This is a genomic window from Gardnerella rara, assembly GCF_055452355.1.
Window position 1 is genome coordinate 115,344 of the sequence record NZ_JBVBJP010000003.1, and the last position, 206,661, is coordinate 322,004.

Here is a 206,661-nt window from a genome sequence, read left to right on the forward strand (position 1 = left end):
TCATTGCTTTGCAATAAATCGCCACTAAGCTCTACATCGTTTAAGCAAACGGAGTCGTCTGCTAGAGAATCGTCAAAGTGTACGCTGGTTTTCGTTGAAAATCCGCCCAAAGTCAAAGATAAGGAAGACGCATACGGCAAAATCAGCTGCTCATCGCGCTTTCCCCAATACTTGATTAGCGCAATGTTTGCGTTTGCTTCCGCGATTGCGCAATGCGTTTGCATCGACTCGTCAAACGCTATTTTTGGCTCAATCTCAACGTTTTCCACAATCACCTTTCTAACCGCCGATTTCTACAATCCACGTTTTAACAGCGCCCGCGCGCTCTAGCGCCAATTTTACTTTAAGCGCATCCTCGCAGCTTTGCGCAAGCGCGATAACGCAACCGCCTCCGCCGCCGCCAGTCAGCTTTGCCCCCAAAGCCCCGCCTTTGCACGCGGCCCTAACCAACGCGTCTAAAAGCGGCGTGCTCACGCCTAATTGCGCAAGAATCTCGTGCGCGCGGCTCATCTTAAGCCCAATTTCCAGCGGCCGCCCAAGCTCTAAATCGCCCTCAGCGCTAATGGCGATTTTTCCAAGCTGCTCTAAAAGCGCATCAACCTCATGCGGATTCAAATCGCGCTTTTTGCGCAAAGCTTCAACCGTGTTGCGCGTTTGCCCCTTGCACCCCGAATCGGCCAAAACAAGCCACGCGTGCATGCGTATATTTATGTTGCTAAATTCGCCGCCAAAAAATCGCACCGCGCGCGCCGCAGCCGTAGCCTTAGCGTCTAATCCCGATGCCTTTCCATGCGCAACATTTTCCGCCTCTTGCGTGAGTGCAAATAGCTCGTCCTCGCTGGCTTCAATCGAGTAAAAATCTAGAATCGCGCGGATTACGGCACCCGCTGCCGCAGCCGACGACCCCAATCCTCGCTCTGGCGGAAAATCGCAAGCAGTTTCCACCTGCAACGCTTCGCCGCGCCAATTTGCAAATTGCAAAGCCTTATAAATCGCGGTTTTAACGGAGTCCAAGCGCTTTGGCGCGTTTTGTAATGGCCCGCAAAAATCCAGTGCTTTAAGCGTTATGCTGTTTTTTTCATCCGCGATTGATGTGATTGATGTGATTGATGCGTTCGACGCGTTTGATGCGATTGGCGCGTTTGCTCTCTTGACTGTGGCACGCATCTTAAGATTCTTCAACGGAATAGCCACTGCGCTGTAGCCGTAAACCACCGAGTGCTCGCCAAAAAGAATCACTTTTGCGCAAGTTTCGCCAACGCCACTTGCTAAACTGCTGCACTCGCTCACTAATCCTCCTTTGCAATGCTCTACAGGCTCACTCGTTGCCACTGCAATCGTCGCCACTGCAATCGTTCGCCACTGCAATCGTTCGCGTTAGTCACATTTTCCCAACTTTTATAATTTAGTATCTAAAGCGATTTAACACCACGATTTGCCGCATACACACACAACACATTCACATTTACCGAAAATGTACCAAATTTGGCCTAAATCACGTACAAAACCCGTCAAACAACTCCGCACTTTGTACCAAATTTGACCTAAATCACGTACAAAACCCGGAAATATCGCTCGCGCAGATTAGCTGCGCCCACGTTTGTTCCCTTTTGCCCGCGTTTGTTCCCTTTTGCCCGCGTTTGTTCCCATTTTTGGTGTTTTGGGAAACAAACACAAGAACACTCCCCCACGTTTGTTTCTTTTTCCCCACGTTTGTTCCCATTTTTGGTGTTTTGGGAAACAAACACAAGAACACTCCCCCACGTTTGTTCCCATTTTGGCCAATTTTGGAAACGAAAAAAGCCCCGCGCAAGTCGCAGCAAATAAAACTCGCCACAACTCACGCAGAGCTAATGCTTAAGATCAATCCAAATGGATTGCCTCCCATCGCAAATTCCGCAAAATCACAAGCAAGAATTCACAAGCAAGACCCGCAAAACCCGCGTGGGAAGCTGGAACACGTTTAACTACTCAGCTACAACCTTAACAGTAAAGGAAGCAGTGATTTCTGGGTGAAGAGCCACAGTTGCTGGGAATTCGCCAGTGGTCTTGATTGCAGCAACGCTAATAGCGCGTGCTTCAACAGCGGCCTTTGGCGCCAAAGCGGCAGCAATCTTATCGGCGGAAACACCACCAAAGAGCTTGCCGGATTCGCTCACCTTAGCGGCGATTTCTACAACAGTGCCTTCAATTGCGGCCTTAGCTGCAACGGCCTCTTCGCGAGTGGCCACAGCCTTAGCCAAGCGTGCGCGACGCATAGCTTCAATCTGGGAAGCAGCGCCCTTATTCCACGCAAAGGCCAAGCCCTGTGGAATCAAGTAGTTACGTGCGTAACCAGCCTTAACAGTAATAACGTCACCCGAGTGACCCAAGTTTGCAACGGTCTTGGTGAGAATAACCTTGGTTTCTGCCATGTTCTATCCTCTCAATCAGCGACCAGTGGTGGCGTATGGGAGCAAAGCCATCTCGCGAGCGTTCTTAACGGCCTTCGCGATCTTGCGCTGTTCCTGTACGGTTACACCAGTAATACGGCGGGAACGAATCTTGCCGCGGTCCGAAACGAACTTGCGCAACAAAGCAACGTCCTTGTAATCAATTTCAGTAATCTTGGCAGCCTTTAAAGGATTTGGCTTCTTCTTAAAAGGCTTGACCGGTGGTTGCGGCCTCTTACGTGACATAGGATGTCCTCTCTTAAATGCGTTAAACGTTTGTTTATACGCTAAACTGATGTTTTTAATTGTAAAGTCGTATTTAGATTTTTGCCGATATTAGTTTTACAAACAATAAGCCATTTTGCTAAGCATATTTGCTAAGCTATCTGCCCTAAAGCAGCGGCGCCTAGACGCCATTAGCCCGCACAGCAAACTAGAATTCTGGCTCTTCGTCTGCTCCACCAAAATCGGAGCTAGCTCCAAACGTTGCAAATCCGCCGTTTGAAGGAGCCGAAGCGCTCCACGGGTCTTCAACGTTTACGCCCTGATTAGCGCCATTTTGCGCAGGCATTCCAGCGCCCATTCCAGCACCCGCACCAGCGGCCGCACTATTCGCATAATTCGCGCCGCCAGCATAACCACCAGTGTATCCACCAGCAGCCATTCCAGCGCCAGCGCCCATTGCCGCGCCCGCTCCAAAATCAGCACCCTGATTAAATCCGCCATTATTCCCAGCAAAACCGCCCTTCGAGCTCAAACGATTAACTTGAGCGGTGGCAAATCGCAAGGATGGCCCAATCTCATCAATCATCAAATCAATGCTGTATCGCTTTTCGTTGCTGTTTTTATCAACGTAGTTGTTTGCACGCAACCTACCCTGAACAATAACGCGCATTCCCTTTGTAAGTGTTTGCGCGCAATGCTCGGCCAAGTCGCCCCAAGCAACGCATCTAAGCGATAATGGCGTGCCGTTAACGTAGCTGTTTGTTCTTCGGTCAAAAGTAGAAGAATTAGAAACAATCGTAAAAGACGTTCTAACGCTACCGTTGGAACTGGTAGCAGTCTCTGGCTCTTTAGCCAAATTACCAATCACCGTTATAACAGTTTCTCCAGCCATCGTAGCCTCGTTTCTATTAAGACTTGGAACAATTTTTTGGAACAATTAGAGCAAATCCAAAATAATTTTGAATATCTTAGATTTTGACTTTTTGACTTTACTTTGCTTTATTTTGCTTTACTTTGCGTCCTTGCGAAGAATCTTCGTGCGGACTACGGATTCGTTAAGATTCAAAACACGGTCAAGCTCGTCGCTAAGGGCTGGCTCAGCAGTGTAATTCACTACAACGTAGTTACCTTCGTTCTTGCCATTAATCTCGTAAGCAAGCTTACGGCGACCCCAATAGTCGGTACCATCAACGGAACCGCCCTCTTTGGTGACAAGCTCAAGATACTGCTCGGTCAACTTCTTAAGACCACGCTCATCAAGCTCTGGATCGGCAATGAACATCAGTTCATACTTATGTGCAGACATCACCCACCTCCTTCGGACTATTCGGCTGCGGGCTTTCCACAGCAGGAGTGTGTTTGCAAAATCGTTCGTAAATCATGGTTATTACGCAATTTATTACGCACTAATCATGCAATAATCATGCAATATATTTTTGCATATTTAATTTTACGAACAACCTATTAATTCTACATCATGCTTGCGACTCACCGCCGCGCAGCTAATCAACAACACTAATGAGCGTAAATATTTCTATGCTTCATGTCTTCTGGAAGCGCGTTTCTAAGCGAAACAAGCGACCCAGACCTAAACACAGACCTAATTCCCGCAGCCAAAAGCGGCGCAATTGAAAGAACCGTCATGTTTTCTAAGCGCTTTTCTTCTGGAACAGGAACCGTATCCGTTAAAATAATTTCGCGCGCACCGCAACTCTTAAGTCGCTCTACCGCAGGCCCCGAAAGCAGCGCATGAGTGGCAACCAAGGTAACAGATTTTGCACCCGCCCCCTTAAGCGTGCGCACAGCTTCGCAAATCGTGCCAGCCGTGTCAATCATATCGTCTACAACAATGCAATCGCGGCCGCTAATATCGCCAATAATTCCGTGCGCTTCCGCATGATTTGGCCTTGTTGTATCGCGCGTTTTGTGAATAAACGCCAACGGCAATCCGCCGAGCTTTGCAGCCCACTGCTCCGAAACCTTGATTCGCCCAGCGTCTGGCGAAACAATCGTAGTGTTTTCTAGGCTCATTGTGTTGCGAACGTAGTCAATCAAAACTGGCATAGCCGTTAAGTGGTCCACAGGCCCGTCGAAGAACCCCTGCTCCTGAGCCGCGTGCATGTCTACCGTCAAAATTCTTGTGGCTCCAGCAGATCGGAACAAATCAAACATAAGTCGCGCTGTAATTGGCTCGCGACCCTGATGCTTTTTGTCTTGGCGCGAATACCCAAAGAAAGGCGCCACAACGTTTATGCTACGCGCGGATGCTCGCCTTAAAGAATCCACCATAAGCAGCTGTTCCATAATCCAATTGTTGATTGGATCGGTGTGTGCTTGCAAAACAAAAACGTCCGCGCCTCTAACTGGCTGCGTAAAACGCACGTACATCTCCCCGTTTGCAAAGTCATAGGCAGTTGTTTCCAGCACGTCTATGCCAAGGTAGCTTGCAGTTTCTTCCGCAAGCTGTGGGTACGCCCTACCCGTTACCAGCATCATTTGCTTTTTTGGAGTGCCTTCAAGAATTGTTGACATATCTGCCTTTCCATTGCAAAATCGGTAAAAAACGCATATGCATCTAGTCTATCAGCATACAGCGCCACTACTCAAACGCGCGAACCACCTGCTGCGCGCTGCCGTACGAGCTTTGCGCACCAAATCCCATTGCCGCATACGCCGAAACGTAGGTTGCCACTTGCGCGCTTTGCGCTAGGCTAAATCCAGCGGCGAGCGCTGCCAAAACGGTTCCCATAAACGCGTCTCCGCAGCCCGTGGTGTCTACTGCCTTAACGCGCTGAGGGCAAATGCGCACAACCTTTTTGCCATCTTGCGCCGCAAAGTCTAAAACAACCGAGCCTTTTGCACCAAGCGTTACAACCGCCTCGTCGAAGCCGTACTCGTGCATAACGCGCACCGCATTATCCCAGTCAAAATCGTCCCAATTTCCGTCTTCTGGCTCGCTAATTTTAAGCAGCTGCGCCATCTCGTGCTCGTTTACAAGAAGTATGCTTGCGTTTTCAATCAACTCGCGCGGAAGCTCGCTTACAAAAGGCGAATTGTTTAGCAAAACTTTTACGCCAGCCGCGTGCGCGATTTTTGCCGCCGCCGTTACGGTTTCCATTGGGCTTTCTAAGCAAAGTCCTAAAACGCTTGCGCCGCAAATCGCCTGCTTAACATCGTCTTGACTAATATATTCCACGCTCACTTTTGCGTTGGACCCTGGCGCGTAAACGATTGTATTTTCGCCGCCTTTGGCGTCTACTGTGATTACGGTTGCGCCGCTTTTTACGCCTTCTACGCGCAGGATTTTACACGTATCTACGCCAGCGGATTCCAGCGTGTTTAGCAGGAATTTTGCGTTTTCGTCGCTGCCTACCGCGCCAAACATTTGCACATTTGCGCCAATTTTTGCGGCAGAAACGGCCTGGTTGCCCGATTTTCCGCCTGGAAGAACGCGCAAATCGCTTCCGTTTACGGTTTCTCCAGGATTTGGCAGGCGGTCGGCAACTATTGTGTAGTCGGCGTTCATGGAGCCTACTACTGCAACGCGATTGCTTGATTCACCTATCTTTTCTAGCGCGCTAGCAAGCATTTCACTGCTTAGCGGCGTGGTCTGTTCCATAATGACTTCCTTTCGTAAATCATTATTAAATTGTGACTAAAGTCGTTATTTAAGTCGTTATTAAATCGTGACTTAAATCGTGACTTAAATCGTGACTTAATTCTTAAAGCTGTGCACAGGCGCTGGAATCCGCCCGCCGCGCGAAACAAACTCCTCGCAGCTTTCGGTGTTTACTGGCATAATCGGAGCGTACCCCATTAAACCGCCAAAATTGGCCATTTGCCCAACGCCTTTGCCTTCCACTGGGATTATGCGCACGGCAGTGGTTTTTTGATTTATCATGCCAATTGCCGCCTCGTCCGCAATCATTCCAGATATTGTTGCGGCGGTTGTGCTTCCAGGAATCGCAATCATATCTAGGCCTACCGAACATACGCACGTCATTGCTTCTAGCTTTTCTATTTTAAGGCAGCCAGACTTTGCAGCAGCAATCATGTTTGCGTCTTCCGAAACAGGTATAAACGCGCCAGAAAGCCCGCCAACGTAGCTGCTGGCCATTATTCCGCCCTTTTTAACTTGATCGTTAAGCATTGCAAGAGCGGCGGTTGTGCCAGGCGCGCCAACGGTGGAAAGCCCGATTTTCTCTAGGACTTCGCCTACGGAGTCTCCCACGGCTGGTGTTGGCGCAAGCGACAAGTCGATTATTCCAAACGGCACACCAAGCCTTCTAGACGCCTCTTGCGCAACCAGCTGGCCAACTCGCGTAATCTTAAAAGCCGTGCGCTTAATCGTCTCGCACAAGAACGCAAAATCCTTCCCGCGCGCCTCGTCTAGCGCGCGCGAAACCACGCCTGGCCCAGATACACCAACGTTTATTACAGCGTCTCCTTCGGTTACGCCGTGGAATCCGCCTGCCATAAACGGATTATCGTCTGGAGCGTTGCAAAATGCCACGAATTTTACGCATCCGTACGAGTCGCGGTCTGCCGTTGCATGCGCGATTTGCTTGACTACTCGCCCAAGCAGCTGAACGCAATCCATGTCGATTCCAGTGCGAGTGGACCCAACGTTTGCGCTCGAACACACAATATCCGTCTCGCTCAAGGCTTTTGGCAGCGATTCTATAAGCATGCGGTCGGCGGCGGTCATGGATTTTGCAGGCAGCGCGGAATAGCCGCCAATCAAGTCTACACCAACTTTTTTGGCCGCTTTATCTAGCGCGTGCGCAATCTGCACAAAGTCGTCTGGGCTTTTGCATGCGGCCGCACCAACAAGGCTTATTGGCGTTACGGTTATGCGCTTGTTTACAATCGGAATTCCGTAGTCACGCTCAATCGCGCAGCCCGTGCTGACTAAGTCTTTTGCAAGGCACGTAATCTTGTTGTATACGTTTTCGCACACTTTTTGCACGCTTGCGTCTGCACAGTCTAGCAGATTGATTCCCATTGTTATGGTTCTAACGTCGAGCTTTTCTTGCTCGATCATGGAGTTTGTTTCGCTCACTTCCATAATGTTTAGCATGGGCTTCTCCTACTAATCCCTAGATTCTGTGCATGTTTGTAAAGATTTCCGCGCGCTGGCAGTGTATGCTAACGCCAATTCCTTCGCCCAGCTTTGCCAGTTCTTCGGCCAGCTCGCCAAATTCTACGCTTATTTCGTTTACGTCTACAATCATCATCATGTTAAAGAATCCGTTGACGATTGTTTGAGATATATCTAAAATATTCGCCTTGCTATTTGCTAAATGAGTCGTGACTTTAGCTATGATTCCTACAGCGTCTTTGCCCACTACGGTGATTACGGCTTTGTTTTCATCATTATTAGTGGGATTAGTGGTGTTCATAATCACTCCTATTGGCTCTATTAGCTTTATTGGCTATATTGGCTTTATTGGCGATATTTCGGCGCGGCGGAGGGTCTATATGCTATACACCATACGACATTCGCGCGCGCTTTGCTCCTTATTTATACTATTGCCCGCCGCGTATAATCGACAATTCGTTGCGATTGGATGGCGCTTATGCGTGATGCAGCGTGATGCAACGCGATGCGAGTTGATTTACAATGCGAACAACTATGAATAAAAAAAAACGCGGCAAAATACCGCGAAAACAAACATATTGTGGGTGATATAGGAATCGAACCTATGACCCCTTCCGTGTGAAGGAAGTGCGCTAGCCGCTGCGCCAATCACCCAAAATTTTTTAATTATGCGTGAAAGGCAATCCTTTCGAGTGGGCGATACAAGGTTCGAACTTGTGACCCCTTCCGTGTCAGGGAAGTGCGCTACCACTGCGCCAACCGCCCAGGTTGTTTATTAAGCTAACACGCTCAATCGAGGTGGGTACGAGAGTCGAACTCATCTATACGGCTTTGCAGGCCGCTGCCTAACCGCTTGGCTAACCCACCACAGGCCGATAACTCACCAGACCTAGAGCGGACAACGGGACTCGAACCCGCGGTCTCAACCTTGGCAAGGTTGCGCTTTACCAACTAAGCTATGTCCGCAACGCATTCTCGCTAACTAATGCCAGCTCGAAGCACGAGTAACTACTATACCCTAAATATTTTCAAATGCAAGTCCTATCCATATTTGGCGTGTCGAGCAACATTCTCGATCATTTTTCCCGATTTTGTAGCTGATTTTGCCATTTTTAACAACATTCTCGGGAAAAACCTCCCGATTTTGTAGCTCAACATGCCAATTTGAACAACATTCTCGGGAAATTGCTCGCGCGGATTAGCTGCGCTCAGGCAGGTCGTCGCGTCCTTTTGTTGCCGATCTTTTACTCTTGCGCATTTCGTACAAATGTACTATACTCATATTTTCAAGGGTTTATAGAGTTGTATAGAGTTGTATATGGTCTTATAGAATTTTAGGAGGATTTATGGGAGATTTTGGAAATTTTAACGGCAATTACGCTGGCGATTTCGCACAAAACCCAACAATCGTAGACACGCAGGCCACTTATGTGCGCGAGCAGGCCGAGCGCGTGAGTGTGCGTCGCGTTTATGCAGAAATGACCGTTGGCTTAATTGTTACAACGCTTGTTGCAATGTTTACACAAAGCACGGGCGCGCTTTATTCGTACTTGTATGCTACGGGTCGGTTCGGCTTCTTCGGCATTGTTATTGCGCAGGTGGCGCTGGCTGTTGTGCTTGGAATGCGCATTATGAAGATGAGCGTTACGGCGGCGCGCGCGCTTTTCTACGCCTATGCAGCGCTTACAGGCTTTACGCTTAGTACGATTTTTACCGTGTTTAGCCTTGGCTCTATTGCAATGGTTTTGGCACTTACAGCGGGATTCTTCCTATGCCTTACAATGCTTGCGCTCACTACAAAAGTGAATATGCTTAAGGCTGGCCCAATTCTTATGGTGGCACTTATCGTGCTTGTAATTAGCCAAGTTATCTTTATGTTTGTTGCGCCAAGCGCTGGCACTATGCGATTTATTGCGGCAATTGCGGTGCTTATTTTTGCAGGTCTTACGGCTTACGATGCGCAGAAAACGCGTGCGATTTTTGAAGCGTACGCCAATCAGCCAGAGATGATTAAGCGCGTTTCAATTATTTGCGCGTTTAATCTTTATTTGGACTTTATCAACATGTTTGTTTACTTGTTGGAGTTGCTGGGAAATAGGCGCGACTAGGTATTTGTGCGCTCGTGCGGCTCGAGTATGATGCGCGACTCGTGCGGGCGCGACTCGTGCGGGCGCGCGCTTATCCCAATTTTTCCCAGGGATTATGGTAAAATGTGCGATTGTGCACTTTTTACGTTTATAGCGTAGCACGCACAACTGGATGGGTGTCCGAGCGGTCTAAGGAGACGGTCTTGAAAACCGTTGTAGGGAAACCTACCGCGAGTTCGAATCTCGCCTCATCCGCGAACGGGGTTTCTAGCAAATCGCTAGAAGCCCTTTTTTCGTCTCTTGCGTCTATAACAACAAAAAGCGTAAAAGTTGACGCATTTTGTACCAAATTTGGCCTAAATCACGTACAAAACGCGGAACACAACTCCGCACTTTGTACCACATTTGACCCAAATCGCGTACAAAACCCGTCAATCAACTCCGCACTTTGTACCAAATTTGACCCAAATCACGTACAAAAAGCGGAACACAACTCCGCACTTTGTACCACATTTGACCCAAATCACGTACAAAAAGCGGAAAAGATTAATCAAGAATGCTGTAAATCACGCAACGGCCACGGGAACACCTGCCGAAAGCAACTTCTTCTTAAATTCAATCGGATTCAAGATATCGCAATAATCAAATCGCACAATACTATCAACTCCGCATTCCATAAGCCACCGCTCTCTATTGCGTTCCCTCCTAACTGCATCGCGATTATATCTATATAAGTTATTTGTGCTGAAGTTGTTGATATTTTCCGCACTTCCATCAAAATCCTCAGCACGCAAATCGCCAGCAACCGAGCGGTTATTAAGCGAAGTCCTATCTTCAATCAAATATTTATCAGTACCATCCAGCTCGCCAACAATAATTTTTCCGTTAACTTTCCACATAAAATCTGCGCGATACGGACTCTGCGGGCAATTCGGATTCGGAAACTCGTGCTGCAATTGTGGCTCCACAAAACCAAGCTCAAGCATAACCGCACGCGCCAGCGACTCTCCACCGTTCTCGCTCTTAGGATTCGCATACTTTACCAAAGTCTCCATTCGCGACAAAACATCAAATTTATCAGTGTCACGAAAATTTGGATTGTTAATAGGCGAATAATTTACACCATAAAAATCCGTGTTTGTTGGATTCTGAACACTGTTCAAGAACTGCGGCGTATCGCTACAACAATCCATGGAGCCGTAAAATTTACGACAAACACGCAAAATTTTGTTAAGATCTTCACCCTTGCGAGCCGCAGAATCGAAAGTTGCTAGCGACTCAGCGAACGATCCCTTCCAAGCGCAAGCATATAGAACATTATAAATGCTGGCAACATGACTAATCGCAAGTTCTTCAGCAGTTGCAATATGACCAAATGACGATGACGACGATGACAATGACGATGACGATGACAATGACGCCGCCGACGCCGCCGACGCCGCATTTTTATATCTGTTTTTATTAAAATCATCAAGCCTTATGCCAAACTCATCCTCTATTATGTCTGGAAGTTTTAGTCGGCTATATTTGTGTCTAAATGCATCCCGCACCGACTTTTTCTTGTCCAAATCAGATTTTTTGCAATTCGAAGAAAATTTTTCCGCATAACTAGACGACACATATATTTCAGTAAGCGAATGATGTATGTAAGGCAAGTGAACCACATCCAGCCCCAAAAGCACGGCGGCAGTTTCGCCAGTAAAATTCCACTTTCTTATCTTTATCTTATTTGTAAGAGTGATTGCAATACGCTTGACTTTATCTTTGTACAGCAATTGATTCCAGTGATCGCGAATAGCGTAGAAGCCGTAATATGGCTCGACTAATTTTCCTGATTCTAAGCAGCGTCGCAAGTCTGTTCGAGAATTGCTTTGAGAAGCCATAAGACATGACTTAGAATTCTCTGACTCAATAAGTTTTTTAAATAATTTATCGGGTATGCCGTTAATATTTATTTTCTTTGACATATGTTGATAATAAATAACGTTGTTTTTGTATGTAAAGAATTTTTTATCAATGTGGTTAAAGGCTATAAACCGTTGAAAAAAGCGGAACACAACTCCGCACTTTGTACCAAATTTGACCTAAATCACGTACAAAAAGCGGAACACAACTCCGCACTTTGTACCACATTTGACCTAAATCACGTACAAAACGCGGAACACAACTCCGCACTTTGTACCAAATTTGGCCTAAATCACGTACAAAAAGCGGAAAAGATTGACGCACTTTGTTGCTCGTCGCGCGCCTACGACTCAGGCGCATCCTCCACACGCGGCGCACCATTAATATCGCGATGAATCCCCTGCATCTGCGCCTCAATGGCCTGCAAATTCTGCGCGCACTCAAGCAGCGTCTTGGAATGCTCCGCCAGCTTTGCATCCGGCAAATCCGCCTTATACCGCAACGCGTGCTCCAAACTGGCCCAGTAATCCATTGCAATCGTGCGGAATTGCACCTCCACCGGCGTGTAATGCGCGCCCGACGACAAAAACACCGGCACAGCGTAAATCACATGCAAACTGCGGTACCCATTCGGCTTTGGGTTTTTAATGTAGTCCTTAACCTGCAGCACCTGAATGTCCGTTTGCTTGGAAAGGTATTGCGCCACCGCGTACACGTCGTCGCGATAATTGCAAATCACGCGGATTCCAGCCACGTCAAACAGGTTGTCTCGAATCGAACGCGTTGATATGCTTAGATTTCTGCGGCGCAGCTTCTCAAAAATCGAGTGCACGGATTTTAGCCGCCGCTCCATGTGATGCACGGGGTTGTGCGAAAATCGCACCTGAAACTCGCCGTCCAAAATCTCCAGCTTCGTGCTAATTTCGTACATCGCGCCTTCGTACACTTGCATCATGTTTACGAATTCGTCCATTTGCTCGGGCGGAAGATGCGGCGTTTCGCTTTTTATAGATGATTTTTGCGCGGACTTTTCGTCGGCGGTTGCTTGCGACTTTTCCGCGGCTGGCGAATTTGTAGCAGCGGCGTCTTGCGCCCCACCATCGCCCGCCCCCTGCAGGCTGGCGTAAAGTTCGGCCAAATTTAAACGATTATGACGATCAAGTATCACGTTTTCTATTTTACTCGCAATCTTGCTATAAGTCTGATAATCACCTGGGAATATGCGTGCTCGAAGGTATGTCGTCGCGCCCGAAAATGTAGCTCAAAACCACAAAATCTGCAACAAAATCGGGAAAAAGTTACCGACTTTGTAGCTCAAAACGGCAAAATCAACAACATTCTCGGGAAAAACTTACAGACTTTGTAGCTCTAAACAGCGTATTGGACTACAAAATCGGGAAATAGCGCTAGCGCAGTTTAACCTCGCCACGCCCAACCCATAGTATGTGCTTGCCGCGAATATCCCACTTGCGCCGCCTCTTGCCAGCCGCCGCCGTAATCATCATGGAAAGAATCGCCAGCGAGAATATCATCGCTATAACAAACAGCGTCATCCAAAGCGGCCACTGCACATGGTCCTCCGGCGCCGCAACAGGGTCCGGCAGCACGCGGTAACCCGTCACCAGCAGCCTGTGCGAATTCACACCATACGGCGTGCACGTAAGCAGCGTTGCCAAATCGCGCCCAGGCTCGCGCTGCAGCAGGCTTATGTCGTGCGGATCCACCACGTTTATGCGAAACACCTTGTATCGCAAGGTCTCGCCTTGCACGTCTAGGTAAAAGTAGTCGCCCTTTTTAAGGTCGGTTAGCGAGTCGAACATGGTTGCGTTCGGCAGACCCGTGTGCGCGGTGATCACGGTGTGCCGCCCCTTGCCGCCCACTGGCAAATCCGTGCCGTACAAGTGCCCCGCGCCTCGCGCCAGCGTCTCCTGCAGCGTGCCGTGGTAAATCGGCAGCTTTACGCCAATCTTCGGAATCTTTACAATGCCAATAATGCCCATCGGCTCCTCAAGCGTTTTAAGGTATCGCTTGTAGCCAGGCGTGTTGGTTAGGTCTTCCTGACCGTCGCCGCCGTACGGGTCGCGCGTAAGCATGTCTTTGCGCGTTGTGTTGTATCGCCTTGCGGCGCGAATATGCGCGCGTCGCACGTCGCCCGCCTGGTCGTGGTTGTATTTATCGTACGCTGTGGAAATCTCCTTGGAAACGTGATTGTTCCACAGCGTTGAGCACACAGGATAGCTAAAGCACAGAATTCCTGCAAGAACCAGCACAATCGGCTCTATAATGCGCATCAGCGCGCTTTTCTTTTTAGTTATTTTTTTAGTTATTTTTTTAGTTTTAAGTGTATTTTGGTTTATATTTTGGCTTGAGTTTGGGCGTAATGTTTGGTCTTCGGCTGCTTGCGATTTTCCCGCAACAGCGCGCGCACGCAACGAGCGGCACAAATTGCTAATATCGGCTAGCTTCATAACTCCTCCAAGCTAAAGCTATTGAATGAAATAGCTCCGCATTTTGTACCAAATTTGGCCTAAATCACGTACAAAAAGCGGAAAAACTGACGCACTTTGTACCACATTTGACCCAAATCACGTACAAACTCGGGAAAGATTAGAGCACTTTGTACCAGAACACGCCAGCGTAGAAACAAAATGCTCAACGCATTTTGTTTTAAGCGCTGCAGCGTGTCTTCTGGTACAAAGTGCCTAAATCTTTTGCATGATTAAACCAAACGCCACCTAATCCAGCGTTGGCTAATCACACACAATCACGCAGCCTGCTCTTCTTCCTTCTTGCGATTCTTAAGGAATACGAACATACCAGAGCCAACGAGACCGAGGCCAATAAGCGCAAAGATAATCACGCCAGCAGCACCAGTCTTTGGAAGCTTGAACCAGTTATCGCCACCATCAGGACCACCGTTTGGAAGATCCTTAAAGGTGTAGGTATAAGTGGTATTGGTAGCTTCAGTAGATGGTATGTTTACCTTCTCAACCTTTGGAGACAAAACAAAGCCAGTTGGAGCCTTAGTTTCCACAACGTAGAAATCTTGACCAACCTTTGCCTTGAAAGCCTTGGTTAAACCAGTAGTTGCAACAGTTTCAGTTGTACTATCAAAGCCCTTAGCATAGTCAGCTACCTTGCAGTTTGCGTCAGTACGGCTTGCATCTTCTGCACATTTTTTTGCAGCCTCTTCAGTAGTAAAGATTGCAAACTTAGCACCCTTAAGACCTTCAGATTCATTAGCTCCATTAACCTTCTTAATCTGGAAGTCACGAACAGTTACCTCAGATTCTGGGTTTGGATTTGGATTAACAGGTACTGGTGGATTTTCACCCGTCCTATGTCCTCCTTGCATACCAAATTTGTTCACAATCTTGCCAGAAGTGACACCTTCCTTAAGAGTGAACTTAAGAGTTACATTGACTGTTATTGTTGGGTCTTTCGCGTAAGCAGCAGCAATCTTTGTGAGGCCAGCTTCGGTAAACTTAACCTTAATACGAGAGTAACCTACTTCGATACCATTCTTTCCAGTCTCAGTACCAGTACCAACTAAAGGATCTTCAACCTCATAATCTTTGCTAGTTCCAGTAGGTGTGAATGAATCATTACCTGTGGCATTGCTCAACGCAACCTTCTTCACAGCATCTTTTGCAGCATCAAACGCATTAGTTGGAACGTCATCCCAGATAGCAAATTCAAGTAAATCATCTTTAGTGAATTTATCAACTGGAGTCTGGCTGTTTGAAGATACCTTGGACTTAATTGTGTATGTTACATCATCCTTATCGCCAATAAAGTTTTTAGTATCCGCGTACTTATGAATAGCATCACCAGTGTAAAGATCCTTTGGCTCCACCGTTACAGCATACTTGTAGGAGTTAGTTTTACCATCCGTACTAGTAACTTCTGGAATAGTCATAAAGAATGGCTTAGAAAGCTTCTGATAATCATTTGGAGCTTCGACTTCTTCAATCTTGTACAAGCCAATTCCAAGATTATCTATTTTTGCTACACCATTCGAATCAGTCGCAAATAGAGTCTTATCAGTTTGCTCTGCAGGTGCATTAGGGTTTGTTACTGAGGCGTCAAAATCAATATTACTAGTAGTCTTAGGATCATTGTTAAGAGTTGTGACCTTAGCAGCAACCTTAAGCCATTCATCATATTTTGTAAGGTCAAGAGCTGAATTGTCAAGCGACTTAACCTTAGTCACCTTAAACTTAGCGCCTGCAACATGTGTTGTCTTAGACTGAGTAGTTTTGTCGCCTTGTTTTTTCGGCTCATCCTTCCACTTGGTGATGGTAATGGAACCAACGCAGTTTTTGGTTTGCGTTGCATCCCATGGTGCCTTAGTAGCCTCGCATGGAGTTTTGGCATCCTCAGCCCACGCGGAGCTGCCAGCAACCACGGCGCCAGCAACGCACAGCGTGCCAGCCATCGCGAGCGAGGCCACCGCGGCCACGCACTGCTTTGTTATCTTGTTCATATTTTCTCCTTGTTTGTTTTGTTCTTGCGAACACTTTGAGAGATATGTGTTATGTTTTGTTAGTTTATATTAGCTAGTTTCGTCAACCAACTTCCGCCAGCCAACCAGCGCCGCAAACGCGCCAGCCAGCCAGCATCCGCCAGCCAATTCACACCAGCTAATCCATTTAGTTATCATTTTCAGTTTTGATTGAGCACAATCATGCGCCCAAACCCTCCCGCAGGTTTTACGCTGCAGAAAATATCTTCATCAGCATCGCCACCTTTCGGTTATCCACCATTCGATGCGCAGCATTACGCCGCCGCACCGCTCGGCAGTTTTGCGGATAAAAGATTTGATTGCGGGGGCAGGTTCCGCGTGGTCGCAAGCCGCCGCGCCTACAGCGCGATTAGCCGCCGCTGCGAGCGAGGCTGGCGCCGTGCTGGCCGCTGTTGTGCGAGCCGTGCAATCCGCAGCCACCCCTTCAGCACCGCGCACCCCACCGCGCATCGCCTTACGCAGCATCGCCTTACGCAACAACGCCTCAAGCATCGCGCGCCCCCACTTGGTCTGATCAAGGAAGAACCCAGCCGCCATAGCGCCCGTGCCAAGCACGCACACAACGCTCATAAGCATGTTCCAGTTCACGCAATCTTCCCCGCCCGTCTTTGGCAGAGCGAATTTAGGCGGATCCATCACGTTCACATCAACAGCAATTCTGTTCCAGTCTTTTCCAACAGTTACGTCACTAAGCTGAACCGTTTTCATATCCCTAGACGAATACTTATTATTATCAATAAGACTTTCAGTAACAGTTTTATTAAACGCCGCCAGCGCATTCGGCTTCAACGCAAACACAGCGCACGTGTACATTCCAGCCTTTTGAGGTACGCCAACAATATCGTCTTCACTGCGAGACACAGCGCTTTCTATGCTGTTCTGCTGCCCCTTCGTGAAACCATACAGCAAGTTAGCCATGCAATTATTACTGTTCTCACTGCAAGACTTTCTCTGCGCAGCATTTGCAAAAGTCCACGGCTTCACATTTTCACCGTAATTCTGGTTTAAGTGCATATTGAGAGTATCTTCAAGCCCGCGGCTCCACTTTTGCTCGCCTTGCTTAGTGCACATCATGCGCAATGAAATATCGCTGCGATCTTTCAAGCTCCACGCGCGCACATACGGGTTATTAGTAAGGCTCATGCCGCTCATAACAGTAAGAGAGTGACTGCTATCAAGCGTGTCATGAACAGGATCAGCGTCTTTAGACCTTAGCAATGTCATCTTAAGATCCTTGTCGGCGCCACTTAAGCCTCTAACTGTAACTTTCGCATACACAGGCTTGCCGTTGTTACCAGAATCCGGGTTATCCGAAGTAGAGCCATCCGGGTAATGGATTACAATCTCTTTAAAGTACGCTTTAGGCGCAACAGATTGATCTGGGTGGAATGTCACTTTGCCGTAACGCGTGCCGTCGTCCTTGGCACTGTGCTTGCCATTGTGATTATTAGGATCTTTAGGATTGTCAGGCTTATTGCTCTGATCACCTGCCTTATCTGCGGCGTTACCAGCCCAATACGACCAGTCTAGAGAAACCTGCTTTCCCTTAGTTCCGTCAGCATTTACCTCAAAGCCGTGAGTAGCATCCTTAAACTCAAACCAAGTTCCGTCTGGAAGCGCACCAGCCTTCACAGCATCCTGGGATTTATCTGCACCGTTAGCACTCTTAACGCTTTGCGGCACAGCATTCTCAACCTTTTGACCAGCCGTAACGCTCACATCCAAGTACTTCGGGTTGTAGAAGTGGTTGTCGTTATGAATACGAATATCGAAAGAGCCAATCTTATAGCCTTTGCTGTCTTCACCGTATGGATACTTATTGTCCTTAGTCTTATCAAACAAACCAGCAGCTGGGTCTTTGGAAGTGCTCTTCTTTATATTAGCCTTAACAGCATTCGCAAACGCCTCAGACTTATCTTTGCCACTTATAACGTAGACCTTGCACTGGTAGTCGCCAGTCTTTTGAGCCTTTCCGCCAAAATATCCGCGCGTCTGCTCGGAAGCGCCGTCCCTGTCGTATAGGTAGTCTTTATCGCATTTCTTATCATCAAGACGGCACTGCTTCTGCTGCTCAAAGCTCGCATGATCCCATATTTTCTGACTCTTAAACCTTAAGCCGTCTTTTTCTATTTTTTCCTTCGACTTCGTGTTATTAACATGACCAGGCAGAGTGTTGTAAGTATAATCGCTATACTTGCCATCCTTACCCTTCTTGGAGCAGATTACGTGCTGATGCAACTTACCAACAGACTTAGTCATCCACGAGTCGAAGGTCGCATCGTTAGGTAACGAATCTCCTACTTTAAGGTCGTAGCCGTCGCCCATGCCCTTATCGTAGTAATGCTTATACAGGTTAAGATAAAGTTTATTATCCTTGTCGTCGCGCGTAACATTCACCTTTGCATACACAGGGTGCTTGTAGTTAATAGAGTCGTCATCGCTTGAAGCAGAGCCGTCTGGGTAGTGCACAACAACCTCAGCCCAGTACTGACCAGCGTCTTTCCACTTATCTGGACGGAATGTGACGGAGCCGTATTCGCGACCAGTTTCATTTAAAGGAACGACTTTGCCTTTTTCCATAACAGGCTTGCCGCTATTATCGCGCTTAACGTTGTCTTCGCCGCCCTCAAAGTTAGACCAAAGTTCCTTCTCGGATGGGAACTTGTCAGGTTGCGTTTTATCAACCTTCTTAACAAGCTTCTTAATCTCAAACCACGTGCCTGGTGGAAGAGCTTTGCCATCTTCAACGCCGCCCAAGTCATCATCTGGAACACCGTTAGCGTTTACCTGCTTGCCATTCACCGTAATCTTCGTGTGGCTCTTTGGCTGACCGGAGCTATTAGCCTCCTTATTAGCAAACGTACCAGCTTGAATCGTTGGAATCGTCTTATAAGTCGGATTATACTTTTGGCTGTCTTTGAGCTTGATTTTAAAGTAGAAGTTGCCAGAAACCCACTCTTTGCCCCTACTGGATGCAAAAGCACCAGTATCAAAAGCAAAGACAAAACCTGCGCCGTTGTCTTTAGCTAACTGATCAAACTTTGTGAGCGCACCGTTATGCTGCGTACCTTTACCATCGTGAGCCTGGTGGAACGCGAACACCTTACACTCGTACTCGCCGCCTTCCTTAGGCTTGCCGCCAATCAGCGCGCGCGAACGCTCCATAGTGTCTTTGTTGTATTCGCCAGGATGAAGATAGTGGTTATCGTCACTGCAATTCGCGCCCTTTACCTTACATTTCTTGTCGTTATCGCGAATCCATTGGCGGAATTCTTCAAACTGCAAGCCATTAATGTCCCCACTAGCCTTACTATTGCCCTCGGCAGGCTTAAGCAGCTTATACTTAGTGTCATTCTTCTTATGGCACACTGCGCGGAAGGTAATAGGACCTTTGGCGTTATTGGACCACGAATCCAGCACAATACCGTTGTTTTTGTTCTCTTTTGGCCCACCTATTTTCGTGGTCTTAGAAAGCTCTTTAGGATTATTTGCATCTCCAAAGCTCCAGCCACTAAACTGACCATTATTTATTTGCGTACCGTCGTAAAGGTTAAGATGCAAATCGCCGTCTGTAACAGGCAACTCTTGCACTTTAACAGGAGCATATACAACCTTGTCATAATTACCTGCGTCACTATCTTTAGACGTAGAACCATCCGGATACGTAACAAGTACAGGGGTCTTATCACTTGTACCAGCTTCTGTTTTAGACGGGCTAAACGTCACTTTACCGTTTCCTGTATTTTTTGAATCAATCTTAGACCAATCAAGCACAGGAGAAGTGTATTGAGTGTACTGCTCTAGCTTAAAGGTAGAACCACTAGGCAGTGGGCCTTCCCTAACCCACGGCTTTTTGCTGTCTTTTACGCTCTTAGGCTCTTTGCTATCAGTAGGATTAAACCTATTATTCTTCGTATCGTAGCTAACAGTGGTTTCATCGTAATGCGGGTTGTACAGTGACGCATTAGAAAGTACTTTTATTTTTACAGGTACATTTTCCTCTACCCATGCCTGACCCTTATTTTTATCAGAATTATACGGGTAGATATTAGGATTTATGTGTGTAACCTTTACCTTAAACTCCAAGCCATCTGGATATTTCTTCCAATCGTCTTTGCGAGGGCGATAAGTTATGTATCCAGTTTTCGGGTCAATCTTTACGCAGCCATCTTTAGTGTTTGTATCGCAACCTTGCCAATTATTGTTTGTAACACCATTATCTGGAACACCAGTAATCGCATAGCTCATGTTCAAATATGCAGTATTCTCCGCACCAGGCAAATCTATTGCATGATGCAAATCAGTAGAAGTCGCATTAGTGCCATCAGCGTTTTTATCTTGATGGAACAGATTTGGATCAAATGTATTACTTACCCACGTACCAACATTTACAAATGGCTTAACAGTAATAGGCTCTTTATATGTTGTAACTGGTACGTTATCTGTACCGCCATAGTCTGTTGGATTCTTTGCGCCTCTCTTCGGGTAATCACTGAGCATTTTAGACTTATACACAGGATACAGAATGTTGGTCTTTTTGGTTGGATCAGTTCCAAGATAGAACTCAGACAAATCTGGAATTCCGTCGCCATCTGTATCGTACGGACCTATGAAGGACCATTTGCTCTGCCATTCGTCTTTTTTACCTGGGAAAGGATCACCGTAATTACCTTTTGTTTTATTAGAATTCCATCCTGCTATAAGCGGCAAAAGCTCTGGGTTTTTAATACTCTCGTCGTAATCGCCAGTAATCTTCCATTCCATAGCTAAGGAATAATCATTCTTTTCCCAAGAAGCAAGAACAACCTGAAACTTACTTTTCCACTGTTTAATCTCAGCTAAGCTATAACCTCTACAAGACTCTCCTATGCACTCGCCAGAACCAAGTCTTTTTTCACCTAACGCCTCATTCCAAAAGGTATCAAAACCGTCTCCACTGTCATAGTGCGCGCCGTTATATTTATTCCAATTACTAGGACCAGCGAATGAAGCAATTGACTGATTATAGTCTATTTTTCCATTTTGACAACTCCAACTACTCTTTTTTACGCCATTATTTTTAATTAGAGTAAGCTTTCTCCAAGATTCTTCCCAAGACTCATTTAAAAATTCTTGAGTTTTTCTATCTCGTTCAGCAGGATCTTTACATTCATATCCATCGCTGCACTGGATTAACTTATCTGCTACAACATCTTCTGGATAGGTTTTGTACCACTTTTTAAGATCTTTACCACCTTTACCATATTCATATGGCCAACGAGCAAACTTGCCGTTACCTCCAAGAGCATCTCGACCAGTACGCCTACGATCAATATTAACGTTATTAATTCCTTTAGGAAGAAATACCATAAAAAGCGGTTTGGAGCCAGAAAAACCTGCACCTTCTGGAGGAACATCACTATGGCCTGCGTAAGATGAGTGTGGTTCTATAACAAGGTTTTTGTATCCATTTTTATCTTTAACTCTTAAAGTGCCTCCTCTAATATGAGCAAGCAAATAAGAATTCTTATTAAAGGTAACTGTCCAGGTAATCTTCTTTTTACCATCTTGACCAGTCCACAAACGTGGGTAACTAATGTTCAAATCTCGTGTAGAATCAGCCCAATCAAAACCCTTACCAGAAATATAGCCAGTTCCGCCATAATCCCAACGAGCACCCTCATCAGCAAAAGCCCTATTTACTGGCGGCAAGATGAGCATTGCGAGGAGCGTGGCGGCGGCTACGAGCATTGCTAGAAGCGCGCGGCGAAGAGTGTGGGATGGGTGTGCTGTGCATGCTGCGGTGGACGCGGTGGCAGCGGCGATGCTTTCGGAAGTGGCAGAAGCGGCAGCAGAAGCGGCGGCGCAAGACTCGGCGCCCTCCTTATTCCAAGCAAAAGCGCGCAACGCAAGACGCCCCACGCGTGATGCGAATCCACGTAACCCTGCTGGTAACATAGTCTACTCACCTTTCCTGGCACCGCGAATATCGTGGCAAACCCCAACACACTGCATGGACCCACTCCATGCGGCTTGTTCCTCTTTATTCTTAGTTACTCTGTTGCACTTCGCTCTTGCTTGTGTTACGCATTTGCGCACAACGCCCAAAACGGGTAGAGTACCAGACAAATCCAATACTCAAAGGGCGTTAAGCACAATGTGCCGAGCGTTCCAACCAGTACCCGTACAAAGCGGGGACTCCCACTGCCCAACACAGCATAAACGTTCAGCAATCGCTCAACGCGGCGCTAGACGCGCGATTAACTCGGGGCTAACCCAACGATTAACCCAGCGATTAACTCGCACGCAAAAACAAGATAGCAAAGCGCAGCTTTAACCGAAGCCATTAATATTTATACCCCCCCCCCAGAACGAATTGCAAGTTGCAACCCAACATAATTGCGCAGAGCGTAAAAGTTTTTATAATGATTGGATTTTGCAAAAAAATCTATTGAATATGCGATAATAACCGAATAGTTTTATGTAGTAGGCGGAGTGTCTTGCAAAACCCGCGTGTCGCAAAACCACAATATGTTGTGGTTTGGGTGCGCGCGAACCACAAGCGCATGCAAATCGTAAGGCTAAAGCCCGTGCCCGAGCGCAAAAATCGCAGCTAATCCGCGTTAGCGATTTTCCGCACTTTGTACCAAATTCAACCCAAATCACGTACAAAATGCGGAACAACCTTCCGCACTTTGTAGCTCTAGACAGCGCTCTGCTTGCGTTATATTTGTCTCATCAATGATGCAAATATAACGAATTTTGGCCAAAAAGTGTTACAAATGCCTCACCGCCAAGACAAACGTAACAAAAATCAGCCAAAAAACGTTACAAATGTCTCACCGCTGAGACAAATATAACGAATCTTGAGCAAAGCGCTCAGGTGGGTCGTGCCGTTCGCACGCTACGCTTTAAGCGCAAAGGTAGGTCGGAGCGCACGCGGTCTATAAAATGCTCTCGTTATACAACCCAACATCATTTAACATTTGCAACGCTTCAATCATATAAGCATACGCCAATGGATTAGTGTTTCGAATACTACTAATCTTTTTCATACCACTTATTTTCAAACACACATCTCTGTATTCATCTGGATTTGTAATACGTTTGAAAACAGTTTTGCCAGTTAAAATACACGCAGCAAGATACATTACTTCGCTGGCATAAATACAAGCATTTTCTCCATTGATTCTTTCAGAAAAAACATGACCCTTAATAGCATTTATACCTAAAGAAAAACTCTCATAGTCATTTGAATTTACAGAACCTCTGCCCATAATACAAATGCAACTATCAATAGTATCTTTTAAGCAATCCAATGAACTAATACTAAGATTCCTATACTCAAGCTCAATCTGAGAAACTCTGTTATAAGATCTAACTACTAAGTTGTAATCGTCCATTTCTTGTATAAGAGTCCAACAGTCAAACAATTGCTTTATAACCTCTAACTCCTTGCCATCACCTAAAAGAATGCCAGTAGTATGAGGTGCAAACGCAGTGAGTTTATCTCCTAAAATACAATTTTTATTAGGAACATTTACAATAAGATTGTTATCATCGCTTAAAAGGAACTTATTCTTAATTGGATATTTAACTATATCTTCGTATGGATTATTTTCAAACAAGACATCCAACAGCACATTAATATCTTTACCAGTTCTTGGAGAAAGAAAATGGAATCTAAAATGACGCTTTTCTATGTTACGAGAGCTTTCTCGAATATTCTCTTCTACACTTATAAACGGGAATATTTTCCCAGCTTTTTCAATATAAGCATCAATATCTGTATTCGGATTAACAATAATATCAATATCAGTGCTTAAACGCTTTGGAGAATTAAGCATAACTAAAAGAGAGGTTCCGCCCTTAAATATAAAGGGAAGACCAACTTTAGCAATCGCCTCAAGCAAACCAAAAGCAAAAACAGTTCTCTCTAATATAGAAGGATCAGATTTCGTTTCAGACCTAAGCCTAGAGATGTGTTCTGCTGTAAAATTTTCTTTAAGAAACATAACCACCCTCTATCCTTCCAGGTACTTTACGAGCATATTCCTGCGATTACGCCTTGCTGCGTATCTAAGCATTCTCACTTTATCGAGAAGATATACACTTTTAGCCTGCGCAATAACATCACTAAATTCAGCGATACTATAAGTTGTAGATATTAATTTATCTGATAACATATCAACGAGAATTTTCTCTAAGGTTATTGAATGAAAATCAGTTGACAAATAAGAATCCACTGCAAAAACTGGAGATTCAGATATCATATCTGTTACAACAATACAATCTTTTGACCAATACAAATCAAATTCTTTTTTACTAGGATTATACATAACATTTTTATATCCAGCTTCTTGAAGAAATCGAAAAACATATATACTGCTTTCTTTCTCCACTTGCAAAAAAATTGTATTTTGCGCAACCAAATGATTCAAAAAATCATTCATTAAAGCTGTTTCGAACACAGTAAAAAGGACGTGTGGATATTTTTTAGAAATAACCTTTATCAATTTAATGGACTTATTGGAATAATCTGGATAATACTGTTTTTTATGCGAAGCTTCGGGCAGACTATACGAATCATACCCAAGTTTAAGCAATTTTCCATTGCTGACTAAAGATGATATAGACCAATGATAAGTACTATTTGACATATTAGACTTCAACGATTTAAGCTTGCTCACTAATTCCCCATGAGAATAAGTTCTGCCTGCACTAATTTCGTCAAGCACTTCTTCGTACCACTTCATGTATTTTATTGCCCTCTTCCCTCTTATAAAAACACCATAACGCACATCGGCAAATCCTATAGATTTTTGCCGATATCTAGTTCCTATTTATCTAGTATTCCATCTATTAATCATAAAGTCAATATTCAAATGTAAATACCATATAAAACCATATAGGGTGCGAAAATAATAGCAAAATATAAAAAGACAGCACTTGCTAAAGCCAATACCCGAGCGCAAGCATCGCATCTAATCAGCGCTAGCGATTTCCCGCGTTTGTTCCCTTTCCACCGCGTTTGTTCCCATTTCGGCCAATTTTGGAAACATTCTCGGGAAAAACCTCCCGAAAATGTAGCTCAAAACCACAAAATCTGCAACAAAAAGCGGAAATGTCGGTCGTCGCACCCGCGTTACCGAAAATCATCAACAATTGCTTGCATAATTAATGATATTTACGTTACATCATATATAATTATCGTATACATTTATGCAAAAGTATAAAATTCTCCACAAAAGCATAAGAGTAGGAACCAAGATGAATACAGTAACAACAGACATAGTAAACGTAAACTTTCGCGCAAAGAAAGAAGACAAACTCAACGCAGAACGAGTTTGCAAAGAACTCGGAATCTCTATGAGCGCCGCGCTGAACGTGTTTATCAAAACGATTGGTCGTGAAAAGAGAATACCGTTAGATTTTTCGCTAGACCCATTTTACTCGCCGTCAAATCAGGCATATTTAAAATCGCAGATTGATGGCGTTAAAAATGGCACCATAAAGCTCGAAGAGCACAATTTAATCATGGATTAGATTAAACATTAGGATTCAAACAATGAGAAAAATTGCTTGGACTCCAGACGCTTGGAGTGACTATCTCTATTGGGAAAGCGATAATAAAACTCGTAAAAAGCTTAACAATATTATTAAAGAAATTATGCGGAATCCAATCGACGGAAAAGGAAAACCCGAACCACTTAAAGGAAACTATTCTGGTTGTTGGAGTAGACGAGTGAGCGACAAAGATAGAATCGTATACTCGTTTACAGATGACACGATTATAATTTATGCATGCAAAGGTCACTACGACGATAAATAACGCGGAAGGCGGCGGCACGATTAGCTTAATTAGGCGGCAGATTCTGCCAGAGTTTATACCAGTTGGCGCGCGGATTGTGGTGCGAACGTACAAAATTGCGCAATTAGGCGACGGCGAAAGATTGCAAACCGATGGCAGATCGCAAGAAACCGACGGCAGCGCACAAAAAATCGAGTATCACGACGCGATTGGTCACGTAATCAGCTGGGACGGCGAAACATTGCATCTTATGCGCGACGCGGCCGCAAACGGGAGCCGACCCGAGCAAGAAATGTTCATCGACGCGCGCACAATCGTAAGGCTAAAGCCAATACCCGAGCGCAAGCATCGCATCTAATCCGCGCGAGCGATTCTCCGCACTTTGTAGCTCTAACCAGCACGCAGAACAACAAAAAGCGTCAAACAACTCCGCACTTTGTACCAAAATCGACCTAAATCACGTACAAAACACGGAAAGTAGTTCGCGCGCTACGCTTTAAGCGAAAAGGCAGGTCGTCGCGCATCTGTCGCCTTGCGGCACTAGGCTAGAAGTCATGCTTGATATCCAATTTATTCGTGAACATGCCGACATAGTTAAGGAGTCGCAGCGCAAGCGTGGCGAGTCTGTGGAACTAGTCGATGAAGTGCTTCGCGCAGATGATTTGCGCCGCACAAGTTTAAAGGCGTTTGAGGCAGCCCGAGCCGATCAAAAAGCAATCGGAAAGAAGGTTGCAGCCGCACAAGATAGCGAAAAAGCAACACTCATAGCCCAAACAAAAGAGCTAGCGCAAAAGGTTGCAGAGTTTAAGGCTCAGTCCGAGCAAGCTACGGCAGACTACACAACCGCAATGTGGAAGCTTTCTAACATTGTAGAAGACGAAGCCCCAGAAGGCGGAGAAGACGACTACGTAGTTGTTAAAAAGGTTGGAACTCCTCGCGACTTTGCCGCGGAAGGGTTTGAGCCAAAGGACCACTTAACTCTTGGAACTGGCGTTGCTGGAATCGATATGCGCAGAGGCGTAAAGGTTGCGGGTTCGCGCTTCTACTTCTTGCGTGGAGCTGTGGCACGCTTGCAGATTGCAATGCTTACAATGGCTGTAGACCAGGCAGAAGAGCACGGTTTTACGCTTGCCATTACGCCAACGCTTGTTCGCCCAGAAGTTATGCGCGGAACGGGATTCTTAAATTCGCACGCAGACGAGATTTATCGCCTGCGCGAACCAGATGACCAATACCTAGTTGGCACTTCTGAGGTTGCACTAGCTGGCATGCACGAAGATGAGATTCTTGACCTTAGCAATGGCGCTTTGCGCTACTGCGGTTGGTCTAGCTGTTACCGCCGAGAAGCTGGCGCTGCTGGAAAAGACACGTCTGGCATTATTCGCGTGCATCAATTCGATAAAGTAGAGATGTTTGTTTACTGCAAGCAGGAAGATTCTCGCGCCGAGCATCAAAAGCTGCTTGGAATGGAACAAGAAATGCTTGCAAAAGTGGAAGTTCCTTACAGAATCATTGATACCGCCGCTGGCGACCTCGGTTCTTCTGCCGCGCGCAAGTTTGACTGCGAAGCCTGGGTTCCAACTCAGGACCGCTACCGCGAGTTGACGTCTACGTCTAACTGCACGGAGTATCAGGCTCGTCGCCTAAACGTTCGCGAGCGCATGGAAGATGGCGGGACTCGCCCAGTTAGCACGCTTAATGGCACTTTGGCTACTACTCGTTGGCTTGTGGCGATTTTGGAAAATCATCAGCACGAGGATGGTTCGATTGATATTCCAAAGGCTATGCAAGCGTACATGGGTGGCAAAGAGGTTATTGAGCCTACTAAGTGGGAAGCCTAGAAAACTAGGAAACTAAGAGCCTAGAAGCCTAAAAATAGCTTTAAGCCATTAATGTGATTTGATTGATTAATCAAATCGATTGGAAAAGCATAAGGGTGCAAATCAGTTTTGGTTTGCACCTTTTTTATTTGCATAACGCCGCATTTTGTTGCAGATTTTGCCGTTCCGAACAACATTTTCGGGAAAAATTGACGCATTTTGTACGTGATTTAGGTCAAATATGGTACAAAGTCGGGAAAAATTGACGCATTTTGTACGTGATTTAGGCCAAACATGGTACAAAGTCGGGAAAAATTGACGCATTTTGTACGTGATTTAGGCCAAACATGGTACAAAATCGGGAAAAATTGACGCATTTTGTACGTGATTTAGGCCAAACATGGTACAAAATCGGGAAAAATTAACGCATTTTGTACGTGATTTAGGCCAAACATGGTACAAAGTCGGGAAAAATTGACGCATTTTGTAGCTCAACACGCCAATTTGAGCAACGCGCCACTACTTTGTAGGCAGCGCCTGCGCAGAACACCCATGCAAAACAGACGCCATACTCTGCTTTTCCGCGCTGGTAACGCTAAGCCCATACTTGTACTTAACAGCAATTTGCCTAGCCACATAATCGCATCTAAACGTCTTATTAGACGGCAGCCAATAAGCCGCAGAAGCAGAGCCTTTTTCTTGATTCGCAGCCCCCTGCACAGCAAGAAGATTTAGCATATCGTTGCCAAACTTAAGCCGCTTAGCACGACTCCACTTCCACGCCCCAGATTGCCAAGCATTTTCTAGCGCCACAACATGGTCGATTTGAACAAGCGCACTGGTTTTGCGCCCGCGCACAAAGTTGATGTTTAGCCCCGTGTATGGATCGCGCAAAAGCCCAGACACCACTTTGCAAGAGCCAGCATATTTAAAGCGAACATGCATCAAATCGCGCGCAAGCACGTCTTCTCTAACATCGCATCCGTTTTTATCTTCGTCGGTGGTTCTATAGCCAAAAACGCTTCTGTTGTAGCCCGACGCGTGCGATTTGCCTACCTTTAGCTGGCTAAGTTTTTGCGCAGCATCCCCAATTGCAACGTATTCGCCCGTAATATTTCCAACATTTTGGTTGATTTTTGGCAAAATTAAGCCAATAGCAATGCCCACCAGAACAGCAAGCAACACAAGCCACATAAAAGCCGTAACGCTTCTAGATACTGGTGCGCTGCTATAACGCGCGCCCACTACACCACGCGACCCACGCGGCCCACGCACGCCACGCAACTCACGCCCCCTACGATTGCGCAGCATGATTAATATCCACAACCCAAGGAATACGCCTAATAACAACGTCTAGAACCTGCTGGATAAGGCTAATAAGAATAATAATTGCCATAACCGCATACACAACGTTCCACTGCGGATTCTTAGTAACAAGCGGATGAATGGTGTTGGAAACCAGCATTATTGCGTTGGCGATGCCAATAAGCGCAACAGACATAAGAATTGCCTGCATTCTGCCCACTTTGCGCGATAATCTAACGCGCTGCTGAGCCAGCTTTTTCATTGAATCAACAACTCGCTTAACGCAATGGTCTCCCTGACGGAACGCCAGCACTTCTTCTAGGCCAAGCTCCACGTCGTCCACTTCTAGCTCAACCATTTTTTGGTCTAGATGAACCTTGTTAATAAAGTTTTTAAGACTGAGCCTAAACAACCCTGGGATTATAAACACGATTAGCGAGCAAATTACAGCCGCAAAAATCGCGATTTGCGCGTTAAAGTAGCATAGCAAAACGATTGCTGGAACAATCGAAAGAACCATACCAACGCTCATACTAAAGCCAGCCTTATGCAGATGAGCGTGATGCAAATCCAGCCCCGCAAAAGACGCCACAAGCGTTATGCACCTAAGGCACGCACAAATAACTAACACAAGAACGTAGTCTTTAACAGCTAGCCCAAAAAGCGGCCTGCTGGCAATTGCAAACATTGCGGCGATTGCACAAACGGGAATAAGCACTGCGCAAACAATGTTGATTGCGGTTGAAAATGCGCTAAGAATGGCAAATAATGCCCTCTTTAAAGCCGACACGTTTGACTTTTTGCCATTATTATGAGCAATATTTTCGACTTTACCAGAGGTATTACTTGCGATGTTACTTGCGATATTACTTGCGACTTGCGCACCCGCACCACTTGCCGCATCTCCCGAAACGCCAGCCGCACCACCAGCCACGCCAGCCGCACCAGCCGCCGCGCGCGAACCGTTAAACACACTAACCTTAACCAAATTATCTGCGCTAGTTGCATAGCTATCGCTTGGAAGAAACACAAGAATCGTAGCTTTTCTAGCGATTTTGCGCAAAGTATCGCACAGGTTTTTAGCCTCTTTAGCACTAATATCTTGGGAAGAATAGTCAAAAATATACACTGGCGTTCGGCGAATAAGCGCACGCGCCATAACAAGTCGCCTAAAAACGTCTTGCTTATTTTCCACATTAATATTGCTAACGCGCAAGTCTAAACCGTTGTAATCCGCGTAAACAACGCCATCCACGCGTGCAGCCCCCAGCGCCTGCCACATAGACGTAGTGGTGGCATTTTTAGAGGCCATTAGCAGGTTTTCGCGCAAAGTGGCGGAAAACAGGTGACTATTCTTGCGCACAATTGTTACAAGATCCGCCAGCGCACCAGGTTCCGCGTTATTAAGCGTTATGTAAGAAGAATTGCCCGAAATATCGCCAAAATCCGACGCCACAAACGGCGATTGCGAACCTAAATCAGGCAGAGCGTAGCTATCGTTATACGACAACGCAACGTCGGATTTAGAGCTAAAAGTAACACCATTAAGCACGTTGTTTGCTACCAAATCGTAATACTCTTTTGGCATTATGTTTAGTTTTCCGCTAGAAACGTTAAACGATGCTCGCAAAGGCTGATTATTCTTAACAAAATTGCAACGAACGTGCAGCGAAACATTGCTAGCACCATCTGGAATGCTTAATGTTGTTTTGCTGTCTAATTCTTCTAATAAAGACTCTGAATCAAAAGAATAATCTTCACTGTTTGCAACGCTTTTAAACAAATCACCAATATTATTTAGACCCAAAGCGGCACGATTTTTAATGTGCATGCAATTGGCAACTCGGCGAATTGGATCCACGCTTAGCATAAGAAGCGGCAAAGTTAGCATTGCAGCAGGAAGACCAACAGAACGCACAGAAAGAAGCCACACGGTACAAACAACAGCAACAGCAAGCATAAAATAGGCCAAAAACGCGCATAAACAGCGCAGAGAGGCGCGAACGTTATAAAGCGCGCTAGCAAGAGCCAGCGCAGAAAAAACGGCCGCAAACAGGCAAATAGTTGCCAAATAGGTGTTGATTGAAAACAGCGCAATGCTAACCGCAAAAGGCATAGGGAAAGCGGCAAGAATCTGAGGCAAAAGCAAGCCAGCCCAACGCTGAACCCAAGCAATATCGTCATTTACGCAAATCGAAGAATACGCGCTAGAGCTAAGACGATTGGAAGCACTAAGAGAAATCATAGAGCGCAACATTTTAGGCTTAAGCTTAATAGCTACGCGAGTGCCGATTTCGGTGGAAATAATACACGACTGATGAAAAGCAATGTATTTTACAATCAAAATACCAACAAGGGAGATTAAGTAAGACGTTAACTCAACGGAGCTAAGCAAAGATTTACCAGTGTATTTTGCTGGAATCAAAATAGGCGAAAGAATGCCAACGCAAACATACACAAAGCCAATGTTTGCAAGAGAAGATATAGCAAGACACGCCGCTCTTAAGGCAACCAGATGCTTAACACCTGGAACAAAAGCAAAGAAACGACTAATCATTTAACTATCCTTTTCTTGTTAATAAAACCCATCAAAGAACTACAATTTGCAAATCGATAAATCATCTAAAAACCATCTAAAATCAACGCAATCACAATCAACACAATCACACATCAAAACAACTCTAAGCAGCACACAAAATTCTTAAAACACTCTTTAAAAACTTAATCTCTAACAAATTGCAATTACACTTTATAACACACAAGATTACGCTAAACGCCAGGCATCAACACGCCGAACGAGGCGAGCGCAAACTGACAAATCGCCGCTCAGGCGCTACCCCAAATCGCCGCCAAAACGCAGCCAAATCGCCGCTTAAGCCTACCCCAAATGCCAGCTTAAACGGTGTAAATCACTAGCGCCGTGCTGTAAAATCGCAGCACGATGCGCCTTAGAACCGTAGCCCTTGTTACTAGCCCAATCGTAAGCAGCGTACTTAGGATTTTGCGCTAAATCAATCATAAGCGAATCTCGAGTAACCTTAGCAATAACGGAGGCCGCAGAAACACTCGCACACTTTTGATCTGCCTTAACCAAAGTGTTAACTTTTACAGAAAACTGCATACTAGGAGCATCAAAAGTGCCTAAAACCTTGCCAATGTAGTTAAAAGGACCGTCCAAAATCGCAGCAATCCGCGCATCTTTAAGGCTAGAGCGCATGCGATTTTGAACATCGTTAATCGCGCGAATAGCAGCCACACCAAGAGCGTAGCTAATGCCCCACTCGTCAATCTCTTTATTTGAGCAAGACCCAACAGCAAAAGAATCACACCAATTTTCAAGCGGCTCCAGCAAACCCTCTCGCTTATGCGCGTTAAGAAGCTTGGAATCCGCTAAACCCTGCGGAAAATACCCAGACTCAATCTTTTTCGCACTAAAAAGCGCAGCGCCAACCATAACTGGGCCAGCAAGGCTACCGCGACCAACTTCGTCTAAGCCAATAACCCAATCGAAGCCACTTTGCAAAAGATTTTTTTCAAAGTCAAAAGATGGAATAACTGACGACACTTGCCCACCGCTACTTATTTGCAGACTTGGCTTTTACATCATCAAAAGCGTCGCTATGATTTTCAAAAATGCCCATACGATTGAACGGCCAAACTCGCATAAACGCCACGCCTTCAATCTTAGAAATCGGCACAAGGCCATCGTCGCCATCGTTTTTATGATACCTAGAATCCGCGGAATTAGCGCGATTGTCTCCAAGAACAAAAACGTGGCCTGGCTTAACTTTAACTTTAAACGGAAAAGCACTCGGGCTTACTCCTGGCCTAATGTAGGCAGACTCTAAAACAGGAACGCCATTAACCAAAATAGGGTCGCCGTCCCCCTTACACTCAACCGTGTCTCCAGGAAGCCCAATAAGGCGCTTAATTAAGTCTCTGCCAGCAAGAATGCCACCTCTGCTGCTTTCGCCATTTAACCAATTAGCTGGGTCTTCAAACACAACAATATCGCCGCGATTTAGCGAAAAAACCTTAGGAGTCAACTTAGACGTAACAACGTAATCGCCTATATGAATTGTGTCTAGCATAGATCCAGACGGTATAAAATACACGCCCAGAATAAAGATTCGCAAAAGAATCACCACAATAATAGGCAAAACGTACCAGGCAACAAGCTCTTTCCAAGAAGTTTTAAAAAGCTTTACAGTTTTTGCTTTATTGCCATTGCTAGAAACGTGATTTCCCCTGATTTTGCAACGATTAGAGCCAAATTTAAAAGCGCTCATAACACCAGAGCCAGAAGCAAGATTACGCTCAACTTCTGGCTCGGGTGGAACAGGAGAAGGATTTAAGCCGTGACCTGCCACATTAACAATATGATTATCGCTATTTTGCAAGTCTTCGGAATGCATATTAATCCTTATGTAAATCCTTAACCTAAATAAATTTACTTAGCAGCGCTGTTGTCACGACGCTCGGCAATACGAGCAGCCTTGCCACGCAAAGCGCGCAAGTAGTAAAGCTTAGCGCGACGAACGCGACCACTACGAACCAGCTTAATCGAATCGATAGCTGGGGAATGAAGTGGGAAGCGACGCTCAACACCAGTACCGAAGCTAACCTTACGAACAACAAAAGTCTCGCGAACGCCAGCACCCTTACGCGCAATAACTACGCCAGTAAAGGTCTGAATACGAGTGTTGTTGCCTTCCTGAATCTTAACGTTAACGTCAACGGTATCTCCAGGGCGGAAGGCTGGGATTTCTTCGGCAGCCTTAAGATGCTTAGCATCAAATGCTTCTACAGCATTCACCATAATAATTCCTCCATCGCCGCCGCATATCAGCGCAAGTTTAACCAAAACAGGGATTTTGCAATAATTTTTGCACTTTTTTACCCGTTTTGATAATCCATCCCGAAAAGTTTGCTTAACGGGAGCTTCCATCTGCCAATCTTTAAAAGCTGACTAGACTACTAATAAGCAGACTATGCGGCATCCGCTTATTGAAAGCATACGAACATAAATTTAGGCTCCATAATGGACATTTAGCGGCCAGCTTGCCACAGATTTATGCAATGCGATTTTGCCGAAAACACTACCGAAAACACTAGCGAAACACTAGCACGCAACATTATCGTGCAACGCTGTTAAGTGGCGCTGTTTCAACGGTACGAGTTAACTCATCGTCGTCAGCATCGTAGTCAAAAAGCTCACCATAACGACCCCAGCTAATCGCAATATCAAACTGCTGACGAGCCAACGCGTCTGTATGCTTGCTGCGAAGCAAATCCAAAATCAACTCACCGCGAAGCTTTCCGTTGCGGTTTCGGCTCAAAGCCTGATCAATCGCATGAACAAGAGGCGCGTGCTCAATCGCAAGTCGCGCAAACACCTGCTTGCTGTGCAGAATGTCGGCGTTATGCCACTCTTGGCCAGCTGGCGTAATCGTAATATGGCCGTTTTCTGCCGTAAGCAAATCAAGCATTGTTCCAGCATCCACAAGTGGGAACAAATCATCGATTTCAAACGACAAATCCGCAGCCAAATCGGCCAAATCAATGCCATCTGGAGTTTCCGAAATCACGTCTAGCAAACCGGCCATACCGCCTGGAGTTGCGTTTGGAAGCAATCGAACAGCCACTGGCTCTGGCTTTGCCTCGCCAGATTCCGCCTGTTCTTCGTTTTGCTTAGCTTCCACTTCTGCGTCGTGATGCTTTTGAATAAGCATGTCGGCGATTGCTGCGGCCTCGGTTTCTTCCGCATCCGTTTGCTCTGCAGGCACAGAGTCGGCAGCCGCGCTAGACGAATCGCTAGCAGCTGCAGATTCCGCGTTTTCTGCCTCCACATCTCCTTCGGGATTCGAGCCAGTCAAAATTGCGTAAAGCTTATCGACCATAGCCTCAAATTCCGCGCTGTGCTTGTCCCTCGGGCGAGGCAAATCAACCTGCACGTCTGCAATCAAATGACCTGGATGCGAGCCCAAAACAACCACGCGATCCGCCATTTGCACAGCTTCTTCAATGTTGTGCGTAACGATTACAACCGACTTAATATCGCGCTCTTCGCTAGACCAAAGCTTAAGCACTTCTTGACGAAGATTTTCTGCCGTAAGAACGTCGAGAGCCGAAAATGGCTCGTCCATAAACAGAGCGTCTGGGCGCAAAACCAGTGCACGCGCAATGCCTACGCGCTGGCGCATACCGCCCGAAAGTTCCTTTGGGTACGCGGTTTCAAAGCCGTCCAAACCAATTGCATCGATTGCTGCAAGAGCAAGCTCCGTGCGCTTTTCTTTACTAACGCCTCTAGCACGCAAACCAAGCTCCACATTGTCTTGAACCGTAAGCCATGGCATAAGAGCAAAGGTTTGGAACACGATTGCAACCCCTGGGTTTGGCCCTGTAAGCTCGCGTCCGCGATACTTAACCGTTCCCTCTGTAGGCTGAATCAGGCCTGCCATTGTTCTTAAGAAGGTTGACTTTCCCGCGCCCGAACGCCCTAGAATTGCTACGATTTCTCCCTCTTGCAGAGTGAAGGAAATATCGTGCAACACGTGCTGAGTGGTGCCACTATCCGATGTAAAACTCTGACTTATGTGCTTTGCGTCAATAATGTCGCTTGTAATCGAAGACTGCGAAGCCAAATTCTGTGAAGCCAAATTCTGTGCATTCAATTCAGCGTTTTTGTTTAAAGTGTTCATAATATTTGCCAATCTTTTTAATTCAATTAATTCAACACGTATCTTTTTGCGGAGTACCTTTGCAAAGGCGCCCAGAACAGTCGATTACTTAACACCACTATTAAGCTCATAACTGTTACTCCAACAAGAGTTTTTACAGAATCACCCACAGTTGTTGCGTTTGTAATATACGCACCCAAACCTTGAGTGGCCATTCGGTTCTTGCCGTATTCTACGATTTCTGCCACAATCGAAGCGTTCCATGCGCCGCCAGCGGCCGTAATTCCGCCCGTGCACCAAGATCCAAAAATCGCAGGCAAAATAAGAGTCTTCCACTTAAGCACGCGGCTTAATCTAAAGCTTCTTGCCATCTCGCGCAAATCGTCTGGAATTGCACTAGCACCCGCAATAACGTTAAACAGAATGTACCATTGCGTGCCAAGTGCCATCAAAATAATACTTCCCCAGCCAAGGTCAATGTGCCAAGCCATAAACCACATAATTGCAAACGGGAATATAAAGTTTGCTGGGAAGCTAGCCAGGATTTGTACAACAGGCTGCATAATGCGCGAAATCTTAGGATTTACGCCAATATACACGCCTATTGGCACCCAAATCAGCGAGCTAACAAAAATCAGCACAGCAACGCGCGCAAAAGTGAGAATGCCCAGCACTCCAGCCGTGGCGAACTCTTGCAAACCCGTGCGCGTGGCCACAAAGTAGAGCATTTGCGCGGCAGCCGCAAGGATTAAAACAATAGTTACAATGTTGAAAACTAAATCGCCAAGCTTGCGGGCAGACGCTTTACGAGGCCATTTTGCGCCCGTACGGCCGAATGGACGAGTAATCACTTCCAACCACTCGCGAACTGGCAAAAACAGCTTGCTAATAACTTCGTCCGCATGCGAATGACGGATTAACGTTAAAATCGCGCTTTTGCGCTCTTCGTCCGATGCGCTTTGCGTTATGCGGAATCGCTCCGACCAAGCGGTAAGCGGCTTCCAAAGGAAGAAGTCGATTGCAAGCACAACAACAATCATGGATAAAATGGCCCACCAAATGTTTCCAAGCTTGTTTTCTGCGGCGGATTGCGCCACAAAGCTACCAACGCCAGGCAGTGCGTAAGTGTGATTGTTTACGGAAATCATCTCGGAAGCGGTAAGGAAGAACCAGCCGCCGCCAACGCTCATCATGCAGTTCCAAAGCAGCGGAATCATTGCGTTTGGCATATCCAGCACCCAGAATCGCTGCCAATGCGTAAGCTGCAGGCTGCGCACGGCCTCGTCTAACTCCTTTGGCTCGCTTAAAAGCGAACGGTGGAACGAGAAAGTCATATTCCAAGCCTGGCTTGTAAAAATCGCAAAAATCGAAGCGGCTTCAACGCCCATCATCGACCCTGGGAAAATCACCAGCCAAATCGTTACTGTAGCCGAAAGAAAACCAAGAATTGGAACGGATTGCAAAATATCCAGCAGCGGCATAAGCACCTTGCCTAGGCGGCGGCTGCGGGCTGCAAGAGACCCGTAAACAATAGTAAAAATCAGCGATGCTATAAGCGCAAGCATCATGCGAAACACGGATCTAAGCGTGTAATATGGCAGATTAATAAGGTCGGTAGAAACCGCGGAAGGTATACCACTAGGGCCAATTGGCTGATTAATGCGCTGCAAAAGAAAAGCGCTTACGCCAAAAAGCGCGATTATGCCTACGCACACAATAATGTCGGACCAAAAACGAGTGTTTTCGTCCACTTGCGCGCTGGCACCGTTTTTTCCAGATGTTGTAAATATTGTCATGATAAGTCCTCTAGGAACGTGTATTTTCTTCGAGAGCCGCTTATCACCACTATTTTGCGCTTGTGTTTATTTTGCGGTTATTTTGTGTTTATTCTGCGGTTATTCTGCGGTTATTCTGCGGTTACTTTGTGCAAGCACAATAAACCCAATAAGCCCAATAAACCTAGTAAGCCTAATAAACTAATCCATAAACGCAAGCGTTTTGGCGGCGATTGCTGGCTTTTTTATATTCAGGAGGAACGTCCGTACTACTACTAACACTGTCTGAATCGTCACTAACAGCGTTAACGGTATTAGCAGTATTAGCACTTTGATTACAACCCGTACTGTCATGTTTCACAGCAATCACCTCCTTAAGTTCGTGCTAATTATAAAATATCGCCAATCTTGTGTCAAGCAACAAGAGCCGTCATCTTTCCCCGACTTTGTTGCTAATTTTGACGTTTCGAACAACATTCTCGGGAAAAACTTACCGAGTTTGTTGCTAATTTTGACGTTTCGAACAACATTCTCGGGAAAAACTTACCGAGTTTGTTGCTAATTTTGCCGATTTGAACAACATTCTCGGGAAAAATCTCCCGATTTTGTTGCGATTTTTGTCGATTTAAGCAACAAAAAGCCTCTTGACGCATATACGCCAAGAGGCTTTTCAACAATCAAATAAGATTGCTACACGCTCACTTACTTGCGATGAGCGCGGTAGAAGCGAATCAAGCTCTGCGTAGAAGCATCCTGAGCCGCCAAAGCGCTATCATCCTTAGAGATTGCAGGAGTAATCTGCTTTGCAAGCTGCTTGCCAAGCTCCACACCCCACTGATCGTAAGAATCCAAGCCCCAAACGGTGCCTTCAACAAAAGTGATGTGCTCGTAGAGAGCAATCAACTCACCCAAGCTAAATGGGGTCAAAGCATCGCCAAAGATGGAAGTGGTTGGACGGTTGCCGCTAAATACGCGAGCTGGAACAATCTCCTCTGGAGTGCCTTCAGCGCGAACCTCGTCTGCCGTCTTTCCAAAAGCAAGAGCCTTAGTCTGTGCAAGATAGTTGCCCAAGAACAACTCGTGAACATCTTGATCGCCATCTTTAGTAGGATTTGGCGTGTTTACAAAGGCAATAAAATCAGCTGGAATAAGCTGAGTGCCCTGGTGAATCAACTGGTAGAAAGCGTGCTGGCCATTGGTGCCTGGCTCGCCCCAGAAGATTTCGCCAGTTTCGCTGGTTACAGGAGTGCCGTCCCAGCGAACCGACTTGCCGTTGGATTCCATAGTGAGCTGCTGCAAATACGCTGGGAAGCGATGCAAGTACTGATCGTATGGAAGAACAGCGTGGGAAGCAACCTTGTAGAAGTTGCGGTACCAAACGTTGAGCATACCAAGAAGAACCACAACATTCTTCTCGAATGGAGTCTCAGCAAAGTAGGTATCGATTGCGTGGAAGCCCTTCAAGAACTCCTCAAAGCGCTCTGGGCCAAGAACAACGGCCAAAGAAGTGCCAACAGCGGAATCAACGGAGTAACGGCCGCCAACCCAGTTCCAGAAGCCAAAGGCGTTGGTTGGGTTAATGCCGAACTCTTCAACCTTCTCGAGGTTGGTAGAAACAGCTACGAAGTGCTTTGCAACAGCTTCTGCCTTCTTTGCATCGCTGCCGTCGATTGCGCCGCTCTCCTGAAGCTTGTTAAGCAACCATGTGCGAGCGCTGCGAGCGTTAGTCAAAGTTTCCAAAGTGGTGAAAGTCTTGGAAACGATGATGAAAAGCGTGGTTTCTGGATCCAAATCCTTGGTCTTTTCGGCCATATCGTTTGGATCAATGTTAGAAACGTAGCGAGCGCTAATGCCAGCGTCGGCGTATGGCTTCAAAGCCTCGTAAACCATGACTGGACCCAAATCGGAGCCGCCGATGCCAATGTTTACAACGGTCTTAATGTTCTTGCCAGTAACGCCCTTCCAAGCGCCAGAACGAACTTCGTTAGCAAAATCGTAAATGCGACCCAAAACCTCGCGAACGTCGGCAACGGTATCTTGGCCGTCTACAATAAACTTGCCAGCGTCTTCGGCTGGGCGGCGCAAAGCGGTGTGCAAAACTGCGCGGTCTTCGGTGTTGTTAATGTGCACGCCAGTGTACATTGCCTTAGTGCGCTCGTCGAGCTTAACAGCCTTAGCAAGGTCTGCAAAAAGCTTAAGCGTTTCTGGCTTAATCAAATTCTTAGAAAGATCGAAGTGGAGGTCTCCAGCTTCGAAGCTCAACTTATCCACGCGATTTGCATCTTCGGCAAACCACTTCTTCAGGCTCACGCCTTCGGATTGCAACTCATCATAGTGCTTTTGCAATGCAGCCCATTCTGGGGTCTTGACGGCGTCAACTGGTGGATTGATGGCCATTTCTAGGTCCTTTCATCTTTATAATAAACGATGTAATGCCGTTTATAATTTTAAAATTCAGCGCAATCTTGAGCGCACAAAAACACGCTAAGCAAAGGCGCTTGCATCACATCTTCCAATTGACAAGATACTCACAAAAGCGGACAGAAATACACGACTACTCGCACTCAAGCGAACATTACGGCGCGGCGCACTAGACAAAATCGAGATATTCATATATAGTATTTGATTTGTGCGCGAGTCGCGAATGCTTCTCGGGCAGCTGCCACTTTAGCTCAGTCGGTAGAGCGTCTCACTCGTAATGAGAAGGTCGACAGTTCGATTCTGTCAAGTGGCTCTTAAAAACCCATTTTTTGCCTATTTTAGGCGATTTTGCGCGAGTGGCGGAATGGTAGACGCGCAGGATTTAGGTTCCTGTGTCTTACGACGTGTGGGTTCAAGTCCCATCTCGCGCACATTTTGTAATCGCAAGTTTAAATCGCAAGATAAGTCGCAAGTTTTAGTCGCAACTATTTACTCTTTACTCAATAAACATCGCTTTTAACTCTGGCAAAAGTGCCCTCAAAGCGCTGCCGCGGTGCGAAATCGCATTCTTTTCTTGCTGACTAAGTTGCGCGCTAGTTAAATCGTGCATTTGAACACCATCCCTAACGGGCTGATCATTTGGCACAAAAAGCGGATCGTAGCCAAAACCGTTGCAACCTCTAGGCTCGCGAATCAAGCGCCCAACCATCTCTCCCACGCGAACAGTCTCAAAACCGTTGTCTTTCCACATTGTGTTTTCCAGATCCGCATCAACGCAGCCTTTAGGAACAGCAAGAGCAGCCGCGCATCTAAATCGCGCCGTTCGGCATTCGTCTGGAATATCTTCCAGCTGCTTAAGCAAAAGCGCGTTATTGGCCTTGTCGTCTCCATGAACCCCGCTCCAGCGCGCAGAAAGTATGCCTGGAGCCGCGCCCAAAACGTCTACAATCAAGCCCGAATCGTCTGCAACCGCAGGCAATCCAGTTCTTTGTGCAACGTCTCTAGCCTTAATCAGCGCGTTTTGCTCAAAAGTCACGCCTGTTTCCACTGGGTCTGGAAGCCCCAAAGAGCCAGCCGTCACAAGCTCAATATGCTCCGATATTTCCGCAAACTCTTCGTTAAGAATCCGCTTAATTTCAACGAGTTTACCCTCATTATGCGTTGCCACAACAAGTTTCACGCTCGCCACTCCTTAGTAATTTTGACTTAAAGCTGCGCGCTGAGCCGCTTGAAGCTCGCGATTTCCCTTAGCTGCCAAATCAAGCAAAACGTTAAGCTCGTCGCGATTAAACGGGCGATGCTCCGCCGTGCCTTGAATCTCAATAAAATTGCCCGAACCAGTCATAGCAACGTTCATATCGGTCATAGCCTGGCTGTCTTCTACGTAAGGCAAATCAAGCATTGGAGTGCCATTAATCACGCCCACCGAAACGGCGGAAACGGAGTCCTTAATTACGTTTTTAGCGCTGCGAATATGCTTGTGCTTTTCGGCCCAATTTAGCGCGTCTACAAGAGCCACGTATGCGCCAGTGATCGAAGCTGTACGCGTGCCGCCATCTGCTTGAAGAACATCGCAATCAATTTGAATAAGGCACTCGCCCATTGCCTTGGTATCTATAACACCCCTAAGGCAGCGGCCAATAAGGCGACTAATCTCGTGCGTGCGGCCGCCGATTTTGCCCTTAACAGACTCGCGATCGGTGCGCTCGGCGGTGGCCCTTGGAAGCATTGAATACTCGGCTGTAACCCAACCTAAACCAGTGTCTCGCCTCCAGCGCGGAACTCCAACCGTAAAGGTGGCAGTGCACATAACGCGCGTGTTTCCGCACTCAATAAGCACGGAGCCTTCTGGCACGTTTGTAAAATTACGAGTGATTTTTACTGGGCGTAACTCGTCCACTTCTCTGCCATCAAAGCGAATAGGTTTTACAGATTCCAACATATCCTTAATTTGAGCCATAATTCAACAATTTAGCACGCGGCATTAATCTTGAGCAAAATCGCCGATTTTTGGGGATTTTGTGGATTTTGGCATTTTGTACTAGATTTGCTCGCTAAGCGAAAGCCACTCTTCTTCTAACGCGCTCGACTCGCTCTGATTTGCCTGCAACTGCTCGTTAAGCTCTTGCAAACCAACAAAATCGCTAGGATCGTGGCTGGCCATTTTTTGCTCAAGCGCGCTTTTATCTTCCTCAAGCTTTTCTAGCTTGCGCTCTATTGCGGCAACTCTTCTTACGGCTTCGTGGTACGCTTTGCCAGTTAATTTTTGATCTGACTTTTGATTGGATTTTTGATCTGATTTTTCCGCAGAACCAGCAGATGACGAATCGCAAGCCGCCGCCGAATCGCCAGCCGCCAACTCTTGCATATTTGCGCGCTCGTAGTCTTCCATAATCTTTAAATACTCGTCAACTCCGCCTGGAAGATGGCGAATCTTGCCGTCAATCAACGCAAACTGCTGATCCGTTACGCGCTCAAGCAGGTATCTATCGTGCGAGACAACAATCAAAGTGCCTGGCCACGTGTCTAGTAAATCTTCCATAACGGCAAGCATGTCGGTGTCTAGATCGTTTCCAGGCTCGTCCATTATTAGCACATTTGGCTCGTTTAGAAGAATCAAAAGCAATTGCATGCGGCGTTTTTGGCCGCCCGAAAGGTCTGCAATCGGCGTCATAAGCTGCTCTGGCTTAAAGCCAAGCCTCTCCATAAGCTGGCCAGGAGTCACTTCTTTGCCGTCGATTACGTAACTTGGCTTGTATCGGCTCAAAACCTCTTTAACCTTATATTTTCCAAGCTTTTCCAGCTCTTCTAAGCGCTGAGAAAGCACGGCAAATTTTACGGTTTTGCCAATGTTTACGTGCCCTTTAGTTGGATGCAAAGAGCCGTCGATTATGCCTAAAAGCGTTGATTTTCCAGCGCCATTGGCTCCCACTATGCCGAATCGGTCTCCTGGCCCGATTAGCCAAGTTTGATTGTCTAAAATCATGCGGCCGCTAATCGTTTTTTGTACGGCGGCGCACGTTTCTTTTAATGACGATTCTGCTGGCGATTCTTGTGGAGATTCTTGTGGAGATTCTGCTTGCAAATCTGCGGCTGCTTGCGATTCTGCTTGCAATTCTTCTACAGAAATCGTAACGCTTCCATTATGAGTAGGCTGCGAAAATGGCGATTTTACAATATCCGCATCTGCCCCAACAGGCTTTAGCGAATCCGCAAAAATCTGCGTAACGTCAATCAAATCAACAACCTGCTTACCAAGGCGGGATGTGGCCATTCGCTTTAACTCAAGCGTGTCTCGCATTGGCGGAACGTCTGCTATAAGCTCGCGAGCCTGCTTAACGTGGAACTTCTGCTTTGTAGAACGCGCGCGGGCACCTCTAGAAAGCCAGGCAAGCTCCTTGCGCGCCAAATTCCGCCTGCGTTCCTCGCGAACATCCGCCTGGCGTTCGCGCTCAACGCGCTGCATCATGTACGCGCTGTAGCCGCCTTCAAACGGGTCGATTGCGCCATCGTGAACCTCCCACATAGAAGAGCAGACTTCGTCTAAAAACCACCTGTCGTGCGTAACCAGCAAAAGAGCGCCCTGGCCATCTTGCCACCTGTGCAAAAGATGCTCCGCAAGCCAATGAATTGTAAGCACATCAAGATGATTCGTAGGCTCGTCCAAAGCCAAAATATCCCAATCGTGCAGCAAAAGCCGTGCCAAATCCGCGCGCCTGCGCTGGCCGCCAGAAAGCGTGCAAACCTTAGCTTCCAGGTTGATTCCGCCCAAAAGGGCCTCCACGATTTCTCGCTGCTTTGAATCTGCGGCCCACTCGTAATCCTGGCGATTTTCTAGCGCGGCCTGGCGAACTGTGGCGTTATCGTCTAGCGGATCGCGCTGGCTTAAAATGCCAAAAGTTAGGCCATTTCTGCGCGTGACTCTGCCCGAATCTGGGCTAATCGCGCCTTGGAGGAGCTTTAAAAGAGTGGATTTTCCGTCTCCGTTTTTGCCTACGATTCCTATGCGATCGCCTTCAAAAACGCCTTGAGTTACGTCTTTGAAAATCGTTTTTGTTGCAAATTCAAGGGAAACGTGTTCTAGTCCCAAATCATAAGTAGGCATAACTCACAAATTATAGCTGCGCGACTATACCAAGCGCAACGTGAACGCTGGCAAGTCGTTGCGCCCGATTTTGTTGTTAATTTTGCGGTTTTGAACAACATTTTCGGTAAAACTTTCCCGACTTTGTAGCTCAAAATGCCAATTTGAACAACATTCTCGGTAAAACTTTCCCGACTTTGTAGCTCAACACACCGATTTAAACAACATTTTCGGGAAAATCTTCCCGACTTTGTAGTCCGAAACGCCAATTTGAACAACATTCTCGGGAAAAACAAAAGCCTCGCTCGGCAAAAACCAAACGAGGCTTATGAGTATATATGCTGTAAGCACCAGCAAAGCTAATCAGCTATCAGTAAAACACTAATAAAGCTAATCAGCTATCAGTAAAACACTAATAAGGCTAATCAGCTTACAACTAAACGCTAGTCGCGATTAGCGTGCATTGAGCGCACGCGTCGAGTTGCAAACGCCCCACCGATTGCAGCAAGCATAGTTGCCATCAATCCTGCAGTAGCAACGTCTGCGCCAGTAGCAATGCCAGCGCCTCCGCGAGAACGCATGTTCTTTATAACGCGGTTGCGAACAGCTGCACGCACGTTGGCTGCGTTAGCTTTAGCGTCCGCAAGCGCCTTACGAGCATCTGCGAGTCTGCGTGCCGCAGCGTCCACCTGAGCCTGCGTTGCGTGCGGATCTGCAGCAACACGCTTAGCCTGCGCCAGAGCATCGTCTAGCGCAGCCGCCGCCTGCTTAACGGCCGCATCCGCCTGCTTAACTTCTGGGGCGTTTTCAACGGCGTTGTTTACAGCCTTGTTGTCTACGCCTGCAGGGGCTGCGCCAGTAGTTCCTGCGCCAGCACCGGCGCCTGCAGACGCACCTGCACCACCCTGGGCGTTTGGAGCTGAGCCAGCGTTACCTGCGCCAGCGTTACCAGCGTTACCAGCGTTTGCGTTACCAGCGTTTGCATTACCATTGCCAGCACCATCTCCAGCATTGCCAGGCTTAGAATCGGCTTCAGCACTATCAATCTGAATGTTCAACTCGCCCTTATCCACAGTAGTAGGCGCATTATCGTTCACACCAAAGCCAGCGCCACCAGGGACTGGGCTTGGAAGTGGGCTTGGCATTGGAAGCGGGTTCACATCATTATCAACAGAACCATAACCACTCAAAGCCGCAGCAGCAGCACGCAAAGCCGCAGCAGCAGCATTCACCTGCTCCTGAGTTGCATTAGGATCACCGTAAACGCGACGAGCTTCAGCCAAAGCCTCATTATAAGCATTCTGCTTATCCGAAGATGAAATCAGATAAGAAATATAACGCTCTAAAGTATCCGCCTTAGAAAGCTCTGCAGCCAAATCCGTCTTATCAACATCAGCAGGAGTTGGGGTCGGCGTTGGAGTTGGCTCCTTACCGTTAAGAGCCTCTTCAGCTGCCTTAAGATTTGCAAGAGCTTCATTCAGAGCCTTCTGCTTAGCTTCCTTTGTGCTAAGATCTGGCTTCTGAGCGCCAGGCTGCTGACCGCCTTGACCGCCAGGTTGTTGCTGATCAGTTCCAGTCAACTGTGCAATGAGCTTCTTAGCAGCCTCAAGCGCCTTATTGTACGCCTGCTTCTTATCTTCAGAAGCCTTTGTGTACCTTACAGACTTCTTAATATCTGCATCTTTAGCGATTTGTTGCTCAAGCGGCTTGGTATCAACGCCATCCAAAGCAAGGCGAGCCTTAATAAGCTTGTCAAGAGCTTCATCAACAGCCTTCTGAGCTTTAGATTCCTCATCTGCACTCATCTTCTTGGCATCAGGCTCCTTAGTCTTTTCAGCATCTTGCAAAGCCTTTTCAGCATCCTTCAACGCTTGATCAAACGCATCCTTCTTATCCTTAGAAGCAGTTGTATAAACAGAATCACCTGGAGTCTTAGGGTCAGCTTGATCATTTGGCTTCAAGTTCTTATCAGACTCAATCTCTTTGCTTAGAGCATCGGTGTTAACGCCAGCACCCTTAGCTTTGTCGTCAATGGCCTGCATTGCCTTAAGAAGGTCATTGTACAGATCATTAACCTGATCCGCATTCTTGGCATCGCCATTAGCTTTGTTAAGCACTTCTTCGGCAGCCTTAAGAGCATTATCAAATGCAGTCTTCTTTTTAGAATCAACACCATTTCCAGTGTACTTGTCAGTTCCCTTAAGAGTTTCTGCCTTCTTCTTCAACTCGTCAAGACGACCCATGGCGGTATCGGTGTTAGTGGCATTTGCGAGCGCATCGTCGATATCATCTACGCCAAGATCCTTACCATCAGCATCCTTGTGATTACCAGCATCAGTGCCATTGATGATGTCTTCATACGCTTTCTTCTGCGCATCGTTCAAATGCTCAAGCTTGCCGATAGCATCAAGCGCATCCGCAATCTTCTTAGCCTTCAGCGCGCGATCCGCAATACCCGTTGGGTCGCCAAGCTTAGTGGCAGCATTGATATCATCAATGGCCTTCTGCTTGTCTTCTTTAGAAAGACCGCTATTGTTGATGCGCGTAATCTGCTTTTCTTTTTCTTGCTTGAGAGCGTTCTGGTCATCGTTGGTGTTGCCAGTCGTATCGCGCGTGCCTTTAGCATCTGTAATTGCCTTGTTTGCGGCATCAAACGAAGTTTTCACGCCTTCAAGAGCCTTCTTAATGTCAGAAGGCTTGGTTGCGCTGTTAACAGTATCCTTAGCGCCATTGATTGCAGTAATAGCAGCATTGTACTTTTCTTTAGCTGACTTCTTTTGATCCTCAGTCAAAGCGTTGTAGGCATTATCAAGCGCATCTTTCTTCTCGGTAAGTTGCTTGTTAGCAGCGTCTTTTGCTTTTTGCTCAGCGCGCGCATTAGCCTGCTTTGCAGCGGTTACTGCCTTGTTAAGTTCATCGGCAGTAGCTGCAGGATTCGTCTTTGCAAGTGCAGTTTCCAAAGCTGTAAGGGTAGCGTCCTTGCCAGTTGATCCTAGCAATTCTTTCAAGGCAGCATCATCGGCGTGAGTAGCCTCACTCTTCTTATCATCACTTGCATTACCGTGATCAAGGAACGGAAGAGCGCCCTTGGTAATGTCATTCTGCAACGCACCCTTAGCATCGTTAATCGCCTTGGCCTTGTCAAGAATCTTCTGCACTGCATCAGATGTCGTTGCGCCATTCGGATTTGCAGGTGTATTGTCACCATTAATCTCATTTTTGAGATTATCCTTTTCGTCTTTAGTCAGATTATCGAGCTTATCGATGTCATTAGATGCGTTGGTCTTATCGGTTTGAAGCTGTTGTTCTTGCTTCTTGTCGCGCTCCTTCTTATCCTTCTCTTTTTGCTCCTTTTCGCGCTTTTCCTTTTCTTTATTTGCTACATCATTAGGTTTTATAGTGCTACTAGACGTTTGAGAAGCGATCTTCTTAAGAACATCCTTAACATCTTGTTCAGTTTTAGCGTTATCAATCTCACTACTTAAGGTCTTTTTCTGCTCATCTGTAAGCTTAGGATTGCGATTGATAATTTCCTTCGCCTTCTCCCTCATCTTCTCCAGATTGCTCTTCTCACCAGGCTTTAAAGTTTCCTTCTTCTTATAAGTTACCTTAACGGAGAACAAATCATTATTAGCAGAATCCTGGAACACAAGTGTTGTAAAATCACTATTCTTGTATGTAACCTTTGCAATGCCATTAGCATTAGAAGTTGAGTTGAGCTCCATCTTAACTGTATCTGTTTTTGGCGTGAGAGCCGATGGAATCGCATACGGAGCTTTATCGCCAGTTATATCTGCATTTCCATCGTAATTTGCTTTAATAAATGCCTTTACAGCCTTTTTAAAGTCAGCTTCGGTTGGGGTTGTTGGATTGTCAACTTCAATCTCAGAAATTGAATTATACTTGCGCTCTGCTGGCTTCGGTTTTGTATAATCAGCAATCTTCTTGATAAGATCACGAAGATCTTTCTCATTATCTATTTTATTAATATCATTATCTTCAGCCTTAAGAGACTTGATAGCAGCATCATCTATTTCGTTAGCAGCCTTACGTTTGTCGCGCAAATCCTTGGCTTGCTGCTTCAAATCTGAAATTGTGTGGTCAACACCAGTACCAACCTTCTTAACATACAACTTTTTAGCTGGAACAGTGAAAAGGGTCTTAATATTACTATTACCCTTTTCATAGCCTTGAATTACTAAGCTACCGCCTTCTGAACTACTAATACTTACAACACCAGCATTATCATTTTGTCCATTAACATAGCATTGTAAGCCTTTAGTACCTTCAACAGGCTTATCTGTAGTTTTTAGAGTATAGCTTCCCAGAGAAGCATTAGTGTCATTTGTTAAATCAGTTCCATAATTAGACTTAACAAAATCTTTTAGAGCCTGAATCTGCTGCTGAGGAGTTGGCTCACTACCCGTATACTCTATTGGAGTTACCTTATACTTATAGATTCCACTTGTATTCTCAGTTTCCTTAGGCTTCTGCTTTTGTGGATTTTGCTTAAAGAATACACCCATTGGGTAAGTTACAGATTCATACCCAGGCGCCTTAAAAGTTACAGTTCCAGCGCCTTTTGCATCAACGCCATATTCAACACTAAGATTATCTACTGTAGTGTTTTTAGCAGCATCTTTTACATAACCCTTTAATGTATCTACAAGATTATCTAAAGCGCTCTTTGTTGATCCTGCTTTATTAACATCATCACTTGTTAATTTAAATGGATTAAACTGCACGGTCGAAGGTTTCTCTGGGAGCGTGACAGTAAAGTGATTTTGAGGAATAGGAGCTGGCTCTGGCTCAGTATTATGTTCTTGAGTTTGAGTTTTCTTCTTTAAATACAGATAGCCTGGGATTTCGGTTGTAGAACCATCCTTCCAGGTGATAGTTGCTGTGCCATCCTTTGAAATACTTACAGGAGAGTTATTATCTTTCTTTGCCTCAGCATAAATATTCAAATCCTTGTTGGCGTCGTCAAACTTTTTAATGAGATCAGTAATTTCCGCATCTTTCAGCGACTCAGGATTATCAACCTCCGTATAATCAGGCACAGTGTAAGGAGCCCAGTCGGCGATAGTTGCTCCCTGATACACGAGTTCGGACGCAGGAATTGTAAACTTGGAGTCATCCTTGTATGTGACTTCCACGGAACCATTATCATTAACCTTAAATTCGTACTGGTTACTAGTTTGCTTCACATGCTTCAAGAACTCGTTTGGAGTTCCCTTACCATTGGCATCAATAATCGCTTGACGAACTTTAGTCTTTTCACCAGGTGTAAGATTATTCAAATTCACTACAGGCGTGCGCTCAGGCATGGTTGGCTTGTACTTGTCTTTGTCTTCTTCATTCTTAACAACAAGCAAAGCGGCAGGAATCGTGCGCTTAGTGTTGTCCTTAAAGGTAATAGTAGCCACACCCTTATTTGACACTTCCACTTTATCCACTAATTCCGAGTAGTGTTTAGTATCCTTATTAGCTGTTGCAATTTTTTCTTTAATCGTCTTTTGCTCGTCGGTACTTACATTTTTGAGATCCTTCACAGGTGTAACCTCTGGATACACAAGCTTTAAATGGTCCGCAATCTTTGGCGTATTGTGCTTTTGACCAACGGCATAGTGCCAGTTACCTGCAAAACGATAAACGCCTGCCGCAAAACGAAGCGGATTCGTATCGCGCTCTTTCCATGCAGTGTCCGTCATCTCGCCAACGTAAGTCATATCATAGAAGCGCTGCCCTGCCGACTCCCAATCTACAAAAATACCTTGCAAGCCGTCGGTTTCATCCTTATAACCGTCCCACTGCTTTTCAGTATTACCGACAGTGTCGTATTTGCCACCATTAAGGCCAAGCAGCTGCTTCCAACCCTTGCTGGCAAGCACGTCTTTTTTATCAAAGTAGAAGTTGGAAATATTACTCCACTCTTCTGGCTTATTGTATTTCTTCTGCGACACCTGGCCGTAGCCTTTAGTATCTGTAAATGTAAACTGCGATTCGCCTGCTGGCACAAACGGATGATTACCGCGCACATCAGTCATTTTTTCAACGCGCGTGTACACAATATTTTGCACATTCTGCAAGCCCTTTGGAACACCAAACCACCACATTGGGCGGAATCGCCAGTCATCGGCCGTGCCGTCCTTTTTGGCACAATTAGAAAGATAATGAACGCGAACAAACTTGCCAAGCGGGTCTTTGCCTGTGGTTCCGCCCACCTGAGCATGCTCAAGAGTATCGTAATAATCCACCTCAATGTGGAAACGAGCTTCGCTATAACTTGCGTCTGTTTTATAACCGTAATAAATGTTGTTGCCAGTGCCGTCTACATAACCGTCAGCATAGGCAGGCGAGGAAACGAATACCCCCCCCCCTAGAACCATTGCGCCAGCCAACATTGCCGCGCAAACGCTCTTTGAAAGAACTGGCTGAGAGTCTGCCCCAACACCAGCGCCAACGCCAGAATAATGCTTAACTACACGAATTTTCTTAGACATACTCTTACTCCATTATCTTTTTCTTTGGATTAATGCGCCAACCAGACCGCAAAATCCATATAACTATGCAAGGCATATTTTACTCATTGTTTTATACAATTTAAGATTAATTCGTATGATGAATTTTATGTGATTTACACACTCAATCCGTGCGAACGATCTCCCCGCGTTTGTTCCCATTTGCCCGCGTTTGTTCCCATTTTGGTCGATTTTGGAAACAAACGCAGGAAAAAAGAAACAAAAGCAAGAACGCCACCCGCGCGCTACGCTTTAAGCGAAAAGGCAGGTCGTCGCGCAAACACGTAAAACAAAAGCGACTAGCCACAAAAACATGCAACTAGTCGCAAAAGCGTTATTAGAGCTAAATATTACTCCGACCTAGCGGATGCGCCATCAGCCTCACTCTTAGAAGCATCAGCTTTAGTCTCTGGCAAATCAGCTCACCTGCCAACAAACTTCTTGTACGCGTCTTGGTCAACAACAACGTCTAAATCACCAATCCAAACGCATGGCTCATCCGCCTTGCAGAATCCATACTTAAAGAAGTAAAGACCATCGTCCATATTTAGTGAGTAAGTGCCGCCCATATTAAATTTCTTTAAATCAAGCTTTTTAGCAAACTGAATCAAATTCCAAATGCAAATATAGCCTGGGCTAATCTTTCCGCGCATAGTCTGAGTTGCGCCGTAAATGTACCACAAAGTGTCTTTATACGGAAAAGCAATCATGCTTGCAATAGGCTCGCCCTCATACTCGCAAGTGCAAATCTCAATTTGAGGGAAAGCGTCTAACAAACGCTCAAAATATTCCTTAGGCCTATATGTTATACCATGCCTATTTGCCATAATTTCTGTAAGAGCATAAAAAGTGTCTAAATCTTCTTTGCTTCTGCTCCACCTTGTAGAAACACCTGCTTTAATGGCGGCCCTAATATGCCTTCTTGTCATTGAACTAAAGCCAGCCATCAAATCTTCTTCAGACTTTCCTTCAACAGTCAGCATAATCTCGTAACGTGGATTCGAGAACGAGTGAATATTTTCGCCATCGCTTCTAAAAGTAAAGCCTTGATCTCTGTACTTTTTTACAAGATCTTGATCATTTTGAACGCAAGGATCCAATCTAAGCAAAAATGCATTGTACTTTTCAAAAAGTGGCTTTGCTTCGTTGATTAGCTTTTTAGTAGTTTCAACGTTGTAAAAGTCGCAAACTGGTCCTCTAGGAGCGTAAAGGAACATCTTATCGTCTATTGCTTTAATTCCTAAAACAGACATTGCAGCACAAATTTTGCCATTGTCTTCCAGATAAACGTATTCGCTAATCCAATTATTTTTGACTTTCGCCCAATTCATATCTTGCATTGCGTGCGCATATTGTGAATTTTTTACAAAGTCCTCGTATTCTTTAACTTTAGCAGAATCATTTTTATCTAGTATTGGCATTTGCACTCCTTTTTTGCTCAATACACGATTTTAGCGCGACTACCGTTTAAGATATTTGCTTTAGCGTTTTACAAGGTGATTTAGGCTATTTGCGACTTGCCGCAACAACAGCTTGCAACTTGTGCTTGCAGCTTGCGACTAGCGACTAACAACTATCGACTAGCGACTAACAACTAGCGACTAACGACTAACAACTTGCGATTAGTCGCCAGCCGCCATCAGCCAGCCGCAACAGCTTGCGATTAGCGCGTAAGCTTTCTATGCAAGCGATGCGGACGAGCAGCTTCCTCACCAAGGCGCGCAATCTTGTTTTCTTCGTACGCCTGGAAGTTTCCTTCAAACCAGTACCAATTTGCAGGATTCTCGTCTGTGCCCTCCCAAGCAAGAATATGCGTTGCAACGCGGTCTAAGAACCAGCGATCGTGCGAAACAACCACAGCGCATCCTGGGAAGTCAAGCAAAGCGTTCTCTAAGCTTTCAAGAGTTTCAACATCTAAATCGTTAGTAGGCTCATCAAGCAGAAGCAAGTTGCCGCCCTGCTTAAGAGTCAAAGCCAAATTCAAGCGGTTACGCTCGCCGCCAGAAAGCACGCCCGTAAGCTTTTGCTGATCCGAACCCTTAAAACCAAAGCTTGCAACGTATGCGCGAGTAGGAATCTCAACGCCTGCAACCTCAATAAAATCAAGGCCTCCCGAAACAGCTTCCCACAAGTTCTTATTTGGATCCAAGCCTGCGCGATTCTGATCTACGTACGAAATCTTTACAGTGTCTCCAACAGTAAGCTCGCCGCCAGAAAGTGGCTCCAAGCCCACAATCGTCTTGAAAAGCGTAGATTTACCAACACCATTCGGGCCAATCACGCCAACAATGCCGTTACGAGGCAACGTAAACGACAAGTCGTCGATTAACACGCGGTCGCCAAAAGCCTTGTGAATATGCTTCGCTTCCAAAACTTGCGATCCCAAGCGTGGACCTGCTGGAATTTGAATCTCCGAAAAATCAAGCTTCTTGGAATTGCGTGCCTCTTGCTCCATCTGGTCGTAACGCTCCAAACGAGCCTTATTCTTGGCCTGACGAGCCTTTGGCGAGCTACGCACCCAGTCAAGCTCATTCTTTAAGCGCTTAGCAAGCTTTGCGTCCTTAGCGCCCTGAATCTCCATACGCTTGGCCTTGGTTTCCAAGTAAGTGGTGTAATTGCCCTTGTATGGGTAAAGCTGGCCGCGATCCACCTCGCAAATCCACTCTGCAACATTATCCATAAAGTAACGATCGTGCGTTACAGCAATAACGGCGCCTTCGTACTTGTGCAAGAACTGTTCCAGCCAAAGAATCGACTCCGCATCCAAGTGGTTTGTAGGCTCGTCCAGCAACAGCAAATCTGGGGCTTCAAGCAAAAGCTTGCACAGTGCCACTCGTCGCCTTTCGCCACCAGAGCACACAGAAACAGGCGAATCTGGGTCTGGGCATTGCAAAGCGTCCATTGCCTGCTCAAGCTGCGAATCCAAATCCCAGCCGTTAGCCGCATCAATCTGAGTTTGCAGCTTGCCCATTTCTTCCATCAATGCATCAAAGTCGGCATCTGGATTTGCCATCTCTTCGCCGATTTTGTTGAATCGATCAACCTTTTGAGCAATATCACCAAAAGCCATCTTAATGTTTTCGCCAACGGTTTTAGTCTCGTCCAGCGGCGGCTCCTGCTGCAAAATGCCAACGGTGTAGCCTGGAGTAATCGAAGCTTCGCCGTTAGAAACATTTTCCAATCCAGCCATAATCTTTAGCAACGTTGATTTACCCATGCCGTTAGGCCCAACAACGCCGATTTTTGCGCCTGGCAAGAAGCTTAAGGTAACGTCGTCTAGAATTACGCGATCTCCGTAAGACTTGCGTGCCTTAATCATTTGGTAAATAAATTCAGCCAAAGTAGTACCTTTCTTAAAATTGTTAAAACTCTATTAAACCGCCGCCGCCTGCTGCGCTCGATCTGCAGACTCGCTATCCGCATCCGCTCCATCTTCTGGAGGAATCTGACACATCCATTCGCCAACAATGCCAATAATCATGTCTATAATGCACACGATTCCAGCAATAACACATTCGCGAATAACGTTGGAATAAAGCGGAATATCCGCGTGCGGCCAGCAAACAAAAATCTGACCTGCATACCAGCCCGTTAAAATAGCACCAGCCATTCCAAGCGATTTTGCAAGCATTAACGCCGAAACTGCCATTTGCATGTTAAAAGGCTTGCGCTCTTTTGGCTTAGAAGTGGCGTACTGATGCGTTTGCCAAGCAAGAACAAACGTGACTATTCCGCCGATTATCATAACGGCCAAAACAATCCAAGGAGCGCCCGAAAGCGATATTGCACTAGATTCTGTAATCGAGACCAAAAACGCGCCGAATACAAATCCGAACAATAGTCCAAGCGCAAAATACCACCAAGGCGTACGGTAAGCTTTCATCAGCACTCCCCAATAATCCAGCGCTCAGAATAAACGCCAACTTGCGAAGCATCCTGCAAAAGCGCAAGTTTGTAAGAGACTGGCTCGCCATCAATTGCAGCGTCTGGCTCAACTTGCATCCACGGCTCCAACTGCGCTGCGCTTAGGTGCAAAGGATTGCTGGAATCCATTGACTTTGTAGCCGCGCTATCTAAGCCGTATTCTCTTGTTCCAACAACGTTTAAGCGCAAATCCAAAGAGTTGCCAGAATCGCCAGAATCGCCATCAATTTGATCGCGTTGCATTTGCTCGATTCTTTGCGCAAATTCCTGATTGCTCATTGTTGTAGACGCCACTACAACCGCGCAAAAATCTTCACCGTTTGCATTGCTTGCCTGGTAAAGCGCCGAAACGCCTTCAACTTGAGTTACGCTACGCGAATCCTTAAGCTCAAGGCCGCTTAACACGTTTAGCATTGCGTGCATTGTGGAATCGCTCTTTTTGCCTTGCATAGAAACCACTGCGGTTGTTTGCATTGGACTATTTAGGGCATTTGTAGGATTTGTAGTATTTGAGTTATAGGAAGACTCGTGCGATTCTTGCACTTCTGCGGTTGCTTGCACTTCTGCGGTTGCTTGCGACTTTTGCGCTGCAGAATCCGCTGCAGCATCCGCCTTAGAAGCATTAGAATCCAAATCCTTATCGCTCTTCTCTAAACTCGCACCTGCAACATTCCTCTTTAAGCTTTCTGGAATCTCTACAGGAGGGATTGGCGAATCTGGGCGATCCGCATTAGAAAGCCACAAATCGCGCTCTGGCGCCTTACGAATCTTAGAGAAGATCTGCTCAAGCTCCTTCTCGTTAAGCGTCTCCTTAACCAGCAGCTTGCTAACAAGCTCATCCAAAATATCGCGATTATTGTTAATAATCTGCCAAGCCTCGGTATGAGCCGTTTCAATAAGCTTGTGAACTTCTTCGTCAATCACTTCCGCAGTCTTATTAGAGAACTTACGCGATTGCAAAGAATCCAAAGAACCAGAAGAATCCTGATCCGCATCCATCCACTTTACAGCGCCAAGCTTAGACGAGAAGCCATATTCAACAACCATCTTGCGAGCGATTGCTGTAGCCTTTTCAATGTCGTTAGAAGCGCCAGTAGTTGGATCATGGAACACAACCTCTTCCGCAGTACGGCCGCCCATAGCATACGCCATTTGATCTAGCAGCTGATTTCGCGACTGAGAATAGCGGTCGCTAGTTGGCATAACCGCCGTGTATCCAAGAGCGCGGCCGCGAGGCAAAATCGTAACCTTAGTAACAGGATCCGTGTGGTGCAAAGCAGCAGCAACAAGCGCGTGACCACCTTCGTGATAAGCCGTGTTGCGCAACTCGTCCAAAGCCATGCCCTTAGACTTCTTTCTAGGACCAGCCTGAACGCGGTCAATCGCCTCGTCAATAGCGCGATTATCGATAAGCTGAGCGCCAGAGCGAGCGCAAAGCAAAGCCGCTTCGTTAAGCACATTAGCCAAATCCGCGCCCGTAAATCCAGGAGTTCTAACAGCAACCATATGAAGATCCACGTCTGGAACAAAAGGCTTGCCTTTAGCGTGAACCTTAAGAATCGCCTCGCGACCTTCCAAATCTGGGGCTTCTACAGCCACCTGGCGATCGAATCGGCCTGGGCGCAAAAGCGCAGAATCAAGCACGTCTGGGCGGTTTGTGGCGGCAATAATAATCAAATTAGTGTCGTTATCGAAGCCATCCATCTCTACAAGCAGCTGATTAAGTGTTTGCTCACGCTCATCGTGGCCGCCTGTCATGCCACTTCCGCGGCGGCGTCCAACAGCGTCAATCTCGTCAATAAAGATGATTGCTGGAGCGTTCTTTTTAGCCTCGTCAAACAGCTCGCGTACGCGAGATGCGCCAAGGCCAACAAACATCTCAACAAAGTCCGATCCAGCCATGGCGTAGAACGGAACGCCAGCTTCGCCTGCAATTGCACGCGCAAGAAGGGTTTTACCAGTTCCTGGAGGGCCGTAAAGCAACACGCCACGCGGAATGCGCGCACCCAAAGCCTTGTAGCGAGAAGGATCCTTAAGGAATTCCTTAATCTCCTCAACTTCTTCTACAGCAGACTGCTCGCCTGCAACATCGGAGAACTTAGTCTTAGGCGTCTGGCCTTCCAAAAGCTTTCCACGACCGCGGCCGCCACCCATGCCAAGCATTCCGCCGCCTGCGCTTGCCATCTTGCCAAACATAAACCAAACAAGTCCAAGCAGAATCAAAATCGGCAGCATAGACGTAATCAAGTACGAGAAAATGCTAGAAGTTTGTATGCTAACAGTCCAACCGTTTGCTGGCTTAGCCTTTTGAATCTTTTGCACAACTGTCTTGCTTTGAGCAATCGTGTAGTAGAACTGAACGTCTTTTCCGTAATCGTGCTTTTGCTTATCGCGCTTATCTAACTTAACGTATTTATTGTTTAGAGTAAGCTTAACAAGCTGCTTATTGTCTATAACCTCAACGTAATTTGCGCTACGATTATCAAGCAACTCTAGGCCGTCTTGAGTGTCGATTGTTTGCGAACCATTATGCACAAACATTTGGAATGCGGCCACGGAAAGCAAAACTAAAAGAACAATCCAAGTCCAAGGAGACTTAAAGAACTTGCGGCTAGAATCGGAATTATTGCCATCCTTTGGATCGGCGTTATTCTTATTGCCGTTATTGTTCTTATTCTTGTTCTTATTTGAATTGTTTCCAAAATTAGGAGGCAAGAACGGATTGTTGCCGTTTCCTCCCATAGGACTTTTCATAGGTCCACCCATAGGTCCGCGAGGCGACATTGGAGAAGCGCCCATACAATCAGACTCCTTTCAGGATTCTAACTAACAACACTCGTCTAAACACGTAATCACTAATCGCAAGCAACCAAAGCGCAATCGCTGTAATCGCTGTAATTAATCGCTTGAATTAATCCCTGTAATTAATCGCTAAATAAATAGCATGTAATCAATCAAGATTACTCAATTGCAGCCAGCTAATCAAGAGCGCTAATCAAGACTCGTATACAGAAGGCTTAAGAACCGCAATGGAATTAAGATTCCTGTACTTTTCGTCGTAGTCCATGCCAAAACCGACTACAAACGCATCTGGAATCTCAAAACCAGTGTACGCAATATCTACTTCCACTTCTCGGCGAGCTGGCTTTGTTAAAAGCGCAAACACCTTTACACTTGCAGCTCCCCTGCCCTTAAGCTCTCTAACAAGCCAGTCCAAAGTCTTGCCAGAATCAACAATATCTTCTACAATCAGCACATCTCGACCGCGAACATCTGTAGTTAAGTCCTCGCGAACCGTAATCTGGCCACTAGTTTTAGTGCCACTGCCGTAGCTAGAAAGACTCATAAAGTCCATCGGCGCGTTAAGGCTAAGCTCCTGCGAGAAAACAGCAAGCGTGTTTACTGCGCCTTTAAGCACAGCAACAAGCAAAATGTCGCGGTTTTCGTAGTCTTTGCTAACCTGAGCGGCGACCTCACGAATGCGCTTCATAAGCTCTTCGTGGCTGATCAATTCGTAATCAATATCATCTCTTATATCTGCAACTTGCATGCTAACTATAATTGCATAAGAGAATGACGGACATGTTACAACTTACGCATTAGGATTTAGACTATAAGCATGGTGTACTCATCTTGTTGGCGCAAAGGAATCGGCCAAGTAAAACGTTGCTTTAATAATATTGGGTTAGGCGTGCAAGACCCGCAATTCTTGCAACACGGCGAGCATGCAACTTTGCCATCCGCTCCAATCGTATTAATCGCCTGCTCTGGCGGTCGCGATTCACTTGCGCTAACGGCGCTTGCGTCAAAAGTGTGTGCAAGCAGAGGGATTCAATGCGCTGCAATAATCGTAAATCATAATCTTCAAAAAGACTCCAGCAAAGTGGCGCTTAATGCTGCTAAAACTGTTGCAAAACTTGGAGTAGCCGAGTCGCTTGTATTCGTTAAATCCGTGCAAGTTAAAGACAGCGAAAAGGGAGAAGAAAGCGCAGCCAGGGATGCTAGATACGCTGCGATTATTGAAGTTGCAAAAGACTTGCGCGCGTCGGCGGTTCTTTTAGCACACACAGCAAACGACCAAGCAGAAACGGTTTTAATGGGATTGCGCGATTCGGCTGGCTTGGAGGCTGTGGCTGGAATGAAAGACGTTACGGTTAGGGAGAATGTGCTATTTGCGCGGCCGCTGATTAATCTTACGCGGCTTGAAACCACGCAGATTTGCAAGGATTTGGGCGTTGAATGGTGGGACGATCCAACAAACGGCGATTCATCGCCAATCGATGTTGAGCTGCCAAAATCCTACCCGCTGCGCTCGCGAGTTAGGCATACCCTTATGCCGTATATTTCGCGATTTTTTGAGTCAGATATGACTTTGCTGCTTGCAAAGGGAGCGAAATTTGCTCAAGACGACTTAGACTACATAAACTCGCAAGTAAATCTTGTAGAAAAAGAGGCGATTGTAAAAGAGGATTGCAAAGTCAAAATCAAACTTGCGACTCTAGCAAATAGCCACATCTCGATTAGGCGGCGAATCGTGGCTCGCGCGTTAAGTGCTGCGGGAATACGCTTTTCGTCAAATCACATAGAATCAATCGACGAGTTAATAACAAACTGGCATGGTCAAAAGCCGATTGCGCTTCCAGGAGGATATTCAGCAAGCAGAAAATCGCAGACTATAACGATTTCGTAGCGCGCGAACGGTTTTTCCGCATTTTGTACCAAAATCCACCCAAAACACGTACAAAACACGGAACACAACTCCGCATTTTGTACCAAATTCAACCCAAAACACGTACAAAATCGGGAAAATCGAAGTAGATTCGCGCGGCGAAGACGTGAGCGCGGCGAACGAGGCTAAAGATTAGTCAGCTCCGCCATCATCTTATTAACGCCAACGTAAGTGTAGTTAACATCTCCAGGCGGATTAACAACAACCGCAAAGGTTAGCGCGCCTCCCGCCTTTCTAGAAACGTTGCCAACCATAGACGAAACATCGCCCAAATACCCCGTTTTAACGCGCATTAATCCCGCAGCAGACTTATCAGCAAGACGCTTTCTAGCCGAAGTACACCAAACGCCTGGCAAAGCCAAGCCTTCTGCGGCAGCGGCTCCAAGCCCCTCCTTAAGATTCTGCGCTTGAACCTGAATCAAAGTAACCGCGCGAACAGAGGATTTAGGTGAAAGTCCCGAGCAATCCGACATGTGCAATCCGTTTATATCAATACCTAAATTGCGCAAAACTTCTTGCACAGCCAAAGTTGCACCCTTTGGAGAATTTGACTTGCGCATAGCGAGCGCAGTTAAGCGCCCAAACTCTTCGGCAAGGGAATTGTCGGAATGCCTAAGCATATACGCCATTATCTCGCCTAGCGGAGCAGAACAAACGCGCGCAATCGGGCTAAAATCGGCGGAAATCAGCGGTTTTTTGTAGCTAACATACATGGAATCTGCGCTAGACACCTTAGCTGCCTTAGTAATTTTTGCAGAATCACCATTCCATGCGCGAACATCAATGCCAGCCTTTTGCAGCAGATTTGCAAAAATCAAACCCGCGCTAACTGCTGGATGCCTGTCTAAAAGCGGATAATCGTCGGTATCGTCTGCGTCGTTTCCGTACGAAACCCACGCCGCAAAATCGCGGTTGCGCCCCTCATCTACTGCAACAGACGAAGTTGGAGCGTAGAATCTACCTTCTTCATCATTCTCGTTAATAAGCGCAGGGTATCTTTTTGCACCAAACAGCGAATCGTCAACAGCAAACTGAACAATCTTGATGCCCCGCTTTTTAAGAGCGGCCGCCGTTTTATTTGCAAGCGTCTCTAAGCCCGCTCTGCCGTTTACGTGGTTTGGGTCGCTTTGCCCAGCCCCAAGCAGCATGTCTCCGCCGCCGCGCAAAACCAAACGCGCAAAACTCCCACTATCGTCGCAGCTTGCATAAACCAGCGTGTCTAGCGTTGAAGCCATGTCTAAAGTATGCGATGCAGCTAGTGCTGTAAGCGTTTTCATTGTAGACGCTGGCTGCAAAGCAAGGTCTGGGTTTTTGGCAGCAATAATTTTCCCGTTTGCATCCGCTATAACAGCCGCCGCATTTGGCCCAAGAGCTGGGTAATCAAGGAATGTTTGCAAAACCTTTTCCGCAGCAGCTTTGTCAACTGGCTTGTTTTTATCTAATTGCTTTATTAAAGACGCGTAATGCGCTATTTTCTTAGGTTTTGGACTGCTTAGCTCTTGCAAAGATTTATTGTTTTTAATTGCCATTCGCGACTGAATAAAATCGCGATTTTGCAAAAGATCTTTGCTATCAAACAGAATATAACCGCACATTAAAGAGACAACGCTTGCAGCTGCGATTAAACACACAACAGCGCGATTACGCGACTTTAGCGGCTTTTGCGCGCCTAAGCTAGACGTAAATCCAGCTTTTTCTCTTGATTCTTTAGACGTAAAAGCATCTTCTGGAATCTCGATTATATTATCTGGATTCTTAACGTTTTCATCGTCTTGCATGCGCACGCCGCCTGTTTTACCGATTAATTGCAACTCTGTATAACTATACAAGCCATGCAGACTATATAAGAACTACATAAGAATTATATAAGAACTACATAAAGGCTACATAAGCTATACGCTTGCACACATAAATCGCAGCTCTTACGTGCGCATTAATACTCAAGCAGTAATCGAGGCAAATCTGCGCAAGTTTTCTACAATGCGAATCATGCGCTTATCCATCACTTTGCCACCAATAATTACGCCAACAGCCAGCACAATTGCTCCGTTAACTACGAACAGAATGCATGCAATCCACAGCAGTTGCGGCGCAAGAATAATAAACGCAATCACAGCCGCAACCGAAGGAATCATGCAAACTACAGAAAGAAGCATAAAGCCGATAGCTGCAAAACTTCGCCCGCCAGCACTTCCTTGCGGCCTAGAAAATGGCTTTTCGATTGACGCTACAGGGTACATTGCAATGCACGAAGAAATTAAGCCAATGCCTATGGTCGCAAAAGCTACTCCGATTGGAGAAAGAGTTTGGAACATAACTGCATTCATATTTTGCTGAACATTTGCTACAAAGAAAAGGAAAGCGTAAACCCCTATTCCAAGAATTGCAAAGTACACAGCGCAAATCACGGACCAAACTATTGCGTGCGCTAAACGATCGTGCAAACCTTTTACGCCAATAATCGCATGCATAGTAAAAGCTGTTCCATCGTATGCAATATTGTTTCCAACAACCATTCCCATAAGCGTCGCAGCATATATCATCCAGCCAGAAACACCTATGTCCTGTGCTATAGAACCAAATCCTTTAGCGTTAAAACTAGTTCCTCCTGCAACTACCAGCATAAAAAGCGGCGCAATAAGCAAAAACAGTTGACGCATATCTCTTCTCATAACGCTAACAATTCGAGCAATAATCGCACCAACTATGTTGTCTGGAACTGCTGCAAAGAAGCCGATTCCTTTAGTTTTAACAACTGTTTTTTGCTCACCGCGAAGTAGCTTAGGCTCTAATTTTGCGCAAAATACAGAGATTGCAAAGCAAGCAGCAATCGTTACAACGCAAATAAGGAAGCGAATAACAAGCGCAAGCCAATTGCCATTAATGACGTCAAGAGGCAAAGCCATAGCAGCGCTTAATGGAGTAAAAGCGGAAACAGCGCAGAAACTTGTACCTAGCGAAATTACAATTGACGAGGGGCTATGCGTATTCATTGACGCAACAAAAAGCATATACGCCACAAAAATAACAAAGTAAAAAATGTTTCTTGAACGCTTGTTTATTAAAATAGTGTCCAAAAGCTCAATAAGCATTTTGCTTAAAGACACGATTGTGGCAACGTAAAGCGGAGCTGCAATTACGCTTACTAAAACCGGCACAATTCCAAAGTTTCGGTACGCTAAAGACCACAAAGCAAGCGCGATTGTGCAGCTTATTGAAATCGCTCCAAAAAGGGAGCCAAGAAGCATGCCAGCTTGCTGCTTTACGTAAGGAATGCCGTAAAGCGCAAAACTACGCGATTTTAGCGTTGTGTCGCTGCCTAACATAAACAGGTTTATAAACAGCGTAAAAATTGACACAATCGACGCAATCATTATTGGAATCAATTGGAATTCCTGCCAATCTTTAGCGTCTGCAAGCATTCCTGGATTAAGATACTTTCCTGCTTCCCAGCCTGCAAAACCAAGAGCGCATATAATCGCAAGTCCAAAAACAATTGATATACCAAAGCCGATTTTTTGCCAAATTGACTTTCGCATAACAGAAAAAGTAAGCGCCCAGCGAAGGCGAACCATTGTAAAAATCATAGACATGATTACTTACCGCCTTTCGCTCACGCGTTGTGGTTGCTTGCGATTGGCGTTGCGTTATAAGACTCGCCGCCATTAAGCCAATCAATGCGCGCAGCAGAATGACGTCCACCAACAAGCTCCATAAAGCGATCTTCAAGATCTTTGCCTTGAGCAACTTCTTCAAGAGTGCCAGAAGCTGCAACATGACCTTCGTTAATAATCGCCACGTGCGAGCACATTTTTTCAACCAATTCCATAACGTGCGAAGAAATAATCACAGTTCCGCCAGTGGAAACATACTCGGCTAGAATATCCTTCAAATTTGCGCTAGAAACAGGGTCAACTGCCTCAAAAGGCTCGTCCAACACAAGCACGCGCGGGCTGTGAATCATAGCTGTTGCAAGGCAAATCTTCTTAGTCATACCAGTTGAATAGTCCGAAACCATAGTGTTTGCAGCTTCTGTTAAGTCGAAAGCAGAAAGCAAGTCGTTTGCACGCTTTACGGATTCCGCACGACTCATCTCGCGAAGCATGCCAGCGTATGTTAAAAGCTGAAGGCCAGTAATCGTCTTAAAAATCTCATCTGCTTGAGGCATTAAACCGATTGCGCGCTTAGCGCTATTTACATCGCTCCAAACATCGTTGCCAAAAATCGAAGCCGAGCCAGCATCTGGCATAAGCAAGCCCGTAAGCATCTTAATCGTGGTGGTTTTGCCAGCACCATTAGGGCCTACTAATCCATAGAAGGATCCTGCTGGAATATCTAGCGAAAGATTATCTACAGCAACTTTCTTGCCAAAAGTCTTAACAAATCCGCGAATAGAAACCGCTGGAACATCTGCATTGCCATCACTCGCATTGCTCGAATAAGCGTTTGCACCAAAGACTGGAACAGAATCCACCATAAAAACCTCACAACATACAGATAAACGCACGTTTACGCCACATTAATTGCGCAATCGCACGTTTACACCAAGGATTCCATTATCTCACATCTTGCGTATAAACACACTACGAGATTGTGTAAACTACGCTAAGTGCGGTAGAGATTCGAGATTTTTCGCCCTGAATGAGATGTATCGTTAGCGCGGTCTAAGCGCACCCGCGTTTGTTCCCTTTTACCCACGTTTGTTCCCTTTTTGACCCATTTCGTAAACAAACTCGGGCACACTTCCCCGCGTTTGTTCCCATTTCGGCCCATTTCGTAAACAAACGCAGGAGAAAAGAAACAAAAGCAGGAGAAAGTAAACAAAAACAAGGAAATCGCCCTCGCGCAACAACAAACAAGGAAATATCGCTCGCTCGCTCCGATTTACCGCCCCGTGTGATGAATCGGCTTCCACTCGCTCTTAGAGAACACAGCCTGGAAGGCAATCGGTACATACGAAAGCATAAAAATCGGGAAGCTGAGCGCGTACGCAAAAAGCTCTTTGTTGGTGGCTCCAAGCTTATCGTGCTCTACAAGAATGGTAAGCGAAACAAACACCATCATGCCCAAAACGCTTGTAACAGTAGTGGTTATAAAGTTAAGCGTTGAATAAATCTGACTTGCCCACGTAACAAATCCAAATGCTGCAAAGATAAATCCGAGTATAAGGCGAATAATCGCAAGCACCATAAACGGGCAAAGCATAAGCGTAAAATCAACCGACGAAAAATCGCGCTCGCGAATTCCGTGGCGTATAAGAGCCGCCCCGTAATATCTAAACACTTGCAAAAAGCCCTTGCTCCAGCGCAGCCTTTGCCTCCAGCTTTGCCTAAACGATACAGGCTGCTCGTCGTAAAGAACCGCTGATCCGCAATAGCCCACTTTGTCGCCATGCAAAATCGAGTCCATTGTAAACTCAAGATCTTCGGTAAGCAGATGGAACTTCCACCCACGATTTCTGTGCATAATCTCGCGCGAAAACATGAATCCCGTTCCGCCTGCGTGGCAGCTGGAGCCAAAAAGCATGCGCGAATTGTTGGTAAATCGCGATTCGCGTATAAACCACAATGCCGACCCCGAAGACACCCAATTATCCGATAGGTTAACGGAGTTTCTGTAGCTTGTTAAAATCTGGTACCCAGCATGGAATCCCTTGTTCATCTCTTCAAAATAGTGCAAATCCAGCTTATTGTCTGCGTCAAAAACAAAGTACGCGTCGTAATCTTCGTCTTTTCCAAGCTCCATTATGTGGTCCAAAAGGTAGCTAAGCGCGTAGCCTTTGCCAATGTGCTGCTTATCGAAACGCTCTATAACATTGCACCCGTACTTTCGCCCAACTTGCGCCGTGCTATCCGTGCAATTATCGGCCACCAACCAAATATCTATTAGCTGTTGGTTATAAGTTTGATGCTGTATGCACTCTATAAGATTCCCGATTACAGCTTCCTCGTTTCGTGCAGATATTAAAACCGCGTAATGCTTGTCCATTGGAGCATTCGGAAACACCACTGGCTTTGCAACAAGCGACGCAACTGCGCAAACGCCTTGGTAAATAACGCTGCTCACGCCGATTATGATTACTAAAACGTCGAAAATAGACAAAAGAATCATTTATTCCACCCGCTTCGTGGATTTGTGTTTGTGTTCGATTTTTTAATATCGCGATTAACCGCGTCTAGAACATCGCGCGAAATCGCCATTGTTTCAATGTATCCAGAATCTTCTTTAGAATTTTGACTTTCGCCAGAATCACTAGAAGCAGCACCAGAATCACTAGAAGAAACATAGGCCTGCTTATACCAGTACATAATATCTTCATTAATCGAGACCCTAGAAGACGAGCCCTTCATAACTCGAAGAACCTTGTCTTTAACAGGCTTTACAAAACTATTACCAATCGCTTCAACACTTGTAACCATAATCGACTTGCGATTAGGCTTTGGATCGTTCATTAATGGAGAATCAACAAGCTTGTATTGCTTTGTACAAACCTTAAGAATGGCCTGCAAGCTGGCGGTAACAGGAAGCGCCAAAAATGCGCCGAGCGCCCCAAAAACAGCACCCATTACCAACACCGACAAAAATGCTACAGCAGGATTTAAGTCCATTGTTTTTTCGGAAATCTTAGGAGAAATCACCATGTTTTCAATCTGCTGATAGATGGTAACAAAAATAAGAACAGCCAATGCCGCCGCAAAACCGTTGGATCCCCAGGCAAACACGATTGGTAAAGCTCCGCCCAAATACGTACCAATCGTTGGCACAAATTGCGAAACAATTCCGCAGAACAGCGCAAGCGGCAGCCAATACGGAACCTTCATAAATATTAGGAAAATCGCAGTACCCGTGGCGTTAATCGCAGCCAAAATTGTGCGCGAGAATAAGAAGCTCGATATCTGCTCTTGAACAACCGACCATATAAACAAAAATCGCCTTTGCGACTTAGGATTTAGCAAACGGCAAACACTTCTACGCATTGCAGGACCTGCAGCCGAAATATAATAAGTAACCATAAGAATGGTAAGCAAATCAAGCAAAGCAGCCATCAAACCCCAGGTTGTGTTAAGTGCAAAACCGCCAAAATCCACAACCCACGATGTTTGAATGTTGCGCAAAATCTCCATTCCAAGCTGCTCAATATTCGGCATCTTAAATCCAGTGGAATTTAACACAAAATGCGCAAACTGATTGTATAAATCTGGCAAACCAAGAACCATGGAAACGGCCTGTTGCACAAAAAGATTGCCAAAAAGAACAAGCAGCAAAATAATAACCGCAAGCAGCCCAACCAAGCTTGCCAAAGACGCAAAAGCCCTACTCCAACCGTGTTTTATAAGGCGCACAACAAGCGGCTCTATTGCCAACGCTATAAAAATGGAGATTACAACGTCAAAAACTATAAAAGCTATACTTCCCCAAGCAAACCAAACAAAAATCGCAACAAACGCTGCGATTACCGCATACATAAGCGCGCGGCTAAGCCAATCAGGAGGCCTGCGATTATCTCCCTTAGCTGGAAAAATCGAAGCTAAGTCGATTTTGGCGCTTGTGCCGTTGCTGTCCGTACGGCTTTCGTAGTTTTCTTTATTCGTCATAAACTCTATTGTACTTTACAAAGCGTGTAACACAATCAACAAAGCGTGTAACACAATCGTAACCAGATAGTCGAGTCGCTGAAATCCAAAATCATATACAACAATCTAAACTATTTACTGAGATTTTCATGAAAGGATTGTGGCATGACCACTTTGCAAACTAAAGAAGATGCCGAGGCTTTGATTAAGCAAGAAGGCATTGAGTACGTATCTGTTCGATTTACCGATTTGATTGGCGTTCAGCAGCATTTTACTGTGCCTGCAAGCGAGTTCTTAAACAGCGCGTTTACGGATGGAATGGCCTTCGACGGCTCTTCTATGCAAGGATTCCAGGCTATTAACGAATCCGACATGAAGCTTATTCCAGACGTAGACACCGCCTACATTGACCCATTCCGCAAGCACAAGACTTTGAACGTTGCTTTTTCGATTGTGGATCCTGTAACAGACGAGCCTTATTCTAGGGATCCTCGCCAAGTTGCGATTAAAGCCGAAGCCTACTTAAAGTCCACTGGCATTGCCGATACCGCAAGCTTTGCTCCAGAAGCCGAGTTCTTTATTTTCGACAAGGTGCGTTTTGCAAACGACATGCAGCGCTCCTTCTACGAGGTGGATTCTAACGAAGCTCCATGGAATTCTGGCATCGACACCGAAGACGATGGCAGCAACAACATTGGTTTTAAGAATCGCGTAAAGCACGGCTACTTCCCTGTTCCACCTGTTGACCACAACCAAGACTTGCGCGACGACATGGTTTACAATCTTCAAAAGGTTGGTTTGATTCTTGAGCGTTCCCACCACGAGGTTGGTGGCGCAGGCCAGCAGGAGATTAACTACCGTTACAATACCCTTGTTCACGCTGGCGACGACTTAATGAAGTACAAGTACGTTGTTCACGAGACTGCTGCTTTGGCTGGCAAGGCTGCAACGTTTATGCCAAAGCCAATTGCTGGAGATAACGGCACTGGCATGCACTGCCATCAGTCGCTTTGGAAGGATGGCAAGCCATTGTTCTATGCGGAAACTGGTTATGCTCAGCTTTCCGATATTGCACGCTGGTACATTGGCGGCTTGATTAAGCACGCGTCTTCTGTGCTTGCTTTTACAAATCCTTCGCTTAACTCTTACCACCGCCTTGTTCCAGGATACGAGGCTCCAGTCAACTTGGTTTACTCGGCTCGTAACCGTTCTGCAGCTATTCGTATTCCTCTTGCTGGCGAGTCTCCTGCTGCTAAGCGTATTGAGTTCCGCGCGCCAGATCCTTCGTGCAACCCGTTCTTGGCGTTCTCTGCTCAGCTTATGGCTGGCTTAGACGGCATTATGAACCACATTGAGCCTCCTGCTCCTGTGGACAAGGATTTGTACGAGCTTCCTCCAGAAGAGCACGACGGCATTAAGCAGGTTCCTTCTTCGCTTGGTGAGGCTTTGCAAGCTTTGGAAGAAGATCACGACTTCCTTATGCAAGGAGATGTTTTTACTAGCGATTTGATTGAAACTTGGCTTAATCTAAAGCACGAAGAGATGGATATGGCTCGTTTGGCTCCAACGCCACTTGAGTACGAGCTTTACTTCCACATCTGATATTTGTGATTAATAAAATCCCCCGCAAGAAAACTTGTGGGGGATTTTATTTTGCATTCGTCTTTTATTTTAAATCGCAAAGCCTAGTGTTCTAGCAGCGTTTACAGGGACGGCCTCATCTGCCCAATAATCCTCAAGATTTTCGTCGCTAGAAAGCGAGCGCATTTCTGCGCGATCAATGTAAAGCTCACCGCGTAAATGATCTGTCTCGTGCTGGAAGATTCGCGCTGGCCAACCGTGCAAACGCTGCGAATGCTGCTTTCCATCCTCGTCTTGCCAAGTGGCTTGAATGTCTAGCCAGCGCTGACGAACAGCTTGATACCCTGCAACGCTTAAGCAGCCCTCGTAGAAGCTGCGCGTTTGCGTGCCAATTGGCTCATAGTGTGGGTTAATAATCGCCCTAAATGGCAATTCTGCAATATCTCTAGGGTCGTCTTCGTCATCCCTAACGTGGTCTTCTACAACCGCAATCGCTAAGCCAAGCCCGATTTGCGGAGCGGCCAAACCAACTCCTGGGGCGTCTAACATAGTGCTGTGCATAAGCGAAATAAGCTTGTTAAGCGTTGCGCGCGTAAGCTGACCATCGTAAGCAACCGTGCGCTGCCTTAAAACAGGCTCCCCTGCTTGAACAATCGACAAAACGCCATCTTCTGTAGCGGAATCCAAAAGGCGCTCTACTGCGCGGCTAAGCTTAGTGTCGACACTTGCGTGATGCGTAAACATAGGACTCCTTTACCAGGCGATTCAGCAAAACTCTAACTCTATAAGTCTAACTTTGACTATTGTTGATAAAACACGTACATCAACAACAATACCAAAAGAATCAGTATATCAAGATTATCCGCGTTTTGTAGCTCTATACGGCGTGTCTAACAACAAAAAGCGCGAAGGCATGTCGTGTCATTACGTAGGTTACGCCAAGCTAGGTAGAGATTCGAGATTTTTCGCAGCGGATGAAGCGAACCTCAGCATGAAATGGTGATTCGCTGAAGCAGCAAGAAAAATCGAGAATCTCGGCGATGAAAGCCACGCAAAAGTCCTAGATATCCAGAAGGTTTGATGTATTTCTCTACGAGCAATAAATAGCGCCGTACTAAAACCTAAAACCCTAGAATATTAACATTCATAAACTATACGCAAAAGTGCGCGTCACTTGCGAGGAGAGAAATACTCAAACCTCGCGCAATACCGAATAAGGAGAATGTCGTTCGCGCGGTACAGCGCGGAAAACTACAACTTAAGATTATCCGTTACAACTTGTGCAAGGCGCGCGCAAACCTCATCTGCCTGCTCCTGCGTTGCAGCTTCGCACATAACGCGCACAAGTGGCTCCGTTCCGCTTGGTCTAAGAAGAACGCGACCCGTGTCTCCCAAAAGCGCGCTCTCTTTTTCTACGGCATTAAGAACGGCAGCATTTGTCTTAGCAGCCATCTTATCTACATTCGGCACATTTACCAGGCATTGCGGAAGTTGCGGGAAGTCGGCAGCCATTTGCGAAAGCTTCTTGCCTTCGCGCACAACCTCTCGGCACAACGTAAGCGCTGTAAGAGTGCCATCTCCCGTGGTTGCAAACTCGCGATTAATCACATGCCCAGACTGCTCGCCGCCAAGAGAATAATCGCCTCTAAGCATCTCTTCTAGAACGTAGCGATCTCCAACGCTTGTTTGAACGGTAGAAATACCCATGTCTTTTAGCGCAAGCTTTAATCCAAGATTGCTCATTACAGTAACAACAAGAGTATTATGATTCAGCTTGCCTTCGGCCTTCTTAGAACGAGCAAGAATGCCCATAATTTGGTCGCCATTAACCATGTTTCCATTTTCGTCTACGGCAAGGCAGCGATCCGCATCTCCGTCGAAAGCCACTCCTAAATCGGCCTTAGACGCCTTAACCATGGCTTGCAACTGCTCTGGATGCGTGGAACCCGCATGATCGTTAATGTTGTAGCCGTCTGGAGACGCGTTAATAACAATCACTTCTGCGCCAGCCCTGCGCAATGCCTCTGGAGCTACTACAGACGTTGCACCGTTTGCGCAATCCGCCACTACTCTAAGGCCAGCAAGAGGCTTAGGGCGAGTAGAAGACTCACTACTTAAAGGCGCTACAGAAGAAACAAGATGATCAATATAAAGATTTGTAGCTGTAGTAGTATCGTGGCTGATTCGCCCAACACCGCTTCCCGTAGGACGCTGCCAATCCTTGCCTAAAACCGCCTCAATCTCGTCTTCTTTACTATCTGGAAGCTTAAAACCGCCGCGCGCAAAGAACTTGATTCCGTTATCTGGCATTGGATTATGCGAGGCAGATATTACGGCACCCATTTCTACGTTGAGAACAGAAGTTAAAAAGGCCACACCAGGAGTTGGGATTATGCCAGCGTCTATAACGTCAAAACCGCCTGCACTCATGCCTGCCGCCAAAGCAGACGCTAGAAAATCGCCAGAAACGCGAGTATCGCGACCAACCAGCGCCCTTCGTCTAGCGTGCATTTTCTTCCCTGTATCTTCGCTATTTGACTCGCTGCTATGCGTTGCTTCTCCTAAAACACGAACGGCAGCATCGCCTAAATCTAGCGCTAATTGCGCGGTTAAATCGCGATTGGCCAATCCCCTAACACCATCGGTACCGAACATATTTGGCATAATCAGCCTCTTTCGCTTAGATTTCTAAAAACACACTATTTTCTATTTTACTCTGCAATGCGCTAGACGCGCCACACTAGCAAACTACGACTTGCGCGTAACAATTAAGATTGCTTAAAAAGCCTAAAAACAAAAATCTAAAATCTAAAGCCTAAAATCTAAAAACAAAAGCCCGCCTAAAAAGACGGGCTCAATGCTTAATGCTTATTAAATCGCCTAAATCAAATTTAAAGCGATAAAACTAAAATCAGGCTTCTACTGGAGCATTAACATCTGCTGGCAAAGCAGCCTTAGCAGCTTCAACGATTGCCTTAAAGGTCTCAACGTCGCTAACAGCAAGCTCGGCCAAAGCGCGGCGATCCAATTCGATGCCAGCTAAGCGCAAGCCCTGAATAAAGCGGTTGTAGGTGATTCCTTCTGCGCGAACAGCAGCGTTAATACGCTGAATCCACAACTTGCGGAAGTCGCCCTTGCGAGCCTTGCGGTCGCGGAAGTTATAAGTAAATGAGTGAAGCAGCTGTTCCTTTGCCTTGCGATAAAGGCGGGAGCGCTGGCCGCGATAACCCGAAGCCCTATCAAGAACAACGCGACGCTTCTTGTGAGCATTAACTGCGCGTTTTACTCGTGCCATAAGTATTCCTCAGCTTTCTTAAAAATTTTAATTGCGTCTTTGTTTTACTGCACTTACTTAGCCAGCAAGCCCTTTAAATTCTTGCTCTGAGCTGTAGCCAAAACCTTATCTGCAGACAAAGCACGACGCTTACGAGCAGACTTATGCTCCAAGTTGTGGCGCATTGCGCTTCCATCGTGCATTACCTTACCGGTGCCGGTGAGGCGAACGCGCTTGGACGCTGCGGAATTAGTTTTCATCTTCGGCATTGCTGCCCTCCTTATGATTCTGATCAGATTCTACAGAAGCTTTTGCGGACACATCGGCCGCTGCCTGAGCCCCTTGCTTTGCCGCAAGTCGCGCTGCCTGACGAGCTTGACGCTCTGCACGCGATTCAGCGCCTCTACGACGCTGCTCAGACTGAGTATGAATCTTTTTACCCTTAGGCGCGAGAGTCATTATTATGTTACGACCCTCTTGCTTAGGGGCAAACTCCACGGTTCCACTTTCGGAAACCTCATCTGCAAGCCTACGCAATAACTCAACTCCGCCTACAGGCCTCGACTGTTCGCGGCCGCGCAGCATAATGGTGACTTTTACTTTGTCTCCACCATTTAGGAATCGAAGAACATGACCCTTCTTAACGTCGAAATCGTGATCGTCAATCTTAAGTCGGAAACGAATTTCCTTAATCTCAGCTGTGCTTTGATTACGACGCGCTTCACGAGCCTTAATCTTCTCGTTGTACTTGTACTTACCGTAGTCAATAAGCTTGGCTACAGGAGGCTTAGCAGTAGGTGCCACCTCTACAAGATCGAGGTTCGCTTCCTTTGCAAGGTTCAACGCTACCGAGGTTGCAATAACCCCCACTTGCTCGCCTTTCGGACCGATAAGGCGCACTTGGGAGACGCGAATCTCTTCGTTAATGCGTGGTTCGTCGCTAATGATGACTCCAATCCTTGTTAAAACAGTGGAACAGCGCACCAAAAGGTCAAAGATAAATTCAAGTTCAAACATCAATCAAATGCGCTTAAGAACAGCGCTGTAGCAAGCATATTGCTACGTGACCGAAGTCATGAACCCGAAACCCTTTAGGCTTCCAGGTGGGATATACCACTTTCTTGATTACTCAAGCCAAACGTCTATTATACTTGGCGCCTTGACAATGCTTTATATCAAATTCCACATATTAAATTCCACACGCGCGATATTATATGTTTATGGAGCCTTTAAAGCGCTGCGTTGTTTTAGCAGCTGGAGATTATTACGACCATACGCGCGAACATGTTCCTGATCGCGCTTTAACTATTGCAGCCGATGGCGGCTGGGATCATGCATGCAAGCTTGGTTTGCACGTTGATGCGCTTATTGGCGACTTTGACTCTGTGCGATTAAAACTCCCAACAGACGCTGCGATTACGCGACTTCCCGCAGAAAAAGACGACCCCGATTTGCTTTCTGCTCTTAAAGTTGGCTGGGCTAAAGGCTCTAGAGAATTCCATATTTTTGGCGGCTTAGGCGGCCGCGTGGATCACACTATTTCCAATATTCAGCTTATGGTTCGACTTGCAGTTAGAGGCGGAATTGGATTCTTGTATGGAGACGGCACGATTGTTACCGCAATTCACAACGGTTCCCTTGACTTTCCAGCGTCTAATGGCCCCGAAGGCCGCATGGTTTCCGTATTCTCGCACACGCCTGTTTCTAGCGATGTAAACGAGATTGGGCTTAAATATCAACTTCAGCACGCAACTATGTACGGCGATGCTGTTCAAGGCCTAAGCAACGAGCTATTAAACAACACTCCTGCGCATATTGATGTTCACGAAGGCACTCTTGTAATCACATTCCCTATAGACGCTCCACTGCCGCAAGTTAGCTGGTTTAAGCGGCCAGTTGGCGATTTGGGAGAAGTAAACGCTAGTGTTTCGAGCGCTCTCGCCGTTTCGCCAAAGTAGCTTTTGACTTACGTTTTATTGGGCTACATCTCAATTCCAGGAATCATGCTGCTGTTTTCCGATATACTTTTGGCTAATTTTTCTACAGTATTTTCTAAAACGTGATTAATCTTATTGCTATTAACAGTTGTAATAGTTTTTATTAAATCGTTGTAAAAATCTTTATCTCCAGTAAAAGATTCCCAAAATTCTTGGCCAATTTTTACAGTATAGCCTTCGGCTTCAATCCTCTTATAATTCGCCGATAAATCTTCCCTAGAACCATACAAAATACCAACTACGCAATCAGTTAATGGATTTATATCTTTAGACCCATTTGTTTTAGCCAATCTTGCTAAATCTTTAAAATGGTCGCATATTGTTTTTACATCATCTTTATTGATTGTTTCTGGACCAGATTTTAACTGACAATAAATATGACGATTTGTAAAACTATCTTTATATTCAATATCTATTCCAGATGTTGTAGACGCAAATCCACTCAAAACTTGAGAACTTAACTTTTGGATTGCAGAACCAAAAGATGTAGAAATAGAAGTTCCAAGAACTCTAGGATATAAAATTGCCTTAGCAATTGAACGCGGCGAGGCATCACCAAAAGCAAATCTAGAAAGATATGCTATTAAGAATGGATTAAAGCTGATTTTCTTTATATCAACAAGTTTTTCGGTGTTTTTTACATGATTTTCTATTACTTGCTTATCAAAAAAAGATGAAATCTGGCTTAAAATATTCTCTCTTTCAATATCTGAAAACATAAAATCTCCCTTGACTATTACTAAAACAAACAGACTAACAAATCGAATTTTGTATTAGAAAATTATAACATAGATAAGGCCTGAGATTTTAATTCATCGGCAGTTATATTCGATAAATCAACAGGCTTAATATCTCTAAACAACTCTCTATTTTCGCCACTTAGCATAGCGATTATTGCTCTACCAACATGATAAGCAAGATTGCAAGGAACAGCATTGCCTATCTGCTTATATTTGCTTGCCATACTACCTTCAAATTTCCAACTATCTGGAAAAGATTGAATGCGAGCATATTCTCTTACCGTTAATGGTCGAGTTTCTGCTGGATGACATCTTTCTGTTTGTCTTTGTGCTGGAGAACATGTGAGAGTTAGTGACGGCTCATTCCAAGAAAGTCGCCTTGCCATCCCAGTTTTTCCGCCTGGCAAATTGAACGAACCCTTCATGTAATCTTTTTGAACATCCAAAGGAAGATCACGCCAATAGCCTCCAGGAGGTACTAGGTCTAAAACCTTCTTCTTGCTTTCTGGATACGTTGCACCCTCGGATTTTGGGCACTCTCCTATTGCATCCCATAATGTAAGAACATCACTGTTTTCTTTAGGGAATAAAATCGGAATATCTAAATCTTTTCTAACTCCGATTATGACTAATCGTTCGCGCTTTTGAGCAACGTCAAGGAATTGAGCACGCAAAACTTTTAAAGCAACTTTATAGCCCAAGCTATCCAAAGTATTTAGCATAACCATAATGGTTTTTCCAGAATCGTGAGTAAGCAATCCTCGAACATTTTCCATCATCAATACTTTTGGCTTAACTTGTTTAATAGCCCGCGCAAACTCAAAGAAAAGTGTTCCTCTTGAATCTTCAAATCCTTTAGATAAACCTGCATACGAAAACGCTTGGCAAGGAACACCACCTTGCAACAAGTCAACTTTGCCGCTGTATTTAGAAAAATCAATATTGTGAATATCGTCTTCTACAACATTCCATTCAGGCTTATTTTGGCGCAAAGTCGCACACGCATATTTGTCTACCTCATTTAACATTAAATGATTAAAACCAGCATTACTCATTCCGAGTGCAGTTCCACCAGCGCCAGCAAATAATTCAATTGATGTAAACTGAGTTTTATTGTTTTTTAACACAAAAAAATGCGATTTTTTATTTTCAGCATGATTTTCGTAACGATTTTTAATACGTTCCAAATCTGAAATTTTGAAAAGTCGTTTGTTGTTTGAATCCCTAACACATATTAAAAGCCCCAATTTTGCCCAACGTCGTATAGTATCTATAGAAACTCCGATAATACGCGATGCTTGCCCAGCGGTTACATTTGAATCTTTGCTAGGGATAGTATTGGCAGTGACTTTAGCTTTATGCTCTAGACCTTCTAAAACTTGCGTACTTTTCTTCATAAAAACAGCATATCACAATTCTTGTAACCTTTGCATATGCAATGGTTATGATTCTATAAAATACGAAATACACATAGTTAGACACACATAAGTAGTTTAGAAACACAAAAAGGCAGCAAAGAAGGCCAAAATGCTACGCAAGTGTAGTACAAAATGATGCACTAGCGTAGTACATACCGCACATTAAAATGGACACGTTAGTTTAATAACGAAGACCAAAAACGTATTGTTAAGAATCGCGAAAAATCGCAAAAACCGTGCGTTAAGGTTTCACTCAAGGGAGATCCCAAATGACAGTCAAGATTGGTATTAACGGCTTTGGACGTATCGGCCGTTTGGCATTCCGTCGTATTTTTGAGCTTCAGGCTCGTGGCGGTCAAGCTGGCGATATCGAAGTCGCAGCCATCAACGATTTGACCACTCCTTCAATGCTTGCTTACTTGCTTAAGTACGACAGCACTCATGGCACTTTCCGCCACGACGATGGCACTCCAGTCGAGGTTACCTCCACCGAAGACGCAATCGTTGTAGACGGCAAGACCTACAAGGTTTACGCCGAAAAAGACGCAAACAACATTCCATGGGTTAAGAACGATGGCGTTGAGTTCGTGCTCGAATGCACCGGCTTCTACACTTCTGCAGAAAAGTCCCAGGCTCACTTGAACGCTGGCGCTAAGAAGGTTCTTATCTCCGCTCCTGCTAAAGATGAAACCACTCCAACCGTTGTGTTCGGTGTAAACCAAGAGATCTTAAAGCCAACCGATAACATTGTTTCCGCTGGCTCCTGCACCACCAACTCCATGGCTGCAATGGTTAAGCTTTTGCAAGATAACTGGGGAATTAAGTCTGGCTTTATGACCACTATCCACGCTTACACTGGCACCCAGATGATTCTTGACGGCCCACGCGGCTCCAAGCCACGTAACAACCGTTCTGCTGCTTGCAACACAATCGAGCACTCCACTGGTGCTGCTAAGGCAATCGGCAAGGTTGTTCCAGAGGTTAACGGCAAGCTTCAGGGTCACGCTCAGCGTATTCAGGTTCCAGATGGATCTGTTACCGAGTTAACCACCGTTCTCGAGAAGCCAGCAACCACCGAAGAAATCAACGAAGCCTTTAAGAAGGCATTCGAAAACTGCGATTACTTTGGCTACAACGCCGATAGCATTGTGTCTTCCGACATTATTGGCGACACCCACGGTGGCGTTTTCGATCCAACTCAGACCGATGTTAACACTGTTGACGGCGTAACCTTGGCTCGTACCGTTACCTTCTACGACAACGAGTACGGCTTTACCGCTAACATGATTCGTACCTTGCTCTACTTTGCTGAGATTTCTGAGTGAAGTTAGCGAGATACAATAAAGCTAATAGCTAAATAAGGCGAAATAAGCCTAAAAGGCTACAAACCCCTTGCGGTGCTTCATCGCAGGGGGTTTTCGCAAAGCATTTGCATAGGGGATTTAGATGAGTAAAAAGCATGCTGCAACAGGAAAAGCAACGCCAGCAATAGCACAGTTAGAAAACGCTGGAATCACATTCCGCGTTGTTGACTACGAGCACGATGCAGACCACATGGATGACGGCTACGGCATGGAAGCAGCGCAAAAATTAGGCGTAAACGCAGAGCAAGTTTGCAAAACACTTATGGTAGATACGGGAGAAAAGCGCGTAGTTGGTATTGTGCCAGTAAATGGCCGCTTAAGCATGAAGGCAATTGCGAGCGCAGTAAATGCAAAGAAAGCCAGCATGACAAGCCCAGACGTAGCTCAGCGCGAAAGCGGATACGTGGTTGGCGGAATCAGCCCATTTGGCCAGCGCACGCACCACGAAACTGTGTTGGACGCTAGCGTTATGCACTTTGATGAAATCCTTGTTTCTGGCGGAAAACGCGGTCTTGACGTTGTCTTAAATCCAAATGACCTTGTTAACTTGCTTAATGCAACTGTGGCAAACATTCTAGCCTAAAGCTAGTAAACGTCGCGGCAACGTGCGATAATCCCTAAGGTTGTTCATTTTAATTGTTAGGAGTTTATTATGGGTATGCGTGGACGCAAGCGCAAGGCTCGCCGCAAAAAGGCAGCAAATCACGGCAAAAGGCCAAATGCTTAATGCAGACGCTTAATGCGAACGCTTAATGCAAATGCTTAATACGTTTGATTTGCGTATAAATTTGTAACTAAAAACCCACGGATTTATTGCCGTGGGTTTTGTTTTATCAACACTTAAATAACATCAAATATAAATAACATCAAATAACTCTTAAGGGGTCTGCGCTGCATTCTAGGATTATTGCATGGCAAAGAACATAGATGAGTTGCTAGAAGCACTAGAAAAAGCACCGCAGCAAGATTCAAACACAACACTGTGCAAATCAATGCTGCTTGGTTTCGACACAGAAACAACGGGCGCGATTGTTGGCAGCGATTCAATCTGCTCCGCAACGCTTGTTCTTAGAGACCCAGCGCTCGGGCATAACAATGACGTTATTGCAACGTGGCTTGTAAACCCGCATAAGCCAATCAACCCTAAAGCAAGCGAAGTAAACGGCTTTACAGACGAGTTTTTGCAAGAAAACGGAGGAGATCCAACGCAAGAGATTGAGTTGCTTGGAAGTGCCATTAGCCTTGCGCAAAGCAAAAATATTCCACTTCTTGCATACAACGCTCCTTTTGACGTTAAAATGTTAAGTCATGATTTACAAAGGTGGAGTCTTGAGCCTTTGCAAAATCGCCAAAAAAGCACGGTTAACGGCGGCGAAATGCTTGTTGTAGACCCGCTTGTTATAGACCGCGCTGTTTCTAAGCGCACAGGTAAACGCACTCTTACGTACACAACGCAGTTTTACGCAGTGGAGCCGATTGGCGATTTTCACGACGCTACAGCCGACACTGTTGCTGCCGTGGATCTAATTAAACCAATAAGCGAGCTGCACGAAAATGTTGCAAATCTTAAGCTATGCGAGATTATGGCCTGGCAGCGGGAAGCTTACGCAAAATGGAAAATAAGCTTTGATAACTGGCTTAAGTCTAAAGGAAGACCAGCTGGCGAAGGAAGCTGGCTGTAATTACTAGCGATACGCGACTAAACAACATCACTAAACAACACGGAAAATCAACACGGAAAATCAAAATGCCTTTACAAAAATTATCTCTAGACGAAGCAAGCAATATTTTATTGAATCAAAATCTTTTGCGCGAAATAATACAAAATAAAAGCACACAAAAACATGACGATTTAACGCACGAACACGACCAAACTTGGTCAATAGATGCTAGAGATTTTGATAACCACACAAATCCGTACAGCCACATAACGTACGATTCGCGCGATATTAAGCCAAACACGCTGCTTTTTATTAAGGGCAATTTTAAGCCAGAATATCTTAAAGACGCGGATAAAAACGGCTTAACTGCTTATGTTTCACAAGATTGCTACTCGGATTACACCAATGCAGTTGGGCTGATTGTAACAGACGTTCGAAAAGCAATGAGCGTGCTTTCGGCAGCATTCTTTGGCAACCCGCAAGAAAAGCTTACGACTATTGGAATTACGGGAACAAAAGGCAAAACAACCACAGCATACTTTACTCATGCTATTTTGAACGCACATTCTAATGGCAAAGCGGCGCTATTCTCTTCGGTAGACAATTGCTTAGACGGTAAAACATATGTTGAGTCGGACTTGACTACGCCAGAAAGCCTAGACGCGTTTAGAATGATGAGCCAGGCCGTAGAAAATGGCATGAAATACCTTGTTATGGAAGTTTCTTCGCAGGCGTACAAAGTTAACCGCGTGCATGGATTGCACTTTAATGTTGCGGCATTTTTGAACATTAGCCCAGACCACATAAGCCCAATCGAACACCCAACTTTTGAAGATTATTTGTATTGCAAGCGTCAAATCGTAAAAAATACGGATGCACTTGTGCTTAATGCGGATTGCGCACATGCGGATTTGATTATTCAAGATGCAGATCAAAATGGCGTAAAAGTCACAACTTTTTCAAGAATCCACAGAGAAGAAATAGACGAAAACACTTGCGATTGCCCAGAATGCAGCAATCATTGCGATATTCACCCTTACGAAAACAGCGCAAAGTACCCTGAGCTTGTTTTGCCAAAGTATATAGCGGTACCAGAATTGCAAGAATCGCAAGGTGCGCAAAGTACGCAAAATACGCAAAATACGTCAGAACATTGTATTGCGGTTTTGGGAGGCGATATTACCAATTTCAAAGATCAAGATATTCCTGAATACAACACAATAGACAGATTCAACCTAAAAATCGCAGGCGACTTTAACTACGAAAATGCACTTGCGGCAATTGCAATCGCACAAAACGCGCAAACAGATTTAATCAACAATATTGACGCATTGCACGCGATTGAAAACGTTGAAATTCCAGGACGCATGGAGATTTTTGAGGATCCAAAATCCAACACAATCGCAATAGTTGACTACGCGCATAATTACGTTTCTGTAAAGGCGCTACTGGACTTTGTTGAAGAAAAATACGCAAGCCAGAGTTTATACACTACTCTTGTTACGGGGTCTGCTGGAAACAAAGCTTACGATAGACGCAAAGAGATTGTTCAAGCTGCGCAAAATCGAATCGACGAGTTTGTGTTTACAATCGAAGACACAAACACCGAAGATCCAATGGATATTTGCAACGACATGAAATCTTGCATAACAAACCCAGGCGTTAAATCGCAAATAATAATCGATAGAACGCAGGCGATTGAGCACAGCGTAAACGAAGCTAGAAAGCGCGGCGAGCAAAGCAAACGCGATGAAGATAGCGATTTATTAAACGTAATCCTCATTATTGGAAAGGGCGATGAGCGCTGGATTAAGCACAACAACAAGCACGTTCCTTACGAAAGCGATTCGCTTGTTATTAAGCGCCTCTTTAGCTAACGCCTCTTTGGCTAAAGTCAATTTGTGCTAAAGTCAATCCGCAGCTAAAGTCTAAAGTCATTCCGCAAGATTTGGATGAATGTTAGCGCGTTGATCTTTTGGCTTCTTTAAGTCTGGATTAACGCGCTCAATCAGCATGGTGCGCGCATCACCTGCGGTAACAAAGCTGCCGCAAATCAGCACTCCGTGACCATACCCCACTCCAAGCTCATCGTCTTCATCAACAAGATTCACTGCCGTTTGAATAGCGTCTGGAAGATCGTCAACGCGAATCACGCGATCTTTACCAAACACGCCAATCGCAATCTTCTCTAGGTCTTTAGGGTCCATAACGCGGTCTCGCCAAGAGTTACGCGTAACAATAATCTTAGTTAAAATCGGCTCAAGCACACCCAAGTATTCTTCAACTTGCTTATCTGCCATCATTGCCACAACGCCAATAAGCTGCTCAAAATTATAGTTTTCTTCGATTGTTTTACGGAGCGACTCGGCAGCGTTAACATTGTGACCGCCGTCAATAATAATCGTTGGAGAAGTACGAACTTGCTCAATGCGGCCCGGAACCTTAACTTGGCTCAAAGCCTCGGCAACCAAATCGCCGTCTAAAGCGCCATTTACAGGCAGAACAACCTCCGCAGCAGCAAGCGCCGCCAACGCATTATGCGACTGATGCACACCAAACTTGTCAATCGGAACATCCGTATAAACGCCATTTGGAGTTCGCAAAGTGGCCACTTGCCCGCCAACAGCTGGCATGCGCGAAACAACCTCTAACTCGCCACTGCCGTCACTAAAGTCGCGTAAAAGCTTGGCATTATTGCGATTTGCCACCTCTTGAATAATCGGCAAAACTTGCGATTCGTGTGGCTGCGGCCCCAAAATCACAGTGCAATTTGGCTTAATAATGCCAGCCTTTGTGCGCGCAATCTCTTCAACCGTGTTGCCAAGCCATTGCATGTGATCCATGTCTACAGGGCCAATAATCGCAGCATCCGCGTTCACAACATTAGTGGCGTCCCATTCGCCACCCATGCCAACTTCCATCACGGCAACATCTACAGGAGCGTCGGCAAAAGCCCAAATCGCCATAGCCGTAAGCACTTCAAAAAAGCTCATGCGCGGCTTGCCCTCGGCGTCCATGCGAGCGTCAACCATGTCTATAATGTCTTTCATTTGATCAAACACATCAACAAACTGGTCATCGCTAATTTCTTGGCCGTCAATCATAATTCGCTCGTTTACGCGTTGCAAATGCGGCGAAGTGTAAAGACCTGTGCGCAAACCGTACGCGCGGCAAATCGCCTCCGCCATGCGCGCCGTGGAACCTTTGCCATTAGTGCCAGTAATGTGAATCACATGCATCGACTGCTCTGGATGCCCCAAAATATCAAGGATTAAGCGCATTCTATCTAAATCAAGATTCGTTTTATTATGCTCTGGAGCGCGGCTCATAATATCTCGCTCAACGTCAACAATTCGCTCATTGCTGCGATTTGGATGTTCCATCGACATTTTGGCTCCCCTATTTTTGATTTACGTTTTCGGATTTACGTTTTCGCTCATTTTTCCAACTATCTAGATTAATAACCGTAGTGTTTTGTACCTGATTTACGGCGTGTCGTGGTACAAAATGCGGAAATAGCGTTTGCGTTGAATAATCGGTTTTATAGCGCGTTATAAATTTCTGCAATAGTCAAAAATGCTACAAATCACACAAAATTTGCGCAAAAAAGGCGTGTTTATGGCTCTTAGATGGTAAAGTACACGTTGGCGTTTCTGCCCAGGCTGCGTAGGTCGAGGAACGCTTAAAGAAATTACAATGCGCAGCAATCAACAGTTAGGAACACTAATGAGTGATATTCTAGACAACGAGTCCGAAAGCAATACAACAACCCCAATAACCGATAAGGCCCGCGAAAACGCGGATCCTGCCCCAACAACAATCGCAAGCCTTAAATGGCGCGTTGCAGACATATCTCTCGGCGCTGCTCTGGCTGCCTTGTTTGGCGTAATCTACTGGGGCTTTACAATCATATTCTTCTCTCAAATCTCCCCTATTTTGCGCACAATTTTGCCTGGTTTTGGCAGCATTTTGCACGGCGTTTGGTACCTTTCTGGCCCACTTGCGCTGCTTTTAATCCGCAAGCCTGGTGCTGCGATTTACGTAAACGTTGTTGGCGCCGTGTTTGAGAACATTCTTGGCCAGCAATTCTCCGCGTTTATGGTTTTGGCTTCTGCTGCATTGCAAGCCGTGTTTAGCGAGATTCCTTTTGCCATCGCTCGCTACAAAAAGTACAATCTTACTTTAAGCGTAATTTCTGGCACACTTACCGCGCTGGAATATGGTATTTACCTAATGTTTGTGGTTTACCAGGGCAAGAGCGCAAACTATCTTACAATTCACATGATTTGCGAGCTTATAAGCGGCTTTGTGATTGCAGGCATTGTTCCTTGGCTTTTGTTCGTTGCTGTTCGTAAGACTGGAGTTTTGAGCAATTTTGCCTCTGGAAGAGACCAAGAAGTAGTGGCGTAAGTTTTGCTCTAAAGCTGCTTGCGACTTGCCTTGCATACACCCATGCACTTTGCGCGCTAAACAGAGCGCTAAACATCTAGCTAATCGTAGCGTGTTAAACGTTTATGGGTGTGTGCTAATCTGGTCGTTGCTAACTTTGTTAGCGTGGGGCTTTAGCTCAGTCGGTTAGAGCAACGGACTCATAATCCGTCGGTCCAGGGTTCAAGCCCCTGAGGCCCCACAAAGCAATCGCCTTAATGACGTACAAAAAAGCTTCAACTCGTTTGATTCTAGGAATTACCTAATTCATCTTACAAGTTGAAGCTTTTTGTTTATATTCTTTGCATACCGCGGTAGAAAGTATCTCGAATAACTTGACTGCGATTAATTCCTAATTTCTTAGCTTGTTCATCAATCCAATCAGTCCATGATTGAGGGAATCGTGCATTAATCGCAACAGTCTGTTCTCGTTTTTCCTCTACTCTCGGCCTTCCAGCTCTTAGGAGCCTCACAGCAGTATCAATGTCTGGCGCATCATCTGCTGCGCGCATAAACATTGCTTGAATCATCTGCTTGGATTCTTTGCCATCATAATGCTTAGCCTTATTATCGTCCCAAACAAAATCAGTCATGAGCATACCTTTCTACAGCCCCGCTTTAGAAAGATAGTCTGGGATTTCGCTCGGGTACTCTGGCCACGCGCCCGCCTGAGTGCAAACGTACGCAGCAGTGTTGATTGCAGCACGATGCGCGTCTTTAAGCGAATCGCCAGCCAAAATCCTTGCAGCAAAAGTGCCAGAGAATGAATCGCCAGCGCCAACCGTATCGTTAACTTCCACATGAGGAGTTGGATAGGTAGAGCTTTCGCCATCCTTAGTAAAGATTGCGCTAAAAGTAGATCCGCCAGTCAAAATCACGTAATCTAAACCGTAGCGCGCCTGGAACCATTTGCAAGCCTCATTGTCGGAAGTTTCGCGAATATTAAACATATCTCTAAGAAGAAGCAGCTCGGAATCGTTAAGCTTAAAAACAGTTGCCTCTTTAAGAAGAGCGTCAATCAAATCCTTTGAATAATGATCGCTACGAATGTTTATATCGAAGAACTTCATGGCGTTTGGCTTGGTGTGCTTTAAAAGCTCCAAAACAGTATCGTGCGTTTCTTGCGATCTTAAGCTAAGCGTGCCAAAGCAAATCGCGTCTGCTTTGCTAACAAGGTCCACAAGTTCACGCGTATAAACAATATGATCCCACGCAATGTTTCGCACAATCGTGTACTCTGGAATGCCATTTCTAAGCGAAACATCTACCGTACTAGTTGGCCAAGCATTGCGCTGAATAACGTGCTCAATCCCTGCTTTTTCAACTTCTTCAACAAGTTCATTGCCAAGAGAATCTTCTCCAACAGCACTAATAACGTAGCTTTCTGCACCATTGCACTGCGCATGGTACGCAAAGTTTGCTGGAGCACCTCCAACTCGTTTTCCTTGGGGAAGCAAATCCCACAGTAATTCTCCAAGTGAAAGAACGATTGGCTTAGTCATTGTATTCCTTTCGAGAGTATCGATGATTTTGGCTGCGACTCGTTAATCAACATCTTTATTGCAACAAGTCACATAAATGCATAAAACACATAAATGTATAAAACGCATGAAACATATAGAGCATATGTAGCACATAAGCCACATAAACCGCAATAAAGTAATGTTGTTATAACAACTAAGTGCTATAACAACATTATTGCGTAAAGATTAGATAATTAATTTAGATAGTCTTAGATGATTCTAAATAATCCTAAATAATCCTAGATAATACTAAATGATTCTAGATAATCCGTTTAGATAGCAGCACACTACTTAGCAGCGCGCTGAGCCATCCAAGCTTCAACATCTTCGATTTGCTTAGGAATATCAATAGAAAGCCATTCAGGACCATTCTCCGTCATCAAAACATCGTCTTCAATACGGATTCCGATTCCGCGCATTTCTGGCGGAAGCATAAGATCATTGGCAGCAAAGTACAGGCCAGGCTCGATTGTAAAAATCATTCCTGGAGTAATCTTCGCACCCTGATACGCCTCGTAGCGAGCTTGAGCGCAATCGTGAACATCTAGACCCAAGTGGTGAGCAACACCGCAAGCATGCCAACGGCGATGCTGCTGACCTTGCGGCGAAAGCGATTCTTCAACGCTAACCTTTAGAATACCCCACTCGTGCAAATGCTCCGCAAGTACGCGCATGCAAGCGTGATGAATGTCGCTGTAAGTGGCGCCTGGCTTAGCCGCCTCAAAACCAGCCTGCTGAGCATCGAGAACGCACTGGTAAAGCTTCTTTTGCAAATCCGTAAACTTGCCATTGGTTGGGAAAGTTCGCGTAATATCTGCCGTGTAAAGGCTATTGACTTCTACGCCTGCATCAATCAAAAGAAGATCACCGCTAGAAACCACACCCGTGTTGCGCATCCAGTGCAAAATTGGAGCGTGCTTGCCAGAAGCAACAATTGTATCGTAGCCAACTTCGTTGCCAACTTCACGCGCAACGGAATTAAAAGCGCCTTCAATCATGCGCTCAGAATGCTCCTTACCCAAAGCTTGAGGCAAACGCGTAAGCATGCGGTCAAAGCCTAACTTTGTAGCAGCAATAGCCTTGCGCATTTCGCCAATCTCGTAAGCATCTTTAAGCATTCGCGCTTCGGCGGCCACTTCGTGCAGCTTGTCGTCGGCAGCAATGTTTGCATCTTCGTCGCTAAATCCGCTTGCTTCCCTTAGCGCATCTACGCGCGCTGTTAAATCGGCATCCGACTCGCGCACAATTCGCACGCGCACGCTTTCGGCAGCGCTATTATCGTCGCTAACGTTTTTTGCAAGCGCGTCGTCAAGCTCCGCAATGTCTCGCGTTTCAATGCCAGTCATAGCCTTAAGCTCTTTGAGTCCTGCGCGAGGGCCAACCCAGTATTCGCCGTAGTGCGGATCTTTGTAGAACGCAGCAGTGCTATTGTCTGCGCGAGGGGCCACAAAAAGCTGCGGAACATGAGTTTTGCCAGCTGCTTCCTCGTCGCTACCTGGTTGCACTGGCTCAAGCACAAGCACCGCGCCAGCCTCGTAATCCTGACCCAAGCCAGTGTAATATGCAAAAGTCGTATCTGGCCTAAAAGCGTAGTCGCAATCATTATTGCGCACTTTTGGCTGGCCTGCTGGAATAACAAGGCGTTCGCCTGGGAATCGCTTGCCAAGCGCCTCTAGACGCGCTGGCGTGTATTTCGAAGATTCAAGCGGTTCGATTTGAGGCTCCTGATTATCCCAGCCGCTAGTCATAAACTCTTTAAAGGAATCGCTGTTTGGGCGCAAAGATCGATTGTTTACGCGGTCTTGCGCTTTTTGCGTGCCATCCGCGTTTAGTTGCTCGCCATGTATTGTTGGCGTTGATTGATGCATATCTTCTGCCATCTTGCGACTCCTTGATTTTAATCTTTAATCAACTTAATCTTAATCAACCTAGATTCAGTTTACATTTCCCTATTTTCTTATTAGGAATGTACATTAAAAATCGCTATTGAATTTCTACGCTGCACATGGTTTTAGTATTTTTTAAAATAAACACGCTGCATAAAAATTAATCCATAGTTATTTGGTAAGATTGCTAAAAAACTTGATACCCCCCCCCGTAGCAGATTATAATAATCCGAAGAAGCAAGGTTAAAGAGAAAATCGCAATGACAGCGAGACGCTTAATCGCAAAACATTGCGGTATTCAACAATTCTTGCAAACACTAAAAACTGCGATTCACCACCAACAAGAGGAGAAGCTAATCATGAACGCTAAACTCGCAGCAGCAATATCTTTAGGCGCTAGTTCCCTTGCATTATTCGCAATGGCGGGCGTTGCAAACGCGCAAACCACTGAGACGACACCAACGCAGCCAACGACGACGCCTGTTGTTAAGCCAGCTGGTGGTCAGAGCGGTCAGGGAGGCACTTCTCAGCCGGATTCAGCAGATAATAAGATTGACGATAGCAACTTTACATCCGATCAAAAGAAAGCAAATGCTAGCGCTCAGCAAGCACTTGAAGATGCCAATAAACAGGCAGAGGATGCAGCTACAACTGTAAAAGAAGCGCATGATGCTGTTGGACGAGCTCAAATTGATGCTGATGATGCTAAAAAAGATGCAACAAAAGCAAATGATGAGTACACGAACGCTACAGGTAAAGAAAAGCAGGCTCAAACCGCTAAAGACCAGGCGGAGCAAGACGTTGCCACTGAGCAAGGCAAACTAGATGAAGCCAACAAAGATGTTGACAAAAAGAAGGCTGCTTTAGAAAAAGAACAAGCCGAGAAGCAAGCTGCCGACGACGCTAAAGGTCAGGCAGAAAAAGATAAGACCAAAGCTGAGCAAGATAAAAAGGATGCTCAAGGCGAAGTTGAAAAAGATAAGCAAACTCTAGAAAATGCCGAAAATAAAGTAACAACAGAAACTGACAATCAAAAAGCCGCCGAAGAAAAGCTAAAAGCCGAACAGGGCAAGCTTGCACAAGCTGAGATTGATAAAAAACAGCTAGAAGAACAAGCAAAACAAGCCGAGCAGGCTCAGACAGCGGCAAATGAGGCTGTAAAAAATAAGCAGGACGAGATAAACCAAAAGGAAGCCGCTAAAAAGGCTCTTGAACAACCAGGAACCGCTGCAACAAATGAGCAGCTGCAGGCGCTTAAGACTGCCGCAACTAAGGCTAAAGAGACTGCAGAAAAAGCCAAGACTGAGTCAGATAATGCAGCTGCTGAAGCTAGCTCCAAAAACACTGTTGCAACGAATAAGGAGAAGGCGTTAACAGCAGCAGAAGACGCTCTTCATAATAACGAGTCTTATAAAAAGAACATTAAATTGCTTGACGACGCTGCTGGAAACGCAAGCAAAAATTACGAGCAAGCATACACAGATAGGCTCGACCCAGATGTTGAGAGGGGCTTTGAAGGCTTCTTGGAGTATGTAATTGAAACAGAAACCGCAAAAGGAAATGAAGGTAACGCCGACCTTATTGCAGACGCTAAGCGCGCTCAAGATATAATTAAAGGTAAAACTTTTACTCCTACAGAAAGAATAATTGAAGTTGAGAACCACAAATATAGTTCAGGAACAGAACCAGCAAAGGCTCCTATTTGGGCGGCTTACTTAAAGAAACTGCATCGCGTTGGAGGGCCTGATTCCTTGCAAAATCTTAAAGAAGCGGCTACATATTATGCAGCTCTTAATAGGGTTCGCTCAGAAGAAAATGCTGGTCTTCCTACTGTTGGAGTTCGCTTAAGCCTTATTGCAGAGAGCATAATTCACTCCTTCTATTCTTCTACGATTCAAGATCACGCGGCTAATTTTGATTGGGAGCATGGCGTAGACAAGAACTCTAAAGATCAGCTAAAGTCTCACGCATATTCTGATTCAGACGAAAACCTTGCGTGGGGTGAATTCGACGGAGATAATCCTAATAGAGCAAGGGGCGACGGCAGCTTTAGCATAGAATCTAACACAGATTCTAATAAACCAATACACGCTACAAGTAAGTTTAACGCTATGGATGGCTGGTATTATGCAGAAAAAGATATATACGACAATGCCATTAAAAATGGTTCCTGGACTTATAAAAACACGACATATACTTTAACCAATGCCGGTAAAACGTTCTTGCAGAATCACAGGTATGATTTTACTAATTACACTGGCACTACTAAACCCGATGACACTAGTAACGCTCCTCAATTATTCGAAAATGACTCTAATAACAAAGTTCGGGAGGCATTTGGTGAAGTCGTTGGCCACTATCTGAATTTTATTGCTAGAGACAATACGGCTGCAGGCTTTGCAGAAGCAGATACAGCCATAGATGTAGACAACACAAGGCTTATTTACGATGTTGCTGTGTGGCATGGCAACTCCGAAAAGAGCATTAGTGCAAAAGACTATAACAAGCTTTTAACCGATTACATAGCTAAGGTTACAGATGATGGCGCAAAGAAACTGGAGCCAAGCAATGCTCGCGATTTAGCTGATTTAGCAGCCGCAGAGAACAAAGCAGATAAAGCTTTATTCCAAAAAACTTACGAGGTTATTACAGAAGAAAGCAAGACTGATACTCTTGCAGAAAACAGCGTAACCAAGTTAAGCCAAAAGGTTCTTGAAGCTCAGATGGAGTTTAACAATGCTAAAGATGAACTTCGAAAAGCAAACAAGACTAAGCATGAGGCTCTAGAAAAATACCACGACTTGGACAACAAGGCGACTGAGGCTCAGCAGAAGTATGAGCAGGAGAACGCTAAGGTTCAGCAGGCACAGACCCAGAGCGATGAGCAAAAACGAGCAAAGATTGCTGAGCTTAATAAAGAGCTGCAGAATCTTAAAACTGAGCTAGATGGTCTTCAAACTACCGCACAGCAGAAGCAGACCGAAGCTACGCAGGTGCGACAGAATGCCACCAATAAGCAAACTGAGATTAATACCACTTTGGCTGATGCTGTTAAGAACGCTGATGCTAATGTAAAGTCAACAACTGAGGCGGTTCAAAAGGCAGAAGCAGCTAAGAAACAAGCAGATGAAGCGCTTAAGGCTGCGCAGAAGAATGTTGAGAATCTTAATGCTAAGATTGCTGACTTAGATAAAACAATCAAGTCTGAAGCTCAAAAGTCTGCAGATGCTCAGACTAAGATTGACGATGCTCAAGGCAAGTTTGACGAGGCAACCAAAAAGCAGACTCAAATTAGCAAAGATCTTGAAAAAGCTCGGCAAACAGCATCTGAAAGAGCTACTGAATTAAATAAAGCTAAAGCTGCTGTTTCCGAAAAGATTGAGGCTGTTAAGGCAGCCAAAAAGACTGTTAAGGCTGCTCAGGCTAATGTTGAGAAAGCACAGCAGACTCTTAAAGCCGCCAAAGCTAAGGTTGAAGCAGTACAAAAGACTGTTAAGGCTGTTGAAACTAAGTTTAACGAGATAATCAAGAAGCTGCCTAAAGAGACTCAGAAAACATACAGTGCCAAGTTCCTTGCTGCAACTAAGCGATTCCAGACTATGCAGGAGGAATTAAACGGATACGTAACTACTCTTAATGAGTCAGTTTCAGCATTGAATACTGCTGCTAGTACGCTTCCCGCTTTTCCAGAGCCAGCTCCAGAACCACCAGCTCCAGCTCCAGAGCCAGCCCCATCTCCTGCTCCAAGCATCGAAGACACAACGCCTGGCTCTGGCTCTGCGTCTGTTGAAGAGCCTGGCGAAGCATCTGGCAGCGACTACGTTGGCAGCTCGGACTACAGCAGCAGCAACTGGTACAGCAAGTATCTTGCAGGATACGCAAACAACTTGTTCGGCAGCGAGCAACTCGGATTCCACGCTGCTGTTCCAGCTGCACAATCGCAGAGTGCAAACGGTGCTAACGGCGCTAACGCTCAGAATGCTAATGGCGTTGCGGCAAATAATGTTGCAGGCGGCGCGCACGCTAACACTCTTAGCGCATCTAGCGCCAATCGCATCGCTGCGGCACTAGTGGCGGGAGCTAAGGCTGCAGCCAAGAACGCTGCCAAGGCAGACGAGGCTAAGAAGGATGACGCTAAGAGCGAGTCCTCTAAGAATGCTGCTAAAGATTCCGCAAAGAGCAAGTCTAAGGATGAGTCCAAGGATGAGTCCAAGAGCGCTCAGGCGGCAGACGGCGCACAAAACGGAGCACAAAGCGCATCCAACAGCGTTACGCTTAAGGTTGTTGCGGCTCTAGCGACTGTTGTTGCAGGAATCGCAGTAATCGGAGGCGGCACCTACTTAGCTCGCCATCGTCGCGCGTAATCAAAACTAAATAACAAATAAAAACCGCGGTTGACCAGTCTTCACCGACTCGTCTGCCGCGGTTTTTGTATCTATCAACAACAAAACCCGTCAACCATCTCCGCATTTTGTACCAAATTACGCCTAAATCACGTACAAAACCCGTCAAACAACTCCGCACTTTGTAGCTCAACACGCCGATTAGAGCTACATTTTCGGGAAAATCGCTCGCGCGGATTAGCCGCGCTCACATCTTCGCAGCGCAGAAGCAGTGCTTCTGCTTTGAGCTGCTCAGCGCCCCAAATTGCCTTCTCGCGCTACGCTCTAAGCTCGAAGGCAGGTCGTCGCGCCCGCGCATTTTGTACCAAATTACACCTAAATCACGTACAAAACCCGTCAAACAACTCCGCACTTTGTACCAAATTTGAGCCAAATCACGTACAAAACCCGTCAATCTTTTCCGCACTTTGTAGCTAAACACGACGATTAGAGCTACAAACGCGGCTAATCCGCGCGAACGCAGAATTAGCCAGCCCTCCTACAACACCAAGCGAGGAAAATCGTTCGCGCGATTTAAGCGCGCTACACTTGCGTTATATTTGTCTCATCAAAGATGCAAATGTAACGAAAATCAGCCAAAAACAACAAAAACCGCGGCAAGGAAAAATCCAAACCGCGGTTTTAATTCTTTACTTCAAACAGTAACAAGCAAAAAACTAAAGCGAAGCGTTGTAATGCTGCACTTTAAGCGTGCGGCGAGAAGAATCCAGCTTGCCAAGCACCATGCGGCGCAAAGCCTGATCCGCATCCTTATGCTCATCAAGCCAGCGCTGCCCACTCTCAACCAACTCGTCTACATTTGCATAATTTGGATACAAGCCTTCAATCAAAGTTTCTGCCATGTGGAATGTGCGATTCTTCCAAATCCACTCAACTTCCGCAAAGTAGCGCTTAACGTAAGGCTTAACCAAATCGCCTTTAGCGGTGCTTGCAAATCCAGCAACAACAGCACCCATCTGCATATTAGTCAAATCGAGATTACGCAAAGCCTGTTCAAAAGCCCAATCCTTAGCTTCTGCAGTTGCACGAGCCGCGCGAGCCTGGTAAGCATATTCGCGATTCTCGGTAGTGTCGCGCTTGGCGAGTTCCGCATCGATTCCAGCTTCGTCCAAAGCATTCACGCCTGCGAGCGCAATCAAAATGCTCCAACGCAAGTCGTTGTCGATTTCCAAGCCTTCTAAGCGCACAGAACCGTCAAGAAGTCCGTTAGCGATTTGCACAAACTCGCTATCTCCAACTTCGCCGTAACCAAGATAAGCCTTTAGCAGCTGGAACTGTTCGTCCGAGCCAGCGTTAGCCGCCAAAGCCAACTGCCAGAGTTCGTGAGCCACATGCTTTGCAACTTGCGCTTGGCGCTCAGGAACCACGTAGTGGCTTGCAGTCACCTTTACTTGACCAAGAGCATAGCGGAAAGTCGTAGATTCGCGCTCTGTTGCCAAGGCCTTAAGGCTAAGTTCCACAAATCGTTCTGCTGGGAATTCTGCGTCGCGAGTCATATCCCACAATGCGAGCCAAATAAGCGAGCGCGTCAAAGAATCCTTAAAGCGATAAAGATTTTCTGCAGCAAACTCAAGCGACTTTGCGTCAAATCGCAGCTTTGTGTACGTTAAATCGTCGTCGTTTACAAGAATAAGCGCAGGCCTTTTTAATCCACGCGCTTCCGCAACTTCCGTCACTTCGCCGTCAACATCTAGTTCGATTCGCTTTGTGCGCACAATTTCGCCAGTTGCTTCGTCCACATTGTAGAATCCAACAGCCAAGCGATGCGCACGCAAAACAGGATGCTCAACTGGGGCGCTTTGACGCAAACGCAAAGAAGCAATCGTACCAGTGCCGTCGCCAGCCTCTTCGACTTCTGTGCTAATCGTGTTAATTCCAGCTTTTTCAAGCCACTGAGCGCTCCAAGCCTTAAGATCGCGACCGCTTGTAAGCTCTAACTCGTGCAACAAATCGGCCAAAGTTGCGTTGCTATAAGCGTGCTTGCTCAAGTAGTTGTGAATTCCTTCAAAGAACTTTTCTCGGCCAACATACGCCACAAGTTGCTTCAAAACGGAAGCGCCCTTTGCGTAGGTAATGCCGTCGAAGTTGACGGAGGTGTCGTTCAAATCGTTGATTGGAGCCACGATTGGGTGCGTTGTTGGAAGCTGATCTTGATTAAGCGCCCAGCTTTTTTCGCCAGAGTTAAACGTGCTCCAAGCGTCGTGCCATTCGGTTGCTTCAGCCGTTGCAAGCGTAGACGTAAACTCAGCAAAAGACTCGTTAAGCCACAAGTCGTTCCACCACTTCATGGTTACGTAGTCGCCAAACCACATGTGCGCAAGCTCGTGCAAAACTGTTACAACGCGGCGTTCAGCGTATGCGTCCGTAACTTTGGATTCAAACACGTACTGGTCTCGAATTGTAACCATACCAATGTTTTCCATAGCTCCAGCGTTATATTCTGGCACGTAAATCTGATCGTACTTTGCGTACGGATATGGCACTCCCCAAGTCTTAGCGTAGAAGGCAAACCCCTTCTTTGTAATGTCAAATAAGTAGTCAACGTCTTTTGCAAACGCGTCTTTAAGTGCTTGGCGGCAGTACATTGCCATTGGAACTACGCGGCCGTCTTCGTTGTTGTAAGACGTGTGCCACTCGGCGTAAGGGCCTGCGCAAATCGCAGTTAAGTAGGAGCTCATTTTTGGAGTTGACTCAAACACCCAGCGCTTCATGCCTTCTACAGCGCCATTTTCCAAAGTGCCATCTTCCGTCTTGCGGCCTTCAATCGCAGTTTCGCTGACTACTGGCATGTTGGAAGTTACAATCCAACTTTCTGGAGCGTCTACACTAAAGTCAAAAACAGCCTTCAAATCTGGCTGGTCAAACACTGCGTAAACACGGCGAGCATCTGGCACCTCAAATTGCGTGTAAAGGTAAACGTTGCCGTCGGAAGGATCCACGCTTCTGTGCAAGCCTTCGCCCGTGTTGGAATACTGGCAATTTGCTACGACTTCTACTGTGTTTTGCGCGTTTAAATTGGCAAGCTCGATGCGACTATCTGCAAAAACCTTAGAAACGTCAAGAGAAACGCCATTAAGCACCACGGATTCAACGCTGTTTGCAATCAAATCGAGGAAGCTTGTTCCACCATCTTTTGCACCAAACTCAATCTTTGTGTGCGACTTAAAATCACGGCCGCCCTTGCCTAAATCAAGTGCAACAGTGTAGTGAATTGGCATTTGGATAGCGCTAAAACGCTCCGCAGCTTCTACGCGAGTCAGATTTGCTCCTGGCATATTAACTTCCTTATATCTTCTTATATTTTTTCTTATATTTTTTTATATTTTTGACTATTTTGCTGATTCTTGATTAGTTTTGACTAATCGCAGACTAATCGCAGACTAATCGCTTGACTAATCCTTTTGCGCAAGATCCGCAACAACTGGCACAATCATTGGCTTCCTACGCAGCGCGCGCGCAATCCAACTTCCAAGCGTTCTTCGCATAATCTGCTGAAGCTTGTGCGTGTCTTTCTCGCCGTGCATCATGGCATCTTGAAGCTGGAAAACAATCTGAGATCGAACTTTTTCAAAATCAGACTCATCTTCTGCAACAGCATTCAAGTAAATCTTTGGCCCCGTTACAACGTCTGCGCTATCGGTATTTACCACTACAAAGCTAGACACAAAGCCTTCCGTGCCAAGGATTCTGCGCTTTTCCAGCTCTTCGTCGGTAAGCTCGCCAACGGAATCGCCGTCAACATACACGTATCCGCATGGAACAGAGCCAACAACAGCGGCGTTTCCGTGGTACAAGTCCACAACATCGCCATCTTCTGCCAAAACAACATTCTTAGGATCCACGCCCGTTTTAACAGCAATTAAACCGTTTGCAACAAGATGCCTGTGTTCTCCGTGGATTGGCATAGCGCACTTTGGCTTAACAATGTTGTACAAGTAAAGCAACTCGCCCTCGTTGCAATGACCAGATACGTGAATCGCAGCATTGTCTTTGTTGATTACGCGAGCGCCCATCTGCACAAGCTTGTTAATAACCTTGTAAACTTCGTGCTCGTTTCCTGGAATTAAAGAGCTTGCAAGAATAACGGTATCAAACTCGTTTACCGTAATATCTTTGTGTATTCCGTCTGCGATTCGCCCAAGTGCTGCCATCGGCTCGCCTTGAGATCCTGTGCACATATACACAAGCTTGTCGTCTTGAATATCTTTTGCTTGCTTTAAATCTACAACAGTATTTTCTGGAATATGCAAGTAGCCAAGATCGGCCGCAATAGACATATTTCTGACCATTGAGCGCCCAACAAACACCACTTTTCTGCCATACTTGTGTGCAGCATCCACCACTTGCTGAACGCGGTGAACGTGGCTGGAGAAGCTTGCTACGATTATCTTGCGAGATGCGTTAGCAAACGCCTGATCCAAAGCTGGGCCAATCGAAGTTTCTGGCTTAACAAAACCTGGAACCTCGGCGTTAGTAGAATCTGCCATTAATAGGTCAATCCCCTGCTCGCCAAGCTTTCCAAATTCAACCAAGTCTGTGATTCTATGGTCTAATGGAAGCTGATCTAGCTTAATATCTCCCGTGTCTATAATCGTTCCAGCTGGCGTTTTTACACACACTGCAAGAGCGTCTGGAATCGAGTGCGTTACGCTAATAAACTCCAGATTGTACGGGCCAACTTTTAGCTTTGCGCGGCCTTCTACCTGAATTGTTTTTGGCTTAATCTTGTGTTCTTCGCACTTTGCTTCAACAAACGCAAGAGTAAGCTTAGAGCCGATTAGCGGAATATCTGGGCGCATTTTAAGCAAATATGGCACGCCGCCAATGTGGTCTTCGTGGCCGTGAGTTAAAACTAGCGCATCTACTTTGTCTAGTCTGTTTTGAATGTAGTGGAAGTCTGGAAGAATCAGGTCTACGCCTGGCTGCTCTTCTTCTGGGAACAAAACACCACAATCTATAAGCAAAATATGACCATTATATTCAATAACGTTCATATTTCGGCCAATTTCACCCAAACCACCAAGCGGAACGATTCGCATTGACCCCTTGCGATACTTTGGAGGCGCAACAAGCGCGCCCTCTCGCTGATCATTTACCACTGGTGGAAGCGCATTGTAAGTAGTCTTAGAACTTTTAACCGCTTTAAACCCCTTAGATGCCCTACTCACCTTATGCAATTCAGCGTCTTTAGTTTTTTTAGTTTTTGTATTTTTATTCGTAGTTTTATTTTCTTTTTTCACAGTTTTTGTTGACTTTTTATTGTTTATCTCTGCGGATTGAGGAATTTTTACAGAGTCTACAATCTCTGCAAGAATCTCATCCGTCAATTGCGTCGTTGTATCACTCATCTACTTTATTGTATCGTTAAGCCTCAACGGAATCACACAAAAACTGCGACTTGCGCGCGTGCAATAAAAATTTAATGACGAATAATTAACAGCTAATGTTTAACAGCAAACATTTATCTGTAACGGCAAATATTTATCTTTTATCCGTAAATATCTAACAGAAAATATCTAGCAGAAAGTGTCTAACAGAAAGTGCTAGTGAAAAATATTAGTGAAATATTAGTGGAAATATTAGGCTGATTTTAGTGCTTGCCGTATTTTTTCCAAATTTTAATTCCAAGACCAATAAGAACTACCACGATTGCAAAAATCAAGGAGCCAACTATTGCAGAACCAGATTGAATACTCGCCAATCCCGAAGCTGAATAAATAAGTGAACCAAACATTGATTTGCCTTCCCGTTTTATTTGAAATCTATAAATCAATTCTACAATACTTTTTGTCAAAAGATAATCGCAAAAAATAATCTTAAAAAAACAATCACATTGCAATAACGCAACTAATTCGCGCTCGCGACGACCTGTCTTCGCTCGCGCGTTACAAGATTACGTAGGTTACGCCAAGCTAGGTAGAGATTCGAGATTTTTCGCAGCGGATGAAGCGAACCTCAGCGCCGAAGGTGGTGATTCGCTGAAGTAGCAAGAAAAATCGAGAATCTCGGCGATAAAAACCACGCAATTGTTCTAGATATCCAGAAGGTTTGATGTATTTCTCTACGAGCAATAAATAGCGCCATCCTAAAACCTAAAACCCTAGAATATTAACATTCATAAACTATCCGCAAAAGTGCGCGTCACTTGCGAGGAGAGAAATACTCAAACCTCGCGCAACAACAAATAGAGAAAATCACTCGCGCGGTCTAAGCTCGGCAATAATTAGCCCAATTTACGTACATTTCCAGGCAAAACAAAACAACATCGGCAAACTTTGACGCCATACTGTAAACTGGAAAGACACTCAAAAACAATCATATTAAAAACGTTAAACGGTATAAATTTTAAGGGAAGTGAATATGTCATCGCAATCGGCGCAGCCAAAGTCTTCGCCTATGTCAAACTACGTAAGATTGTTCTCATTTGAAGGAACACGAGCGTTTTGCATATCTGGAGCAATAGCAAGGCTGCCTATTTCGATGATGGGCCTAGGAATTGTTCTAGCTTTAAACCACATTTACAACAATTGGACGATTGCGGGCACAATGAGCGCCGCATACGTGCTATCGCAAGCAGCCGTAACGCCATTATACGCAAAGCTTTTTGACAGATTCGGCCAGCGAAAAGTGGGTGTAATCGCCCTAAGTGCGCAAGTTATATGCATGCTGTCTTTTGCAACAGCCGCACTTTTTCACATACCACTGCCAATACTGTTTGCGCTTGCAATTTTAATGGGCGTTACGCAGTTTGCATTCGGCGCGCTTGTTAGAACGCGCTGGGCATACACGCTTAAAAATCAAAGCGACGACACGCTGCTAAATGTTGCATACGCGCTGGAATCTGGAATAGACGAGATTGTGTTTATTTTCGGGCCAATTCTTGCGGCATGGCTTGCCACTAGCGTTCACCCTGTATCGCAGCTTTTTGTGCCAGTTCTAGCAAGCGGACTAGGCGGAGCATGGTTCTTGTCGCTTAAAAACACGCAGCCAGCGGTTGTTAAAATCGTACAAGTAGAAACAGCTCCCGCAAGCGACGAAGACGTTCAAAATGCAATAAGCGATCAAAGCGAAGATGTACAGAAAAGCAATAACGCAACAAAGCTTATCGACAAACTTTCACTAAAACAGCTAAGGAACACAAATCGCAAAAACAAGCCAAAAAACGTGCTTCTTTACCGCGGAATCATACCGCTTGTTATTATGTTCCTTGTTTTTAACATGAGTTTTAGCGCTTTTGACGTATCCGTTACGGCAGCAATGCGCGCGCAAGGATTAGACACTTTAATTGGTTTGCAACTTGCACTATTCGCATGCGGGTCTTTAGTTGGAGCCGTTATTTTTGGCTCGCATAAATTCCGCGGATCTAACTGGTCGCACCTAATCGTGTTTCTAAGCCTGCTTACTGTTGGCTTTATTCTTATGAACATTAACATAGATAGACTTGTGCTTCTAAGCATTTTTGAGCTTTTAAGCGGACTATGCGTTTCTCCTATTTTTGCAACTGGAAATCTTATTGTTAAAGACACAATTCCAGAGCATTCGCTTACCGAAGGATTATCTTGGCTGCCAACAGCATCTGCAGTCGGAGCTTCTCTTGGATCAATGGTTGCAGGCTTTGCGATTGACGCGTGGAGTTCGCATGGCGGAATGATGGTTCCGTGGATTTCTACGCTTATTGCTATTCCAATCGCGTCAATTGGATGGATTATTGTAACGCGCAAGCGCGATTAATAGCGCAAACTAGGTAGAGATTCGAGATTTTTCGCAGCGGATGAAGCGAACCTCAGCATGAAATGGTGATTCGCTGAAGCAGCAAGAAAAATCGAGAATCTCAGGCGACTAGCGATACGCAATTGTTCAAGCATGCAAGAGGGCTGGGTGATTCTTGGTCGAACAGTATAAGAGCGGCAGCCGATACCAAATAATCCAATGATTCACCCTACAAACAAACTTCAACCAAAAACAAAATCAAAGCCAAATCGGAACAACCGCAACAACAGACTACACGTAATAGGCGGAGCGTTGTGAGACAAGAATTAGCCAGCCCTCCTAAAACAGTAAACCAAGAAAACAATCAACGCGACTGATGCGTGCGTCTTGTGCGGTTTACAAACGGCTCTCCCGAGTATATGTACAAATCCTCAACAAGGTCTTTTACGCGATCCGCATACTTTTCGTGATCTTTTTTAGCCCACGTAGCATCTCGCCTAAGCCCGTGATAATCGTAGAAACTAACATCGCAAGCTGTATCTGTGTGCAAAAAGTAGCGGTTCACTCCGCGGCTGCGCAAATGTTGCATTGTGCGCTTCCACAATCCGCCGCCAACTCCGTGCCCGCGAGCATCTGGAGAAACAATAAAAAGCTCCAACTCTGCCTGAGTCAAGTCGTTAATATGGCTCATCGCCTCTAACTTGCGCTCAATCTGCCCCATGCCAATCGCAGAATCCAACGCTTTTGCATGCAAAGAATCGCCTTTGCTGGCCATCTTTGCCTCTTGCTCTTCTAGCATCTTCTGCACTTGCTTAAACAGCACTTTATCTCCATGCACGCGCGCAAGCAGCAGCCCCATAAATTTGCCGTTTATTGTTGCAACAGTTCCAAACGTGGAAGGCTCCAAATAGTGAAGCACAAATCGCCTAGAAAGATTGCGCGAAGCGTCTGCTCCAACAGCGTGCGCAATCCCCCATGTGCGCTCGTATTCTTCTACGATTGCGTCAATGTCGTTAATTTTAACTGGCCGAAACTCAACCGTCATTTTGTCCTTCTTTTACTTTTACCAATTACCAACTTAAATCGGCTATGTTCTACTTTTAGATTATCAAAAACGCTGATTTTAAAAAGACGCTTCACTCAAAATCTCGTCGCGCGTTTTACACAACGCGTGTATCTCGCGATTTTCCGCACGCGCCTCACTAACGTAGTAAAGAGTGGCGTCAATGCAGCTTAAATCAACGTTTGTAGCGCGCGCAAGCAGCAGCCTATACCAGTCAAGCTGTTCCAGTTTTAGCTGAATATCTTCCGCGCTTTTTGGCCGCTTTCCCGTCTTCCAATCAACGATTGTGTAGAGTTTCGATTCGTCGTTAGCGTCTAATCCTCCTGCAAAAACAGCATCCAAAGTTCCGTTGATTATTCTATTTTCAAACTGCGTATTATCGATATTATCGATATTATCGATTTGCATTAAAATCGGCATTTCTGCAGCAAGCGGCACTCGTTTTGCCCAACGCGATTCTACAAGCCGCTGCTTCCACTTGTCTAGTTGAGCGTCTTGAGATTTAACCAAACCCTTAGCAAAGTCCGCATTCTTGCGACTTTGATTAAACTCGTAAAGCAAATCTTTGCGATCTTGAGGAACAAATTGCTCATCTAACAAAGTTCCGTTTTTTACAATTGACTGCCAATTAGCACACTCGGATGCACTAGAAGGCACTGCAGAGTCTACAAATTGTTGCGCCCAAGCGTGGAACATGGTTCCTAAGGATGCATCAATCGATTGCGTTGAAGGGATTGGGCGAATGCACGCCAACAGATTGTTGTAAACTCGATTGTTTGCGCGCGCGCTAGCGTTTGCGTTTGCGGAATTTGCAGCAGGCTCAACTCTACTTATTTTTTGCAACGACGTTACGTTAAGCCTAGATCCGTTGGAAATCTTTTCCACCTTTTTGGCCAAATCTTCTAGGGAATAATCGCCAGCGGTTTGCGCGGTTAAATCGGCATCTTGAACAAATGCTTTTGCGCGGTAGTAAAGGGATTTTTGATGTGATATTAATGAAGATTCGCCACTAAAATCGCCATTTAAATCGCCAGAATCACCTGCAAAATCGCCATTAAGCACTTCGCTTTCAACAAGTTTGGCAGATTCTCTAAGAGCGTTCTGCACATTTTCGCTCGAGGCACAAGGCCATTCAAGCACGGGTTCTTTAGCGCACGAATCGCCTGGAGCGGCGACTTTTCCAAACTCCCCCGCAAAATCCCCTGCAAAATCGCCTGCAATAAAGCCAAAAGCGTCTTCATCAGAATCACCAGAATCCGCAGAATCCGCAGAATCACCAGCATTTTCCGCCTTGCATCTTTTAACTTCAATCGCACCGTTAAGCGACTTTACAGCCTCCATCGACTCCTTAAGAAACACCGAAGCCGCGCGCTTTCGCCCATTTTCGCCCGAATCTCCCGAAGTTGCCGAGCCAGTTAAAAGCGCTGCAAACTTTGCGCGCGTAAGAGCCACGTACATAAGGTGACGCTCGTCCATGTGAAGCTGGATTCCGCGCTCCTCGCTTTGCGAAAACGGCATAGAATCAACGCTTTGCTGGGATTTATACGCATTATACACACGGCGCGTTTCTTCGCTCAAAAAATCGCCAGCATCCGCAGAATCGCCAGCATCCGCCTCTTGAACAGCCTGCGCAAAATCGCGCAAAGCCTTGATTCTATTGGGCTTAACCTCGTCAAAGATCTTTTGCACACTATCCAAATCTTGCATTGCTTTTGCTGGGTGCATTGCCTCGCCGCGCGTTACTGTATGCGGAAAATGCGGCAAAATGTTGGCATCCACGCGCAAAGCCGTAGGCACGCTTGCTGCAAACTCAATCGGTATGCGAGCGCTGGCCTGCCCATTATCATCAATCTTTAAAGAATCGCCTTGATTGCTTGGAAAAGCACCCTCGTTTAGCCCAACTACAGCAACGGCTGGCCACTGCAAACCCTTTGATTGATGAACCGTCATTAAAACAACTTGCGCGCTATCGGCATCCGCCCCCAATCCAGATGCTACAGAGCCAGAGCCCGCCTGCGAATCCAGATTTTTTGCCGAATCAATCCAGCTGATTAGTCCACGCAAGCTAACGTCTTGCCAGTCGCCCATTTCTTGCACATACGTTTCTACAATCGTGTTTAGCGAATCAAGTACGCTGTGCATATCGTTAAGCATTGTTTGATTGCTAAAATCCTTGTATTTTAAGGCCGCACCAACAGCAGTGTCAATGTCTACGTTAAGAGCCTCCACAGCCGATTGCATAACGCTTGTTAGCGAATTTCTTTGCACACGATCAACTTTATTTAGGATTTTGCTAAGACGACTTACGGCGGCAAATGCGGGAGCGCTCAACTTTTCGCGCATCTGACGAACCCAATAATCGCCAGAATCGCCAGCAACCGAAGAATCGCCAGCAACCGCAGACTTACCGGAATCGCCACTCGCGCCAAAATCGCGCATAATCAAATCCGCTAAATAAAATCCGCCATAAATATTTATAACCTGCCCAGATATTTCCCCACTATTTGCCTTGTTTCTAAGATTTCGAACGGCCAAATCCCACTGGCTTCTAGGCAATCCCGCCTCAACTAGACCAGCCGCCGCATAAACGTTGTAAAGATATTCCGTATTCGCACTATTTGCGATTGCTGCCAACGCGCTCAAATCCGCAGTAGATAGCGCAAAACGCGCAGTGGCAAGAAGGCGCATAAGCGAATTGGAATCGCTGTGGTCTTGAACCACTCTTAGCAAACTCAAAACATCTTTAACGGCAGGCTTTTCAATAAGCGAAGAGTAGCCCACTATGCTTGTGCGAATCCCTGCAGCCTCTAGTTTTTCCGCATATTTTGGCATGTTTGCTTTACTTCTAAACAAAATTGCAAGCTGCGGTTCGAGCGGATTTTCGCCATATTTTTCAACGATTTTTTTAGCAAATCGCACAACTGCGTCAATCTCTTCGCCCTGACTTGGCATAAACAGCGCGCAAACAGTTCCATTTGGCGCATCATCTTTTGGCTTTAAAGTTTCCACTTGCACTTCGTGGTCGTCAATGCTGCTAAATCGTTGACTTGCGATTTGCGTTGAATTATCGCCATTTTCCGCACGCATCGGCTCGGTTAGCGCGTTTGCAACTTTTAGTATAAACAGCGAATTTCTGCGCGTAACAGTTAGCGAATACTTGTTTTGCGCGCTTATGCTAAAGTCTTGTTCAAACTTGCAAAAAGCTCCAGTCGAAGCGCCTCTAAACGAGTAGATTGCTTGGAACGGGTCGCCTACAGCCATAACGCGCGTGCGCTTTGCCGCTATCGAAGCATCGCCATAAAACAGCGTATTTATAAGCATTGCTTGCGTTGTGGAAGTATCTTGATACTCGTCTAAAAGAACTTGCGAATATTGATTCCTGTATTGCGCGCAAATCGAAGGAAAATGCGTAACCAAATAATAAGCTGCAATCGTAAAATCGCTAAATTGCGCCATGTTTACACGCTTTTTTTCGGCGTCAAATTGCAAAACAAGGTCTAGCAGAATGTCTCGTTTTAGGCACGCGTTGTATAGATTTATGCAAAATTGCAAGCACGAATCATCCCAATATTTTTCGTAATTTTTGCACGCAGTCTTAAACTTTTCCGCAGACACTTTCTCCACGTCTTGCTCACTCATTCCAGCCGTTTTTTTGACTTTTTTGTATTTTGGAATCGCTGGAGCCTTTGCGCTTAGTGGCGATTCTACTTTTTTATCTCCAATAACATTTTCTAAGTGTTTTGCAAACTCGTTATTCCACTCGCGAATCTTTTTAACAGCTTGAGGCACGCTTGAGCACGTTGCGCCTTCGCTATCTACGCCAATCATCGAACACGATATTTCGGCGCAAAGATTAATAACATCTGCACACAAAGTGTCAAAATCATACAACTTGCTTAAATTTTTAGCGTGATTTTGAGGATTATCCAAATATTTTCCGATTATACTTTTTATGATTTCCATCGCGCCAGCATCGCTTAATGGCATTGTGCTTTGATTAAAGCCAACCAAAAGCCCATATCTTCTTACGATTGATTGAAAGAACGCGTCGTACGTCATAACTTCTGGCTTTAAGAATGACTTTGCGCCGCTTGCGCTAACCTCCGCCGAAACGCGACTTAGCAATTCTGCCGCCGCCTTGTTTGTAAAAGTTAATCCCAGTATGGATTCTGGCGGAACTTTGCTTTTAATTAAGTGTATTACGCGACGAGTCATGGTGTATGTTTTGCCGCTACCAGCTCCCGCAACTATAAGCACGTCTTGATTAATCGGAGCTTCTATAACGTTTTTTTGCTCTAAACTTGGAGCGCTGCTAGACGCAGATTTTACGGCCGCTGTGTTCTCATTGCTCATTTTTACCCTCAATCATCTCGTAAACCGTATCAACCTTTCCAGCGCAACCAGGGCAAATGTTTAAACACCTGCAATAGCTCTTATGATCCGCCTTTGGCTCAACAGCAAAACTGGTTGATTTAACAGCAGCTGCAGCAAAAAACACGCGTGAAATCATCATAAGTGACCATTTTGCGCGCATTGGCAAGCTTACAAAATCCGCCCACGCAGATTGACTTACGCCTTGCGCAGGATTTTGAGCATCAATATTTGGAAGATCGTAAAGGCGATTATTGCTGGCATACTTGTAGCGGCTTGTAATCTCACTAGCGCTTAGCGCCCCATTAGCGTCGAAGAGCGAAGGCTGGCAAATGTTTTCTGCAACGCCATTATCTTGTGCAGGAGAATCCTTGTAAACAACGTGGAACAACGCGCTACGCTCAATCTTTGTGTGCTTAAACTTTAGAAGCTGCTTAACTTCTTCAGCGTTTTCGGAGCAAAAAACAATTCCAAGCTGATAGCAAATAAGCTGCAAATCATTAAAAACTTGCTGTGTTTTAGGAACTTTTCCTGTTTTATAGTCGATTAGGCGAATTTGTTGCGTGTTGTCGTTTAACTTTCTAACTTCCATGCGGTCGATTCGCCCCTGGATTCTAACGCGCAAATCGCATGAGCCGCCATTAGGCCATCCGCCTACCAAAAATCCCATTATTGAATAAAGATCTTCCACGCTTATTTGCGATTTAGTCGCGCGATTGTAGGCGTTTAGAATATCGCCAAAGCCAAAAGTGGCGTTTATTGGGCACTCGCAATAAGCTTCCTCGAGGCTTCCCAAAGGAACGTCTGCAATAGTCGGCTTTGCCGTTTTTGACTTTTCTGGTGCAGGCAGAATCTTTGTTACAACACCATCTTCGTCTTTTTGCGCCAAAATCGGGTAATTTTGACCAGTCAGCGATCCTACAAAATATTGAGCAATCGTGTAAAGCGCGCGACGAACATTTAAATCGTTTTTTATAAAACGATAGCGGTCTTTTACGCTAGAAATACTAGAGTCGCTTGGGCAAATCGAATAATAATGCTCAATCATTTTGTTTGCAACGTCTTCAATCGCATTTTTTTGCAAAGCACTAAAGGAGTCAAACGAAAAATCAAAGTCCTTAAATTCCGCAAATTCCGCTGTGTGTGCGCTAACAAACCCGCTAACAAACCCGCTAACAAACGCCTGAAGCTGTGGGTATTTTTTGCGCAAATACTCGTTGTCTAAATGCTCGTCTTGACTTGCCCATCTGGCGGTTTCGTGAATAAGTGTTCCGAATTTCGCAGCTGTGCTACCTACGGTAGGGCCAGCAAATTTGCGTTCCAAAAGGCAGCATACTGGGCAGGACCAAAGACTATCTACCATTGATGGAGATAGCGTTACAAGGTTTTGATTAGTGGAGGTTTTTCTGGAGGATTGCGCGGTTGCTTGCGATTCTTCTGGCGATGCAGAATCAGCAGAATCAGCCACAGAATCGTAATTTTTCCGCATAAAATCCCAATTATCTGGATTTGCCGCATCAACTCCATTGTTTTTTAAAAGATTCAACGCTGCTAATGCATCTTTAACCGCAGGATTTTCCGCCAAATTACCGCTGTTTTGCAATCCACACACAGCCTGAGCAAGTGTGATTCTAGACGCGCAAACAAGACCTCTTGCGTCTGCATCAACCGCTGCAAAATCGCCAGCAGCCTCGCCAGCAGAATCGCCACAAAAATCGGTGTAATCACAGCTTCCGTCTTGATTTCTCCAATAAATCTCTGGCAAATAATAGTACAAAAAGTCCGAAGGAACGCAATCTTCGCTATTCACAGCGCTAATGCAAAGATGCTTTCTAGCGCGCGTAATGGCCATTAACAGGCTTCGCTGTTCGCCAGCAAAAATCGCCTGCTTATCGCTTACACAAATACCATTAGGATTTTTATCAGACGAATCTAAAACGTACGCCATATCGCTAATATCGCAGCTTTCAGATTTACCTCTGCTATCGCCAGCATCGCCAGCATCGCCAGTTTCGCCACTTAGAATCCTGCTATTTAACACAATGTCAACCAGTGTTTCCGCACCAAACATAGTGCTTCTAGCGGCCGTATTTGGCCAAACTCGCTGCTGAACCGCAGGAATCCACACGTAATCCCACGTTCTTCCAACCGAGCCAGAAGGTGTTGTAAGAGTAACGGCATCTGGAAGAGGAGCCACGCTTGCAAGCGAATCCGCTTCGATTTCCATTTGACGAACCTGATCAATAAACTCGGCAATCGTCGGAGCGGCCGAGACTCCATTAGGCGTCTGCTGGCCTTGCGCGCTTGTAGACAAAAACGAGTTCGCATACTCAAAAAGCCTCATTGCAGCATCTAGCCTATCGTTTGCAGCGCGGCCCTCGTCATTGTTGCTAAGCGCTTGAATTTGCCACTTTTTAGCGCAATTGCAAAGGTTCCAAGCCTTGCCTAAAACGTAGCTAGCCTGATTTTCTCCACTATTTTTAACTTTTGCAAGGTTACGTTTTAGGTCTTTAGAAAGTCTTAGCACAATATTAAACACGCGCATCAACGCACGCATATGAACACTGTTTGGCGTCATTTTTTGCAAAACAGAAAAAATTTCTGCAGATTTTGCGGCTTCAGTCTCTTCGCTTTCTAAATCGCCAGAATCCGCAGAATCGCCAGAATCCGCAGAGCAGCCGTCAATAAGCGCCTTAAGAATCAAAATGTAGCACGACTCAACGCTAAATTGCGTACTGTTTGCGTTTGGTTGCGCATTAAAAACGCGATTATCAACCGTAAAATCAGCTCCAGCATTCACAGCCTTTTCGCCGCTGGCACTTAAAAGTCGATTACTAAGCGCTTGCCACTGCTCTATAAGACCGCGTAATGGAGAATTTGCACCATTTGCGTTTTCGCCTAAAATCACTTCACTAAGAGAGCAGATTGAGCGCATAAGAGAATCAATAGCCGCCAAATCCGCGCAATTGTAATCGCCAGAATCCACAAGCGGGCTTTCCATTACGGTTTTTATTCTAGAGCGAACAAAATGCGCAATCGAGTAAAGCGTATAATCCCCCAAAATCACGCTTTTTGCTAAGTCGTCAACGCTTTTTTGGCTAAATTGCGCCAACTCAATAATCGCAAATAGCGCTTTTACAAACGGCTCGTCTCTAAGCGCGCGCGTAACGGATGAATATTTAACTGGCACGCCGTCTTTTCTAAGCCGCTCGCCAAATGCGCGAACTGTTGCGTTATCGTGCGCAATTACGGCCATATTTTTCCAAGGAATTTTGTTGTCTAGATGAGCGCGTTTTATTTGCCAAATAACGCAATCCATCTCTTGGCTAGGAGTTCTGTACAAATCGCCAGAAACCGAAGAATTTTCTGTTTTTTGCGAATTTAATTCGATTTTTTCTATAGGAAAAGCCCCTTGAATATTGGCCATTTTCCAAGCCCTGCGGGCCATTGGAGTTTGCGTTGGCATAAGCGAAGCAATCGAAAGCGAAACGCGTGCAGAAAAAAGATTTAGCGCAATTGAGCGATTGGAATGGTTTAGAAAATCAGGGAGATTGCGCGATTCTTGGCACTTTACATCTTGCGACGCCTGTTTTGCAAAATCTTCGCCAAATCCTTCGACTTTATAATTGCAAATCTTAGAAACAGCAGCTTGCATAACGCCATTTTGCGCTGATTCAACAACGTAATCTGGGTACGATCCGCGGAAGGATTGAACGGATTCGTCGGGATTTGCCGTTAAAACAATCCGCACACCCAAGCGCGCTAGCGACTCAAGAAAAGCCAAGCCAGCAAGCGTTACGTCGTGAAAATCGTCAACAACCAGCATGTGCGGAAGGAAGAGTTTAAGAGCATAAAACTCAAGGGAAGAATCGCAAGCCACCGAAGATTCATTAGCACTATTGCAATGTAAATTATTAAAAATATTGTTTAAAATTTGAACGCCACTTGCCAAAAGCCTAGAAGAATCAAGCCTAAAAGCGTTTGGATACTTTTTGTGTACACAATCGGCGTACTCGCGGCGAAGAGCAAAAGCCAAATTCCATTGAGTTCTAAGGCGGGCCACAATGCTGGAAGATACAAAATCCGACTGAACATTAAGACACGAGTCCAAGCTGTTCAGCATATTTTTTTCCGCAAAATCGCTTACAATGCCCATCTCATCTAAGCGCGCAAGCATATCTCGAAGCTGGTGGATAAAAGCGCTATTTACCAAAAAATCGTTAGAATTAGGCGATTCCTCGCTATTTTGTGCGTCTTGTAATTTAGAAATTGTGTAAATCCAAGAATCTTTGGATGCAGAATCCAGTGAAGAATCTTTAGATAGAGAATCTTTAGATAGAGAATCTTTAGAATAGTCGCTAGCAAAATACTCGCTAAAAAGAGCGCAAACCTTGCAATTGCCACTATCGCCTTGCAAAACGTGACTAACGTGTACACGCACAACTTCGCGAAGAAGCGCGTCTTGCTCAGCGCCATTAAGCAACTTAGGCAAAGGCATGCCAAAAAGCTTGTTCCGCGCGGAAATCAAACTAAACGCAAGCGCAGAAAGTGTGGCGACTGGGCGCGACTGATGAGAAACACCCAAGTTCTGAATCACGTAATCCGACATACGCGCGGCGGTGGTGCGATTTTGGGCGGCGGCAACGGCAATATCACTGCGAATGGCGTTTTTTAGCAAAAGCTGCGCAGCGCGATTATTGAGCGAGCAAGGCGAACCAGCTGCCGCGCTCCAATCAAAACGCAAACCCAAAAGCAACGCGTTAAGCGCAAAGCTTGACTTGCCAGCGTTTGGCGCTCCAAAAACAAGCAAAACATTAGTGTTGCGTCCATGCGCGTTTTTAAGAGTGCCATTTAGCAACGACTGAACGGCAGCCAGCGCAGATTCTTCCGTACACATAAACACAATTCTATCAACTAGCTTGCGTTTGTATGTAATCTCGTAGTGCGATTGCTTCTTCTTCCCCACGTTTGTTGCTCAACACGCTGATTCGAACAACATTTTCGGGAAAATCTTCCCGACTTTGTAGCTCAACACGCCGATTTTAGCAACATTCTCGGTAAAATCTTCCCGATTTTGTAGCTCAACACGCTGATTCGAGCAACATTCTCGGGCGCTCATGATTGTTGATTAGAAAGTCGCTTAGCGCGAGCGTTTTTAATCGCAAGAAATGCTATTCCAATGCCAATAAAAATCAGCGTAAAAATCACAAGCAAATAAACAACACCCACTCCAAGCGTTGTGGAATTAAACGTATTTGGCGCAAAACCAAACCACCCAGCAGGAGCCTTGTAGTTCAAAAAATTGTACGGCGCTGCCATAGCATGATCCCCCCAACGCAATCCCAAAAACTCGCTTAAAGCAACAGCATACGCAACGTAGCTAAGCGGCGGAATCGTAGCAAAATAAACGTGAGCGCGGCTGGACTTGTACTTGTAATCAAAAAGAACAAAGTCAAAAATCGCAAGCAACGGCGTTATAAAATGCACGCATAAGCTTGAGCACCCATTGTTCATGTACGCGCCAACAAATCCGAGCTTGTTTGTAGGAGCCAAAAAGCACAGGTACAGCGTAAAAGTGACGGCGATTGAAATCGTCATCATAAATTTAAAAACGTACCATGCGTTTGGCTTTGAATCTACCCAGCCGCCAGTGCGCTCAGCATGCACACCCTGCTCAGCATTCTCAGCCTGCTCACCCTGCTCATCGCTTTTAGACTTAAGCGCACTTCGCGTGTCTAAAATCAGCGAGCCAAGCAGCGCCGCACAAATCATCAAGTTAGAAAGATTCGTAAAATACGTTAGCGCCATTGAATCCCAAGACATTGCCATTCCGTAAATGGACGAAACTATTGCAATAACTCGAATTATGGTTCTTGTAACGTAATCTTTGCGCGTTAGGACTAGTGTTTCGCTCATTCTTATCTCGCTTTCAAATAAGTTTTAATTCTTATTTTAATTCTCATCTATGCTCTTCAACGTTTTACATAAATAAGATTTACATAAATAAGATTTACTATACTTGACTCCGATCTAGGAATAGCAAAACGTGCAAAATTCAATGGCGATTTTTGTATATAAAGCCAAACAATCTGCCGCATCGCAAGGATTCAGCCGAAACGTTGCAATGCTTGCTGTATGTTAGCTCGCCACTAAATCCGTTGCCGCTTAGCAAAGATGTTAGCCATCCGCGCCTGCCAAACGCGCCAGATGCTATAAACATTGCAAGTAGCACGCCGAACATAAACGTGTATATAACAGCAGCTTGTCCACCAGTAAATGGCAGAGGAATTGGCGACACGTTGATGCCAGTAATCTTTATGTAGCCGATGATTGCCGTCTTATCATCTTTTCCAGCATTATAGTGTTCGCTCTCATTGTCTGATTTATCTTTTGTCTGCGCGTATACTGCGTAAACAGCCGTATTGCCACGAGAGATAAGCATCCGCTGCAGTTTGTCAGCATCTACACTTTTATCGTCCTTCAAAATAGGCGTGCAATCTGTATCTTGAGGCATGTTATTGTTCATCCAACGCACGCATACTTGAAGATTCTTGTCAACTACATCTTTAGAATCAAAATCATCGCTAGCATCTACTAACAATTCTTTGCCATTCACTTTGCCGTTATTATCTGGATTACCCGTGAAAGTGAACTTAATATCGTTAGCAGTAACCTCGTAAGGCTTATCCATAGTCGAAGATTTAAGTGGACCTTTAGAGATCGCTTCAGGCTTCACATTATCTACAGGCACAACATACACTGGAATAATCGACTGCGCTCCAGCAATATCACTAAAGTCAGATTTTGCTTCATACCCGTATAAGTCCACTAAACTGTTTCTAGCGTATTTATTGGAAAGCGAAAGTACGTAACGCGGCGAAGAATGATTTGTATCGTTTACAAATTTTATTCCATCAACACCACCCAAAGCATTATCGATCGTAAATGCAGATGAGTACACATTTTTATTACCCCATTTTTCAAACTCTGCTGGTTTAGGAGCCATTTTTGCATACTTATCTCCAAGCACAGTACTACTCATTCCATTACCTGTGTAGCCTATTTGCCTGCTATTTCCACCACCATAATTTCCGTTTGCTGCAACCAAATCTGGCACATTCGTAAACTCATCTTTTAGAGTAAAACAATCAGAAAGCTTAAAATCATTTCTTCTACTTTCTGCATCTTCCTTATCTGTACCCTTAATTTCGCGCAACGTTGGCTGCTTTTCGCGGAAAGCCTTTTCCACAGCAGCAAGACTTTCTCCGCTCTTGTTTTTAGACTCTTTTTTAAGATCTACTGGAACAAAACTTAAAGCATTTTGCAAAGCTCCAAGCCCAATTGTTCCCTTGCTGCTAGCATTGTATCGGTACACAAGCGATTGATGACCAGGCTCGCCAACAAGCGCAAATCCTGGGTCGTCTTTTCTATTAAGAACGTATGGCTTAGCTGTATCCCATGTAATCTCGTAGTCCGCTTTAACGTCAATACTCTTACCAGCTTTATTCTTGGCTTTAGCTTCACGAAGAGCAGCAAACCTTGTTACATGATAATACCTTGGAGCTGGAGTTACTTTTCGGCTTCTCCATCCTCGCGTTAGAACAAACGAATCCTGCTTATTCCCCGCTTTGTAATCAGGTTTTTTATCTTCTGGATTTGCACTAGAAAGATATGCAGATCTAATCCACGTAACTTTGGCTTGATTGTAGCCCAATCGTTCTAGATTGTCTTCGTTTGAAACATCCTCATCTTGCTGCGTTCTGGCGAACAAAACATTATTTTCTTCCGACTCTATGGAATCTTCGCTGCTAGACTCGTCGTTCCATATTGGTATAGAGTTTGCTTCGCGAAGAACTTTTCGCACAGCACTTTTTTCTGGATTTGTTAGCAAAAGTGGATGTGCTTGCACTACCTTGCGATTAACGTTTACTGAGAAGAATACGCAATCCGAAGGAGCGTTCCTTCTTGTGTCTCCGCTCTTTTCACCGCATACAGTAGAACGATCAACTTTTGGATCACTGATTACAGAAATAACGTTTTGCAAGTCGTCTTCTTTTAATACATCAGCTTCTGTTTTTGCACTTGGACTAATCGCATTAGCAGCCTGCGCGCCATTTTTTACAAAATATTTTCCAAATTCAGTGTCTTTATCTTCTGGGAAGCTATCAAAATCAAACTCTTTATTGTTATTTTGACTATTATTATTTTGACTATTATTTGCAGATCCACCAGAATTTCCGCCATTACTAGCCGCACCACGATTAGATCTAAATGAAGCATCTACGTTAATAATTCCAGGCATAGTAGTCCACTCGCCATACTTGTAACGACTGCGAGCGCGAACCACACTTCCCGGCGCTAATTGATTCTGCTTAAATTTAACTTCACCTGTTTTAGCGTCTATTTTTTCAACTTCTTTAGGCAAATTGGAATTACGCTCACCCGATTCGTAGCCTTCACAAACCTTCCACGATCCATTATTTTTTCCACCTGCACTCTTGCATATAGCAAAAACATGACCGAACTGCTTAACTTTTGCGTTAGGCTTTAAATCATCTAAAGTATTGTAGTAAATTGCAGTACGAGACGCGGATGGATCCGTTTTAACAACAACCGAATTATTGTAATTATTGTTAGAATCTGTAACCGCGCTCGCGCTATCGTGCAGCCACACGTTTTCACCAGATACTCTATTTTCATGATTTCCGTCGTATGCTATAACTTTCGGAGCTACAGCAGGCTGCCATTTAATCTTAAAGCAGCCCACAGCAGTTTCGTCACTTTTATTACCAGACTCGTCTTCGATTTGCGCAATCAGTTTAAATGTTGTTGCAGTCGCAGCATTTTTGCCACGATACTTTTGAATAAATTGCATAAGTAAGTTATTCTTAACAACGCCATTTTTTACAAACTGCGCACGAATTGGCTTATTATTACTATCTTTTAGCCCTTCTGCCTCAACATATATAGACAGTGTTCTTTTAAGAACATCGTTGTTTTCGCCGTTAGACTTATTAAAATCGTCGTCAAACTTCAACAATTCAGCAATATTAAATAAGCCATTACTATTTTTAAAATCTTTACCATCTTCATCGAGTGTTACTGGATTAGCGCATGAAGAGCCATTGCATTTACCAAGCCACGTTTTGTTAGACTTTGGTGAAATGGTTGGCTTATTCAAATCCACTGGTACGAAGATAACGTTAATAACGTTTCGAGTGTTGTTTTTATCACCCTCGCCACGTATTTCAAGATCCTTGTTGATTTCGCCATTTACAACGTATATCTGCGATTCAAATGGGTATTGAATATACTTATTATCTTTAGTTTTACTTACGATTCCAGAATAGTGCTTCTTCTTATCTAAGCTAATGTTTACATCTTCTCCAGCTATTCGATCATTATATCCTTCGCCGCCAGCAATAAGATAAGACTGTTTTTGCACAGAATAATCTTTACTTGTAATTGGTTCATCTGGCGAAACTCGCTGTCCACCGCCTAAATCAACTAAACGAACAAGATCTGCTATATTTACCCATTCGCCATTTTTTAGCTTATATCCTTTGCCATCTCCACGATTAGGCAAACTACCGTAGCCACCATTATCGCGTTCTACGTTAGTCTTCAAAATCGCTTCTTGCCCTAAATTATTGCCTAATGGTCTAATAGAAGGCTGCGGATTATTGGCATCTACACCTTTTGGCTTTCCTTGCAATAAGTCAAGAGCCTTATTTAAATGAACATTTTGATTATTAGCAGAATTAATATTCCAACGATAAACAAAATATTGATTTCCTTGTTCAGCACTGCCTCGCATTTCGAAACCAGGATCCATATTTCTGTCTTGTAGCTTATTACTAGACCACTTCCAGTCATAATCCCTACGTATATCTACAAAACGCGTAATTTTCTTCTGTTTAGGGTCTAGTACTGTTGTAAGCGTTTGATCATCACTTGTATCTGCACCAGTTCCTGTTTTCTTTATGGCTGTAAGCTGTTTTTCTGTGCTCTTTCCATCCGCGTTATTTTTTCCATACGGATTTAGAGTTAAGCAAATCTTGTATTGCTTGTCTGAATCTTGATTGCAAGAATATTTGCCATTAGGGTCGTTTTTGCCATCCGTATAGCCATTATTCTTACCATCATTTACGAAACCAATCTCATCGCCTCGCCACTTTAAACGCTCATTTGCCAAGCGAATCCTTTGTACTAAAGCATGACGTTCGGAAGGATTAAGCTCATACGGGTTTGCTTGCACCAATCCATTTGGCCATTTTATTTCTAATGGCAGAGGGTCTGATTTTGTTCCATCTTGCGTTAAAGAACCCGTTGAGGAGCCATTTGCAATATCAACATATATTCTTGAGCCGATTTCCGCCAAATTTTCTGGTATTGTTATTTCCAAACCGCCATTCTTTTCTTCAAAACTTATGCCGCTTAATGGCGCAATCATATTTTTAAAGAATGGATTCCCATCGTTATTAACTTGCTTCCATAATTTACCTTTAGCATCTGGAACATCATTTTTAGTTAAAATAATGCCGTTGCAGAATCCAGATGTTGGGCATTTTGTATTAATGGCACTGTACTTATTGCCACTATCGTCAACAGGCTTTTTATCTCCGCGCTTCCAAATGCGCACAAACACCATCTTTACGCTTTTTGCAGAAGGCAAAAGCCTGACTTTACCATCATAGTGACCATTATCTTGTTTTTGCCACCAAACAGTTGGTTTATCGAAGCCGTCTCGAGTAACCTTTAGTTTAATTGTTTTTGACACTTCATTACCAGCATCATCCCAAGCATGGAATGTAAATTCGGGAGTTTTGCCAACGTCAGCAAGCCCTAAAGTTGCGTTTGCAGGCGTTGTATTTATATAACCCGACTGATCTGTGCGAGTGTTTTTATGATTTGTTTGGTCAAAATCACTGCTAAAGCTTATTGTTGTAAAAGCTTTGTTTAATTCTGCTATATCGTCATATTTACTACCTATACGGCCGTTTTGCTTTTTAACACCCAAAGAAACATGACGATCATCGTGACCTTGTACAAAAAACTTAATATTGCTTCCAAAAGGAACGTTTAATCCTTTTTCTGGAACGCTTTGCGCGCTACCATTGTCAATACTAACCTTAACGTCAATAGTTGGCTTTTCATCATCAATCCTAGTAAAAACAACTGGCATTAATGCTTTAGAATCATCGTAATAGATTATTTTCGCGTATTTAACGCCAACAACCATAGGCAAAACTTGAATACTATTTTCTCCACCCCTTTGAAGCATCATATACTCAACGTTGTGGTCTCCCTTACGTTCAAACGTCTTATAGCGTACAATTCCGTTTGACACAGAATCAACATAGTCATTTTTTGCTCGTTGCAAAAATCGGCTTTTTTCAACCTCTGTTAAATCGTCACCAATTCGTTTGCTATTAGAAGGAACATCGTAGAATCGCCATATATATCGCTCTGTTCCTTCAACTGGGTACGAAGAACATAGATTACTGCTATTCCCATTATTATTACTATTACTATTTCTAGTGTTCTTGCTTTTACGATCATGATTACAAGCGTTGTATGCGTCTACAACTGGCAATCTAACAGCGATTTTTGCTACAGCATCTCGCAATGTTTTAGAAGCAACGCTACCATCTTCTTTTGCCCAAGAAACATCGTATATTGCTCTAGTTTTAATGTCGTTATTAACAGCACCATTATTATCTTTAAACTTCTCAGACAATGGGTAGTAATTGTTTTTTACAGAACCATAGTCTTTTTTATTTGGGTCTGGCATCCACAATCGCGGAAAACGAGCTTTAGCTTGCTTATAAATAATGGACTTTTTGTCTGGAAAATTCACAAAATCAAAAGCTTTAAACTCTTTGCTAGTGGAATAATATTTATCAACTTGATTTGGCTGCCACTCTTGTGTTTCAAGAGGCTTAAAAACGTCTGACTGACCAATAATCTGGTAAGGAACAGGAACAGACTGACCCATTTGAAGCTTATTATTAAAATATTCCAAATTAGCGGATTGATCACCAAAAGCCGAATCTTCTGTATTAACTTTGTCTAAACCTTGATTATTGCGCCACCATAAGTTACCACGCTTATTACCGCCATTTTTGCCAATCGCAGGAGTAATAGACAGCTCAGTTCTAGCATGTATATTTGAATCAGTAGGACAATCTGTATTGTGATATTCAGAACACACTTTTTGCTCAATTGGATTTAGCAACAAGCTTCTAACTCGCAAACCATTTTTAGCTAATTCTTGACCATTATCACTGTTGAATGGGCCAGTTCCAGTTCCACGTAAGAATGAATATTTTGTCATGAACATATCAATAATGTTCGAAACGCCATACCACTGGTTGTTTAACATTCGATATCTTCGAATACCTCTAACATTTAGATTTGTTTTGTTGTATGGATCCGCTGGGCTAGCTTGGCCAGAATTATAACGATTGCCAAAATATGATCCTGCTCCATAAAATGGGTTTTTATTTTCTGAATTAGTCACATTAGATGTTGTAAAGTGAATATGATACCCGTATGGAATTCGCGTATTGCTATACACATTGTTATAAAAAGCAAATATAAGACTAGATCTATCTCTTACGGAATTTTTAAGATTGTTTATTAAAAGTGCATACGCATTATTTATACCTGGAACATCAAAATTAGGTATTTGAGGGCCATTAGTACGCTGAAAATCATTAAGAGCGCCCCATCTTGTGCTATTAACGCAATCAAAACCGTACTCTCCAGAGCAACTCGCAAAATTAATATTAGATCTTGTTTGCGCACCACCCTTATATACGCCTGTATACGAATCTCGTCCTAAGAAAAACCCTTTATCTCTTTTTGCAAAGCTAGACCACTCATTTTCAAGAGTTTGACCATCACTAATAGATCTAGTTTCAACGTTTGCACAGAAACCATTAGGATTAACCCAATCAGCTTTGCAACCTTTTATACTTTTATCATTAAATTGATAACGTCTTATATATTGATTGTATTCTCCAGTAACGGGATCTTTTTTAGAAACATCGAGTTTTTGCGTATCTGGTACCGTAAAGTAATTCCAAGCGTCTGCAGCGCCATGAATTCTAGCACCCATATTAAAAAGAACATCCCAGATGTATCCACTTCCATCTGGCTTTGGTTCTTTGCGCATAAAAACATAATCATGAACTTCGTCTACAGGAAGCGTATTAGGGCTTTGACCTTTGGCACCTACCCAGCTTCCGTTATAAGTTCCGTGGATTAAACCATCCATTGAACGCATTAAATAAGTGCCTTTAGGGTAGGGAGTAAAGTTATTGTTGTTTTCGTAATTGCCTTTAGGAACGTTCCAACGTGAAGTAATATGCCATGCGTTTTGCACATCCATATCGTAATCGTGACCAGATGATGCGCGATGACCTTGTAAATCTCCAGGAGCTGTAAAACATTCTGTACGCGCTTTATCTGCATAGCAGCCTGGACGAAATTCGCGCTTATTGCCAAATCTAGAATCATTGTTTGACGAACGGTAAGAAGGCTTTACAGAATCACGCAATGATATATTTTGTGCAGAAGAATCTTGCGCAGAAGCATATTGTGCAGATCGCAATAAATTGTTATTCAACATTTTATCCGCAATATCTTTTGCACTATTAGTAAGAATATCGTCCAAAATGTTACTAGAACGCTTGTTTAATGCAGAATGTGAGCGCGCATTTATTGAATTACGCGCAAAATCACCAATATTGTTAATCCTAGAAAACACATTGCTAGAACCGTCAACATAGTGAACGTTAGAAGAAAATGGATGCGTAAAAGACGAATCAGATGAATTAGATGAAGATGAATTAGATGAAGATAATGCTTTTGGAGCACGATTAGAATCTAAATCAGAATCATGCTTATTCTTTAATGCGCGAGGTGTGGAATTGTGCGCAGGCGTTTCCTGAGCTGCAGCAGTATTAGCTGTTAAAAGCGTTGTAAGAACAATTGATGCAGTAAGAATAAACACTAGTACGCTTTTTACAAAAGATTTAAGAGTACTACTAAACGTACTACTATCGCTAATAACTTTCATTTTCCACCTACTCGCGCACTAACGGAAGTTGCGAAGCTTTAACTTAAAATGCCCCAATTCAAAGCCAATTCCGTTAACACTATTCCTATAAATCAAATCTTTTTAAAGTTGAATCTTTTTCTTTTTCTTTTTAACTGGCAAACCAGCCCACCAAATGTAGCAAGCAACTAAGCACAAGCTAACTATGGCCCCAACTACCCACCACGGAAATCGCGGAACATCTGGCTTTTTACCAAGTAAAGACTTATCTGCAGCAGGTGTCGGCAACACTCGCTCCCCCGTAACAAGAATCCTCTGCGTGTTGATTCCAAGCGGAGTGCAAGTAATCAAAGTAGCAAGATCTTTGCCAGGCACTGCAGCAATCTTCTTTGTCTCATCTGGGTTTACAACAATTTTTTCTGTCACCTTGTAAGTTAGAATCTCGCCAAAAACCTCAAAAGTAAAAGTGTCGCCTTTGTTGATTTCGTCTAGCCTAGTGAACATCTCTGCACTAGCCAAGCCACGATGACCCGTAACAACGGACCTTGTTCCAGGACCGCCAACTGGAAGAGACGTTCCGCGCAAATGACCAAGACCTTTAAGAAGCGTAGAATCCTCAGTGCCGTGGTACACAGGCAAATCTAGATCTATCTTCTTTATTCGCAAGCGAGCCATAAGCCCATCATTATTTGCTTTTAGCTGCTGCCAATAATCTTGCCTATTATCTGAAGTATCTCCATGAGACGTTGGAATATTAGTATTCGCTTCGTAAATTGCACCCACCGAAAGCTTGCGATTATAGTCGCGAGCGCGTGCAAGCTGCTCGTGTGGAGCTGGCACGGCGTTGGTTATTAGCTTTGCATATTGCGCAGCCACTTCCGACATGTGGTATTGGCTTAGCCACATTGCAGCATGCGGATATAAAAGCGAAGCAAACGACGCGGTTAGCAAAATAGATGGAATTATAGAAGCTCTTGAAAACTTCCATCCGCGCTTATCTCGCCGCTTGTGCTTAATTGCAATAATGCGATTTACGAATAAAACACTAGACATATATTGTTTGTAAGTCGGTTATAAGTTGTTTGTAAGTTGTTTAGACAAATCTGCAAATCCGTAAAGATGTGAATCTGCTAATCTGCACTAATTAAAAATAATCGAGATTTAACAAGATTAGTGCAAGCATTCACAAACTATGCGATTTAACTCACGTAATTCGTGAATACTTACACGATTAATCACAAAAACAAAGACAAATCTAGGATTTATGCCTCTTCTTGCTCCTTGCGGCGGCGAGTGATGATGTAGAACATCGTGCCACCCAAGCCAACAATGCCGCAAGCTGTAAGAAGAACCAGGCCGCGAGCACCGGTCATTGGCAGTGCGCCTATAATCTGGTCGAGACCTGTTGCCTTTGCGTTTGTAATTTCCTTAGTGTTATTAGTATCTGCTTGATCTGCGGTATCCGCTTTTAAAGCAACACATTGAGGAGTTGAATTAAGCAAATAACCAGCAGGAGCCTCAGTTTCAACTAAGCAATAAAGCTTAGTAGTTACAGCCTTATTGGTTTCGTTAGAATTGTAAACAAACAATCTTACTGAATCGGAACCATGTGAATTTCCACTGGTCTTTGTTTCCAAAGTTGAATTAATCTTTGTGCTGGCAATTTCTGTATTGCCATCGCCCTTAAGCGTAAATATGCCATTGTCTTTTTTCTCAGCAGACTTAATATCGTCAACATTTTTGTTGTCTGCCGTAACCTCATACACATCAAACTTAGCGTTATTCAACGGTTTCTTATTGGCACCTTGGCCATCAGAGAACTTTTTAACTGTTAAAGTACCAAAATGGGCAGTATCTTTAGTCTTATTAGTTTGGCACTCAGGGCGTTGATCTGTTGAAGTACATGGGTTATTATCGTCACCTTTACCAGTTGTCGAATCGTCAACAAAAGTATTAGCAACATTAGTTATATCTTTAACATCTTTTGCAACTTTTGTCTTAAGCTTGACCTCAAGTTTAACAATCTTTTTATCAGTTAGATGCTTACTATACTCAGCATAAGCCTTAGCAAGGCCACCAGTTGTTTCAGTATCTGTTAGCTTAAAATAAACCAATCCATCATTATGCGTTTCGGTATAGTGAGTGTTTAAATCTAATTTAACGTCTGTAACAGTAGTGTCTTTTTGGCCATTATCTTTATAAGTTACGAGATTTGCACTTTCAATACTATCGTATGTCAAACCAGTTTCTAGCTTATCTTTAAAACCAATCTTTTCATACTTACCGCCATTCTTAGGAGCGGAAAGAGGAATCGAAATAGTCCAAGTAATAGTTGTGTTATCTGTTAAATCATTAGTACTTGGCTTGCTGGCTGTTTTAGTTGGAAGTTCATTGCTCGTATCATTCTTTGGATATACATTCACATTATAAATCCAAGAATTATCAGATTCTTTAGGAAGAGGTGTTGTTACAAAGAATGGAGCAACACGCTTGGTAATGGAAACTTTTTGATTTTCAACAGTTGCACCATTTACATCAGTTTCTTCAATGTAGTAAAGACCCATTTGGAGGTTCTCAAACTTTGCCTCGCCCTGGTCGCTGGTAGTTTTTTCTTGTTTAGTAGTTTCATCTACCTCAAACTTTTTATTACTGCCGCTTATAAATTCAGAAGCTGTATGTTTATCGCCAGCAGAAACATCACTAAGTTTCTCAAGATCTTTAATCTTTAACCAATCTTCTGGTTTTGTAAGATCAATCTCTTTTGCAGCGCCACCATCAGCAGCCTTTTGCTTTACTCTCCATAGAGTAAACTTAACGCCTTTAATAGGCTTTCTTCCTTGAAGATCAGCTACTTTTTCACCATTGCCACGCGTAGTACCTGCAGGATTATTTTCATACTTGTGAATAGTAATAGACGTTTTACCATTTTCATTAGTATCAATATTCGCAGTATTGGCTCCATCATTCTGCGCCCATGCCGCCGTGCCTGCTACGCAACAAGCACCGAGTGTGCATACAGCAGCAAACACTGCTACAGTGCGTTTTAACGAGTTCGTATTTAAACGCATACTATTCCTCTCTTTTAAAGACAATATTCCATTGCCTTTTACTGGTATGTATTGTTTATAAAAGCGAGTCACAAGTGTGTGTCGTAGCAAACCGCATACAACGCTCTACAAAATCCACAACACTTAGCTTTTAGCGCACACCAACGCGCACCAAAACCTTAAACGCTCAGATGATATTACCATAGAAAATATTGCTAAAAGTTCACTTTTTATCTAATGAAAAGCTTAATACACTAAACTCCTGATACCCCCCCCCAGGTATTAAAGCAATATCAACGTTTTTATATATTAAGATTTTTAATGCATGAAATTTTTTGTTAAAAATATCACAAAAAATTATTTATAAATCGGCGTGTCATACCCTACCTGTGTACCCTATTTTTCCTTGGAATAGAGCCTAAAAAAAAATAAGATTGGGCAAAAATAAACAAACGCAGGCAAATCAAATCAAATCGCATTTTGATAGCAAAAATGTCGATTCTGCAATAAATCATCAAAATAAAATTGTCGATTTTGCAAAGAATGGCGGAATTCTTGTAATTTGCTCACGTCTTCGCTTTGTCGCTCAGGCAGGTCGTCGCGCCCGCGTTTGTTCCCTTTCACCCACGTTTGTTCCCAAAATCGTCAAATACGTAAACAAACACGGGCAAAAATAAACAAACACAAGAAAGTATTCCCGCGTTTGTTCCCTTTCACCCACGTTTGTTCCCAAAATTGGCAAAAACGTAAACAAACACGGGCAAAAATAAACAAACACGGGCAAAAATAAACAAACGCAGGCAAATCGAGAATAAACACCAAGCCAAATAAAGCCAAATAAAGCCAAATAAATCAAAATTACATCCACACAAAATCAATTTTGTCAAGTCATATAAAAGAATGTGCATAAAGCATAGGCTTTAACCACATTGTAAAAAATATCTTGCAATAATAATTTCATAAAAATAACATCGTCAGCATGAATAACAGTAAATTATTATCTGACATTTTAAATGCTGAAAGTCACAACTCATGCTTGATGGCTTCATACACCAAGTGTCGTAAAAGTTTAAGAACATACTTAAAGTCCAACGATTTAGTTGAACCATATCGCGGACTTTATGCTCTAAGCAACTATTGGCAGCGACTCTCATACAAGGACAAGGTTATGCACATAGCCATCCCACTTACTCAAAAAATAAAAATTAAAGAATGGAAGTTCACTGGAGAAACTGCCGCCGCACTAAAGGGGTTTGAAGTCATCAAGCTATATAACAATCAGCCAAAGTCAATAAGCATACACGTATCTTGCGCATATGCTGACAAAAATTTGACCAATACTAGCGAAAAGTCTGCAAAAAAGATAGCTAGACGGCAGCTCAAACGCATACATCTTCCAGATATTGTTGAGGATGAGAATGGCATTAGGCTTGAAGAATGTTACAAAAGATGCAAGAAACAAAATTCACCAAAGACTTGTGATTTAAATGTAAAAACGTGCAAGCACACAAATGAAAGGAAAACCTCCACGTTCGGTCACATTAAAACAATGGAGGAAGACGCAATGTCCCATGTCGCGAGTATTTACAACACGCTATTTGTTGAAGCATGGACTAAGCCATTTAGAATCGCACTACCAACCTTTGATTCCGCTTCTCAAAAAGGCGAGAATCTAGAGAAAATTTACAACGTATGTAGTGAGTTTTACGGCTTTGCGCGCTATCAGTGTAATGCGTCACAATTGCAAGACGACCCGTATCTTAGAAAAATCTACAACCCTTATTTTTCAAACATTGATTACACTGACGCCTTATCTCGATTGAAACTTTTATGCAATTTTGCATCAGATAAAAGCGAAAATGCAGGCGAATCTTTGGCTCGAGCAACAATTATTGAACTTGGGTTTATTGTGCCTCAAATCCAATATGAATTCCCGAACAATAAAAACCCAAATTACCCATTACGCGCAGATTTTGCATGGAATGTCAATGGAAATCTTATAGTCGGAGAATTTGATGGTACCGATAAGTATTTGATTGAATGTGGGAAAAGTTCTGTTTGCAATATTAGTCAAGAATCTTCTAAAAATACTATTATCACTGACCTTCATGAAAAAAATATGCTGCTTCAATACGACCGCGATGCCGTACGAAAAGAACGCGATAGGGAGAGATACCTATATGACTGCGGAGTAAACAAAATCGTTCGATTCGACTTTGCGGAAGTCATTAATCCACAAAAACTCGAGCAGAAGCTAGCTTCGGCAGGAATTCCCAAGGCTTATAAATAAGATAAATAAGAGTGTACTTGCGCAGTAACCGTTTTAAGCGCTACTGCAAATCAATTCCCCGCGTTTGTTCCCTTTTACCCGCGTTTGTTCCCAAAATAGGCCAAAACGTAAACAAACACGGGCAAAAATAAACAAACACAAGAAAGTGTTCCCGCGTTTGTTTACCAAAACACCAAAAATGGGAACAAACACGGGCAAAAATAAACAAACACAGGAAAATAAAACGTACTCAAAAACAAAAAGCCGCTGCAAGATGCGTAAACAACTTGCAACGGCTAATCGAAGCGGATTTGCTTGATTAAGCAATCACATGATTAAGCAATCACACAATCAAGCAATCACATGATTACTCAATCACCCGATTACTCAATGTCATCGTCGTAATCACTCTGACCACCCTGATCATCAAGGTAATCATCTGGGTTAAATTCATCGCCGAGCTTCATATCTCCAAAATCAATGTTGGAGAAGTCAACATCCGCCATGTCGCTTTCACCGAAGTTCGATGGAGTGCTATTTGCCCCAGTCATAGCCAGGTTTGGATACATAGCATCACGAACTTCTGGATCCGCAAACACGTCCGCATTACGGTAACGCGCCAAACCAGTACCAGCTGGGATGAGCTTACCAATAATCACGTTCTCCTTTAGACCCTTAAGATCATCTTCCTTCTGGCTCAAGGCGGCCTCGGTAAGAACTCGAGTGGTCTCCTGGAAGGATGCGGCCGAAAGCCAAGAATCCGTAGCCAAAGAAGCCTTGGTAATACCCATAAGTTCTGGTCGGCCAGCAGCAGGCTTGCCACCATTCTTAACGGCAGCCAAGTTTGCCTCACGGAACTTTGCCTGATCCACAAGCTCGCCTGGAAGAAGCTCAGTGTCTCCAGAATCAATCACCGTAATACGGCGAAGCATCTGGTGAACAATAACCTCAATGTGCTTGTCGTGAATATCAACGCCCTGAGAGCGGTAAACGTTGTGAACTTCTTCCACAATATTCACCTGAGCAGCACGCGGACCAAGGATTCGCAAAATCTTCTTAGGATCCACAGAACCCTCAATAAGCTGCGTGCCAACCTCAACATGGTCGCCATCTTTAACAAGCATTGGAGCGCGGCGAGTTACTGGGTAAACAATCGGCTCAACGGTTGTATCGTCTGGAGTCAAAGTGACCTGACGACCATGATCCGTATCTTCTACCTTTACAACGCCTGGGAACTCTGCGATTGGAGCCTCGCCCTTAGGTGTACGAGCCTCAAAAAGCTCGGTAACACGAGGAAGACCCTGCGTAATATCGCTTGCAGAAGCAACGCCACCAGAGTGGAAGGAACGAAGCGTAAGCTGCGTACCAGGCTCACCAATGGACTGTGCTGCAACAATACCAACAGCCTCACCAACATCCACGAGTCGGCTTGTAGCCAAAGACCAGCCATAGCACTTTGCGCAAACGCCGCGCTTAGATTCGCAAGTAAGCACAGAGCGAGCCTTAACTTCTTCAACGCCGTGCGCAACCAAGCTACGCAAAACGTCCATAGAAAGCGCGTCTCCACACTTTGCCAAAACGGTAGTGCCGTCTGCTGGATCCAGCACGTCTGCGGCAAGCAATCGCGAGTATGGGCCACCATCGGCAGCCTTAACAAGCGTCAAATTGCCATTTTCGTCGCGGTCTGCAATCTTCATAACAAGGCCACGCTTTGTGCCGCAATCTTCTTCGCGAACAATAACTTCCTGCGAAACGTCCACAAGACGACGAGTCAAGTAACCAGATTCTGCCGTACGAAGTGCGGTATCGGCCAAACCCTTACGAGCGCCGTGCTGCGAGATGAAGTACTCCAACACGGAAAGGCCATCGCGGTAGTTTGACTTAACAGGACGAGGAATAATCTCACCCTTAGGATTTGCCACCAAGCCTCGCATACCAGCAATCTGACGAATCTGCATCCAGTTACCACGCGCGCCAGACTGAACCATAATGTTCACGTTGTTGTCGTCGTGGAAGTTCTCGCGCATTGCGTCTGCAACCTTATCGGTGCATTCGGTCCACAAGTTAATCAACTCTTGACGACGCTCTTCGTCTGTAAGAAGACCCATATCGTACTGGGAGTTGATCTTTGCAGCCTGATCTTCGTAATCTTGCGCAATCTGCTCGCGATTTGGAGGAAGCACAATATCCGAGAATGCCATTGTAACGCCCGACCAAGGTGCGCGCGTAAAGCCAAGATCCTTCAAAGCATCGAGGCTTGCGGCAACCTGAGCGGTGGAATAGCGCGTAGCAATGTCGTCAACAATCTTAGAAAGAACACCCTTTGGAACCTGCTGGTTTACAAACGGATAATCCTCTGGAAGAGTGCTATTAAACAGCACGCGACCGCAAGACGTTGCAAACAGAACAGTTCCATCCTTAAAGCGCTCTTCGCGGACAACATCTGGGCTGCCTGGCTCTGGGTCTACAACCTTAAGATCGCTAGGCTGCCAATCCTTTGGCAAAACAAAGTCTTCTGGCACGCGGATTAACACCTTTGCCTGCATGTCAATCTCATGCTTGTCGAGCGCCATTTGCGCCTCAGCAAGCGAGGAGAAGATTCGGCCTTGACCCTTTGCGCCGTCAATTACGGTAGACAAGTAGTACAAGCCCAAAATCATATCCTGAGATGGCATTGTAACGGTGTGACCATCTGCTGGCTTTAGGATGTTGTCGGATGCCATCATCAAGCTGCGAGCTTCTGCCTGAGCTTCGGCGGAAAGTGGCAGATGCACTGCCATCTGGTCACCATCGAAGTCGGCGTTAAACGCGGCGCAAGCAAGTGGCGGCAAATGAATTGCCTTACCTTCAACCAAAATTGGCTCAAATGCCTGAATACCCAAGCGGTGAAGCGTAGGTGCGCGGTTAAGAAGAACAGGATGCTCGGAAATGACTTCCTCGAGCACGCCCCAAACCTCGGAATCTCCGCGATCCACAAGGCGCTTGGCGCTCTTCATATTCTGCGCAAATCCCTGATCCACCAAACGCTTAATAACGAATGGCTTAAACAGCTCCAACGCCATTGGCTTAGGCAAACCGCACTGATGCATGCGAAGGCTTGGGCCAACAACGATTACGGAACGGCCAGAATAATCAACTCGCTTACCGAGCAAGTTCTGGCGGAATCGACCCTGCTTACCCTTAAGCATGTCGGAAAGCGACTTTAATGGCCTGTTGGATGCGCCAGTTACTGGGCGGCCACGGCGACCGTTGTCGAAGAGCGAATCAACAGCTTCCTGAAGCATGCGCTTTTCGTTATTAAGCATGATTTCAGGAGCACCAAGCTCAATCAACCTCTTCAAACGATTATTACGGTTGATTACGCGGCGATACAAATCGTTTAAATCGGATGTTGCAAAGCGGCCACCATCAAGCTGAACCATTGGTCGCAAGTCTGGTGGAATTACTGGAATAACGTCCAAAACCATTGCTTCTGGCTTGTTTCCAGTAGTCAAGAACGCGTTCACAACCTTAAGTCGCTTCAAAGCGCGCGCCTTGCGCTGACCAGTACCATTGTCGATTTCTTCGCGAAGTTCTACAGCAGCAGACTTAAGATCGAAGTCTTGCAAGCGCTTCTTGATTGCTTCCGCGCCCATGCAGCCTTCAAAGTAGTCGCCATAGCGATCTTCCATCTCTCGCCAAAGATCAACGTCGCCTTCCATATCTCCTGCGCGCAAGCTCTTAAAGCGATCGAACACTGCGTTCAAACGCTGAATCTGCTCATCGTAGCGGGTGCGGATAGCGGCCATTTCGCGCTCAGCGCCAGCACGCAACTTAGACTTTGCGTTGCCCTTTGCCTCGCCCGATTCTTCTAGCTCGTGAAGATCTTCTTCTACCTTCTTTGCGCGCGCGTCAATCTCGTTGTCGCGGCGCTTGCGAAGATTGCCGATTTCGGTATCAAACTCGTCTTGCAAGTCTGGAAGATCCTGGTGACGCTGCTCTTCATCTACCTTAGTAACCATGTAGGCTGCAAAGTAAATAACCTTTTCCAAGTCTTTTGGAGCAATGTCGAGCAAATATCCCAAGCGGCTTGGCACACCCTTGAAGAACCAAATGTGTGTTACAGGAGCCGCAAGCTCAATATGACCCATGCGTTCGCGGCGAACGCGGCTGCGTGTAACTTCCACGCCGCATCGCTCGCACACGATTCCCTTAAAGCGCACGCGCTTATACTTGCCGCACGCACACTCCCAATCGCGAGTAGGACCAAAAATCTGCTCACCGAACAGACCATCCTTCTCTGGCTTAAGGGTACGGTAATTAATGGTTTCTGGCTTCTTAACTTCGCCGTGGCTCCAGCTACGGATGTCTTCGGCGGTGGCCAGTCCAATCCTCAGTTTGTCAAATGCGTTGACGTCCAGCACTATTATCGTCCTGTCTCATGAAATTGTTTTTCTAAGTTTCTTAAAGTGATTAGTGATTAGTGATTAGTGATTAAAACACTTGTAACACTTGTATCACTGGTATTCAGGTTCTTGAATAACTTGGTCTTCTTTGGCAGACGAATCTGGTCGCGCACCAATATTAAAGCCCAAATTTTCAGAAGACGACACCGGATCATCATCTTCATCCTTCATGTCGATTGCAACTCCTTCGGAGTTAAGCACCTCAACATTTAAGGAGAGCGACTGCATTTCCTTGAGCAACACCTTAAAGGACTCAGGAATACCAGCAGGTGGAAGATTATCGCCCTTAACAATAGCGCCATACACGCGCACGCGACCGTCAACGTCATCAGACTTTGTGGTCATCATTTCGTGCAATGTGTACGCAGCACCATAAGCCTCAAGGGCCCACACTTCCATCTCACCAAAGCGCTGGCCGCCGAACTGAGCCTTACCACCCAACGGCTGCTGGGTAATCATGGAGTAAGGACCAGTGGAACGAGCGTGAATCTTATCATCAACCAAGTGATGCAGCTTCAAGATGTACATGTAGCCAACGGAAATTGGCTTAGGGAATGGCTCACCAGTGCGGCCGTCAAACAGCGTTGCCTTACCGTCGGAACCAACAAGCTTGTTGCCGTCGCGGTCTGCAAGCGTAGTGCTCAAAAGACCCTTCAAGGTCTCTGGGCGCACGCCGTCGAACACTGGAGTTGCAACAGGAGTGCATGGATCGCCATGCTCGGCGCCTTCTGGCACGTACTTCTTCCAAGCGGCCTCAAGGTCTGGATCCAAATTAATATCCCAACCAGCGTGAGCAATCCAACCCAAGTGAAGCTCGAGCACCTGGCCCAAGTTCATTCGAGAAGGCACACCCAACGGGTTAAGCATAATGTCTACTGGAGTACCATCAGCCAAGAATGGCATATCTTCTTCTGGCAAAATGCGGGAAATAACACCCTTGTTGCCGTGACGACCAGAAAGCTTATCGCCCTGCGTAATCTTGCGATGCTGAGCAATGTACACGCGAATCATCTGGTTTACGCCGTTTGGAAGCTCATCGCCATCGTCTTCAGCGTCTTCACGAGTGATTTCCTTAACAGCAATCACGGTACCAGTTTCGCCGTGAGGTACACGAAGCGAAGTGTCTCGAACTTCGCGGCTCTTTTCGCCAAAGATTGCACGAAGCAAGCGCTCTTCTGGAGTAAGCTCGGTCTCACCCTTAGGTGTTACCTTACCAACCAAAATGTCGCCAGCTTCTACCTCGGCACCAATGCGAATAATACCGCGCTCATCGAGGTTTGCAATAGCGTCTTCACCAACGTTTGGAAGGTCGCGAGTAATCTCTTCGGCACCAAGCTTGGTCTCTCGTGCATCAATCTCGTACTCTTCAATGTGAATCGAAGAAAGCGTATCGTCTTGCACGAGTCGCTGAGAGATAATCACAGCATCCTCGTAGTTGTAGCCGTTCCAAGGCATAAACGCAACGAGCAAATTCTTGCCGAGTGCAAGCTCGCCCTTGTCTGTTGCAGGGCCATCAGCCAAAACAGTTCCTGCTTCCACGCGCTCACCATCTTTAATAAGCGGCACCTGGTTGTAGCAAGTAGTCTGGTTGGAACGCTGGAACTTAGAAAGCTTGTAGCTAGACTGAGTTCCGTCATCGTTCATAACGCGAATAATATCCGCAGAAACGTAGGTTGCAACGCCTGGCTTTTCGGAAAGAATCACGTCTCCAGAATCAACTGCAGCACGCCATTCGGAACCCGTACCAACAAGTGGACGCTCCGACTTAATAAGAGGCACGGCCTGGCGCTGCATGTTGGTACCCATCAAAGCACGGTGACCTTCATCGTGCTCCAAGAATGGAATCAAGCTTGCGCCGAGGGAAACCATCTGACGTGGAGAAACATCCATGTAGTCAACAGTGCTTACAGGCACATCGACTGCTTCTTCTTCGTCAACACGAGCAAGAGCCTGAGTGCCAACAAAGTTGCCATTTTCGTCGAGTTCCTGGTTTGCCTGAGCAATAACGTGCTCGGCTTCGCGATCTGCAGTCATGTATTCGACTTCGTTAGTCACATGACCATTAACAACCTTGCGATAAGGCGTTTCAATAAAGCCGAATGGGTTGATGCGACCAAAGGTTGCAAGCGAACCGATAAGACCAATGTTTGGACCTTCTGGGGATTCGATTGGGCACATACGACCAAAGTGGGATGGGTGCACGTCTCGAACTTCCATAGATGCGCGGTCTCTAGAAAGACCACCAGGACCAAGAGCCGAAAGACGACGCTTGTTTGTAACGCCTGCCAAAGGATTGTTTTGATCCATAAACTGGCTAAGCTGGGAAGTTCCGAAGAACTCCTTAATCGTAGCGTTAACTGGTCGAATGTTAATCAACGACTGTGGTGTAATCGCCTCAGCGTCTTGCGTTGTCATGCGCTCGCGCACAACGCGCTCCATGCGGCTTAAGCCAGTACGAATCTGATTCTGTACAAGCTCGCCAACCTGGCGGATTCGGCGGTTTCCAAAGTGATCAATATCGTCCACATCTACACGCAACTGCACATCTTCACCATCGCGCTTGCCTGGGAAGGTCTTCTCTCCCGAGTGCAAAGTGACCAAATACTTGATTGTGGCGATAATATCTTCGCGATTCAAGCTGCGATCGTTGTAATCCGCTTCCAAACCAAGCTTGCGATTAATCTTGTAGCGACCAACACGTGCCAAATCGTAGCGCTTTGTGTTGAAGTAGAAGGATTCAAGCAAATTGCGACCCGCGTCGGCAGTTGCGGTATCTGCTGGGCGAATCTTTCTGTACAAATCTGTAAGAGCATCGTCTTGAGTATCGATTGGCTCTTTTTCTAGAGCGTCGAGAACAAGAGGATATCCCTGGAATGCTTCGGCAATTTCTGGCTTAGTCATGCCGATTGCCATTAAGAATACGATTGCAGACTGCTTGCGCTTGCGATCTACGCGCACGCCAAGAACATCGCGCTTATCAATCTCGAACTCAAGCCACGCGCCGCGACTTGGAATGATTTTTGCGCCAAAAACGTCTTTATCGGAAGTGCGATCTTGCGTGCGATCGAAGTACACGCCTGGGGAACGCACAAGCTGAGACACGATTACGCGCTCAGTGCCGCCAATAATGAATGTGCCGTGCGGGGTTTGCAGCGGAAAATCACCCATAAAAACAGTCTGGCTCTTAATCTCGCCAGTTTCGCCGTTTTCAAACTCTGCATTTACATACAAAGGAGCGGAATATGTGTAATCCTTCTCTTTGCACTCAAGCACAGTGTGACGTGGCTCTTCAAAATATGGATCCGAGAATGTGAGGCTCATTGTCTCAGCAAAATTCTCGATTGGAGAAATCTCTTGGAACACTTCTTCTAGACCAGAGACGTGTGGCACAGTGTGAGTGCCATTTGCCTCATCTTCTTCGACGCGCTTCTTCCAACGCTCGGAGCCGATCAGCCAGTCAAAGCTGTCGGTTTGCACACCGAGGAGGTATGGCACATCGATTGGCTCACAAATGGAGCCGAAATTCACACGATCCGACGCTTTGTGCAACTTAATGCTGTGCTCGTCGGCACGTGCGATGACTTTGGTGGTGTTCGTCGTAGCTTGTTCAGCAGCCAATGGACGTTCCTTTATCGCTAGCTAGTTTTCTTAATCCTTGGGAGCTTTAGAAAATCGCGGCAAACGCGCTTAAAATCAACGATTTTGGGTTTGCGGGCGCCTTCTTCGGTTCCTTGAGTATGCCCGCTATATGACACACCGTGTACAAAGAGTTAATTTTACCCCTCTGCTTCGACTTTTTATCGCCATTTATGCAGGCACTAGCGAACAGAAATAACCACGGGATTGCTTTGCAACCCTGCTACATCTTCATGCTCGATTTGCGCAACATACGTTCCGCGCGAAACCTTAGGCAAATCGGCGTCATCTAGGCAATTTTGGCCAGTAGGAGTGCCAATCGTAGCGTTAGCGTTCCAAATAAACTTTTTATCGTACGAATCACCTTTTGCCATCAGTAACGGCTTGAGCGGTATTTCGCACACGTCTGAACGCCATTGCGGATCCACTTTTTGAGGCAGCTTTTTTTCATTAGACTTATTTGTCTTATTTGACTTATCCGACTTATCTGTCTTCTCCGACTTATCCGACTTTTTGTCGCCAGAAGAATGGCCATTTTGCGCAACATCGCGCGCAGCGCTATCTCCAATGGTCAACACCATTCTTCCACTCGAAGCGTCAATCCTGCACGAATCGTCGCCTTCGTAAACAACGTGAGCGTTAAACTCTAAAGTTCCACCCATAGGAACCGCCTGAGATGCAGCAGATAGCTCAATTCTAACGTCTTTTGCGCTGCATTTTTTTATGATTCCAACAGGCCTTGGGTCTGGCACAAGTTGTTTAGATAGCGTAACGTCTGAATGCTTGTTTATAGCGGTTCCGATTGCGCTGATGCCTTTAAAAATGCTGACTATACAAAAGATGCAGAATGCTAAAACAGCCAGCAGCCCCACGCAAACTACGATTCTACGGCGAATGTACATGCGGCGTCGCGCAGCACTAATCCTCCGCTTCGGTTTACGTTTTAACACAGGCATATTAACCATTGTAATGCATGAGTAGTTTTAAGACTATTTTTGGCTATTTTTTGCCATTTTTGTCTACTTTTGACTACTTTCCGCCCTCAAATCCAAGCTGACGCCACGCCTCATAAATGGCGATTGACGCGCAATTTGTAAGATTTAAGCTTCTAAGCGAAGGTCGCATTGGCAAGCGAACCTGTTCCGCCACATGCGGTCCTGCCATAATATCCATTGGATCTGGAATATCTCCTGGCTCTGGCCCAAAAAGCAAAATATCGTTCGGCTTATACTCAATATCTGTGTAAAGTTTTGTGGCGTTTGCAGTAAACGCGATTATGCGAGAATTTGGCATTGACTCAACAAGGTTTTCAAAATTCGGGTGCATAACAACGTGTGCCATATCGTGATAATCAAGACCTGCGCGGCGAAGCTTTGTATCTTGAAGATTAAATCCAAGCGGCTCTACAAGATGCAAAATGGTGCCCGTTACCGCGCAAAGGCGAATCGCAGAGCCTGTGTTTCCTGGGATTCTAGGCGAATAGAAGCACAAGTGCGGAGTTTGAGTTTGCGCAGTGCTTGCATCTTGCGCGCTTAGCATGGCATCCATAACGCTGATTGGATTTCCGTGCGCGTCTGTTACAAGCTCGTCTGGGCCGTAGTTTGACTTTCGATAGCCGTACTCATACATCTGCTCTACGCGATTGACTGGGTTTTGTGCATCTGGGTTTTGTGCATCTTGCATACTTTTATCTTCTTTACTTGCATCTTGCATATTCGTCATAATCACCTCAATAAAATCATCATAATAAAAATAAGCGCAAATCCTGCAAAATCAGCCCACGAGAACACAGCTCCTGTAAAAATAACTGCTGTAATGGCCGCCATAACAGGCTCGCTTGCGCCCAAAAGCGTTCCGCGCACAGATCCAACTCGCATAACGCCAGCTAGAAACATCCAATACGCTCCAAAGGTGCCGCCAACAATCGTAAAAGTAAACAGCAAATACGCACGCAGATCCAAAGGTGGCATTGTTTGCCATGGCTTCACAAATGGCAGCATAATAAGACCTGCGATTATAAACGTGATTCCGTTTACAGTAAGATTTCCCCATTTTGCAATCAATTTGACTGGCATAATCGCAAGCGCCGCCGTACTTGCAGCATCTGCCAATCCCCACAAAAGTCCCATCAAAGGCAGCGAAAGCGAGCTAAAATTGCCCCCCGTTGCCATAAGCGCGGTTCCTGCAAATGCAAGCAAAACGCCAATGTTTTCGCGCAAAGTCGGAGTTCTTTTTGACCGCAAACACACGTAAACAAGCACAAAAAGTAGATTGAGGCTTTGAAGAACTGTAGCTGTTCCAGAATTGGTCCAGTCGATTGTAAAAAGATAGGCCACTTGCGTTAAAAGCACGCACACAATACCTGTTACGACTAGCATTGGCCATGATTTTTTTGTGCTTAATGCGCCAACGAGTTGCTTGCGATTAACAATTGCGGCAACGATTACAAAAAGCACGCCTGCAGCAAGCTGACGAACGCACGCGATTTGCAATGGGCTTACAAGGTATTGCGACATTAGAATCTTAGAAACAGTGGCATTTGTGCCCCAAAGTGCGCCGCCAAGTATTGTGAGGATTATGCCAATCGTCATTGTGCGCGGGCTATGATCAACCGCAGGATTTGGTTTTTTAGGTTTTATTTTTTGGATATTCTTTACAAAACCAACATCCATGCTAAACACCTTCTAATAATCCCGTATTCGCTACAATCCCATATTTGCGCACAACTGCAGCAATTTACGCAAATCAACATGCGTGAATCAACATGCGTGAATTAACATGCGCAAATCAACATGCGTAAATCAACATGCGTAAATCGCTTCCCATATGAAAAATCTACACTATCACATAATCAACAACACGCACATAATCAACAACACGCACATAATCAACAACACGCAATCGCAAAAACGTTACAAATGTCGCTCGCGCACTACGCTTCTCAAGCGAAAAGGCAGATCGGAGCGCACGCGTTTGTTCCCTTTATCCCACGTTTGTTCCCTTTTTGGTCAATTTGGGAAACAAAAGCAAGAAAAAAGAAACAAAAGCAAGGAGATTGCTCGCGCGCTACGCTTTAAGCGAAAAGGCAGATCGGAGCGCACGCGTTTGTTCCCTTTATCCCACGTTTGTTCCCTTTTCAGCCAATTTGGGAAACAAAAGCAAGAAAAAAGAAACAAAAGCAAGAACGCCGCCCACGCACTACGCTTCTCAAGCGAAAAGGCAGGTCCTATCGTTCGCGCGGTATAAGCGCGCTAACGTCTTCGCCGCACGTAAAGTCCACTGGACTTTACGTTTGAGCGGCTCAGCGAATCGAGGTGATTTCTCGCGCATTATGCAGCTCGAAATCGTCGATTCGCGCAACGCGCGATTTGGCATTATCCGCACACTATGTTATCTTATTTAAGTTGTCTTTCGTTATGCGCTTTAGCACAATGATTGACGTGGAGAATTCGCCTAGTGGTCTATGGCGCACGCTTGGAAAGCGTGTTGGTGTAACAGCCTCACGAGTTCGAATCTCGTATTCTCCGCGCTTAGGGTTTCTAGCCAATCGCTAGGAACCCTTTTTTCATGCCGATTACCCCGATTACCCCGAAAACACCCGCATCTCAATGCCCAGAAGCGGCGTAATGCTGCTCAACCTGGTTTTTTATTGGCTCCCACAAATCAACGTTTGCAGCATACCAGTCAATTGTCTCTTGTAAATTCTGCCTCATATCTAAGTGCTTAGCGCTCCACCCAAGTTGCGTGCGTATTTTAGACGCATCAAGCGCATAACGCTTATCTTCCCCAGGTCGCTCATTAACATTCATTATGCACGACTCAGTCTTACCCATTATTGTTAGCAACATTTTTAACAGACTTATATTATTCATCTCGCACTGCGCTCCAATAATGTATGTTTCACAAATTGTTCCACGAACCAGCACTTGCCAAATCGCATCGCAATTATCTTCAACATAAATCCAATCTCGCACAGAATCGCCTTTACCATAAAGTTTTACAGGCATATTGCAGATTATGTTTGTAATTTGACGAGGAATAAACTTTTCAATATGCTGACGAGGGCCATAATTATTGCCACTGTTAGAAATAGTTGCTCTCAATCCATACGTTCTGCACCATGCGCGAACTAAATGATCACTAGCTGCTTTACTTGCAGAATATGGACTTGATGGCCTGTACGGACTATTTTCGTTAAAACGCTCGCGACTATTTAGCGGCAAATCTCCATACACTTCGTCTGTGCTTACATGATGAAAACGAATATCATATTTTCGAGCAGAATTAAGCAACACATATGTGCCATAAATGTTTGTGCTCATAAAAGGATCAAAGTATTCAATCGCATTATCGTTGTGTGATTCTGCAGCAAAATGCACAATCGCATCTATTGCAGGCAAAGCATTACCTGAATCAGTTTTATGCAAAGAACAAGGATTAAGCAATTGATCAACTAAATTAGAATCACGAACATCGCCATGAATAAAAGCATAACGATTGTTTTTAAAATCACTAGGCAGCCCGCGCAAATTATTTATATTGCCAGCATATGTAAGTGAATCAAGCACACTAACAGCAACATCTGGATGATATTTTGCAATATAATGCACAAAATTTGATCCCATAAATCCAGCACCGCCTGTAACCAGTATGTGCGACGGGCAAAATTCATTATGCTCTTTACTGTTGGCACACATTTCCACAACACCTTTTGACCAAATTTAAACTTTAAATCAACAATAAGCCTAATAAAATCACCTTTTATTATTACAGTAAATACACCACGCAGCTAAAGTAATCCCATCGTCGATTTTGTTATTCTTAATCATATTTACAATCTCATCGAAAGAAAACCAGCATAAATTACTTAGTTCCCAATCGGTTTCAAAGTTTTTTTCGGCGTCTATTTTCGCACCTTCTTCAGTACCTTCTTCAACATCTTCTTTAGCGCAGGGAATTGAAATATCCGCAACGGCAATATCTCCACAAATAATTCCCGTATCGGCATAAATTTTCTGCAAAATAGTAACATGTGAATAATTTTTTATACCCGTTTCTTCACGCAATTCACGCAATGCAGTTTCCACAGGATTTTCGCCCAACATTCCCATTCCACGAGGAAATTCCCAATGCCATTTTTTTGTGCTAATACGCCAATGACGCGCAAGCAGATATTCATTATTGTTTATTAAACCATTGCGCACACTTTGATTGACGCCACTAGAATTTTGTAAAACATCATTACACGTAGAACATCTATCTTTGGATTTTCTGCTAACAATACAAACCGCACCAGTAGCTTTATTAGCCGTAGAAACAGTATACATGCAAAGCTTTTTGCCATCTTTGCGCACAGTTACATTTTGGCAATTAACTGTAAAATCGGCACTTTTTTCATCTTGATATATAACTTTTTGATCGCCTTCTAGTATAAGCGGAGGCTCATCGTCAATAATATTTTTACCATTAATTAACGAGTCAATATTCTCACTCATATTTATCACCAACTAATTGATAATTACTTTCTTATTTTTCTAGCAGCATATATAAACCACGTACAATACAAAATTCGATTCCACTAGAGCATAATCATTAGGACGCAAAGAACACAATTGTTTTACACGCTGTATGAGTACGCTTTATCCAACTAAACATATTTAACGCTTCTGGAAGGATTGAAACAATCCAGCTAATCAAAATAATAAAATACACTGGAATTGAACTATCGTTAAACAAAGCCTTGTCGCATAATACAGATATAAAAGCAAACAAAACAACGCCGATAAAGCCTTTAAAAATGTCTTTTCTATCTTTTTCAATATCATCATCTTCTTTAGCTTTATCAACTAAATAAGCAATGTTTAATCCATATTTCTTCTGTTTTTTAAATGATGTTTGCGGGCCGCATGCGCGCCACTTTTTTATAGCAGTTTGCGACCTATAGCAAAAATTAGCAAATACAGAATTAGGCATTCCGCCTATAACAGACGTAATTTCTCCAGCTAACGCAATTGATTCTTTTGGATTACATTTGCAATAAAAATTAAAAATTGATTTATTGCTATCCGCTAATTTTTTACCGCTATTGGCATCATATTTGTATGCAACTTGAGCATATGAATTTTCTTTAGCATTTACAGTTGTCATATATGCATCAAGCGTCATTGATATTGCTCTTAAATAAACAAACTGATACCAATCTTTAAGCATTTTTTGAGTGCAATATTTATTCGTTTTGGAATTAGAATCCAATGATTCATCTTCCACCGCATTATTTTTAGAAGTAGATTCAAGTATGACTTTATTAAAATCTTCTAATCTTTTACTTTCTTCATCAATAAAATTAAAAGCTTTTGAACGACCACAGTATTCAGAATCTGCAAGTTTTAAAATAATATCTTCAAAAGACTTATACTGCTCCATTAAGGTATTACTATTTTTAGAATGAACTTTATTCGCACTAATCTTTTGCAATGCACTAAGCCTTATGGCTTCTTCTTTACATGCGTTTAATATGATTTTTGAATTTTTTTCAGCAAGAGATACAAAAATACCTTTAAATTTTTCAAAATTTTCGTTCTTCTCGTATTTTACTAAGCCATTTTCACAAGCCTCAATCCACTCATACCATCTTTGCGCAAGAAAATCATATTTACCGCAGGATTTTGATCCATCTTTACCTAAATCATGTTTTTCAAAAATTTCCTCAAACGCATCCGCTACTGATTGCACTTGTTTTTTAACACAATCTAAAGAAACATCACCTTTAGCAATATTTAGATTACGGGTTAGTTTTTTACAAATATCTGGATTATTTTCTACAGTCTCTTTTGATAATGTTTTACCAAAAATGCAATATTTTAACGGTCTTAGACTATAAGAACTTTCACCATTTTCCAAACCATTTTCTGCTTTAACATTTTTAACAGTGAAAAAACTGAGGAATGATTCAAATACATTACTTCCTCTTCCTCGAATTATTATTGAAGGATTACGGCTGTACGAAAATGAATCATTAAACACACTAGACTCGTTAGAATCATCTTGCTCTACTACATTAGTCAACATATCTGCAATATCTTTTGGACCAAAGAGTAGGAAAAATATTCCATCAAAAAGCTCTGCGTCAGTAATTAGAATATGCGGAGAATATAAATAAGCAGTGCGAATTATTCCAGCAAAATAATTACGTATTTTAGGGTATCTGTGTAAAAGTGAATGTACTTTGTAGTTAGTTTTGCCAATCCACAAATTGTCAAAACTAACTACATTATTTTTAGATTCACTAATATCTTTATTATTCCAAGAATCAGAATTAATCTGTTTTACAATATCGCTCCACACAACTGCTTGTTCTGTGGAATCAAAATTAGAAACAGTTGTCATACGAGCTTTTTGTACTAGTTCTTTAGACTCATCTGCTTTCTTAGAATCATGTAACATATTCCTATTATAAAAACGAATATTACAAATTGGCAGAAGAATCAAGCAAAGGCGCAACTTGCGATTCGTAAGCGTTTAACGCCATGTCAATTACGTTGTGCATGTCGTAGTAGCTGTATGTACCAAGCCTTCCGCCAAAAACAGTGCGAGGCTCCTCCGCCGCAAGCTGTGCATAGCGCGCATACAAGGCTTTATCTTCCTCGGTGTTTACAGGATAATAAGGCTCATCCTCGCGAGTTGCAGCGCGAGAATACTCCTGCCAAACAACAGTTTCCCCAGCTTTAACGCTTTTGCCTGGCACAAAATCAGCTTCACCACTAGTCTCGCCAACATCGCAGCCAGCATCCACGCCAACTTCCCCACGCTCTGGATTAAAGTTCTTAAACTCAATCGCGCGCGTAAACGGAACATCTGCATCTGAATAATTCATAACTGGGCAGCCAAAATGATCGCTCTCTTTGTAGCGCACTTCTTTAAAATCAACGGTACGCCACTTTAACTCGCCAAGCGCGTAGTCAAAATACCTATCAACCGGCCCCGTATAAACCACTGGCACTCCAGCTTCCGCCAGCGCGCGCTTGTTAAACGGCTGCGATTCGTTGAAAAAGTCCACGCCAAGCGAAACATGAATTAGCGGATTATCAATCATTCGCTGCATCCAAGCTGTATATCCGTCTGTAGGCAAGCCTTCCCAAGTGTCTTTAAAATAGCGATTATTGTAGTTAAATCGCACAGGCAAGCGCTTAATAATTCCAGCAGGCAGCTTAGAAGGATCCGTTTGCCACTGTTTTGCCGTGTAATTCTTAATAAACGCCTCGTAAAGCGGACGCCCAATTAGGCTAATACCCTTATCGTTTAGATTTTGCGGGTCTTTGCCAGCCAGCTCACCCGCCTGGCTTTCAATAAGCGCCTTTGCTTCTTCTGGCGTGTAGTGAGCGTGGAAGAACTGATTAATTGTACCCAAGTTGATTGGCAGCGGGTAAACTTCGCCGTCATGCGTTGCATAAACGCGATGCACGTAGTTAGTAAAAGACGTAAAACGATTCACATAATCCCACACGCGCTTGTTGCTGGTGTGGAAAAGATGCGCGCCGTACTTGTGAATTTCAATTCCCGTTTGCTCGTCAAAATACGAGTAAGCGTTGCCGCCAATGTGATTACGCACATCAATAATTTCAACGCGAGCGCCAGCGCGTTCTGCCGCCTGCTGCGCCACGGTTAGGCCAAATAAGCCTGCACCAACCACCACTAAATCTGGGTATTCTTGCGACTTTGCATTAGACTTTGCATTATTATTTTCGCTCATTTTGCTTTCCTGTACGTTGCTTTCCTGTAATACGTTGCTTTCCTGTAATACGTTTTACTTGGATTGTTTATTCTGCTTACTTGGCTTGTTTATTTTGCGGGAAATCCACTTTTGGATTAAAACTGATTGCTTTAAGCATTTGCTTAATCATTCTAATCTTAAGATTGCGCTCTACACGGCCACGCCTCATTTGCCTAATCACATTTGCACAGAACAGCAAATACTTTGCTTTGCCTTCGTGGTGAAGTCTGTAAGACGCCTGATTTCGCACTCCGTAGGCAAATTTCCATGCGTTTTTTTGATCAATCATGGTAAAGTTTACGCCTTTGTTTGCTCCCATATCGTGTACAATCACGCTATCTAGCACTTGCACGCCTGGGCATACGCGAGTTATACGCAAAGTATATTCAGCATCATCAAACCAAATAAAATACTCTTTAAATGGCAATCCATACTTTTCCATAACCCAACGAGGTATAAGAACGGAAACAAACGAGCAACTTGTTACCATAACAAGATTATTAAAGCCCTTAGCAATAAGCCTACCCCAATCCCAAGTTGGAACAGGATTGTTCATTTCGCAGATTGATCCATCCACAAACTTAACCATTGAGCAGGCGTATGGAACATCTGGGCCAAGCTGATCAACCGCACTGTTAAAGCCATTAAGTAAATTCTCTAGAGCTTTAGGCTGTGGGTAGCCATCATCGTCAAAAATCCAAACAAAATCGGCGCCCAACTCATAGCCCTTGCGCATTCCTGCAGAAAATCCACCCGCTCCACCAACGTTTTCTGGCAGAGTAACAACATTAAGATTAATCCTATCTTTCATAGAAAAATCGCGAGCAAATTCTTCCAAATATTTTGCAGTTCCGTCTGTAGAAGCATTGTTAACAATAATCAACTGATCTGGAACACGCGTTTGAGACTGCAACGACTCTAATACCGTTTTTAATTTTTCTAACCTGTTAAAAGTCACTACAACAGCCGCAACATTAATGCTATCTTTTGTTTTGCTGGCGTCCAACATTACTTGCTCCATTCTTCAAATAACTTAGTGAATAACGTTTCGGCAGATTCGAGTTTTGCAAACAGACTCAAATTATTAACTTCTTCCTTCCACAATAGTGAACGATACGAATCGTCTTCTAGTATTTTGCACAATTCTTTTACAGATGCTTTAACAAAACTAGACGTCATTCTTGGCAATAGAGCGCAAGGCGGAATAACAGTTTTTTGCGAACCAACATCTGTTGAAAGAACTGGAACTCCGCAAGACAAAGCCTCAATGGTTGTAAGAGTAATTCCTTCGTTTACCGAACTTATTAAAAGCACGTCGGCATCATCGTAAGTTTTTTGCGCTGGAATACTCATAGACCTACGCTCAATAACATTTTCAAGATGATATCTAGATATAAGCTCTGTTACAAAAGTATCTAAATCGCCATCTCCATGCAAAATAAAGTGGAATTTTCCTGGATACTTTTTGTTTAAAGCTTTTGCAACAAGAACGAATGCCTCAGGGCGCTTTTGCCTTGCGACTCTTCCCACAAACGCAACGTTTATAATATTCTTATTTTTTCTAGACGATACGCAACTGCAGCTCTTGCTTGTAGTAAGACCAATAAGAGGAGCGTCTATAATCTTGGATGATTCAATTCCATGCACATTATGCAGCCAATTTTCTAGCTGCGGAGAAATAACATGATGCAAGTCAATCCAATTATCGTGAGTTAAAGCCTCATGTGGATAACCACCTCTATTTATGTATTCAACAATATGAAGAGAATCAACAATATGCGTATTTGGGAAGAATTTTTTAACCCACCAAATGTGGTCATAAAGCCACTGGCAATGGTGGATTGCAATACCCCTAATATCAAATTGTTCAAATAATGATCTTAAAAGCGGAACATCTCCCCAACATTCTTTAGCAGGAGGAGTAAGCGGCAAAACAAGAGCATCATCACAAAAATCTTTTGTAATCCACGGCTGGTGACTATCTCGATCAGCAATCACAATCGGCAAAAAACCAGCTTTTTTGGCTATTCTTATTGTTTCTACAGCCCATCTTTCTGCTCCTCCAGCCTGAAGCCAGTGAATGCCAATAATAATAGCCTTTCTAGCACCTTCAACTCTTTTAGCAGGCGAAACACACTCTAGCAAATTAGGAACACCATTAGTTTTGCTAGCATTCTTTAGATTTTTAGAGCAAACCTTTCCACTCTTAGCAGCATTTCGCTGACTACTATTTGCAATTCCTTCAAACAGCTTTTGATTCCAAGGATTGTACGCTAAAACAGGCTTTTTTGAATCATACTCACGCTTTCTTCGCAGCACTTCTCTAACAATGTCAAAGGCTGAAGGCGCGTAAAGCTCACACTCTTTATAAATCCTCTGCTTTAAAGTATCGGATTTGCAATAATTCATAACGTCGTCGTCTGTTGCGTCATCTGGAGTTAGCAAAAGATACCTAATGTCATTATCTTGTATAAGTTTTCCTTCATTCCAGATTTCTTTTGTATATTCGCTTTGCGTTGTAACAGTTGACTGAGCGCTAAAAGTAAAAATCGGCTTTAATCCAGCGCTTTTTGTGCAAACGCCATTAAAAACTGAAAAATCAGCCAATCGCGGATACTGCCATTTTTGACCCATGTAAACTTGATATTGCAAAGTTCTAGACGGTGCAGTTAGTGAATGATAGTTTATAGCGCCCACAATAAGCCTGCGTTGACGCTCGCTTAAAGAGTCTATAAACTGCTTTGCTTTTTCATCTACTTTAAAAAGATTCATTCCCAAATACCCTTAATTTTAGCTTGTTTTTTGTTATAAGTCTTTGTTAAACACGTGTAAGCTAACTACAAATAAGGCTAACATTTATAATGCTTTAAGCAAGTGAAAGTCATAGCATTGTCATTTAAGAGCGCATACTCACGGTTTCGACTATCTCTTACAGCAAACATGCACGAATTATTGTCGTTAGTAAACGCAATCATGTCGGTGTCGTCTGGATCCGTCGCGCTCCTTGTGCGCAAGGAGGCTACGAGCTTAAATTCGCCATTATTTAAGATTTTAAGCGGCACTTCAAATTCAGCACGCTGACGACCTTCACCTTCTAACTCAATGGTGTCTCCACCAGTGTCATACGCAATTCCACCACGCTTTATATCGTGCATTGCCACAGCTATAAAGTATTTTCCAGGTTCGTTGAACTCGTATTCTACAGCAAAACGGAATGTTTCATTACAGTTGAGCAGCTGCTTGCTAATTGGCACAATGCGCATAAACGGTACACGCTTGTTTAAGCCGATAGGATATCCGTCAGCACTATTGTTGTTCTTTTTGTTGGAAAGATTTTCCAGAGTATAACGATTTGCAACGTCGTCTTTATCTCCGCTAACAATAACTTCGCCATCTTTAATAAGAACTGCTTTATTGCAATATTTCTTTACAGCATTCATATCGTGAGTAACAAGAATAACTGTTTTGTTAGCATCTTTTTTGACTTTTGCAAAATACGCATCGCACTTGCGCTGGAAAGCCTCATCTCCAACTGCAAGAACTTCGTCTAGAACAAGAATATCTCCCTGAGCTTGAATTGCTACAGAGAAAGCTAAACGCACCTGCATGCCCGAAGAATAGTTTTTAAGCTTTTGATCCATAAACTCTTCGAGTTCTGCAAAACGAACAATATCGTCATACATGTTTTCAATTTGCGCGCTTGTAAATCCCAGCAATGCGCCGTTTAAAAACACGTTTTCGCGACCAGTTAATTCTGGATTAAACCCCACTCCAAGCTCAATAAATGGCACTAATTTGCCATTTACGCTTATTCTGCCAGAATCTGGAACATAGATTCCAGAAATAAGCTTAAGCAAAGTGGACTTTCCACTTCCATTGCGGCCAACTATGCCAAAGAAGTCGCCTTTGCGCACTTTAAAATTAATATCGCGCAGAACATGCTGTTCTTTGTATCCTTTAATTCCGCGCGTCCAATTAATAAACGCCTGCTTTAGTCCACTTGCCTGCTCGGTTGGTAGTTTAAAATATTTGCCTACGTGTTCTACTGAAAGTACGACTGGTTGTAACTCTTCTTTTTCAATATTTGTCAACTCAATCTCGCTCATTACATCACCTCAGCAAACTTACGATTGCACTTGCGGAACGTGTATACGCCAAGTACGCACAAAAGCACAGTTAGCACTACTGGAACCATCATTAATAACGGGGATCCAACAAGACTCCAAACAGTAGGCTGAGTTAAAGGAGCTACAAGATTGTGGCGCAAATCTTGAATACATTGTGCAATAGGGTTAAGTAATTGCACTTTTGCAATAACCGTTCCCCACTTTCCTAAAGAATTATTACCAATCACCATGCTTAGAGGGTAAATAATTGGCATTGAGTAAAACAGCACTTGTTGAACAACATCCCACAAATGTGCAATATCTCTAAAATACACGTACATTGTAGAAAGAAGCAGGGTTATTCCTAGCGCAAGCACGTAAAGTTGAATACAATTAAGCGGCACTAGCAGCAGCCACCATGTAAATTGCACACCCGAGCAGATTGCAAAAATAATAACAACAACAAGATTTATTGCAAAACTTATTAATGCTCCAACGGTTGCCGAAACCACCACAATGTAGTTAGGAAAATGGATTTTACGCAGCAAATCTCCACGGTCTACCACCGCACGCAAACCAATCGAAGTGGCCTCGCCAAAGAACTGCCATGCGCTAATGCCAAGCAAAAGCACAACTGGATAGGTGGGCGTGCCATCCGACATTCGCAAAAACTTTGCAAACACTGCATACATTACGCAAAACAGCATGAGTGGGCGCAAAACCGACCATGCAACGCCCAAGAAGGAGCCTTGGTAGCGCAACTTAAAGTCTGTTTTTACTAATTCTTTAAGAACCACCCACGAATAGTGGTATCTTGCGCGCAACTTATCTACAATGTTTTTCACAAGATATATATTTTATCAGTTAGTTACTCCATTTTGGATTGCGAATCCGTTTTGTACACAGAACATACGCAATTGGCGACATGCTCCAACGTTAGCGCAATTCTGTTAGAAAGTGGTTTAATAACGAGATCTATTACAACTGCCACAACTGAAAGTGCTGCATACGTACAAATTAAAGTAATCGCGTAAAGTAGCACTATGAGTGCGCTTGAGGAAGTTGTAGGAAGCATCCACGCCACAAACGTCCACAACGCTACAAAAATAAACATGTGCTCGTGAAGAAGGTATACTCCGAAAGTTGCTTTGGAAACGCGCAAAATTACGGTTCTTGCTAGTCCTTTAATTCGCAGCATATTTATTCGGTGTACGAGAATGAAAATACACATTGCAATAATCATTGGCAGTATTCCAATGCCGCCGTGGACCTGCTGATTCCACGTAAGAACTCGCACAAACTTATTCCCGGACGAAGCAATGTAGTCGAAAGCAAGCATAAGAACAGTAGATATTGCTACGCACGCACAAAGTCGCTTTGTAGTAAGTTTTTTTATTCCGCTACCGTACTGCGCAATAAAAGCTCCGGCTAAATATCCAAAAATTGCGTAAATAATGTCATTCCAAGTATAATTTTTGCCAAAATATAGCGGAATAAGTGAGATTGACGCAAGAAGTACCAGCAACATAGCATGATCGCGCTGAGTCATATGACTTATAAGAATGTTGATAAAAGGCATGAACATAAGCATGATTAAGTACGCACTCATGAACCAGTAGCTTCGATAGGTAAATGGCGTCACGTTCCACAACAGCGTGTAGGCAAGTTCTTTTCCGTGAAGTAAGTTGCTTAAATTTTCTGGAAGTAAGCCAAAGCAGTCCGCTATGAAGGTTACTGCCAGCACGATAATGCAGTATAAGAACATTTGCGCCCACGCTGCAAAAACGCGTCGGTAGCGGAAGGTTTTGCGACATAAAAAGTAGCCGGAAATAATAAAGAAGATTGAGACACCAACTTGACCATATTGTACGACTAAGAATTTAAGTGCTGAACGCAAGCCTGGAGCTGGCAAAAGTTCCATATTGAAACTGTGCGCGCGAATGTTCAAATGTATGATCATGTGGCAGGCCACAATCATAAGCATTGCAATAATTCGCAAGACTTCAACTTGCAGGTCTTTTTGCGCGCCATTTTGCGCGCCATTTTGCAGATTTTTGCTAGATTGTAATGCCTCTTGAGCTTGCGTTTCCGCTTGAGCTTGTGCAGAAGACGCTACTTCTTGCACTGGTTGTTTTTGTTCTACTACCATATTTTCTTCTTCAAAATTTTCTTCTTCAAATTATTTGAATTGTAATTTACCAATAATAACCAAATTGCAACTTATTCGTTTTTTACATAAGTGGCGAGAACCAGGATTCAATACTTCTGTATATGCTCGGCCTAGTGCCTTGAAGGTCCGAGTATCGTCCGTTGGCAAGTAGGTTTAATGAACACAAGCCAACGCTGGAAATCACCAAAATAATCAATACTTTATGCATTAATTTAAAGTTGGTTTGCGAAGTAAACTCCTCGTCTGGTTCGTCGACACAACCAGAAGGAATGTCAACCATGTGTACGCAAGACGAAACTTTGTCTACAAGACTTGCAATCACCATAATTGCGCACAACGCTAGCAGCCATCCAAAATCACTAAAGTACCTGCTTGAAATTCCTACTACTTCCGCGTCTAATACCATAAGCAGTATCGCTAACGTTAAGCCGAGCGTAAAGAATCCTGCAAGCTGCTTTTTACGTAATTGTTGCTTTACTGCTGGGTACAACACTACGGCTGCACATACAGGAGAGTAAGCGAGTAAGCCGCCAAAGAATGGCTCCATAATTATTTGCCCGTGGAACATTGATGGCAGCACGGATTGTTCCATAAACGGAAATACTGGCGTAATAGTAATCGGTTGGAACAGATACATCCATACTCCCCATGGGATTCGCGCCCAAGAGTAGGAACGGTGAACCATGTCAAAACCTGTGAGATTGTAGGTTGCACCAAAATCTAGTGGAGAGCCGAAACGCGCGTAGTTATACCAGCAGGCGACTAAGCCTATAAGAATCATTGGTGCTATTACGCATATAGTATTGATTACACTACTTCGTTTGAAAGCAAAAAATAGACGATACTTTACGATTTCTTCCTTAAAAATTACGAAAGCAAACAGCGACGACAGAATAAATTGCGGCCTACACCCTAGGTTTAGTGCAATACATACTGCTCCCAGAATGAGTAGTGACTTTCGTAAGTACGGGTTTTCAGAGAGAGTATCTTTAGTAGTTCGCGCTTGTAGCCACAATCCCAGTCCTAAGCAGGTGAAACACAATGATGAGAGCATAGGAAGCGAATAGATTTGCGGCAGATACGCCTGAATTAGAACTCCGCTGGACATGAGCATAATGAGATGCGACAGCACTAGGAAGCCGAAAGATCGCTTTGGGAAGAAGCGTCGAAGTAGCTGAACTATAAGATACAGTGAAGCAATTGCGAAAGCTACAGCAAAAAAGGCGACGGCATAATCTGTGCGCAAATCGTGGCCAGTAAACACTTTGAACGGCACAAAAAGTAACAATGCCGGAAGTGCGCCGAAGTAAGTAAAGTAGTGGCTTCCGTGGAACGCATAGTCCCAGTAGGTTGGTTGACCAGTTTTTATCGACATAGCATAGCGCGCGCCTGCGTCGTAAGGGTTGCTCATATTTGGCAGCCAGTCAGGAACTGGCAGATCCAAGTAAAGGTGACCTTTGATCAGGCTGTTGGCGAGGTGATTGTATTGGTTGGCATCACATATAAAGCCTCCGTTATTACACGCACCCGCAGTAAACATGTGTTGAGTACCAGTAATTTTCGTTACTCCAACAAGTATTGCGCACTGCACTAGCACTAACGCAACAAGCCACAACTGCTGTTTGCGCACGCGCAAATCAAGCGCTTCTTTATAAATGCGCGAACGCGGAGCCAACACGTATATAACGTAAGCGATTAGCAACAAAATCACTACGCGAACAAGTGAAATATGTAACGGTCTACGCTGATTCAACGCAAGGTTAGCAATTGTAAAAGAATCACCTTTTTGAAGCTTCGTGCTTAAACGCAAACCCGCAACTTTATCAACCGCATGCACTCGCACATACTTCGTATCGTTCACATTAGACGTAACTGGCTGAGACGCAACTTGAATATAGGAAGTACTGTTGCCGCCATCCAACACATACACAGCAATATCGAGCGTGCGAGTATGAGGCGAGCGCATATCGACGTAAATGTTATTTATTTGAGAAGGCTGAGCGTAATGCAATTGTATGTATTGATCGTTTTTGCCAGTAACTGTGTACACGTCGCCATGACGAATCAAACCAGCACCGGTTGAAACGCTCTGAACAGGAGTTGAGTTGAATCGTGCTGATTCGATTGCTGGAAAGTTGAACCATACAAGCTCCAGTAGAAGCACAATAATAAGCGGCATAATTAGCGATATACGTCGTAAAATGGAACGCACAGCTCGAGCAAAATCGCAACCATACTGTAGCACACTGCTTATTACACTGCTTATTACACTGCTTATTGCACTACCAGCCATCGTTACGTTTCTTTCTGCCATTACACTATTTGCAGAAGTTGCATTACCGTTACTATTGCTTGTATCGCCCATATGCACACCTGTTGATTCCTTCGTACTATTGCCATTCTTAACGTTACCATTTTGTAGTGTTACATAACTCACTCAAGTCTGCCACAATCGACAACATACGGATTTGAACAAATATCCTGTTTGATTACATCGTCAATATGACTGTTATGCAATGATTCACAGTCAACATGACGGAAGTGCGTAATAATATCCGACGGCAGCTGATAAATATCACCATACACGCGTTCCAGAATATTTTCCGACAACTGCGGTATAGCAACAGAAAAATCTTCAAAAGTTGCCATTTTTACTGGAAACATTTCGGCACATTGTGCAATATACAAATTCTCAGCATCAACATTATCCAAACCGTACACCACGTTGCTCGCGCAAGACTTACTCACAACAAGCCCCTGGTTTACAGCCTTCTTTTGGAAACTATGAAAAATCTGTTCAATCTCAGCAGTGTATTCGCCACCCTGCTCAACATAACCGCGGTCAAGCCATGTGTTGAAAAAAGTCTGCGAACGCAACTCTTGCTGCAAATCCTTACGCAAAGACACAAAACTCTGCTGCTGTTCAGACGTCAAATCAGGCGCGTAATCGTAGAAGAAAATATCCAAAAAACAAGGATTACTATTATTCGCGTAACGGAACCGCAACTGACGGCAGCACACGTACGGATCGTACACGAGCACCGCACGGTAGCGCGCGCGCAACGCAGCATCTTCGCGCAACATTGTCAGCAGCTTATCGATATCCTCTCGCATCATACCCAAGTCAACATCGTCATCCCAAGGAATAAACCCACGATGACGCACGCAACCGAGCAGCGTACCAAAATCAGCCCAATACTGAAGATTATGCTGCTGCGCAATCTGCGCAAACTCGCTCAGCAGCGACGCACAACCCCGTTGTATAACGCGCATAGAACCTGTAGCTTTCGGCAAACTAAGGAAGAAACGCTTATGCGCATCCACACTACTTTCGCCATCTTTCCTATAGTTTGACCAAGCCATAATCGAAGACTGCTCGCGATTCGTCAAAATCTCCGTGCGCAACGACTTCTCAACATTACGCTGCTCAACTTCAAGATGAGCGCAGCGAGCGTCGACACATTCTTGCAATCGAGAAATTTGCGTTTGAATAGCGCTCAGTTGCTCTCGCACTTCCACAATAGAGCGTTTTGACGAAGGGAGTCTGCCTATTATCCAACTCACTATGCGACGTAACGGCGAAACCATAAGTTCACTACTCCCTCATTATTTAAAAACATACTTGCTATAGCGTACTGCTATAAACTGTTGCCACAATGCAATACAGGTTTATCATACTCCGTTGCGATTATTTTTCGGAAGCCACCACTACCGTACCCGCAATTATCACCACGCAACAAGCCCACGCAATAAGCGGAGGAATCGTTTGAGAAAGCAACGCTGCCGCAATCATGCTCCACACCGCGTACGTAATATTTCCAGCCATAGCGCGCGTCGCACCAACCTGAGCAATACCACGGTAATAGCACAAGTAGGAAGCAGTACCAAGTAACGCTATAAATATAGCTAACGCAATAAAGCTGGCTGATTGCATAATCTTTACGCTAAAAACCGGCAGTATCGTACACAACGGCACAATGAGCAAGGCGTACGACAACGCGGAAACAGTTTCGCGCACGTGCAGCATCACTTCGTCATCCACGCTTTGCTTTCTGGTAGCCCACGCGCAAGCAACGGCTTCACTCCCCCAACCGATAACGCTAAAAACAGCCGCAATCAAACCTAAGACTATACTGCCCGTAGAGAAGACAGTTGCGGTTGAAGATTCCGCGCAAGAACAGTAGCCAAGCACTCCTACCGCAATAAGTGTTACAGCAAAAGCACAGTATTTCAACGCACTTAAGCGTTCTCGTAACACAATAGAAGAAAGTACTATGCCAAAAGCTGGATACAATGCGGAAATCGCAGCAGCGTAACCAGCGCCAATATTACTTGCCGCAATAGCATAACCAGTCATACCTATTGGGCCTCCAAGAAGCGAACTCAAAACAATAGGCACAATCAATTTCACGCGCTTACAAAGAGCAACAGTTTCGCGCAACTTTGAACGACAAGCCATATAAATCCACAATATTACAGCACACACAACGTCGTGAACGCAAGCACCAACAACACCCACATACCATACTGCAGAAGGCGTTAAGCCGTGTACGGATAACGCAACCAATACCGCAAGCAAAGCAGTATCAAGTCCCCAAAACAGTCCGCTTATTAAGGAATATTTCATAAAATCACACCTTTTCTACAGAGCCTGAGGATTCGGCAGAACTGGCAAATCTGGCACCGTATTCGCTCGAAGCGCGATTAATGTAACGTTTCGCATAACGGTAATACAAATAACGACAGTCACCTACGGGCTCCCCCTCAGCCTCTTTTACCAGCGACCACAAATACCAACACCACCCCGCAAAACCAACGTATGCTATGCAATGACGACGCTCATCGCAAGTAGGATTGCGCCCAAAATACTCCACTAAAACCGCGTCAAACTCCTGCTCATTAAGTTCGTCAGACACGCACAACGTACCCAAATCCTGTGCATAATCCGACATCCCCGCATACTCCCAATCAATCAGATGGTAGCATCCAGCAACATCCACAAGCACATTCGCACCCAACACATCGTTGTGTGCCAAGCAAATTTTTTGACAAGCATCTTTACTCACACACTCATACAACCAATTGACCTTATTAAGCAAGGCGTCAGCACCCTCAGGCAATGCAACACTACGAGCGCACAAATCGCGCAAATAACGCTGAGACTCCTTATAAAAATCGAACCGTCTACTCACCGTAGCGCCACTGTTGTGAAGCTTACGAATCAGACGCATACCTTCGCGCAAATCGCCAGAATCGTGAAAATCAGCAATACGACAGTCTTTCAAAAAATGCGAGATTTTCCAACCACACTTCGGATCAGCCGCAACCAACGTACCATCCAAACCGAGGCGCTGCGCCGCATGCAAAGCCTCATACTCAGCCTTGCGATTCACCAACACATCCGTACCAACCCCTGGATGACGGTACACATACTCGCTAGAGCCAACCGTAAAATGACAAGAAAGATTCGTCAAACCATTTTTCAACGGGTAAACGTCGCGAATATCCGTCTTCTTACAACCGAGCACCTTAACGATGCGGTCAAAAACTTCACTGTCAACATTTTCCAAAAACAGCGGATCAAACTCGCGAAGCTCATCTAACGAATCGAACTCGTGAATAATCGGCGGATCGTAGCGGCGCATGCGCATATCAAGCTCATCTAAATGCTCAATCAAAATGTCTTCCCACAGCTTGCCAGCAGTCTGCGGCAAATCATATTCCGCACGCAAAATTCGCACAAACTTAGCCGAAAATTCGCTGTCAAAATACACGTGACCAATCATGTACCACGCATCGCTGCCACCAATAGTTACCGAAGTAATGCGATCGTGCGCGCCAACACTCATACACCACTCTTTAGTGCGGCCCTGCTGATATTGCGCAGAGTAGTAAGCCTTCCACACGTATGGTTCAAAAGGATTTTCGTCGAAATAATTGTCGGAAGAACAAATATACGTGTTACTTAAAAGATGAGCAACAGCCATGATTGAACTGTTGTTGTTGCGCTCACGATATTCCTTATTTGGCACGATTTTTACGCAAAAATCGCCTTTAGTAAACTTGTCTTCCAAATAGAAGAAACGTTCCTGCTTGTAGCCAACCACCACGCTAATATCTTTAATTCCCACCGCTTGCAATTGGCGAATTTGACGCTCAATAAGCACCTCCCCACGCACGGTAATAAGACCTTTGGGAAGCTCGTACGAAATCGGAGAAAAACGTGATGAAAGCCCTGCTGCCATAATAACAGCATTGTGTACACGATATGGTTCAAGTACTGTAAGACCTTTTGCTGTAACTTCACCATTAACAACGAACCCATGCTGAATAGCATCGCGTAACGCACTATTGACTGTGCCTAATGAAAGCTTCGTACGCTCAGCTATAGTACGTTGATTACTTCCTGGCAAACGTTGCAATGCTGATATTACAGCAAATTCATTATGAGTTAATGCTGAATATGCTTCCATAACAGTGTCTCCATGCACTAGTCGAGGTGCATACTGATGGCTCTATACATTTTGTTGCATTGGTATAGCATGCACAAAGGTGTTCAAAAATAATTATTATTAGTTTATTTTGAACATTTGACACTTTTTGCAGCATGCAACTTTTGTAAACAAGCGCACAATCCACAATAATGAGTAAAATAACATTGACGTGCCAGTAACTAAAAAGGTTGTTTAAAACCCAAAGCACACGCCATTTACCGTTATGAAGGGATATATTATGACTTCTGTCGCAGTGTTGCTGCCGTGCTATAACGAGGCAATCACCATTGAAAAAGTTGTTAAAGACTTTAAGGCGGCACTTCCAGAAGCAACAATATACGTATACGACAATAATTCAACAGACGAAACTGCTAGCATTGCCACAAAAGCAGGAGCGGTGGTTCGTAAAGAGCCAAGACAAGGCAAAGGCAATGTTATACGCGCAATGTTCCAAGACATAGACGCAGACGTATACGTAATGGCAGATGGCGACGACACATACCCAGCAGAAGCTGCTCCAAAAATGGTTGCAAAAATCGTTGAAGGCTACGATATGGTTATTGGAGACCGCTTAAGCTCAACATATTTTCAAGAAAACAAGCGACCATTCCACAACTTTGGAAATCGCCTAGTGCGCGGCGCAATAAACACACTTTTTAGCGCAAAAGTCACGGATATAATGACGGGATATCGCGCTTTTTCATTTACATTTGTAAAAACATATCCAGTGCTTTCGCGCGGATTTGAAGTTGAAACAGAAATGACAATTCATTCTCTTAACAACAATCTAAAGCTGTACGAAATGCCAATCCAATATAGGGATCGCCCGCAAGGCTCGGTTAGCAAATTAGATACCGTTGGAGACGGAATCCGCGTACTTTCTACAATCTTCCACATGATTCGCGAATACAAACCAATGCCATTTTTTGGCACTCTAGGCGTGCTAATCACATTATGCGGATTAGGGGCATGCATGCTGCCATTTATAGAGTTTTGGCGCACACATTTAGTAACACGCTTCCCTACGCTAATTGGCGCCGTAATGCTGATTATAGCTGGATTGCTTCTGTTTATTGCAGGAATAATATTAGATATTCTTGCTAAGAATGATCGCAAGCAATTTATTGAGCAAGTTAACCTATTTGATTATCTAAAAAGAAATAAAAAATAAATAGAAAATAAATAGAAAGTAATAAGAGTGCAAAGCTTTATAGATAGCAATCCTAAGCTAAAAAATTATTTTCCATATATAGTGTGTTTTATTGTAAGCGGGCTAATAACGTTAGCATTCTTTAGCAATATATTCCAAGCTTATGGCCCAGGGTTTAAAACACAAAATATAAGCTTAAGCACGGTAAAAACAGCAAAAGCGGAAAGTACAAACCAATCGCTTGAACGCGCAAAATACAATAAAGACGGCATACACATACCTAAAAGTGGCGCAGACATAGAATTTACAAACCTAAATGCGCATAGCAAAACATTAGAGATTTCGCTACAACAGACAAAACCAGTTTATTACGTAACTGGAAGCGTAGAATTAGAAGACTTTGGTATAGCTCCTGGATACGCTTTGGCAAGCCGATTCAAAATAACAACTGGAAAATTTAACACCACTCAAGTGCGCTTAGAAAGTCACGGAAAACTAAATAAAATAAAGCTACACTTTAATGGAACTCCAAGCGGAATCGTAGTTCAAAAAATAACAATCAACCCAAAGTACAATCTGCATGTCAATTACGCAAAATGGGCAATATTGTTTATATTTGGATCCGCAATAATAACAATACGTAAGAAAAAATGGCATAAAATAGCCTACAATCAAAGCAATAGAGTTCAAAACATAATCTTTTGGATTGTATGTGCAATAGTAACTGGATTCTCCCTTTATATTTGGCTTCGCTTAAACACTTATAATCGAATACGTGTTCCATTCGCCTACAATACATACGATTTTATAGACGGAAATCCATATACAGAGCAGCTAAAAGCTTGGAAACAAAACTCACTCTCTTTGCTACAAGACCCGCCAAAGGGATTATTGCATTCAGCAAACCCATTTAGCATTGGCAAAAGAATGCAATTAGTGCGCGAGGGAACTCCTGCAATATGGGATGTTGTGCTGCATAATGGCAAATATTATTGCTACTTTGGAATAGTACCGTTTATTTTAACTTATTTGCCTTTTAACGCTTTGTTCCCAGCTTGGATGCCGAGCGCAATAATGGTAACAACCGCTTTTGCAGCTATTACAATACCAGTACTGTTTGCATTGTGGAAAGAAATAATAACATTCTTTGAAATACAAATAAACTACTGCTCAATGCTGCTTATAGGAGCAGCCTTACCATTTGGGTGCCTTGTTTTTTATCTGCAAGCATCTGCATCGATTTACTACATGCCTATGGTAAGCGCAATGCTATTTGGAGCATTATTTGTGTATGCATCACTAAAAGCTGTAAGACTTAAAAACAGCGTTGCACAATACGCCCTATTTGCTTTAGCTGGATTAAGCTTAGCTTTGCAATGCGGGTCTAGACCAAATTCTTGCATTTCCACAGTTGCGTTTATAGCCCCACTGTTTATTGCACTACTATTTAACAACTCTAGAAGCATAATCAATAGAGCTGGCGCCGCAATAAGCTTCTTAACGCCTGCAATAGCTGGATTTACTGGAATCTTAGTATATAACTACTTGCGTTTTGGTTCATTCTTTAACTTTGGTAACGAAGAACAATTAACAAACTTTGACTTGCGATTTAATCGTATAACCTTTGACCCTCTAAAAATCAAAGACATGTTAATAAACTTCTTTATAAAGCCACCAAGCGTAGATACGGACTTCCCGTATATTACAATAACCAACTCAAACATTTCGGATTATGGAAATAGTTTCTTTAATCACATGACACTTGGTCTGCTATCAATACCACTTATTTGGGGCATTTTCTTAATAAGACGCAAGTACATGCAAAAAATCGAATACATAATGTGCTTAAGCGGAATAACATTCTCGATTATGTTAATCTACGTAAACTACTGCTTAGGCGGTAGTCTTTACCGTTATTATTGCGATTCAATAATAATTCTTATGCTTATTGCTTCGATTGGGTTTGCTAGAAGAAATTGCTCAGCTAATCAAAATGCACAATTGCAATTAAATAAAGAAAATGCATGCAACAATGAGTTGAATGGTCAAAAGTCTATTCAAACTCTAATCGTTGCATGCACTACAGTAACAATCGTATTAGGATTCTTGCTTGTATTTGCAAATCACACAGAATCAGCAAACGAAATACAATACACAAATCCAGATGCTTTTGTTGAATGGAGCCAAAGGCTATCAGTGGGCTTCTAGAACACCCTTCTGGCACTTTTGATGCCATAAGCCATTGCCGTCATTATGTTCGTCTTCTACAGGCGCGCCAAGCTTTTCGAAGCCACCGCGCTTGTAGTAATCCTTGCGAAGATTGAACATTACCACTCGCTTAGTGTTTCGGCCTTGAGTCCAAACATCGCCGTTCTGGCAACGCTGACGCCACCAGCCGTCTCCCATATTCTCCTCGGAAGCAACAGGAGCACCAAGCCAGCCAGCACCGCCGTGATTATAATATGAACTTCTAAGCTCATACTGAATCACAAGCTTTTTGTCTGTTCCTTGAGTCCAAACATCACCATTCTGGCAACGCTGACGCCACCAGCCGCCACCCATGTTCTCCTCTTCAGCAACAGGCACGCCAATGCCATTAGCATCGCCATTCTTGTAGTAGGCATCGCGCAAGTTGAACATCATAGCGAGTTTAGTGCCACTTCCGTAAGTCCAAACATCGCCATTCTTGCAGCGCTGACGCCACCAGCCGCCACCAATGTTCTCCTCATCGGCAACAGGAGCGCCAAGCCAGCCAGCACCGCCGTGCGAGTAGTAAGAGCCTCTAAGCTCAAACTGAATCACAAGCTTTTTGTCGGTTCCATGCGTCCAAACATCACCATTCTGGCAACGCTGACGCCACCAGCCGCCACCCATATTCTCTTCTTCGGCAACAGGAACACCAAGACGAGCAACATCGCCATGCTTGTAATAGGAGCCTCTAAGCTCAAACTGAATCACAAACTTAGTGTCTGTTCCATGCGTCCAAACATCACCATTCTGGCAACGCTGACGCCACCAGCCGCCACCAATGTTCTCCTCATCGGCAACAGGAGCACCAAGACGCGCAAAACCACCATGCATATAATAAGATTCGCGCAACTGATATTGAAGAACATGGCTTTGAGTGCCATTAGTCCAAAAATCGCGATTTGGAACTTTACTAACTTTCCACCCGTTGCCTACATATTCATAGTCTCCATAGGCATTAGGATCCATATTTCCAAACACGCTAACATCAACATTGCCTTCGATTCCTGGGACTACAGCCGAGGAAGTATACTGCCATCCGCGCAAAGTAGTTCTAATATTAAACAGCGGAGTTGCGCCATAGCTAGCAATCCAGCTCAAACGGTCGTGAATATACTGCGAATTAAGCGGACCGTTTGCATAACTTGCGTAAGAATAAACACCAAGATTGGTGTATCCTGCACTATACAATTGGTTCCACCAAGACGAAACAATATTTTGGTAAACGTACGGATTGTTTGGAGCAGTGTGGCCCGCCCAAACCCATTTTTCTAGATCGTAGTAAACAGGGTAAGAAAGGTCACTTGGGCTAACACCAGCGTTTCTTAAAAGCTTTGCAACATCCGCACCTTCGTTAGCGCCGTCCGCAGGCGTTTCTGCATATGAATAAATGTAAATTCCAAAAGGAATACCTAAACGCTTGCACTCATTAATATTGCGCAAAGCATACTTATCGTAGCCATTATCCCAGCCGTAGCTAATGCGAATAATCGCACCCTCTACGCCAGCATTCTTAGCAGCAGCCCAGTTGATTTCCTTTTGATGTTCGGAAACATCAATCACGCCTCTTGCGTTGTATGCAAACAAGTTGCCATTGCCAGTGTAGAACGCTTTAGTCCCGTTGTAATTGCCCCACCTAGTGCCAAATCCGTTTGTTGGCAAATAGGCTCCTTGCAATGCATCACTAGTTAAATCGGCAGATGTTTTAGAACCAGATTCCTGCAATTCCTTTGCTTGAGACCTTAAAGTAGAGCCTTCTGAGTTATTTTGAGTGTTACTTATAAGAACAACTCTATTGTGCTTGGATATACGCTTTTTGGCGGAAACATTAACATTTTCGCCTTTAGAAGAATCTTCTTTATTTGCGCGCTTTATGTCTTTTCTTAAATCACCAACCGAAATAGGCGTAAAGCGTTCCCCGTTGCTTTTAACTAGCGGATCTGGCTGCTTATCTTTAGTTCCAACAATCTTAGAATCCGTAATAATCTTGCCAGTTTTAAGCGATTTTAATTTACCATTAGATGTAAGCGCATACTTTGAAGACACAACTTCGTCTTTGTTTTTAAGGGAAGATGCGACTTTTTCTGGTAATTTAGAATCATTGATTGAATTGCCATTAGGATTATCGCTTAAACGGTAATCGCCAATGGTGTTGTGGTCGCTATCTGCACTATCTGCGTCATTCGTGCCATCAGCATTACTCGTGCTGTCCACAACTTTAGAAGTACTATTTTTAAAATCCAAACGATTTTCAACTTTAAACGCAGGAGCAGCGTTAACAACAAGAGCTGTTGCTATAGAAGCTAAACCTGCAATTACACGTACGATAATCTGTCCCAAAACTCCTCCAGACACATGTTTTTACGTGTTTAACCGTTATAACAATAGCAACATGCGCAAACACATTTAGAAACGCTAACTGGCAGAAATGGGGATAAATCACAAGAAAAATCACAAGAAAGATTGCAAGAAAAAAGTGGAATAAAAAGTAAGAATAAAAAGTGAGAATAAAATGGAGCGGATGACGGGAATCGGACCCGCGTCATCAGTTTGGAAGACTGATACTCTACCATTGAGCTACATCCGCAATCTGCGAATTTTGCAAGCTATTAATTACCTTGCAAAACAGCAACTCGATTAATTATACAGACTGTTTAGACCTAAAGCAACTTTCGACACTCGCGCTAAATTGTGCAATACGTACAATACGAACAATACGCACTGCAGTTAGATAGATTAAAGTTTTATGATTAAAAATCGCATAACTCTAAAACAACAAACGCAGAGGCGATTGCAGATGCGTCTTCAAACAAACCATCGTGGCTTAAAGACACATGCCATCTAATAGAAAAGCCATTCTGTGCATTAATCGTAGGAACCGTGCTCAAAGATTGCATAAGCTTTTCATTAACAGCTGCATCAAGATGAACGCTTGGGCAACCACGAGAATCATCTAAAATCTCAATGCTTGCCCATGGAGTGTTATCTAATGTGTAAGGATATTTTGCATCTTCAAACAAAGATAAAGCCTCGCACCACGCTTTTATAACCGCCTCTTTACCAGCCCAGCGAGCAGCAATATGAATCGCCTCAGCGTCGTTCTTTAAGTGCGCTCGCATGGCGCATTGTCTAAGTTCGCGCGCGGAAAATAGCGAGCGCCATCCATTGCTATCTTGCATTTGTTGCGCAAATTGTGCAATCTGTACAACATCGTGACCAATGCCTGCAATCATTAAGCTCACTTCCTAACTGCTATAAAGCGCCGTTCTTTGTACGCGATTCAGCTGTTTCTTGATACAAAATGCGTCAATCTTCTCCCGAGTTTGTACGTGATTCGGCTGTTTCTTGGTACAAACTCGGGAAAAATCTCACGACTTTGTGGCTCTAAACACAAAATCGTCGATTCGTCAGCAATAATAGCCGCTGGCATCTAGGCGCGCATCTGGGTTTAGCAGCATAGCTTTTTCTGCCTCATGCCCATCGTAGCGAGATCCATCTGGCATGCGCGTACCGTCTTTAAGCAAACGGCGATTTTCCACAGGCTCAAACAGCTGTACATGGCCCATCATGCCCTCTTGCAAGAGTCGCTGGCCCGCAGCCAAGCGCGCATTTGCCTTTGCTCGCCACTCGTTAAGCGCATCCACGCCAGCGCTAGACGCTACAGCCGCCTCAAACGCACCAGGATGCACAAGCGCCACGAATCCGCTAACATGCCCGAATCCAAGCGATGTAGCCAGAGCCGCTTTAACAGAGCCAATGTGAATCCTCTTTCGCAACCAAACCATGTGGTCGTCGCGCGAAAGCTTAGGATCCACGCAATCAAGCGAAGCGTTGATTGGAACCCAGCCACTTCTAAACAGCTGAGTCAAGCCATTAATCTGGAACACACATGCACCACCCTTTGCGTGGCCAGTAAGCGACTTTTGGCTAATCACAAATAGCGGATTTCCGCTTGTACGCCCAATCGCATGCGCAAGCGTATTGTGCAACTCAGACTCGTTCGGATCGTTTGCGTTTGTAGACGTATCGTGCTTAGAAACAACAGCAATATCGTCTGGAGTAACACCAAGCGCTGCCAAATCGTGCACAAGCTTGGAATCGCGGCCGCCCAATCCTGCAGCGAGCGCGCCCAATCCTGGAGCTGGAATCGAAGTGTGAATACCATCCGCATACGAGTGAATAAATCCAACTACGCCAGCAACAGGCAAACCAAGCTTAAGCGCAATATCTCCACGCGTAATAAGAATCGTGCCGCCGCCTTGTGCTTCCAGGAATCCTCCGCGCCTGCGATCATTCGCGCGAGAGAAGAATCGCGGATTTATACCCTTTTCGTACATCTCCTCGCTGTTTGCAGTGGCGTTCATATTGCCAAAGCCAACCACGGACTCAACGCCAATATCGTCAATCGCACCCGTTACAACAAAGTCGGCTTTGCCGAGCGCAATCTTATCAACGCCTTCTTCTAGCGAAACGGCAGCAGTGGCGCATGCCGAAACTGGCTGAATCATGTTTCCATAGCCACCAATATACGTTTGCATTACGTGAGCTGCAACAACATTTGGCAACGCTTCTTGAAGCACGTCTGTAGGAATTTCATGATTTAGGAATCTATCCAAATACAGCTTTCGCATAGACGTCATTCCGCCAAATCCTGTGCCTTGAGTCGATGCCACAAGAGACGGATGTACAGCTTGCAAAATTTCCGAAGGCGTAAATCCTGCGCAAATGTAGGCGTCAACGGTGGCAACTATGTTCCAAAGCGCAATTGGGTCTACGCTTCCAACCATCGATGCTGGAATACCCCACTTTAATGGGTCGAAGCCCTTAGGCAATTGCCCACCAACAGTGCGCGTCATGGCTGCTCGCCTTGGCACGCGAATCATGGATCCAGCTTTGCGCGTAACAACCCATTCGCTAGACTCTGGGTCGCTAGAAATCTCGGTATGCTCTTCGTCTAGCGCCACGTATTCGCGCGCAATTTGCTCTGTAGCAACGTTGAAAGATACATCGTGGTCAAGGAAGATCTCGGTTTCTTCTTCGTTTGCTCCATCTTTGTAGTCGCTGCCCATGCCAGTTTCAAATGGCCTTATTCCCGAGCGAGCCACTACCTCGTCGCGATACTTTTCTGCAATGTCTTCTTCTGGCACAAGTGTGCCTTCCGCATCGTACCAGCCTGGCTTTGGTGAATCTTGCCAAGTGAGCAAGCCCATGCTCCAAGCCAATTCCAAAACAGCGCCTGCACAAAGCGAAACCGTTCCGTCATCTTGGATTGACTGCTCGGCGCTAAAGCGTGTACGGCCAGAGCCCCACGGGCCAATCTCACCAACAGAAACTATAACGATTTGGTCTTTAGGCTTTGCTGTTACGTTCTTCCAATCTTCCAAGTTAACGCTTGCTTGAGTTGGAATATTTGGAGACGGAAGCGCCTTGTTAATAGACTTGACTTCAGACTTGACTTCAGACTTGCTTGCAGCATCTTTATCAGCCTGCTTACGACTATTCTCTTGCAAAGCCTGCGCTTTAAGCTCGTTCAAATCAAGAGGCTCAGAGCCTAATCCACCTGTTAAATCAACGTCTAGAGGCGCCTGGGCAGCACGCTCGCGCGCGTCTTTAGTGCACAAATCAAGCAAAAGATTCGCCATCTGGCTTGTTGTAAAGGTTTTTAAGCCACGACTTTCAACAGCCTCCACAAGAGGATCATTGCCTCCCATTAAGCCAGTTCCGCGCACCCAGCCAATCTTTGGATGAGCAAACGTTACGCGATTCGACCAAACCTTTTCGGCATGCGCGCGGTTAACAATGGCGTCAAATGCGCTCTTAACTTCACCATAAGCTCCGTCACCGCCAAAAATACCGCGATTAGGCGAACCTGGTAAAACAACGTGCATACAATGCTTTACATCTGTATCTGCTCCGATTTGCGCAAATCCTGCGATTGCGCGCTCAACGCCCCAAAGCATAAGCCTTGATTGCGATTCAAAAAGCGCACCAGAATCCGCCAAAGTTCCATTAACTGGTGGAGCTGCAAATGGGAAGAACAGCGTTGGGCTGTATGCAGGCTTCAAAATGGTGGTTGTAGCTCCACTAACCTTCTTAGAAACCGTACCAACCCACTTTACAAGAGCGTCAACATCTCGGTAACTAGACAAGTTTGCTGGAACAAGCCACAATTTAGCCGAAGCTGTTGCGTGAAGTCGGTAAGCTTCTTTAGCCCACTTTTTTACACTTGGCTTAAAGCTGTGAGAAGTGGCAATAACCGTAGCTCCGCCTTCTAGAAGACCAGTCACAACTCGTGCTGCAATCGAATTTGGCGCAACGCCTGTTACAACAGCAACGTCTCCTTCAAAGCAATTTGAGAAGATTTGCGAATCGTCTCCATAGTAGAAATGATCACGCAACTTAGGCAAATCGCCAGTAGACTTTAGCGAATCCTCCGCAATCTGCTTAAAGATGGAAGACAATACCGTGTAATTAATGTCTTTGCACTTTTTAGCAAACCACTCAGCTTCGCAAGCAGTTGCACGGCCTAAGCCAACAAAGCTACCGTAGCGGTTCAAAGTTTCTCTAACGTACTCAAGATCTTCGGGATTGTTTGTGTAGAAACCATCCCTGGAATTGTAGTAGAGGCTAGCCAAATCTTCGCGAGCGCTAGCCCAGCGGTCGTCAAAAAGAATCGCCTTGCGCTCGTCAAATCGTGGCTCCACCTGCTTTGGCCAATCCGACCCAAGCTCGGCTTCCACGGCTGCAACAACGGCAGCATTTTCATCTTCCTCCACCTGGGCATGAGGAGCCTCAACACCAAGCTTTGCTAACACAAACTTAGCAGTAGCAGCCAAAACGCCATTAGCTCCAACCACCTTTTGCGCAAACTCGTCTAATGCAGCAGAATCAACAACTGCACCCGAAGCAGCGCCCGCGCCAGAGCCTGGAATCGAAACCTGAACTCCATTAGCTTTAGCAACGCTTTGTATAGCGGCATCTATAATAGCTTCTGCCTGAGCTGCATTCTTTGCGCAATCTGCGCCAATCTGCGCCAAATCTCCGCCTCGAACGCTTGCGCCAGAACGCGTTTGCAAAACAAGAGCCGCCAAAACGTGCGCACGCCAGCCTTCGCCAAGCTTATAAACTTCCATAATGCGCTTATCTACCTGAGCAGGCTTTACGCCAGCTGCACCAAACAAGCTGCGAAGACGTTCGCGCACAATATCGCTAAGCACAGCACCAAAAGCCTTATAGCGCGGAGCTGCAGAATTAACCAGCTTGTTTAGCGCGCTCATTGGAGCTTCTGCGGCACCATCCACGCTAGGCACTCCAAGCTCGGAGCTTATGTCCATTAAAAGCTGGTTTCGCCTAGAAGATACACCGTTTGTTAGCGTATCTGTGGTATCGGCAGCGCCAATCTGGTCGGCGCGAATCTTAGCACTGTATGCAATCAGCATTTCAATAGCGTCAGACGCCTTAAATGCAATATTTGCAACAGAGCCAGATGGCGCAGATGGCACATTTTGCGTTGCATTTGACGCATTTTGCACAGAATTATTTGCATTTATTTGAGTAGATACAGCAGGTGCCGCAGCAGGCGCTGTGGCGGAAGCTTCCGATTTTTGTGCGGCAGCGTGGGAAGAATCACCAGCAACCGTTGGATTAGCAACCGCACTTTCATCATCTTCAAAAACTTCTGGCACAAGCGAATCTGTGTCTGTTTTATAAACACGACTCTCATCTCGCCCAACGTTATAAACAGCAACGCGATGTCCGCTAAACTCTGGCATTGCAAGCGTTTTTGCGCCAAGATTTGCCAAAGTTGGCGCGTTTGCTAAACCAACTTCAACATATTCTTCTACACCTAATCCGCCGCAAGAAGCACTAGAGAACATAAGCGCTTGCGTTTCAATCCAGCGAACAGGGGAAGCAAACTGCCAAGAAAGAAGCTCCGTAAGAAGCAATCTACCAAGCTTTTGCTCGTCTGCAGCATAAGAATTCCAAACTTCATCATTCTCTAACGCATCTTTAATACGCTCCGAAGGCACAACGTCTAGAATCTTTTGCGCAAACTCGCGCGTAAGCTCAAATGGGCACGCAACCAAGTTTGGAATGTAGCGGCCAACAAGCACCGAGTAGTCAATATGCTTAGGCAGCAACGAATCCAACTTATTGCGGAACTCTGGCACACCTTTTCTAAGCAGCTTAGAGTGGAATGGCACATCAATTCCTGGCACAAGCATAAACGGCGGCTTTCCGCCATATTCCTCAGCACGCTTAGCGGAATCTTTGGCCAAGGCTTTAAGACCTTTTACCGTTCCTGCAATCGCATACTGCTGACCTGCCAAATTGTAGTTTACGATTTGCAAGAACTCGCCAGTCTGCTTGGAGATTCCTTCAACATACGCGTTTACACCATCGTCTCCTACACCAAACTGATTTGGACGCAAAGCTCCCATTCTATAGTTGGATCTGCCTTGCGCATCTCGCTCAATCAAATGATGCATAGTAGATCCGCGGTGGAACACAAGCTCCAACACTGTTTCCAGCGGAATAATCTGAGCAAACGAGCTTAGCGCATTGTATTCGCCAAGCGAGTGGCCTGCAAAGTAGGCTGGCCAAATATCGCATCCAGCTTCACGCAAGCGAGCCGTCTGAGCAAAAGCAACAGTAGCAAGCGCAACTTGCGTAAATTGCGTTAAGTTAAGCAAGCCTTCTGGGTGACGATACGTTACGCCATTTGCTGTTAGTTCCTTAGGATTATCTCGAACAACAGCAAGAATTGAGAATCCAAGCTTTTCGCGAGTAAGCTTATCGGCGCGCTGCCAAGTTTCGCGCACGGCTGGGCTTTTGGCGCGCTCATCTAGAGACATACCTTGCTTTTGAATACCCTGACCTGGGTATACAAAGGCGGCGCGGGCAGCGGCTGTAAGAGCGCTAGCCTTAGACACAATTTGCCCATTTACGCGGCATGTTACTTCTAACGCAAGCCCTGCGCGACGAACTTTTCCTACACGCTCAACCGTAATTTCAACCTTGTCGTTAAGCTGCACCATGCCGTACATGTTGTACGTCCAGCCAATCAACTCGTAGTGCGCGCCTTTTTCATCCAAGGCTTGCGCAACGTGCTGAGCTGCCGCCGAAAGCCACATTCCGTGTACAAGCGGAGCATTAAGCCCCGATATTGCAGCACCTCTGTAAGAAGTGTGAATTGGATTAAAATCGCCAGAAGTGCGCGCAAATGCCGTCATGTCTTTAGGCGCGTTCAAAACCACTCTTCTAAGCATTCTTCTAGGAGTGGCATCCACCTCATATCCATGCAAATCTGCTGCGTCTCCATACTCTGCAGCAGGTTTTGGCAGAGCCGCGCTGTAGCTGCGACCGCGAATCGCAAATCGCTCTGTTTCGTGCGCTAGATGCGTTCCGTCTTGCGCTAAATGAACAACGTTGATTGTAACAACTCGCCCAGAGGCAGACTCTTGTGCGCTTTGCGCCCAGCCAACAAGGTTTACGCGCTCACCTACGTGCTTTTGCAAATCGCCGTTCGAAACATCTAGCTCTATTAAGTGGTCTAAATGAACCGCATTAAGCAACCCTTCGATTACTGGATACCCGTTTACCATTACGGACCCCAAAGCAGAATAAATCGTTGGCCAAGCAGGGCCAACTAGAGCGTCTGGAACAATTCTAGACGCTTGAAGACCGCCCGAAAGTCGCCCAGCTGTAGCAGATTCATGATCAATTCCAAGATTTCTAGAAAGCGTGTACGAAGACTTTACTACACCAAATGGCGATTCTTGCGATTTGCTGCTTTCATCTACTTTAGGCATCTCGCTTAAAGCATCCCCAGTAATCGCAATGTTTCCAATGCCTGCGGTTGCGGCAAGCATTTTATAAACGTGCTCTGGAAGACGCTCGCGGTCTACTACTGGTATGCTTCCTGCGCGCTTTGCATCTACAATAAGCGGAATCACAATGTTTCTCACAGCATGATTCTTATTATTGTTTAAATCATTGCCACCTAAATCATTGCCGCTTAAATCATCCCAGAATGTATCTAATTTAATATCTAAATCAAGCTTAATTACGCTATCTTCTTCACTAACAACGCTTATAACGTAGTTTTCACTGCATTCTTGCGTTCCGTAAGCTGGGTTAGAAGTTACGTGACCAATCCAAGATATATTCGGGCAGGCGCGCACGTATTCTTCAACATTTTTTGCGCACGCGATTTGACTAAACGCGCTTTGCGCAAGAGAAACTTTAGAATCGCAAGCATCCGCACGACTTATAATCGCAGCTTCAAATCGCCCTAAAATATCTGCGATTGGCTCGTCCATTGTTGTTATTCCAGCAACAGAAATCGGCCCTGGAATTACGCGAACAGCGTCTGCCGAGTAGCGCGAATCTTCCGACTGCCAAAGCTGATCCTGGCCCCACCAGCGCAGCAAATCGTTGTCGATTACTGGCACAAACGGCATTGGCTTAGGGTATTCGCGCACCAAAGTTGGGAACCATGCGGCATCCATTGGAATAACGTTTGTTTGCGCTGCCTCTGGGAACTTTTCAATAAGATTGTTCAAAGCTTCTTGAGGATTTTGGCAAACGTTTTGCAAAGAAGGCAGGCTTGAGTCAAATTCTCCAGAATCCTGCCACGTAAAACGCGCCTCAATTCGCTCAAGCAAATGCATGTAGCGAGTGGCGTATGTGGAATCCGCCCACGGGTAGCATAAGTCAAGGAATCGCTGAGCAAATTGCTTGTATGTCATACTTTCAACATTGCCAAAATACGGCTTTGCTGTTGTATTAAGAGCCGCAATAACCTCATCTTTACGTAATTCAAGCTCTTCTGGATGCTTCATCATGTGAACAAGAAGCCTTCCACAACGCGCAGACGCATTCTCAATCTCGTAAATATCTGCATGCAAATGGCTTAATCCGCTTGTCATTCCTCCAACAACTTTTCCAGAAGGCACCCAGCGCTCTCCAATAGGAGCAAACGGATTTTCACTAGCACCAAGACCCTCTACGCTATTAGCGTGCGATTGAACAATTCCAGGCGTTTCAACAAGCATCTTCTTAACTTGCGGGCTTGTATGTGCTTCTTTTGCTGTCATTGCAGCAGTGCCAATCATTACGGCGTCCACTGGCATATTTGGCAAATCGTACTCATTTGACCATTCGCCACTAATATAATCGGCAGCGCGCGAAGGAGTGCCAATTCCACCACCTGCTACAAGCACCAAATTATTGCATTCACGCACCTGCGCATAAGTGTTAATAAGCAAATCGTCTAACGACTCCCAAGAATGGTGGCCGCCTGCAGAACCGCCTTCTACCTGCGCAATAATGGTTGCTGGTTTAACGGCTTTTGCAATGCGAATAACTTGGCGAATCTGCTCAACTGTTCCTGGCTTAAAAGCAACATACGGGAATCCATCTTCTTGAAGAGTTTTAACAAGTTCCTTTGCCTCGTCTAACTCTGGAATTCCAGCAGAAATAACAACGCCGTCGATTGGTGCTCCAGAAGCGCGCTTTTTTGGAACTATACGCTTGCCGCCAAACTGCAAATTCCACAAATAGCGGTCCATAAACATGGCGTTGAATTCTACAGTTGCTCCCTCTTTTAGCTGCTTTTGGAGCATTTCCACATGCTTGTCAAACACTTCTTCTGTTACTTGGCCGCCGCCCGCAAGCTCCGCCCAATATCCCGCGTTCGCAGCAGCCGCAACGATTTGCGGATCTACAGTTGTTGGAGTCATGCCAGCAAGAAGAACAGGAGCCTTGCCCGTTAGCTTGCTGAATTTTGTTATTACTCTGCGTCCAGACTCGGTTTCAACAACTTTCGGCGCAAATTTATTCCAGCAAACAGTGCGCAAAGAATTTGCGGAAGAAGCATCCATTGTAGAAGCAGCAGCACGAGCCGCCATTGTTCCCGCTTCCACTATTCCAGCGCCACTACCCTGCACTAGAGCGCCCGTAAGCTTGCCCAACACTTCTCCAGGGCCCATATCTAACACAAAAAGATTCTGCGCAGCATCTTCAAGACTTGCCAAAGTTTCTTTGATTTGACTTGCCCAATCAACTTGTTCTACAAGCACCTGATTTGCTAGATGGCGTGTAAGATCCGCATCTATTCCAGCCTGCTTAGCCCACTTTTGCGCGTTTTCAACAGCTTCTTCCATCATTTTTGAATGGAAAGGAACCGAAACGTCTAAGTATTCTGCGATTGGAGAAAATACAGACCCTCCGCACTCTTTAGAATCTCGCAACTTTTTGGAATGTTTGGCTTCTTTTTGAGCTTCGATTAAAACGGCCTCCATGTCTTGCGGATAACCAGATAACACCATGTGATTTCGCGAATTTTTAACTGCTATCGAAACTTCGGCACGCTTGCGCTCCACGCGAGAAATCAACACTTCTGCCTGTTTTTTTGTTACACCTTTTAAGGAAAGCATTGGCGTAGCATTGCCGCTTGCACTTATTTGCAACATTCTTGCTTCACGGTCTGCAGCAGCACCGATTATATATGCGATTGCTAAAAGTTCCGCGATTTTGCTTTGCGCCGCCTGCCAAGAGCCAGCTTCTAAGCGCGCTTGTACCATTTTTGCCGCAATTACGCCTTGGGAATGCCCAATAGCTGCGATTGGCTTGCAAACTTCAAAATTGTATCCAAGATTTGTAAGATCTTTAACCGCTGCAAGCTGCGCCAATGCAATTCCTGGTACGCTAATTTGCGCGTCTTGCGTGCGCTCTCCAGCAGATTCTAAAGCATCGAATACGTTTATGTCTTTCCCTGCGTTTGCTAAAAGCTGCGCATATATGTTGTTTAAAAGTTTTTTGGCGCAATCGTTATACTCGCGAAGCTGCGCGTTTAAGTCTTCATCTTTTTGCGTTTCTTTTAACGCTTGAACCCACGGCGTGGATTGCCCTGCAAAAACAAGCATATGTGGGGTTTGTGCCAACTCGTCAAATAAGTATGTTGTCATTTTATTTCCTTTGTTTGTGGGTTTACGTTTTATTTTTAAGATTTTTGTGTTTTTGGATTATTTGTGTTTTTGATTATTTGCGGCTTGTCGCTAATCGCGTCCAGCGGCTGCTCGCGATTTGCGCACGTGCCAAATCACCCTCAAATCGCCCTCAAATAATTCTCAATCACATTGGCTGGTTTCCATGATGCTTCCCCGTTCTAGAAACACGTTTTTTGCTCCTTAAAATCTTCAAAGAATTAGCAATAACATCTCTTGTTTGCTCCGGATCTATCATTGCGTCAATCTGGCCAGTTTCCAGCGAAAGATTCGCGTTTACAGTGGTATTTTCGTAATTCTCAACAAGCTGTTTTCTTAAAGCGTCAACATCTTGACCACGCTCTTTTGCTTTTTGCAAATCCTTGCGATGAATAATGTTCACGGCTCCTTGAGCGCCCAAAACCGCTATCTGGCTGGTAGGCCAAGCGTAGTTAAAGTCTGCGCCCATAGACTTGGAGCCCATTACAATGTATGCTCCACCAAAAGCCTTGCGTAAAATCACGGTAACAAGCGGAACTTGCGCGTTTGCGTATGCGTAAATCACTTTTGCGCCTCTGCGAATAATTCCAGCGTGCTCCTGGTCCGATCCTGGCTTGTATCCAGGAGTGTCTACAAGAGTTACAACAGGAAGATTAAACGCGTCGCACAATCGCACAAATCGCGCTACTTTTTCGGAAGAATTAACGTCTAAAATTCCGGCATTGACTTTAGGCTGATTTGCCACTATTCCAACGGGATGCCCGTCTATGCAAGCAAAACCAACCACCGCGGATGCCGCGTAAAGCTCTTGAACTTGCACAAATTCGCCATAATCTACGATTGCGCGAATAACGTCTAAAACGTCGTACGGCTGGCGATCATTGCTCGGAACAATAGTGGCAAGCTGCTTAGCGGTTTCTCTGTCTGCGCGAGTGGCAGCATAGGCAAATGCTGGCGGATTTTGATTGCAATTCTGCGGCAAATAGGCAAGAATCGTGCGCGCGTAGTCAATGGCGTCCGCCTCGTCTTCGCCCAAGTAGTGAGCAACGCCCGAAGTGGAGTTATGCACATATCCACCGCCTAAATCGTCCATGCTAATCGACTCGCCCGTGGCTGCCTTAACAACATCTGGGCCAGTTACAAACATGTTGGAGTGTTCGCGAGTCATGATTATAAAATCCGTAAGAGCAGGGCAATAAACTGCGCCGCCTGCACACGGGCCTAAAATCAAGGAAATTTGCGGAATTAAACCGCTTGCTTCACAAGTTTTTTTGAAGATTCTGCCATATTGCGTAAGCGCGTTAACGCCTTCTTGAATGCGAGCGCCACCCGAGTCGATTAGCGCAACAACAGGAACTGCAAGCTGCAACGCCATGTCTAGAAGATGGCAAATTTTCTGGCCTTCAGCGCTACCGAGCGTGCCGCCACGAACGGAAAAATCCTGAGCATACACGGCCACTTTTTTGCCGTACACTTCGCCAAAGCCTGTGATTACAGCACATCCTGCAACATCGTTATTTATATCTCCGCCATTAAAACGGCCGATTTCTTCAAACGTTCCCGTATCAAAAAGCAAATCCAAGCGCTCTCTGGCAGTGGATTTTCCCTTTGCATGCTGGCGTTCTAAAGCATTCTGCTCGGCGTCTCTAGCAAGGCGAGCTGCGTGTTCTACGGCTGCTTTTCCGCGCTGAGGCTGCATATTTTGTGTAGACTGCGTAGTCTGAATATCTTTATTAACTTGCATATCATCTCTATTAACATCTTTTGCAACTTGTGTAGCATCTTTAGCAAGCGCACTCATTTTGCACTACCGCCTTTAGTCACATCAATTGTTACAAGCTTTTCGCCTGCTTCTACACCATCTCCAGGCCCTACAAAAATGCCCGTAACCACGCCTGCTGCAGGTGCGTAAACGTAGTTTTCCATTTTCATAGATTCAAGAACAGCAAGCAGATCGCCTTTGGCTACGCTCTGACCTTCCGCAACGTTTACGCGCGTAATCACGGCTTGCATTGGAGCAGAGATCACGCCAGGAGCGTCCTTTGGCGTTTCCGACTTGTGAGTATCTCCTCTTAAGCCTCGACCTCTAAGAGGCTGCGATGCGCGAACTGTGCTTCTAACTCGTGCAGAGCCAGTAAGATTGTCTACAATATCTTGCGGAATCGTAAGTTTTACGCGCTTATTGTCTACTTCTATTACAAAAGACTCCATTTTAGTTGGCTTATTTTGCGCGTCTTCACCAGACTTATTGGAATCCAAAGAAGCAGGCTGCCCGCCATTTGCCGCTGCAGCAGTGCGGTTCAAATACTTGCGTTCAAGCCATTTTGTAGAAATATCAAAATCGCAATCTTGAGCTGTAAAATCAGGATCGTTAAAAATCTGCTCAAAAAGCTTGGCAGGAGTAGGCACTCCCTCAATGCAAAGCTCCTTAAGCGCGCGTCTTACACGAGCAATTGCCGCATCGCGATTTTGCGCCGTAACAATAAGCTTGCCCATCATGGAATCAAATTTTGGAGACACGCTATCTCCAACTTCTACGCCAGAATCCACACGGATTCCAGGACCAGATGGCCACTCTATTTTTGTTAGCGTGCCTGCACTAGGCGTAAGATTTGTGGCCGGGTCTTCCGAAGTGATTCTAAGCTCAAAGCTATGCCCGCGCGAAGGGTGATTTTGCGTAAGCTCACCGCCGTCAGCAATCGTAAGCTGCTCGCGCACAAGATCTAGTCCGCTAACTTCCTCACTAACTGTGTGCTCCACTTGCAATCGTGGATTCACTTCCAAGAAGTAAACTTTGTGTTGAGAAGTCACCATATATTCGCACGTGCCCAAACCAACGTAGTCAACAGCTTCAAATAGGTTACGAGAATATCGGTGAAGCTGCGCGTTCTCGTCATCGGTAAGGAATGGCGCTGGTGCTTCCTCAACCAACTTTTGGTTTCGGCGCTGCACCGAGCAATCGCGCGTGGAATATATGGTGAAGTTTCCATGCGAATCGCGGCCAACCTGCGTTTCCACATGCCTGGCCTTGTCTATAAAACGCTCAATAAAGTACTCGTCAAGGTCGCCGCCTTGCAAAGCGTCGTGGTTCATGTAGAATCCGCGAAGCTCATCATCGTTGTGAACAACGGTTATTCCGCGGCCTCCGCCGCCATCTGTACGCTTCATCATAACTGGATAGCCGTGTGTTTGCGCAAAAGTCAGCAATTCTCGAATGTCTTTTACAGGCTCCGAAATTCCTGGAACGGGCGGCACTTTAGCGCGAGTTGCCACGCGCCGCGCGGTTATTTTATCCCCCAAATCAATAAGTGCTTCTGGCTTAGGTCCAATCCACACAGCACCCGCATCAATCACCTTCTGCGCAAAACTCGCTACTTCCGATAAAAATCCGTAGCCTGGGTGTACAGCATCCGCTCCGCTTTTATGCAAAATATCTATAATCGCATCTTCGTTTAAATAAGTGTCTCTGTACGTGTCTCCAGAAAGCGCGTACGCTTCGCTTGCCATCTCAACATACTGTGCCTGACGGTCGGATGCCGCATAAATAGCTACAGTTGAGATTCCCATTTCTTGAGCAGTGCGAATCACTCTAAGCGCGATTTCGCCGCGATTTGCCACAAGTATTTTTTTGATATTCGTAACCATACGTTACAAGTTATAGGAAATTTAGCTTATAGTATCCGTAAATTTGAACAAAACATTATGCGATTTTTTGTAAACTTCTCCAACGCGCAGCGCCCGATTTTTGTCTAATGTTTGATTCAGCAACGAAAAACAATACGAAAGAAGGATATCGTGGCTAATTTTGAATCTAACTCTAGCGCAAACTCTAGCGCAGTTGCATCTAAGGCTTTTGACGCTACGCGCTTAGCTGTTCCATTTGCTAAGGCGTTTTTGTTTGCCGTGCTTATTAGCGCTGCCACTATGGCTGGCGCATTGCCAATTCCTGGAACTCCTGTTCCTGTAACTTTGCAAACTTTGGTTTTGGCTTTAGCAGGTCTTACTTTGACATGGCGCCAGGCCGTTAGCTCTGTTCTTATGTACCTTGCGATTGGCGCTGCTGGAATGCCAGTGTTTGCAGGCGGAAAGAGTGGCGTTGTGGCTTTTGCAGGCCCTAGCGTTGGATTCCTTGTTGGATTCGTATTCGGCGTGGCTGCGATTGCGCTTGTAAAGTCTGCGCTAGAAGGTGTTGTTAATGCCGCAATGCCAGAGGATTCTGTTACTAAGAAATTTGCACGATTTGGCGCATATTTTGCAGCATCCGTTGTTGGTTCGCTTGTGATTTACGCATTTGGATTTGTAGGTCAATCGCTTATGATGCACCTGCCTGTGTGGGCAATCGCCGTGGCTTCTACTGGCTTTATTGTGGGCGATATTATTAAGGCTGCAATCGCTAGCGCTGCTTGCGCAGGATTGTATGGCGCGTTTAAGCACAACGCGTGATTGTGAAGCGTGATTATGCGTGATTATGCGTGATTAATCGCAAGCGTAACGCGCTAACTATTTTAAGGCCGCAGTCTCGTCGCCGCGGTCTTTTTTGTATAAAAAGCAAGATTACTTTCCCGCGTTTGTTTCTTTTCCCCCGCGTTTGTTTACATTTCGGCCAATTTTGGAAACAAACACGGGCACATTCCCCCACGTTTGTTTCTTTTCCCCCACGTTTGTTTACATTTCGGCCAATTCGGGAAACAAACACGGGCACATTCCCCCTCGTTTGTTTCTTTTCCCCCACGTTTGTTTACATTTCGGCCAATTCGGGAAACAAACTCGGGAAAGTCGTTCGCGCGCTACGCTCTAAGCTCGAAGGCAGGTTGGCGCGCCTGCGAGGAGAGAAATACTCAAACCTCGCGCAATACCAAGGAAGGAGCGCGCTCCGACCTGCCTTGTAGTGCGATTGTTTCAAACACTAAGCGCGCATACGTCGCCCGTATGCACAATCACAGACTCTCCCGAGTCTTTAAAAATCGAAAGCGAAGCATCATCATTAATGCTCTGCGCAACGCCTTTAACATATTCGCTGCTATTTAACTCGCTATTAACGTCTGGCGCATATACGCTAACTTTGCGCCCAAGAGTCCAGCAAACTGCGCTAACTTCCTTACGCAAGCATAATGCACTTTGCGCAGGATTTTGCACAAAACTCGCTAGTCTATTGTTTAGATTTTGCGCCAAACGCTTAGCAATAATATCCCTTAATTCCATAGCGTCTGGAAGATTTTCGTAATGCATTTGTAAAGATGTTGCCTGCTCAATTGGAAGCGACTCTTTAGACACATTAAGATTAAGGCCGATTCCAAAAATCACACCAACATTTTGTTGTAAAGACTCATTGCCTGCAAACGCAACCACTTCGGTTAGGATTCCGCCCTCTTTGCAATCGCCAATAAAAATGTCATTCGGCCATTTAAGCATTATTTCTTTGCAGGATTCGCTGGCTTCTGCGACCTTTCGCGCGCCAACTTCTTTAAGTGATTCAATCAACGCATCTCTAGCACAAAGCCCAGCAATCATAGGCAGCCAGCCGTTGTATTTGGAATCCATAACAACGCTTTTGGGTAAAACAGACGCATAAGACGCTATAAAACTCTGCCCTGGCTTGCTAACCCACTTGCGACCAAGACGGCCGCGGCCAGCACTTTGATTGTTTGCAATAACCGCGCAAATAAGCGGGCTTGCGCTTAGTGAGCTTTTAAAGTTATGGTCAAGAAGCTCTTTGCGTGCAACGTTTTGCGTAGAATCAACAGAATCCAAAAAGATAAAGTTCATTGAAAATCAATCGCTTAAACGGCAGGACTAAACCTGTTAAACAACTGTTAAACCTGTTAAACAACTGTTAAGCAGTTTAATCAGACAATAGGCTCTACCTGGTTAAAGCCAAGCTCCACAGGAGTTTCGCGACCAAAGATAGAAACAAGAACCGTAAGCTTTTGCGTTGTAGGATCCACGTCGGAGACGACCGCAGCCATAGTTGCAAATGGACCATCGGTAACTGTAACCTGATCGCCAACCTTGTAAGCAACTTCCACCTTGCGCTTACGAGCAGCCGCTGGCTTATCTCCAGCCTTCTTCAACGCCTCAGACGCAATCATAGGAGCCATCATATCAATAACTTCCTTGCGGCTAAGCGGCGCTGGCTCCTTAGATGGGCCAACAAAACCAGTAACGCCTTCGGTCTCGCGCACAATGCGGCGAGCATTCTCGTCTGGCCACATGCGAATCAAAACATAGCCTGGAACGCGCACGCGGGTAATAACCTTCTTGCCCTTGTCTGTGTGCTTTTCCACCTCTTCCATTGGCACTTCAATCTGGAAAATCTTATCTTCCAGGCCAAAGCTTTGAACGCGAGACTCAACGTTAGTTTTAACGCGCTTCTCGTAGCCAGAGTAGGTGTGAAGAACGTACCACTTGCCTTCTAGGGTTCGCAAAGTCTTGGAAAACTCAGCAACTGCTGCGGCGCCAGCATCTGCAGGATCTGCATCGCTAGCAACATCGGCATCGCTAGCAGCATCGGCGCTATTTTCCGCTGGCAAATCGCCAGCAGCCGTAGATTCAGACTGCTCAGGCGCATCTGCAGCAACGGAAGCTGCATCTAAATCAGCAAAATTATCTACAGACTCAACATCTTCGAGATTCAACTCGTCAGTCATATTTGCACACCCTCAAAATTCGTCGAAATCAGCCAAACAGCCACATAACGGACTTGCCTAAACCGAAGTCCATAACAGTGACAAAAACCATCAAGAAAATAACAAAAATAAACACGGAAGCAGACCAAGCAAACAGCTCTTTGCCGTGTGGAGCTACGACTTTGCGAGTCTCGTCAATGGTTTGCCTAATGAACATGCCAATACGCATGAACAAATTTGGCTTCTTCTCTTTTGCCTTGGCCATGCTTGAATCCTTCGTTTGAAAATTGTTAACAATAAAACTGGCAGGGACGGCGGGACTCGAACCCACAACCTACGGTTTTGGAGACCGTTGCGCTACCAATTGCGCCACATCCCTAGGTGAACTTGCTAATCATACCTTAAAAAGGTTGATTTGGCAAAACCGCCAAACATTCATGTTAGCGGAAGGGCAAGATTTAGGGATTTTATTGCGATTAGCGAGTGTCGCTAAATGCTCGGAAGCTTGCGATTTTTAAAACGCGCTGCCGCTTTCAATCCACTTCTTCATGCGACTCATGCCCTCGGCAAGCTGGCTATCTGCCAAAGCGCACGAGAATCGCAAGTAACCAGGCGCACCAAAAGCCTCGCCAGGAACAGCAGCAACATGCGCTTCGTCAAGAAGCATTTGCGCAAGCACAGACGATGTTTCTGGAATCTTAGAATCCTTGCCCAGCGGGCGATTAAGAAGCGCCTCAACGTTTGCAAACGCGTAAAAAGCGCCGTGCGGAAGAGGGCAAGTTACGCCTTCCATGCTATTTAACGCTTGCACAATCGCCTTGCGACGAGCATCGAAGGAATCACGCATTTTAGTAACAACGTCTAGGGATCCGCCAACCGCTGCAAGAGCTGCGCGCTGCGAAATGTTAGAAACGTTAGAAGTCATGTGACTTTGAAGCTTAATCGCGGCTTTTGCGGCCTCAAGCGGCGCAACCATCCAGCCAACTCGCCAACCTGGCATTGCGTACGTTTTTGCAACGCCGTTCAAAACAAGCAGCTGGTTTCGCACTTCTGGCACCTCTACGCCAATGTACGAAGTTTTTACGCCGTCGTAATGCAAATGCTCGTAGATTTCGTCGGAAAGCACCCAAATATGGTGTTTTACAGCCCATTCGCCAATCGCGCGAATCGTTTGCGCGCTCCAAATAGCGCCCGTTGGATTAGAAGGCGAAGTTACAATAATCGCACGCGTGCGCGGGGTGCGAGCAGCCTCAATCGCCTCAATATCTGGCTCAAAACCGCGATCCGCGCCAGCCATAACCGCCACTGGCACGCCGCCTGCAAGTTTTACTGCCTCTGGGTAGCTTGTCCAATATGGCGCTGGAATAATAACTTCGTCGCCGTCGTTTAGCAAAATCTGGCATGCTTCGTAAACAGCTTGCTTGCCGCCGTTTGTTACAACAACTTGATCCGCGCAAACATCGTAGCCAGAATCGCGCTTAACTTTGCGCGCAATCGCATCGCGCAGCTCTGGAAGGCCAGCCGTAGCTGTGTACTTGTAGTTTTTTGGGTCTTTGCATGCGTCGGCGGCGGCCTCAACAACGTATAGCGGAGTTGGAAAATCAGGCTCGCCCGCACCGAAGCTAATAACGTCGATTCCTGCGGCTTTCATCGCTTTTGCCTTGCCGTCTACTGCAAGCGTTGCACTTGGAGCAACTTTGTTAATGCGATTGCTCATGGAGTGCCATTGAGAGTTAGGTGTGCTTTCTGCGATTTGCGACGCGCCTTCTGCGCTATTTACTGCCATATTTGCTGCGATATTTTCTGCCATACTCTACAGTTTAGCCATTACACGTTATTTCCCGATTTTGTTTACGCTTCAACCAGCGTGGCTTCCTATTTGGTGTTGTAGGAGGGCTGGGTGTTTCTGCGTTCGCACGGATTAGCCGCGCGAGCGATTTACCGAAAATGTTGCTTAAAACGGCGTGTCGAGCTACAAAATCGGGAAGATTTTCCCGAAAATGTAGCTCAAAACAGCAAAATCAACAACAAAATCGGGAAAACCTCACGCAACACCAAATAGGAAAGCGCAAATCGCAGCAATCGCTATAAGAGCACAAGGTTATCGCGATGCACCACAGGATGCGCGTATTGCCGCCCCAAAGTGGCCTCCAAACCGTCCGTTGTAAGCCCCATTATTTGCGGAATCTCGTCTGAATCAAATGCAACTAGTCCTTTTGCCAAGTGGTTACCCTGCTCGTCGTCAATCCACACTGGGTCGCTTGCAGAAAAATCGCCAGAAACACCTACGATTCCAGCCGCCAGAAGGCTCGCTCGCCCCGCACAAATGGCCGCAGCAGCGCCTGCGTCAACAATAATCGCCCCGCGCGGATTAGACGCAAACCCAATCCAAAGTCTTCTAGAAGAAGCACGCGAATTTACTGGCGCAAATACGGTTCCAACGGCTTGCGCCGCCAGAGCGCCCGCAGCGTTGCTTGCACACGTTAAAAGCGTTGGAATGCCAGAAACCGCGGCAATATGCGCCGCCTCCATCTTGGTTACCATTCCGCCTGTGCCAACGCCAGATCCGCTTTCGCCAACTTTAACTTCGTCTAGCACTCTTGTAACATCTGGAACAAAGCTGATTCGCTTAGCGCCTGGCTCACTAGGCGGAGCTGTGTAAAGCGCGTCCACGTCGGTTAAAAGCACCAGCGCATCTGCTCGCACAATGTTTGCAACAAGCGCCGCAAGCCTATCGTTATCTCCAAAACGTATTTCGTTGCTAGACAAAGCATCGTTTTCGTTTACAATTGGCACAACGCCTAATTCCAACAGCCTAAGCATTGTGCGCTGAGCATTGCGGTAGCGCGAAGGACTTATAGTAACGTCTGCCGTTAGAAGCATTTGCCCAACTTTTAGACCATATTTTGCAAAAGCCTGCTCGTATTGCGCCATAAGCAGCCCTTGGCCAACCGAAGCCGTAGCCTGCTGAGTTGGAACGTCTTTTGGCCTGGAATCAAAGCCCAAAAGCCCAAATCCTGCTGCGATTGCACCAGAAGACACAAGCACAACATGCGCGCCGTTGATTTGCGCGCGACTAATGGCATCTACTAGCGAGCGCAGCTTTTGCACATCTAAATGGCCTGTTGGCGCGGTTAGCGAACTAGACCCAACCTTTACAACTATTGTGTGCGCATTGCTAATTGAACGCCGAACCCCGTTTTCGGTAGGATCAATTGCTTTACTAATCATTATTAATCAATTACTCTCCACGCCCAAATAGGCTCTGTTCGTCGTGCTTGTCGTCGTCTATAGAAGGATCCGCCCAATGCCCTTGCTTGCGTTCCGCCATCATAGCGTCTCGCACGGCACTCTTTGCGTCCATCATTGTGTGATAGTCACGGCGGCGCTCCGCATTCGTGCGCCTTGCGCCACGCGGGTCATTTGCCTCAAGTCGCAAGTCTTTTCCGCGCGCACCAAGGCTTGCGCCATCCAAACCTTCCGCACCTGCTGCAATGCTTGGATCCCAGTCAAAGCAAACCATGCGATTTCCGCGGCCAATCCTAATCTCGTCTCCAGGGCGAGCGCCCTTCTTGCGTAACTCGTCTTCCACACCAAGCTTCGCCAAACGATCCGCCAAATAGCCCACTGCCTCGTCATTGTCGAAGTTTGTTTGCACAACCCAACGCTCTGGCTTAGTGCCAGTAATCGTAAACCAAAAGTCGCCATTTTTATCTTCTTCGCGCTCGATTGTAAAATCGCTAGCGCTTCCACGGCCATCATCTCTGCGGCGTCTTAATGCTGGCTGCTCAAGCGGCTGAATAACAACGCGTTCTTCTTCGCGCGCGGCCTCTTGCTCGGCAAGCTTTTCGCGCATACTAGACACCATCTTTCCAAGCGCAAAACCAAGCTCTTTTAAGCCTTCGTGAGATGCGGTAGAAATCTCAAAAACTGGCAAGCCCATTTTTTCAAAGTCGCCGCGCACAAATTCTGCCAGCTCTTTTGCTTCTGGAACATCAATCTTGTTGAGCACAATAATTCTCGGACGCTCTGGAATCGGAATTGCCCCAAGTGGCAAATCAAGCTTATTTGCATATTGCGAAAGCTCGTATTCCAAAGCCTTATAATCGCTGATTGGGTCGCGATTTGGCTCCAGTGTTGCACAGTCGATTACATGGGCAATTATTTCCGTGCGCTCAATGTGACGCAAAAACTCTAGGCCAAGCCCTTTTCCTTCGGAAGCTCCTGGAATCAACCCTGGCACGTCTGCGATTGTGTAGCGGTATTCACCAAAGCTGACTACACCAAGATTTGGGACAAGCGTTGTAAACGGATAATCTGCGATTTTTGGCTTTGCAGCACTGATTGAAGCTACCAGACTTGACTTTCCTGCAGATGGGAATCCAACTAGTGCCACGTCTGCGATTGACTTTAGCTCTAGGATTACGTCTCGCTCTTCGCCAGGCTCGCCAAGCAGCGCAAATCCTGGAGCACGTCGCACCTTGTTTGCAAGAGCGGCGTTTCCAAGACCACCAGCGCCTCCTGCGGCGACTACGAACGTGTCTCCTACGTGCTGCAAATCTGCCAAAACGTTGCCTGGCTTTTTCTGCGCGCCTGCAGCGCCCTTTGCCTCAAAAACCACGGTTCCAACTGGAACTGGCAGTATAAGATCTTCTCCCTTGGAGCCGTCTTTTGTATCTCCCAAGCCCATTGTGCCGTTCTGCGCCACGCGATGCGGCATAAATCGGTAGTCGAGCAAGCTATTTGCATTACGATCGGCTACAAATATAACGCTTCCGCCATTGCCGCCATTGCCGCCATTTGGCCCTGCAAGTGGCTTATATTTTTCTCTGCGCACGCCTGCGGATCCGTTGCCGCCGTCGCCGCCTTTAACGTGTACCGTTACTCGATCTACAAAATCGCTCATAACTTTACCTTACTTGATGCTCAATACTCGGGCACATTCCCCCGCGTTTGTACGTGATTTAGGCCAAATTTGGTACAAACACCGTCAATCTTTTCCGCATTTTGTACGTAATTTAGGCCAAATTTGGTACAAACACCGTCAATCTTTTCCGCATTTTGTACGTGATTTAGGCCAAATTTGGTACAAAAAGCGGAAAACACTTACGCACTTTGTAGCTCAAAACACCAAAATCAACAACAAAAAGCGTCAATACTCACCAGATTTACGAAAACAAAAAAGCCGCACCGAACGGGGTGCGGCTAGAAGATTAATCGGTCACTCAGGCGGTAACTACGTCAACAACCTTGCGATCGCGACGAATACCAAACTTCACATTGCCGTCTACCAAAGCATACAGCGTGTGATCCTTGCCCAAAGCAACGTTCTGTCCTGCGTGGAACTTGGTGCCGCGCTGGCGAACAATAATGTTTCCAGCCACAACAGCTTCGCCGCCGAACTTCTTAACGCCAAGATATTGCGCCTGTGAATCGCGACCGTTGCGCGAGCTGGACGCACCCTTCTTATGTGCCATCTTGCTGTCCTTTCAGGTTTATAACACCGTCAATCAGGCGATGGCCGTGATCTTGACGAGAGTCAACTTCTGACGATGACCCTTGCGGCGAGCCACGCCAGTCTTGTTCTTATACTTCATAATGCTAATCTTTGGACCCTTAGCTTCGTCGTTAAGAACTTCTGCCTTAACTGTGATCTTTGCAAGATCCTTAGCGCTTAAGGTCACCTTAGCACCGTCAACAACGAGCGCGACCGGGAATTCCACGGTATCGCCCTTCTTTGCATCGAGACGGTTAACGAGGATGGCGTCTCCAACCTCAACCTTCTCTTGATGGCCACCGGCCTTCACAATCGCGTACATAATTCGTTCCTTGCTCAATTGAAAGCTTTACTTTTGCCTCGCGCGCAGCATTGAACCTGCGGCAAGACACCGACTATCAAAAATACACCGACCCCTGTACTAACGTCAAGGGCTAATTTATAAAGCCGAGTTAAACAGTAGAAACCATTGTACTCGAGCCTTATACTTTGGGGCGTTTTTAGTTTTCGGATTCTTCGCTTTCTTCTTGTGATTCGTCTGTTGTTTCTTGCGATTCGCCCGTTTCTTGCGATTCGCTTTCTGCTGGAGAATCGGAGGTTTCTAACTCTTCGCTTGCTTCTTGCGATTCGCTCGTCACTTCCTGCAACTCCTCGGTTGCTGGCGATTCTTCCTCGGTCTCATCTATCGAAAAGTCGCTAGTCTCGTCCTTATCGTCCTTGCCGCTATCCAAGCTCTTACGCAAAGATTCCTCAAAGAACGCAGAAGACGCCGCCGCAGCCGCAATCTTAGCCAACTTAGCGCGAACATCTGCACTAGACTCCTGCTTAGTCGTAGGAATTGGATCCGCAAGGCTTCCATGGCCGTGCTTATTGGTCTTAATAAACGGATCTCCGCCCTTAAGCGCGTACGGATCGGCGTATTCCGAAGACACAGTTGGCTCGTCGTGAAGAATAAACCCGCGGCCCTTGCAAGTTGGGCATTCTTCCGAAAACGCCTCAACCAAGCCCTGCCCAACACGCTTACGCGTCATTTGTACAAGACCAAGAGAGGTAACTTCCGCAACCTGATGCTTTGTGCGGTCTCGCGCAAGACACTCAACAAGCCTGCGCAAAACAAGATCGCGGTTTGCTGGCATAACCATGTCTACGTAATCGATCATAACCATGCCACCAATATCGCGAAGTCGCAGCTGGCGCGCAATCTCTTCGGAAGCTTCCAAATTACAACGAGTTACAGTCTCTTCCAGCGACTTTCCACGGCCAATAAAACGACCCGTGTTCACGTCAATTGTGGTCATTGCCTCCGTACGATCAATAACAATCGACCCGCCCGCAGGAAGATAAACCTGGCGTTCCATGCCCTTTCTAAGCTGGCTGTCGATTTGCCATTTATCGAACACGTCTTTGCCCTCATGCTCGGCAGGATCCCAGTATTCAATCTTGCTTCGCAAATCTGGAGCCATCATCTCCAAGTATTCGCAAATACGGTCGTACGCACCCTGGCCTTCCACAATCATCTTTTGGAAGTCGTCGTTAAAAATGTCTCGAACAACGCGAATCGCAACGTCTGGCTCGCCTTGCAGCAGCTTTGGACGCTTTCCGTGCAAAAATTCCTGGCGCTTTGCTTCTATGCGATCCCACTGCTTTACAAGCGACTCAAGGTCCTTTTCGATTGCTTCTTCGCTAGCGCCATCAGCGGCCGTGCGAATAATTACGCCCATGTCTTTAGGCGCGATTTTACTAACGATTGCGCGAAGGCGGCTGCGCTCGCGGTCGGATAGCTTGCGACTTACGCCCGTCATTGCTCCAGACGGCACCAACACAAGGAACCTACCAGCAAGAGTTACTTGCGAAGTTAATCGCGCACCCTTATGGCCTATAGGATCCTTTGTAACCTGCACAAGAACAGGGTCTCCCGCCTTAAAAGCAAGCTCCATTCTGCGCGGCTGGCCTTCTAGCCTGGTTGCATCCCAGTTGACTTCGCCAGCGTAAAGCACACCGTTTCTAGCTTGACCAATGTCTACGAACGCAGCCTCCATGCTTGGCAAAACATTTTGCACGCGGCCAAGGTAGATATTTCCAACGGTTGCAACTTCTTGAATGTCGGAAACGTAATGCTCAACAAGAATGTTGTCTTCTATTACGGAGATTTGCGTGTGACGATCGCGCTCGCGAACAACCATAAGTCGGTCAACGTTTTCACGCCTTGCCAAAAAGTCTTGCTCCATCAACAAGTTTTGACGGTTGCGCTCCCTGCGATTATCGCGGCGACGCTGCTTTTTGGCTTCAAGCCTTGTGGATCCTTCAATATCCGTGATTTCGTCAATATACTGCTGTTTTCTAGACCTGCGACTTTGCGAATCTGTTTCTACTGTATCAAAACGCGATTGATCACTCTGGCTAGAATCGTCGGCAGACTTGGACCTACGACGGCGACGCCTACGCGTGTAAATCCCTTCGTCTTGCGATTGCAATTCTTCTGGGTCTGGAATCAAATTGCGGTCTTCTTGAGAAACCTCAATCTCGTCCACATCATATTTGCTTATGCCTGAATCGAAGGAATCGGAAGAATCTTCGGAATCGTTGGAATTATTGGCATTATCTGCGCGGCTGGATCTATCAGCCCTATCAGCCCTATCGACTCTAGAAGAACGCCTACGACGGCGACGCCTTGTTACAACGCCGTCCTCATCGTCTTGCAAATCCGATTCTTTTGCATAGTCTTCATCCAAATCCGCATTATCATTGCGATTGCTGCCAGAATCGTTGCTAAAGCCATCTTCAAAATCAACATTAAAATCGCTGCTAAAATCGCCCTCATCAAGCCTTCTGGAAGCTTTGCCAGCCTTGCGATTTTCGATTGGCGCGTAGGTTATATCGTCGTACTCAAGGTCTTCTTCGATTTGCTCAACCTCGGCAGCAGCCCTGCGCTCGGCGGCGTTAAGTCTACGATTTTTGCGCGTTTTACGAGAGTTTTGACTGGCGTAATCACTGCGGTCACTGCGGTCACTATCACTTGCCTGCAACTCATCTTTAGCAACGCTTCCATCTCGCTCAATTCGCGCGTTTTTATCATCGCGATTTGCCCTGGAGCGCACTCGAATCAGCTGAGTATCGTCATCTTGCAAATCGTAATTCTCATCAAACGATTCGCGGGTAACTTTGCCTTTTGCAGAAGACTTGCTGGATCGAGTTTTGCGCGATTTTCTAGAAGAACGATTGCTATCTTCGCTAAAATCGTCCTTATTTTCTAGATTATCGCTAAAGTCGGAGCCGCTGCCAGACAGCTTACGACCATTGCGCGAATCGCAAATGCTGCGCTTGCTTTCACTTTGACTACGCGAATCGCGACTGCTGTTTGAACCTTCGTAGCTTGAATCTAAATCGCTGCTAGACGCAGAATGCGCACGCTGCGGCAAAACTGGCTCTTGGAATAGAAGCGATGTTATTGGACGTATATGCGATTGAGACTGTGACTGAGACTGTGCAGAAGAATTATCCGCTGAAGTAGCCGAATCTGCACGCGAATCCACACGCGAGACCGCCGAATCTGCACGAGAATCCTCATTATCTCCGCCTTCAACGTGCAACTTCATCGATTCGCCAGCAGCACCAGCAACCCTAACAACACGCCTTCCAGAACGCCTGCGCCTGATTACTGTAGCAGAATTTTGGCCGTTCGAAGAAGCATCTCCCGAAACAACATTAACAACGCCGCCCACTCGAGCAGACGCAGCATTAGCAGACGCAGCATTAGCGGCAGCAGCATTATTGTCAGCGGCGCCATCAAAAGCACTAGAATTTACGCTAACATTTTCATTTTCTTTTTTATTATCATCTGCTTCAGATACGTTGAAGCTTTCTCGCGTTACTCTGGGCACAATGCTCCTAGCGAAACGCTGCAATCGTCTCGCGCTCTTAGCCTGGAATAAGCACGCTTATGCGAGCCACCCCTCGGGCTGTTAATAAAGTCTAGCTGCGCGACAGCGGACACCTGCCTCGATTAAAACCATGCGCTAAATCGCGCGAGGGGATCGACGCCGTCGAACGCTTTGGTGGCTTGCAGCGCCACCGTTCTCTAGTATGCCATATTGCAACGTCAAATAACATGCGCTCACGCAAGGCGATTCACACATTACCCCATTTGCAAAAATCAGCGCTAAAATCGTTTGCATGGGTTTAATCAGCGCTATGCAAGGCTTTTGCGTAATTGGCATCGTTATTGCCGCTGGCTATGTAACCGCGCGTCTTCGCATCGGCGGATCGCAAGCACAAATGGTGCTTAACCGCGTAAGCTTCTTTGTTTCTAGTCCGTGTTTAATGTTTGCAATCCTTGCAAAAGAGCCAATTTTTGAGATTTTCCACTCGTCAATTTTTGTTGCGTTTTTATCCGCAATGATTGTTGGCGCCGCATTTGTTCTGCTTAATCGCATGTTTTTCCACCTTCCTGCGGCGGATTGCACAATTGGCGCGCTTAACTCGCTTTATCTAAACTCAAACAACATTGGCTTGCCTGTGGCCACTTATATTCTTGGAAATCCCGCGCTAGTTGCTCCGATTTTAGTTATGCAGCAGGCCGTTTTTACACCTGTTGGCTTAACGGTTCTAGACATTACAACTACTGGCAAATGCTCGCTCAAGCGCATTGCTCAGCAGCCACTTAAGCAGCCACTTTTGATAGGATCTCTTGGAGGGATTATTATTTCGGCAATTTCCGCAAAAGTTGGATATTTCCCTGTGCCTAATTTTCTTTATGACCCGATTAAAATGATTGGCGATTCCGCGGTTCCTATGATTTTAATGGCGTTTGGAATGTCGCTATATGGCAGCAAGCCGCTACAAAAGGATTCTAATCGCGCTGCGATTGCGACGGTTGCGATTCTTAAAAATCTGATTATGCCAATTGTTGCGTTTTTGCTGGCTTATTTTGTTATGGATTTTCGAGGTGCTACGCTCTACGCATGCGTTGTGCTGGCGGCACTTCCGACTGGCCAAAACGTATACAATTACGCCGCGCGGTACAACGTTGGATTGAGTTTTGCGCGCGACGGAATCCTGTTTTCTACCGTCACCAGCCCGATTTTCATTGCGCTAATCGCAGCAGTTTTAGGGTGATTAATTCACGCGCAATCGTAGAACTTTGCAATCGCAAGACTTTTCAATCATCGTGCTTGCTGAGCAAGAAGCAGTTTGCACGCTTCTCGAACAACATCACCAACCTTCACACCTTGCTTATCAGCAGAAGCTTTTAGAGCCTCCGCATCTTCAGCAGATATGCGGAAAGTTATAGGCAGCATAGCTTCTTTATAAATAGGCGGCCTGCCAAGCGGCTTTTTAATATGCAAATTACCAGCTTTTCCATGATATATGCCTTTTTCAGCATCATTTTCCCACTTATCAAGCATTTCATCGGTAACGTCAACGCCACCTTCACCGCGAAAATTAGCCATAATCACTCCTAATATCTCTTAACTATATCCTACTTATCTTCTACCAAAAATTTGTCTAATTTCTTCTTGGCTAAATCCCATTTCAGCAAGAAACTTTTTAGTTGCAGGCGCTACATGAAAAATAATCCATTCCCCATCTTCACCTTTATACGCAATAAGTTCCGTAATAACACCTCGAGAATCCCAAGCAAGTGAAAGCATCTGACTGGGCTCATATTCACCCTGTCTGGGAAGCTCTCTACATGATGAGTTCCACATATTTATTACTTCAGTTTCATCGAGCCAGGGTCTTTTACGAATGACTCTAGGATGTACTAAAACCTTCATAAATATTATCTCCCACTCCTAATATTTCGTATACGAAATGTTATCACATTGTGCTAGAGATTATCAAAATATGGCTAATCGAACTAATAAAAGCATGCATCAGCGCATAAATATAATTCTAAAAAAGCAAGAGGATTTCCCGAAAATGTTGCTCAAAACCGCAAAATTAGCTACAAAAAGCGTAAATGTCGTTCGCGCGGTCTAAGTGAAAAGGCAGGTCGTCGCACAGCTACCTTTGCGATGCTAGCGAATCGAGGCGAGCGCGGAAAGACGGCCAATCCGTGCGCATTGCCGTAAGCAGCTTTAGCTTCGGCACATCATCAATCGGCACCCACTTTATTTCCATACTCTCGTCGTCGTGCGCGCACGGATTCACACAATGCCCTGGCTTTTCAAACGCAAAAACCGTTGTATAACGCCAATTTCCGTGATTCTCGCAATACGCACCAACAACATCAATGTCTTGAGACGTTATGTTCGCTTCTTCAAACGACTCGCGCAGCGCGCCTTCAATCGCAGTTTCGCCATCAGATATTGCGCCGCCAGGAATCCCCCACGTGCCGCCTTCCGCGCTCCAAAGCGCGCGATGCTGCATAACAACGTGGGTCACGCGCCCAGTGGCCTCGTCTCGCCTAGCAAGCAGCACGCCAGCCGCGCCATTATGCCCCCAATGCTTGCGCCCGCAATCGCACATCACCCATCCATCCCCTGGCTGATGCACATTTTCTTTAGGCACTTCTTCGGAAGCTGGATCGTCTTTAATCGCCTCGCCCTCTAGCTTGCGACTATTCCACAAATCTGGCCAATCGTACCCAAGCTCGCCAACCATCTGCCTTAGCAGCGGCAAGCTGATTCCAAGAACTCCATGCGGATCGCCCTGAATTCCCTCAATAAACGCCCCGCCAAAGCCTTCTAACGTAAAGGATCCTGCCACTTCCAGCGGCTCGCCAGTTTCTACGTACGCACTGATTTCCGCATCGCTCATATGCGCAAAAGTCACGTTTGCGCGACTCACCTTGCACACGGTTTTGCCACTTTTTGCGTCGATTAAGCAATGGCCAGTAAACAATTCTCCAGTTTTTCCGCTCATTTGCTTGATTCGCTCAAATGCCACTTCAGGAGTATGCGGCTTTCCGTAACATTCGCCGTCTAGTAAAAACATGGAGTCGCAGCCAACAATAAGCACGCTGTTGCAATCTTTACAAGATTCATTCATATGCGCAAAATCGTGAATATCAAAAGTCTTAGTAGGCACTTTTACGCCAGAAAAATCGCGAGTTTGCGCGGTATCTACGTTATGCGTTACGTCTGATTGCGAATCACTTGCTAAAGCGTTACTACCAGTTGCAGAAGATTCAGATTCAGAAGATTCAGATTCAGCATTCTCAGACTCATCCTCAGCCTCAGCAGCCTCCGCTTCCAAAGGATACCCCACAACCAAATCTCCACTAGCACTCGCCGCAGCATTCGCCACAAGCTTCCACGACTCATACACCGCAAAAGCCTTTGCTCGCGCCAAAATCGAAACGCGCTCCTCGGCGCTCATCTGCTCAACGCTAATACCTCGCGCATTTGCAGCATTACGCAAAGCCGCTGGCTCATCCACCTCACTCACGTGAATCACAGGAATCACGCCTGCAGCAGCCAGCACCGCTCTTCTTGCAGGAGACTGAGAAGCCAAAATCAATGAAACTTTCATATTCCCTCTTTTTGCAACTTCACTTACAACTTCACACAAATTATTCGCGAGTTATTGCAACGCCAATAGAATCAACATGCACGTGCAAAATTTTCCAATCGCAGCCAACTAAAAGCGGTTTTGCAATTTTTTCTATTTCTGCAGCCACAGTTTTCTTGCTTATATTAGTAGCGTTATTACCCTCTTCGGAAGCTTGCGATTTTTCCTCGTAAAACACCGCTGCGCAAGATCCAGCTCCCGAAATCGCAGCCGCAAACCCATTGTCTCGCAAAGCTTTTACCAAATCCCAAGTTGGTTGCATAAGGCTTGCTCGGTACGGCTGGTGAATAGCGTCTTGAGTAGCTGTAAAAAGCAAATCGTTTCTAGAAAGAGTGGATTTTACGCAAGAATCGGCAGAATCACAAAAATCGGCAGAATCGCAAGCACCACCAAAATCGGCAAAATCACCAAACGCAATCGGCAATAAGCAAGCGCGCGAAACGTTAAACACGGCATCTGCATACGGCACTTTTTCTGGCAGCGCTTGGCGAGCCATTTGCGTTGAAAGAGTAAAGTTTGGCACAAAAATCGTTGCACGAATTTGCTTAGAAACGACGTATCGAACAGTGTGGAACTCATCGCCATTCTTCCAACTGGTCGTTAATCCGCCAAAAACCGCTGGAGCAACGTTGTCTGGGTGACCTTCAATAGCCGCCGCAAGCTCAAAAATCGCCTGCCTGTTAAGATCCCCACTATGCGCAAAAGCCCAAGCCGCCGCCACACCTGCAACGATTGCACTGGCGGAAGACCCCATTCCTCGCGCCTGCGGAATGCGATTATGCGCTTTTAGAGTAAATCGCAAATGCGGCAAACCAAACGCTTCGCACGCCTTGCGGAACGCGCGAACAACAAGATGAGTCTCGTCTTTTGGCAAGGTATTTTCACCTTCGCCGCTAATAATCACGCGAACATCTTGCAAATCATCAAGCGAATCATCAAGCGTAAAAACTAGCGAATCCGCATAATCAAGCGCAATTCCTGCAACGTCAAATCCAGACCCAAGATTTGCGCTGGTTGCTGGCACGCAAACTGACACACTGTTGCATACTGGTTTCATTTTGCACCTTTTCCACTCGAGCAGCCTACTCAATTACTCAACTACTCAATTACTCAATAATTCGCAATGCAAGAGGCTTTGCACACACAGCATCCACCTTTTGCAAATCCGCAATAATCGCGCGCAAATCCGCCTCGCTGCAATCTTTTACAAGCACGCGCAAATCGCCAGGGCCGCCGATTCCGCAAGCTGGGCAATCACCTTCGCCATCGTATTGAGTTTGGCAAAGCATAGGCAATCGTTCCGCGTTTACTCCATGCGCCTCAAACACATCCATCACTTCGCCGCAAAGCGCAAGCGAGGTATCTTCCATGCTGCATCGTACAACAAAATCCGCACGAATCGATTGCGTGGAAGCCAAAGACTTAGCGTTATACATTGGCACGCTAGCATCGTTGCAACCGCGCGCTATGTTTCTAGCGGCTCCAACAATATCTCCAACCACCGCGCTTGCTGTTGGTGCACCGCCCGCGCCGCGGCCGTAGAACATAAGATCGCCCGCCGCTTGCGCCTTAACAAAAACGGCGTTAAAGCTGCCATGAACGGAAGCCAGAGGATGCTCTTTGCTAACCAACGCTGGGTAAACACTTGCGCTCACTGCGCCACGCGTGTCGCTTGCAACCGCCGCAAGCAGCTTAATCACGCGATTTTCAGTACCAGCCGCAGCAATATCTGTTGCCGTAATCGCGCTAATTCCTTCAACGCTAACGTCATCAATGCTTACTGGCATCTGGAACGCAAGAGTTGCCAAAATCGCAGCCTTATTTGCTGCATCAAATCCTTCAACGTCTCCCGTAGGGTCCGCCTCCGCGTACCCCTTTTCTTGAGCTGCGCGCAAAGCCGAGTCAAAATCAAGCCCGCGAACCGTCATCTCGTCAAGAATGTAGTTTGTAGTTCCGTTTACAATTCCAAAAATTTGCGTGATTTTGTCGCCTACAAGCGACTCTCTAAGCGGACGCAAAATTGGGATTGCGCCTGCAACAGACGCCTCAAAGCTTAAATCCACTCCGTTTTTTTGTGCGCACTCGTAGAGTTCTGGTCCAAACTTTGCAAGCAACGCCTTGTTTGCGGTTACAACCGATTTTCCGCATTCTAACGCGGTTTTTACAAATGTGTGCGCTGGCTCCAAGCCGCCAATTAACTCAACAATTATGTCTATATCTTCGCGTTCGCAAATCGCCCCCGCGTCTGCGCTTAAAAGATCTTTGGCAATCCAAGGCGCGTCCACATCTTCGGGATGCAAGCACGCAACTGCCGCAAGCTCTAGCGGAGCGCCGATTCGCGCCGATAAGTCCGCGTTTTCTTCCACTATTAAACGCGCTGTTTGCGATCCTACTGTTCCGGCGCCTAAAAGACCCACACGGATTGGATCTGCGGCAAAGCAATCGTCATTTGCACATTGAGCACTTTCTAAATTGTTTTGGTCTAACATAAACGCCTCCTAACTTAAATCAATATTCAATTAAATAAATTCAACCTACACAAATAAATTCAATTTACGCTAACAGATTCAGCCTACACAAACAGCATAAGCAAATTCAGCAAAACGGACGCAATCAAGAATCCCATAACTCCAACAGTTCCGTAAAGCGCTTTTGTTCCAGCGCTCCCGCGAATCTCCAGCGGCGAATCGTAGAACTCAAGATACCTCTTGCGTCGCGCAAGTAGCACAATTCCAAACACAAACATAACAATCATAAACATTGCATAAAGGCCTATAAACATAAAGCCAGGAGCCAAATCCGCAATCTCTTGCGTGTTCAAGTTTTCAACCTTAATAAGATCTCCGTTTGAATCCATCATGTTGTTTGAAATCCACAACGCTATAACGCTTCCCTGGAAGTTTACAATCATGTGCAAAAATACGCTGTACCTAAGCTGCGACGTGCGAACGTACATGTATCCAAACACAAGGCCAAGTCCAAAAGCGTAGAAGAATTGGAACATGTTCATGTGGAAAAGCGCAAACGCCAACGCGGAGAACACAATCGCGCGCTTTTCGCCATACACGCGCAACCTGTCTATAATCTGCTTTCTAAACAGCCATTCTTCCACAACTGGCGCCAAAAATACCACAAAAAGCAGCGTTTCCCACACGTTTCCGCCTGCTACAATGTCTGCAATCCTGTTCTCGGCTTTTCCGCCAGAAATAAGCGCAGAAGCAACAAGTCCAATGTAGTTTCCTGCATACATTATTGGCACACTAACGGCAAAGAATCCGCCAAATTGACGCAAAGACATAGTAAACTTGCGAGTTTCTATTGCTGGAGTGCGTCTTAGAACAAGCATTGCAAGCGGCAAGGCTATTAAGTATTGCGCAACGTCCGAAGAAACAAAGGAGCTTAGCGAAGGACTTAAAACACCTTTTGGAACAAACAAGCCAATCAACTCGCCAATTAAAAGCGTTGCAAGAATCCACGTAAATAGGAACACGCACAGCGACACTCCTACAGCTCCTTGACGTCTGCGCGCAATCGTGTACGCGTCTGGCTGCTGTTTGTTTGCAAGATTACGCTGTTTACGCATTTTTACCTCCGTCTAATCTAAAATAACGCCTTCAATAAGTTTTGTGATTAAATCGCTATAGCTTATTCCAGTTGCTTCCCAAGCCTTTGGATACATGGAAATTGGCGTAAATCCAGGCATTGTGTTGATTTCGTTAAGGATTACGCGGCCATCTTTAGTAACGAAAGAATCCACGCGACTTAGCCCTCTGCCATCTGCTGCTTTAAATGCTGCGAGCGCCGTTTTGCGCACGCGTTGCAAAGTCTCTTCTGGCAAATCTGCTGGCACTTCCACGTGAGAAGCTGCGGAATCCATGTATTTGCTGTCAAAATCGTAGAACTGGTCTTCGCCAGCTTGGCGCTTGTCGAGCACAACTTCTCCAGGCCAGCTGGCTTTTGGCTCTTCGCCGTCGCGAGCTGCAAGAACCGCGCACTCAATCTCGCGCGCATCAATTCCCTGCTCTACCAACACTCGCCAATCGTGCTTTGAAGCCTCAAAAACGGCTTGCGCCAAGGCCTTAGCGTCGCGCGATTCAACTTTTGTAACTCCAAAACTAGACCCTGCTCGGCTTGGCTTTACAAAAAGCGGATACTCTAGTTTTGCAGCCTCAACTTGCTCAAGAATTTCGTTTGCGTACGAGCCGAAGCGATTTTCCGCGTCACTTTCAAACTTGCGAGCGTCCAGTGCGATTCCTGGAGCAACAGCAATTCCAGCTGCCTTAAAAAGCTGCTTTGCATAATACTTATCCATGCATGCGGCAGATGCCAAAACTCCGCAACCAACATACGGGACTTGCATCATTTCTAGCAAGCCTTGCAAAGTGCCGTCTTCGCCGTTTGGCCCGTGAAGAACTGGAAAGACTGCGTCAATATGCCCTAGGCTTGTAAGCGTGCCATCCGCCTCTCGCACCAAAAATCCGTCTGCGCCCTTTGCTGGGTCTAGCACAACATCGCGCGTTTGCGCGGTTTTTGTGATTACTGGCAGCTCGCCTTGCTCCATGCGGAAGTTACGCGGATCTTCGCCGCCAACAATCCACTCGCCTTGCTTTGTGATTGCAATGCGTACAATCTCAAATCGACTTTCGTCTACAGCACTTAGCACGCCAGCGGCAGATATGCAAGAAATCGAATGCTCATCTGCTTTACCACCATACAAAAACACTACGCGCTTTTTCGTCATTTTTTTCCTCTATATATTTTGAATTATTTTATCTATCTTAGATTATTTTAGTTATTTTGGATTATCTTGGATTATTATTTTTGCTTACGATTAACGCGACCACGACTAACGCACTTACGATTTGCATGCTTACGATTTACGCGCGGCTTTCGCAATTGCTACTTTCGCGCTTCACTACTCCTCGCAAACATCGTTATCAAAAAGCATTGAAAGCATCTCTTGGCACGAGATTCCTTCTTCTAACACGCGAGCCATTGCACTTGCAAGCGGAGTTGCAACTCCCAAACGCTTGCCCATTGCTACAACCGCGCTAGTAGTTGGCACGCCTTCCGCAACACCATTGCTCACAGCTGTTGCTTCTTCAACGCTCATGCCTTTACCAAGATTTGATCCAAAAGTGTAATTTCGGCTTAGAGGAGACCCACAAGTTGCCACTAAATCTCCAAAGCCTGCAAGCCCTGCAAAAGTGCGAGAATCTGCGCCTTCCGCAACGCCCAACGCTGTCAATTCTGCGAGTCCACGAGTTTCAATCATAGCCGCTGTATTTTCGCCGTAACCCGCGCCTCGAGCCATGCCAACTGCGAGCGCAACCACGTTTTTAAGCGATCCACACATTTCTACGCCAATCACATCGGTGGAAACAAAGGCCTTAAAGTAACTGTTTGAGCAAGCCTTAGCCACCACTTTGGCGTTTGCGCGATTCTCGCATGCCACAACCGCTGCGGCTGGCTGCCTTAGTGCCACTTCTTTGCTTAAGTTTGGCCCCGATAGCGCTGCAAAACGGTTACGCGGTAAGTTCAAAGCCTCGCACACAACTTCGTCCATGCGCTTTCCAGTTGTGCGCTCAATGCCCTTCATAAGCGAAACAACAATCGCATTTTGCGCAATCTTGCCCACAAATTCTTCGAGTGCAACGCGCGCAAACTGTGCTGCAATTGCCACAACTACAATGTCTGCGTTTGCTACAGCTTCTGCTCTATCCCCAGTTGCTGTCATATTTTCTGGCAAACGCTCTACGATTGGCAGCCTCACTTCGTTGCGGTGATTATCTCGAATGCCTTCAACAATTTGCGGCTCTATAGCCCACATCGTCACTTGATTTCCCGCGTCTGCAAGCACCTGCCCAAACGCGGTTCCCCAAGCTCCAGCACCCAACACCGTAACGTTCATGTTTACGCCTAGCCTTTCGATTGTGAGTTTAAACTACTTTGGTAACAAGCCATTCTGTAGCGATTTTCAACTCATAGTCAACTTACAGTCAACTTATAGTCAACTTATAATCACACTATTACACAATTCTACACAGTGCGCTTTACGGGCATTTTGTGAAGACTTTATTAATGATTTGCTAATGATTTTGCAAACGCTTTAATAACGATTTACAACTTAGCAAAACGCGCATTTAGTGCGATTATTCTTCCACTCGCTTCATAAGCTTGTAATCGAAGTATCCAGCTGGCGATTTTTCGCCGCGAATCTCTTCCATAATTTCCGTCATGCGCACGCGCACACGACGAGCCAGCTCGGCAGCAGATTCCATAGGCGGCAAATCACCCCACTGCTCCATATCTTTTAGAAGATCCGAATAGTCAAGTTGCGCATCGTAGCACATTACAACGTTCTTCTTTGGCCACGGCCACCAATGATTTATGCTTGCAGCACCCCATGTAACAGCGCAAAATAGCGGAATTTGATGCCCCAGCCTGCGCGATGCTTCGAGCGCAATAACTCCGATTCCTGGCTTCATGCTCATAGGCCATTTTTGCGGGTCGCGCGTAACTGTTCCTTCTGGCCATACGCTAAGCGGCCTGCCGTTTGTTAGGATTTTAATCGATTCTTCTTCGATTTCGCGCGCTTTTCCGCTTCTGCGAGGCACTGGCTGCATGCCAACAAGCTGGAACCATTTTCCTAAGATTGGCCAAGTTGCAAGCTCTGCTTTTGCCATGTAACGCGGACGGCGGCCTTGGTGGAATAGAGACGTCATTGGCACAAAAACGTCGAACATTGTAACGTGCGTGCAAGCGGTTATAAACACGCCTTCTTCTGGCACGTTTTCCAATCCCCATGCGCGCACTTTACAACGAGATCTAAGCACTCTAGACGTTCCTTCGAGCAGGCGCTCAGTTGCTTTTGGATTTTGCGCGTTGATTTCTGCCGTATTTGGCGTACGCGCGCCCGTTGGATAGTAATAAGTAGGATCAACTAACTTGTGTGCTCGCGCTAAGCGTTCTACTTGCTCATCGCTGAGCGGCTTAACTGCGCTTCTAGGCGAAGGTTTTCCTTTAGATACCATACGTCTATTGTGCCGCAAACTATAAACCGCAAAATCTTCCATAATCACTCACATAGATTTCACTAAGCAAGGTAGAGATTCGAGATTTTTCGCAGCGGATGAAGCGAACCTCAGCATGAAATGGTGATTCGCTGAAGCAGCAAGAAAAATCGAGAATCTCGGTGATGAAAACAACGCAAAAGTTCTAGATATCCAGAAGGTTTGATGTATTTCTCTACGAGCAATAAATAGCGCCATACTGAGGCCTTGGAATATCAACGTTCATAAGACCCCCGTAAAGGAGTTTTGCTCGCGCGGATTAGCCGCGCTCACGTCTTCGCAGCGCAGAAGCAGTGCTTCTGCTTTGAGCTGCTCAGCGCTCCAAATTGCCTTCTCGCGCTACGCTTTAAGCTCGAAGGCAGATTGGCGCGCCTGCGAGGAGAGAAATACTCAAACCTCGCGCAATACCAAGCAAGGAAAACCGTTCGCGCGTCACAGCGCGCTCACGTCTTCGCTTGCGTTGAAAGCACACAGTGCTTTCAACTTTGAGCAAGCTCAGCGAATCGAAGTGCATTCGCGCGCTACGCTATAAGCGCTAATGCAAGTCGATTCGCAGTTTAGGCACAATTCTCGCTACCAACCCGTGTTTAGGCGAGCACACCCACGCTAGAACAAACATAAAAGTGGCAACCAAAACGATTGTGCCGCCGGTGGCAGTGTCTAAACTCCAAGACAAGTACATTCCAAGAATCGAAGAAGAGCACCCAATAGCAGGCGCCAAAATCATCATCTTCCCAAGTCGGTCAGTAAGCAATCGCGCAGTCGCAGCAGGCGTAATCAAAAGCGCTAAAACAAGCACGTTTCCAATTATTTGCACGGAAACAACTACAGCAATCGCAACTAAAACGTACAGCATTCCATCCAACCACGCTACTGGCAATCCCATTGCGCGGCTTGTTTCTCGATCCATCGAAACGCATACTAGCTCTTTGTGGAACATCATTAAAAGCGTTACGATTATTAGCCCCGTTATTGCTACAACCGCAATGTCGGAGTCTGGAATTCCTGTAATGGAGCCAAATAGGAACGATTCCAGGGATCCTGCATAGCCCGAAGCCTTTGAGATTACTACAATTCCAAGCGCAAATGCAGACACAAAGAATACGCCTATAAACGAGTCTTCGCGAAGCCTGCGATTTTGGCTAAAGATTGATACGATTAGCGCGGTTGCAACTCCTGCCAGCGCGCCGCCAAACAGCAAGTTTCCTTGCAAAACAAACGCGATTGCGAGTCCTGGGAAAACGGAGTGCGCTACTGCGTCTCCAATAAACGCCATTCCGCGCAGCACTACATAGCATCCTACAACTCCGCATATTACGCTAGAAAGGCACGCCACTATAAGCGCTTTGAGCAAGAACCAAAGGTCTGGGTTTGTAAGGTCTTGTATAAAGTCGATTGGAGATAGCATTACTCTGCCCCACTTTCATGCGCCATAACGCGCTCTACAGCTTTGATTAGTGGATTTTGCGCATCCACATGGAATGTTTGCACCCATTGATTTGCGTTTAACGATTCTGGAACGCCGTCGCCCACTATGCTTCCGTCAAAAAGCATGATTCTAGAACACGAGTTTATAGACCCGATTATGTCGTGCGAGCTCATCAAAATTGCCTCTCCCGACTTTGCTAAATCCAAAAAGAGACTCGTAAGCAGCTCTTGAGTAGGCATGTCTAAGCCTGTAAATGGCTCATCTAAAAGAAGCAAACGCGGCTGCCCTGCAAGAGCACGCGCAACAAGTACGCGCTGCCTTTGTCCGCCAGAAAGCTCGCCGATTGTACGATCCCTAAAATCCGCCATTCCTGTGCGCTCAAGAGAAGCGAGCGCTATCTCGTAGTCCTCTTTTTTTGCGCGACGCACGTAGCCAATGTGGCGAATGCGGCCCATCATCACTACGTCTAGTACAGAAAGTGGAAAATCCCACGCAATATCATGGCGTTGCGGCACATAGCCAACGTTACTCACTCGCGAATTAATCAAAGATTCATCGCTTTTACTAGCGTGCACTTCAAGCTTTCCAGAATGCGGTATTAGCCCCATAATCGCGCGGAAAAGCGTTGTTTTACCAGCGCCATTTGCGCCAAGAAGCCCCACGAATTCGCCACTTTTAATCGTAAACGAAACGTCTTTTACAATCGTGCGACTGCCATAACTTACATTTAGATTTTGTGCGTTTATAACAGTATTTGCATCCATATTTGCATCCATATTTCTCTCGTCAGTCCTCATCACTTAAATCCAACTTCAGTCCTCGTCAATCTCACTTCAAGCACTTTGCCAAAGAATCCGCATTCGCTCGCATCATATCCGCATAAGTTCTAACTTTTGCATCGAAAGCGTCTCCATAGATAGGGCACACTTTTACACGCGCTTGCGCTGCCAACTCTTTAAGCACAGACGAACGCGAGATCAAATTTGGCTCCAAAAACACAGCTGGAATCTCTAAATCGCGCAAAATCTGCTGCAATCTACGCCTATCTTGCACGCTCGGCTCGCTCGAAGGATTAATCGTTACAAATCCTGCAATATTCACGCCGTAAGCTTTACCCAAGTATGCAAAAGCGTCGTGCGTTGTAACCAAATTGCGCTTCTCTTTTGGTATTGACGCCACTTTTTTGCGCATATAAGCATCTACATCTAATAGCTTGTTAATGTATTGATCCGCATTTTTGCGATATGTACGAGCATTTTTAGGGTCCACTTCGCAAAGGCGATCTGCGATTGTGCGCACGTATGCTATGCCATTTTTTACGGATTGCCATAAATGCGGGTCAATATCTCCGTGAATGTGCTTTCCTAAAACTGCTTGCGGCAGCTGATAAATCTTCTGCCTTGCAGCTCCCAAAAACCTGTATCCGTGTTCGGCTGGTATCTCTTTTAGCGCGTTAGTTGGCACTTCTACAACCACATCGCGCGGCTTGTAATACACGCGTTTTGGCGCAGCGGAGCGCTTCTCTTGCAAAGTGTCCACTCGGTACACAAATCCGCGTTTTGCTAAGTCGTAAGCCAAATCTGCATGACCCTTGTTTAAAACTACGCTAGCTCCCCGCTTTTTGGCTATTTTTTGCGCGTTAACGCCTACAGCAAATCGCATCTTGGCGTTTCCAAGACTAGAAACTACCTCGTTTTGCGCGTTTAGCATGTCTGCGTGCAAGTCAAGCGTGTATTCTCCTGGCTTACTAAACGCCCAGCTTAAATGCGTATGCGCGTCTGCTGGCAAGTCTACGTGGTCTTCTGCGCTTATGCCGTTTGCGCTGTTAAAGTATGTTTCTACGCTTCCAAAAGTGCCAGTCAAGTATGCGAATAGCGCGCCCGGCCCTTTTACTTTCGTTGCCGTTAAGCGTATTCTGTCGGACCTTTTCATGTTGTATGCGTTCGGCTTTATTACGGTTGCGCGGCCTTCTTTTGTTACAGTTGAAGGCGCGTTTGATTGCAAAGATTGACCTGACTTTTCTAGTTGACTAGCTTGTTTTGAATTTGTTTTTTCTTTATTGAGATTGTTTAGCGAAGATAGACCACCAGCCGCCGCCGAGGGCGATTCTTCCGCACGCTTTTGCGTATTTGCGCTTGTAGCGCCTTGCGCGCTATGCGCTTCCTCGCTCGGCTGCGCAGCCATACGCTCTGTAGCAAGCCCTAGCCAAATCGTGTCTAAAGACACGTCTTCTACCATCGGAATAATATCTGCCGCGTGCTTCACGCTTTCTTCCGCAAGTTGCACATTTGGCACGCCTTTTCGCAAATTTGCATCCAAAGCGGCAATAACGCCGTGCTCTTCCAGCATCATGTAGTTACTAAAAGCCACATCCGCGTATACAACATCTCTAATTGAGCGCAAACGCGGCTCGTACGAATGCGGATCCGCGTTGTCTGGCACAATCGCGCTAACGTTTGCTGCATCTCCTGCAACATTTGCCACCATGTCTCGCAAAACGCCCGTTGTTGTTACAACGTTAATTTTCCCAGACCTTGCGCTATTTGCGCTATTTACGCCATTTGCGCTGTGGTTGCTATTCGACGCGCCGCATGCTCCCATCGGCAGTACTGTTAAAACAGCTAGAGCCGCCGCAGCAACACGCATCGCACTTTTTTTACTTAGTAAATCAACGATTTTCATCAATTTTACCAACGTTTTCTACGCACTATTTCCAACCCATAAGCGCGCTAAACAAACCTCCTGCAGGTATTAGTCCACGTTTGCGTAGAACAAACAATCCAGCTGCGCAAGTTCCAGAAATTGATGCAATTCCAAGGCTTAAAGCGGTGTATGCAACAATCGGCTTGCGTTGGAACAAGCCTATAATTCCACTAGGTTCTTCGCTTTTAACGCCACTTTTAAGGCTTTGGCTTAATCCTTTAATTCGCTTTGTGCTGTACTTTGATTGCAAGCCCTTTGACTTACCCAAAGTTCCACCAGAAATGCTTACAGACCTGCCAGTTTTGCCCGATTTAGCAGACTTTGCAAGCCCAGATCTGCCGCCAAAGAACGACGATCCTCCGCCAGAATAAGATCCAGCTAACGCAGTCGTTCCGCCATTCTGGCCGCCATCCTGGCCATCATTCTGCACGTTTTTTCCGTCGCCATCTTCCTGGCTGCCATCCTGGCCATTATTCTGGCCGCCATTCTGGCCACCGTCTTCCTGGCTGCCATCCTCGCCGTCTTCATCGCCATCTTCGCTGCTTCCCGCACTGCAACTCATAGGCTTTTCCAATGGATCCACACCAATCGCAAAATGGAAGTCCTTCGCAAGAGTTTTGCCATTAGCGCTTACAGCAAGACGAATCGTGTAGTACCCAGACTTTGAAAAGTCCCAGTTTAAATGCATATGCGTGTTTGCCGGGATTGTATACGTACTGTTTCCGCCGCTAGACATAAGCGTTTTAGCTTTTACACCAAGTCCACCTTGAAGCCAAATTCGCACGCTACCTGGCCCTTTTACAGATTTAAGGCTGATTTTGCTTGGCTTGTGTGGGCTTAAATTCTGGTTACTCCAGCCAACCCATGGTACGCTACCTTTTTGCGTTTGTGGTAGCCTCCACACATTACCGTCTTTAGCAGATTTTCCAGCATAAAACACAACTTTGCTCGGGTCGCGTTTTACGTGGCTTCCAGTCACATCTTCTTGAACAGCAAATCCTATTCCGTTGCCAGTTGAGTAGGTTGCTAAATCAACGTGGCCATGCTTAATAACCAGCTTATCGCCTTGCAAATCCTTAAATTTTAAGCATTTTTTGACAGTTTTTTGCTTTTTATTTTTGCCTTTAGATCCAGACTTGGCATTTTCAGAGCCGCCTTCAGTGCCATTTTCGCCACTCTCGTCACTCTCGTCACTCTCATCGGAACCATGATTTGCTAATCCATCTTTTGGCTTGGCACCAGGCCATGGCGTTACGTAAACTCTGTTGTTGTTTCCGTTTATAACAATCGAAGTGGAAGAATCTTCATCATCTTCATCTTCACTCTCTTCACTATCTTCACTCTCCTCAGCATCGGAATCCTCGCCTTCCGTCTGCTGCTTTTTTAATTCAACAAATCCTCTGTAATCATCTAACTCATCTTTATTAGCTGTAGCAATTTGCGAAGAATCTTTAGAACTGCCATTTGAATCAGCATTGGAATTACTCATATCTACTTCAAATGTGTACTTCTGCTCAGCTTTATAAATAGTGCCTTCTTTTGTTCTTGCAGCAGCTTCCATGCTAAGAACATACTTACCAGCCTTGGTAAACACCCAATTAACATGCATATGAGCTTTTGCGCCAACATACATTTTGTGTGGGAACTGTGTATTCGGCGTTCCTATAGCAGGCGTTATTTCACTATGAGCGTCTTCTTGGTACGCATACACAGCACCACCTTTTGGCATTGATGCTTCTTTAATAGCAAACCGTACAGCAGTTATTCCAGATTTTTCACCCAAAGTTTCCGTTGCAAAACCAGGCCACAATTTGTTTGGTTCTTGATTTTGCGACAATCCCCAAACTGGCACATTTGCACCATTTTCTGGCAAGAATTTTAAGCCTTCACTAGAATGCTTAGTGTTTTCACCAAGCACAAATATAAGTCGACTTGAATTGTATCTAACACCATTATTTCCATTACCTGGGAAGTTATCTCCGCGCGTATCTAAAACAAGCTTTCCGCCTTTGCTAATATACGTTGCAAAAGCGTCTGTATGACCTTTGTATACTCTGCATTTGGTGGTTATACCAGAATCGTCAACATTTTCGGCATTATTTTCCACAGCAGCATCTTTGCAAGCTTCTTCATTTTCAGCTTGACTAGAATCTTCATTCTTATTGTCAGAATACTGATTGGAAACTGTAGAAGAATCATCCTGCCCTTCAAGCGCATCTTGATTATCTTGCTCAGAAGAGGCGCCTTTCCCACCTTGATCAGCAGTCTCCTCTTGCGCAACTTCACTCGCATACGCACTACCGCAATTGCAGCAGCACATCGACGCCAAGAATCCAAAAGATATTATTGCGCTTAAAATCGCGCTTATTAGTCTAAAGCAAATTAATGTTTTATTACGCATTGTTTTATTACGCATTGTTTTGTCCTAAATTATTAAAAATCGAAGTATTTTGTTGTGAGTTGGAATTATGCTGATCAATCGCCCTTTGGCGTGCACGCTTGCTCTTTACTACAGCGAATGCAATAAACGCAATAATTATGATTGTTAAAATCGCAAATACAATCATCACAATCTGCGCGATTGCTACAGTGTCGTCGGAGCTGGACTTATGCTTTTTTCTAGAGCTATTTGCGGATTTATTGCCATTATTGTTTTCGCCATTAGCTGCGCTTTCATCGCCATTTTCTTCCGCTTCTTCGCCGCCATTAGCCTCATCTTGCGCATCACCAGACTCGCCTTGGCTCGCACTACTAGTGCTTGGCAAAGCAGCTTGCGCGTCCGTTTTTTCTCCCACAGCAAAGTTAAGAACGCGAGTATCGCTTACAGAGCGGCCGTTCTTAAGCTTTCCCGAAAAAGTGAGCTTTACATGGTAAATTCCAGGCTTAGAGAACACCCAATTCACGTGAGTGTGCGCATTCGCTTCAATCCAGCTGTTTTGCGGATATCCTTTAGTGCTATCCCACAATTGCTGTGGAGCATTATTGCCATTTTCCAAGTAAACATGCAATTTTCCAGGGCCACTTACGCCATCAAGCGAAAGATTTGCGCCGCGGTCTAGCTCATTTAGCACTCCGCCTTCTTGCGTATTCCACCCAAGCCATGGAACGTCAGGATTTTGAGTTTGCGGAATTACGTAAAGCTTGGTTCCTGGCTTTTCGCCAATAAAGCTATACGTAGAATCATCTGGCATAGAAACAATCGAGCTGTTGCCAAGCTTAAATACCACGTTTTCTGGATCTCTCCAAACTGGCTCATCGCCAGTATCATCGCGGATTTTCATCTTCCAGTTGCCACCAGAAAGCGTTGGGCCAAAATCAGCGTGACCTGCTTGAATCATCACTGGCTGGTTGCTTGTTGCCGCATTCGCTGACCCAACAAGTGGAGATGGCGCCAAAACTGTTGCAAGCAACGTAATCGCCGAGCATATTGCAGCAATAAGTGCGGTTGCTATTTGATTCCTATTTTTACTCATTTTTAATCCTTAAGTCCTAAATTTGATTTTGATATATTAGTGTTTTCTAAAGTTTTGCAATCGTCTTTCTACAACAGCTTTCTACAACAGCTTTATGCGCGACTTCATCAAGAACGCTCCAGCTCCCGTTATTGCACACAAGCTCACGCTTGCGGTTCCAACAGCAGCTGCCACCCACTTTGTTTTATGGCTGTTTTCTTCGCTATTTTCTTGTTCATCGTCTAGATTGCTGTTGTTATAATCATTAGAATCATTAGAATCTTCGTGATTATTTTTGGCCTTCTTGCTACCGCTCTTAAGTGGCTCAGACTTTTTTACCGCTTTAGATTTCTTTGACTTTCCAAAGCTGCCAAGCCTTGCGAATCCACCGCCTAATTTGCCTGATTTTCCAGCGTTAACAAGCCTTCCGCCAGAAAGAGACCCAGCAGCAAGTGGCATTGACGCCTTCCCATTGTTTTCGTCATTATTGCCGCCGTTATTGCCGCCGTTATTATTAGACTCTTTATTTGACTCTTTATTTGTCTTCTTGCGATTCTTCTTTTTGCTATTATTTTCTAAATTGCCATCGTTTTTAGAATCTTGACTATTGTCATCTTCTTCATCGGTTTTGCCGCCATTATTATCGCCATTATTTTTGTCATTCTCATCCGTTACAGATTCATGACTCTTATTCTTTTTACGATTCTTTGTATTCTTGCGATTCTTAGCATGCTTACGATTTTGCTTACGATTCTTCTTGCGATTCTTATGTGCCCCAGAGTCGCCAGAGTCACCAGACTCGCCAGAATCCCCAGCGTTTCCACCCTTCTTAGCCTTCTTTATGTTCACACTCCAATCGCAAAAATCGTCGTATCCAGCATTCCTATACAAAGTTCCGTCGTCCAAAACAAGCGAAGCGCGTATAACAGCATCTTGCATGCTTTCGTCAACCACTAAATCAAGGCTGCTTCCTTCTGCCATCGGTATGTTCTTAAACTCTTTTTCGCCGTCTTTTTTAATCATCCACCTGTATTTTTTGACTATGGATGTAACAGACTTTTCTGGTTCTCCTGCCTCACCATTTACAACAGGCACGCGAGGCGAATACAGCTTTGCATTAAGATGTACGGTTTCGCCAATCTTAACCTTGTTTTTGCCACTAATCGCAACAACTGGCCTACCATCTGCTCCGTGATCTTCTACAACAATTTTTGCAGTTGCGCGGTCTTTTCCAAAGTCAAAAAAGCCTTCAAAAGCCGTAACACTAACAGAAACTTGCATATTGTTCATTGCAGGCTCTGGCGGAAGTATAAGCCTTTCTCCAATAAAGCAAGTTCCTTCCGTACACTCTTGCTCATCTGCACGAGTTATGCACCATTTATATGTAGGCCTTTTTATTTCCCCACTTGCGATTTTTTCCTTTAACCCATCCATGTACGTGTAAAGGTTTACGTCTCCGCCTTCTTCGTAAGAATGATAGTGAGGATGAGACCCCGTTTTTCTAACTCCTAGAATGCATAGCTGACCATCTTGACACTCGGGGTTATCGCTAGGGTCTTCGTCTTTAGTGTTTGCATCCAAAACTGGAATTTCCGCTTTTCCGCGTTCTTTAACAACAGAATCGCTAGAAACCATATGACTGCTGTTTGCATCAACTTCAAAAGTATATTTAGCACTGTCTGTTTTAACTGTTTTTTGAGTTACTCGATTCTTAATAACCGCATAAACCTCTAAAGTGTAAGTTCCAGGCTTTGTAAATACCCAATTCGTATGCTGATGCGTAACCTGCGGTTGATGGATTACACCTGGAAGCTCAAAACGGCTACCTTCTTCGCCTTCAACATCGTCTTTATCTTTGTATTCAAAAGACTTAGCTATAGACTCCCCCTGCTTATTTTTATCTGTTTCCCAAACTAAGACTTTTCCACCTTTAGGGGCGATTACCTTTTGCACAACAATGTCTGCAGTTGCGCCATCTGGATTTTCCGCGCCAACAGCATATCTTGCTATAGATGTATCCCATCCTGGGAATAGCTCTTTATCTTGCTTATTACCAGATTCGTCTAAAAGCCAATAACCTTTTGACGCATCGAATGGTAACTTGTTTTTGTAGTTATCAAAAGGCTTAGTGCTATACGAAGAGTTCCCAACCCTCATTGTTACGTTTTCTGGCTTATAGAGCATAGAATTTGCCTCAAAGCCCATTATTAGCTTGTCATTATGCATAAACGGATAAAAAATATCCATATGACCATTTTTTAATTCGTCATTTTTATCTTCATAATATTTATAAGACGTTTTATGATTATCCGCGTATGCAGGCGCTATTGTGCCAAAGCCCGATACCAGCACTGCAAACGTAATTGCGGCTACACATGCAAAGCAAAACGTGCGCTTAACAATACCCCTAATGACCTGAGTCATAATTATTATTTCACTCTCTACACTTCATCTTCTCTATTTCGCCTATTCGCGCTCTTCTTTTACGAATGACTATTGAAGATATCCATACAACGTGTATCAATAATAATAATGATTCTCATTAATAGCAAGTCGACACTCCGACTAAGCGAACTCGCAAGCGTTTTTGCCCGTGTTTGTTTACCAAAACCCCAAAAAAGGGAACAAACACGGGCACAATAACCTAATCATGAATAATAA

Annotated in this window: 126 protein-coding genes, 11 tRNA genes and 3 pseudogenes (1 of these 140 cut by a window edge); 26 read left to right on the forward strand and 114 right to left on the reverse strand. The window is 45.3% G+C overall.

Annotated elements, in window-relative coordinates; genetic code table 11:
- The 14 genes from mvaD to ACZ0NX_RS03760 form a co-directional block, all read right to left on the reverse strand.
- Positions 1-269 carry the 5' portion of a diphosphomevalonate decarboxylase gene (gene mvaD, locus ACZ0NX_RS03695; RefSeq protein WP_464405595.1) on the reverse strand. 850 nt of this gene lie to the left of the window's left edge, so only the first 269 of its 1,119 coding nucleotides appear in the window; its start codon is at positions 267-269; the stop codon falls past the left edge of the window.
- A 10-nt stretch (positions 270-279) separates the two neighbouring features.
- Complete coding sequence (gene mvk / locus ACZ0NX_RS03700) at positions 280-1,290, reverse strand: mevalonate kinase (protein WP_464405597.1); 1,011 nt, start codon at positions 1,288-1,290, stop codon at positions 280-282.
- 677 nt (positions 1,291-1,967) lie between these two features.
- Positions 1,968-2,414 carry a 50S ribosomal protein L9 gene (gene rplI / locus ACZ0NX_RS03705; protein WP_004121179.1) on the reverse strand — a complete coding sequence of 149 codons (447 nt, stop codon included), beginning with the start codon at positions 2,412-2,414 and terminating at the stop codon, positions 1,968-1,970.
- A 15-nt stretch (positions 2,415-2,429) separates the two neighbouring features.
- On the reverse strand, positions 2,430-2,678 hold the full coding sequence (rpsR, locus tag ACZ0NX_RS03710) for a 30S ribosomal protein S18 (RefSeq protein WP_004105399.1): 249 nt from the start codon (positions 2,676-2,678) through the stop codon (positions 2,430-2,432).
- Between the two features lie 187 nt (positions 2,679-2,865).
- A complete protein-coding gene (gene ssb / locus ACZ0NX_RS03715) occupies positions 2,866-3,549 on the reverse strand; it encodes a single-stranded DNA-binding protein (protein WP_415696003.1) in 684 nt (227 codons plus the stop codon).
- A 117-nt stretch (positions 3,550-3,666) separates the two neighbouring features.
- Positions 3,667-3,963, reverse strand: a complete 297-nt coding sequence (gene rpsF, locus ACZ0NX_RS03720; protein ID WP_060786896.1) for a 30S ribosomal protein S6 — start codon at positions 3,961-3,963, stop codon at positions 3,667-3,669.
- Positions 3,964-4,172: 209 nt separating this feature from the next.
- A complete protein-coding gene (locus ACZ0NX_RS03725; protein ID WP_415689456.1) occupies positions 4,173-5,189 on the reverse strand; it encodes a ribose-phosphate diphosphokinase in 1,017 nt (338 codons plus the stop codon).
- Positions 5,190-5,256: 67 nt separating this feature from the next.
- The gene (locus tag ACZ0NX_RS03730) at positions 5,257-6,246 is read right to left on the reverse strand and encodes a ribokinase (protein ID WP_464405752.1); all 990 of its coding nucleotides are present in this window, start codon (positions 6,244-6,246) and stop codon (positions 5,257-5,259) included.
- A gap of 126 nt (positions 6,247-6,372) precedes the next feature.
- Complete coding sequence (locus ACZ0NX_RS03735) at positions 6,373-7,737, reverse strand: PFL family protein (RefSeq protein WP_415696001.1); 1,365 nt, start codon at positions 7,735-7,737, stop codon at positions 6,373-6,375.
- Positions 7,738-7,756: 19 nt separating this feature from the next.
- Positions 7,757-8,059: an ACT domain-containing protein gene (locus tag ACZ0NX_RS03740; RefSeq protein WP_464405600.1), complete on the reverse strand. Its 303-nt coding sequence runs from the start codon at positions 8,057-8,059 to the stop codon at positions 7,757-7,759.
- Positions 8,060-8,339: 280 nt separating this feature from the next.
- Positions 8,340-8,412, reverse strand: a tRNA-Val gene (locus ACZ0NX_RS03745).
- Positions 8,413-8,451: 39 nt separating this feature from the next.
- Positions 8,452-8,523, reverse strand: a tRNA-Val gene (locus ACZ0NX_RS03750).
- A gap of 31 nt (positions 8,524-8,554) precedes the next feature.
- A tRNA-Cys gene (locus ACZ0NX_RS03755) sits at positions 8,555-8,625 on the reverse strand.
- A gap of 26 nt (positions 8,626-8,651) precedes the next feature.
- Positions 8,652-8,724: transfer RNA gene (locus ACZ0NX_RS03760), tRNA-Gly, on the reverse strand.
- A gap of 380 nt (positions 8,725-9,104) precedes the next feature.
- Here ACZ0NX_RS03760 and ACZ0NX_RS03765 point away from each other — a divergent pair.
- Entirely contained in the window at positions 9,105-9,866 is a 762-nt protein-coding gene (locus ACZ0NX_RS03765) for a Bax inhibitor-1/YccA family protein (RefSeq protein WP_415696000.1), read from the forward strand.
- 149 nt (positions 9,867-10,015) lie between these two features.
- A tRNA-Ser gene (locus ACZ0NX_RS03770) sits at positions 10,016-10,100 on the forward strand.
- A 311-nt stretch (positions 10,101-10,411) separates the two neighbouring features.
- On the opposite strand, the gene ACZ0NX_RS03775 is transcribed toward ACZ0NX_RS03770, so the two are convergent.
- The 7 genes from ACZ0NX_RS03775 to ACZ0NX_RS03805 all read right to left on the reverse strand — a co-directional run bounded on the left by ACZ0NX_RS03775 (position 10,412) and on the right by ACZ0NX_RS03805 (position 25,055).
- Positions 10,412-11,728 (reverse strand): hypothetical protein, encoded by a 1,317-nt coding sequence (locus tag ACZ0NX_RS03775; RefSeq protein ID WP_464405602.1) that lies wholly within the window; start codon positions 11,726-11,728, stop codon positions 10,412-10,414.
- Between the two features lie 365 nt (positions 11,729-12,093).
- Positions 12,094-12,918: a GTP pyrophosphokinase gene (locus tag ACZ0NX_RS03780; RefSeq protein ID WP_464405604.1), complete on the reverse strand. Its 825-nt coding sequence runs from the start codon at positions 12,916-12,918 to the stop codon at positions 12,094-12,096.
- A gap of 238 nt (positions 12,919-13,156) precedes the next feature.
- The gene (locus tag ACZ0NX_RS03785) at positions 13,157-14,218 is read right to left on the reverse strand and encodes a class C sortase (RefSeq protein WP_464405606.1); all 1,062 of its coding nucleotides are present in this window, start codon (positions 14,216-14,218) and stop codon (positions 13,157-13,159) included.
- Positions 14,219-14,514: 296 nt separating this feature from the next.
- A complete protein-coding gene (locus ACZ0NX_RS03790; RefSeq protein ID WP_464405608.1) occupies positions 14,515-16,236 on the reverse strand; it encodes a SpaH/EbpB family LPXTG-anchored major pilin in 1,722 nt (573 codons plus the stop codon).
- A gap of 249 nt (positions 16,237-16,485) precedes the next feature.
- Entirely contained in the window at positions 16,486-22,212 is a 5,727-nt protein-coding gene (locus tag ACZ0NX_RS03795) for a Rib/alpha-like domain-containing protein (protein ID WP_464405609.1), read from the reverse strand.
- 986 nt (positions 22,213-23,198) lie between these two features.
- On the reverse strand, positions 23,199-24,269 hold the full coding sequence (locus tag ACZ0NX_RS03800; RefSeq protein ID WP_464405611.1) for a nucleotidyl transferase AbiEii/AbiGii toxin family protein: 1,071 nt from the start codon (positions 24,267-24,269) through the stop codon (positions 23,199-23,201).
- Positions 24,270-24,278: 9 nt separating this feature from the next.
- Positions 24,279-25,055, reverse strand: coding sequence for a DUF6577 family protein (locus tag ACZ0NX_RS03805; RefSeq protein WP_415689439.1), 777 nt, complete (start codon positions 25,053-25,055; stop codon positions 24,279-24,281).
- Positions 25,056-25,524: 469 nt separating this feature from the next.
- Here ACZ0NX_RS03805 and ACZ0NX_RS03810 point away from each other — a divergent pair, with 469 nt between their 5' ends.
- From ACZ0NX_RS03810 to serS, 4 genes are all read left to right on the forward strand, one after another.
- The gene (locus ACZ0NX_RS03810) at positions 25,525-25,800 is read left to right on the forward strand and encodes a type II toxin-antitoxin system RelB/DinJ family antitoxin (RefSeq protein WP_464405614.1); all 276 of its coding nucleotides are present in this window, start codon (positions 25,525-25,527) and stop codon (positions 25,798-25,800) included.
- A 22-nt stretch (positions 25,801-25,822) separates the two neighbouring features.
- Positions 25,823-26,086: a Txe/YoeB family addiction module toxin gene (locus tag ACZ0NX_RS03815; RefSeq protein ID WP_004121095.1), complete on the forward strand. Its 264-nt coding sequence runs from the start codon at positions 25,823-25,825 to the stop codon at positions 26,084-26,086.
- On the forward strand, positions 26,055-26,423 hold the full coding sequence (locus ACZ0NX_RS03820; protein ID WP_464405616.1) for a DUF6725 family protein: 369 nt from the start codon (positions 26,055-26,057) through the stop codon (positions 26,421-26,423). Before ACZ0NX_RS03815 ends, ACZ0NX_RS03820 begins: the two co-directional genes overlap by 32 nt.
- Positions 26,424-26,619: 196 nt before the next feature.
- The gene (gene serS, locus ACZ0NX_RS03825; RefSeq protein ID WP_464405618.1) at positions 26,620-27,906 is read left to right on the forward strand and encodes a serine--tRNA ligase; all 1,287 of its coding nucleotides are present in this window, start codon (positions 26,620-26,622) and stop codon (positions 27,904-27,906) included.
- A gap of 498 nt (positions 27,907-28,404) precedes the next feature.
- On the opposite strand, the gene ACZ0NX_RS03830 is transcribed toward serS, so the two are convergent.
- The 9 genes from ACZ0NX_RS03830 to pgi form a co-directional block, all read right to left on the reverse strand.
- Complete coding sequence (locus ACZ0NX_RS03830; protein WP_464405753.1) at positions 28,405-29,079, reverse strand: HNH endonuclease family protein; 675 nt, start codon at positions 29,077-29,079, stop codon at positions 28,405-28,407.
- A 100-nt stretch (positions 29,080-29,179) separates the two neighbouring features.
- Positions 29,180-31,747 carry an ABC transporter ATP-binding protein gene (locus ACZ0NX_RS03835; RefSeq protein ID WP_464405620.1) on the reverse strand — a complete coding sequence of 856 codons (2,568 nt, stop codon included), beginning with the start codon at positions 31,745-31,747 and terminating at the stop codon, positions 29,180-29,182.
- A 321-nt stretch (positions 31,748-32,068) separates the two neighbouring features.
- Entirely contained in the window at positions 32,069-32,755 is a 687-nt protein-coding gene (locus tag ACZ0NX_RS03840) for a ribonuclease HII (RefSeq protein WP_464405622.1), read from the reverse strand.
- Positions 32,756-32,765: 10 nt separating this feature from the next.
- Positions 32,766-33,605, reverse strand: a complete 840-nt coding sequence (gene lepB / locus ACZ0NX_RS03845; RefSeq protein ID WP_464405624.1) for a signal peptidase I — start codon at positions 33,603-33,605, stop codon at positions 32,766-32,768.
- A gap of 35 nt (positions 33,606-33,640) precedes the next feature.
- Positions 33,641-34,009, reverse strand: coding sequence for a 50S ribosomal protein L19 (rplS, locus tag ACZ0NX_RS03850; protein WP_004127473.1), 369 nt, complete (start codon positions 34,007-34,009; stop codon positions 33,641-33,643).
- Positions 34,010-34,325: 316 nt separating this feature from the next.
- Positions 34,326-35,891, reverse strand: a complete 1,566-nt coding sequence (locus tag ACZ0NX_RS03855) for an ABC transporter ATP-binding protein (protein ID WP_415689431.1) — start codon at positions 35,889-35,891, stop codon at positions 34,326-34,328.
- A gap of 26 nt (positions 35,892-35,917) precedes the next feature.
- A complete protein-coding gene (locus tag ACZ0NX_RS03860; RefSeq protein WP_464405626.1) occupies positions 35,918-37,666 on the reverse strand; it encodes an ABC transporter permease in 1,749 nt (582 codons plus the stop codon).
- A gap of 172 nt (positions 37,667-37,838) precedes the next feature.
- Positions 37,839-38,006, reverse strand: coding sequence for a hypothetical protein (locus ACZ0NX_RS03865; protein WP_415689428.1), 168 nt, complete (start codon positions 38,004-38,006; stop codon positions 37,839-37,841).
- Positions 38,007-38,347: 341 nt separating this feature from the next.
- Positions 38,348-40,042, reverse strand: a complete 1,695-nt coding sequence (gene pgi / locus ACZ0NX_RS03870; RefSeq protein WP_060787164.1) for a glucose-6-phosphate isomerase — start codon at positions 40,040-40,042, stop codon at positions 38,348-38,350.
- Between the two features lie 264 nt (positions 40,043-40,306).
- Here pgi and ACZ0NX_RS03875 point away from each other — a divergent pair.
- Positions 40,307-40,379: transfer RNA gene (locus ACZ0NX_RS03875), tRNA-Thr, on the forward strand.
- 37 nt (positions 40,380-40,416) lie between these two features.
- A tRNA-Leu gene (locus tag ACZ0NX_RS03880) sits at positions 40,417-40,497 on the forward strand.
- A gap of 65 nt (positions 40,498-40,562) precedes the next feature.
- On the opposite strand, the gene ACZ0NX_RS03885 is transcribed toward ACZ0NX_RS03880, so the two are convergent.
- From ACZ0NX_RS03885 to hpt, 9 genes are all read right to left on the reverse strand, one after another.
- Positions 40,563-41,246, reverse strand: a complete 684-nt coding sequence (locus tag ACZ0NX_RS03885) for a non-canonical purine NTP pyrophosphatase (protein ID WP_464405629.1) — start codon at positions 41,244-41,246, stop codon at positions 40,563-40,565.
- Between the two features lie 12 nt (positions 41,247-41,258).
- The gene (gene rph, locus ACZ0NX_RS03890; RefSeq protein WP_060787166.1) at positions 41,259-42,026 is read right to left on the reverse strand and encodes a ribonuclease PH; all 768 of its coding nucleotides are present in this window, start codon (positions 42,024-42,026) and stop codon (positions 41,259-41,261) included.
- Positions 42,027-42,107: 81 nt separating this feature from the next.
- Entirely contained in the window at positions 42,108-44,171 is a 2,064-nt protein-coding gene (locus tag ACZ0NX_RS03895) for an ABC-F family ATP-binding cassette domain-containing protein (protein WP_464405631.1), read from the reverse strand.
- 422 nt (positions 44,172-44,593) lie between these two features.
- Positions 44,594-50,653, reverse strand: coding sequence for a MiiA motif-containing surface protein (locus ACZ0NX_RS03900; protein ID WP_464405633.1), 6,060 nt, complete (start codon positions 50,651-50,653; stop codon positions 44,594-44,596).
- Between the two features lie 440 nt (positions 50,654-51,093).
- Positions 51,094-52,092, reverse strand: a complete 999-nt coding sequence (locus ACZ0NX_RS03905; RefSeq protein WP_464405635.1) for a lipid II:glycine glycyltransferase FemX — start codon at positions 52,090-52,092, stop codon at positions 51,094-51,096.
- Between the two features lie 242 nt (positions 52,093-52,334).
- On the reverse strand, positions 52,335-54,011 hold the full coding sequence (ettA, locus tag ACZ0NX_RS03910; protein ID WP_415689419.1) for an energy-dependent translational throttle protein EttA: 1,677 nt from the start codon (positions 54,009-54,011) through the stop codon (positions 52,335-52,337).
- Between the two features lie 33 nt (positions 54,012-54,044).
- Entirely contained in the window at positions 54,045-54,554 is a 510-nt protein-coding gene (locus ACZ0NX_RS03915; RefSeq protein ID WP_464405637.1) for a DUF3180 domain-containing protein, read from the reverse strand.
- Positions 54,554-57,394: an ATP-dependent zinc metalloprotease FtsH gene (gene ftsH / locus ACZ0NX_RS03920; RefSeq protein ID WP_464405639.1), complete on the reverse strand. Its 2,841-nt coding sequence runs from the start codon at positions 57,392-57,394 to the stop codon at positions 54,554-54,556. Before ftsH ends, ACZ0NX_RS03915 begins: the two co-directional genes overlap by 1 nt.
- A gap of 196 nt (positions 57,395-57,590) precedes the next feature.
- The gene (gene hpt / locus ACZ0NX_RS03925) at positions 57,591-58,145 is read right to left on the reverse strand and encodes a hypoxanthine phosphoribosyltransferase (RefSeq protein ID WP_016636126.1); all 555 of its coding nucleotides are present in this window, start codon (positions 58,143-58,145) and stop codon (positions 57,591-57,593) included.
- A gap of 69 nt (positions 58,146-58,214) precedes the next feature.
- Between hpt and tilS the strand changes: the two genes are divergently transcribed.
- Positions 58,215-59,285, forward strand: coding sequence for a tRNA lysidine(34) synthetase TilS (gene tilS / locus ACZ0NX_RS03930; RefSeq protein ID WP_464405641.1), 1,071 nt, complete (start codon positions 58,215-58,217; stop codon positions 59,283-59,285).
- A 164-nt stretch (positions 59,286-59,449) separates the two neighbouring features.
- On the opposite strand, the gene ACZ0NX_RS03935 is transcribed toward tilS, so the two are convergent.
- The 5 genes from ACZ0NX_RS03935 to ACZ0NX_RS03955 all read right to left on the reverse strand — a co-directional run bounded on the left by ACZ0NX_RS03935 (position 59,450) and on the right by ACZ0NX_RS03955 (position 66,919).
- Positions 59,450-61,102: a D-alanyl-D-alanine carboxypeptidase/D-alanyl-D-alanine-endopeptidase gene (locus ACZ0NX_RS03935; protein ID WP_464405643.1), complete on the reverse strand. Its 1,653-nt coding sequence runs from the start codon at positions 61,100-61,102 to the stop codon at positions 59,450-59,452.
- Between the two features lie 162 nt (positions 61,103-61,264).
- A complete protein-coding gene (locus tag ACZ0NX_RS03940; RefSeq protein ID WP_464405645.1) occupies positions 61,265-62,917 on the reverse strand; it encodes a hypothetical protein in 1,653 nt (550 codons plus the stop codon).
- A gap of 20 nt (positions 62,918-62,937) precedes the next feature.
- On the reverse strand, positions 62,938-63,801 hold the full coding sequence (locus ACZ0NX_RS03945) for an ABC transporter ATP-binding protein (protein ID WP_060787175.1): 864 nt from the start codon (positions 63,799-63,801) through the stop codon (positions 62,938-62,940).
- 407 nt (positions 63,802-64,208) lie between these two features.
- Entirely contained in the window at positions 64,209-65,435 is a 1,227-nt protein-coding gene (locus ACZ0NX_RS03950; protein ID WP_060787176.1) for a glycosyltransferase family 2 protein, read from the reverse strand.
- Positions 65,432-66,919, reverse strand: a complete 1,488-nt coding sequence (locus ACZ0NX_RS03955) for an AI-2E family transporter (protein ID WP_464405648.1) — start codon at positions 66,917-66,919, stop codon at positions 65,432-65,434. Before ACZ0NX_RS03955 ends, ACZ0NX_RS03950 begins: the two co-directional genes overlap by 4 nt.
- 144 nt (positions 66,920-67,063) lie before the next feature.
- Between ACZ0NX_RS03955 and glnA the strand changes: the two genes are divergently transcribed.
- On the forward strand, positions 67,064-68,500 hold the full coding sequence (glnA, locus tag ACZ0NX_RS03960; RefSeq protein WP_060787177.1) for a type I glutamate--ammonia ligase: 1,437 nt from the start codon (positions 67,064-67,066) through the stop codon (positions 68,498-68,500).
- Positions 68,501-68,569: 69 nt separating this feature from the next.
- Here the strand turns inward: glnA and ACZ0NX_RS03965 are convergent, their stop codons facing one another.
- The 5 genes from ACZ0NX_RS03965 to infC all read right to left on the reverse strand — a co-directional run bounded on the left by ACZ0NX_RS03965 (position 68,570) and on the right by infC (position 72,770).
- The gene (locus ACZ0NX_RS03965) at positions 68,570-69,223 is read right to left on the reverse strand and encodes a peptide deformylase (RefSeq protein ID WP_004130015.1); all 654 of its coding nucleotides are present in this window, start codon (positions 69,221-69,223) and stop codon (positions 68,570-68,572) included.
- Between the two features lie 507 nt (positions 69,224-69,730).
- Positions 69,731-71,143: a phosphoglucosamine mutase gene (gene glmM, locus ACZ0NX_RS03970; protein ID WP_060787178.1), complete on the reverse strand. Its 1,413-nt coding sequence runs from the start codon at positions 71,141-71,143 to the stop codon at positions 69,731-69,733.
- 247 nt (positions 71,144-71,390) lie between these two features.
- Positions 71,391-71,774, reverse strand: a complete 384-nt coding sequence (rplT, locus tag ACZ0NX_RS03975) for a 50S ribosomal protein L20 (RefSeq protein ID WP_004114536.1) — start codon at positions 71,772-71,774, stop codon at positions 71,391-71,393.
- 53 nt (positions 71,775-71,827) lie between these two features.
- Positions 71,828-72,022, reverse strand: a complete 195-nt coding sequence (gene rpmI, locus ACZ0NX_RS03980) for a 50S ribosomal protein L35 (RefSeq protein ID WP_004112988.1) — start codon at positions 72,020-72,022, stop codon at positions 71,828-71,830.
- The gene (gene infC, locus ACZ0NX_RS03985) at positions 72,003-72,770 is read right to left on the reverse strand and encodes a translation initiation factor IF-3 (RefSeq protein WP_016636400.1); all 768 of its coding nucleotides are present in this window, start codon (positions 72,768-72,770) and stop codon (positions 72,003-72,005) included. Before infC ends, rpmI begins: the two co-directional genes overlap by 20 nt.
- Positions 72,771-72,973: 203 nt before the next feature.
- Between infC and ACZ0NX_RS03990 the strand changes: the two genes are divergently transcribed.
- On the forward strand, positions 72,974-73,711 hold the full coding sequence (locus ACZ0NX_RS03990; RefSeq protein WP_464405755.1) for a thiamine diphosphokinase: 738 nt from the start codon (positions 72,974-72,976) through the stop codon (positions 73,709-73,711).
- Positions 73,712-73,734: 23 nt separating this feature from the next.
- On the opposite strand, the gene ACZ0NX_RS03995 is transcribed toward ACZ0NX_RS03990, so the two are convergent.
- Together ACZ0NX_RS03995 and dcm are read right to left on the reverse strand one after the other, a co-directional pair.
- Positions 73,735-74,469, reverse strand: coding sequence for a PmeII family type II restriction endonuclease (locus ACZ0NX_RS03995; protein ID WP_464405650.1), 735 nt, complete (start codon positions 74,467-74,469; stop codon positions 73,735-73,737).
- Between the two features lie 62 nt (positions 74,470-74,531).
- Entirely contained in the window at positions 74,532-75,887 is a 1,356-nt protein-coding gene (gene dcm, locus ACZ0NX_RS04000) for a DNA (cytosine-5-)-methyltransferase (protein WP_464405652.1), read from the reverse strand.
- Between the two features lie 290 nt (positions 75,888-76,177).
- Here dcm and gap point away from each other — a divergent pair, with 290 nt between their 5' ends.
- The 5 genes from gap to ACZ0NX_RS04025 all read left to right on the forward strand — a co-directional run bounded on the left by gap (position 76,178) and on the right by ACZ0NX_RS04025 (position 80,810).
- Complete coding sequence (gene gap / locus ACZ0NX_RS04005) at positions 76,178-77,233, forward strand: type I glyceraldehyde-3-phosphate dehydrogenase (protein ID WP_415695975.1); 1,056 nt, start codon at positions 76,178-76,180, stop codon at positions 77,231-77,233.
- A 121-nt stretch (positions 77,234-77,354) separates the two neighbouring features.
- Positions 77,355-77,855, forward strand: coding sequence for a Cys-tRNA(Pro) deacylase (ybaK, locus tag ACZ0NX_RS04010; RefSeq protein ID WP_060787180.1), 501 nt, complete (start codon positions 77,355-77,357; stop codon positions 77,853-77,855).
- Between the two features lie 69 nt (positions 77,856-77,924).
- A complete protein-coding gene (locus tag ACZ0NX_RS04015) occupies positions 77,925-77,999 on the forward strand; it encodes a 50S ribosomal protein bL37 (RefSeq protein WP_369803150.1) in 75 nt (24 codons plus the stop codon).
- Between the two features lie 184 nt (positions 78,000-78,183).
- Positions 78,184-78,954 (forward strand): exonuclease domain-containing protein, encoded by a 771-nt coding sequence (locus tag ACZ0NX_RS04020; protein ID WP_415695974.1) that lies wholly within the window; start codon positions 78,184-78,186, stop codon positions 78,952-78,954.
- A gap of 65 nt (positions 78,955-79,019) precedes the next feature.
- On the forward strand, positions 79,020-80,810 hold the full coding sequence (locus ACZ0NX_RS04025) for a UDP-N-acetylmuramoyl-L-alanyl-D-glutamate--2,6-diaminopimelate ligase (protein ID WP_464405655.1): 1,791 nt from the start codon (positions 79,020-79,022) through the stop codon (positions 80,808-80,810).
- A gap of 57 nt (positions 80,811-80,867) precedes the next feature.
- On the opposite strand, the gene ACZ0NX_RS04030 is transcribed toward ACZ0NX_RS04025, so the two are convergent.
- On the reverse strand, positions 80,868-82,322 hold the full coding sequence (locus ACZ0NX_RS04030) for a bifunctional folylpolyglutamate synthase/dihydrofolate synthase (RefSeq protein WP_464405657.1): 1,455 nt from the start codon (positions 82,320-82,322) through the stop codon (positions 80,868-80,870).
- Positions 82,323-82,659: 337 nt separating this feature from the next.
- On the opposite strand from ACZ0NX_RS04030, the gene ACZ0NX_RS04035 reads away from it, so the two are divergent.
- Positions 82,660-83,343: an ECF transporter S component gene (locus ACZ0NX_RS04035; protein WP_060787184.1), complete on the forward strand. Its 684-nt coding sequence runs from the start codon at positions 82,660-82,662 to the stop codon at positions 83,341-83,343.
- A gap of 146 nt (positions 83,344-83,489) precedes the next feature.
- Positions 83,490-83,563, forward strand: a tRNA-Ile gene (locus ACZ0NX_RS04040).
- 91 nt (positions 83,564-83,654) lie between these two features.
- Here ACZ0NX_RS04040 and ACZ0NX_RS04045 read toward each other — a convergent pair.
- The 3 genes from ACZ0NX_RS04045 to ACZ0NX_RS04055 all read right to left on the reverse strand — a co-directional run bounded on the left by ACZ0NX_RS04045 (position 83,655) and on the right by ACZ0NX_RS04055 (position 86,752).
- Complete coding sequence (locus tag ACZ0NX_RS04045) at positions 83,655-83,954, reverse strand: hypothetical protein (RefSeq protein WP_464405659.1); 300 nt, start codon at positions 83,952-83,954, stop codon at positions 83,655-83,657.
- A 12-nt stretch (positions 83,955-83,966) separates the two neighbouring features.
- The gene (locus ACZ0NX_RS04050) at positions 83,967-84,863 is read right to left on the reverse strand and encodes a carbohydrate kinase family protein (RefSeq protein WP_415695971.1); all 897 of its coding nucleotides are present in this window, start codon (positions 84,861-84,863) and stop codon (positions 83,967-83,969) included.
- Positions 84,864-85,171: 308 nt separating this feature from the next.
- Entirely contained in the window at positions 85,172-86,752 is a 1,581-nt protein-coding gene (locus ACZ0NX_RS04055) for an aminopeptidase P family protein (RefSeq protein ID WP_415689675.1), read from the reverse strand.
- A 377-nt stretch (positions 86,753-87,129) separates the two neighbouring features.
- On the opposite strand from ACZ0NX_RS04055, the gene ACZ0NX_RS04060 reads away from it, so the two are divergent.
- Positions 87,130-91,134 (forward strand): coiled-coil domain-containing protein, encoded by a 4,005-nt coding sequence (locus ACZ0NX_RS04060; RefSeq protein WP_464405661.1) that lies wholly within the window; start codon positions 87,130-87,132, stop codon positions 91,132-91,134.
- A 695-nt stretch (positions 91,135-91,829) separates the two neighbouring features.
- On the opposite strand, the gene pepN is transcribed toward ACZ0NX_RS04060, so the two are convergent.
- The 3 genes from pepN to ACZ0NX_RS04075 all read right to left on the reverse strand — a co-directional run bounded on the left by pepN (position 91,830) and on the right by ACZ0NX_RS04075 (position 96,907).
- Entirely contained in the window at positions 91,830-94,448 is a 2,619-nt protein-coding gene (pepN, locus tag ACZ0NX_RS04065; RefSeq protein ID WP_464405663.1) for an aminopeptidase N, read from the reverse strand.
- Between the two features lie 117 nt (positions 94,449-94,565).
- Positions 94,566-96,521, reverse strand: a complete 1,956-nt coding sequence (locus tag ACZ0NX_RS04070) for a ribonuclease J (protein ID WP_464405665.1) — start codon at positions 96,519-96,521, stop codon at positions 94,566-94,568.
- Between the two features lie 242 nt (positions 96,522-96,763).
- Positions 96,764-96,907 (reverse strand): hypothetical protein, encoded by a 144-nt coding sequence (locus tag ACZ0NX_RS04075; protein ID WP_081090992.1) that lies wholly within the window; start codon positions 96,905-96,907, stop codon positions 96,764-96,766.
- Between the two features lie 626 nt (positions 96,908-97,533).
- On the opposite strand from ACZ0NX_RS04075, the gene ACZ0NX_RS04080 reads away from it, so the two are divergent.
- Complete coding sequence (locus ACZ0NX_RS04080) at positions 97,534-98,904, forward strand: MFS transporter (protein WP_464405667.1); 1,371 nt, start codon at positions 97,534-97,536, stop codon at positions 98,902-98,904.
- A gap of 343 nt (positions 98,905-99,247) precedes the next feature.
- Here ACZ0NX_RS04080 and ACZ0NX_RS04085 read toward each other — a convergent pair whose 3' ends face one another.
- From ACZ0NX_RS04085 to ACZ0NX_RS04115, 7 genes and pseudogenes are all read right to left on the reverse strand, one after another.
- Positions 99,248-99,928 carry a GNAT family N-acetyltransferase gene (locus ACZ0NX_RS04085; protein WP_464405669.1) on the reverse strand — a complete coding sequence of 227 codons (681 nt, stop codon included), beginning with the start codon at positions 99,926-99,928 and terminating at the stop codon, positions 99,248-99,250.
- Between the two features lie 78 nt (positions 99,929-100,006).
- The gene (locus ACZ0NX_RS04090; RefSeq protein WP_464405671.1) at positions 100,007-104,299 is read right to left on the reverse strand and encodes an ATP-dependent DNA helicase; all 4,293 of its coding nucleotides are present in this window, start codon (positions 104,297-104,299) and stop codon (positions 100,007-100,009) included.
- The gene (locus tag ACZ0NX_RS04095) at positions 104,289-109,214 is read right to left on the reverse strand and encodes a PD-(D/E)XK nuclease family protein (RefSeq protein WP_464405757.1); all 4,926 of its coding nucleotides are present in this window, start codon (positions 109,212-109,214) and stop codon (positions 104,289-104,291) included. The genes ACZ0NX_RS04090 and ACZ0NX_RS04095 overlap by 11 nt, the downstream gene beginning before the upstream one ends.
- Positions 109,215-109,432: 218 nt before the next feature.
- Positions 109,433-110,233: a hypothetical protein gene (locus tag ACZ0NX_RS04100; protein WP_464405673.1), complete on the reverse strand. Its 801-nt coding sequence runs from the start codon at positions 110,231-110,233 to the stop codon at positions 109,433-109,435.
- Between the two features lie 139 nt (positions 110,234-110,372).
- Positions 110,373-118,403 (reverse strand): cell wall-binding protein, encoded by an 8,031-nt coding sequence (locus tag ACZ0NX_RS04105; RefSeq protein ID WP_464405675.1) that lies wholly within the window; start codon positions 118,401-118,403, stop codon positions 110,373-110,375.
- A 114-nt stretch (positions 118,404-118,517) separates the two neighbouring features.
- Positions 118,518-119,435 (reverse strand): annotated as a pseudogene (locus tag ACZ0NX_RS04110) (class C sortase); the annotation flags it as partial.
- A 209-nt stretch (positions 119,436-119,644) separates the two neighbouring features.
- Positions 119,645-121,450, reverse strand: a complete 1,806-nt coding sequence (locus ACZ0NX_RS04115; protein WP_060786554.1) for a SpaH/EbpB family LPXTG-anchored major pilin — start codon at positions 121,448-121,450, stop codon at positions 119,645-119,647.
- Positions 121,451-122,408: 958 nt separating this feature from the next.
- On the opposite strand from ACZ0NX_RS04115, the gene ACZ0NX_RS04120 reads away from it, so the two are divergent.
- Positions 122,409-123,719 (forward strand): hypothetical protein, encoded by a 1,311-nt coding sequence (locus ACZ0NX_RS04120; protein WP_464405677.1) that lies wholly within the window; start codon positions 122,409-122,411, stop codon positions 123,717-123,719.
- Positions 123,720-124,081: 362 nt separating this feature from the next.
- Here the strand turns inward: ACZ0NX_RS04120 and ACZ0NX_RS04125 are convergent, their stop codons facing one another.
- The 5 genes from ACZ0NX_RS04125 to ACZ0NX_RS04145 form a co-directional block, all read right to left on the reverse strand.
- Positions 124,082-128,101 (reverse strand): DNA-directed RNA polymerase subunit beta', encoded by a 4,020-nt coding sequence (locus tag ACZ0NX_RS04125; RefSeq protein ID WP_464405679.1) that lies wholly within the window; start codon positions 128,099-128,101, stop codon positions 124,082-124,084.
- Between the two features lie 93 nt (positions 128,102-128,194).
- Positions 128,195-131,761 carry a DNA-directed RNA polymerase subunit beta gene (rpoB, locus tag ACZ0NX_RS04130; protein WP_060786556.1) on the reverse strand — a complete coding sequence of 1,189 codons (3,567 nt, stop codon included), beginning with the start codon at positions 131,759-131,761 and terminating at the stop codon, positions 128,195-128,197.
- Between the two features lie 200 nt (positions 131,762-131,961).
- Entirely contained in the window at positions 131,962-132,744 is a 783-nt protein-coding gene (locus tag ACZ0NX_RS04135; RefSeq protein WP_464405681.1) for a peptide ABC transporter permease, read from the reverse strand.
- Between the two features lie 64 nt (positions 132,745-132,808).
- A complete protein-coding gene (locus ACZ0NX_RS04140; RefSeq protein ID WP_410312705.1) occupies positions 132,809-133,462 on the reverse strand; it encodes a tRNA (cytidine(34)-2'-O)-methyltransferase in 654 nt (217 codons plus the stop codon).
- Between the two features lie 41 nt (positions 133,463-133,503).
- Entirely contained in the window at positions 133,504-134,451 is a 948-nt protein-coding gene (locus tag ACZ0NX_RS04145; RefSeq protein ID WP_464405683.1) for a DMT family transporter, read from the reverse strand.
- 770 nt (positions 134,452-135,221) lie between these two features.
- On the opposite strand from ACZ0NX_RS04145, the gene ACZ0NX_RS04150 reads away from it, so the two are divergent.
- A tRNA-Ser gene (locus ACZ0NX_RS04150) sits at positions 135,222-135,306 on the forward strand.
- A 78-nt stretch (positions 135,307-135,384) separates the two neighbouring features.
- On the opposite strand, the gene rfbB is transcribed toward ACZ0NX_RS04150, so the two are convergent.
- From rfbB to ACZ0NX_RS04215, 13 genes are all read right to left on the reverse strand, one after another.
- Entirely contained in the window at positions 135,385-136,476 is a 1,092-nt protein-coding gene (gene rfbB / locus ACZ0NX_RS04155) for a dTDP-glucose 4,6-dehydratase (protein ID WP_464405685.1), read from the reverse strand.
- Positions 136,477-136,533: 57 nt separating this feature from the next.
- The gene (locus tag ACZ0NX_RS04160) at positions 136,534-137,274 is read right to left on the reverse strand and encodes an NUDIX hydrolase (RefSeq protein ID WP_464405687.1); all 741 of its coding nucleotides are present in this window, start codon (positions 137,272-137,274) and stop codon (positions 136,534-136,536) included.
- Between the two features lie 97 nt (positions 137,275-137,371).
- On the reverse strand, positions 137,372-139,222 hold the full coding sequence (locus tag ACZ0NX_RS04165) for a hypothetical protein (protein ID WP_464405689.1): 1,851 nt from the start codon (positions 139,220-139,222) through the stop codon (positions 137,372-137,374).
- Positions 139,223-139,244: 22 nt separating this feature from the next.
- Positions 139,245-140,528 (reverse strand): UDP-galactopyranose/dTDP-fucopyranose mutase family protein, encoded by a 1,284-nt coding sequence (locus ACZ0NX_RS04170; protein ID WP_464405691.1) that lies wholly within the window; start codon positions 140,526-140,528, stop codon positions 139,245-139,247.
- A 76-nt stretch (positions 140,529-140,604) separates the two neighbouring features.
- Positions 140,605-141,570 (reverse strand): glycosyltransferase family 2 protein, encoded by a 966-nt coding sequence (locus tag ACZ0NX_RS04175; protein WP_060786564.1) that lies wholly within the window; start codon positions 141,568-141,570, stop codon positions 140,605-140,607.
- Complete coding sequence (locus ACZ0NX_RS04180; RefSeq protein ID WP_464405693.1) at positions 141,558-143,321, reverse strand: glycosyltransferase; 1,764 nt, start codon at positions 143,319-143,321, stop codon at positions 141,558-141,560. The genes ACZ0NX_RS04175 and ACZ0NX_RS04180 overlap by 13 nt, the downstream gene beginning before the upstream one ends.
- A 77-nt stretch (positions 143,322-143,398) precedes the next feature.
- Complete coding sequence (locus tag ACZ0NX_RS04185; RefSeq protein ID WP_464405695.1) at positions 143,399-144,655, reverse strand: ABC transporter ATP-binding protein; 1,257 nt, start codon at positions 144,653-144,655, stop codon at positions 143,399-143,401.
- Positions 144,655-145,500 carry an ABC transporter permease gene (locus ACZ0NX_RS04190; RefSeq protein WP_060786567.1) on the reverse strand — a complete coding sequence of 282 codons (846 nt, stop codon included), beginning with the start codon at positions 145,498-145,500 and terminating at the stop codon, positions 144,655-144,657. Before ACZ0NX_RS04190 ends, ACZ0NX_RS04185 begins: the two co-directional genes overlap by 1 nt.
- A gap of 23 nt (positions 145,501-145,523) precedes the next feature.
- On the reverse strand, positions 145,524-146,804 hold the full coding sequence (locus ACZ0NX_RS04195; RefSeq protein ID WP_464405697.1) for an acyltransferase family protein: 1,281 nt from the start codon (positions 146,802-146,804) through the stop codon (positions 145,524-145,526).
- A gap of 82 nt (positions 146,805-146,886) precedes the next feature.
- Positions 146,887-149,262 carry a hypothetical protein gene (locus tag ACZ0NX_RS04200; RefSeq protein ID WP_464405699.1) on the reverse strand — a complete coding sequence of 792 codons (2,376 nt, stop codon included), beginning with the start codon at positions 149,260-149,262 and terminating at the stop codon, positions 146,887-146,889.
- Entirely contained in the window at positions 149,259-150,413 is a 1,155-nt protein-coding gene (locus ACZ0NX_RS04205) for a LicD family protein (protein WP_464405701.1), read from the reverse strand. The genes ACZ0NX_RS04200 and ACZ0NX_RS04205 overlap by 4 nt, the downstream gene beginning before the upstream one ends.
- Positions 150,414-150,513: 100 nt before the next feature.
- Positions 150,514-151,452, reverse strand: coding sequence for a DMT family transporter (locus ACZ0NX_RS04210; RefSeq protein ID WP_464405703.1), 939 nt, complete (start codon positions 151,450-151,452; stop codon positions 150,514-150,516).
- Between the two features lie 4 nt (positions 151,453-151,456).
- Positions 151,457-153,298 (reverse strand): phosphotransferase, encoded by a 1,842-nt coding sequence (locus ACZ0NX_RS04215; RefSeq protein WP_464405705.1) that lies wholly within the window; start codon positions 153,296-153,298, stop codon positions 151,457-151,459.
- Between the two features lie 259 nt (positions 153,299-153,557).
- Between ACZ0NX_RS04215 and ACZ0NX_RS04220 the strand changes: the two genes are divergently transcribed.
- Both ACZ0NX_RS04220 and ACZ0NX_RS04225 read left to right on the forward strand, forming a co-directional pair.
- Positions 153,558-154,490: a glycosyltransferase family 2 protein gene (locus ACZ0NX_RS04220; protein WP_060786573.1), complete on the forward strand. Its 933-nt coding sequence runs from the start codon at positions 153,558-153,560 to the stop codon at positions 154,488-154,490.
- 27 nt (positions 154,491-154,517) lie between these two features.
- A complete protein-coding gene (locus ACZ0NX_RS04225) occupies positions 154,518-156,677 on the forward strand; it encodes a hypothetical protein (protein ID WP_464405707.1) in 2,160 nt (719 codons plus the stop codon).
- Positions 156,678-157,688: 1,011 nt separating this feature from the next.
- Here ACZ0NX_RS04225 and ACZ0NX_RS04230 read toward each other — a convergent pair.
- The 6 genes and pseudogenes from ACZ0NX_RS04230 to ACZ0NX_RS04255 form a co-directional block, all read right to left on the reverse strand.
- Positions 157,689-159,056, reverse strand: a pseudogene (locus ACZ0NX_RS04230) (GH25 family lysozyme); the annotation flags it as partial.
- Between the two features lie 173 nt (positions 159,057-159,229).
- Positions 159,230-159,303, reverse strand: a tRNA-Gly gene (locus tag ACZ0NX_RS04235).
- Positions 159,304-159,466: 163 nt separating this feature from the next.
- The gene (locus ACZ0NX_RS04240; RefSeq protein WP_464405709.1) at positions 159,467-159,949 is read right to left on the reverse strand and encodes a holo-ACP synthase; all 483 of its coding nucleotides are present in this window, start codon (positions 159,947-159,949) and stop codon (positions 159,467-159,469) included.
- Positions 159,950-160,123: 174 nt separating this feature from the next.
- Complete coding sequence (locus ACZ0NX_RS04245) at positions 160,124-169,687, reverse strand: fatty acid synthase subunit beta domain-containing protein (protein WP_464405711.1); 9,564 nt, start codon at positions 169,685-169,687, stop codon at positions 160,124-160,126.
- Positions 169,688-169,853: 166 nt separating this feature from the next.
- Positions 169,854-171,506, reverse strand: a complete 1,653-nt coding sequence (locus ACZ0NX_RS04250; RefSeq protein WP_464405713.1) for an acyl-CoA carboxylase subunit beta — start codon at positions 171,504-171,506, stop codon at positions 169,854-169,856.
- Entirely contained in the window at positions 171,503-173,350 is a 1,848-nt protein-coding gene (locus ACZ0NX_RS04255) for an ATP-binding protein (protein WP_060786579.1), read from the reverse strand. Before ACZ0NX_RS04255 ends, ACZ0NX_RS04250 begins: the two co-directional genes overlap by 4 nt.
- Positions 173,351-173,500: 150 nt before the next feature.
- Here ACZ0NX_RS04255 and ACZ0NX_RS04260 point away from each other — a divergent pair, with 150 nt between their 5' ends.
- Positions 173,501-174,148: a biotin transporter BioY gene (locus ACZ0NX_RS04260; protein WP_464405715.1), complete on the forward strand. Its 648-nt coding sequence runs from the start codon at positions 173,501-173,503 to the stop codon at positions 174,146-174,148.
- Positions 174,149-174,604: 456 nt separating this feature from the next.
- On the opposite strand, the gene ACZ0NX_RS04265 is transcribed toward ACZ0NX_RS04260, so the two are convergent.
- The 10 genes from ACZ0NX_RS04265 to ACZ0NX_RS04310 all read right to left on the reverse strand — a co-directional run bounded on the left by ACZ0NX_RS04265 (position 174,605) and on the right by ACZ0NX_RS04310 (position 185,709).
- On the reverse strand, positions 174,605-175,471 hold the full coding sequence (locus ACZ0NX_RS04265; RefSeq protein WP_464405717.1) for a biotin--[acetyl-CoA-carboxylase] ligase: 867 nt from the start codon (positions 175,469-175,471) through the stop codon (positions 174,605-174,607).
- An 80-nt stretch (positions 175,472-175,551) separates the two neighbouring features.
- Positions 175,552-176,352, reverse strand: coding sequence for a transcription termination/antitermination protein NusG (nusG, locus tag ACZ0NX_RS04270; protein WP_060786582.1), 801 nt, complete (start codon positions 176,350-176,352; stop codon positions 175,552-175,554).
- Between the two features lie 28 nt (positions 176,353-176,380).
- Positions 176,381-176,596 carry a preprotein translocase subunit SecE gene (gene secE / locus ACZ0NX_RS04275; RefSeq protein WP_060786583.1) on the reverse strand — a complete coding sequence of 72 codons (216 nt, stop codon included), beginning with the start codon at positions 176,594-176,596 and terminating at the stop codon, positions 176,381-176,383.
- Between the two features lie 38 nt (positions 176,597-176,634).
- Positions 176,635-176,710, reverse strand: a tRNA-Trp gene (locus ACZ0NX_RS04280).
- 135 nt (positions 176,711-176,845) lie between these two features.
- Entirely contained in the window at positions 176,846-178,141 is a 1,296-nt protein-coding gene (locus ACZ0NX_RS04285; RefSeq protein ID WP_415689325.1) for a pyridoxal phosphate-dependent aminotransferase, read from the reverse strand.
- A 275-nt stretch (positions 178,142-178,416) separates the two neighbouring features.
- Positions 178,417-179,562, reverse strand: a complete 1,146-nt coding sequence (gene proB, locus ACZ0NX_RS04290; protein ID WP_464405720.1) for a glutamate 5-kinase — start codon at positions 179,560-179,562, stop codon at positions 178,417-178,419.
- A 10-nt stretch (positions 179,563-179,572) separates the two neighbouring features.
- Positions 179,573-181,237, reverse strand: a complete 1,665-nt coding sequence (gene obgE / locus ACZ0NX_RS04295) for a GTPase ObgE (RefSeq protein ID WP_464405722.1) — start codon at positions 181,235-181,237, stop codon at positions 179,573-179,575.
- Positions 181,238-181,556: 319 nt separating this feature from the next.
- The gene (gene rpmA / locus ACZ0NX_RS04300) at positions 181,557-181,808 is read right to left on the reverse strand and encodes a 50S ribosomal protein L27 (protein ID WP_004106248.1); all 252 of its coding nucleotides are present in this window, start codon (positions 181,806-181,808) and stop codon (positions 181,557-181,559) included.
- A 33-nt stretch (positions 181,809-181,841) separates the two neighbouring features.
- Positions 181,842-182,150 carry a 50S ribosomal protein L21 gene (gene rplU, locus ACZ0NX_RS04305; RefSeq protein WP_004111933.1) on the reverse strand — a complete coding sequence of 103 codons (309 nt, stop codon included), beginning with the start codon at positions 182,148-182,150 and terminating at the stop codon, positions 181,842-181,844.
- Positions 182,151-182,328: 178 nt separating this feature from the next.
- Positions 182,329-185,709: an Rne/Rng family ribonuclease gene (locus tag ACZ0NX_RS04310; RefSeq protein ID WP_464405724.1), complete on the reverse strand. Its 3,381-nt coding sequence runs from the start codon at positions 185,707-185,709 to the stop codon at positions 182,329-182,331.
- Between the two features lie 292 nt (positions 185,710-186,001).
- Here ACZ0NX_RS04310 and ACZ0NX_RS04315 point away from each other — a divergent pair, with 292 nt between their 5' ends.
- Complete coding sequence (locus tag ACZ0NX_RS04315; RefSeq protein ID WP_464405726.1) at positions 186,002-186,943, forward strand: AEC family transporter; 942 nt, start codon at positions 186,002-186,004, stop codon at positions 186,941-186,943.
- Positions 186,944-186,990: 47 nt separating this feature from the next.
- On the opposite strand, the gene ACZ0NX_RS04320 is transcribed toward ACZ0NX_RS04315, so the two are convergent.
- The 15 genes and pseudogenes from ACZ0NX_RS04320 to ACZ0NX_RS04390 all read right to left on the reverse strand — a co-directional run bounded on the left by ACZ0NX_RS04320 (position 186,991) and on the right by ACZ0NX_RS04390 (position 206,424).
- The gene (locus ACZ0NX_RS04320) at positions 186,991-187,278 is read right to left on the reverse strand and encodes a toxin-antitoxin system antitoxin subunit (RefSeq protein ID WP_464405727.1); all 288 of its coding nucleotides are present in this window, start codon (positions 187,276-187,278) and stop codon (positions 186,991-186,993) included.
- Between the two features lie 33 nt (positions 187,279-187,311).
- Positions 187,312-187,605: a hypothetical protein gene (locus ACZ0NX_RS04325; protein ID WP_016636160.1), complete on the reverse strand. Its 294-nt coding sequence runs from the start codon at positions 187,603-187,605 to the stop codon at positions 187,312-187,314.
- A gap of 229 nt (positions 187,606-187,834) precedes the next feature.
- The gene (locus tag ACZ0NX_RS04330; RefSeq protein WP_464405729.1) at positions 187,835-189,304 is read right to left on the reverse strand and encodes a Maf family nucleotide pyrophosphatase; all 1,470 of its coding nucleotides are present in this window, start codon (positions 189,302-189,304) and stop codon (positions 187,835-187,837) included.
- Between the two features lie 40 nt (positions 189,305-189,344).
- Complete coding sequence (gene thrB, locus ACZ0NX_RS04335) at positions 189,345-190,400, reverse strand: homoserine kinase (RefSeq protein ID WP_464405731.1); 1,056 nt, start codon at positions 190,398-190,400, stop codon at positions 189,345-189,347.
- Between the two features lie 49 nt (positions 190,401-190,449).
- Positions 190,450-191,832 carry a homoserine dehydrogenase gene (locus tag ACZ0NX_RS04340; protein ID WP_464405732.1) on the reverse strand — a complete coding sequence of 461 codons (1,383 nt, stop codon included), beginning with the start codon at positions 191,830-191,832 and terminating at the stop codon, positions 190,450-190,452.
- Between the two features lie 83 nt (positions 191,833-191,915).
- A complete protein-coding gene (locus ACZ0NX_RS04345; protein ID WP_415695817.1) occupies positions 191,916-192,926 on the reverse strand; it encodes a CPBP family intramembrane glutamic endopeptidase in 1,011 nt (336 codons plus the stop codon).
- A 12-nt stretch (positions 192,927-192,938) separates the two neighbouring features.
- Complete coding sequence (locus ACZ0NX_RS04350) at positions 192,939-194,084, reverse strand: D-alanine--D-alanine ligase family protein (RefSeq protein ID WP_060786591.1); 1,146 nt, start codon at positions 194,082-194,084, stop codon at positions 192,939-192,941.
- A gap of 174 nt (positions 194,085-194,258) precedes the next feature.
- Positions 194,259-195,254 carry an NAD(P)H-dependent glycerol-3-phosphate dehydrogenase gene (locus ACZ0NX_RS04355; protein WP_464405735.1) on the reverse strand — a complete coding sequence of 332 codons (996 nt, stop codon included), beginning with the start codon at positions 195,252-195,254 and terminating at the stop codon, positions 194,259-194,261.
- Positions 195,255-195,495: 241 nt separating this feature from the next.
- Positions 195,496-196,377: a lysophospholipid acyltransferase family protein gene (locus ACZ0NX_RS04360; RefSeq protein WP_415689304.1), complete on the reverse strand. Its 882-nt coding sequence runs from the start codon at positions 196,375-196,377 to the stop codon at positions 195,496-195,498.
- Positions 196,378-196,951: 574 nt separating this feature from the next.
- The gene (locus ACZ0NX_RS04365) at positions 196,952-197,824 is read right to left on the reverse strand and encodes an anchored repeat-type ABC transporter permease subunit (RefSeq protein ID WP_060786593.1); all 873 of its coding nucleotides are present in this window, start codon (positions 197,822-197,824) and stop codon (positions 196,952-196,954) included.
- The gene (locus tag ACZ0NX_RS04370) at positions 197,824-198,642 is read right to left on the reverse strand and encodes an anchored repeat-type ABC transporter ATP-binding subunit (RefSeq protein WP_464405759.1); all 819 of its coding nucleotides are present in this window, start codon (positions 198,640-198,642) and stop codon (positions 197,824-197,826) included. Before ACZ0NX_RS04370 ends, ACZ0NX_RS04365 begins: the two co-directional genes overlap by 1 nt.
- 31 nt (positions 198,643-198,673) lie before the next feature.
- The gene (locus ACZ0NX_RS04375) at positions 198,674-200,527 is read right to left on the reverse strand and encodes an anchored repeat ABC transporter, substrate-binding protein (protein WP_464405738.1); all 1,854 of its coding nucleotides are present in this window, start codon (positions 200,525-200,527) and stop codon (positions 198,674-198,676) included.
- Between the two features lie 25 nt (positions 200,528-200,552).
- Positions 200,553-202,964: a choice-of-anchor M domain-containing protein gene (locus ACZ0NX_RS04380; RefSeq protein ID WP_464405740.1), complete on the reverse strand. Its 2,412-nt coding sequence runs from the start codon at positions 202,962-202,964 to the stop codon at positions 200,553-200,555.
- Positions 202,960-204,021: pseudogene (locus ACZ0NX_RS04385) on the reverse strand (TIGR03773 family transporter-associated surface protein); the annotation flags it as partial. The pseudogene ACZ0NX_RS04385 and the gene ACZ0NX_RS04380, both read right to left, overlap by 5 nt.
- An 81-nt stretch (positions 204,022-204,102) precedes the next feature.
- A complete protein-coding gene (locus ACZ0NX_RS04390) occupies positions 204,103-206,424 on the reverse strand; it encodes a choice-of-anchor M domain-containing protein (protein WP_464405742.1) in 2,322 nt (773 codons plus the stop codon).
- Positions 206,425-206,661: the final 237 nt, after the last annotated feature.

Coding starts and splice junctions, on each gene's coding strand:
- rplI (WP_004121179.1), bottom strand. CDS start 2,414: ATGGCAGAAACCAAGGTTATTCTCACCAAGACCGTTGCAAACTTGGGT.
- rpsR (WP_004105399.1), bottom strand. CDS start 2,678: ATGTCACGTAAGAGGCCGCAACCACCGGTCAAGCCTTTTAAGAAGAAG.
- ssb (WP_415696003.1), bottom strand. CDS start 3,549: ATGGCTGGAGAAACTGTTATAACGGTGATTGGTAATTTGGCTAAAGAG.
- rpsF (WP_060786896.1), bottom strand. CDS start 3,963: ATGTCTGCACATAAGTATGAACTGATGTTCATTGCCGATCCAGAGCTT.
- ACZ0NX_RS03725 (WP_415689456.1), bottom strand. CDS start 5,189: ATGTCAACAATTCTTGAAGGCACTCCAAAAAAGCAAATGATGCTGGTA.
- ACZ0NX_RS03730 (WP_464405752.1), bottom strand. CDS start 6,246: ATGCTTGCTAGCGCGCTAGAAAAGATAGGTGAATCAAGCAATCGCGTT.
- ACZ0NX_RS03735 (WP_415696001.1), bottom strand. CDS start 7,737: ATGCTAAACATTATGGAAGTGAGCGAAACAAACTCCATGATCGAGCAA.
- ACZ0NX_RS03740 (WP_464405600.1), bottom strand. CDS start 8,059: ATGAACACCACTAATCCCACTAATAATGATGAAAACAAAGCCGTAATC.
- ACZ0NX_RS03765 (WP_415696000.1), top strand. CDS start 9,105: ATGGGAGATTTTGGAAATTTTAACGGCAATTACGCTGGCGATTTCGCA.
- ACZ0NX_RS03775 (WP_464405602.1), bottom strand. CDS start 11,728: ATGGCTTCTCAAAGCAATTCTCGAACAGACTTGCGACGCTGCTTAGAA.
- ACZ0NX_RS03785 (WP_464405606.1), bottom strand. CDS start 14,218: ATGAAGCTAGCCGATATTAGCAATTTGTGCCGCTCGTTGCGTGCGCGC.
- ACZ0NX_RS03790 (WP_464405608.1), bottom strand. CDS start 16,236: ATGAACAAGATAACAAAGCAGTGCGTGGCCGCGGTGGCCTCGCTCGCG.
- ACZ0NX_RS03795 (WP_464405609.1), bottom strand. CDS start 22,212: ATGTTACCAGCAGGGTTACGTGGATTCGCATCACGCGTGGGGCGTCTT.
- ACZ0NX_RS03800 (WP_464405611.1), bottom strand. CDS start 24,269: ATGTTTCTTAAAGAAAATTTTACAGCAGAACACATCTCTAGGCTTAGG.
- ACZ0NX_RS03810 (WP_464405614.1), top strand. CDS start 25,525: ATGAATACAGTAACAACAGACATAGTAAACGTAAACTTTCGCGCAAAG.
- ACZ0NX_RS03815 (WP_004121095.1), top strand. CDS start 25,823: ATGAGAAAAATTGCTTGGACTCCAGACGCTTGGAGTGACTATCTCTAT.
- ACZ0NX_RS03820 (WP_464405616.1), top strand. CDS start 26,055: ATGCATGCAAAGGTCACTACGACGATAAATAACGCGGAAGGCGGCGGC.
- serS (WP_464405618.1), top strand. CDS start 26,620: ATGCTTGATATCCAATTTATTCGTGAACATGCCGACATAGTTAAGGAG.
- ACZ0NX_RS03830 (WP_464405753.1), bottom strand. CDS start 29,079: ATGTGGCTTGTGTTGCTTGCTGTTCTGGTGGGCATTGCTATTGGCTTA.
- ACZ0NX_RS03835 (WP_464405620.1), bottom strand. CDS start 31,747: ATGATTAGTCGTTTCTTTGCTTTTGTTCCAGGTGTTAAGCATCTGGTT.
- lepB (WP_464405624.1), bottom strand. CDS start 33,605: ATGCATTCCGAAGACTTGCAAAATAGCGATAATCATATTGTTAATGTG.
- rplS (WP_004127473.1), bottom strand. CDS start 34,009: ATGGTGAATGCTGTAGAAGCATTTGATGCTAAGCATCTTAAGGCTGCC.
- ACZ0NX_RS03855 (WP_415689431.1), bottom strand. CDS start 35,891: ATGAACACTTTAAACAAAAACGCTGAATTGAATGCACAGAATTTGGCT.
- ACZ0NX_RS03860 (WP_464405626.1), bottom strand. CDS start 37,666: ATGACAATATTTACAACATCTGGAAAAAACGGTGCCAGCGCGCAAGTG.
- pgi (WP_060787164.1), bottom strand. CDS start 40,042: ATGGCCATCAATCCACCAGTTGACGCCGTCAAGACCCCAGAATGGGCT.
- rph (WP_060787166.1), bottom strand. CDS start 42,026: ATGGCTCAAATTAAGGATATGTTGGAATCTGTAAAACCTATTCGCTTT.
- ACZ0NX_RS03895 (WP_464405631.1), bottom strand. CDS start 44,171: ATGCCTACTTATGATTTGGGACTAGAACACGTTTCCCTTGAATTTGCA.
- ACZ0NX_RS03900 (WP_464405633.1), bottom strand. CDS start 50,653: ATGTCTAAGAAAATTCGTGTAGTTAAGCATTATTCTGGCGTTGGCGCT.
- ACZ0NX_RS03905 (WP_464405635.1), bottom strand. CDS start 52,092: ATGCCAATACTAGATAAAAATGATTCTGCTAAAGTTAAAGAATACGAG.
- ACZ0NX_RS03915 (WP_464405637.1), bottom strand. CDS start 54,554: ATGAAAGCTTACCGTACGCCTTGGTGGTATTTTGCGCTTGGACTATTG.
- ftsH (WP_464405639.1), bottom strand. CDS start 57,394: ATGGGCGCTTCTCCAATGTCGCCTCGCGGACCTATGGGTGGACCTATG.
- hpt (WP_016636126.1), bottom strand. CDS start 58,145: ATGCAAGTTGCAGATATAAGAGATGATATTGATTACGAATTGATCAGC.
- tilS (WP_464405641.1), top strand. CDS start 58,215: ATGGTGTACTCATCTTGTTGGCGCAAAGGAATCGGCCAAGTAAAACGT.
- ACZ0NX_RS03935 (WP_464405643.1), bottom strand. CDS start 61,102: ATGCAAGACGATGAAAACGTTAAGAATCCAGATAATATAATCGAGATT.
- ACZ0NX_RS03940 (WP_464405645.1), bottom strand. CDS start 62,917: ATGTCTATGATTTTTACAATGGTTCGCCTTCGCTGGGCGCTTACTTTT.
- ACZ0NX_RS03945 (WP_060787175.1), bottom strand. CDS start 63,801: ATGGTGGATTCTGTTCCAGTCTTTGGTGCAAACGCTTATTCGAGCAAT.
- ACZ0NX_RS03950 (WP_060787176.1), bottom strand. CDS start 65,435: ATGATTCTTTTGTCTATTTTCGACGTTTTAGTAATCATAATCGGCGTG.
- ACZ0NX_RS03955 (WP_464405648.1), bottom strand. CDS start 66,919: ATGACGAATAAAGAAAACTACGAAAGCCGTACGGACAGCAACGGCACA.
- glnA (WP_060787177.1), top strand. CDS start 67,064: ATGACCACTTTGCAAACTAAAGAAGATGCCGAGGCTTTGATTAAGCAA.
- ACZ0NX_RS03965 (WP_004130015.1), bottom strand. CDS start 69,223: ATGTTTACGCATCACGCAAGTGTCGACACTAAGCTTAGCCGCGCAGTA.
- glmM (WP_060787178.1), bottom strand. CDS start 71,143: ATGCCAAATATGTTCGGTACCGATGGTGTTAGGGGATTGGCCAATCGC.
- rplT (WP_004114536.1), bottom strand. CDS start 71,774: ATGGCACGAGTAAAACGCGCAGTTAATGCTCACAAGAAGCGTCGCGTT.
- rpmI (WP_004112988.1), bottom strand. CDS start 72,022: ATGCCGAAGATGAAAACTAATTCCGCAGCGTCCAAGCGCGTTCGCCTC.
- infC (WP_016636400.1), bottom strand. CDS start 72,770: ATGTTTGAACTTGAATTTATCTTTGACCTTTTGGTGCGCTGTTCCACT.
- ACZ0NX_RS03990 (WP_464405755.1), top strand. CDS start 72,974: ATGGAGCCTTTAAAGCGCTGCGTTGTTTTAGCAGCTGGAGATTATTAC.
- ACZ0NX_RS03995 (WP_464405650.1), bottom strand. CDS start 74,469: ATGTTTTCAGATATTGAAAGAGAGAATATTTTAAGCCAGATTTCATCT.
- dcm (WP_464405652.1), bottom strand. CDS start 75,887: ATGAAGAAAAGTACGCAAGTTTTAGAAGGTCTAGAGCATAAAGCTAAA.
- gap (WP_415695975.1), top strand. CDS start 76,178: ATGACAGTCAAGATTGGTATTAACGGCTTTGGACGTATCGGCCGTTTG.
- ybaK (WP_060787180.1), top strand. CDS start 77,355: ATGAGTAAAAAGCATGCTGCAACAGGAAAAGCAACGCCAGCAATAGCA.
- ACZ0NX_RS04020 (WP_415695974.1), top strand. CDS start 78,184: ATGGCAAAGAACATAGATGAGTTGCTAGAAGCACTAGAAAAAGCACCG.
- ACZ0NX_RS04025 (WP_464405655.1), top strand. CDS start 79,020: ATGCCTTTACAAAAATTATCTCTAGACGAAGCAAGCAATATTTTATTG.
- ACZ0NX_RS04030 (WP_464405657.1), bottom strand. CDS start 82,322: ATGTCGATGGAACATCCAAATCGCAGCAATGAGCGAATTGTTGACGTT.
- ACZ0NX_RS04035 (WP_060787184.1), top strand. CDS start 82,660: ATGAGTGATATTCTAGACAACGAGTCCGAAAGCAATACAACAACCCCA.
- ACZ0NX_RS04045 (WP_464405659.1), bottom strand. CDS start 83,954: ATGACTGATTTTGTTTGGGACGATAATAAGGCTAAGCATTATGATGGC.
- ACZ0NX_RS04050 (WP_415695971.1), bottom strand. CDS start 84,863: ATGACTAAGCCAATCGTTCTTTCACTTGGAGAATTACTGTGGGATTTG.
- ACZ0NX_RS04055 (WP_415689675.1), bottom strand. CDS start 86,752: ATGCATCAATCAACGCCAACAATACATGGCGAGCAACTAAACGCGGAT.
- ACZ0NX_RS04060 (WP_464405661.1), top strand. CDS start 87,130: ATGAACGCTAAACTCGCAGCAGCAATATCTTTAGGCGCTAGTTCCCTT.
- pepN (WP_464405663.1), bottom strand. CDS start 94,448: ATGCCAGGAGCAAATCTGACTCGCGTAGAAGCTGCGGAGCGTTTTAGC.
- ACZ0NX_RS04070 (WP_464405665.1), bottom strand. CDS start 96,521: ATGAGTGATACAACGACGCAATTGACGGATGAGATTCTTGCAGAGATT.
- ACZ0NX_RS04075 (WP_081090992.1), bottom strand. CDS start 96,907: ATGTTTGGTTCACTTATTTATTCAGCTTCGGGATTGGCGAGTATTCAA.
- ACZ0NX_RS04080 (WP_464405667.1), top strand. CDS start 97,534: ATGTCATCGCAATCGGCGCAGCCAAAGTCTTCGCCTATGTCAAACTAC.
- ACZ0NX_RS04085 (WP_464405669.1), bottom strand. CDS start 99,928: ATGACGGTTGAGTTTCGGCCAGTTAAAATTAACGACATTGACGCAATC.
- ACZ0NX_RS04090 (WP_464405671.1), bottom strand. CDS start 104,299: ATGAGCAATGAGAACACAGCGGCCGTAAAATCTGCGTCTAGCAGCGCT.
- ACZ0NX_RS04095 (WP_464405757.1), bottom strand. CDS start 109,214: ATGTGTACGGAAGAATCTGCGCTGGCTGCCGTTCAGTCGTTGCTAAAT.
- ACZ0NX_RS04100 (WP_464405673.1), bottom strand. CDS start 110,233: ATGAGCGAAACACTAGTCCTAACGCGCAAAGATTACGTTACAAGAACC.
- ACZ0NX_RS04105 (WP_464405675.1), bottom strand. CDS start 118,403: ATGAAAGTTATTAGCGATAGTAGTACGTTTAGTAGTACTCTTAAATCT.
- ACZ0NX_RS04115 (WP_060786554.1), bottom strand. CDS start 121,450: ATGCGTTTAAATACGAACTCGTTAAAACGCACTGTAGCAGTGTTTGCT.
- ACZ0NX_RS04120 (WP_464405677.1), top strand. CDS start 122,409: ATGAATAACAGTAAATTATTATCTGACATTTTAAATGCTGAAAGTCAC.
- ACZ0NX_RS04135 (WP_464405681.1), bottom strand. CDS start 132,744: ATGGTTAATATGCCTGTGTTAAAACGTAAACCGAAGCGGAGGATTAGT.
- ACZ0NX_RS04140 (WP_410312705.1), bottom strand. CDS start 133,462: ATGCAAGATGCACAAAACCCAGATGCACAAAACCCAGTCAATCGCGTA.
- ACZ0NX_RS04145 (WP_464405683.1), bottom strand. CDS start 134,451: ATGGATGTTGGTTTTGTAAAGAATATCCAAAAAATAAAACCTAAAAAA.
- rfbB (WP_464405685.1), bottom strand. CDS start 136,476: ATGTGTGCCAACAGTAAAGAGCATAATGAATTTTGCCCGTCGCACATA.
- ACZ0NX_RS04160 (WP_464405687.1), bottom strand. CDS start 137,274: ATGAGTGAGAATATTGACTCGTTAATTAATGGTAAAAATATTATTGAC.
- ACZ0NX_RS04165 (WP_464405689.1), bottom strand. CDS start 139,222: ATGTTACATGATTCTAAGAAAGCAGATGAGTCTAAAGAACTAGTACAA.
- ACZ0NX_RS04170 (WP_464405691.1), bottom strand. CDS start 140,528: ATGAGCGAAAATAATAATGCAAAGTCTAATGCAAAGTCGCAAGAATAC.
- ACZ0NX_RS04175 (WP_060786564.1), bottom strand. CDS start 141,570: ATGGAGCAAGTAATGTTGGACGCCAGCAAAACAAAAGATAGCATTAAT.
- ACZ0NX_RS04180 (WP_464405693.1), bottom strand. CDS start 143,321: ATGAATCTTTTTAAAGTAGATGAAAAAGCAAAGCAGTTTATAGACTCT.
- ACZ0NX_RS04185 (WP_464405695.1), bottom strand. CDS start 144,655: ATGAGCGAGATTGAGTTGACAAATATTGAAAAAGAAGAGTTACAACCA.
- ACZ0NX_RS04195 (WP_464405697.1), bottom strand. CDS start 146,804: ATGGTAGTAGAACAAAAACAACCAGTGCAAGAAGTAGCGTCTTCTGCA.
- ACZ0NX_RS04205 (WP_464405701.1), bottom strand. CDS start 150,413: ATGGTTTCGCCGTTACGTCGCATAGTGAGTTGGATAATAGGCAGACTC.
- ACZ0NX_RS04210 (WP_464405703.1), bottom strand. CDS start 151,452: ATGAAATATTCCTTAATAAGCGGACTGTTTTGGGGACTTGATACTGCT.
- ACZ0NX_RS04215 (WP_464405705.1), bottom strand. CDS start 153,298: ATGGAAGCATATTCAGCATTAACTCATAATGAATTTGCTGTAATATCA.
- ACZ0NX_RS04220 (WP_060786573.1), top strand. CDS start 153,558: ATGACTTCTGTCGCAGTGTTGCTGCCGTGCTATAACGAGGCAATCACC.
- ACZ0NX_RS04240 (WP_464405709.1), bottom strand. CDS start 159,949: ATGATTGCAGGCATTGGTCACGATGTTGTACAGATTGCACAATTTGCG.
- ACZ0NX_RS04245 (WP_464405711.1), bottom strand. CDS start 169,687: ATGACAACATACTTATTTGACGAGTTGGCACAAACCCCACATATGCTT.
- ACZ0NX_RS04250 (WP_464405713.1), bottom strand. CDS start 171,506: ATGAGTGCGCTTGCTAAAGATGCTACACAAGTTGCAAAAGATGTTAAT.
- ACZ0NX_RS04255 (WP_060786579.1), bottom strand. CDS start 173,350: ATGGTTACGAATATCAAAAAAATACTTGTGGCAAATCGCGGCGAAATC.
- ACZ0NX_RS04265 (WP_464405717.1), bottom strand. CDS start 175,471: ATGAACTTTATCTTTTTGGATTCTGTTGATTCTACGCAAAACGTTGCA.
- nusG (WP_060786582.1), bottom strand. CDS start 176,352: ATGACTGACGAGTTGAATCTCGAAGATGTTGAGTCTGTAGATAATTTT.
- secE (WP_060786583.1), bottom strand. CDS start 176,596: ATGGCCAAGGCAAAAGAGAAGAAGCCAAATTTGTTCATGCGTATTGGC.
- ACZ0NX_RS04285 (WP_415689325.1), bottom strand. CDS start 178,141: ATGGCAGAAAATATCGCAGCAAATATGGCAGTAAATAGCGCAGAAGGC.
- proB (WP_464405720.1), bottom strand. CDS start 179,562: ATGATTAGTAAAGCAATTGATCCTACCGAAAACGGGGTTCGGCGTTCA.
- obgE (WP_464405722.1), bottom strand. CDS start 181,237: ATGAGCGATTTTGTAGATCGAGTAACGGTACACGTTAAAGGCGGCGAC.
- rpmA (WP_004106248.1), bottom strand. CDS start 181,808: ATGGCACATAAGAAGGGTGCGTCCAGCTCGCGCAACGGTCGCGATTCA.
- rplU (WP_004111933.1), bottom strand. CDS start 182,150: ATGTACGCGATTGTGAAGGCCGGTGGCCATCAAGAGAAGGTTGAGGTT.
- ACZ0NX_RS04315 (WP_464405726.1), top strand. CDS start 186,002: ATGGGTTTAATCAGCGCTATGCAAGGCTTTTGCGTAATTGGCATCGTT.
- ACZ0NX_RS04320 (WP_464405727.1), bottom strand. CDS start 187,278: ATGGCTAATTTTCGCGGTGAAGGTGGCGTTGACGTTACCGATGAAATG.
- ACZ0NX_RS04325 (WP_016636160.1), bottom strand. CDS start 187,605: ATGAAGGTTTTAGTACATCCTAGAGTCATTCGTAAAAGACCCTGGCTC.
- ACZ0NX_RS04330 (WP_464405729.1), bottom strand. CDS start 189,304: ATGAAAGTTTCATTGATTTTGGCTTCTCAGTCTCCTGCAAGAAGAGCG.
- thrB (WP_464405731.1), bottom strand. CDS start 190,400: ATGAAACCAGTATGCAACAGTGTGTCAGTTTGCGTGCCAGCAACCAGC.
- ACZ0NX_RS04340 (WP_464405732.1), bottom strand. CDS start 191,832: ATGTTAGACCAAAACAATTTAGAAAGTGCTCAATGTGCAAATGACGAT.
- ACZ0NX_RS04345 (WP_415695817.1), bottom strand. CDS start 192,926: ATGCGTAAACAGCGTAATCTTGCAAACAAACAGCAGCCAGACGCGTAC.
- ACZ0NX_RS04350 (WP_060786591.1), bottom strand. CDS start 194,084: ATGACGAAAAAGCGCGTAGTGTTTTTGTATGGTGGTAAAGCAGATGAG.
- ACZ0NX_RS04355 (WP_464405735.1), bottom strand. CDS start 195,254: ATGAACGTTACGGTGTTGGGTGCTGGAGCTTGGGGAACCGCGTTTGGG.
- ACZ0NX_RS04360 (WP_415689304.1), bottom strand. CDS start 196,377: ATGGTATCTAAAGGAAAACCTTCGCCTAGAAGCGCAGTTAAGCCGCTC.
- ACZ0NX_RS04365 (WP_060786593.1), bottom strand. CDS start 197,824: ATGCTATCTCCAATCGACTTTATACAAGACCTTACAAACCCAGACCTT.
- ACZ0NX_RS04370 (WP_464405759.1), bottom strand. CDS start 198,642: ATGAGGACTGACGAGAGAAATATGGATGCAAATATGGATGCAAATACT.
- ACZ0NX_RS04375 (WP_464405738.1), bottom strand. CDS start 200,527: ATGAAAATCGTTGATTTACTAAGTAAAAAAAGTGCGATGCGTGTTGCT.
- ACZ0NX_RS04380 (WP_464405740.1), bottom strand. CDS start 202,964: ATGCGTAATAAAACAATGCGTAATAAAACATTAATTTGCTTTAGACTA.
- ACZ0NX_RS04390 (WP_464405742.1), bottom strand. CDS start 206,424: ATGACTCAGGTCATTAGGGGTATTGTTAAGCGCACGTTTTGCTTTGCA.